At 51.6% G+C, this 230,686-nt stretch carries 213 protein-coding genes, 3 tRNA genes, 2 riboswitches and 1 other annotated feature (2 of these 219 running past the window's edge); of the genes, 79 read left to right on the forward strand and 137 right to left on the reverse strand.

Annotated features, from left to right (window positions below; all coding sequences use genetic code 11):
* Positions 1–23: riboswitch (FMN riboswitch) on the forward strand; it begins 96 nt to the left of the window's first position.
* Between the two features lie 89 nt (positions 24–112).
* The 5 genes from C7E00_RS07440 (at position 113) to C7E00_RS07460 (ending at position 4,769) form a co-directional block, all read left to right on the forward strand.
* Positions 113–730: an ECF transporter S component gene (locus C7E00_RS07440; RefSeq protein WP_105304896.1), complete on the forward strand. Its 618-nt coding sequence runs from the start codon at positions 113–115 to the stop codon at positions 728–730.
* 100 nt (positions 731–830) lie between these two features.
* Positions 831–1,790: a hypothetical protein gene (locus C7E00_RS07445; protein ID WP_105303694.1), complete on the forward strand. Its 960-nt coding sequence runs from the start codon at positions 831–833 to the stop codon at positions 1,788–1,790.
* The gene (gene cmk / locus C7E00_RS07450) at positions 1,787–2,464 is read left to right on the forward strand and encodes a (d)CMP kinase (protein ID WP_105303695.1); all 678 of its coding nucleotides are present in this window, start codon (positions 1,787–1,789) and stop codon (positions 2,462–2,464) included. The genes C7E00_RS07445 and cmk overlap by 4 nt, the downstream gene beginning before the upstream one ends.
* Positions 2,461–3,777 (forward strand): ribosome biogenesis GTPase Der, encoded by a 1,317-nt coding sequence (gene der, locus C7E00_RS07455; protein ID WP_105303696.1) that lies wholly within the window; start codon positions 2,461–2,463, stop codon positions 3,775–3,777. The genes cmk and der overlap by 4 nt, the downstream gene beginning before the upstream one ends.
* Positions 3,774–4,769 carry an NAD(P)H-dependent glycerol-3-phosphate dehydrogenase gene (locus C7E00_RS07460; protein WP_105303697.1) on the forward strand — a complete coding sequence of 332 codons (996 nt, stop codon included), beginning with the start codon at positions 3,774–3,776 and terminating at the stop codon, positions 4,767–4,769. Before der ends, C7E00_RS07460 begins: the two co-directional genes overlap by 4 nt.
* 89 nt (positions 4,770–4,858) lie before the next feature.
* Here C7E00_RS07460 and C7E00_RS07465 read toward each other — a convergent pair whose 3' ends face one another.
* Positions 4,859–5,707: a DegV family protein gene (locus C7E00_RS07465; protein ID WP_167836516.1), complete on the reverse strand. Its 849-nt coding sequence runs from the start codon at positions 5,705–5,707 to the stop codon at positions 4,859–4,861.
* Between the two features lie 78 nt (positions 5,708–5,785).
* Here C7E00_RS07465 and C7E00_RS07470 point away from each other — a divergent pair, with 78 nt between their 5' ends.
* The 4 genes from C7E00_RS07470 to C7E00_RS07485 are packed head-to-tail and all read left to right on the forward strand — an operon-like array spanning position 5,786 to position 11,665.
* The gene (locus tag C7E00_RS07470; RefSeq protein WP_105304897.1) at positions 5,786–8,890 is read left to right on the forward strand and encodes a DNA polymerase III subunit alpha; all 3,105 of its coding nucleotides are present in this window, start codon (positions 5,786–5,788) and stop codon (positions 8,888–8,890) included.
* Positions 8,868–9,536 carry a response regulator transcription factor gene (locus C7E00_RS07475; RefSeq protein ID WP_105303699.1) on the forward strand — a complete coding sequence of 223 codons (669 nt, stop codon included), beginning with the start codon at positions 8,868–8,870 and terminating at the stop codon, positions 9,534–9,536. The genes C7E00_RS07470 and C7E00_RS07475 overlap by 23 nt, the downstream gene beginning before the upstream one ends.
* Positions 9,526–11,013, forward strand: coding sequence for a sensor histidine kinase (locus C7E00_RS07480; RefSeq protein WP_105303700.1), 1,488 nt, complete (start codon positions 9,526–9,528; stop codon positions 11,011–11,013). Before C7E00_RS07475 ends, C7E00_RS07480 begins: the two co-directional genes overlap by 11 nt.
* Entirely contained in the window at positions 11,003–11,665 is a 663-nt protein-coding gene (locus C7E00_RS07485) for a tRNA1(Val) (adenine(37)-N6)-methyltransferase (protein ID WP_167836517.1), read from the forward strand. Before C7E00_RS07480 ends, C7E00_RS07485 begins: the two co-directional genes overlap by 11 nt.
* A 47-nt stretch (positions 11,666–11,712) precedes the next feature.
* Here the strand turns inward: C7E00_RS07485 and C7E00_RS07490 are convergent, their stop codons facing one another.
* A complete protein-coding gene (locus C7E00_RS07490) occupies positions 11,713–11,970 on the reverse strand; it encodes a hypothetical protein (protein ID WP_105303702.1) in 258 nt (85 codons plus the stop codon).
* 282 nt (positions 11,971–12,252) lie between these two features.
* Here C7E00_RS07490 and scfA point away from each other — a divergent pair, with 282 nt between their 5' ends.
* Both scfA and scfB read left to right on the forward strand, forming a co-directional pair.
* Positions 12,253–12,399: a six-cysteine ranthipeptide SCIFF gene (gene scfA / locus C7E00_RS07495; RefSeq protein ID WP_105303703.1), complete on the forward strand. Its 147-nt coding sequence runs from the start codon at positions 12,253–12,255 to the stop codon at positions 12,397–12,399.
* A gap of 80 nt (positions 12,400–12,479) precedes the next feature.
* Positions 12,480–13,934: a thioether cross-link-forming SCIFF peptide maturase gene (gene scfB / locus C7E00_RS07500; protein ID WP_105303704.1), complete on the forward strand. Its 1,455-nt coding sequence runs from the start codon at positions 12,480–12,482 to the stop codon at positions 13,932–13,934.
* A 33-nt stretch (positions 13,935–13,967) separates the two neighbouring features.
* On the opposite strand, the gene C7E00_RS07505 is transcribed toward scfB, so the two are convergent.
* Positions 13,968–15,389 (reverse strand): aminotransferase class I/II-fold pyridoxal phosphate-dependent enzyme, encoded by a 1,422-nt coding sequence (locus C7E00_RS07505; protein WP_167836518.1) that lies wholly within the window; start codon positions 15,387–15,389, stop codon positions 13,968–13,970.
* A gap of 227 nt (positions 15,390–15,616) precedes the next feature.
* On the opposite strand from C7E00_RS07505, the gene rplU reads away from it, so the two are divergent.
* The 6 genes from rplU (at position 15,617) to ruvB (ending at position 19,553) form a co-directional block, all read left to right on the forward strand.
* Positions 15,617–15,928 carry a 50S ribosomal protein L21 gene (gene rplU, locus C7E00_RS07510; RefSeq protein WP_105303706.1) on the forward strand — a complete coding sequence of 104 codons (312 nt, stop codon included), beginning with the start codon at positions 15,617–15,619 and terminating at the stop codon, positions 15,926–15,928.
* Position 15,929: 1 nt separating this feature from the next.
* The gene (locus tag C7E00_RS07515) at positions 15,930–16,241 is read left to right on the forward strand and encodes a ribosomal-processing cysteine protease Prp (protein ID WP_105303707.1); all 312 of its coding nucleotides are present in this window, start codon (positions 15,930–15,932) and stop codon (positions 16,239–16,241) included.
* A gap of 4 nt (positions 16,242–16,245) precedes the next feature.
* Positions 16,246–16,530: a 50S ribosomal protein L27 gene (rpmA, locus tag C7E00_RS07520; protein WP_105303708.1), complete on the forward strand. Its 285-nt coding sequence runs from the start codon at positions 16,246–16,248 to the stop codon at positions 16,528–16,530.
* A 121-nt stretch (positions 16,531–16,651) separates the two neighbouring features.
* Positions 16,652–17,923, forward strand: coding sequence for a GTPase ObgE (obgE, locus tag C7E00_RS07525; RefSeq protein ID WP_105303709.1), 1,272 nt, complete (start codon positions 16,652–16,654; stop codon positions 17,921–17,923).
* 8 nt (positions 17,924–17,931) lie between these two features.
* The gene (gene ruvA, locus C7E00_RS07530; RefSeq protein WP_105303710.1) at positions 17,932–18,519 is read left to right on the forward strand and encodes a Holliday junction branch migration protein RuvA; all 588 of its coding nucleotides are present in this window, start codon (positions 17,932–17,934) and stop codon (positions 18,517–18,519) included.
* Positions 18,520–18,530: 11 nt separating this feature from the next.
* Positions 18,531–19,553 carry a Holliday junction branch migration DNA helicase RuvB gene (gene ruvB, locus C7E00_RS07535; RefSeq protein ID WP_105303711.1) on the forward strand — a complete coding sequence of 341 codons (1,023 nt, stop codon included), beginning with the start codon at positions 18,531–18,533 and terminating at the stop codon, positions 19,551–19,553.
* Here ruvB and C7E00_RS07540 read toward each other — a convergent pair.
* Positions 19,550–20,113, reverse strand: coding sequence for an SOS response-associated peptidase family protein (locus tag C7E00_RS07540; protein WP_105303712.1), 564 nt, complete (start codon positions 20,111–20,113; stop codon positions 19,550–19,552). The genes ruvB and C7E00_RS07540 overlap by 4 nt on opposite strands.
* Before the next feature lie 85 nt (positions 20,114–20,198).
* Here C7E00_RS07540 and C7E00_RS07545 point away from each other — a divergent pair, with 85 nt between their 5' ends.
* Positions 20,199–20,918, forward strand: a complete 720-nt coding sequence (locus tag C7E00_RS07545) for a hypothetical protein (RefSeq protein ID WP_105303713.1) — start codon at positions 20,199–20,201, stop codon at positions 20,916–20,918.
* A gap of 378 nt (positions 20,919–21,296) precedes the next feature.
* On the opposite strand, the gene C7E00_RS07550 is transcribed toward C7E00_RS07545, so the two are convergent.
* Positions 21,297–22,472, reverse strand: a complete 1,176-nt coding sequence (locus C7E00_RS07550; protein WP_105303714.1) for an IS110 family RNA-guided transposase — start codon at positions 22,470–22,472, stop codon at positions 21,297–21,299.
* A gap of 316 nt (positions 22,473–22,788) precedes the next feature.
* On the opposite strand from C7E00_RS07550, the gene C7E00_RS07555 reads away from it, so the two are divergent.
* The 16 genes from C7E00_RS07555 to C7E00_RS07630 all read left to right on the forward strand — a co-directional run bounded on the left by C7E00_RS07555 (position 22,789) and on the right by C7E00_RS07630 (position 41,672).
* A complete protein-coding gene (locus tag C7E00_RS07555) occupies positions 22,789–25,401 on the forward strand; it encodes a valine--tRNA ligase (protein ID WP_105303715.1) in 2,613 nt (870 codons plus the stop codon).
* A gap of 58 nt (positions 25,402–25,459) precedes the next feature.
* Entirely contained in the window at positions 25,460–26,407 is a 948-nt protein-coding gene (locus C7E00_RS07560; RefSeq protein ID WP_105303716.1) for an alpha/beta hydrolase, read from the forward strand.
* Between the two features lie 212 nt (positions 26,408–26,619).
* Positions 26,620–29,454 carry a pyruvate, phosphate dikinase gene (gene ppdK / locus C7E00_RS07565; RefSeq protein ID WP_105303717.1) on the forward strand — a complete coding sequence of 945 codons (2,835 nt, stop codon included), beginning with the start codon at positions 26,620–26,622 and terminating at the stop codon, positions 29,452–29,454.
* 168 nt (positions 29,455–29,622) lie between these two features.
* Positions 29,623–31,125, forward strand: coding sequence for a glycerol kinase GlpK (glpK, locus tag C7E00_RS07570; protein ID WP_105304898.1), 1,503 nt, complete (start codon positions 29,623–29,625; stop codon positions 31,123–31,125).
* 270 nt (positions 31,126–31,395) lie between these two features.
* Entirely contained in the window at positions 31,396–33,168 is a 1,773-nt protein-coding gene (gene thrS / locus C7E00_RS07575) for a threonine--tRNA ligase (RefSeq protein ID WP_105303718.1), read from the forward strand.
* A gap of 5 nt (positions 33,169–33,173) precedes the next feature.
* Entirely contained in the window at positions 33,174–33,425 is a 252-nt protein-coding gene (locus C7E00_RS07580) for a TM1266 family iron-only hydrogenase system putative regulator (RefSeq protein ID WP_105303719.1), read from the forward strand.
* Positions 33,426–33,663: 238 nt separating this feature from the next.
* Positions 33,664–34,152, forward strand: a complete 489-nt coding sequence (locus tag C7E00_RS07585; protein WP_105303720.1) for an NADH-quinone oxidoreductase subunit NuoE family protein — start codon at positions 33,664–33,666, stop codon at positions 34,150–34,152.
* A gap of 12 nt (positions 34,153–34,164) precedes the next feature.
* The gene (locus tag C7E00_RS07590; RefSeq protein WP_105303721.1) at positions 34,165–34,521 is read left to right on the forward strand and encodes a hypothetical protein; all 357 of its coding nucleotides are present in this window, start codon (positions 34,165–34,167) and stop codon (positions 34,519–34,521) included.
* Positions 34,518–34,946 (forward strand): ATP-binding protein, encoded by a 429-nt coding sequence (locus C7E00_RS07595; protein ID WP_105303722.1) that lies wholly within the window; start codon positions 34,518–34,520, stop codon positions 34,944–34,946. The genes C7E00_RS07590 and C7E00_RS07595 overlap by 4 nt, the downstream gene beginning before the upstream one ends.
* Complete coding sequence (locus C7E00_RS07600) at positions 34,943–36,151, forward strand: [Fe-Fe] hydrogenase large subunit C-terminal domain-containing protein (RefSeq protein ID WP_105303723.1); 1,209 nt, start codon at positions 34,943–34,945, stop codon at positions 36,149–36,151. Before C7E00_RS07595 ends, C7E00_RS07600 begins: the two co-directional genes overlap by 4 nt.
* Positions 36,129–36,458 carry an AraC family transcriptional regulator gene (locus C7E00_RS07605; RefSeq protein ID WP_105303724.1) on the forward strand — a complete coding sequence of 110 codons (330 nt, stop codon included), beginning with the start codon at positions 36,129–36,131 and terminating at the stop codon, positions 36,456–36,458. Before C7E00_RS07600 ends, C7E00_RS07605 begins: the two co-directional genes overlap by 23 nt.
* Complete coding sequence (locus tag C7E00_RS07610) at positions 36,458–37,159, forward strand: PHP domain-containing protein (RefSeq protein ID WP_105303725.1); 702 nt, start codon at positions 36,458–36,460, stop codon at positions 37,157–37,159. Before C7E00_RS07605 ends, C7E00_RS07610 begins: the two co-directional genes overlap by 1 nt.
* On the forward strand, positions 37,156–37,710 hold the full coding sequence (locus C7E00_RS07615) for an ATP-binding protein (protein WP_167836519.1): 555 nt from the start codon (positions 37,156–37,158) through the stop codon (positions 37,708–37,710). The genes C7E00_RS07610 and C7E00_RS07615 overlap by 4 nt, the downstream gene beginning before the upstream one ends.
* Positions 37,707–38,084, forward strand: coding sequence for a (2Fe-2S) ferredoxin domain-containing protein (locus C7E00_RS07620; RefSeq protein ID WP_105303727.1), 378 nt, complete (start codon positions 37,707–37,709; stop codon positions 38,082–38,084). The genes C7E00_RS07615 and C7E00_RS07620 overlap by 4 nt, the downstream gene beginning before the upstream one ends.
* Positions 38,085–38,090: 6 nt before the next feature.
* Complete coding sequence (gene nuoF, locus C7E00_RS07625) at positions 38,091–39,887, forward strand: NADH-quinone oxidoreductase subunit NuoF (protein ID WP_105303728.1); 1,797 nt, start codon at positions 38,091–38,093, stop codon at positions 39,885–39,887.
* A gap of 18 nt (positions 39,888–39,905) precedes the next feature.
* Positions 39,906–41,672 carry an NADH-dependent [FeFe] hydrogenase, group A6 gene (locus C7E00_RS07630; protein WP_105303729.1) on the forward strand — a complete coding sequence of 589 codons (1,767 nt, stop codon included), beginning with the start codon at positions 39,906–39,908 and terminating at the stop codon, positions 41,670–41,672.
* 29 nt (positions 41,673–41,701) lie between these two features.
* Here C7E00_RS07630 and C7E00_RS07635 read toward each other — a convergent pair whose 3' ends face one another.
* Positions 41,702–42,031, reverse strand: a complete 330-nt coding sequence (locus C7E00_RS07635; RefSeq protein WP_105303730.1) for a hypothetical protein — start codon at positions 42,029–42,031, stop codon at positions 41,702–41,704.
* A gap of 103 nt (positions 42,032–42,134) precedes the next feature.
* Complete coding sequence (locus tag C7E00_RS07640) at positions 42,135–43,847, reverse strand: proline--tRNA ligase (RefSeq protein ID WP_105303731.1); 1,713 nt, start codon at positions 43,845–43,847, stop codon at positions 42,135–42,137.
* 95 nt (positions 43,848–43,942) lie between these two features.
* Here C7E00_RS07640 and C7E00_RS07645 point away from each other — a divergent pair, with 95 nt between their 5' ends.
* The 7 genes from C7E00_RS07645 to C7E00_RS07675 all read left to right on the forward strand — a co-directional run bounded on the left by C7E00_RS07645 (position 43,943) and on the right by C7E00_RS07675 (position 52,248).
* Complete coding sequence (locus tag C7E00_RS07645; RefSeq protein WP_105303732.1) at positions 43,943–45,451, forward strand: IMP dehydrogenase; 1,509 nt, start codon at positions 43,943–43,945, stop codon at positions 45,449–45,451.
* Between the two features lie 66 nt (positions 45,452–45,517).
* A complete protein-coding gene (locus tag C7E00_RS07650; RefSeq protein WP_105303733.1) occupies positions 45,518–46,273 on the forward strand; it encodes a CPBP family intramembrane glutamic endopeptidase in 756 nt (251 codons plus the stop codon).
* Between the two features lie 233 nt (positions 46,274–46,506).
* On the forward strand, positions 46,507–48,270 hold the full coding sequence (locus tag C7E00_RS07655; protein WP_105303734.1) for a peptide ABC transporter substrate-binding protein: 1,764 nt from the start codon (positions 46,507–46,509) through the stop codon (positions 48,268–48,270).
* Between the two features lie 63 nt (positions 48,271–48,333).
* Positions 48,334–49,293: an ABC transporter permease gene (locus C7E00_RS07660; RefSeq protein ID WP_105303735.1), complete on the forward strand. Its 960-nt coding sequence runs from the start codon at positions 48,334–48,336 to the stop codon at positions 49,291–49,293.
* Positions 49,293–50,240: an ABC transporter permease gene (locus C7E00_RS07665; protein ID WP_204378587.1), complete on the forward strand. Its 948-nt coding sequence runs from the start codon at positions 49,293–49,295 to the stop codon at positions 50,238–50,240. The genes C7E00_RS07660 and C7E00_RS07665 overlap by 1 nt, the downstream gene beginning before the upstream one ends.
* Positions 50,241–50,243: 3 nt before the next feature.
* Positions 50,244–51,272, forward strand: a complete 1,029-nt coding sequence (locus C7E00_RS07670) for an ABC transporter ATP-binding protein (protein ID WP_105303736.1) — start codon at positions 50,244–50,246, stop codon at positions 51,270–51,272.
* The gene (locus C7E00_RS07675; RefSeq protein ID WP_105303737.1) at positions 51,265–52,248 is read left to right on the forward strand and encodes an ABC transporter ATP-binding protein; all 984 of its coding nucleotides are present in this window, start codon (positions 51,265–51,267) and stop codon (positions 52,246–52,248) included. The genes C7E00_RS07670 and C7E00_RS07675 overlap by 8 nt, the downstream gene beginning before the upstream one ends.
* Here the strand turns inward: C7E00_RS07675 and C7E00_RS07680 are convergent.
* A complete protein-coding gene (locus C7E00_RS07680; RefSeq protein ID WP_204378588.1) occupies positions 52,245–52,808 on the reverse strand; it encodes a DUF5662 family protein in 564 nt (187 codons plus the stop codon). The two genes, C7E00_RS07675 and C7E00_RS07680, sit on opposite strands and share 4 nt — an antisense overlap.
* 113 nt (positions 52,809–52,921) lie before the next feature.
* Between C7E00_RS07680 and nusB the strand changes: the two genes are divergently transcribed.
* From nusB to C7E00_RS07720, 8 genes are read left to right on the forward strand one after another with little or no spacing between them, the layout of a single operon-like run.
* Positions 52,922–53,299: a transcription antitermination factor NusB gene (gene nusB, locus C7E00_RS07685; RefSeq protein WP_105303738.1), complete on the forward strand. Its 378-nt coding sequence runs from the start codon at positions 52,922–52,924 to the stop codon at positions 53,297–53,299.
* The gene (gene xseA, locus C7E00_RS07690; protein WP_105303739.1) at positions 53,296–54,660 is read left to right on the forward strand and encodes an exodeoxyribonuclease VII large subunit; all 1,365 of its coding nucleotides are present in this window, start codon (positions 53,296–53,298) and stop codon (positions 54,658–54,660) included. The genes nusB and xseA overlap by 4 nt, the downstream gene beginning before the upstream one ends.
* On the forward strand, positions 54,635–54,844 hold the full coding sequence (xseB, locus tag C7E00_RS07695) for an exodeoxyribonuclease VII small subunit (protein ID WP_105303740.1): 210 nt from the start codon (positions 54,635–54,637) through the stop codon (positions 54,842–54,844). Before xseA ends, xseB begins: the two co-directional genes overlap by 26 nt.
* Positions 54,841–55,680 (forward strand): polyprenyl synthetase family protein, encoded by an 840-nt coding sequence (locus C7E00_RS07700; protein WP_105303741.1) that lies wholly within the window; start codon positions 54,841–54,843, stop codon positions 55,678–55,680. Before xseB ends, C7E00_RS07700 begins: the two co-directional genes overlap by 4 nt.
* A gap of 13 nt (positions 55,681–55,693) precedes the next feature.
* Positions 55,694–57,553: a 1-deoxy-D-xylulose-5-phosphate synthase gene (gene dxs / locus C7E00_RS07705; RefSeq protein ID WP_105303742.1), complete on the forward strand. Its 1,860-nt coding sequence runs from the start codon at positions 55,694–55,696 to the stop codon at positions 57,551–57,553.
* The gene (recN, locus tag C7E00_RS07710) at positions 57,550–59,196 is read left to right on the forward strand and encodes a DNA repair protein RecN (RefSeq protein ID WP_105303743.1); all 1,647 of its coding nucleotides are present in this window, start codon (positions 57,550–57,552) and stop codon (positions 59,194–59,196) included. The genes dxs and recN overlap by 4 nt, the downstream gene beginning before the upstream one ends.
* 3 nt (positions 59,197–59,199) lie before the next feature.
* Positions 59,200–60,369 carry a DNA polymerase IV gene (locus tag C7E00_RS07715; RefSeq protein ID WP_105303744.1) on the forward strand — a complete coding sequence of 390 codons (1,170 nt, stop codon included), beginning with the start codon at positions 59,200–59,202 and terminating at the stop codon, positions 60,367–60,369.
* Positions 60,359–61,303 carry a tyrosine-type recombinase/integrase gene (locus C7E00_RS07720; protein WP_105303745.1) on the forward strand — a complete coding sequence of 315 codons (945 nt, stop codon included), beginning with the start codon at positions 60,359–60,361 and terminating at the stop codon, positions 61,301–61,303. The genes C7E00_RS07715 and C7E00_RS07720 overlap by 11 nt, the downstream gene beginning before the upstream one ends.
* A gap of 22 nt (positions 61,304–61,325) precedes the next feature.
* On the opposite strand, the gene C7E00_RS07725 is transcribed toward C7E00_RS07720, so the two are convergent.
* The gene (locus tag C7E00_RS07725; protein ID WP_105303746.1) at positions 61,326–61,727 is read right to left on the reverse strand and encodes a hypothetical protein; all 402 of its coding nucleotides are present in this window, start codon (positions 61,725–61,727) and stop codon (positions 61,326–61,328) included.
* Positions 61,728–61,869: 142 nt separating this feature from the next.
* Here C7E00_RS07725 and C7E00_RS16475 point away from each other — a divergent pair, with 142 nt between their 5' ends.
* The 3 genes from C7E00_RS16475 to C7E00_RS16485 all read left to right on the forward strand — a co-directional run bounded on the left by C7E00_RS16475 (position 61,870) and on the right by C7E00_RS16485 (position 63,014).
* Complete coding sequence (locus tag C7E00_RS16475; RefSeq protein WP_239928543.1) at positions 61,870–62,094, forward strand: hypothetical protein; 225 nt, start codon at positions 61,870–61,872, stop codon at positions 62,092–62,094.
* Between the two features lie 9 nt (positions 62,095–62,103).
* The gene (locus tag C7E00_RS16480) at positions 62,104–62,730 is read left to right on the forward strand and encodes a peptidase dimerization domain-containing protein (RefSeq protein ID WP_239928544.1); all 627 of its coding nucleotides are present in this window, start codon (positions 62,104–62,106) and stop codon (positions 62,728–62,730) included.
* A gap of 104 nt (positions 62,731–62,834) precedes the next feature.
* Entirely contained in the window at positions 62,835–63,014 is a 180-nt protein-coding gene (locus tag C7E00_RS16485; RefSeq protein ID WP_239928545.1) for a hypothetical protein, read from the forward strand.
* Between the two features lie 856 nt (positions 63,015–63,870).
* Here the strand turns inward: C7E00_RS16485 and C7E00_RS07735 are convergent.
* From C7E00_RS07735 to alaS, 23 genes are all read right to left on the reverse strand, one after another.
* A complete protein-coding gene (locus C7E00_RS07735; RefSeq protein WP_135358189.1) occupies positions 63,871–64,248 on the reverse strand; it encodes a TFIIB-type zinc finger domain-containing protein in 378 nt (125 codons plus the stop codon).
* Positions 64,249–64,794: 546 nt separating this feature from the next.
* Positions 64,795–64,992 carry a hypothetical protein gene (locus C7E00_RS07740; protein ID WP_135358190.1) on the reverse strand — a complete coding sequence of 66 codons (198 nt, stop codon included), beginning with the start codon at positions 64,990–64,992 and terminating at the stop codon, positions 64,795–64,797.
* Positions 64,993–65,133: 141 nt separating this feature from the next.
* Positions 65,134–65,505, reverse strand: a complete 372-nt coding sequence (locus C7E00_RS07745; protein ID WP_105303749.1) for a helix-turn-helix domain-containing protein — start codon at positions 65,503–65,505, stop codon at positions 65,134–65,136.
* A gap of 118 nt (positions 65,506–65,623) precedes the next feature.
* Complete coding sequence (locus C7E00_RS07750) at positions 65,624–65,905, reverse strand: HU family DNA-binding protein (protein ID WP_105303750.1); 282 nt, start codon at positions 65,903–65,905, stop codon at positions 65,624–65,626.
* 82 nt (positions 65,906–65,987) lie between these two features.
* Positions 65,988–66,935 carry a DHH family phosphoesterase gene (locus C7E00_RS07755; protein WP_105303751.1) on the reverse strand — a complete coding sequence of 316 codons (948 nt, stop codon included), beginning with the start codon at positions 66,933–66,935 and terminating at the stop codon, positions 65,988–65,990.
* A 1-nt stretch (position 66,936) separates the two neighbouring features.
* A complete protein-coding gene (locus C7E00_RS07760) occupies positions 66,937–68,133 on the reverse strand; it encodes an acetate kinase (protein WP_105303752.1) in 1,197 nt (398 codons plus the stop codon).
* Entirely contained in the window at positions 68,126–68,461 is a 336-nt protein-coding gene (gene ylxM / locus C7E00_RS07765) for a YlxM family DNA-binding protein (RefSeq protein WP_105303753.1), read from the reverse strand. Before ylxM ends, C7E00_RS07760 begins: the two co-directional genes overlap by 8 nt.
* Complete coding sequence (gene ftsY, locus C7E00_RS07770; RefSeq protein ID WP_105303754.1) at positions 68,454–69,428, reverse strand: signal recognition particle-docking protein FtsY; 975 nt, start codon at positions 69,426–69,428, stop codon at positions 68,454–68,456. Before ftsY ends, ylxM begins: the two co-directional genes overlap by 8 nt.
* Positions 69,425–72,376, reverse strand: a complete 2,952-nt coding sequence (locus C7E00_RS07775) for an AAA family ATPase (protein WP_105303755.1) — start codon at positions 72,374–72,376, stop codon at positions 69,425–69,427. Before C7E00_RS07775 ends, ftsY begins: the two co-directional genes overlap by 4 nt.
* 83 nt (positions 72,377–72,459) lie before the next feature.
* Positions 72,460–72,852 (reverse strand): large conductance mechanosensitive channel protein MscL, encoded by a 393-nt coding sequence (gene mscL, locus C7E00_RS07780; protein WP_239928546.1) that lies wholly within the window; start codon positions 72,850–72,852, stop codon positions 72,460–72,462.
* Entirely contained in the window at positions 72,839–75,022 is a 2,184-nt protein-coding gene (locus tag C7E00_RS07785) for a peptidase U32 family protein (RefSeq protein ID WP_167836520.1), read from the reverse strand. Before C7E00_RS07785 ends, mscL begins: the two co-directional genes overlap by 14 nt.
* Positions 75,003–75,497 (reverse strand): DNA-deoxyinosine glycosylase, encoded by a 495-nt coding sequence (locus tag C7E00_RS07790; RefSeq protein ID WP_105303758.1) that lies wholly within the window; start codon positions 75,495–75,497, stop codon positions 75,003–75,005. Before C7E00_RS07790 ends, C7E00_RS07785 begins: the two co-directional genes overlap by 20 nt.
* Complete coding sequence (holA, locus tag C7E00_RS07795; RefSeq protein WP_105303759.1) at positions 75,487–76,479, reverse strand: DNA polymerase III subunit delta; 993 nt, start codon at positions 76,477–76,479, stop codon at positions 75,487–75,489. The genes C7E00_RS07790 and holA overlap by 11 nt, the downstream gene beginning before the upstream one ends.
* Before the next feature lie 10 nt (positions 76,480–76,489).
* Positions 76,490–78,403, reverse strand: coding sequence for a ComEC/Rec2 family competence protein (locus C7E00_RS07800; RefSeq protein WP_105303760.1), 1,914 nt, complete (start codon positions 78,401–78,403; stop codon positions 76,490–76,492).
* Complete coding sequence (locus C7E00_RS07805; RefSeq protein WP_105303761.1) at positions 78,400–78,876, reverse strand: ComEA family DNA-binding protein; 477 nt, start codon at positions 78,874–78,876, stop codon at positions 78,400–78,402. Before C7E00_RS07805 ends, C7E00_RS07800 begins: the two co-directional genes overlap by 4 nt.
* Before the next feature lie 49 nt (positions 78,877–78,925).
* Complete coding sequence (greA, locus tag C7E00_RS07810; RefSeq protein ID WP_105303762.1) at positions 78,926–79,399, reverse strand: transcription elongation factor GreA; 474 nt, start codon at positions 79,397–79,399, stop codon at positions 78,926–78,928.
* 30 nt (positions 79,400–79,429) lie between these two features.
* Positions 79,430–80,059, reverse strand: a complete 630-nt coding sequence (gene udk, locus C7E00_RS07815) for a uridine kinase (RefSeq protein ID WP_105303763.1) — start codon at positions 80,057–80,059, stop codon at positions 79,430–79,432.
* Positions 80,056–80,529 carry an NUDIX hydrolase gene (locus tag C7E00_RS07820; RefSeq protein ID WP_105303764.1) on the reverse strand — a complete coding sequence of 158 codons (474 nt, stop codon included), beginning with the start codon at positions 80,527–80,529 and terminating at the stop codon, positions 80,056–80,058. The genes udk and C7E00_RS07820 overlap by 4 nt, the downstream gene beginning before the upstream one ends.
* Positions 80,526–81,635: an endolytic transglycosylase MltG gene (gene mltG, locus C7E00_RS07825; protein ID WP_105303765.1), complete on the reverse strand. Its 1,110-nt coding sequence runs from the start codon at positions 81,633–81,635 to the stop codon at positions 80,526–80,528. Before mltG ends, C7E00_RS07820 begins: the two co-directional genes overlap by 4 nt.
* Complete coding sequence (locus C7E00_RS07830; RefSeq protein WP_105303766.1) at positions 81,622–81,885, reverse strand: DUF1292 domain-containing protein; 264 nt, start codon at positions 81,883–81,885, stop codon at positions 81,622–81,624. Before C7E00_RS07830 ends, mltG begins: the two co-directional genes overlap by 14 nt.
* 52 nt (positions 81,886–81,937) lie before the next feature.
* Positions 81,938–82,351 (reverse strand): Holliday junction resolvase RuvX, encoded by a 414-nt coding sequence (gene ruvX / locus C7E00_RS07835; RefSeq protein WP_105303767.1) that lies wholly within the window; start codon positions 82,349–82,351, stop codon positions 81,938–81,940.
* Positions 82,348–82,623, reverse strand: coding sequence for an IreB family regulatory phosphoprotein (locus tag C7E00_RS07840; protein WP_105304901.1), 276 nt, complete (start codon positions 82,621–82,623; stop codon positions 82,348–82,350). Before C7E00_RS07840 ends, ruvX begins: the two co-directional genes overlap by 4 nt.
* Before the next feature lie 136 nt (positions 82,624–82,759).
* The gene (gene alaS, locus C7E00_RS07845) at positions 82,760–85,405 is read right to left on the reverse strand and encodes an alanine--tRNA ligase (protein ID WP_105304902.1); all 2,646 of its coding nucleotides are present in this window, start codon (positions 85,403–85,405) and stop codon (positions 82,760–82,762) included.
* Positions 85,406–85,444: 39 nt separating this feature from the next.
* Positions 85,445–85,650 (reverse strand) — a binding site (T-box leader).
* A 146-nt stretch (positions 85,651–85,796) separates the two neighbouring features.
* Here alaS and C7E00_RS07850 point away from each other — a divergent pair.
* Genes C7E00_RS07850 through C7E00_RS07860 form a run of 3 tightly spaced genes read left to right on the forward strand, consistent with a single transcriptional unit; the run spans position 85,797 to position 88,608 of the window.
* The gene (locus tag C7E00_RS07850) at positions 85,797–86,837 is read left to right on the forward strand and encodes an ABC transporter substrate-binding protein (protein ID WP_105303768.1); all 1,041 of its coding nucleotides are present in this window, start codon (positions 85,797–85,799) and stop codon (positions 86,835–86,837) included.
* Positions 86,838–86,843: 6 nt separating this feature from the next.
* The gene (locus tag C7E00_RS07855; RefSeq protein ID WP_105303769.1) at positions 86,844–87,800 is read left to right on the forward strand and encodes an ABC transporter permease; all 957 of its coding nucleotides are present in this window, start codon (positions 86,844–86,846) and stop codon (positions 87,798–87,800) included.
* A gap of 10 nt (positions 87,801–87,810) precedes the next feature.
* A complete protein-coding gene (locus C7E00_RS07860; RefSeq protein WP_105304903.1) occupies positions 87,811–88,608 on the forward strand; it encodes an ABC transporter ATP-binding protein in 798 nt (265 codons plus the stop codon).
* Between the two features lie 36 nt (positions 88,609–88,644).
* Here C7E00_RS07860 and recD2 read toward each other — a convergent pair whose 3' ends face one another.
* The 13 genes from recD2 to C7E00_RS07925 all read right to left on the reverse strand — a co-directional run bounded on the left by recD2 (position 88,645) and on the right by C7E00_RS07925 (position 99,627).
* Entirely contained in the window at positions 88,645–90,840 is a 2,196-nt protein-coding gene (gene recD2 / locus C7E00_RS07865; RefSeq protein WP_105303770.1) for an SF1B family DNA helicase RecD2, read from the reverse strand.
* Positions 90,833–91,969, reverse strand: a complete 1,137-nt coding sequence (mnmA, locus tag C7E00_RS07870) for a tRNA 2-thiouridine(34) synthase MnmA (protein WP_105303771.1) — start codon at positions 91,967–91,969, stop codon at positions 90,833–90,835. Before mnmA ends, recD2 begins: the two co-directional genes overlap by 8 nt.
* A gap of 30 nt (positions 91,970–91,999) precedes the next feature.
* Positions 92,000–92,470, reverse strand: coding sequence for a Spx/MgsR family RNA polymerase-binding regulatory protein (locus C7E00_RS07875; RefSeq protein WP_105303772.1), 471 nt, complete (start codon positions 92,468–92,470; stop codon positions 92,000–92,002).
* A gap of 72 nt (positions 92,471–92,542) precedes the next feature.
* Positions 92,543–93,913: a magnesium transporter gene (mgtE, locus tag C7E00_RS07880; protein WP_105303773.1), complete on the reverse strand. Its 1,371-nt coding sequence runs from the start codon at positions 93,911–93,913 to the stop codon at positions 92,543–92,545.
* A gap of 156 nt (positions 93,914–94,069) precedes the next feature.
* Entirely contained in the window at positions 94,070–94,954 is an 885-nt protein-coding gene (locus tag C7E00_RS07885; protein WP_105303774.1) for a YitT family protein, read from the reverse strand.
* Positions 94,955–94,965: 11 nt separating this feature from the next.
* Entirely contained in the window at positions 94,966–95,409 is a 444-nt protein-coding gene (locus C7E00_RS07890; RefSeq protein WP_105303775.1) for a competence protein ComK, read from the reverse strand.
* Between the two features lie 12 nt (positions 95,410–95,421).
* On the reverse strand, positions 95,422–95,622 hold the full coding sequence (locus C7E00_RS07895; protein WP_105303776.1) for a hypothetical protein: 201 nt from the start codon (positions 95,620–95,622) through the stop codon (positions 95,422–95,424).
* A 9-nt stretch (positions 95,623–95,631) separates the two neighbouring features.
* Positions 95,632–96,147 (reverse strand): tRNA (cytidine(34)-2'-O)-methyltransferase, encoded by a 516-nt coding sequence (locus tag C7E00_RS07900; protein ID WP_105303777.1) that lies wholly within the window; start codon positions 96,145–96,147, stop codon positions 95,632–95,634.
* Positions 96,125–96,829, reverse strand: coding sequence for a TIGR01906 family membrane protein (locus C7E00_RS07905; protein ID WP_105303778.1), 705 nt, complete (start codon positions 96,827–96,829; stop codon positions 96,125–96,127). The genes C7E00_RS07900 and C7E00_RS07905 overlap by 23 nt, the downstream gene beginning before the upstream one ends.
* The gene (locus tag C7E00_RS07910) at positions 96,816–97,409 is read right to left on the reverse strand and encodes an XTP/dITP diphosphatase (protein ID WP_105303779.1); all 594 of its coding nucleotides are present in this window, start codon (positions 97,407–97,409) and stop codon (positions 96,816–96,818) included. The genes C7E00_RS07905 and C7E00_RS07910 overlap by 14 nt, the downstream gene beginning before the upstream one ends.
* A complete protein-coding gene (locus C7E00_RS07915; protein WP_105303780.1) occupies positions 97,402–98,400 on the reverse strand; it encodes an HD domain-containing protein in 999 nt (332 codons plus the stop codon). The genes C7E00_RS07910 and C7E00_RS07915 overlap by 8 nt, the downstream gene beginning before the upstream one ends.
* Positions 98,397–99,104: a DUF554 domain-containing protein gene (locus C7E00_RS07920; protein ID WP_105303781.1), complete on the reverse strand. Its 708-nt coding sequence runs from the start codon at positions 99,102–99,104 to the stop codon at positions 98,397–98,399. The genes C7E00_RS07915 and C7E00_RS07920 overlap by 4 nt, the downstream gene beginning before the upstream one ends.
* The gene (locus C7E00_RS07925; protein WP_105303782.1) at positions 99,088–99,627 is read right to left on the reverse strand and encodes a cysteine hydrolase family protein; all 540 of its coding nucleotides are present in this window, start codon (positions 99,625–99,627) and stop codon (positions 99,088–99,090) included. Before C7E00_RS07925 ends, C7E00_RS07920 begins: the two co-directional genes overlap by 17 nt.
* A 100-nt stretch (positions 99,628–99,727) precedes the next feature.
* On the opposite strand from C7E00_RS07925, the gene C7E00_RS07930 reads away from it, so the two are divergent.
* The 3 genes from C7E00_RS07930 to C7E00_RS07940 all read left to right on the forward strand — a co-directional run bounded on the left by C7E00_RS07930 (position 99,728) and on the right by C7E00_RS07940 (position 102,610).
* Positions 99,728–99,803, forward strand: a tRNA-Gln gene (locus C7E00_RS07930).
* A gap of 114 nt (positions 99,804–99,917) precedes the next feature.
* The gene (gltX, locus tag C7E00_RS07935; protein ID WP_105304904.1) at positions 99,918–101,381 is read left to right on the forward strand and encodes a glutamate--tRNA ligase; all 1,464 of its coding nucleotides are present in this window, start codon (positions 99,918–99,920) and stop codon (positions 101,379–101,381) included.
* On the forward strand, positions 101,378–102,610 hold the full coding sequence (locus C7E00_RS07940) for a lipid II:glycine glycyltransferase FemX (RefSeq protein ID WP_105303783.1): 1,233 nt from the start codon (positions 101,378–101,380) through the stop codon (positions 102,608–102,610). Before gltX ends, C7E00_RS07940 begins: the two co-directional genes overlap by 4 nt.
* Positions 102,611–102,644: 34 nt before the next feature.
* On the opposite strand, the gene C7E00_RS07945 is transcribed toward C7E00_RS07940, so the two are convergent.
* From C7E00_RS07945 to truB, 10 genes are all read right to left on the reverse strand, one after another.
* Positions 102,645–103,874 carry a peptidoglycan bridge formation glycyltransferase FemA/FemB family protein gene (locus C7E00_RS07945; RefSeq protein ID WP_167836521.1) on the reverse strand — a complete coding sequence of 410 codons (1,230 nt, stop codon included), beginning with the start codon at positions 103,872–103,874 and terminating at the stop codon, positions 102,645–102,647.
* A 49-nt stretch (positions 103,875–103,923) separates the two neighbouring features.
* A tRNA-Glu gene (locus C7E00_RS07950) sits at positions 103,924–104,000 on the reverse strand.
* Between the two features lie 36 nt (positions 104,001–104,036).
* Positions 104,037–104,396: a 50S ribosomal protein L20 gene (gene rplT, locus C7E00_RS07955; protein WP_105303785.1), complete on the reverse strand. Its 360-nt coding sequence runs from the start codon at positions 104,394–104,396 to the stop codon at positions 104,037–104,039.
* Positions 104,397–104,414: 18 nt separating this feature from the next.
* Positions 104,415–104,636 carry a 50S ribosomal protein L35 gene (rpmI, locus tag C7E00_RS07960; protein WP_105303786.1) on the reverse strand — a complete coding sequence of 74 codons (222 nt, stop codon included), beginning with the start codon at positions 104,634–104,636 and terminating at the stop codon, positions 104,415–104,417.
* 17 nt (positions 104,637–104,653) lie between these two features.
* A complete protein-coding gene (gene infC, locus C7E00_RS07965) occupies positions 104,654–105,190 on the reverse strand; it encodes a translation initiation factor IF-3 (protein WP_105303787.1) in 537 nt (178 codons plus the stop codon).
* A gap of 177 nt (positions 105,191–105,367) precedes the next feature.
* Entirely contained in the window at positions 105,368–105,691 is a 324-nt protein-coding gene (locus C7E00_RS07970; protein ID WP_105303788.1) for an Asp23/Gls24 family envelope stress response protein, read from the reverse strand.
* Between the two features lie 43 nt (positions 105,692–105,734).
* Positions 105,735–107,105, reverse strand: a complete 1,371-nt coding sequence (locus C7E00_RS07975) for a hypothetical protein (protein ID WP_167836522.1) — start codon at positions 107,103–107,105, stop codon at positions 105,735–105,737.
* Complete coding sequence (locus tag C7E00_RS07980; RefSeq protein WP_105303790.1) at positions 107,102–108,409, reverse strand: NOL1/NOP2/sun family putative RNA methylase; 1,308 nt, start codon at positions 108,407–108,409, stop codon at positions 107,102–107,104. The genes C7E00_RS07975 and C7E00_RS07980 overlap by 4 nt, the downstream gene beginning before the upstream one ends.
* On the reverse strand, positions 108,406–109,332 hold the full coding sequence (ribF, locus tag C7E00_RS07985) for a riboflavin biosynthesis protein RibF (RefSeq protein ID WP_105303791.1): 927 nt from the start codon (positions 109,330–109,332) through the stop codon (positions 108,406–108,408). Before ribF ends, C7E00_RS07980 begins: the two co-directional genes overlap by 4 nt.
* 2 nt (positions 109,333–109,334) lie before the next feature.
* Positions 109,335–110,180, reverse strand: coding sequence for a tRNA pseudouridine(55) synthase TruB (truB, locus tag C7E00_RS07990; RefSeq protein WP_167836523.1), 846 nt, complete (start codon positions 110,178–110,180; stop codon positions 109,335–109,337).
* A gap of 124 nt (positions 110,181–110,304) precedes the next feature.
* Positions 110,305–110,474, forward strand: a riboswitch (Lysine riboswitch).
* Positions 110,475–110,540: 66 nt separating this feature from the next.
* On the opposite strand from truB, the gene C7E00_RS07995 reads away from it, so the two are divergent.
* From C7E00_RS07995 to C7E00_RS08010, 4 genes are read left to right on the forward strand one after another with little or no spacing between them, the layout of a single operon-like run.
* Positions 110,541–111,407 (forward strand): transporter substrate-binding domain-containing protein, encoded by an 867-nt coding sequence (locus C7E00_RS07995; protein WP_204378590.1) that lies wholly within the window; start codon positions 110,541–110,543, stop codon positions 111,405–111,407.
* A 3-nt stretch (positions 111,408–111,410) separates the two neighbouring features.
* Positions 111,411–112,202 (forward strand): amino acid ABC transporter permease, encoded by a 792-nt coding sequence (locus tag C7E00_RS08000; protein ID WP_235897183.1) that lies wholly within the window; start codon positions 111,411–111,413, stop codon positions 112,200–112,202.
* Positions 112,192–112,938, forward strand: a complete 747-nt coding sequence (locus C7E00_RS08005) for an amino acid ABC transporter ATP-binding protein (protein ID WP_105303793.1) — start codon at positions 112,192–112,194, stop codon at positions 112,936–112,938. The genes C7E00_RS08000 and C7E00_RS08005 overlap by 11 nt, the downstream gene beginning before the upstream one ends.
* Before the next feature lie 55 nt (positions 112,939–112,993).
* Entirely contained in the window at positions 112,994–113,824 is an 831-nt protein-coding gene (locus C7E00_RS08010; RefSeq protein WP_105303794.1) for a radical SAM/SPASM domain-containing protein, read from the forward strand.
* Here C7E00_RS08010 and C7E00_RS08015 read toward each other — a convergent pair whose 3' ends face one another.
* The 18 genes from C7E00_RS08015 to C7E00_RS08100 all read right to left on the reverse strand — a co-directional run bounded on the left by C7E00_RS08015 (position 113,825) and on the right by C7E00_RS08100 (position 137,462).
* Positions 113,825–114,082 (reverse strand): hypothetical protein, encoded by a 258-nt coding sequence (locus tag C7E00_RS08015; protein ID WP_105303795.1) that lies wholly within the window; start codon positions 114,080–114,082, stop codon positions 113,825–113,827.
* 15 nt (positions 114,083–114,097) lie between these two features.
* Positions 114,098–118,027: an FtsK/SpoIIIE domain-containing protein gene (locus C7E00_RS08020; protein WP_105303796.1), complete on the reverse strand. Its 3,930-nt coding sequence runs from the start codon at positions 118,025–118,027 to the stop codon at positions 114,098–114,100.
* The gene (locus C7E00_RS08025; protein ID WP_105303797.1) at positions 118,024–120,165 is read right to left on the reverse strand and encodes an Ig-like domain-containing protein; all 2,142 of its coding nucleotides are present in this window, start codon (positions 120,163–120,165) and stop codon (positions 118,024–118,026) included. Before C7E00_RS08025 ends, C7E00_RS08020 begins: the two co-directional genes overlap by 4 nt.
* On the reverse strand, positions 120,143–120,442 hold the full coding sequence (locus C7E00_RS08030; RefSeq protein WP_105303798.1) for a pore-forming ESAT-6 family protein: 300 nt from the start codon (positions 120,440–120,442) through the stop codon (positions 120,143–120,145). The genes C7E00_RS08025 and C7E00_RS08030 overlap by 23 nt, the downstream gene beginning before the upstream one ends.
* A gap of 17 nt (positions 120,443–120,459) precedes the next feature.
* Complete coding sequence (locus C7E00_RS08035) at positions 120,460–120,759, reverse strand: WXG100 family type VII secretion target (protein ID WP_105304907.1); 300 nt, start codon at positions 120,757–120,759, stop codon at positions 120,460–120,462.
* A gap of 477 nt (positions 120,760–121,236) precedes the next feature.
* Positions 121,237–122,535, reverse strand: a complete 1,299-nt coding sequence (locus C7E00_RS08040) for a leucine-rich repeat protein (RefSeq protein WP_105303799.1) — start codon at positions 122,533–122,535, stop codon at positions 121,237–121,239.
* Positions 122,535–124,079: an ATP-binding protein gene (locus tag C7E00_RS08045; RefSeq protein ID WP_105303800.1), complete on the reverse strand. Its 1,545-nt coding sequence runs from the start codon at positions 124,077–124,079 to the stop codon at positions 122,535–122,537. Before C7E00_RS08045 ends, C7E00_RS08040 begins: the two co-directional genes overlap by 1 nt.
* Complete coding sequence (locus C7E00_RS08050; protein WP_105303801.1) at positions 124,076–125,422, reverse strand: vWA domain-containing protein; 1,347 nt, start codon at positions 125,420–125,422, stop codon at positions 124,076–124,078. The genes C7E00_RS08045 and C7E00_RS08050 overlap by 4 nt, the downstream gene beginning before the upstream one ends.
* Before the next feature lie 87 nt (positions 125,423–125,509).
* Entirely contained in the window at positions 125,510–127,087 is a 1,578-nt protein-coding gene (locus C7E00_RS08055; protein ID WP_105303802.1) for a glycoside hydrolase family 36 protein, read from the reverse strand.
* On the reverse strand, positions 127,077–128,483 hold the full coding sequence (locus C7E00_RS08060; RefSeq protein WP_105303803.1) for a glycoside-pentoside-hexuronide (GPH):cation symporter: 1,407 nt from the start codon (positions 128,481–128,483) through the stop codon (positions 127,077–127,079). Before C7E00_RS08060 ends, C7E00_RS08055 begins: the two co-directional genes overlap by 11 nt.
* A 17-nt stretch (positions 128,484–128,500) precedes the next feature.
* On the reverse strand, positions 128,501–130,849 hold the full coding sequence (locus C7E00_RS08065; RefSeq protein ID WP_105303804.1) for a glycoside hydrolase family 2 protein: 2,349 nt from the start codon (positions 130,847–130,849) through the stop codon (positions 128,501–128,503).
* The gene (locus C7E00_RS08070) at positions 130,846–131,406 is read right to left on the reverse strand and encodes a TetR/AcrR family transcriptional regulator (RefSeq protein ID WP_167836524.1); all 561 of its coding nucleotides are present in this window, start codon (positions 131,404–131,406) and stop codon (positions 130,846–130,848) included. Before C7E00_RS08070 ends, C7E00_RS08065 begins: the two co-directional genes overlap by 4 nt.
* Before the next feature lie 143 nt (positions 131,407–131,549).
* The gene (gene rbfA, locus C7E00_RS08075) at positions 131,550–131,909 is read right to left on the reverse strand and encodes a 30S ribosome-binding factor RbfA (protein WP_105303806.1); all 360 of its coding nucleotides are present in this window, start codon (positions 131,907–131,909) and stop codon (positions 131,550–131,552) included.
* Positions 131,910–131,911: 2 nt separating this feature from the next.
* Positions 131,912–133,801, reverse strand: coding sequence for a translation initiation factor IF-2 (infB, locus tag C7E00_RS08080; RefSeq protein ID WP_105303807.1), 1,890 nt, complete (start codon positions 133,799–133,801; stop codon positions 131,912–131,914).
* A gap of 66 nt (positions 133,802–133,867) precedes the next feature.
* Entirely contained in the window at positions 133,868–134,125 is a 258-nt protein-coding gene (gene rnpM, locus C7E00_RS08085; RefSeq protein WP_105303808.1) for an RNase P modulator RnpM, read from the reverse strand.
* Positions 134,125–135,933: a transcription termination factor NusA gene (gene nusA / locus C7E00_RS08090; RefSeq protein ID WP_239928547.1), complete on the reverse strand. Its 1,809-nt coding sequence runs from the start codon at positions 135,931–135,933 to the stop codon at positions 134,125–134,127. The genes rnpM and nusA overlap by 1 nt, the downstream gene beginning before the upstream one ends.
* A 23-nt stretch (positions 135,934–135,956) precedes the next feature.
* Complete coding sequence (gene rimP / locus C7E00_RS08095) at positions 135,957–136,421, reverse strand: ribosome maturation factor RimP (protein WP_105303809.1); 465 nt, start codon at positions 136,419–136,421, stop codon at positions 135,957–135,959.
* A 96-nt stretch (positions 136,422–136,517) separates the two neighbouring features.
* Positions 136,518–137,462, reverse strand: coding sequence for an NAD(P)H-dependent amine dehydrogenase family protein (locus C7E00_RS08100; RefSeq protein ID WP_204378591.1), 945 nt, complete (start codon positions 137,460–137,462; stop codon positions 136,518–136,520).
* Between the two features lie 23 nt (positions 137,463–137,485).
* On the opposite strand from C7E00_RS08100, the gene tnpB reads away from it, so the two are divergent.
* On the forward strand, positions 137,486–138,646 hold the full coding sequence (gene tnpB, locus C7E00_RS08105) for an IS200/IS605 family element RNA-guided endonuclease TnpB (RefSeq protein WP_105303810.1): 1,161 nt from the start codon (positions 137,486–137,488) through the stop codon (positions 138,644–138,646).
* Between the two features lie 179 nt (positions 138,647–138,825).
* Here the strand turns inward: tnpB and C7E00_RS08110 are convergent, their stop codons facing one another.
* The 11 genes from C7E00_RS08110 to C7E00_RS08160 form a co-directional block, all read right to left on the reverse strand.
* Positions 138,826–139,695: a MerR family transcriptional regulator gene (locus C7E00_RS08110; protein ID WP_204378592.1), complete on the reverse strand. Its 870-nt coding sequence runs from the start codon at positions 139,693–139,695 to the stop codon at positions 138,826–138,828.
* Between the two features lie 84 nt (positions 139,696–139,779).
* The gene (locus tag C7E00_RS08115; RefSeq protein ID WP_105303811.1) at positions 139,780–144,129 is read right to left on the reverse strand and encodes a PolC-type DNA polymerase III; all 4,350 of its coding nucleotides are present in this window, start codon (positions 144,127–144,129) and stop codon (positions 139,780–139,782) included.
* 70 nt (positions 144,130–144,199) lie between these two features.
* Positions 144,200–145,702 (reverse strand): helicase HerA-like domain-containing protein, encoded by a 1,503-nt coding sequence (locus C7E00_RS08120; RefSeq protein WP_105303812.1) that lies wholly within the window; start codon positions 145,700–145,702, stop codon positions 144,200–144,202.
* Positions 145,703–145,717: 15 nt separating this feature from the next.
* On the reverse strand, positions 145,718–146,992 hold the full coding sequence (locus tag C7E00_RS08125) for a galactokinase (protein ID WP_105303813.1): 1,275 nt from the start codon (positions 146,990–146,992) through the stop codon (positions 145,718–145,720).
* A gap of 7 nt (positions 146,993–146,999) precedes the next feature.
* Entirely contained in the window at positions 147,000–147,680 is a 681-nt protein-coding gene (gene rnc / locus C7E00_RS08130; RefSeq protein ID WP_105303814.1) for a ribonuclease III, read from the reverse strand.
* Positions 147,681–147,692: 12 nt separating this feature from the next.
* Positions 147,693–149,708, reverse strand: coding sequence for an ATP-dependent DNA helicase RecG (gene recG, locus C7E00_RS08135; protein WP_105303815.1), 2,016 nt, complete (start codon positions 149,706–149,708; stop codon positions 147,693–147,695).
* Positions 149,709–149,772: 64 nt separating this feature from the next.
* Positions 149,773–151,401, reverse strand: a complete 1,629-nt coding sequence (locus C7E00_RS08140) for a DAK2 domain-containing protein (protein WP_105303816.1) — start codon at positions 151,399–151,401, stop codon at positions 149,773–149,775.
* A 19-nt stretch (positions 151,402–151,420) separates the two neighbouring features.
* The gene (locus C7E00_RS08145) at positions 151,421–151,780 is read right to left on the reverse strand and encodes an Asp23/Gls24 family envelope stress response protein (protein WP_105303817.1); all 360 of its coding nucleotides are present in this window, start codon (positions 151,778–151,780) and stop codon (positions 151,421–151,423) included.
* A 61-nt stretch (positions 151,781–151,841) separates the two neighbouring features.
* Positions 151,842–152,966 carry a cell division protein FtsQ/DivIB gene (locus C7E00_RS08150; RefSeq protein WP_135358191.1) on the reverse strand — a complete coding sequence of 375 codons (1,125 nt, stop codon included), beginning with the start codon at positions 152,964–152,966 and terminating at the stop codon, positions 151,842–151,844.
* Complete coding sequence (gene murB, locus C7E00_RS08155) at positions 152,960–153,853, reverse strand: UDP-N-acetylmuramate dehydrogenase (protein WP_105303819.1); 894 nt, start codon at positions 153,851–153,853, stop codon at positions 152,960–152,962. Before murB ends, C7E00_RS08150 begins: the two co-directional genes overlap by 7 nt.
* Positions 153,837–154,910 carry a UDP-N-acetylglucosamine--N-acetylmuramyl-(pentapeptide) pyrophosphoryl-undecaprenol N-acetylglucosamine transferase gene (locus C7E00_RS08160; protein ID WP_167836525.1) on the reverse strand — a complete coding sequence of 358 codons (1,074 nt, stop codon included), beginning with the start codon at positions 154,908–154,910 and terminating at the stop codon, positions 153,837–153,839. The genes murB and C7E00_RS08160 overlap by 17 nt, the downstream gene beginning before the upstream one ends.
* An 87-nt stretch (positions 154,911–154,997) precedes the next feature.
* Here C7E00_RS08160 and C7E00_RS08165 point away from each other — a divergent pair, with 87 nt between their 5' ends.
* The 3 genes from C7E00_RS08165 (at position 154,998) to C7E00_RS16195 (ending at position 157,408) form a co-directional block, all read left to right on the forward strand.
* Positions 154,998–156,248, forward strand: coding sequence for a glycoside hydrolase family 43 protein (locus C7E00_RS08165; protein WP_105303821.1), 1,251 nt, complete (start codon positions 154,998–155,000; stop codon positions 156,246–156,248).
* Positions 156,245–157,177 carry a GNAT family N-acetyltransferase gene (locus tag C7E00_RS08170; RefSeq protein ID WP_167836526.1) on the forward strand — a complete coding sequence of 311 codons (933 nt, stop codon included), beginning with the start codon at positions 156,245–156,247 and terminating at the stop codon, positions 157,175–157,177. Before C7E00_RS08165 ends, C7E00_RS08170 begins: the two co-directional genes overlap by 4 nt.
* 78 nt (positions 157,178–157,255) lie before the next feature.
* Positions 157,256–157,408, forward strand: a complete 153-nt coding sequence (locus tag C7E00_RS16195) for a hypothetical protein (RefSeq protein WP_154505909.1) — start codon at positions 157,256–157,258, stop codon at positions 157,406–157,408.
* A gap of 78 nt (positions 157,409–157,486) precedes the next feature.
* On the opposite strand, the gene yihA is transcribed toward C7E00_RS16195, so the two are convergent.
* The 6 genes from yihA to C7E00_RS08200 form a co-directional block, all read right to left on the reverse strand.
* Complete coding sequence (gene yihA / locus C7E00_RS08175; protein WP_105303823.1) at positions 157,487–158,065, reverse strand: ribosome biogenesis GTP-binding protein YihA/YsxC; 579 nt, start codon at positions 158,063–158,065, stop codon at positions 157,487–157,489.
* 1 nt (position 158,066) lies between these two features.
* Positions 158,067–160,382 carry an endopeptidase La gene (lon, locus tag C7E00_RS08180; RefSeq protein ID WP_105303824.1) on the reverse strand — a complete coding sequence of 772 codons (2,316 nt, stop codon included), beginning with the start codon at positions 160,380–160,382 and terminating at the stop codon, positions 158,067–158,069.
* Positions 160,383–160,479: 97 nt separating this feature from the next.
* A complete protein-coding gene (gene tig, locus C7E00_RS08185) occupies positions 160,480–161,823 on the reverse strand; it encodes a trigger factor (protein ID WP_105303825.1) in 1,344 nt (447 codons plus the stop codon).
* Between the two features lie 132 nt (positions 161,824–161,955).
* A complete protein-coding gene (locus C7E00_RS08190; RefSeq protein ID WP_105303826.1) occupies positions 161,956–162,660 on the reverse strand; it encodes a DUF3196 domain-containing protein in 705 nt (234 codons plus the stop codon).
* Between the two features lie 45 nt (positions 162,661–162,705).
* Positions 162,706–162,782: transfer RNA gene (locus C7E00_RS08195), tRNA-Arg, on the reverse strand.
* A 31-nt stretch (positions 162,783–162,813) separates the two neighbouring features.
* The gene (locus tag C7E00_RS08200) at positions 162,814–163,296 is read right to left on the reverse strand and encodes a YfcE family phosphodiesterase (RefSeq protein WP_105303827.1); all 483 of its coding nucleotides are present in this window, start codon (positions 163,294–163,296) and stop codon (positions 162,814–162,816) included.
* 75 nt (positions 163,297–163,371) lie between these two features.
* On the opposite strand from C7E00_RS08200, the gene C7E00_RS08205 reads away from it, so the two are divergent.
* Positions 163,372–163,755, forward strand: a complete 384-nt coding sequence (locus tag C7E00_RS08205; RefSeq protein ID WP_105303828.1) for a DUF948 domain-containing protein — start codon at positions 163,372–163,374, stop codon at positions 163,753–163,755.
* A gap of 189 nt (positions 163,756–163,944) precedes the next feature.
* On the opposite strand, the gene C7E00_RS08210 is transcribed toward C7E00_RS08205, so the two are convergent.
* The 4 genes from C7E00_RS08210 to C7E00_RS08225 are packed head-to-tail and all read right to left on the reverse strand — an operon-like array spanning position 163,945 to position 169,795.
* On the reverse strand, positions 163,945–165,000 hold the full coding sequence (locus C7E00_RS08210) for a M15 family metallopeptidase (RefSeq protein ID WP_167836527.1): 1,056 nt from the start codon (positions 164,998–165,000) through the stop codon (positions 163,945–163,947).
* Between the two features lie 4 nt (positions 165,001–165,004).
* The gene (gene uvrC / locus C7E00_RS08215; protein ID WP_105303830.1) at positions 165,005–166,783 is read right to left on the reverse strand and encodes an excinuclease ABC subunit UvrC; all 1,779 of its coding nucleotides are present in this window, start codon (positions 166,781–166,783) and stop codon (positions 165,005–165,007) included.
* Positions 166,784–166,785: 2 nt separating this feature from the next.
* Positions 166,786–169,110, reverse strand: coding sequence for an endonuclease MutS2 (locus C7E00_RS08220; protein WP_167836528.1), 2,325 nt, complete (start codon positions 169,108–169,110; stop codon positions 166,786–166,788).
* Entirely contained in the window at positions 169,085–169,795 is a 711-nt protein-coding gene (locus tag C7E00_RS08225) for a CvpA family protein (protein WP_167836529.1), read from the reverse strand. The genes C7E00_RS08220 and C7E00_RS08225 overlap by 26 nt, the downstream gene beginning before the upstream one ends.
* 71 nt (positions 169,796–169,866) lie before the next feature.
* On the opposite strand from C7E00_RS08225, the gene rnhC reads away from it, so the two are divergent.
* Positions 169,867–170,739: a ribonuclease HIII gene (gene rnhC, locus C7E00_RS08230; protein ID WP_105303833.1), complete on the forward strand. Its 873-nt coding sequence runs from the start codon at positions 169,867–169,869 to the stop codon at positions 170,737–170,739.
* A gap of 298 nt (positions 170,740–171,037) precedes the next feature.
* Entirely contained in the window at positions 171,038–172,246 is a 1,209-nt protein-coding gene (locus C7E00_RS08235; RefSeq protein WP_105303834.1) for an IS110 family RNA-guided transposase, read from the forward strand.
* Positions 172,247–172,370: 124 nt separating this feature from the next.
* Here C7E00_RS08235 and C7E00_RS08240 read toward each other — a convergent pair whose 3' ends face one another.
* Positions 172,371–172,961, reverse strand: coding sequence for an NAD(P)H-dependent oxidoreductase (locus tag C7E00_RS08240; protein ID WP_167836530.1), 591 nt, complete (start codon positions 172,959–172,961; stop codon positions 172,371–172,373).
* A complete protein-coding gene (locus tag C7E00_RS08245) occupies positions 172,958–173,701 on the reverse strand; it encodes a nucleoside phosphorylase (protein WP_105303836.1) in 744 nt (247 codons plus the stop codon). The genes C7E00_RS08240 and C7E00_RS08245 overlap by 4 nt, the downstream gene beginning before the upstream one ends.
* A gap of 108 nt (positions 173,702–173,809) precedes the next feature.
* On the opposite strand from C7E00_RS08245, the gene C7E00_RS08250 reads away from it, so the two are divergent.
* On the forward strand, positions 173,810–174,703 hold the full coding sequence (locus C7E00_RS08250) for a ribokinase (RefSeq protein WP_105303837.1): 894 nt from the start codon (positions 173,810–173,812) through the stop codon (positions 174,701–174,703).
* Between the two features lie 138 nt (positions 174,704–174,841).
* Here the strand turns inward: C7E00_RS08250 and C7E00_RS08255 are convergent, their stop codons facing one another.
* The 6 genes from C7E00_RS08255 to C7E00_RS08280 form a co-directional block, all read right to left on the reverse strand.
* Positions 174,842–175,771 carry a nucleoside hydrolase gene (locus C7E00_RS08255; protein ID WP_105303838.1) on the reverse strand — a complete coding sequence of 310 codons (930 nt, stop codon included), beginning with the start codon at positions 175,769–175,771 and terminating at the stop codon, positions 174,842–174,844.
* Positions 175,768–176,715: a nucleoside hydrolase gene (locus C7E00_RS08260; RefSeq protein ID WP_105303839.1), complete on the reverse strand. Its 948-nt coding sequence runs from the start codon at positions 176,713–176,715 to the stop codon at positions 175,768–175,770. The genes C7E00_RS08255 and C7E00_RS08260 overlap by 4 nt, the downstream gene beginning before the upstream one ends.
* A 57-nt stretch (positions 176,716–176,772) precedes the next feature.
* Entirely contained in the window at positions 176,773–177,732 is a 960-nt protein-coding gene (locus C7E00_RS08265; protein ID WP_105303840.1) for an ABC transporter permease, read from the reverse strand.
* 1 nt (position 177,733) lies between these two features.
* Positions 177,734–178,903: an ABC transporter permease gene (locus C7E00_RS08270; protein ID WP_154503559.1), complete on the reverse strand. Its 1,170-nt coding sequence runs from the start codon at positions 178,901–178,903 to the stop codon at positions 177,734–177,736.
* Positions 178,896–180,449: an ABC transporter ATP-binding protein gene (locus tag C7E00_RS08275; RefSeq protein WP_105303841.1), complete on the reverse strand. Its 1,554-nt coding sequence runs from the start codon at positions 180,447–180,449 to the stop codon at positions 178,896–178,898. The genes C7E00_RS08270 and C7E00_RS08275 overlap by 8 nt, the downstream gene beginning before the upstream one ends.
* An 88-nt stretch (positions 180,450–180,537) precedes the next feature.
* Complete coding sequence (locus tag C7E00_RS08280; RefSeq protein ID WP_105303842.1) at positions 180,538–181,716, reverse strand: BMP family ABC transporter substrate-binding protein; 1,179 nt, start codon at positions 181,714–181,716, stop codon at positions 180,538–180,540.
* Between the two features lie 314 nt (positions 181,717–182,030).
* On the opposite strand from C7E00_RS08280, the gene C7E00_RS08285 reads away from it, so the two are divergent.
* Positions 182,031–183,206, forward strand: a complete 1,176-nt coding sequence (locus tag C7E00_RS08285; RefSeq protein WP_105303714.1) for an IS110 family RNA-guided transposase — start codon at positions 182,031–182,033, stop codon at positions 183,204–183,206.
* 416 nt (positions 183,207–183,622) lie between these two features.
* Complete coding sequence (gene add / locus C7E00_RS08290) at positions 183,623–184,651, forward strand: adenosine deaminase (RefSeq protein WP_105304911.1); 1,029 nt, start codon at positions 183,623–183,625, stop codon at positions 184,649–184,651.
* Positions 184,652–184,671: 20 nt separating this feature from the next.
* Here add and C7E00_RS08295 read toward each other — a convergent pair whose 3' ends face one another.
* The 5 genes from C7E00_RS08295 to C7E00_RS08315 are packed head-to-tail and all read right to left on the reverse strand — an operon-like array spanning position 184,672 to position 187,612.
* Complete coding sequence (locus tag C7E00_RS08295; protein WP_105303843.1) at positions 184,672–185,166, reverse strand: deoxycytidylate deaminase; 495 nt, start codon at positions 185,164–185,166, stop codon at positions 184,672–184,674.
* Positions 185,163–185,975: a rhomboid family intramembrane serine protease gene (locus C7E00_RS08300; protein WP_105303844.1), complete on the reverse strand. Its 813-nt coding sequence runs from the start codon at positions 185,973–185,975 to the stop codon at positions 185,163–185,165. The genes C7E00_RS08295 and C7E00_RS08300 overlap by 4 nt, the downstream gene beginning before the upstream one ends.
* Positions 185,972–186,886 carry an RluA family pseudouridine synthase gene (locus tag C7E00_RS08305; protein ID WP_105303845.1) on the reverse strand — a complete coding sequence of 305 codons (915 nt, stop codon included), beginning with the start codon at positions 186,884–186,886 and terminating at the stop codon, positions 185,972–185,974. The genes C7E00_RS08300 and C7E00_RS08305 overlap by 4 nt, the downstream gene beginning before the upstream one ends.
* Entirely contained in the window at positions 186,883–187,344 is a 462-nt protein-coding gene (lspA, locus tag C7E00_RS08310; protein ID WP_105303846.1) for a signal peptidase II, read from the reverse strand. Before lspA ends, C7E00_RS08305 begins: the two co-directional genes overlap by 4 nt.
* Before the next feature lie 10 nt (positions 187,345–187,354).
* Positions 187,355–187,612: a TIGR03905 family TSCPD domain-containing protein gene (locus tag C7E00_RS08315; protein WP_105303847.1), complete on the reverse strand. Its 258-nt coding sequence runs from the start codon at positions 187,610–187,612 to the stop codon at positions 187,355–187,357.
* A gap of 63 nt (positions 187,613–187,675) precedes the next feature.
* Between C7E00_RS08315 and C7E00_RS08320 the strand changes: the two genes are divergently transcribed.
* Positions 187,676–188,818 carry a DEAD/DEAH box helicase gene (locus C7E00_RS08320; RefSeq protein ID WP_105303848.1) on the forward strand — a complete coding sequence of 381 codons (1,143 nt, stop codon included), beginning with the start codon at positions 187,676–187,678 and terminating at the stop codon, positions 188,816–188,818.
* Between the two features lie 84 nt (positions 188,819–188,902).
* Here C7E00_RS08320 and C7E00_RS08325 read toward each other — a convergent pair whose 3' ends face one another.
* The 3 genes from C7E00_RS08325 to C7E00_RS08335 are packed head-to-tail and all read right to left on the reverse strand — an operon-like array spanning position 188,903 to position 191,927.
* A complete protein-coding gene (locus C7E00_RS08325) occupies positions 188,903–190,369 on the reverse strand; it encodes a sensor histidine kinase (protein WP_105303849.1) in 1,467 nt (488 codons plus the stop codon).
* Complete coding sequence (locus C7E00_RS08330) at positions 190,332–191,030, reverse strand: response regulator transcription factor (protein WP_105303850.1); 699 nt, start codon at positions 191,028–191,030, stop codon at positions 190,332–190,334. Before C7E00_RS08330 ends, C7E00_RS08325 begins: the two co-directional genes overlap by 38 nt.
* Positions 191,031–191,087: 57 nt before the next feature.
* Positions 191,088–191,927: a P-loop NTPase gene (locus tag C7E00_RS08335; protein ID WP_105303851.1), complete on the reverse strand. Its 840-nt coding sequence runs from the start codon at positions 191,925–191,927 to the stop codon at positions 191,088–191,090.
* Between the two features lie 107 nt (positions 191,928–192,034).
* Between C7E00_RS08335 and C7E00_RS08340 the strand changes: the two genes are divergently transcribed.
* Positions 192,035–193,324 (forward strand): adenylosuccinate synthase, encoded by a 1,290-nt coding sequence (locus C7E00_RS08340; protein ID WP_105303852.1) that lies wholly within the window; start codon positions 192,035–192,037, stop codon positions 193,322–193,324.
* A gap of 158 nt (positions 193,325–193,482) precedes the next feature.
* Here the strand turns inward: C7E00_RS08340 and C7E00_RS08345 are convergent, their stop codons facing one another.
* From C7E00_RS08345 to C7E00_RS08355, 3 genes are read right to left on the reverse strand one after another with little or no spacing between them, the layout of a single operon-like run.
* Entirely contained in the window at positions 193,483–195,960 is a 2,478-nt protein-coding gene (locus C7E00_RS08345; RefSeq protein ID WP_167836531.1) for a translation factor GTPase family protein, read from the reverse strand.
* 54 nt (positions 195,961–196,014) lie between these two features.
* On the reverse strand, positions 196,015–197,133 hold the full coding sequence (locus tag C7E00_RS08350; protein ID WP_105303854.1) for a 5-methyltetrahydropteroyltriglutamate--homocysteine S-methyltransferase: 1,119 nt from the start codon (positions 197,131–197,133) through the stop codon (positions 196,015–196,017).
* A 1-nt stretch (position 197,134) separates the two neighbouring features.
* The gene (locus C7E00_RS08355) at positions 197,135–197,620 is read right to left on the reverse strand and encodes a GNAT family N-acetyltransferase (RefSeq protein ID WP_105303855.1); all 486 of its coding nucleotides are present in this window, start codon (positions 197,618–197,620) and stop codon (positions 197,135–197,137) included.
* A gap of 63 nt (positions 197,621–197,683) precedes the next feature.
* On the opposite strand from C7E00_RS08355, the gene C7E00_RS08360 reads away from it, so the two are divergent.
* Both C7E00_RS08360 and C7E00_RS08365 read left to right on the forward strand, forming a co-directional pair.
* Positions 197,684–198,490 carry a copper homeostasis protein CutC gene (locus tag C7E00_RS08360; protein WP_105303856.1) on the forward strand — a complete coding sequence of 269 codons (807 nt, stop codon included), beginning with the start codon at positions 197,684–197,686 and terminating at the stop codon, positions 198,488–198,490.
* A 21-nt stretch (positions 198,491–198,511) separates the two neighbouring features.
* The gene (locus tag C7E00_RS08365) at positions 198,512–199,327 is read left to right on the forward strand and encodes a MerR family transcriptional regulator (protein WP_105303857.1); all 816 of its coding nucleotides are present in this window, start codon (positions 198,512–198,514) and stop codon (positions 199,325–199,327) included.
* 33 nt (positions 199,328–199,360) lie between these two features.
* Here C7E00_RS08365 and C7E00_RS08370 read toward each other — a convergent pair whose 3' ends face one another.
* The 3 genes from C7E00_RS08370 to C7E00_RS08380 form a co-directional block, all read right to left on the reverse strand.
* A complete protein-coding gene (locus C7E00_RS08370; protein WP_105303858.1) occupies positions 199,361–201,919 on the reverse strand; it encodes an FAD-dependent oxidoreductase in 2,559 nt (852 codons plus the stop codon).
* 165 nt (positions 201,920–202,084) lie between these two features.
* On the reverse strand, positions 202,085–203,380 hold the full coding sequence (gene purB, locus C7E00_RS08375; RefSeq protein WP_105303859.1) for an adenylosuccinate lyase: 1,296 nt from the start codon (positions 203,378–203,380) through the stop codon (positions 202,085–202,087).
* Between the two features lie 150 nt (positions 203,381–203,530).
* A complete protein-coding gene (locus tag C7E00_RS08380; protein ID WP_105303860.1) occupies positions 203,531–204,172 on the reverse strand; it encodes a hypothetical protein in 642 nt (213 codons plus the stop codon).
* 282 nt (positions 204,173–204,454) lie between these two features.
* Between C7E00_RS08380 and C7E00_RS08385 the strand changes: the two genes are divergently transcribed.
* Entirely contained in the window at positions 204,455–205,138 is a 684-nt protein-coding gene (locus tag C7E00_RS08385; RefSeq protein WP_105303861.1) for a Crp/Fnr family transcriptional regulator, read from the forward strand.
* A 402-nt stretch (positions 205,139–205,540) separates the two neighbouring features.
* Here the strand turns inward: C7E00_RS08385 and C7E00_RS08395 are convergent, their stop codons facing one another.
* The 12 genes from C7E00_RS08395 to C7E00_RS08450 form a co-directional block, all read right to left on the reverse strand.
* Positions 205,541–206,005, reverse strand: a complete 465-nt coding sequence (locus C7E00_RS08395; RefSeq protein WP_105303863.1) for a DUF4358 domain-containing protein — start codon at positions 206,003–206,005, stop codon at positions 205,541–205,543.
* Entirely contained in the window at positions 205,983–206,756 is a 774-nt protein-coding gene (locus tag C7E00_RS08400; protein WP_105303864.1) for a DUF459 domain-containing protein, read from the reverse strand. Before C7E00_RS08400 ends, C7E00_RS08395 begins: the two co-directional genes overlap by 23 nt.
* Entirely contained in the window at positions 206,753–207,460 is a 708-nt protein-coding gene (gene scpB, locus C7E00_RS08405; RefSeq protein WP_105303865.1) for an SMC-Scp complex subunit ScpB, read from the reverse strand. Before scpB ends, C7E00_RS08400 begins: the two co-directional genes overlap by 4 nt.
* Positions 207,457–208,197: a segregation and condensation protein A gene (locus C7E00_RS08410; RefSeq protein WP_105303866.1), complete on the reverse strand. Its 741-nt coding sequence runs from the start codon at positions 208,195–208,197 to the stop codon at positions 207,457–207,459. Before C7E00_RS08410 ends, scpB begins: the two co-directional genes overlap by 4 nt.
* 127 nt (positions 208,198–208,324) lie before the next feature.
* Positions 208,325–210,721, reverse strand: a complete 2,397-nt coding sequence (gene leuS / locus C7E00_RS08415) for a leucine--tRNA ligase (RefSeq protein ID WP_105303867.1) — start codon at positions 210,719–210,721, stop codon at positions 208,325–208,327.
* A 281-nt stretch (positions 210,722–211,002) separates the two neighbouring features.
* Positions 211,003–211,968, reverse strand: coding sequence for an alpha/beta hydrolase (locus tag C7E00_RS08420; protein ID WP_154503493.1), 966 nt, complete (start codon positions 211,966–211,968; stop codon positions 211,003–211,005).
* A 20-nt stretch (positions 211,969–211,988) separates the two neighbouring features.
* Positions 211,989–213,023 carry a DUF2804 domain-containing protein gene (locus C7E00_RS08425; RefSeq protein ID WP_105303869.1) on the reverse strand — a complete coding sequence of 345 codons (1,035 nt, stop codon included), beginning with the start codon at positions 213,021–213,023 and terminating at the stop codon, positions 211,989–211,991.
* A 21-nt stretch (positions 213,024–213,044) separates the two neighbouring features.
* Complete coding sequence (locus tag C7E00_RS08430; RefSeq protein ID WP_105303870.1) at positions 213,045–213,686, reverse strand: pentapeptide repeat-containing protein; 642 nt, start codon at positions 213,684–213,686, stop codon at positions 213,045–213,047.
* Positions 213,683–214,744 (reverse strand): RluA family pseudouridine synthase, encoded by a 1,062-nt coding sequence (locus tag C7E00_RS08435; RefSeq protein WP_167836532.1) that lies wholly within the window; start codon positions 214,742–214,744, stop codon positions 213,683–213,685. Before C7E00_RS08435 ends, C7E00_RS08430 begins: the two co-directional genes overlap by 4 nt.
* Positions 214,745–214,775: 31 nt before the next feature.
* Complete coding sequence (locus C7E00_RS08440) at positions 214,776–215,351, reverse strand: YbhB/YbcL family Raf kinase inhibitor-like protein (protein WP_105303872.1); 576 nt, start codon at positions 215,349–215,351, stop codon at positions 214,776–214,778.
* Positions 215,348–216,280 (reverse strand): PfkB family carbohydrate kinase, encoded by a 933-nt coding sequence (locus tag C7E00_RS08445; protein ID WP_105303873.1) that lies wholly within the window; start codon positions 216,278–216,280, stop codon positions 215,348–215,350. The genes C7E00_RS08440 and C7E00_RS08445 overlap by 4 nt, the downstream gene beginning before the upstream one ends.
* Before the next feature lie 47 nt (positions 216,281–216,327).
* On the reverse strand, positions 216,328–216,861 hold the full coding sequence (locus tag C7E00_RS08450) for a CYTH domain-containing protein (protein WP_204378593.1): 534 nt from the start codon (positions 216,859–216,861) through the stop codon (positions 216,328–216,330).
* 83 nt (positions 216,862–216,944) lie between these two features.
* On the opposite strand from C7E00_RS08450, the gene pdxR reads away from it, so the two are divergent.
* Entirely contained in the window at positions 216,945–218,027 is a 1,083-nt protein-coding gene (gene pdxR / locus C7E00_RS08455; RefSeq protein WP_105303874.1) for a MocR-like pyridoxine biosynthesis transcription factor PdxR, read from the forward strand.
* Here the strand turns inward: pdxR and C7E00_RS08460 are convergent, their stop codons facing one another.
* The 8 genes from C7E00_RS08460 to C7E00_RS08495 form a co-directional block, all read right to left on the reverse strand.
* A complete protein-coding gene (locus tag C7E00_RS08460) occupies positions 218,028–219,398 on the reverse strand; it encodes an MATE family efflux transporter (RefSeq protein WP_204378594.1) in 1,371 nt (456 codons plus the stop codon).
* Between the two features lie 72 nt (positions 219,399–219,470).
* Positions 219,471–220,139, reverse strand: coding sequence for an AlkZ-related protein (locus C7E00_RS08465; protein WP_105303876.1), 669 nt, complete (start codon positions 220,137–220,139; stop codon positions 219,471–219,473).
* Positions 220,127–220,798, reverse strand: coding sequence for an MmcQ/YjbR family DNA-binding protein (locus tag C7E00_RS08470; RefSeq protein ID WP_105303877.1), 672 nt, complete (start codon positions 220,796–220,798; stop codon positions 220,127–220,129). Before C7E00_RS08470 ends, C7E00_RS08465 begins: the two co-directional genes overlap by 13 nt.
* A complete protein-coding gene (nrdG, locus tag C7E00_RS08475; protein WP_105304913.1) occupies positions 220,791–221,312 on the reverse strand; it encodes an anaerobic ribonucleoside-triphosphate reductase activating protein in 522 nt (173 codons plus the stop codon). Before nrdG ends, C7E00_RS08470 begins: the two co-directional genes overlap by 8 nt.
* 74 nt (positions 221,313–221,386) lie before the next feature.
* A complete protein-coding gene (locus tag C7E00_RS08480; protein WP_105303878.1) occupies positions 221,387–222,703 on the reverse strand; it encodes a PhoH family protein in 1,317 nt (438 codons plus the stop codon).
* A gap of 148 nt (positions 222,704–222,851) precedes the next feature.
* Positions 222,852–223,040, reverse strand: coding sequence for a hypothetical protein (locus C7E00_RS08485; protein ID WP_135358193.1), 189 nt, complete (start codon positions 223,038–223,040; stop codon positions 222,852–222,854).
* Positions 223,041–223,236: 196 nt separating this feature from the next.
* Positions 223,237–224,931, reverse strand: a complete 1,695-nt coding sequence (locus C7E00_RS08490) for an ABC transporter ATP-binding protein (RefSeq protein WP_167836533.1) — start codon at positions 224,929–224,931, stop codon at positions 223,237–223,239.
* On the reverse strand, positions 224,918–226,543 hold the full coding sequence (locus C7E00_RS08495) for an ABC transporter ATP-binding protein (RefSeq protein ID WP_105303881.1): 1,626 nt from the start codon (positions 226,541–226,543) through the stop codon (positions 224,918–224,920). The genes C7E00_RS08490 and C7E00_RS08495 overlap by 14 nt, the downstream gene beginning before the upstream one ends.
* A 562-nt stretch (positions 226,544–227,105) precedes the next feature.
* Between C7E00_RS08495 and C7E00_RS08505 the strand changes: the two genes are divergently transcribed.
* Complete coding sequence (locus C7E00_RS08505) at positions 227,106–227,660, forward strand: hypothetical protein (protein WP_105303883.1); 555 nt, start codon at positions 227,106–227,108, stop codon at positions 227,658–227,660.
* Positions 227,661–228,538: 878 nt separating this feature from the next.
* Here C7E00_RS08505 and nrdD read toward each other — a convergent pair.
* On the reverse strand, positions 228,539–230,686 hold the 3' portion of the coding sequence (gene nrdD / locus C7E00_RS08515) for an anaerobic ribonucleoside-triphosphate reductase (RefSeq protein ID WP_105303885.1). The gene runs 54 nt beyond the window's last position; the window shows 2,148 of its 2,202 coding nt (coding positions 55–2,202); its start codon lies off the right edge, out of view; its stop codon occupies positions 228,539–228,541.

The raw sequence follows: 230,686 nt of genomic DNA on the forward strand, positions 1-230,686 counted from the left end.
AGTCTGGATGGAAGAGTCGTTATCACATTCCATATTCTTTCCATATCCCGGAGGTTTATCTTTGATGGCCTCCGGTTTTATTGTCCGGGGGCAGGAGGAGGATAAAACCATCATGTCAGCTTCAGCAACCACTGCTTCAAAGAAACTTCTCACGACCCGGAACATCACGCGCATTGCCATCCTCTCCGCGATTGCGTATGTGCTGATGCTCATTGAATTCCCGCTGCCGATTGCACCGAGCTTCTATAAGCTTGACTTCTCGGAGGTTGCAGTCCTGATCGGAGGCTTTGCGATGGGACCGGCTGCTGCCGCTGCCATTGAGGCAATCAAAGTACTGCTGAACCTGCTGTTCAGCGGCACGGTCACGATGGGCATCGGCGAGCTTGCCAACTTCCTGATCGGCTGCGCACTGTGCGTTCCGGCTTCGCTGATGTATGCACATCATAAGGACCGCAAGACCGCAATGAAGGGAATGGCAGTCGGAACGGTATGCATGATCGCCGCCGGCGTTCTGCTGAACTGGCTGGTTCTCATTCCTGCATTCGTCACATTTGCAGGCTATCCGATGGATGCCATCATCGGCATGGGCAGTGCCATCAACAGCCATATCACGGATGTGCTGAGTCTCTGCATCATCTGCGTGATTCCGTTCAACCTGATCAAGGGTGTGCTGACGTCCGCAGTGACTGCATTGCTGTACAAGCACGTATCGCCGCTGCTTCATCGCTGATTATCAATCGTTTTCATGAAGGTCTGCTGCTCGCCGTGAAATGCCTGCAACAGGCCTTTTTTCGATGGTATAATGAGGACTGTCTGAACGAGGAACAATTATGGCAAAGTATTCACGCACTCAGAAATATGAAGAACTCCGCAGCCGTCTGCAGAGCGATGCTGAAACGAGTGTCAGCACCCGCGATCTCAGCAGCTATGAGAAACGGCTGAACCGGATTGATGCGAGCAATTTCAATGCGCCCGAAGAACCGGCATCGCCAGCTGCGGATCATGATCCGATTCATGCAAGAAGGAGACAGGAACCTGCTCCGGCAACGGCGGTGAAACCGGCTGAGAAAACCGAAGAGCCTTCGTTTCTGAACAGCAATGAGAATTACACGCATGCCTTCAACAATGAATATCTGAACGAGTATATCCGCGAAGCCAAGCAGTACAATGTGGACCAGGGCAATGCCTACAGCCAGAACACGGATCTCAATATTCTGAAGTCTCTGAATATGGACCGCAATGCGGCTCCTTCGAAGCCTTATCCATCCGAGCCTGCGCAGAAGCCATTTGATGCTGAGACCGTTTCCCGGGCCGCATCTGCTTCCCAGCCGGTGCAGAAGCAGGAGACTTCCGATATTCCGTTCCAGAAGAAGGATGACAGCGATTTCGAGGATTATCTCTCTGATGACAGCAATCCGCCGCTGAGCGATACCCGCACGATGACGAGAGAAGATATTGCGGCAGAAGTGCAGAACCTGATCCGCAATGCGCAGAAGAATCAGCCGGCTGCTTCTCCTGCACCGTCTGTTTCAAGGAACAATGATCGCTATGACAATACGAGAGATCATCTTGAAGCAGATCGCACAGCTCGTCAGCAGCTGCTGAATGAGACGACGCAGATGCGGGCGCAGCTGGATGATTATGAAGATAACCTGACGGAAGTCAGCGACAAGATGAAGCATACCAACCGGGTGCTGAATATCGTCCTGATCGTTCTGATTGTCGCACTGGTCGTGGTGCTCGGGGTTGTGATCTACTGGGTTCTGATGTCGAGAGGAATCATCCGATGAAGAAGATCAACATTGCAATCGACGGCCCGAGTGCTGCCGGCAAGAGTTCCATCGCAAAGATTCTGGCCTCAAAGCTCGGCTATGTGCATCTGGATACCGGAGCGATGTATCGCTGCACGGCTTACAAGGCATTGCAGAAGGGCATTGATCTCTCGGATGAACCGGCACTCGTGGCGATGCTGAGAGAGACTGAGATCGTTCTGACCCCGGCTGGAAATGTCATCCTGGATGGAACGGATGTCAGCCATGCGATCCGGGCAGATGAAGTATCGATGGCAGCTTCGAAGGTAGCGTCTTTGAGCGGCGTGCGCAAGGAACTTGTCTCGCGCCAGCAGAAGATGGCCGAAGCAAGGGGCTTCATCATGGATGGCCGCGATATCGGAACGGTCGTTCTGCCAGAAGCAGAACTCAAGATATTCATGACTGCAACTCCTCATGCCCGGGCATTGAGAAGGCTGCGTCAGAATCAGGAAGAAGCGATTTCGGAATCGGATCTTGCGACCGTGGAGAAGGAAATCGAGGAAAGGGATTATCAGGATACGCATCGGATGTCTTCGCCGCTGAAGAAGGCGGAAGATGCGGTTGTTCTGGATACTTCGGCTCTCTCGATTCAGGAAACTGCAGATGCGATCCTGAAGATGGCAGAACCTTTCCTGAAGGAGGAACACGCATGAAACATACAGGAGTCATTGCAATCGTCGGCCGGCCGAATGTAGGGAAGTCGACGATTTTTAACCGTCTGGCAGGATCGAGAATTTCGATTGTCGAAGATACGCCAGGCGTGACCAGAGACCGCATCTATGCAAAGGGCAGCTGGCTCGGCAGGGAGTTCCGGGTGATTGATACCGGCGGCATCCAGCTCGAAGATCAGCCGTATCAGGAAGAAATCCGGGCTCAGGTATCCATCGCGATTGAAGAAGCAGATGTGATTGTCATGGTCTGCTCCGGCAAGACGGGTCTTACTGATGATGACAAGTATATCGCCGGTCTGCTGCAGCGCAGCCATAAGCCAGTTGTTCTGGCCGTGAATAAAGTGGATGACAATTCCCGCATTGCCAGCATCTATGAGTTCTATGCCCTCGGGCTCGGAGATCCGATAGCGGTTTCCGGTGTCCATGGCATCGGCATCGGCGATCTGCTCGATGCATGCATGAAGGAGATTCCGGAAAAGGAAGAAGAGGATACTCTGGAGGGAATCCGGATTGCCGTGATCGGCGAACCGAATGTCGGCAAGTCTTCTCTCGTCAATGCGATCCTGAATGAAGACCGGGCCATCGTTGCGGATGAGCAGGGCACGACCAGAGATGCGGTTGATACGCCGTTCCGCTATGATGGGAAGCCATTTGTGATTGTTGATACGGCCGGCATCCGCAAGCGCGGCAAAGTTTATGAATCCATTGAGAAGTATGCGGTGCTCAGGGCGATGGAAGCGATTGAGCGCTGCGATGTGGCACTGTTTGTGCTGGATGGGGAACTAGGCATCCGCGAACAGGACAAGCATGTGGCAGGCTATGCAAGCGAAGCCGGCAAGCCGGTCATCATCGTCGTGAACAAATGGGATGCTGTCACGAAAGATGAGCATACGATGGCGACTTTCACGGAGGAAGTCCGGAAGCAATTCGTGTATCTCTCCTATGCGCCGATCGTATTTGTCTCCGCACTGACGCATCAGCGGGTGAATTCGATCCTGCCGATGGTGGAGAAAGTATATGAAAACAGCACCCGCCGCATTGCGACGAACGTGCTGAATGAAGTGATTGCGGATACGCAGGTGACCACACCGGCACCAGCCCGCAATGGCAAGCGGTTCCGCATCTACTATGCAACCCAGGTCAGCGCTCAGCCTCCGACTTTCGTGTTTTCGTGCAATGATCCGAAGCTGCTGCATTTCACGTATCAGCGGTTCCTCGAGAATCAGCTGCGGGCTGCGTTTGATTTTGAAGGAACGCCGATCCGCATCATTGCGAGAAAGAAGGTTTCCGAATGAAGTGCGCAGTGCTCGGAACCGGCAGCTGGGGAACTGCACTTGCCCAGGTGCTTGCCGATAATGGCCATGACGTCTTGCTCTGGGGAATCAACCCGAATGAAGTGCATGACATCAACGAGAACCACCATAACTCGAAATTCTTCGAATGCCGGATCAGCGAGAAGCTGAAGGCATCTCTCGATCTTTCCATGATTCACGATGCTGAACTGATCCTTCTGGCGGTGCCTTCGATCGCTATTGAGGAGACGCTGCAGAAAGCCGTGGCAGAGCTGGATCATCCGGTGCTGATCATCAATGTGGCAAAAGGTTTCCACCCGATCAGCCATAAGCGGCTGAGCGTCGTCATCGAAGAGACCGTTCCGGCCTCAGACCGGAAGGCAGTCGTATCTCTGATCGGCCCGAGCCATGCCGAAGAGGTAATCCTGAGAATGTTAACGGCAATCAATGCGGTCAGCGAGGACGAAGCCGCTGCAGAACAGGTTCAGGAGCTATTCTCCAATCACTATTTCCGGGTATACCGGAATACGGATGTCATCGGTGCCGAGATCGGAGTTGCCGTCAAGAATATCATGGCAATCGCTTCCGGCATCCTGGAAGGCATCGGCCAGGGCGATAACGCAAGAGCAGCCCTGATGACCAGAGGGCTTGCCGAGATGTCCCGGTTCGGGATTGCGCTTGGCGGAAAGAAAGATACGTATCTTGGTCTCGATGGCGTCGGCGACCTGATCGTCACCTGCACGTCCCGCCATTCCCGCAACTTCATGGCCGGCTACGCGATCGGCAGGGCCGGAGACGCAAAGTCATTTCTCGAGACGAATACGAAGACGGTCGAAGGAATCTCTGCCTGCCGCATCGTTCATGAAGAAGCTGAAAAGAGGAACATCTCAATGCCGATCACCGATCAGGTCTATCAGGTTCTGTTCGAAGGCAAGAAGCCATCCGATGCGATTGATGATCTGATGCGCAGAGATCTCAAGAGCGAAGAAGCCTGATCGGAATCAGAATGATCAGAACACCCGCAGCACCTGCAGGAAATTCCGCAGAAGCTCCGGGTGTTCGTTTTCTATAGGGATCCGGAAGTTCAGACTTTCTGGAAGTACTGCAGGCATACGCATCCTAAGCCTGCCTGGGCACTGACGACATTGCAGACCTGCGTGATCTGGATGTCTGCTGTCGGAAACGCCTCCGCAATCGCATGATAGAACAGCTCCGCATCTTCGATGGCATTGGTATGCGCAATCGTGATGGACCATGTTTCATCGATCGGCTTTTCCTTCATGTGCTCAATGACCCGCTTCATGGCTTTGCGGAAGGAGATGACTTTGTCATACGTATCGATGCGGCCGCCGGTCTCTTTGTTGAGATGCAGGATCGGCGTGATGCGCAGCAGGTTCGCCAGGCGGGCAGCACTGTTCGTGAGCCGGCCGCTTCTTGCCAGGTGTTTGAGATCCTGCGGGATCACGATCGTCTCGCAGGTGTCGATGACGCGTTCCGAGAGCAGCCGCACGTCCATATCGGAAGCACCGTGATCATAGGCATTCTTGATCGCATGAACGAGATAGTCTTCGATGACGTTGGCACTGTAGGTGTCGACGACGATGATCGGGAGATCAATGCTGCTGGCCAGAGCACTCATCGTTGAGCCGGTTCCGGACAGACCGTTGCAGATCGGAACGGCAATGACGAGGTCGGTTCCCTGTTCTTTCAGAGATGTGAAGCACTCCTCGATCAGACCTGGAGAAGGCTGGGAAGTCGAGAGTACTTTTTTCTGCTCCAGCAGTTTCACGACATCATTCTTGCCCAGAGTTTCCATGTCCTGATAGGTGAGAGTGCCGTCGGTGATCTGCAGAGGAACGCTGATAATACCATCTTTTGCAAACTCTTCGATGGACTTTCCGCTGCCGCTGTCTGTGATATATGCGATTTTCATGTGCATAACCTCTTTCTGAAATACTAACCGTCTGCGGCAGAAATGTAAATCCATTTGCAAAATGGTAGAATGAGGCTGATGACTGTACACCTGTTTACAAGAAGCTGCTGCACGCTGCTGGAAAGCACGCTGCGAGTTTCCGAAATTCCGGTACTGGCGAAGGCCGGGGGATATCAGTATGCGGCTCTGACGGACCATAATGTCCTGTTCGGATTTCCGGCTTTTTCGGCTGCCTGCGCGAAACAAGAGATCCGTCCGATCTATGGTCTTGAAGCAGATACGGACTATCATGGCATGACAGTTCCGTTTCTTCTGCTGGCGGAAGATCGGATCGGCATTCATCATCTGATGGAATGCTCCAGCCAGATCATGGAAACCGGAAAGCCCATTTCCATTGCAGATCTGAATCGCTATGCAGAACATAATATCCTGATCGCCTATGGCGAGGGCGGGGCTGCGGATTCTGAGCTCATAGCCGGAAACCGGGAAGGGACTCTGGAAATCCTGAAGCAGATGAAAGCAGAGCTGCCGGAGTTTGATGTGGCGATTTCCTATCAGGAATCTTCGCTCTGGAAGATCAAGAATGAACTGCTGCGGGAACTCTGCAGAAGTCTCTCGATCCGCACCGTTGCGATGAACAAGATTTTCTATGCCGAAGAATCCGATGCCCAGCTGTGCCGGATTCTGAAAGGAATCAAGGAGAACCGGACGATCCAGGATCGCTCGTTTCCGATGATTACCGGACGTTCCTATCTTTCCAGAGCACAGATGGAGGAACGGTATCCGCTAGAGGAACTGGAACGCACCGATGAACTTGCGTCCAGATGCCATGCCGATCTGGAACTGGAGAAGACGAGTCTTCCGCAGTTTCCGGTGCCGGAAGGTGTCACGAGCGGTCAGTATCTGACCCAGCTCTGTCTGGCAGGACTGAAGAAACGGCTGAACGGCGCAGAGAATAAGGTCTATTATGACCGGCTGCGCTATGAGCTCGATGTGATTCTGAAGATGCATTTCGAAGATTATTTTCTGATTGTCTGGGACTTTATCCGGGATGCCCGGAAAGAAGGCATCTTCGTCGGTCCGGGCAGAGGCAGTGCCTGCGGCTCTTTAGTTGCGTACAGCCTCGGCATCACGATGATTGATCCGATCCGCTGGAATCTGCTGTTTGAACGATTCCTGAATCCGGACCGGGTATCCATGCCGGATATCGACACGGATATCCAGGATAACCGGAGACAGGATGTCATTGATTATGTCCGGAAGAAATACGGGGATGACCATATTGCCAACATCGTGACGTTTGGAACCCTCGGGGCGAAGCAGGTGATCCGGGATGTCGGCAAAGTGCTTGCCATGAATCAGCGGGATATCGATCTCGTCAGCCGCCTGATTCCCAATCGTCCCGGCATCACGCTGAAGCAGGCGCTGACCGAAAATAACCGCCTGCGGGAAATCGTAAAGGCCGAAGAAAAATACCAGAACCTGTTTTGCATCGCTGCAAAGCTGGAGGGACTGCCTCGCCATACGAGCATCCATGCGGCTGGCATCATCATGTCTTCGCTGCCGCTGAATGAAGTGATTCCGACGATGAAAGTCGACAGCGATATGAAGACGAGCCAGTATGACAAGGACTATCTGGAAGCCCGCGGCCTGATCAAGATGGACTTTCTCGGAAACCGGAATCTCACGACGATTCAGCAGATCGTGAAGAAGGTCCGGGAAGAAGATCCGTCGTTCAGCCTGAATGAGATTCCGCTGGATGATGACCGGGCTTATCAGGTATTCCGCAATGCGGATACGCTCGGGGTTTTCCAGGTCGAATCGGAAGGTATGAAAGCATTGCTGAGAAAGATCCGGCCGATGCGCTTTGAAGACATCACCGCTTCGCTGGCACTGTTCCGTCCGGCTTCCAAGGACAGCATTCCGATGTATGTCGAGAACCGGAGGAATCCGGAGAATATCCATTATCCTGCTTTGGAACTCGAGCCGATTCTGAAAGAGACGTATGGCGTCATGATCTATCAGGAACAGGCGATGCTGACGGCTGAAGTCTATGCCGGCTTCTCTCTGGCAAGGGCAGACGTGCTGCGCAAGGCGATGTCCAAGAAGAAAGAATCCGAACTGGCTGCGCTGAAGCAGGAATTTATCCGCGGGGCAAAGAAGAAAGGACACACCGAGCAGGAAGCCGAATCGCTCTTTGCCTTGATTCAGAAGTTCGGCGGCTACGGCTTCAATAAATCGCATGCGGTCGCATATGCTCTGATTGCCTATCAGGAAGCCTGGCTCAAGGCAGAATATCCGCTGCATTTCTACTGCGCATTGTTTGATTCTGTGATCGGCGATTCGGACAAGACAGCCCGCTACGCGGATGAATGCAGAAGAAGAAATATTCAGGTCGAAGCACCGAATGTGATGTACAGCAATGAAACCTGCCGGGAGCTTCCGGGAAGACTGCTGTTTCCGCTTTCCATCATCAAGGGCATCGGCAGAAATACTGCCCGCCTGATCAGAGAAGAGCGGGAAAAGGGGCAGTTCGAGGACTTCTTCGACTTCATCGCAAGAATTTCTCTGCTCCGCATCGACCGCGGTTCCATGGAGACGATGATCGATGCCGGGGCACTTGACTGTTTCGGATTGAGCCGGACGACCATGCGCACTGCTCTGGATGATGCGCTGAATTATGCTGAACTCGTGCAGGTGCAGAAAAACGGACAGATGGTTCTGAACATGTCGCTAGTCTCGAAGCCTGTTCCGGTCCGCAGAAAAGATGTTCCGGAAGAGATCCGGGAACGGGAGATCAGCGCCCTGGGCTTTTCGCTTGGTCCGCATCCGATTGTCAATGTCCGGAAGCAGGCAGGAATCACACTGCCTTCGATCATCTCCGTCCGCGGCACGCCAGGCGAGTTTGATACCTTCGTGCAGGTAGCCGGAGTCCGCCCTTACCGGACCAGGCGCGGAGACATGATGGCATTCCTGAAGGTGAGCGATGAAACCGGAGAGATGGATATGGCAGTCATGCCGCGTCTGTATTCCAAGGTGCAGAATCAGCTCGTGAAGGGTGCGTACATTCTGATTCATGGTAAAATAGCACAAGATGATTCCTGCATTGCAGAACGCATCTCCTTTCTGCAGCAGAAATCTTCCGGAGGATCTCTGAACTATGGCAAAACTACTGATCGTTGATGATGAGAAGAATATCCGGGAAGTCATCCGGGAATATGCATTGCTGAATGGATACGAAGCAGACGAAGCCGAAGACGGGATGCAGGCAATCGACATGATCCGCGAAAAGGATTATGACTGCGTGATACTGGATATCATGATGCCGAAACTTGACGGATTCAGCGCCTGCAAGCAGATCAAGAAGATCCGGAATATTCCGGTCATCATGCTGAGTGCGAGACAGGAAGAATATGACAAGCTGTTCGGGTTTGAACTGGGCGTGGATGATTATGTCGTGAAACCCTTTTCGCCTAAGGAGCTTATGGCCAGGGTCAAAGTCGTGCTTGACCGCTCCCGCAAGAATGAGACAGAAGTGCTGCGGCTCGACAATGGCGGCCTCGTGATTGATGTGGGCGGAAGAAGCGTGACGGTCGATGGGCAGAAAGCGAACCTGACGCCGAAGGAGATTGATCTTCTGCTGTATATGGTGAGCCATAAGAACATGGCCATCAGCCGCAATCAGCTGCTGGAAGAAGTATGGAACTATGATTATTTCGGGGATGACCGGACAGTGGATACGCATATCAAGATGCTGCGCCACAACCTTGGTCCCTATCGCGATCATATTGTCACAGTGAGAGGTATGGGATACAAATTTGAAGCTTGACAGACATGGAATCACATTCAATATCTGGATGTCATTCGTCTTATTCGCAGTGATCGTCATGGTGCTGCTCGGCACGCTTCAGGTTCTTCTGATCAAGCCGTACTACCGAAACAACAAGGCGGCGACCGTCCGGGAGATCAGCACGCAGATCGCAGATTACATCGTGAATCAGAACGGCAGTTCTTCGGCCGTTTCCAGAGCATTCCAGGTCACGGTGGACAACAATGTGTGCGTAGCGATCTACAACGAAGAAGGAAGGATGATCTATGACGCTGACAGCCTGGGTTCAGGCTGTGTTTTTCATGCGTCCAGCTCGAGCAGCACGTCTGCCAGCATCAATTTCCGCGATGGCAATGCCCTGAAGAATCTGGTCAATGAGAATAACGGAGAAGTCTCGCTGAATCTCACGAACAACCGGACAAGCCAGGAAATGGTCGTCTACGGAAAGAAAATCAGCTCCAATCTTCTGAACCTGTATCTGTTCGTCAATTCTCCGCTGGAGCCGGTAGACTCCATCGTGAACTTCTTCAGCCAGCAGTATCTGCTGTATACGTTCTTCGTGATCATCGTCGCTTCGATCATCTCGATCTTCATCTCCAGCCGCCTGACCAAGCCGATCGTGAACATCCGCAAATCCGCCGACCGTCTGGCCAAAGCAGACTACAGCGTCAAGTTCAACGGCGGCCGCTTCACGGAGACGAAAGATCTTGCCGAAACCCTGAATGGCGCTACCGAGAAACTCTCGAAGATCGATGAGCTCCGCAAGGACCTGATTGCCAACGTTTCGCATGATATCAAGACGCCGCTCACCAGCATCCGTGCTTATGCCGAGATGGTCCGCGATGTATCCGGCGACAACCCGGCTAAGCGCACGGAGCATCTCGATGTCATCATCGAGGAAGCAGATTATCTGAACAAGCTGGTGGTCGATATGAGTGAGCTGTCGAAGATGCAGTCCGGCAACTATGTTCTGAAGCAGTCGAATTTCGATCTGTCCCAGGTGATTCTCAATGTCGTCAAGCTCAATCAGGTCATGATTGAAGAAGGCAAGCTGAATGTCGTCACCGATATTCCCGAGAGCCTGATCGTATACGGTGATGAGATCAAGATCACGCAGGTCATCCATAACTTCCTGTCCAATGCGATCAAGCATAGTTCGGAGGGAAAGACCATCACGATCAAGGCATGGCGTCTCTCGGATGAAGAAACTGCCAGAGTCGAAGTCATCGATGAAGGCGAAGGCATCTCGAAAGAAGAGCTTCCGTATATCTGGGACCGCTACCAGAAGAGCAGCCGTTCCTTCAGCCGCTCGATGACCAGCACTGGTCTCGGACTGGCAATTGTCAAGGCAATCCTCGATACGCATCATGCCCGCTATGGCGTGGTGTCAGAAGTCGGAAAAGGCTCGATGTTCTGGTTCGAACTGCCGCAGCCGCATGAGCCAGAAGACCTGGAGGAGCCAGCCCATGAAGCCTGACTACCTGCCAGGAACTCCCTATTTGCTGATTCAGCCTGAAGGCATGTATCACATGAACAGCGATACGGAACTGCTCGGCCGCTTTCTGAAGATCCGCCATAAAGACACGGTCCTCGATATCGGCACGCATACCGGCGCATTGCTGATGTATGCCGGCATGCATGAGCCATCAGCTCTTTATGGCATCGATCTTTTTCCGGAAGTCCTCGAAGCTGCTTCAGAGAATCTGAAGCATGCCGGCATGCATGCAGAGCTGAGCGCCGTGCGAGTTCAGGACTATCAGCATGATCCGTTTGATGTCGTGATTTCCAATCCGCCATATTTCCGGACCGCAGATCCGGATCTGAAGAATGAGGATCCGATCCGCTTTGCCGCCAGACACGAATCTTTTCTTCCGCTGGAAGATCTGTTTCTCCATGCATCAAGGCTGACCAGAGACCATGGCACATTCTTTCTCGTCCATCGCTCCGAGCGCCTGCCCGAACTGTTCCGGCTTGCGGAAGGAAATCATTTCCATCCTTCCAGGATGCGGATTGCCTATGATCATGCCGGCGGCAGGGCAAGAACGGTTCTGCTGGAATTCCGCAAGGGAACTGCTCCGCAGCTCTCCATTGAATCACCCGCCTGGCTGGATGACAGAACAAGCTTCTGAAAATAAAAAAATGCAGCTTTCGCTGCATCGTGTCATTCTCAGAAAACTCAGAGCGGGATGACATCCTTCGGATCAACATCTGGCATCACGCCGCCTGTGACCTTGTCGAATTCTTCCTTCGTGATATCCTTCTGATCCCAGCGCCCGAGGGTTTCATTCTCGACGTCGACCCATTTGCCGTCAATGAACTCCTGAACACGTACACCGTTGTCAATCAGCTGAATGTGCTTCTTGTCTGCGTCCCAGGCAAAATAGAACGGCTGTTCATCTTCTGCGAGGTTGATGCCATACTTGGATTTCATCATAGTTCTGCTCTCCTTCTTCTGTTCTTTCAGGCACTTCCCGGTACCTTTTACAATTCCTTACTTTACTCTCTGAAGTAACGGAGGGAAATATACAGATTCCGTGAAATGACAAGCATATCTGCGTGTTTTCAGGAATTACCCGGATCCTTGGTGTTTCTTGACAACTGCATGACCCGCTAATAAGATATTGATAAGATTTCAGAACGCCTACGCTCTGCGCGGAAGGGATTCTGATCTTCTGCGGTTGATTCAGCAGTATGATTCAGAGAAGGAGGAGATCATATGAAGCACATTGTGACATTAGATACCCGCGACATGAAGAACAGCGCTGAAAAGGGCGGATGCGGCGAATGCCAGACTTCCTGCCAGAGTGCCTGCAAGACAAGCTGCGGCATTGCTAACCAGAGCTGTGAAAACAAGCAGGCTTAATCAGGATATTCTGAAACAGAACCAGCAGGCGACCGGAACACTGAACAGCGTTCCGGTTCTTTGCTGATAGGGAGGGAAACATGATCCACCAGTATAAAATGAATGGCTACAACATCGTCCTGGATACCTACAGTGCAAGCGTCCATGTGACCGATGATGCAACCTATGATGCTATCGCCATGCTTGATCAGGGAAAGAACCAGGCAGACGCAGCGAAGATCATTCAGGAGAAATATCATCTCAGCGATGCAGATGCCGATGAAATCTTTTCCGATATTGACAGCCTGATCAAGGCGGGCAAGCTCTTCACGGAAGACTCGTTCAGCAGTCTCGCGCCGGCTCTCAAGAATCGCAGCGACGTGATCAAAGCCATGTGCCTGCTCGTTGCCCATACGTGCAATCTGAACTGTTCCTACTGCTTTGCTTCCCAGGGAAAATTCCATGGCAAATCCGGACTGATGGACTTCGAGACCGGAAAACGTGCACTCGACTTTCTCGTTGAACATTCCGGTACAAGAAGAAATCTGGAAGTGGACTTCTTCGGCGGCGAACCTCTCGTCAACTTCGATGTCTGCAGACAGCTGGTAGCTTATGCCCGCAGCATCGAGAAGGAAAAGAACAAGAACTTCCGCTTCACGCTGACAACCAACGGCGTCAATCTGAACGATGAAGTCATCGAATGGGCTAACAAGGAATGCTATAACGTCGTGCTTTCGCTTGATGGACGCAAGGAAGTCAATGACCGCTTCCGCGTCGATGCAAGCGGAAAGGGAAGCTATGACCGGATTGTCCCGAACTTCCAGAAATTCGTGAAAGCCCGCGGAGATCAGAATTACTATATGCGCGGCACGTTCACGCACTACAATACGGACTTCACGAAAGATATCTTCCATATGGCAGATGATCTCGGCTTCGATGAGCTTTCGATGGAACCGGTTGTCACCGATCCGTCAAGCCCCTCAGCTTTGACCGAAGAAGATCTCCCGGTCCTGTTTGATCAGTATGAGATCCTTGCCAAGGATATGATCCGCAGGGAGAAGGAAGGACACCCGATCGTGTTCTATCACTACATGATCAACCTCGAGCACGGACCATGCATCTACAAGCGCATCTCCGGATGCGGTTCCGGAACGGAATATGTCGCCGTCACTGCCTGGGGCGATCTTTATCCATGCCATCAGTTCGTCGGCGATGAAGCATACCGCCTCGGCGATATCTATCATGGCATCACGAATCAGGCTCTGCGCGAGGAATTCCGCCAGTGCAATGTCTATGCCCGTCCCGACTGTGCGAACTGCTGGGCGAAGCTGTACTGCTCCGGCGGCTGCGCTGCCAATGCCTATCATGCGACCGGCGACATTCATGGTACCTATGATTACGGATGCAGAATTTTCCGCAAGCGGATTGAGTGCGCGATCATGATCAAGGTTGCAGAAGCTATGGATCCGCAGATCAGATCAGCAAAGAAGAAAGCAGAAACCTCCTCATGCAGCGAAGACTGCGAAGAGAACTGCGAACCTTCCGCAAGATGCTGAAAGCATCATCCGATTTCAGAAGAAAACATGCCTTCATCGGCATGTTTTTATGAACCCCGGTTCCGATTCGCTGGACCTGATTTCATATCTTTCTTCGGCTTTTTCTTCAAGCATGCTTAGCTGATCTTCAGAAATGATTTCACCCGGCACGATCAGCGGAATTCCGGGCGGATAGAGAAAGAGATACTCCCCAGCTGTTCTGCCCTTGGATTCCTGCAGAGGAATGGTGTCATGTTCTGCTTCAATCGCATCATGAATGCTCATGCGTGCTTCCGGAAGGGTGATCGGCAGGGGATCGAACCGTCTCAGGTCTTCCATCTTTCGATCGGCTTCGTTCAGAGCCTCTGCAAGAATTCTGAGATCTTCCGGGTCATCAGTAGCGCTGGTCATGGCCAGCACATGATGACCTTCTGCCATTTCCAGGGTGAAGTGATAAGCATCATGGAGATATGTCAGAAATTCTGCGCCGCTAACCGGCGTCTGGATCAGAATCTTGCCGGGATCATAGGCAAAGATGCCAGGCTGATCTTGGATAGCAGGATGCTGGAGAATCCGGATGTGCTTCAGGGAAGACGTCAGGTCTTCAAAGAGATGAATATTCTGGAGCCAGGTTTTCGCATATTCCTTCTTCTCAGCAGCCCACATCGCAGTGCATCCGTCGAGACTCATCATCAGCGGATAAGAAGGAGAAGAAGTCTCGAAGATGCCGAGCTGCTTCTCGATCTCTTCTGCTTTTACGAGGGCTCCGTTCAGGTGCATCCAGGCGCTCTGCGTCGCACTGAAGAGCGTCTTATGCGGACTCTGCACGACGACATCTGCACCCGCCTTCACTGCTCCCTGCGGAAATCCCTTCAGGAACAGATGAGCTCCATGGGCTTCATCGACAAACAGGGGAATGCGATGGCTGTGCGCAATCTCTGCAATGGCATGGATATCGCTGAGCACGCCTTCATAAGTCGGACTGGTCAGAATGACCGCCTCCGATTCCGGATAAGTCTCCAGGGCCTTCTTCACGTCAGAAGGAGAAACCGAGCCATAGATCTCATACTCCGGAAGATAGGCAGGCATGATCCAGTGAACCTTCAGATTTCTTAACTGCATGGCATGATAGACCGATCGATGGCAGTTGCGGGCAGCGATCACTTCGCCGCCTTCTTTGGTCATCGCAAAGATCCCGGCCAGGTTGCCGCACGTGCTGCCGTTGACGAGATACCAGGTATGCTCTGAATCATACAGATCAGCAGTCCGGGACATGGCGTCTTTCAGAATTCCGGAAGCGTGGTGCAGATCATCCGTACCCGGAACTTCCGTGAAGTCCAGCGAAAAATCAATCGCATGCGTGGAAGAAACCTGCCGCTTATGGCCTGGCATATGGAAAGGGATCTGACCGCTTTCAGAATATTTCTGCAGCTGGAATTCCAGATATCCGCTGGGATAGTTCGTGATCTTCTTCATACAGGGAGTATTATAAAGGATAAACAGAGGCAGAAGATGGAATCCTGCAGAAGGGCGCATTCTATCCTGCTTTCATTGACTTTTTCATTGACCAGGAGAACTGAACCTGCTAATATACTGCTGTTATCAGTCCTCTTGCCGGAGGTCTGTAACCGCTCAGAACAGGGTCAAGCACGGAAACGTCCCCTCCATGGCGCGTCTTAAGATAATGACAGGAGGTGTATTGAATGTACGCAATTATCGAAACAGGCGGTAAGCAGGTAAAGGTAGAAAAGGATCAGGTCATCTATGTTGAGAAGCTCGATGCAGAGCCGGGATCCGAAGTTGTCTTCGACAAGGTCTGCCTCATCAGCGATGCAGCAACCAAGATCGGCACTCCGTATGTAGAGGGTGCAAAGGTTACGGCAAAGGTAGAAAAGCAGGGCAAGGAAAAGAAGATCCGCATCTTCAAGTACAAGGCCAAGAAGGGTTCTACCCGCGCTCGTCAGGGTCACCGTCAGCCGTATACCAAGCTGACCATCGAAGCAATCGAGGGCTGAGATGATCCGCATCCGCGCTTCTCTGCATGGATCTGAAATTCTATCTCTCTCAGTGACCGGACATTCCGGATCGGCTGAGAAAGGAGAAGATCTGGTGTGTGCAGCAGTCAGCGCAGTCTCTTTCGGGCTTCTGAATGCACTGGATCTCTTAGGCTCCGATGCAGATCTGAAGCTGGAAGACAATCTGATTGATATCCGCACGGTGACACCGGATCAGACGACAGAAACGATTCTGAAGACCGGTCTCATCCAGCTGCAGACAATCGAAGAAACAAATCAGAAGTACGTCAGAATTGAAAAAACGGAGGTGTAATTCCATGAAGTTCACACTTGATATTCAGTTCTTTGCATCGAAGAAAGGTGTTTCTTCCACAAAGAACGGCCGTGATTCTGCAGGCCGCAGACTCGGTGCAAAGGTTGCAGATGGACAGTACTGCTCTGCAGGTTCCATCATCTACCGCCAGAGAGGCACGAAGATCTACCCGGGCAAGAACGTAGGCAGAGGCGGCGACGATACGCTGTTCGCTACGGCTTCCGGTGTCGTAAAGTACGAGCGTCTCGGCAAAGACAAGAAGCAGGTCTCGGTTTATCCGCAGGCATGAGCTTGGCGTCTGAAGCAATCATGGAAGAGAGCAGCGATGCTCTCTTTTTTGCGGGGAAAGAGGAACCGCAGGGAATTTGAAAGAAAACCTGTATAATACGGGATAGAGGAGGCCTGACAGAATGATTGACCTGATCAGAATCCGCGTGAAGGCAGGCGACGGCGGCAAGGGCTGCGTTGCCTGGAGACATGAGAAATTCTATGCCAACGGCGGCCCGTTCGGCGGCGACGGCGGCAAAGGCGGAAACGTCTATATTGAAGTAGATACCAATGAGACTACCCTGACAAAACTGCGTTATACGAAATCGGTGAAAGCAGGAAATGGTGCCCCTGGTCTCATCAAGAAGATGCATGGTGCAGATGGCGATGATGTGATCATCAAAGTACCGCTTGGCACGATGGTGCGCAATGCGAAGAATGGCGATCTGATGGCCGATCTCGTGAAGCCTCATCAGATCGTGCTCATTGCCAAAGGCGGAAAAGGCGGTCTTGGCAATGCACATTTCGCAACGGCCAGAAATGATGCACCGGAATATGCCCAGCCTGGCGAAACCGGCCAGAGCTTCGAGCTTCAGCTGGAACTGAGACTTCTGGCAGATGCGGGCCTGATCGGATTTCCTTCGGTCGGAAAGTCCACGTTCTTATCTGTTGTGACAGCAGCCCGTCCGCAGATTGCCGCATACCCTTTCACAACGCTGGAGCCGAATATCGGAGTCGTGAATCTGAAAGACGGCAGATCTTTCGTCCTGGCAGATATGCCGGGTCTGATTGAAGGTGCTGCCGAAGGGAAGGGACTCGGCGACGAGTTCCTGAGGCATATCCGCCGCTGCCGGGTGCTGATTCATGTGCTTGACATGAGCGGCGAGGAGCGTGATCCGCTGGAGGATTACGTGATCATTAACCAGGAACTTGCGTCCTATGATGGGGAGCTTGCAAAGAGGCCGCAGATCATCGTTGCCAACAAGATGGATGCTGAAGGGGCTTCTGAGAACCTGAAGAAGTTCAAGGCAGCTCATCCGGATCTGAAGATCTATGAGACGAGCACGATGAAGCATGAAGGTCTGGATGCGGTGCTCTATGCAGCGATGGATGCGATCTCTGAAGCAAGAAAAGAGGAAGCGGAGAACACGCCGAAAGAAGAAGTCGTCGTATATCGCTATACGCCGAAACGTCCGGACTTCGAGATCATCAATCTCGGCAACCGGAAGTGGAAAGTGCAGAGCGACAAAGTCGACCGGCTGGCTGAGACGGTGGATTTCAACAAAGAAGAAGATACCTATGCCTTTGCTGCGACGCTGCAGAAGATGGGCATTGATAAAGCGCTCAGAGATGCTGGTGCCGAGAATGGCGACCAGGTCATCGTCGGCAGCTATATCATGGACTTCAGAGATTAGGAGAACGCATGATCGCATTCATTGACGGAATCATCGACAGCTACAATGCCGACAGCATCGTATTGAATCATGACGGCATGGGCTGGCAGATCTTTTATCCTCATATCGATCAGATTCATCTGAATGAGGAGGTGAAAGTCTATACCTATCTGCATTACACCGAACAGGAACTGAGCCTGTTCGGCTTTTCCAGCCGCGAGGAGAAAGAACTGTTCCTGCGCCTGATCAAGGTCAAGGGACTCGGACCCCGCACGGCTATGAACATGCTGGCAAAGAAGGACTATGCTTCGATCATCAAGGCGATTGAAACCGGCAATGTCGCAGAGCTGAAGAAGCTGCCCGGCATCGGCGCCAAGACGGCCAGCCAGATCGTGCTCGATCTCAAGGGCAAGCTTGTGCCTGCGGAAACGAAGAAATCTCCGGATAGGGGAGCAGCGATGCCGCTGCCGATTCAGGAAGCCTGCGAAGGACTTGCGAACTTCGGCTTCCGTCCGAATGAGATCAGCGCCGCCGCGGATTATATGTCCAAGGAACCGGGAAAGACGACGGAGGAATATCTCCGCATCGGCCTGCAGTTCCTGCGGAAGAATCGCTGAGGAGGTCACGCATGTCTGAAGAAACCGAACGCCTGATGTCTGCGGAAGCAGAAGCAGGCGAGGAAGAAGAAAGCATCCGCCCGAAAACCCTGGACGAATATATCGGCCAGGATGATCTGAAGAAGAATCTCAAGGTATTCATCCAGGCGGCCCTGCAGCGCAATGAGTCGCTGGACCATGTGCTGCTGTATGGTCCGCCGGGACTTGGCAAGACGACGCTTGCGTATATTCTCGCTAATGAGATGCATACCCATGTTGTCACGGCCAGCGGCCCGAGCATTGTCAAAGGCGGGGATCTTGCCTCGATCCTGTCGGTGCTGGAACCTGGCGATGTGCTGTTCATCGATGAGATTCATCGTCTGCCCAAGCCCGTCGAGGAAATCCTGTATCCGGCCATGGAAGACTTCTGCATCGATGTCATGGTCGGCGGAGGCGAAGGTGCCTCGAGAAGCGTGCGGCTGGATCTGCCGCCGTTCACGCTCGTCGGGGCCACGACAAGAGCCGGCGATCTGAGCGCACCGCTCCGGGACCGCTTCGGCATCGTGTCAAAGCTTGACTATTACACGAACGAGCAGCTCGGCCAGATCATCCGCCGCTCAGCGAGAGTCTTCAATGTCGACATTGAAGACGCCGCCGTTTCGGAAATTGCCCGCCGTTCCAGAGGAACGCCCCGCATTGCCAATCGTCTGCTGAGACGGATCCGCGACTTTGCGCAGGTGCTGAACAATGGCGTCATCTCCGAACAGATCGCCCAGGAGTCTCTTGATCGGCTCCATATCGACACGCTCGGTCTCGATGAAGTGGATATCCGCTATCTCCGCGGCATCATCGAACGTTTCCATGGCGGTCCGGTCGGACTGGAAGCACTGGCCAATTCCATCAGCGAAGAGACCACGACGCTTGAAGATGTCTATGAACCGTATCTGATTCAGATCGGCTTCATCAACCGCACGTCAAGAGGCCGTCAGGCAACCGAAAAAGCCTATCAGCACCTCGGCATCAGAATGTCAGGCCAGCAGGAAACCTTATTCTAGACCGGCACAGCCATACGGTCCTTCAGGGATGCATTCAGCATCCCTTTATAGTCTCTGCTTTTCAGCCAGTTCTTCGCATCTTCTTTTGAGAACATCAGCGGCATGCGGTCATGAATCTCTTTCTGGTATCCGGCAGCCGCTTCGGTCAGGATCACGAACCGCCAGCCGTCTGCTTCTATGCGGCAGAAGGCGCCGAGATATGCCATGCCTTCTCTGCTGGTGATGTAATACTTCTGCCGGGGGTTCTTCGTCCATTCATAGTATCCGGAAGCCGGAATGATGCACCGGGAAGAACCGGCAAAGAACATGGAAGAATCTGCGGTTTCCGATCTGCCGTTGATGATGAGCTTTCCTTTTCCCGGATAGCCCCAGGTCATCGTGCATACCCGGAATTTCATCTGTGATGGATCATATATTTCCGAGAGCACCATCTGGCCGGGGAACACTTCGGAAAGCGAAAGCTTCCGGAACTTTGGCTCCGGCATCTGCTGCTTCACGGTGTCGATCATCCTGCGCACTTCTTCATTGCGCTGATCATAGAACTGATATCTTCCGCACATATGTTCAGTTTACAGCAGACCTGAAACAGAAGTGCATCCGGAACCCGGGATTGAAGGGAAAAATACGTTAGGATAAAATGAGCACATGCAGAAAAAGAATCCCCGCAGCCAGCTTGGCCGCATGAAGCGCAGATATTTTGCGGCTGTGCTGTTCTTATATCTCGGATTATTTGCGATCGGGTATCTCCTGGTCGATATCGTGTTCATGATTCTGGAAGTCTCCCCTTATGCATATCTGGCTGCAGTGATCGTGCTGCTGCTGGCAGATGAGAAACTTACCTCTCACATCATCAATCAGGACATGAAAGAACGCTGGTTCCGCGAAGACTTTCTCGTGCCGGACAATGGTGCAGAAGACATAGAGCCAAGAAAGCCAGGCACTCCCCGGGAAGAACCTGAAACTCGCATGCTGAGAGAGATGGAGAAGAAGAACGGCATTGATGATACTGCCCTGATGCCGGCAGTTTCTGAGCAGGAGAAAACTGCAGCTGAAGAAAAGAAGAAACGGCAGAAACCGAAGAAGCGGAAGAAGACACCGGAGAAAAAACCAGCCGAACAGAAACCTGCTGAGGTTCAGGAGTCCATTGATCTTTCTCAAGTGATCTTGATCACGCCGGAAGAATTCGCAGCAGAGGAAGAGGCAAAGCAGAAAGCCGCCGAGCAGAAGGCACTGGCAGAACGGCTGGCCGTGCTGAAAGCAGAAAACGAAGCGCTGGAACAAGAAGAAACGATACCTTCTGAAAAACAAATTGAAAAGCGCAGGAGGCACAGGTATAATACAGGCAGCAAAGAGCGGAACAAGTAGGTTCTTCCGCCGCATGGAAAGCGAGCTTCCGGGGGATGAGAAGGAAGTGCATGCAGGAAGAGGCGAAGTCATCCGGGAGCTGTTTCTCTGAAATGCGTCAGTAAGAGAAACCGGGATATGCACGTTACGCAGTTCGAGAAGCAAGCAAGGTGGTACCACGCAGACGTCAGCGTCCTTCAGTTGAGGGACGCTTTATTTATGTTCGGAGGATTTAACTATAAGGAAGTCAAGTAGAAATTGACAGAAAGTGAGATTTAAGACGAAATCCAGCAGAATCTCACAAGTGATCTTTGAAATCGTGAATAAAGTACAGTTAAAACAACTACATTTGTAGCTTTGACTATGATGTGGATTATGTTTATCAGAATGAATCAATGGTTAGTGTACTAAGGCAGAATCGTAGACTGTATCGGTGGAGAGAAGCTTGTATATCACTCTCAGGAGCTTGCGGACGCAGTGTCCTTGAGCACAACGGTAAGTCTTTCCCTGATCTCGTTTCTTAGTATAATAATCATTGAAGACCTGGCAGTATTTACAGACTGTGAAGACAGCTTGATACAGGGCCTTGCGCAGATACCTGGATCCATGTTTGGAAATAGGCATGTGTGCAGCGTCATATTTGCCTGACTGGTGCACAAGAGGCTCCATACCGGCATAGGATATCAACTTCGCTGCTTCAGGAAAGTCGTTGATATCGCCGATCTCCGCAAGAATAGTCATTCCTGTTATGTAAGAGATGCCGGGAATGGAAGTTATAGGAGAGTTTAGCTGGTGACTGAATTCTTCTATTTTCTTATCCAGAGTGTCAATCTGTTCAGCTCTAGTATTGATCAGAGCAATCATAGACTGAACTTCAAGCGCAACGGCTGTGTTGTCATCACCCACTGAATTACGTGCAGCTTCTTTGATCTCTTCGGCAGTCACCTTAGAGCGTCTGCCGCGTCCGTTTACCTCAAGGGCTTTACGAAGGTTTCTGATATCTTCAGAAGCGATAGAAGCAGCACTTGGATATTCGGACAGGAACTGCATATAGGACTGAGAATATCTTGTCCAGGAGAGAGTATTTACTTCTGGGAAGACAATATCGAGAGCACGTTGAAGGCGGTTCATATCCTGATTCTGCTGCTCCTTCAGCTGGTGATAAAGACGAGTCAGCTCACGCAGCTTATCTGTTTGCATGGTCACAGCGGAGACAGAACGCCAGAACTTCTTCTCGCTGAGCATTTCAGCTATAAGCAGAGCATCCTTACGGTCATTCTTGGCCGACATACCAAGCTCTTTGCGACGCAGAGCAGTGGATCTTGGATTGATATATTTGACGGTGAACTTCTTCTCCAGAAGAAATTTCGTCAGATTGATCATATAGTGCCCGGTATCTTCCATGCCTACAGCATGTTTACGATGAAGAAACTGCTTTGTTTTGGAATAAAACAGATCAAGCCCTTTCTGATCATTCGTGAAAAAGAAAGACTTGATAAGAACTTCGCCGGTTTTGTCATCCATCACTGCAGCACAGTGCTTGAACTTACCGACATCAATGCCAATGCAAATCATAGTAATAACTCCTTTTAAAGATTGAATGTGACGAATACCTGTGCCACCGCCTCAAAAAGTATCAGAGAGTATGGTTCAAAATGTGAACTCACTTCAAGAAAAGAGAAGGGCTCATCTAACTAATCACAGTTACCTATACAACGAAGCGGCCAGATAATCCTCCACGTAGTCAAAGCTACAACAATGAAAAGTACAGGTACGCATTCACGATCTCAATTCTACACGGTTACCGGACCGATACTAAACCCGGTAGAGAAAGGAGACGCATACAAGTTATGCTTGGCTGGATGAGCCTAATTTGTATATACCATTTAGTATGAAAGAGAATCTCGCACCGAAGTACGACCACAAGGCAGTGGAGGAAGGAAGGTATGATCACTGGGTGAAGGAAGGATACTTCACCGCCGGTGACAAGTCGAAAGACCCGTTCACGATCGTGATCCCGCCTCCCAATGTGACCGGCATCCTGCATATCGGCCATGCCTGGGACAACACGCTCCAGGACATCATTGCCCGCTACAAGCGCATGCAGGGCTATGACATGCTGTATCTGCCGGGCATGGATCATGCCGGCATCGCAACCCAGGCAAAAGTAGATGAACGCCTGAAGTCCGAAGGCGTTTCCCGCTACGACATCGGCCGGGAGAAGTTCCTGGAAAGAGCTTGGGAATGGAAAGAAGAATATGCGTCCACCATCCGCAAGCAGTGGGCCAAGCTCGGCAACAGCCTGGACTACAGCCGTGAGCGTTTCACGATGGATGAAGGTTTCAACAAAGCAGTCCGCCATGTGTTCGTGACCCTGTACAACGAAGGTCTGATCTACCGCGGCTGGCGGATCATCAACTGGGATCCGGAAGCCCGCACTGCCCTCAGCAACATCGAGGTCTACTATCAGGATGATCCCGGCAAGATGTACTACATGCGCTACAAGGTCGTTGAGACCGGCGAGGAATTCCATGTTGCGACCACCCGTCCGGAGACGATGTTCGGCGATGTGTGCGTCGTCGTGAACCCGAACGACAAGCGCTACCAGCACCTGATCGGAAAGCATACGATCAACCCGGCAAACGGACAGGAACTGCCGATCATCGGCGATGATTATATCGACATGGACTTCGGCACCGCCATCATGAAGTGCACGCCTGCCCATGATCCGAATGACTTCGCAATTGCGGAACGCCACAATCTTCCGAAGCCTATCTGCATGAATCCGGACGGCACGATGAATGAACTCTGCGGCGAATTCAAGGGCATGGACCGCTATGCGGCAAGAACTGCCGTCATCGAGAAGATCAGAAGCGAAGGAAACCTGATCAAGATCGAAGACATCATGCATAATGTCGGCCATTCCGAGCGCACGCATTGCGTTGTCGAGCCGTATCTGTCTCAGCAGTGGTTCGTGAAGATGAAGCCGCTCGCCGATGACGTGCTGAAGAATCAGCAGGATCCGGACCAGAAGATCAGCTTCTATCCGGAACGCTTCGAGAAGGTCTTTACGCAATGGCTCGAGAACATCGAAGATTGGTGCATCTCCCGTCAGCTCTGGTGGGGCCACCGCATCCCTGCATGGTATAACAAGCAGACTGGCGAAACGTATGTCGGCGAAGAAGATCCGAAGGATCCGGAGAACTGGACCCAGGATGAAGATGTGCTCGATACCTGGTTCTCGAGTGCACTCTGGCCATTCGCTACCCTGGGATGGCCGGAAGATACGCCGGACTATGAACGCTATTATCCGACCAGCACGATGGTCACCGGCTATGACATCATCTTCTTCTGGGTTGCCCGCATGGCCTTCCAGGCCCGCCACTTCACGAAGCAGCGTCCGTTCAAGGACGTTCTGATCCATGGTCTGATCCGCGACAGCCAGGGCAGAAAGATGTCAAAGTCGCTCGGCAACGGAATTGATCCGATGAAAGTCATCGATCAGTACGGGGTCGATTCGCTGCGCTTCTTCCTGACCACCAACAGCACGCCTGGCCAGGATATGCGCTATATCCCGGAGAAAGTCGAAGCTGCCTGGAACTTCATCAACAAGATCTGGAACGCTTCCCGCTTCGTGCTGATGAATCTGCCGGAAGGCATGACGATGGAAGACATCGATCTCAGCAATCTCAGTGCTTCTGATGCATGGATCCTGAACAAGCTGAATCTGGTGCTGTTGCATGTCACCGAGAACATGGAGAAGTATGAATTCGCCCTGGTCGGAAATGAGCTGTACAGCTTTGTCTGGGACGACTTCTGCAGCTGGTACATCGAGATGTCCAAAGCATCGCTGTCCAGCGAGGATGAGCATGTCCGCAAGGCAGCTCAGAGCACGCTGCTCGTGACGCTGAATGCGATTGTCCGTCTGCTGCATCCATTTATGCCATTTGTGACCGAAGAGATCTATCTGAAGATGCCGCATGAGAAAGAAAGCATCTGCCTGGAATCCTGGCCGAAGCCGATCCGCGATCTTCCGGAGAGCAATCTTGCATCGATGGACCGCATCATCTCGATTATCGCGAAGATACGTGAGATCAAGGCTGCCAGCGATCTCAAGCCGTCGGCACATCTCGATGTCATGATCCGCGATCTCGATGGCAATGTGATTCCGGTCGATGCCAACCAGGCAGCGATGATGGAACGCATGGCAAAGACGACCTGGGTGGAATCCCTGAGCGGCGATCTGTCCGTGCAGACGGTTCCGAATGGTTCCTTCTATATTCCGAGTTCCGAACTCCTGGATCCGGAAAAGGAGAAGGCAAAGCTCAATGCCGAAGTGAAGCGCCTGGAAGGGGAGCTGAAGCGTTCTGCCGGAATCCTGTCGAATGCAGGATTCCTTGCCAAAGCTCCGAAAGAGAAAGTGGAACTCGAGCAGAAGAAGCAGGCCGACTACGAAAAGCAGCTTGCGCTTGTCAAGGAACGTCTCGCTGCGCTGAATTCCTGAAAGCTGTGTTATACTGACGAAAGAAATCCAGTTTCTATCATCGGAGGTTTGCAAGAACATGAGCAGAAATGAGAAGAAGAACGATCATCCGGTCCTGAAGACCATCGGCGCAGCTGCGGCGGTCGGGACGGCAGCCTATGCCGGAACCGCCTACTACATCTTCCGGGAAGCATTCGACCTGGGCCATTCCCGCTACAAGCTGCCTGGCAATTCCATCAGTCCGGACCAGACGGAGCAGGGAGAGAACACGAAGTTCCTGGAGTCCGCAAAACGCAGTGATGACACAATTCAGAGCTATGACGGCGTGACGCTCCATGCGATGCGTCTGACCACGCATCCGGAAAGTCACAAGTGGATGATCTTCGCACACGGCTATCATTCCTGTGCTAAGGATATGCTTTCCTATGCAGAGAAAGCATCCGGGAAGGGATACAACCTGATGATGCCGGACAGCAGAGGCTGCGGTCTTTCTGGAGGAACCTATACAGGGCTCGGCTGGCCGGAGCATTATGATCTGATCAGCTGGATCGGCTATCTCACCAGCTTCGATCCGGAAGCACAGATCGTGCTGTTCGGAGTTTCCATGGGGGCTTCTTCCGTCATGAACGCGGCTGGCGATTATCTGCCGGACAACGTGAAGTGTGCGATTGAAGACAGCGGCTATTCCGATCTCAAGGAAGAACTCATTTATGCGACTGATCAGGGCATGAAGATCCCATCCAGACCGTTCATGCCGTGCGTTGATTTCTATGTGAAGCAGTTCCTGCATTTCTCGTTCTATGATATCGACACGAAGCGTCAGCTCAGAGCGGCACATGTGCCGATGCTGTTCCTGCATGGCGAGATGGATCAGGCGGTTCCGCCGCAGATGGTTCATGAATGCTACAGCGCCTGCGGATCGGAGAAAGAGATTCATACGTTCCCGTGCGGACATGCCGAAGCATTCCGTCAGCCGGAGTACTGGGAAACTGTCTGGAATTTCGTCGATCGTTTCATTCCTGAATAATCGTGAGGGCAGAAATGCCCTCTTTCTTATGCCGGCAGAGCGGCAATTCATGCATGCATGGTTACCAGAACACGGAATCAGATGCCTGAAGGGAATCTGAAATCACTGTGAACGCATACAGAAATCGCTCTCATTGCCTTGTTTATTAAATTCACATGTTTTATAATCACAACTGTGAAATCAATAGTTTTCATACTTTAAAGGGAGGCTTTATGGCTGTTAAGAAGTACGTCTACAAGTTTTCAGAAGGCAACGGAAAGATGCGTGAGCTCCTCGGCGGCAAAGGTGCGAACCTTGCTGAGATGAGCAACATCGGTCTGCCGGTTCCGTCCGGATTCACGATCACGACGGAAGCCTGCATTCAGTATTATCACGACAACGAGACCATCGCTCCGGAGATCCAGAAGCAGATCGACAAGTATACTGCATGGCTCCAGAAGACGACTGGCAAGAAGCTGGGCGACAAGAAGAACCCGCTGCTTGTTTCGGTCCGTTCCGGTGCGCGTGCATCCATGCCTGGCATGATGGATACGATTCTGAACCTGGGCATGAATGATGAAGTCGTTCAGGTCGTTGAAGAGAAGACTCAGAACAAGCGTTTCGCTTATGACTCCTACCGCCGTTTCATCCAGATGTTCGGCGATGTCGTCATGGGCCTCAGCAAGGCTAAGTTCGAAGAGCTGATTGATGCCATGAAGGAAAAGAAGGGCGTCAAGCAGGATGTCGAGCTCGATGCGGATGATATGGTTGAACTCACCAAGGAGTTCAAGGAATTCTACAAGAAGAACCTGGGAGAAGATTTCCCGCAGGATCCGATCGTTCAGCTGAACCGTGCCATCATGGCAGTGTTCCGTTCCTGGAACAATGAGCGTGCAATCTACTACCGCCGCATGAACGATATCCCGGATGACTGGGGAACTGCAGTTTCCGTCATGGAAATGGTATTCGGGAACATGGGCAATGACTGCGGCACTGGTGTCGCATTCTCCCGCAATCCTGCAACTGGCGAGAACAAGCTGTTCGGTGAGTTCCTGATGAACGCACAGGGCGAAGACGTCGTTGCTGGTGTCCGCACTCCGGAGCCGATCGATCATCTGAAGAAAACGATGCCGGCTGCTTACAAGGAATTCGCAAGAATCTCCAAGCTGCTCGAGCATCATTATCATGATCTGCAGGATATGGAGTTCACGATTGAACATGGCAAGCTGTTCATGCTGCAGTGCCGCAACGGCAAGCGTACTGCCAATGCTGCTCTGAAGATCGCAGTTGACATGGTCAACGAGAAGCTCATCACGAAGGATGAAGCTCTGCTCATGGTAGAGCCGAAGCAGCTCGATGACCTGCTGCATCCGACGTTTGATAAAGCAGATCTCAAGAATAAGGCAAAGGATGTCATTGCCAAGGGCCTCGCTGCTGCTCCGGGCGCTGGCTGCGGCGCAATCGTGTTTACCGCCAAGGAAGCAGAAGAGCAGGCAGCTGCCGGCAAGAAGGTTGTCCTCGTCCGTCTTGAAACTTCTCCGGAAGATATCGCCGGGATGCACGTCTCCCAGGCAATCGTCACTGTCCGCGGCGGCATGACCAGCCACGCTGCAGTCGTTGCCCGCGGCATGGGTGCATGCTGCGTATCCGGATGCGGTGACATCAAGGTTGATGAAGAGAACAAGCAGTTCACGGTCAATGGGGAAGTCTTCAAGGAAGGCGACATCATCTCCGTCGATGGCAATACGGGTCTCGTATACCGCGGTGAAGTCAAGAGTGTTCCGGCTACGATTTCCGGAAACTTCGCAAAGTTCATGAAGTGGGCGGATGAGCGCCGCACAATGATGATCCGCACGAATGCTGATACTCCGGAAGATGCTGCAAGAGCAGTTGAGTTCGGTGCAGAAGGTGTTGGCCTTGTCCGTACAGAGCACATGTTCTTCAACTCCAAGGAGCGTATCGAAGCAATCCGCATGCTCTGTGTATCCACGACTCCGGAACAGCGCAAGAAGGCACTGGATCTCCTCGAGCCGTATCAGACGGAAGACTTCGAAGGAATCTTCGAAGCGATGAAGGGCCGCAGCGTCACTGTACGTCTGCTTGATCCGCCTCTGCATGAATTCCTGCCGCAGACTCCGGAAGCAATCAAGGAAGTCGCTGACAAGATGGGCATCACAGTCGAAGACGTTCAGGCAGCTGACGTTGCTCTCAAGGAATTCAACCCGATGATGGGCCACCGCGGATGCCGTCTGGATGTCACTTATCCGGAAATCGGCGTCATGCAGACAAGAGCAATCATCAACGCTGCCATTGCCATCAACAAGAAGCATCGCACATGGCACCTGGAGCCGGAAATCATGGTTCCGCTGGTCGGCGAGAAGAAAGAACTTGATTATGTAGCTGACATCATCCGCAAGACTGCTGATGAGACGATCGCTGCTGCCAAGGTCAAGATGAACTATCACATCGGCACGATGATCGAAGTTCCGCGCGGCGCTATCAATGCCGGCGAACTTGCTGAGACCGCTGAGTTCTTCTCCTTCGGAACAAACGATCTGACCCAGATGACCTTCGGCTTCTCCAGAGATGATGCTGGCAAGTTCCTCAAGGATTACTATGACAAGCACATCTATGAAAGCGATCCGTTCGCTCACATCGATGTGAATGGGGTCGGCAAGCTGGTCCGCTGGGCTGCTGAACATGGCCGTGCTACTCGCCCGGATATCCATCTGGGTGTCTGCGGTGAACATGGCGGTGATCCGGTTTCCATCCAGTTCTTCCAGACACTGAACCTGGACTATGTATCCTGCTCTCCGTACCGTGTCCCGCTGGCTCGTCTGGCTGCTGCACAGGCTGCGATCCGCGTCGACGCTGCCAAGAAGGCTGAGAAGGCTGCAGCAAAGCCTGCTAAGAAGGCTGTGAGGAAGACCGCAGCGAAGAAGGCCACGGCGAAGAAGACTGCTGGCAAGAAGCCGGCCGCAAAGAAGACTGCAGCGAAGAAGACCGCTGCTAAGAAGACGGCAGCGAAGAAGACCGCTGGCAGAAAGTCCGGCCGCAAGGCAAAGTAATCACTCTGATTCTATGAAGGCTGAGAAGCTTCTGATGTTTCGGACATCATGAGGCTTCCGGCCTTTTTTCTTGTTTGGGGCGAGCTTGATTTTGCAGGTCTGATTTCGTATATTGGAGATAGTAAGCAGCCATGCATCTGTTCTGCATGCATGGCAAAGGAGCAATTCATGGAACAATACATTATGGCCATTGACCAGGGAACTACCAGTTCTCGGGCGGTACTCTTCGATCATGAAAGCAGGATCATTTCCAGTGCCCAGAAGGAATTCACGCAGTACTTCCGGCATCCCGGATGGGTCGAGCATGATGCTAATGAAATCTGGCTGTCAGTCCTTTCAGTTATGGCAAGCTGCCTGCAGAAATCCGGCATTCAGCCCTCTCAGGTCGCCGGTATCGGTATTACGAATCAGCGTGAAACGACTGTCATCTGGAATAAGGAAACTGGTCTTCCCATCTGCAATGCCATCGTCTGGCAGTCGCGCCAGACGGCAGACATCTGCGATTCCCTGAAGAAACAGGGATATGAAGAACTGTTCCGTTCGAAGACCGGACTTCGCATCGATCCGTATTTCTCCGCGACGAAGATCCGCTGGATGCTTGATCAGGTGCCAGGGGCACAGAAACTTGCCGAACAGGGGAAACTGTATGCCGGAACCATTGATTCCTGGCTGATCTACTGCCTGTCTGGCATGAAAGCACATGTCACGGATTATTCCAATGCCAGCCGCACCTTGCTTTATAACATCTTCGAGAAGAGGTGGGATGAAGAACTGTGTCAGATTCTGAATATCCCGATGGAGATGCTGCCGGAGGTCAAGGACAGCAGCGGCCTATTCGCAGTGACGGCACCGTATCATTTCTTCGGTCAGGAAGTTCCGATTGCCGGGGTCGCAGGCGATCAGCAGGCTGCCCTGTTCGGCCAGAACTGCTTTGAAGAAGGAAGCGTCAAGAATACCTACGGAACCGGATGCTTCTTATTGATGAATACCGGATCCGTTCCGCACCGCAGCGAACATGGGCTCGTCACGACGATTGCCTGGGGCTATCAGGGAGAGATTACGTATGCCCTCGAAGGATCGGTATTTGTTGCCGGTTCTGCGATTCAGTGGTTAAGAGATCAGATGGAGTTCTTCGAGAAATCTTCTCAGTCGGAAGAACTTGCTCAGGCTGCTTCGAAGAATTCCGGCGTGATCCTTGTGCCGGCATTTGTCGGACTCGGTGCTCCGTACTGGGATGACCGCTGCCGTGGTGCATTGTTCGGCATCACGAGAGGAACGACAAAGGCCGATATCACGAAAGCAACTCTGGAATCTCTCGCTTATCAGACCAGAGACGTGCTGGATTCCATGGAACATGACTGCGGCCGGAAGATCCCGTATCTGAAGGTCGACGGCGGCGCCAGTGCGAACAACTACCTGATGCAGTTCCAGAGCGATCTCTTGCAGTGCGAAGTGCAGCGGCCTGGCAATATTGAGACGACTGCCATGGGAGCTGCTCATCTGGCGGGACTTGGCGTCGGGTTCTGGAAGAGTCCGGAAGAGCTGACGGCAGAATCGAAGAAGAACCGCATGGTTTATTCGCCGCAGATGACCGCAAAAGAGTCGGAGCATCTGTATGCTCGCTGGCAGAAAGCGGTTCAGGCTGCCAGGATGTTTCCGGCAGAAGATTGACAGATTCTGAGACTCGCTGTATAACAAAGTCACAAATGCGATGAACAGGACAACAGTTCTGAGCGCTCGGATCAGAAAGGTTTCCGGCTGATGAGAGGAAACTGAGGAGCACAGAATTTACCCCCTGGGAGCAGGTCCTCAATCGGATCCCGCTATCCTGCGTTAAAGGGTTAATGAGGAGTCCGGAGACAGTCCGGGAAACAAGGTGGTACCGCGCTCGTTCAGCGTCCTTCGTATGAGGGACGCTTTTCTTTTATAAAGGAGATTACGATGATCAATTTCAAGGAAGATGAGAAACTGCATGTTCTCAATCACAGCTGTGCCCATCTGATGGCACAGGCCGTGAAGCATCTGTATCCGCAGGCGAAGTTCTGGGTCGGACCGGTAGTCGAAGAAGGATTCTATTATGATATGGACCTCGGCGATGACGTGATCCGCGATGAAGATCTGCCGAGAATCGAGAAAGAGATGAAGAAGCTTGCCAAGGATGGCAAGAAGATTGTACGTCATGAAATCACGAAGGCGGAAGCTCTCGAGATGTTCAAGGATGATCCGTACAAGCTCGATCTGATCAATCGCATGGATGAGAACGAGCAGGTCATCTCCTGCTATACGCAGGGAGATTACACCGATCTCTGCCGCGGCCCGCATGTCGACAATACGAAGATGTGCCGCTATTTCAAGCTTCTGAAGCATTCCGGTGCATACTGGAAGGGCGATGAGCATAACAAGGTTCTGCAGAGAATCTACGGCGTCTGCTTCCCGACTCAGGAAGAACTGGATGCGTATCTGGCAGAACTCGAAGATGCGAAAGCAAGAGATCACCGCAAGCTTGGCAAGGAACTGCAGATGTTCATGTTCTCGGATGTGGTCGGTGCGGGACTGCCGATGTATCTGCCGAATGGCTTCACGGTCCGCAGAATTCTGTCCGATTACATCATGGACAAGGAACTCGATCAGGGCTATATCCATGTCATGACGCCGTCTGTTGCCAACGTCAAGCTGTATAAGATCTCCGGCCACTGGGATCATTACAAGGATGATATGTTCCCGGCCATGCAGGATCGCAGAGACCCGGATAATGCATATGTGCTTCGTCCGATGAACTGCCCGGAGCATATGATGATCTACAAGAACACTCTGCATTCCTACCGCGATCTGCCAGTCAGAATCGCTGAGATTGCAAATGACTTCCGTTTCGAGGCATCCGGGGCCCTGACGGGCATCGAGAGGGCTCGTGCCTTCACACAGAATGATTCTCATATCTTCTGCCGCCCGGACCAGATCGGTTCTGAGATCAAGGCAGTGACAAAGCTGATTCTTGATGTCTACAAAGACTTCGGCTTCAAGGAATACAGCTTCCGTCTGTCCCTCAGAGATACGGACAATGCTGCCAAGTACTTCGGCAATGATGAGCTCTGGGAGCGCAGCGAGACGGAACTGCGCGAAGTGCTGAAGGAGATGGGCGTCAAGTACTATGAAGCCAAGGGCGAAGCAGCCTTCTACGGACCGAAGATCGATGTTCAGGTCCGCAGTGCCATCGGCCATGATGTGACGCTTTCCACGATCCAGCTCGACTATCAGCTTCCGGAGCGGTTCGAACTCGAATATGTCGACAGCGATGGCACGAAGAAGCGTCCGGTCGTCATTCACCGTGCAATTCTCGGTTCCCTCGATCGTTTCATTGCCTTCCTGCTTGAAGAGACGAAGGGTGTTCTTCCGCTCTGGCTGGCCCCGAAGCAGGTCGTGATTCTTCCGGTTTCCGGAGAGTCTGAGAGCCAGCTGAAGTATGCCGAAGAGATTGAACGTCAGCTCAAGGCAAGAGGCATGCGTGTTTCCGTCGATTCCCGCAACGAGAAGCTTGGCTACCGTGTCCGCGAAGCACAGACGAGCAAGATTCCGGTTGAGATCGTGGTCGGCGAAGGCGAAGTCAATGACCATGCAGTAACCGTACGCCGCTATGGTTCCAAGGATGCGGTGAAGATGAGCTTCGATGAATTCTGCAGCAAAGCTGCCGAAGAGATTGCTTCGAAAGGACTGTGATCCGCATGGCAGAAGCTAATCGCATCGCTGTGATCGCGATCGTCGTCGAGGACCGCGACTGCGTTCCCCGGCTGAATGAAATCCTGCATGAATACGGCGACTGCATCATCGGCCGCATGGGGATTCCGTATCCGAAGAAGAATCTTTCGCTGATCAGCGTAGCAGTGGATGCGCCGAATGACCGCGTTTCCGCACTGACCGGAAAGCTGGGAGCGATCGAAGGTCTGACCGTCCGCACCGCATATTCCAAATCCTGATTCAATTGACTGAAGGTGTCTCTTTCCAGGAGCACCTTTTTTCTATGCATGCATGAGTGCAAAGACTCAGAACGTCCCCTGCTAAGATTGTGAAATAATCTGAATGTCTGCAAAATCTCCTCTCAGGTGTATGGTATTCAAAATCAGATTTAAGTATAATAATCACAGGTGCTTCAGAATCTGAAAAATGCACACTGAATCATCATCAGATTCCGAAAAGAAGGGAGTGTCCAGAATAATGGAACGTTTGAATCAGGAGAGCCTGAAAGCAATCGATCAGATCGTCGAGCGTCATCGCGGCGAGCCGGGACCGGCCATCGTCATGCTGCATGAAGTGCAGGATTCCCTAGGGTATATCCCGTTTGAGGCGATGGAGAAAATCGCTGCGGCCACGAATCAGAGTGTTGCCGACATCTACGGGGTTGTATGTTTCTATGCACAGTTCACCACTCAGCCGAAAGGCAAGCATGTCATCAATGTATGCCTCGGTACTGCATGCTATGTCAAGGGAAGCCAGGCACTGATTGATGAAGCGATGAAGCTGACGGGAGCTGCGATCAACAAGACTTCGGAAGACGGGATGTTCTCACTTGATGCGACCAGGTGCTTAGGTGCGTGCGGCCTTGCTCCGGTATGCGTGATTGACGGAAAGACCATCGGGCAGTGCACGATTGCTCGGCTGGACGAAGAAGTCGGCAGGATCCGTTCTGCGGAATCTGCTGCCTGAGGAAACAGATATATGCGGGCAGACGAGATCACTGGTGCGGTCCATGCAGTTACCCTCCATACGGCTGATGCCGGCTGGAAGGAGAAGGAGTATTCTGCTGCTTTTGCGACCGATCTGATGAGTGATGCCCTAGCGATGATTCAGAAGTCTCCGGAGAGCACCGTGCTGATCACGGGCCTCTGCAATGCGCAGGTGCTGCGCACGGCCGAGATGCTGGATGTGAACCTCGTGATCATTGTACGCGGAAAGCATCTTTCCGATCTCGACCTGTCCATTGCTGATGAGATGAATATCAGTCTTTTTTCCACCGATCTCACGATGTATGAGACGTGCGGCATCCTCTATGAGAAAGGACTGCACGGCATATGACGGCAGTTCTTCACCAGGAATATCAGGTGGTTCAGGATGACTATGCAAACGCCGGGGAGGCCAGCAGCCATATCAAGCAGACGCTGAGCCAGATCGGCTATCCTCCCAGAGTGCTGAGAAGGATTGCCGTGGCCAGCTATGAAGCAGAGATCAACATGATCATCCATGCCTATGGCGGAAAGATCACCATGGATGTCATGGATGATGGGACCGTTTCTCTCTGCTTTGCTGATCCAGGTCCGGGAATTCCGGATCTCGAAAAAGCCATGACGCCTGGCTGGTCAACTGCCAGCGAGAAAGCGAGAGAGCTCGGCTTCGGCGCCGGCATGGGACTGCCGAATATCAAGCGGGTTTCCGATCGGTTTGATATTCAGACATCGCCTGCCGGAACCATTCTGAAGCTCCGCTTCCATCAGACCTCATGAAAGCAAAAACCGTTGTCACTTACACCTTGTCCCGGTGCGTGAAATGTCTGAAATGCGTGAAGTCGTGTCCGACCAGTGCGCTGTCGATGGAGCAGGGAAGGATCCTCGTGAACCCCGACCGCTGCATCAACTGCGGAAGGTGTATCCGCAGCTGCCATAATAAAGGCCTGCTTGCCCAGGGAAGCACGCTGGAAGATATCCGTTCCTACGATTATACGGTATGCATGGTGCCATCGGCCCTGAGCAATTCCTGCCGTTCAAGAGAAGAAGCCGAAGATCTGTTCCACGCCATCCGGATGCTCGGATTCGACGAAGTCGTCGACATCTCGCCGGTCGAAGGACAGATCATGCATGAAACGAAGATGCTGTCTGAAGAGTTCGGCAATCAGAATGTCATCGCTTCATTCTGTCCGGTCGTCAACCGTCTGATCGAAACCGTCTATCCGATGCTGCTGGACAATCTGGCACCGCTGATCTATCCGAGCGAAGCGGCTGCGAAAATGATCCGGAAGATGCATCAGAATCATGGCCGGGTCGGAATCTTCAGCTGCTGCGAATGCGAAGCAAAGCTTGCCCTGGCAAAATACCCATACGGCAACTTCGAATATGAAACCGATCATGCGCTGGCAATTGTCGATATCTTTCCGAAAATCCGCCAGAACATGAAGAAAGGCAGAGACGAAGTCCTGTTTTCCAGAGAGGGACTGCAGTCCTGCAACCCTGCAGCCATGGCCCAGAAACCGGAATATCTGATTGCCGATGGCTTCGAGAAAATCAATTCCGTGCTGTCCCTCGAGGAATTCGGACAGCTGAATACGTATCGTCTGCTTTACCTGTTTCCATGCTTCAATGGCTGTATCGGCGGCCATCTGCTCTGGGGCAACAGCTTTCTGACCCGGAACAACATCTATGAGCTGACGTCCGATGGAGAGAAGCCGATCTCAGAGATTCCGCTCGATGATCTGTACAGCGACAGCGTATGCCGCACGAGCGAAGATCAGAGAACGTTCTCCGAGAAGTTGGCATTCTTCCAGAAAGTCAACGAACAGCTCGAGAGACTGCCTGGCTATGACTGCAGTGCATGCGGCATGCAGACATGCCGGATCATGGCCGAGGAAATCGCCAAAGGAAACAAGACACTCGATGACTGCAGAATCCGTGCAGCGATGAAGGAGGGTGCACATGACCATCAGGGAACTCCTTGACAGAACCGGCTGGAAGAATGACAATCCGGACCTTGATCTGTCACGGAACATCACCGGCGGATATGCCGGCGATCTGCTCAGCTGGGTGATGGGAAGAGGCCAGCCCGGCCAGGCCTGGATCACCGTCCAGGTACATCGCAACATCATTGCCGTGGCTGCGCTCAGGGAATTCTCCTGCATCATCATTGCCGATGGTGCTTCCGTTCCGGAAGATCTCATCACCAAGGCAGAAGAAGAGAACATTGTGATTCTGGAAAGCGGCATGCCGGTTTATGAGACTGCCGTCACGCTCTCGAAGCTGCTCTGATGTACTACGACCTGCATATCCACAGCTGCCTGTCTCCATGTGCAGAAGAGGAGATGACTCCGAACAACATCTGCAACATGGCGCTGCTGAAAGGACTGGATCTGATCGCGGTCAGCGATCATAATTCCTGCCGCCAGCAGCCTGGTATGAAAGATGCCGCACAGCAGACCGGGATCCGTCTTCTATATGGAGCAGAATTGCAGAGCATGGAAGAAGTGCATATCCTGGCGCTTTTCAGGAACCTGGAAGACAGTCAGAAGCTGCAGGCCTGGATTGATACCGTGATGCCATCGGTACCGAATGATCCGGACTACTTCGGAAGCGAGGAAATCCGGAACGGTATGGATGAGCTGATCGGCATCGAGGAACGGTTGCTGCTAGTTTCCCTGAATGCCGCACTGGAGGAATGCATCGATGCGATTCATGCATGTTCCGGAATTGCGGTGCCTGCGCATGTGATGGGCAGAGAAAACAGCATCATGAACCAGCTCGGATTCATTCCGGAAGATCTGGATTATGATGCGCTGGAAATCAGAAACGAGAAGGAGAAAGAAGAAGTCCTGTCCCTGCATCCATGGATGAAGGAGGAAGATACGATCTGGCTGATCGACAGCGATGCTCATCGGCTGGTCGATATCTCGGAACGGGAACATCAGATGTCAGAAGAAACGCTGGAAAGTCTCTGGAGGAAACGGCTATGATGCAGGATCTGGCAATGCAGATTCTTGAGATTCTCATGAACAGCATCCAGGCTGGTGCCAGGCGTATTCTCGTGAAGATTCGTGAAAGCCGGAAAGATAACGTGATTGAGATCATGGTTCAGGATGATGGAAAGGGAATGAGTCCGGAACTAGCCGCAAGGGTATCGGATCCATTCACGACCACCCGGAAGACCAGAAAAGTCGGCATGGGAGTTGCATTTCTGAAAGGGATGACGGAGCAGTGCAATGGAACATTTGACATTCAGAGCGAAGTCGGAAAAGGAACGATCATCACTGCTTCTGTGCAGAGAGACTGCATTGATACTCCGGAGATGGGAGATCTCGGAGAGATGATGATGGACTGCATCTCAGCAGATGATTCCATCGATTACGTATTGCGCTTCAGTACCGATGAAAAGGAGTTTGTCTTTGAATCCGGAGAGGTCAGGAAACAGCTGGCAGGTGTGCCCCTGCAGACGCCTGAAGTGCTTCTCTGGATGAAAGAATACATCAGCGAAGGAATAAAGCAGACCAAGGAGGAGAACGAATGAAGAGTCTGGAAGATCTCAAGAAAATGAGAGAAGCTGCTTTAAAGAAGGTCGAGATGCGAGACAGTGAGAAGAGCTATCGCGTGGTGGTGGGCATGGCTACCTGCGGAATCGCTGCCGGCGCAAGACCGGTGCTCAAGCGTCTGGTTGAAGAGACTGCAGAGCACGGCTACGACTGCGTGGTCACGCAGACCGGATGTATCGGCATGTGCGTCTATGAGCCGATCGTCGAAGTGTATGGCAAGGATGGCGAGCATACCACCTATGTCCATATGACACCTGAGAAGGCAGCGAAGGTTCTCGCAGAACACATCGGCAAGGGGCACATCGTAGAAGAATATACGGTTGATGCCGCAAAGAAGGCACAGGAGGCTTGATCGTATATGATCCGTACGAATGTACTCTGCTGCGCAGGTACCGGCTGCACAGCAAGCCAGTCCGGAAAAATCTATGATAATTTCATTGAACAGATTCAGAAATTCGGACTGCAGGATGAAGTGAAGGTCGTCAAGACCGGCTGCTTCGGCTTATGCCAGAAGGGGCCTATTGTCGCCATTTACCCGGACAAGGTATTCTATTCCCATGTGAAGCCGGAGGATGTCGAGCGCATCGTCTCCGAGCATCTCTACAAAGGAAGAGTCGTCAAGGATCTCGAACTCAGCGATGAAGACCGTGAGACGCATGAGAAGATTCTTGAAATCGACAAGATCAACTTCTACAAGAAGCAGGAACGCATTGCCCTGCGCAACTGCGGCAAGATCAATCCGGAAGATATCACCGAATACATTGCCATGGACGGCTATGAGGCACTGGGCAAGGCAGTGACCACGATGACGCCTCAGGAAGTCATCGATGTCATGAAGAAGTCCGGCCTGCGCGGAAGAGGCGGAGCAGGCTTCCCGACGGGCGTGAAGTGGCAGTTCGAGAAGGATGCTCCAGGTACGGAGAAATATGTCATCTGCAACGCGGATGAAGGAGACCCTGGCGCATTCATGGATCGTTCCATTCTTGAAGGAGATCCGAATGCGGTCATCGAAGGCATGGCTATCATGGCTTATGCTGTCGGAGCACAGAAGGGCTATATCTATGTCCGTGCAGAATATCCGATTGCCGTCCATCGTCTGAAGATTGCCATCAAACAGGCAGAAGATCTGAACCTGCTCGGCAAGAATATCTTCGGATCCGGCTTCAATTTTGATATCGAGATCCGTCTTGGTGCAGGCGCATTCGTCTGCGGCGAAGAGACCGCACTGATTGCCAGCATTGAAGGCCAGAGAGGAATGCCGCGTCCGAAACCGCCATTCCCGGCTGTTTCCGGTGTCTGGGGCAAGCCGACCAGCATCAACAATGTCGAGACGCTTGCTAACGTTCCGCAGATCATCAACAAGGGTGCTGACTGGTACGCTTCCATCGGTACGGAAAAGTCCAAAGGAACCAAGGTCTTCGCACTCGGCGGCAAGATCAGGAATACCGGACTTGTCGAGGTACCGATGGGAACCACGCTCCGTGAGATTATCTATGAGATCGGCGGAGGCTGCCCGAACAACAAGGAATTCAAAGCCGTTCAGACCGGCGGTCCTTCCGGAGGATGCCTGACGGAAAAAGAGCTGGATACTCCGATTGATTATGAATCTCTGATCCAGGCTGGTTCCATGATGGGATCCGGCGGCATGATCGTCCTCGATGAAGACAACTGCATGGTCGATGTTGCCAGATTCTACATGGAATTCATCGTCGATGAATCCTGCGGAAAGTGCACGCCGTGCCGGGTCGGCACGAAGCGCCTGCTGGAGATGCTGACGAAGATCACTAAGGGCGAAGGCACCATGGAGATGCTGGACGAAATGGAGAAGCTCTGCTACGAGATCAAGGACACTGCGCTCTGCGGTCTTGGTCAGACAGCACCGAACCCGATTCTTTCCACGCTGAAGCATTTCCGCGGTGAATATGAAGCTCATATTAAGGAGAAGCGCTGCCCGGCTGGTGTCTGCAAGGCTCTGCTTACGTACAAGATCAACCCGGACAACTGCCGCAAGTGCTCCATGTGTGCAAGGAACTGCCCGGTCGGCGCAATTACCGGCGTCGCTGGCAAAGAAGCATTCCGGATCGATCCGTCCAAGTGCATCAAGTGCGGTACCTGCATGACCGTCTGCCGGTTCGGTGCAGTGGAACGGTCCTAGGAAAGGAGAACCCTGACAATGACTGAAGTACATCTGAAGATCAATAACCGCAACGTCACAGCAGAAGCAGGTCAGACGGTTCTGGAAGCCGCACGCAATGCCGGCATCAAGATTCCTACGCTCTGCTATCTGAGAAATATCAACAAGTCCGGAAACTGCCGTGTCTGCCTGGTTGAAGTCAAGAAAGCACGTTCGCTCTTAAGTGCATGCACGACCCCGGTCAGCGAAGGCATGGAAGTCTGGACCAATAGCGAACGGGCTCTTGCGGGCCGGCGAAATACGGTTGAGCTGATCATGTCCAACCACAGCAAGAACTGCCTGTCCTGCAAGCGCAACCAGAATTGCGAACTGCAGACTCTGGCAGAGGAACTCGGCATCCGTACAGACAAATTCGAAGGAGCGCACACCAAGCCTTCTTATGATGATTTCTCTTACGGAATCGTCCGCGATACAACCAAGTGCGTGCTTTGCGAGCGGTGCATCGAGACCTGCCGCAAGGTTCAGGGACTCGGCATCCTCGGCCTGGAAAACCGCGGCTTCAATACGATTGTCGCCCCGGTCTACGGCAAGAGCATGAAGGATGTAGACTGCATGCAGTGCGGCCAGTGCGTCATCAACTGCCCGACTGGCGCATTGACGGAAAAAGAGAATATCACCGATGTCGTGAATGCTCTGAATGATCCGGAGAAGATCGTCATCGTGCAGACTGCACCGGCAGTAAGAGCATCGCTGGGTGAAGAGTTCGGGCTTCCGATCGGAACCAGAGTCACCGGCAAGATGACGGCTGCGCTCAGAAGATGCGGATTCGACCGTGTCTATGATACGAACTTCGCTGCCGACCTCACGATCATGGAAGAAGGCAATGAGCTGCTGGAACGCCTGAGTCATGGCGGCGTGCTGCCGATGTTCACTTCCTGCTCGCCAGGCTGGATCCGCTATATCGAATACGAATATCCGGAACTGCTGCCGCATCTTTCGACGGCAAAGTCTCCGCATATGATGATGGGCGCGATGATCAAGAGCTACTGGGCAAAGAAGCATAACGTGAATCCGAAGGATATCTATGTCGTGTCCATCATGCCATGCACGGCAAAGAAATCCGAGATTCATCGTCCGGAATGCATGACGCAGGAATATCCGGATGTCGATGCAGTCCTGACTACCAGAGAATGCGGAAGACTGATCAAGCTTTTCGGCATTGACTTCAATGAACTCCCGGATGAGGAATTCGACCAGGATCTCATGGGCGAGTATTCAGGTGCCGGCGTTATCTTCGGTGCAACCGGAGGTGTCATGGAAGCAGCTCTCCGTACCGTCAAGCAGAAACTGGACGGACATAAGCTTGAGAAAGTGGACTTCATGGAATGCCGCGGCATGGCCGGAGTCAAGGAAGCACAGGTAGAACTCGGCGGAACGAAGCTCTGGATCGCCATCACTTCCAGCATGACTGCCGCAAAGCCGCTTCTGGAAGAAGTGAAGAACGGCACTTCCAAGTATACCTTTATCGAAGTCATGGGCTGCCCGGGCGGATGCCTGAATGGCGGCGGCCAGTCCATCGTTCCTGCTTCTGTCAAAAATGGCAAGCTCGGCTATGGCTACAAGGAACTCCGCATGAAGGCTCTCTATGATGAAGACGCTTCCTGCGAGGTCCGGGTCAGCTCTGATAACCCGCAGATCCAGAAAGCTTATGAAGACTTCCTCGGTGCGCCAGGCAGCGAGCTGGCTGAGGAACTGCTCCATACGACCTATACGCCGAAACAGCGTTTCCACATCTTCAGCGACTGACTATTACTCGTTCTCCTGTCCGCCCTGTATTATTGCAGGGCGGACTTTTCTGATGAAAAACCAGAACAAATTCCTGAGCTGCAGGATCGATCATGCCGAGATCCGACATCTTGATTTCCAGTGCAGCCATTAGAGCAAGTGCCGCAACCGACAGTCTCTTTTACCGGGACATCGATGGTCTCAGGATGATCATATTCCGCATGAGCGATGAAGCCTTCGCATACGTACTCGTCTCCATCCAGGACTTTTCCGGTAAACATATTCATGATCCTTGCATTGGTGAATACGGTATCACATGGAATCTCTCCGGGCGCTGCTTTCAGCAGGGCTTCGGGATGTTCTGCCAGCAGTTTCAGCATGTTTCTTCTTCCTGACTATCATCCATTCTGACTTCATGATAAGAAACAGAAATCGGAAAGGGCATAAAGAAAGCAGAGGAGATTTTCCTCTGCCTGAATCGAATCAATGCTGGACTTTCACGCGGCTTGCTTCGAGAAGTTCCTTGACTTTCTTCGCCGCAGCGTCGACCGGAAGCTCTTCTGCTTCTCCATTTCTCGGCTTGAATTCCACGATTCCGTCTTTCGCACCGCGGCCGACCGTGATCCGGAACGGAATGCCGATCAGATCCATGTCCTTGAATTTGACGCCAGGGCGGGCATCGCGATCATCGAGGATCGTATCGACGCCGAGATCCTGCAGCTCCTGATAAAGCTGATCTGCTACCTGGTTCTGAACTTCATCCTTTGTGGAGATGATGACGATCGCTGCCGCATACGGAGCGATGTCTGCTGGCCAGGCAATGCCATTGTCATCATGATTCTGCTCCACCAGCGCAGCCATGCAGCGGCCCGGGCCGATGCCGTAGCTTCCCATCCAGACATACTGAAGCTTATTCTCTGCATCGAGATACTGAAGATCCATCGCCTTGGAATACTTCGTGCCGAGCTTGAAGGTGTTGCCGCATTCAATCCCATGCGCGAAATGAATCCTGCCTCCGCACTTTGGGCAGATATCGCCTTCCATGATATTTCTCACATCAGCAACCTTATCTGCCTTGAAGTCTTTCTGGTTCACATTCGTGTAGTGGTAGCCGGTCTTATTTGCGCCGACGACGAAATTCTGCATATAGGTGACTTCCGGATCCGCAACGAGCTCGCAGCGGATGCCGATCGGACCGGCAAAGCCGATATCCGCACCGGTAGCTTCCTTTACCATTTCCGGATCAGCCAGCTCGACGCTGTCTGCCTGATAGAGCTTGCGGAGCTTGACTTCATTCACATCGCGGTCGCCGCGCACCATGACTGCGACCGGCTTTCCGTCGACATTGTAGATCAGTGTCTTCACGAACTTCTTTACGTCCTTATGCAGGAAGCTGACGACTTCTTCGATGGTTCGGCTGTTGGGCGTCTCGATGAGCTCTTTCTCGAGTTCGGCTTCCTGCTCTGCCGGTTTTTCCGGAACGCACGGAGCGACTTCGATGTTGCTGGAGAAATCGCAGCTGTCGCAGAGCACGAGAATATCCTCACCCAGCGGGGTAACTGCCTGGAATTCCTCGGAGAGCAGTCCGCCCATGACGCCGGTATCTGCCCGGACGATCTTATAGTTCAGATGCAGGCGGTCCATGATGTTCTTGTAAGCCTGGAACTGCTTTGCATACGCTTCATCGAGTCCGGCCTCATCTTTGTCGAAGGTATAGGCATCCTTCATCGCAAACTCTCTGACCCGGACCAGACCATAGCGAGGCCGCGGCTCATCGCGGAACTTCGTCTCGATCTGATACAGCGAGAAAGGCATATCCTTGTAGGAACGGATCTGCATCTTCGCAGCTGCCGCAAACAGTTCTTCATGCGTCGGGCCTAAGCAGTATGGCATGCCTTTGCGGTCTTTCAGCGTGAACATATCCTTGCCGAAGCCTGCCCGTCTACCGGAAGCTACATAGACTTCCTCCGGAATCAATGCCGGCATCAGGAGCTCCTGGCAGCCGGTGCGGTCCATCTCATCGCGGATGATTGCCTCGATCTTGCTGATGACGCGGAAGCCCAGCGGCATCTGCATATATACTCCTGCAGAGCTCTTGCGGATATATCCTGCTCTTACAAGAAGGTTCCCGCTGATGGAATCTTCGTCTTTTACATCCTCTCTCAGGGTGTAGAAGAAACTGTTCTTCAATCTCATAAAATGTCCTCTTTATCGGGTCTGATTATATCATTTACAGAATGAAGTTGTGAGTTATAATGTTCCAAATAAACTAGGGAGGAAAAAGAATCTGCATGGCTACTTATTATCAGGAAGCATCTCATACATTCAGTGAATATCTTCTGGTACCAGGTCTGACCGAAGAACAGAATATTCCTCAGAATGTATCTCTGAAAACCCCGTTGGTGAAATTCAGAAAGGGGGAGGAACCTTCCATCTCGCTGAATATCCCGATGGTATCAGCGGTCATGCAGTCCGTTTCCGGCGACCGTCTTGCCATTGCCTTAGCCAAGGAAGGCGGCATCTCCTTCATCTTCGGCTCTCAGCCGATTGCTGATCAGGCGGCCATGGTTGCCCGGGTCAAGAATTATAAAGCAGGCTATGTGCCATCTGATTCCAATGTCACGCCGGATACCACGATTGCGGAAATGCTGGAACTGCTCGACAAGACCGGACACAGCACGATGGCAGTCACGGAAGATGGCACTGCAAACGGCAAGCTCTTAGGCATGATCACGAGCCGCGACTACCGGATCGGACATGTCAGTCTCGATGCGAAGGTAAAAGAATTCATGACCCCGCGCGAGAAGCTGATTGTCGGCCGTTCTACTGACAACCTGAGCACCTGCAACGATCTGATCTGGGAGCACAAGCTCAACACGCTCCCGCTGGTCGATGAAAACGATCATCTTGCCTATCTCGTTTTCCGCAAGGACTATGAGAGCCATAAGGCTCATCCGAATGAACTGCTGGATCATGAGAAGCGCTTCATGGTCGGCGCCGGCATCAATACCCGCGACTATGAGGAACGTGTTCCGGCTCTGCTCAATGCGGGCGTTGATATTCTGGTCATCGATTCTTCCGACGGCTATACCTGCTGGCAGGCAAAGACCATTCACTGGATCCGCGAGCATTATGGCGATTCCGTCAAGATCGGGGCTGGCAATGTCGTTGATCCGGATGGATTCAACTATCTCGCTGATGCAGGCGCAGACTTCATCAAGATCGGCATCGGCGGCGGCAGTATCTGCATCACCCGCGAGACCAAAGGCATCGGCAGAGGCCAGGCAACCGCAGTTCAGGAAGTTGCCAAGGCAAGAGATGCGTACTTCGAGAAGACCGGCACTTATATTCCGATCTGCTCCGACGGCGGCATCGTATACGACTACCACATCATCCTTGCACTTGCTATGGGTGCAGACTTCGTCATGCTGGGACGCTATTTCTCCCGCTTTGAAGAAGCACCTGGCGAGAAGCTGATGATCAATGGTTCCTATGTCAAGGAATACTGGGGCGAAGGTTCCAACCGGGCCCGCAACTGGGGCAGATATGATCTCGGCCAGGGCAGGAAGCTCTCCTTTGAGGAAGGCGTCGATTCCTATGTTCCGTATGCCGGCTTCCTGCATGATAATGTGCTGATGACGACCTCCAAGATCAAATCCACGATGTGCAACTGCGGAGCCCTTGATATTCCGGAGCTGCAGCGCAAGGCAAGACTCACGCTCGTCTCTGCAACCTCGATTGTCGAAGGCGGAGCTCACGACGTCATGGTCAAGCACAAGGATACTTCATTCAACAAGTAATCAGAACGACGCACAGGCAGAACGGCTGCCTGTGTTCTTTTTTCTGATCTGGAAAGGAAGGAAACAGTGACAGAAAAGAAGCATTCTCATAAGAAGATCTGGAAACCCATTCTGATCTTTTCCTCAGCCTTTTTCGGATACGGGATGCTCAGCATGTTTCTCGATCAGAGATTCGGGACCGATGCCTATGCCATCGGCAGATTCCTGTATGCAATCCTGTGTCTGATCCTGTATCTTTTCTCCATGCCGAAGCCGCTTCTGAAGCAGGGATCCTGGAAAGCCGTGCCCATCTGGACAGCGGTATTCCTGGCGGTTTTCTATTTCTGCTATCTGATCGTGATTATGGATGTGCCAGGCAATCTTGCAGCATTGTTTCAGGAAGACATGCATGCTGTATTCAGAGTGGTTCTATTAGCAGGGGCTGCCGGGACATTTGAAGAAACCATGGTCCGGGGATACGCAGCCGATGCGATTCATTGCTGGACTTCGAAGTGCAGATATCCGATCCTGCTTACCGGGATTCTGACCTCGCTGCTGTTCGGACTGCTGCATCTGAGCAATCTCCATGGTGATAATGCTGCGCAGGTCTGGATCCAGGTTTTCTATGCATGCATGATCGGCCTTGCCCTCTATTCCCTGCGTGCGATCTCCGGTTCTCTCACGCTGCCGATCATTGCGCATATCCTGATCGATCTGCAGCCGGAGCTTGGCGAAGTGGCAGTTTCTTCCGGTCCGTTTCTGCTGTATCTGGAAGTATTTCTGCCGCTGGGCGTGCTTTCGCTATGCTACCTGTTTCTATTGGAAGATGCGCTTCCGGAATGATTTTCCGGAGTCAGGACAAGAAATTGTTTCAGTTGACATCTCGAAGAGGCGGAAGTATGATCCTTGCAAGCAAAGGGAGGAAGAACCATGAAGTGCTGTTGCAGGAGTGATCTGGAATACTGACAGAATCTGCTCTTGTTTTTGAAATGATTGAACAGCACTCTGTCAGGAAGTGGAATGAAGCTTCCTTTTTTGTATATGAAATGAAGTAAATCCTGGAGGAGAAGGAGATTATGAAAAAGGTTTTCGGTGCCGTGCTCGCCACTGCCATTGCCCTCGCATTAACCGCCTGCGGAGGAAATTCTTCCACGGCGGAAACTGCATCCTCTGCTGCTGGTGCTTCTGCATCAGCAGCAGATGGCAGTGAAGAACTCGCTGATGAACAGGTTCTGAATCTGGTTTATACCGATCTCAGCCTGCTCGATGTCAATGATGCCCGCAACTCCAATGAGATGCAGGTACTGACCGAAGTACAGGAAGGACTGTTCCGGACATTCACGGATGAGAATGGCGTGGACCAGACCGAGAATGCCGGCTGCACAAGCTATGAGATCAGCGATGACAATCTGACTTATACGTTCCATCTGCGTGAGAACGCCAAATGGAGCGATGGCCAGCCGGTCACTGCTCAGAACTATGTGGATTCCTGGATCCGTCTTCTGACGGCTGAAAATGCATTTCCGTATTACTTCCTGGCATCCGGAATCGCCGGAGCAGAGGAATACTATGAAGGAACTGGCTCTGCTGAAGATGTTCAGGTATCTGCACCGGATGATTACACCCTGGTTGCAGTCCTGGCTGCTCCGGATCCTTCCTTCATCAAGAAAGTCGGCATGGTGCCCATGTATCCGATCCGCAAGGATCTGATCGATGCAGCCGAAGCAGCTGGCAAGGACTGGACGAATGATTATACGCTGCATGTCTTCAACGGACCGTTCGTGATTTCGGACCGTGTGCTGGAGAACTCCATGACCCTGACGAAGAATGACCAGTACTGGGACAAGGACAATGTCAAGCTCACTCAGGTCAATCTGCGTGTGGTTGATGAAACTGCTACCCAGGCACAGCTGATGGAATCACAGCAGGTCGATGTGCTGAAGCTGACCGATCTGGAATATGTTGATCAGTGGCAGTCTCTGGTCGATGACGGTTCGTTCCAGCACATCGTCAGCGATACTCCGTCTTCTTCGTATATTTCTTTTGACATGCATGAAGAAGGAAACGGCGGTCCTTCCGGACTGATGCTCAATGCCAAGGTCCGCAAGGCCATCATGCTTGCCTTCGACCGTGAGGAATTCAATGAGATGTTCCAGAATGGTCTGTCGACTCCGGCTTATGGCCTCGTTCCGAATGGCATCACGGTCAATGGTCAGGAATACCGTTCGATTGCCGGTGATCTTCTCTTGAGCGATGAAGATCAGAAGCTTGCCAGTGATCCGGATGCTCTGAAGGCACTGTTCCAGGAAGGCATGGAAGAAGCCGGCGTTTCCGGAACTCCGGAAGATGTCACATTGACCACGATTGTATACGACTCCACGACGCTCACCGCAAATGAGAATGAGTGGTTTAAGCAGCAGCTCGCTGATAAGCTTGGTGTGACGCTGGATGTGGAAACGTATCCGGATGTGTCTACCTGGAAGGCTGCGCGTGACAGCTATCAGTATGATTTCTATGTCATGGGCTGGTATGCCGACTATGATGATCCGGCAAACTTCCTGGATCTCTTCACTTCCACAAGCCCTTATGGAAAGTTCATGGGCGGTTTCAGCAACGCAGATTATGATGCGCTGATGGAACAGGCAGATTCCAGCCTGGATGAAAGCAAACGCGCTGATCTGTTCACGCAGGCAGAGAAGATTCTGATGGATCAGGCTGGTGTATGCCCGCTGTATTTCGAGAATGCGCAGATCTATGCACAGAGCTATGTGAAGGGACTCAGTTTCCCGCTGTTCGGTGCAGATGTTGAGTTTTCGAGAGCTTATATCGTCAAGCATTGATTCTGTTTGCGGAAGACAGGAACTGGTGGTTTCTGTCTTCCTTCGTTTTACTTAGGAGATTTCATGAAATTTGCCAAATATATACTCAAGCGATTTCTGACCTCGATTCTGACCTTGTTTCTGATTGCGACAGCAACCTTCTTCCTGCTTGCCCTGACGCCTGGCGATGCATTAAGTGCCCGGGTGGACAAGCTGCCGGAGCAGGTAGCAGAACGCATGTATGAGAAATATGGACTGGACAAGCCGGTCATGGAACGCTATGTCATCACGATGAAAGGACTTGCCCATGGCGACTTCGGAGAATCCATCATCTACCAGGGAGAAACTGTCCAGTCCATCATTGCCGAGAAAGGACCGGTCAGTGCAAGACTCGGCTTGCAACAGATGATTCTGGGAGTTACCGTCGGAATTCTGCTTGGCATTCTTGCAGCAGCGAAGAAGGGAACTTTCTGGGACTACTTCGTGGTTGTGCTGAGCATTCTGCTGATCTCGGTGCCGAGCCTGGTGTTTGCACTATTGCTGCAGGCGGTCTTTGCCGCGAAACTGAAATGGTTTCCGGTCATCGGCTGGCCGAGCACGCATGTCTGGACTTCCGGATGGAAGTATACGGTCCTGCCGACTCTGGCCGGCTGCTTCGGCTATATCGCCAGCTATTCCAGACTCCTCAAGACTTCGATGCTCGATGTCATGAATCAGGAATACGTGCTCACGGCAGAATCTAAAGGACTCAGCCGCAGGGAAGTCATCATGCACCACGTGCTCAGAAACTCGATGATTCCGATCATCACCCGTCTGCCGATGAGTGTTGCCATGTGCATCACCGGGAGCTTCTTCATCGAGAGTGTTTTCTCGATCCCGGGACTCGGTCTCTATTATGTCAATGCAGTTGCAGCCCAGGATGTGCCGATCGTGATGGGGGAGACGGTCATCATCGCCGCACTTTATATCTTTGTCGTGTTCATTACCGATATTCTCTATACGGTTGTTGATCCGAGAATCCGTCTGGAAGGAGGAAAGCACTGATGATTGCAGCAGATGGAACGATGCCTGTCCTCTCTCCGGAAGAAACCGTCCGGACCGCTCAGGCGCAGAAGAACCGGGAACAGATCGCCAGACCCGTAGAGACCTTCTGGCAGGGTGCCAGACGCCGTCTGTTTCATAACCCGGTAGCAGTCTTTGCGATGATTCTGCTTCTGGTCATGCTGGTGCTTGTCATCTTCGGGCCGGGCATGAGCGGTGCAGAATACCTCAGCATCAATGCCAAAGCAAAGAACCTTGCGCCGGACAGCACCTACTGGTTCGGAACTGACGGACTGGGCCGGGATCTCTGGAGCAGAGTCTGGATTGGTGCTCGTCTTTCCATCCTGGTCGCATTGGTATGTTCTGCGATTCAGCTTCTGGTCGGAAGTGCGTACGGCGGCATCATGGCGTACTTCGGCGGCAAAGTCGATGCGGTGATGATGCGCATCATCGAAGTCATCGATTCGTTTCCGTATCTGCTGATCACGCTGCTGATCATGATGGTTATCGGCAAGAATACCGGCGGCCTTCTGGTTGCGATGTGCATCACTTCCTGGTGCTCTACCGCCAGAACAGTCAGAGGCCAGATCATGCAGTTAAGAGAATCGGAATACGTGCAGGCAGCTCAGCTATTAGGAGCTTCTGCGAACAGGGTGATCCGTCAGCATCTGCTTCCGAATACGATCGGCATTCTGATCCTGGATCTCTGCTCCAGCATTCCGAGCTATATTTTCACGGAAGCATCTCTCTCGTTCCTCGGCATGGGATTATCGGGCGATGTGATTTCGCTAGGCGTGCTGATTTCCGATGGCAAGACGAAGATGCAGTTCTATCCATGGCAGCTGATCTTCCCGTGCCTGGCGCTGTGCATCATCGTGCTGGCCTTCAATCTGCTTGGCGATGGATTGCGCGATGCGCTGGATCCGCGTACCGAAGAAAGGCAGGGATAAGCCATGAGTGAGAACTCTGTACTCCTTCAGGTTCAGAACCTGAAAGTCAGCTTCCGCACCCCGGCCGGAATCGTGCAGGCAGTCCGCGGCGTCAGCTTTAATCTGAACCAGGGCGAGACGCTTGCGATCGTCGGCGAATCCGGATGCGGGAAATCCGTCACCGCCAGAACCGTAATGGGGCTGACTCACCGCCCTGGCATCATCGATCCGGAAAGCCATATTCTCTTTGAAGGACAGGATATTCTCAAGCTCTCAGAGAAGCGCATGCAGGCATACCATGGCGGCGACGCCGCTATCGTATTCCAGGATGCGATGGCTTCACTGAATCCGACGATGACCATCGGCGATCAGATTATCGAAACACTGCGTCATCATAACCGGATATCAAAGAAAGCAGCAGAGAAGGAAGCAGTCGATCTGCTGCGAAAAGTCGGCATCTCGCAGCCGGAACAGCGGGTGAAACAGTATCCGCACCAGCTGTCCGGAGGCATGCGTCAGCGGGTCATGATCGCAATTGCATTTGCCAACAAGCCGAAGCTGCTGGTTGCCGATGAACCGACGACAGCACTCGATGTGACGATTCAGTCTCAGATCATTGATCTGATCCGTGATCTGCAGAAAGAAAATGGCACGAGCGTGATTCTGATCACGCATGATCTCGGCGTCGTAGCAAGCATCGCTGACCGCATTGCGGTCATGTATGCAGGCAAGATCGTCGAGCATGGTTCTGCCCATGAAATCTTTCATCATCCGCGCCATCCGTATACGAATGCGCTGCTGAGTGCAGTGCCTCGTCTCGATCAGGATCGCGGCGGCGAGCTGACAGCCATTGCCGGCACTCCGCCTGATCTGCTTAATCCGCCGGCTGGGTGCGGTTTCTGCACCCGCTGCCAGTACTGCATGCAGGCATGTCTGAACAGGCAGCCTCCGGTCTACCGGTTTGAGCATGACCACGAAGCATCCTGCTGGCTGTATGCCCTGGAGAAAACGCCGGACGATGCACCGTTCGTGAAGGAGGAATTCCATGTCTGAAGAAGTCGTGCTGGAAGTGAAGAATCTGAAGAAATACTTTCCGGCGGGAAAGGGACATGAACTTCATGCGGTGGATGACGTGTCGTTTCAGATTCACGCCGGGGAAACCCTCGGACTGGTTGGCGAAAGCGGCTGCGGGAAGACGACCTGTGCCAGAACGCTGATCGGCATGTATCAGCCGACCGCCGGGCAGGTGCTTTACCATGGAAAAGATACCGCTAAGCTGGAAGGGAAAGAACTGATGCAGTTCCGCAAGGAAGCACAGATGGTGTTCCAGGATCCGTATGCTTCGCTGGATCCCCGCATGACCGTCAGCGATATCATTGCAGAAGGTCTGGATATCCATCATATGGTCTCTTCGAAAGCAGAGCGCACGAAGCGAATCTATGAACTGCTGGAAATGGTGGACCTGAATGCCGAACATGCTAACCGCTTCATCCATGAATTCTCCGGCGGCCAGCGGCAGCGCATCGGCATCGCCAGAGCCCTTGCGGTGAATCCGAAACTGCTGATTCTCGATGAACCGATCTCCGCTCTGGATGTGAGCATCCAGGCTCAGGTCGTGAACATGCTGCAGAGACTGCAGAAGGAACTGCATCTCAGCTATCTGTTCGTGGCGCATGATCTTTCGATGGTTCGTCATATTTCTGATCGGGTAGCAGTCATGTACCTCGGGAGGATCGTGGAACTTGCCAGTTCGGAAGAACTGTATTCTGATCCCCGGCATCCGTATACGCAGGCGCTGATGTCGGCAGTTCCGGTACCGGATCCGGAAGCCGAAGCAGAACGCAGAAAGAAGCGGATCCGTCTCGAAGGGGAAGTGCCGAGCCCGATCGATCCGCCGGAGCACTGCCGGTTTGCCGGAAGATGTCCGTTTGCGACGGATCGCTGCCGGAAGGAAGAACCGCAGCTGAAAGAACACGAACCGGGACACTGGACGGCATGTTTCCTGGAAGAAGCAAAAGAACATCGCTAGACTTCGCGGTGTTCTTTTAATGACTGGCGGATTTTCCGGAACGTATCTTCCTCGCCATTCTCGGCTACCATGCGCAGGATCTTTTCCATTTCCTTCGCCGTTTCCGGATGCATGTACTGATCGCCATGATGCTGAAGGAAATAGTTCAGCGCATCCGAGCTCTTATAGGCGTCTTTGTGATACGTGCGGCTTGCAGCGATCCGGTCGCAGATGCTTTCGATCAGATAGCGGTATGGCATCTTCACCGGCTGCCATACGCCGGTGATCGTGTCATACCAGTATTCCCAGTGGTGCGGGTTTCTGCCTTTATGGTGCAGCCATCCCATCGAGTATCCTTTTTCCTTCTTCTCGACCGGATACGGGCTTCTCCATCCCTGGTAATAGTGCACGGAAGGAATGAACTCCGTCGGGCTGTATTTCGAGAGATCATGGGTGAGTCCCTGCCAGTACAGGCCGCACGCAAAGCAGTACTTCCGCACCAGGGCACGATGGTGATGCACAGTTTTCAGATGGCCTGTGAATCTCTGCCAGAAAGACATGTTCTTCTTCGCTTCGTTCATACAACGGATATTTTAATTCTCTCTCTGAATCACTTGCAATTGATCTCTCGCAAATGGTTCAGAACCTCACAGTAAAAGCGGTCATTATGATAGAATAAACCCCGGAGGATTCCATGAACCGTCACGAAAATAGAGAAAAAGCAATGATCACGGTCTATCAGAATCTTATCGTTCCCAGAGACCCGGATGAACTGATCCAGGATAACTTTCCCGAGGGAGCACTTTCTGAAGATCCTTATATTTCTGATGTGATCCATACTGCCATTGCCAATACCGACCGCTATCACGGCTATATCGATCGGGTGCTGGAAGGATGGACGTTTGATCGCCTCGGATATCTGGAGCAGGCAATCCTGCTCTGCGGATGTGCCGAATTTGATCTCAAGCAGATCGAAGCTGCCGTGATCATCGATGAATATGTCCGGCTTGCCAAGAAATACTGCGATCCGGATTCATTCAAGCTGATCAACGGAGTGCTTGACCGCATATGAGCCAGAGGACGGTAACTGTCACCGCCCTGGTCCGCTACCTGAAAAGCAAGCTTGAAAACGATGCTCTGATCCAGGGAATCCTGGTTGAAGGCGAGATCTCGAACTTCAGTGCCTATCGCAGCGGACACTGGTACTTTTCGATCAAGGATGCCGGTGCGCAGATGCGCTGCGTCATGTTTGCAGGTGCGAACCGGCGCATGACCTGGATGCCGAAAGACGGGGACAAGGTCATCGTGCAGGCAGATGTCTCAGTCTATGAGGGCAGAGGCGAGATGCAGCTGCTGGTCACCGGCATGAAGCCAGCCGGGATCGGCGATCTGTTTCTGCAGTATGAAGCCCTCAAGGCAAAGCTTGCTGAAGAAGGATTATTTGATGAGTCTCACAAGAAGCCGATTCCGCCTTATCCGATGCGCATTGCATTAGTTACCGGAAAGAATACGGCAGCCCGTGCAGATGTGCTGAACACGCTTGGCAGAAGATGGCCGATTGCCTCGATTGCTGAGTTCCCGGTGCTTGTGCAGGGAACGGAAAGTGCTGCTCAGATCATCGATGCACTGAAGAAGGCAGACACGATGGGGTTTGATGTGATTCTGCTCGTCAGAGGCGGAGGCTCCATTGAGGATCTCTGGTCGTTCAATGATGAACGGCTTGCCAGAACGATCTATCAGCTGAATACCCCGATCATCACCGGCGTCGGTCATGAAGTGGATTTCACGATCGCAGACTTCGTCTCCGATCTGAGGGCTCCTACTCCGACTGGTGCCGCAGAACGCTGCAGTCCGGACATCCGCGAAGTGGAAGCGTCTCTTTCCTCGCTTCGCTCCAGGCTGATCGTGGATATGAATCATCGCATGAACAAGGAGCAGAAAGCTCTTGATTCACTGTCGGAGTCTCCGGTCTTCCGGAATCCGATGCGTTTATATACCGAGCCTCAGCTGCGGCTGAATACGCTGTCGCTCGAATTCCGCAGACTTCTGAATACGGTATCCTACCGCCTGAATCAGTCACTGGAAGACAGCCGCCATGCTCTGGTTCTGGCAGCCGGACAGAGGATTTCCGATGCTCAGCTGAAGCTTCAGGAGACGTCTCAGAATCTGAATCATGCTGCTAAAGCAGATGCAGTCGTGCAGAGAGAACGTCTGAACCGCGATGCATCTCTGTTAGATGCATACAGTCCGCTGAAAGTGCTGAGCCGCGGCTATAGCATCACAATGAAAGATCAGAAAGCAGTCCGGTCTGCAGAAGAATTAGCACCTGGTGATGAAGTCAGCGTGCTGCTTGGAACAGGCAGTTTCCGGGGAACCGTCGAAGCTGTATCAGAAAAGGAGATCGATCATGGCAAAGAAGGAAATGACATTTGAGCAGTCTATGGCAAGGCTGGAAGAAATTGTCAGCCAGCTGGAAAACAATGAGAAACCCCTGGAAGAAACCATCGCCCTGTTTGAGGAAGGACTGAATCTCGTGAAAAGCTGCCAGACTCAGCTTTCTTCGTTTGAGAAGAAGGTCGAAGAACTCAGCGGAAAGACCTCAGGGGAAGCACAATGAACTTCGAAGAACTGCTGGAACAGGCGATTCAGCGCGTGACTCCTAGCCGCACCAGAGATGCGATGGAATATTCTCTGATGAGCGGAGGCAAGCGTCTTCGCCCGATGTTTCTTTATGATACGCTGGCCGGCTACGGGCTGAATCCGGAGCGCGGCAATGAATTTGCAATCGCGCTGGAACTGATTCAGACGTATTCGCTGATTCATGATGATCTTCCGGCGATGGACAATGATGACCTGCGCAGAGGCAAGCCGAGCTGCCATAAGCAATTTGATGAGGCAACGGCAATTCTAGCTGGCGATGGTTTATTGACTTATGCATTTGAGGTTGCTGCAGAAAGCAAGGAGCCGGCAGACCGCGTCGTGCGTTCGATCGGCATCCTGAGCCGGATGGCAGGGCCTTCCGGAATGGTTTACGGACAGTGCCTCGATACGACCGAAGAGGATCAGGTTCACGGGTGGGAAGATCTCAGAAAGGTTCATCGCTATAAGACGGGGTGCCTGTTTTCGGCGCCATTCATGATCGCCGCAGTGATATCCGGCCGGGATGATGCTACAATAGAGGCATGGCATAAGGTCGGTGATACCATCGGCCTTGCATTCCAGGTGCAGGATGACATCATGGATGCTACGGAAACAGCAGAAGAGCTCGGCAAGAGCAATTCTGATGCCCGCAATGAGAAAGTGACATCAGTCTCTCTTCTGGGGATGGAGCAGGCTGAGAATCTGATGAATCAGCTTTATGCAAGCGGTATGGAGCAGATCCGTCAGATGTCAGAATTTGAGTCCGATGCGCTGATCAGACGGCTAGAGGGGATGCAGAAGCGCAGAAAGTAGGAGTGCTTTTTCTATGGATCTTACGAAGATTCAGAATCCTGAATTCCTGAAAGACATGAGTGTCAGCGAACTGAATGAACTTGCTGCACAGATCAGGACATTTCTTATCGAGAATATTTCAAAAACAGGAGGGCATCTGGCCAGCAATCTCGGAGTCGTCGAGCTGACCATTGCGCTCCATTATGTGTTTCATTCTCCGGTAGACAAGATCTTCTTCGATGTCGGCCATCAGTGCTATACGCATAAGATTCTGACCGGGAGAGCAGCAGAATTCCCGACTCTGCGTCAGTATGGCGGCATCTCCGGCTTTGAGAAACGCCGGGAAAGCGAGCATGATGTCTGGGAAGCAGGACATTCGAGCACGAGTCTCAGTGCTGCTTTAGGCATGGCTGTGGCCAGAGATCTTCATCATGATCATTACAGCATCGTTCCGGTCATCGGCGATGGTGCGCTGGGGTCTGGGCTGGCGATGGAAGCACTCAATGAGATCGGTTCAGAGCACCGGGATATGGTGATTGTCTTCAATGACAACAATATGTCCATCTCCCGCAATGTAGGTGCTATGACGAGAGGCTTTGCAAGGCTCCGGGCAGGCAGAAGCTACAACGAATTCAAGAATAATATGAAGGTCGGCCTGAATCAGAGCGAGTTCGGCAAAGTCATGTATCATGGCATGAAGAACTTCAAGGATTCCGTCAAGAACTCTCTGGTGGATCAGGGCATCTTCGGAGAATTCAATCTGGAATACATGGGTCCGGTCGACGGACACAATATCCGGGATCTGATTCGGGTGCTGACTGTTGCCAGAGAACATGGCGGACCGGTGGTCGTCCATGTGATCACCCAGAAGGGCAGGGGCTATGCACCATGCGAGAAAGACCGCAAAGGCGTATGGCATGGCGTCGGTCCGTTCGATATCAATACCGGCAAGCAGCTTCATGAAACGCCGGCCGGCTTCAAATCCTGGTCTGCACTGATTGCGGATACTGTGACAGAGCTAGCTGACAAAGACGATTCGATCGTTGCGCTGACACCGGCCATGATCAATGGCAGCGCCCTGAATGAATTCTTCGCCAAATATCCGGAGCGTTCGTTTGACTGCGGCATTGCCGAAGAACATACCGCAACATTTGCGGCTGGTCTGGCGACCTCAGGAATGCATCCGTTCATGGCAGTCTACAGTTCTTTCCTTCAGCGCGCTTATGATGAGATCAATCATGATATCTGCCGGCAGGATCTGCCGGTAGTGATCGGCATTGATCGGGCCGGACTGGTCGGTGAAGATGGCGAGACCCACCATGGAGTCTTTGATATCGGTTTCCTGAAACCGATTCCGAACTTGATCCTCGCGCAGCCTAAAGACGCTGCCGAAGCCAGGTCTCTGCTGAAGACGGCGTTTGCGTCTTCGCATCCGTTTGCGATTCGCTATCCGCGCGGGGAGATCAGCTGCCGTCAGCTGCCGCCGGCAGAACTGATCCGGGTCGGCAGCTGGAGCGTCTTCCATGATGCTCCGGAAAACAAGGCTGCTGTATTTGCATATGGCCCTGATGTGGATCGGATTCTCAGCAAGATCCAGGTCAACAATCTTCCGGTCACTGTGGTGAACTGCAGATTCTTCAAGCCGATTGATACTGCATGTATTGACCAGTTCGCTAAGCGTGGAATTCCGGTGATCGTGTTTGAAACTGATATGAAGGAGTCGGGGCTGGCGGCTTCGATTCTCGAGTATCTGTGCGACAGCCATCAGACGATGAATCTCACCAGGATGGGAATCGGAGATGAGTATGTGCAGCAAGGGGCTGTGAATCTTCTGCGCAGAGATGAAGGAATCGACCTGAATTCGCTCTATGAGAAACTGATGGAGTTGTTATGATCAGACACCTGTATATTCGGAATTTTGTCCTGATTGATGAACTGAATCTGGATTTCGATGATGGCTTCAGCGCATTCATCGGAGAAACCGGAGCCGGCAAATCAATCCTGATTGATGCGATCAGTCTTCTGAAAGCAGACCGTGCAAGTGCTTCTCTGGTTTCGAAGGGAGCAGAGAAAGCAATTGTCGAAGGAACGTTTGATCTCAGCCGGGATTCGCATGCATGTGAAGTTCTCGCAGATGCCGGTTTTGAGGTGGAACAGGATGAAGTGACCTTCACGAGAGAGATCACTTCGGGCGGCAAGAGCACAGTCCGGATTGATCATCGCATTGCGACGCTTTCGCTTCTGAAGGAAGTTCTTCAGAATGAAATTGATATTCACGGTCAGCGCGACAGTCAGTATCTGCTGAATGTGAGTTCTCATATCCATCTCCTGGATCATTATCTGAATGATTCATCGCTGCTGAAGCAAGTCGCGGATTCTTTTTCTGTCTACGACAGGCTCGTAAAGGAACGTGATGCGGCGCTGACAGAAACCTACAATGAGAATGATCTGGAGTATTTCAATTTTGAGATCTCCGAGATCGAGGAAGCGAAGCTTTCGGAAGGAGAGGAAGAAGAACTGCTTGCTAAGGAGAAGCAGTACAAGGCGGTCAAAGCTTCGTTTGATAAGCTGAATGGCATCCTGGATCTGTTTGATAATTCAGTCAGCGAGCCGCTGTATGAACTGAATCGCTCTGTGCAGGGACTGGAGGACAGCGATGTGCTTACTGTCGCCAAGACGGAGATCAGCGACAGCTATTACAATCTGAATGATGCCATCGATACGCTCCGGAAGAGTCTCGAAGACATGGATCTCTCCGAAGACGATGTCAACGAGATGGAAGAACGCCTGTTCACGATCCAGAAGATGAAGCGGAAATACGGACGCACGATTCCCGATATTCTCGAAAAGAAGAAAGAACTGGAAGAACAGGTGGAGCGGATTTCCCATCGGAAAGAATATCTGGAGAAGATGGAAACGAAGATCCATGATGCGTATGCAGTCTATGAGAAGGCAGCAATACAGCTGTCAAAGCTCCGGAAGAAAGGGGCTCCTTCTCTTGATTCTTTAGTTGCGGCAAATCTGAAGGATCTTGTGCTGCCGAATGCCCGCTTCCATACGGAGATTGTCCAGGCAAAGCCATCTGCATCCGGAATGGATCGGGTGGAATTTCTGATTTCCATGAATCAGGGTGAAGACCTCAAGCCTCTTTCCAGGACTGCCAGCGGCGGGGAACTGAGCCGGCTGATGCTTGGCCTGAAGCAGATCTTCTCGAAGCTGCAGGGCATTCAGACAGTGATCTTTGATGAGATCGATACCGGAGTCAGCGGTCCGGTTGCAAACGCGATCGGAAAGAAGATGAGGGCGATCTCAGAGGACTGCCAGGTATTCAGTGTGACGCATCTTGCTCCGGTTGCGGCTTGTGCGAAGCATGCATATCTGGTGTCCAAGGAAGAATCTTCTGGTCGGACGCATACGCATGTGACCCCGCTGAAGCAGAAAGAATTCATCGAGCAGCTGGCATTGATTTCCAGCGGCAAAGTCACGGAGGCTTCCAGAGCTGCTGCCAGAGAACTCTACCGGTCCAGTCAGGAGTAATGAATGTCGAGGGTATACTTTCATATTGATCTGAATGCCTTCTATGCCAATGCGGAGTGTCTGCTGGATCCGACGCTGAGAGGAAAGCCTCTGGCCGTTTCCGGACAGACGCGCCGCAGCGTGGTTTCCACAGCCAGCTATGAAGCAAGAGCCTATGGGGTGCACAGTGCAATGCCGATTGCAGAGGCGAAGAACCTCTGCCGCGATCTGGTCGTCGTGGCACCTCATTTTAATTACTATGAAGAGCTGAGCAATGAGTTCATCGCAATTGTCAGAAGCTATACGTCCATCGTGGAACAGGCAAGCATTGATGAATGCTATGCCGATATGACCGATGCCATTTTCCGCTTTCCGCGTCCTCTGGATCTGGCGTTTCAGCTGCAGCATCGGGTGAGAGATGAACTCGGACTGCCATGTTCGATCGGCATCGGTCCGAATCTTTTTCTTGCCAAGATGGCTTCAGATATGAAGAAGCCGATGGGAATCACCGTACTGCGTATCCGCGAAGTTCCGCAGAAGCTCTGGCCTCTGAAGATTGCTGATATGCGCGGGGTCGGAAAGAAGACACTGCCTTTCCTGGAAGAACTCGGCATCCGCACGATCGGAGACCTTGCACAATGGAAGGATCCGGAACAGCTGCGGGGGATTTTCGGAAAGAATACCGAACAGATGATTGCAAGGGCTAATGGGCATGATGATCGGCAGATCGAACTGGAAACGGATCCGAAGTCCATGGGCGTCAGTGAAACGTTCCTCGAAGATGTCACTGACTATGATGAGCTGCGCGGAATGATGCGCACACTGTCCCGAAGGCTTTCGAAACGACTTGCCGAAGTGAGGAAGACAGGTTCGCTGGTATCGATCCGGATCCGCTATTCGGATTTCTCCAATGCGGATCGCTCCATGCATGTTGATCATCCGATCTGGAAAGCGGATGATCTGTTTGAGCAGGGAATCCGTCTGTTCAATGAAAACTGGGAACAGGATCCGGTCCGTCTGCTCGGACTTACCTTAAGCGAATTCCATTCAGAACAGGAAGACAGAAATCTCTTCAATCTGGAAGAATCGGAGAAAGAAGCGACTGCTAGCATCCTCAGCGATCTGAATGAAGAACTTGGCGGCCTGCGGCTGAAGCGGGCAAGTGCGCTTCTGAAGGAGCACCATGAAGACTGAACGGGCTCTGGAACGCTATCGGGTAGAACTCACGATGAATGAAGGCAAGAGTCCGCGTACAGTCAGTTCTTACCTTCAGGACCTGGAGCTTTATCTGAATTTTCTGAACGAGCAGGGAGTCAGCGACACTGAAGACATCACACCGGCACTGGTAGAATCCTTCATCACCCAGCAGGCTCAGCATAAAGCGCCTTCTTCGATTGCCCGGATGGCATCGAGCATCCGTTCATTTCATCATTATCTTTCGTTTCTCTATGAAACACCGGATCCTTCCGTCAGCCTGGAAGTTCATCGCGGTCCGGGAAAGCTTCCGGTTTACGGAACCGTAGAAGAAATCAGAACTCTGCTTGGCAGCTTTGATGATTCGGATCCTCGTCAGTGCCTGTATCATGCAATTCTGGAAATCATCTATTCCTGCGGATTGCGGGTTTCTGAAGCCGTCGGACTTACCTTGAACCGGGTAGATCTGGAAACCGGGTTTGTGAGGGTAGAAGGAAAAGGAAATAAAGAACGGATCGTTCCGATCCCCCATGGCAGCATTCCGATTCTGAAGCATTACCGGGATACAGTAAGACCGCTGTATGAAAAGAAGAAATCCAATCTGTTCTTCGTGAACCGGCTGGGAAACAAAGTCACGACTCAGTCAGTTGAAGAAATCATGCGCAGGAAGAAAACAGAACTGGGTTTTAAGAAAAAACTCACTCCCCACAAACTGCGTCACAGCTACGCGACGCATATGCTGGAAGGGGGAGCAGATCTGCGCTCCATTCAGGAGATGCTCGGACATAGTTCCATCTCCACGACTCAGATCTATACGCATACCGGCAATGAAACCCTCCGCAAGAGCTATGATGAACATCATCCCGGCGAGCTGAATGAAGATCTCGGGGACATTGTAGTTAAACCATGGAAAAAGCAGAAGAAACAGAAATGAGATGCAGATCGCATCTCACTTTTCATAACAGCCATTCCATCAGCAGGCTGACCAGATCCAGTTTCAGTACATGCTTGTAATCGGTCAGCAGCGGAACTGCAATGCAGCAGATCATGTAGACCGTCAATGCAGCAAAGAGTCCGCAGGAAGCAATTCCGAAGATCCGGTACTTCAGCTTTCCCTGATGGCGATGCATTCCCTGAAGACCGCTGATGAACCCGATGATGCTCAGAAACGGAACCGTCACTGCAAAGATGATCAGGCAGTAGCGGAACATCCGGTAGAAGAAATCGGAACGATTTGCAGCTGCAGCGGGATTGCTGCGGAGATAAAGATAGGCAAGAAGCGTGATCAGCGCAATCATCAGACAGTATGCACCATAGATTACTGAACGTCTTGTTTTCCACGCTGTCTTCTTATCCATCACGTTTCCTCCAACTGAGAGATATTATAACCCGACTTGCCTGGTTCTGGAATCGAAACCGACCGGATTGTCCATGCGCATCGTTGCTGAACTGGAAATGACTGATCCATGCTGAAACAGTAGACCGAAAAGGAGAACTAGCATGATTGATCCTCGCACTACGATCCATGAATTCATGGTTTCACATCAGAAGAAATATCAGAAAATCTCCATGGAGATTCATGAACACCCGGAGGGTTCTGATTTTGAGTTTCTTGCGTCAAAGCTGCTGAGTGAACAACTGAAAGAAAAAGGATTTGAGATTGACCTGCCGGCAGCCAGGCATCGGACTGGTTTTGCGGCAAGAAAGCGTTTTCCCGAGGAATGACCGGTCATTGTGTTCCTGGCGGAATATGATGCACTGGTAGGGCTCGGACATGGCTGCGGGCATAATCTCTTCGGGGCGGCTTCTGCCCTGGCTGGAGCAGCCTTGCTGCAGGTGATCGGAGAAACCGGAGGAGAAGTACGAGTATACGGAACGCCAGGAGAAGAAGGGGGTCAGAATAGATCAGCAAAGGGGAGTTTTGTCAGAGAAGGATATCTGAAAAACGTTGACGCTGCCCTGTGCATTCATCCTGGAACAAGTGCTGAGAATATGCTTTCCTCCAGGACTCTCGGCTGTGCGCCGATGGACATTGAATTTCATGGGCTTGCTGCTCATGCGGCAGGATGCCCGGAAAACGGAAAAAATGCGCTGGATGCACAGATCCTTGTCTATAACGGTCTTTGCGTATTGCGTCAGCAGCTGACTCCGGATGTGAGAATCCATAGCATCATCACCGATGGCGGAACTGCACCCAATGTGATTCCGGATTTTACGAAGTCGAAATATGATACCCGGGCAGCAGCGATGGATACGCTTCATGATCAGTATGATAAAATGGTGTTGACCCCTGGCCTTGATCGGCTCTATGAAAAGAATCTGAATCTGCTTGGTCTTCATAGCAAGCCACAGTCCTTCTAAGTCATGGCCGCAGCAGCGATGTCGGCAATATCTCTCAGGTGGTTCCTACGATTAAGCCATCCTTGAGCATCACGGATCATAAGATTGCAGGGCAATCTCCAGACATGGTCAAAGCATCAGCCTCTAAGAAAGGAATGGCAATGATTCCGCTCAGCGCAGAAGTTCTGGCTGATACCGCACTGGACCTGATCCAGAATCCTGAGCTTTTCAGGCGTATGAAAGAAGAACACAGATATAATGTGGCGCATCAGAAAGAAGGAAAACTGTTCGGTATCAACAGATAACCCATCCGGCTTTCCGGTTCAGAATTCTCTCTGATCAGAACCTGCAGGTAAGAAGCAGGGAGGGGGGATAAAGGGGTATCAGTCCCCTTGCATGAAGCACGGATTCTCTTTTCATGACTCATTCTGCTCTGCTGACCAGAAATATCTCCTGCGCCCCTGTCTCAGTAATTGAGAATTCAGATTTTCTGAAGCTGAATCGATCGGATCTATTCCAGATCAGATTATGAATTGATCCGGAATATCAATCTGGTATATGGGCGCTCAAGATGAAGATAGATTTGGAAAATACTCAATTCGAAACCAATCTAAAAATATTGCATAATATACATTATGCGAAGTTCTATAATTTACAGACTTCGCTATCATAACTGGAATGTTCCTATATCATTTACTAGCCAGCTGAAGATTTCAGGATCCCGGCAGCGGATCATTTTCGGCAAGAAATACAAGATGACAAGCGCCCTTCTGCATCAGCTGCGAAATCAGCCGATTCTTTAAGTACTTTGCGGATGCAGACTTTTCCGAGTTTCTGGAATTGCAGGATCAGCAGATGTTTTTTGGTACTGCTGAGTGTGCATAGAACTATGATTCTTCATCGGCAGCCCAGATCGTCAGCTTTCTGTATGAACCATGCCTGATTCACAGTTCTCTGCATACATTGGTGTCATTGATATTGCATTGCTTCCGGGCTTTCCTGTTGGTTCGTTCTTGGCAGGAATGATTTGTGAGATATTTTGACCGGTTCAGCTGCAGACGCCTGAACCAGTCAGTGTTCGATGATTGCTGGAATGGTCTTCAGGTAAATGACTTTTTCAGTTCCTGTCCCCTAGCATCAATTTGGGGAATGTGAAAAGAATCACGAAGCAGAATTCTCATTCTCCGCTTTTTCCTGCGGATCTATTTCAGCAAGCCTTTTCAGCCCGAGTTTTCTGAGAATGCCGATATTCTTTGCGTGAATCAAGCCGATGATGATTGCTAATGCGGCTTCTATGATGAAGGATGTGATCTCCTGGTTCAGCGCAAATGGCAGCGCCCCTGCCAGATCTCTTGAAATGATATCCAGCAGCTTGAGAACCACAAACAGATATACTATGTTTCGGAACCAGTTCTGTTTCTGAATGTATGTTTTATGACAAGCCGGACAGATGTATTTTCCATCTGGCAGACCTTTCTTAACAGTCTGGTTCAGCTCAGCTCCGCAATTCGGACATGGGTTGTTTCTGAAGCGGTTCATGATGGTTCTGCCTCCCCTCTGCTCTGACTGCAGTCCTGCCATCAGAAAAAGTAATCATTTTCTTTACAGCCACATGTCAGGCGATTGCCTTCTGCTGGAATTTCATCAGCCTCTTTGAGAATTCTGATTTTATATACTCCTGAGCGAATCCGGCAGGTCTATAATCCCTATTCTTCTGAGCTTTTCTTATAGTTATTATTCATGCGATCCAGGTGTCTGCCCTTGGAACGGAAATAGATGGCAGCCAGTACTATGGCAGCCAGAATGATGATGATCTCCATTACATAATCCTCCATGCAGATAGATTTCATTGTGATGCGATTCTCTGCTTATCCCGGAGCAGGAAGAAAAGATCGTTCGGAATTGTCTTCATCCGATCAATCTATCCTGACTCGTTCCTGTCTGAAGCAAAAAATGGAGTCAGTTAAATATTGCGCCTGCTTCATGCAGGAAGACAGTTCTGTCACCATTCTTATATCTTGCAACGTTCATCTTTCTTCTCCCTATTGCCTTCCCGGAATCAGATTTTCTGTGTGTAGTCCAAAGTCAGAAGATCCAGGAAAGAATCATCAGTACTGCAATTACTGCCAGGACAATTGCAAGCACTTTCTTGTCTCTCTGGCCCTGTCTGAAGTCCGCAGGATCTGTTTCCTGTTTCTGATTTACTCCGGAGTCATATTCTTTCTGGAATGCTTCATTCTTCGTGATTGCGTTTTTCTGGTCAATCTTAGGATCCGGATACATAGGGTTCTGCTTTCCTTTTCTGATCATTTCTGTGCTTTGAATCAAGAGCTGATCAATATATTACGATGCCTGGAGGAATCCAATACCACAAGGTCATTTTCATAATAGCATAGATTCCGAAAATCACAGTACTTCACATTTTCAGAAGATGGTATCGTTATGAATCTCTTCTGCTTCTTTCAGCCGGTTGTACATGGTCCTGCGGCTGATGCCAAGATAGGCAGCAGTTTCATCCGCCCCTTTCTCATGAATCATCTGACGTACTTCGGCAACGCTGATCTCCCGGAATTCTCCATTGATCATAACTGCTTTCTGCTTTCTTCCGGCATTGCGGCTCATTGCTTTCTGATAAGCAGCGGGATCAATCGTGAGCTTCAGATAAGCAGGATGTTCACGATCATCCGGGTAGATTGCTTCCATCCTTACGCCGACTTTCTCCAGCATCTCTTCCGCGTTGTGATATTCTTCCGTTCCTGCATCATAAATCGTGATGGAAAATGAAGTCTGTTTCATAAGATTATTATAATGCAGAAATTAAATTCTGCACGACAATTAATGCAATAATTAAATTCTGCACTTCGCATCAAAAAAAATAAGACACTCATCAAAGTGCCTTATTACTCGAACCCAATTAGCGAACCAGATCCTTGAGCCCCTTAGATGCCTTGAATCCAGGAATCTTGGAAGCCGGAATTTCAATTGCTTCTTTGGTCTGCGGGTTGATGCCGGTACGTGCAGCTCTGGTCTTGACTTCGAACTTTCCGAATCCGGAAATATCAACTCTTCCGCCGTCTTTCAGTGCTTCAGCCATCGTGTCGAATACGAGATCGACAATCTCAGCTGCTTCTTTCTTTGTCAGATTGTGCTTTTCAGCGACGGTTTCAGTGATGGTCTTTTTGTTGACTGTTTCCATTGAATTAACCTCCATATTGCGTAATTTATACTAACACGTTAAATAGCGATTTCAATACTTGACAATTGTCGTTAAGACGGATTCAGAACGCTTGTTCAGCTTTTTGAAAAAGGCTTTCCAGAAGGGTTTTCAGCATTTTTTCATCCAGATTCTTCACCCCGCTGGCATTGGGATGACCGCCGCCTCCGTACTGCTCAGCAAGATCATTGATGCGCACGGTCTTCGATCTCAGTGAACCGTCATACCGCGTGATGCCGTTTTCGGTTTTTTCCGTGAAGATCGCCCAGACCTGAAACGGTCTCACATTGCCGAATACCGTGACAAACGATCTGGTTCTGGAAGCAGAGACATTCCATTCCTGCATGGTTTTTTCCGGAACGATGCAGTAGACAAAATGATCTCCCATCATCTGCATGTTCTCCGCCAGCATATTCCGGTAGCGGAATTCCCAGAGTTCTTCATCAAAGAGCTCCCGGTTCAGGGAAGGAATATCAAGACCGAATCCAGTCAGGAACGCAGCCATTTCCATCGTATGCTGAGACGTGTTTGAAGTCGTGAAACGCAGCGTATCGGTCAGCAGTCCTTTGTAGAGAAATGAAGCAGTCTGCTTCGAAACGTTCTGATCGCTGCACTGATGGAAGAATTCCGAAAGAATCTCGCAGGTTGCAGCCATCTGAGGATACACATACTGCTCATTTCCGAACGGATCGCGTTCGGGATGATGATCGATCTTGATGATCTTCTTTCCAGTGCTATAGCGCTGATCATCGACGCGTTCCTGATTTGCCGTATCAAGGACAATCACGAGGCTGTTCCGGATCGTGTCATCGGAGACAGATTCCAGAGCCGGCCAGATGCCATTGCCGCAGGATTGCGTTCCGCAGGCATGTACCTGTTTGCTTGGCCAGTTGTCCGCAATCCAGTTCTTCAGACCGTACTGGGACCCGAATGCATCGCAGTCGGGATTCTCATGCCGGAAGATCGTGATGATTTCTGCTTCCTCAATGTCTTTCAGCAGTGTTCCGAACATTTCAGAGACCTAAGAGACGGACTGTATCACGGGCGATGACGAGCTCTTCGTTCGTCGGGATCACCCATACCGCAACCTTGGAATCCGGCTTGGAAATCAGAGCTTCCGTGCCATGAACCTGAGCATTCTTCTCATAGTCGATGGAGAGGCCCATGCCTTCTTCCAGATGCTTCAGGATTCTCTCTCTGGTATGGCTGTCATTCTCGCCAAGACCTGCCGTGAATACCATGGCATCCGTATGACCGAGTTCCATATAATAGCCGCCGACCACATTGATGACACGGTTGGTATAGAGCTCTGTGGTCAGAATAGCCCGCTCATTGCCCTGTTCGACTGCTGCCTGAATATCACGCGCATCGCTGGAGATGCCGGAAACACCCAGCATGCCGGAACGCTTGTTCAGAATCGTATCCATCTGATCCGGAGTCAGGTTCAGCTTCTTCATCATGTAGAACACGACCGTCGGATCGATATCGCCGGAACGGGTTCCCATCATGATTCCTCCAAGCGGGGTCAGGCCCATGGAAGTATTGATGCACTTGCCATCGCGGATTGCCGTGATCGAAGCACCATTGCCCAGATGGCAGGTGATGAGATTCATGTGGTTGATATCCATTCCCATCAGTTCTGCACATCTTCTGCTGACATAGTAGTGCGAAGTGCCATGTGCACCATAGCGGCGGATCTTGTACTGGGTATACCAGTCATACGGAACCGGGAACAGGAACGCTTCCGGACCCATGGTGGTATGGAATGCAGTATCGAAGACGAATACGTGGCCGATATGAGGCAGAGCTTCCTTGAATGCCTTGTAGCAGACCAGATGAGCTGGGTTATGAAGCGGAGCGAGTTCAGAGAGCTCATCTACCTTCTCGACCACATCATCATTGACGACAACAGAGCCATCAAAGTATGCACCACCCTGGACAATCCGGTGGCCGGCACCCTTGATTTCCTCGAGTGAGTCGACGATGTGATATTCCACCAGAGACTTCAGCAGCAGATCTACTGCGGTCTTATGATCCGGAAGCGGCAGGGTCTTCTTGACCTTTTCTCCGTTTACCTTGATCGTGAACGCACCCAGATCCTGGCCGATGCGCTCTGCCTGGCCGGATGTGAGCACCGTCTCGGACGGCATGTCAAACAGCTGGAATTTCAATGAAGATGAGCCTGAATTTACTGCAATAACTTTAGTCATAATTTCCTCCTTCAGCTTCAGTTTCCCGGCACAGATTCAGAAGATGGATAATCTCTTCCCGATTCTGTGCATGTTCGATTTCATCATACAGTTTTTTTCTCTTCTGCCAGAGAGCCGCCTGCTTCAGAACCTCCTCATAGTGAGTCAGTTCCTTCTCGCAGCGGCGGATGCTGTCATGCACTGCTGCCCTGGATACCTGCTGCAGTTCTGCAATCTCCGTCAGCGACAGATCCTCCCGGTAATAGAACCGGCAGATCTCCTGCTGCTTCGGAGTCAAAAGACCCCCGTAGAAATCCAGCAGCGTATTCATCTGAATCTTATCAAGCATCCTGCAGGCCTTCGGAAATGCTGTAGAGATACGAATCCAGATCGAACGGACGCAGATCCTCCGGCTTCTCGCCGAGCCCGATATACAGCACCGGCAGCTTCAGCTTATGCTTGATCGAGATGATGATGCCGCCTTTGGCGGTGCCATCCATCTTCGTCAGAATCAGCCCGGTCAGGTTTGTCGCCTCATTGAAGACCTCGGCCTGATGCAGACCATTCTGTCCGGTTGTTGCATCGAGCACCAGCCATGTATCATGCGGAGCACCTTCGATCTCTCTGCCCGCAACCCGGTTCATCTTGGAAAGCTCAGCCATGAGACCGGCTTTGTTCTGCAGACGTCCGGCCGTATCGCAGAGCAGGATATCGATGCCATGTTCCTTCGCATATCTGGTACCGTCGACAATTGCTGCACTCGGATCGCCGTTTTCTCTGCCTTTGACGACTGGAACATTCAGCCTCTCGCCCCATTCAGCAAGCTGGTCGATTGCTCCTGCCCGGAATGTATCTGCCGCAACGAAAGCAGTCTTCTTTCCCTGTTTCTGATACATGCTTGCAAGCTTGGCAGCCGTTGTCGTCTTGCCAGACCCATTGACCCCTTCCAGGAAGATCACCGTCGGACCACTCTCGTTATAGACTGGCGGCTGATCCGGCGTCTCTTCATAGATATCGCGCATCGTCTTGACAACGAATTCCATCGCCCAGCGGAAGGTCAGCTTCGTGTAGTTCTTTGCATAGTCCCTAAGCTGCTCGCAGATATAGTCTGCCAGTTCAATGCCGACATCGCTCTCCAGCAGCACGATGGTGAGCTGCTCGAGGAAGTCATCATTGATTCCCTTGTAGTGGTATTTCAGCTGATTCAGCGAACCGCTGAATGAATCGCTGGACTTCTTGAATCCGCTGAGATATACCGCTTTTTCTTCTTTTTCCTTGCTGGAAAAGATTCCTTTCAGTGAATCGAAGAAACTCATTTCGTTTCCTCCTTGTTCTGATCTGCGAAATCAACTGCATCTTTCAGTTCTACCTTCAGCATCTGCGAAACACCCTGATGCTGCATCGTGACCCCATACAGCAAATCACAGTTCTCCATGGTTCCCGGCCGATGCGTGACGACGATGAACTGCGTCTGATCGGTATAGTTATGAAGATACTGCGCAAACCGCTCGACATTGCTCTGGTCGAGGGCTGCTTCGACTTCATCGAGGATGACCAGCGGCACCGGCTTCACTTTCAGGATGGCAAACAGCACGCACAATGCAATCAGTGCCTTTTCACCGCCTGAGAACAGCATGTTGTTCTGCACGGCCTTTCCCGGAGGCTGAGCATCAATATCAATGCCGGTATTCAGAATATCCGAAGGATCTTCCAGAACCAGCTTCGCTTTGCCGCCGCCGTACAGACCGCGGAAGATCTCATTGAATGCTGTGTTGACTGCATCGAAGGTTTCCTGGAACTGCTTCGTCATCACCGTATCCATCTCATCGATGGCAGCGAGAATCTTATCACGGCTCTGCGTCAGTTCTTCAATCTGCTTCTTCAGGAATTCATAGCGGTCATTGACTTCCTGGAACTGCTCTGGCGCTTCCATGTTGACATTGCCGAGATGCTCGATATCCGAACGCAGCTGCAGCACTTCTTCCCTTGCATTCTCAACTTTCGTATCGCTGACCTTCGTCTTGGCAAATTCATACGTCAGCTGATACTCGCTGGCCAGCCGCTGAAGGCTGTTCTCGATCTTCGTCTCGATCCGTCCCTGATCAACCTTGATCGCATTGGCAGAAGCGGTAAACCGCTCCTGGTCCTTTCTCATCTGCTTCAGCTGCTGATCCCGGCGCTCGATTTCGGCATTGAGCGTCTGCCGCTGCTCGCGCTTCGTGCGGATCTCAGAAGTGATCTCATCTCTGCGGCTGTAAGCCTGGTTGAGCCTGGTGACCGTATCATCCTGCTGCTCTTCTCCAGGCTGCTGATCGGCAGCAGCCTGCGGTTCCAGCAGAGCCAGATCATTCTTCAGCTTCTCGTACTTCGCCTGCTTTGCATCAACCACCGGTTCAAGCGAAGCGGCCTTGACACGATTTGCCTGCAGGCGTTCCGTGACAGCCTTCTGATCGCTTTCTGACTTCTCAGCAGCTTTTCTGGCAAGCTCGGCTCTGGCAGTCTGACTGTCAATTTTCTGCCTGATATCAGCTGCTTCGCGCTGAATCGTGATCGGAGTCGTATTGTGCTTCAGACGGCCGCCGGTCATGGAACCGCCCCGGTGAATGATTTCGCCGTCGGTGGTCACGATATTGTACTGACGCCGCGTGAGGGCAGACAGCTCATTTCCGGTCTCCATGGAATCGACGACCAGAACATTGTTCAGAAGTGCATTCACGATCGGCTGGAACTTCGGATCGCAGGTCACAAACTGGCTTGCCGTTCCGAGATACCCTTTCGTGCTGCTGCAGATGACCTTGGCTTCTTCAGACAGATAGCGCGGGTTCAGCACATTCAGCGGCAGGAAGGTTGCCCGGCCGGAGCTGTTGCGCTTCAGAAAACGGATCGCATCTCTGGCTGCCTGCTCATCTGCAGTCACGATGTTGTACATCGCGCCGCCGAGCGCTTCGCTGATTGCATTCTCATAGCCGGCATTCGCATGAATCTCCTGACCGACTACCCCGAGGATGCCATGCAGAGCATTGCGGTTGTCCATGACTGCTTTCGTTCCGGCCTGCCGCATCGAAGAAAACGGATCCTTCAGCATGTTCTCGAGATAAGCCTGCTGGCTCTGCAGAGATCTCAGCATGCCCATGGCTTGTTCATATTCGGACTTGCGGTCAAACGTATTCTGAACAAGCTGTCTCAGCTTCTCGCTGTCCAGCTGCATTTCCCGGCTGATCGCATCGAGACGCTGCTTGCGGTCTTCATATTCCTGCTTAGCCGAAGCTAAAAGGTCTCTCGTCTCTTTTGCTTTCTCCTCGCGGCTGCCGGTTTCGATGATATACTTGCGCCGCTCATCCATCTCCGTCTTGCGGGCTTCGAGCGATGTGATCGCATCTACGACCTTCATCAGCTCCTCCTGCAGCGCACTGATCTCGCGGTCCAGACGGGAAGTCTCTTTTTTCTGCTCGGCAATCTGCGTCTCGGAAACCTGGATCTGCGTCTGGCTGATTGCAGACCTCGATTCAATATCAAAGAGCGTATTCTTCGCATCTTCGACCTGGGCATTCAGTTCATCAATATCCTGAACGAGTACCGTGATCTCGATCTCCTCGAGACGCTTCTTCTTCTCCCGATAGATTTCTGCTTTGCGTGCTTGTCTGCGCAGCGGACTGACTTGTTTCTCGAGTTCAGCCAGGATATCCTGGCAGCGGTCCAGATTCTCTTTCGTGCGCTCCAGTCTGGACAGAGACTCCAGCTTGCGCTTCTTGTATTTGGCAACCCCGGCAGCTTCTTCAAAGATGCCGCGGCGTTCAGCAGGCTTTTCTTCGGCAAAGCGGATGACATTACCCTGCGAGATGATGCTCAGGCTGTCTTTGCCAAGACCTGTATCCATGAAAAGATCCACGACATCGCGCAGTCTCACCTTATTGCGGTTGATGAGATACTCCGCATCGCCGGAATCTCTGTATAAACGCCGGGTTACTTCAAGTTCCTGCTGATCGGAATTCAGAATGTGGTTCTCGTTTCCGAAGACCAGCGTGACTTCCGCCATATTCAGCATTTTCCGATCGGCTGAGCCTGAGAAGATGACATCATTCATTTTCTCGCCGCGCATCGAGCGGGCACTCTGTTCGCCGAGCACCCACCGGACCGCATCGGTGATATTCGACTTGCCGCATCCGTTCGGGCCGACGATGCCGGTAATCGGATGCTCAAAGGTAATCACCGTCCGGTCAGCGAACGACTTGAATCCCTGCATTTCAATCCGTTTTAAAAACATTCAATCTCCTTAAAAGTCCGTATCAAATTATAGCAAAAAGGCTTTTCGGATCAAAGAACAATGCGGCATTGCGCCGCATCTGTTCACTGTTTATTCTGCTGTTCCTTCAGCAGGGTGATGATTTCTTCCAGAGCCTTGGTCTCATCGCTCTTGACTGGCGATGGAGCAGGAGCTGCTTCCTTCTCTTTTTCCAGAGAACTGTTCAGCTTGTTGATCGACTTCACGATGATGAAGAGAACGAGTGCGAGCAGGAAGAAGTTGATCACTGCCGAAATGAAGGCACCGATGCCGAGATCCACACTGCCCATGTGAATGACCACCTGGCTGAAATCCACCTGGAACAGAAGACCGATGATCGGATTGATGATGTTTTCCGTCAGGGATGTCACGATGCTCTGGAAAGCAGCGCCGATGATCACGCCGACTGCCATATCCATGACATTCCCCTTCAAGGCGAAATCCTTAAACTCTTTCATGAATTTCTTCATACGCTTCTCTGATAATCTCCTTTTTCTTTTCTTCCGGCTCTTCCCGGAGGATCACATAGCTGCCGCTGCAGTACGGATTATCTGAGCAGTACGGCTCAGGTTCCAGTACTTCGACGGTATCGCCATTCCGGAACAGAGGGTAGATTCTCCCCTCCATGTCTTTCATATACTCCGGCATCGCGTTCATGAATCCCTGCTTGATATACATCAGAGTCCTTCTCCCGTATACCAGCCGGTAGGTCACCGGAACAAATCCGAAGCGGGCTTCTGCAGCCTTGAGAATCCGCTCAATCTCGGCGCTCGTGCATTCTGACGAGAAGATGGCAGAATCAACCCCGGGAACATTCAGAAGAAACGCAAGACTATAGGAGTTGCAGCAATTCAGATTCATGCCTGCGATCACATGGCTGAGATCCTGATTCAGAGCTCCCGGTTCCCGGATCACACCGGAAATCAGCTTCAGTTTATCATGTTCCGTTTCCGAGACAACCGGAAGTTCATTTTTCGCATTCAGCGCAAGGCAGTTTTCAGGCAGCTCCATCCCTTCTGCTCCTTCCACGAGCAGATCATACGTATGGGCATGCGGATCTTCCAGATGGAAGGCATAAGGCTGATGGCCAGCTCTGTTCTGCAGATGGAAACGCTGTTCCTGCAGCCTGCTCAGAACCTTTCTTCTGGTCTCATTCAGCACCGAAACCGGCAGGAAGATCTTTCCGTTCATGGTTCCTGACACCGACAGCATATAGGGAAACTCTCCTGCCTTGGCAAGATTGCTCTTCAGTTTTTCTTCTGCCAGCGGCGCTTTCTCAGCAGCTTCAATGATCTGCTCAGAGCAGGCAGAAACAGTATTTCCGCGCCCATCTGAAGCAGTCAGCTTCAGCGGCTTTCCGATCTCTGCTTCATATGACAGCGAAACCGGGCAGAGCTTCTGCTGATCATGAATCTTTTCCGCAATCAGATCCAGCAAGCGCGAATCACTGGTCTTCTGCAGTGGCTGATTGCGTCTTGGATGAGGAAGCGACTTGCACTCCAGCCAGACCACATCCCCGGCAGCTGCCTCATTTACGAGCAGATCCTTCTTCCAGATCCTCACTGCGGTGAGGCCCGTATCATGCGGTTCATTCAGAATGCGGAGACCATCATGCTGGTAGAGCGGAGCACTGAGCTTCACCTGCACGCGGTTATTCTCATACTTCAGCACTCTGCCGATTTCCACACCGCGATGATTCGGACGGTAGTGGCTCATGCGGTCATCCATGTCCGCATGGAACAGATGTCCTTCCGAGAAACCGCGGTTGAACATCAGCATCAGCTGTCTCAGCCGTTCCTCAGAAACCTTGTATACTCTGCCTTCATAATAGGCATCAATCGCTTCCCGGAACGTCCTGGTCACCAGCCATACATACTCCGGCCGCTTCATTCTTCCTTCGATCTTCAGCGAGCATACCCCTGCTTCAATGAGTTCCGGAATCTTATCGATAACATTGAGATCCTTCGGAGAAAGCAGATATTCTCCCTCCGGATCTTTCTTTGCAATGCCATCTCTGACCGGCGCATAGCGGAGCCGGCAGAGCTGGGCGCACATGCCGCGGTTGCCGGAACGATGCTTGATGGCGGAAGACATCAGGCACTGGCCGCTGTAGGAGATGCAGATGGCACCATATGCAAATACTTCGATGTCGATTCCGGTCTTCACGCATTCCTTCACGACTTCAATCGGCGTCTCTCTGGCAACGACTGCCCGGGCAGCGCCCATCTTCTTCATGAACTCGCATCCGGCAGGATTATGAATATGCATCTGCGTGCTGCAGTGCAGCTCGAAGTCCGGATATTCGATCCGCAGCCGATGGAACAAGCCGAAGTCCTGCACGAGCAGCGCATCTGCTCCCTGCTCATACAGGAAGCCCGCTTCTTTCATGGCATTGTCGATTTCCGTTTCATACAGCAGCGTGTTCATCGTGACATAGACGCGCACATCGCGATCATGACAGTACCTGATCGCTTCGATCATCTGATCATGATCGAAATTGCCCGCAAACGCCCGGGCGGAGAACAGCGTGCTGCCGAGATATACCGCATCGCACCCGGCTGCCACCGCAGCCTTCAGCGCATCCATATTGCCAGCCGGAGCCAGCAGTTCAATTTTTCTGTTCTGCATAGATTCTGATCTTTCTGTATTCTGAAACAAGGTCTTCCAGGGACATCCTGGCATTGGCACTGCTCGTGCTCGGCAGTCCGATCACTTCAATTCCGCAGTCGATATAGCGCTCATACAGGCGATATGCAAGCTTTCCGGTCGTGAAGATCTTCTTCACCGGAAGGTCTTTTACGAGATCTGCAATCGGATTAGGAACGGCGTCATGAATCGAAGCATCGCTGCTGCCGGAAATCGTGCAGGATGCAATCACATCCCAGAGCGCTAGATGATGCCTGTGGCAGAACTCTGCCCGATCAGTGATCTCTTCTTCAAATACTTCTGACAGCACCGGCCAGAAGCGGTTCGTGCGATTGGCGTAATAGAAGCCCTGCTCTCTGGAGACTGCCGAAGGAAACGAACCGAGAATCAGCACCCGGGACTCTGAATCACAGAGGGGCGGAAACGGATGCGTGACTTTTTCCTGCTTATGCACCATGATTCAGATTCCTCAACAGGAACAGATCAAACTCCATAGACGGATCTGTTTCCCCACGCTTTCCGCTCTGATCGAGATCAGCCAGTTCCGACAGCAGCCGCAGGAAATAGGCACTGCTTCTGCCCCTTGCAAGGCCGAGATCTTTATCTGGATAATAGCTCCCGGTAACCTTGCGGATCTCTTCATAGGAAAGCCCGCATTCATAGCATCTGACCACGGAATAGATCTTCCGGATCCTGGACGCAAACACCGGCAGGATTCTTCTCACATCCTGATAGCCGGAGGCCTTCATCGTATCAAGCGCCCGGAAGGTTCCTGCCGCATCCTGGGACAGGAAACAATCTCCGAGCTTCCAGATATTCGTATCCGGATTCAGGCTGACCAGATGTTCGATATCTTTCCGGTTCAGCTGTTTTTTCCCGTAGAGATCCATCTTATCGAGCGTCTTCAGAAATTCCGTATAGCTGTCGCTGATCCGCTCTTTCAGCTCAGCCAGCGCATCGTCTGTCAGCTGATATCCTTTCTTCCGGAGTTCCTCGCTGATCCGCTGATTCAGCTCCCGCGGAGAAAGCTTCAGGAACCGGAAGATCTGCACTGATTCATTCTCATGTGCTTCCAGCACTTTCAGTTCTTTCGTTCTGCGATCCGGCGAAAAGCCCCGGCAGATCAGATAGAGATCTGTATCGGGGTTCGGTGCGGTGCAGTACGCTTCCAGCAGATCGGAATTGTCTTTCCCTGTTTTCTTCTTTCCGGCAGCTCTTGTTCCGCTCTTCAGAAAATACGGATCGCTCAGGATCACTGCTCTGCGTTCTCCGAATAACGAGATCGTGCTGCACTGATTCAGCGCGCCTTCCAGCGAAAAAGTTCTGGCAGAAGCGTCGAGGTCGATGATATTCTCCCCTTCTGTCTTTCCTTTTTTCAGAAGCTGGCGTTTCTTCTGATCCAGCTGATATGTTTCGGTTCCTTCAAGAAGATAGATCATGTCACGAAGATTATAGCAGGATTCCGAACAAGCCGCCGCTCGTCAGAACCACATTGAACCTTCCGAGACACAGGATCCGGATCTCTCCGGCAGTCCGCGTATTCAGAAACGGAATCCGCCTGGCCAGAAGCTTCTGGATGGTATCCGGATGAGGATGATGATAGATGGAATACGAACCGGCAGAGATGATTGCAAGCAAAGGCTTTGCCTGATTAAGGAATGCTTCCGAACTTCCGGTTTTCGAGCCATGATGAGAAAGCTTCAGTACATCGCAATCCAGGGCATCATAGTGTTTCAGAATCTCCTGTTCCGCAATCTGATCAGCATCGCCCATGAAGAGATAATTCAGTCCATTCAGCTTCAGATACAGCACCTGGCTGCTGCGGTTCTCATCTGTCTCCTGCAGTTCATTGAGATCGAGAAACTCGAGGTTCCTGCATGCGGTGAGACCATGATGGCCGGTTATGACATTTCTGGGATGATAGGTATCCGTGATCAGTTCCTGATTGCCATTATGATCTTCATCCGGATGCGAGATGAATAACGTATCCAGACGGCGTATGCCTCTTCCTTCCAGCGAAGCAGAGACTGCTTTCCAGGCAGAAGGCTTTCCGGTATCGATCAGCACATTGCATCGATTCAGACTTTCCCGGATCAGGATCGAATCCCCCTGTCCGACATTGAGAAAGGAAACTTCCGCAAAGGGATGGAACAGACCGGTGATCTGAAAGCAGAGAAACAGGATCGAGAGAAGCATGCGCGGATGCGGAAGATGTTTCAGCACAGCCGCTGCCAGCAGATACAGCAGAAGCCCTGCTCCGAGCATCGAGCCGGGAAGATCGGCGATCTTCAGAAAACTCAGCACATGATCGAATGGATCAAGGATCCATAAGAGGTTCCATCCGGTCAGCAGCTCGATCCATGCAAGAATGCGGAAGACACCAAGCAGCGGAAACAGCTTCTTAAGCAGAATCATCTGCAGCGGATTCACGTTATGGAAGAGACACGACTGCATCATCATTCCTGCCAGAAAGCTGCTCTGCTTCGGATGCTCGGAAAGACAGGACGCATACGCAAAGACTGCCGGAATCAGAAACGAAGCGGAATGCACCGCAGATGGATTCAGAAGGATGCTCAGGGTCAGACCGATTCCGAGACGCTCCCGGTACGGGATTCTGAAAAGCTTCAGAAGTCTCAGGATCAGCCGCTGAGTCAGAAGATACGGGAAATGCCAGAAGACTGCAGAAGCGAACGCAGCTGCTGTCAGCAGCTGATCCTTTTCTTCCGGAAACAGGAAAAAACCGAGCAGCATAGAAAGCAGCGACAGCATTGCCGCGGAAGAAATGCCGGTATCTTCGAGAAAGCTTTCAAACGTTTTCTGATCGCTGCGGATGCCGAATAAGATGCGCAGCAGCGTGGCCTGCTTTCCGGAATCCTCGATGGCCAGCACTTTCTTCTGAACCAGACCCCGGAGGCTTCTGCTTTCCTGAATCACGGCTGGTGAATCCGAGATCAGCGAATAATAGATCCCCTGCCTTCTGCAGGCAGCCGGAAAGTCATAGGAATAGAATCCTCCGGTTCCTTCCAGAAGCTGCGGAGTGCCGGTAAAGGAAATTTTCGAATCAAGGATCAGGTCTGCATCAGTATTCACGATCAGCTTCGAATTTCCGTTCTGGACGATGGCGTAGTGCGTCTTCACCGCCCGGACAGTTCCGGTATGCCAGGCAGGCATCTTTCTGTCATAGCGCGGAATCAGAACCAGGATCAGAACAGGGAGCACATAGATCCAGGAATGATCCTGAGTACGTTTCCGCCAGATCAGCAGGCATAGCACCAGGATGAACCAGGGACAGCTGTCTTTCAGAAAGGCAGCTGCTGCTGTCAGGACGGAAAGCGTCAGCGCCGACTTGTAAAGCTGCTTCATAGCTTCAGATAGGGCTTCATCTTCTCATACTTGGAAGGCCCTATGCCCTTGACGCTCTGCAGGTCTTCCAGTGAGGAAAACAAGCCGTTTTCGTTCCGGTACTTCACGATCTGCTCCGCGGTTTTCGGTCCGATGCCGGGAACCGTGCAGAGCGTATCGGCATCTGCTGTGTTGATCGAGATGAGCGGCTGTTCTGCTTCGGATTTCTTTGCAGGGATATCAAGCACATCATGGTCGCTCAGAATGGTGTTCGGATTCAGCGCACCGAGATCAGCATCTTCCTTCAGACCGGCTTCGTTGAGAGCATCCTGCACGGTCGAATACGGAGCCAGCTTCAGCTCGCCTGGTTCGTTCACTTCTCCCCGGACGGTAACCGTGATTTCCTGCTTCTTCAGACTGCTGATGCGGATCGGATCAAGATGGCCCGGAATCAGTGCTGCCAGAAGCACAAAAAAGACAAGCAGCTGTTTCATTGAGAAACCCTCCGCCTGTCTTATAGTTCTGCAAGCTCGCTATTCCCTGTCAGCTGATCGAAACGATCATGACGGTATACGGCTTCTTGACGTTGACTTCTGCCGACTGACCAGCCTTCTTGTCCATGATTGCCTTTGCAAGAGGAGTCTCATTGGAAAGCTTGCCATTCAGCGGATCTGCTTCGGTAGAACCGACGATCGTATAAGTCGCTTCTTCCTTCGTATCCTGGAACTGAAGTTTGACGGTAGAACCGATTCTGACCTGACGGGAACCGCCCTTCGTGTTGATGATCTCATAATTCTTCAGCATGCCTTCGAGATCAGTGATTCTGGCTTCAACCTGAGCCTGCTTATCTCGTGCCGCATCATAGTCAGCGTTTTCGGAAAGGTCACCGAGAGAGCGCGCTTCCTTCAGTTCTGCCTTGACTTCTTCACGTACGACATGGACTAGGTTTTCATATTCATCCTGAAGTTTCTTCAGGCCCTCTTCCGTGACATAAATCTTATTTTCGTTCTCTGCCATTCTGACCTCCTGGAATTTTCTGCGCTGACATTATAACTCGGTGTGATGAATGATGCTACTGATTTTTGTGTTCAGAAGATCGATCGCTACGGTGTTTTCGCCGCCTTCCGGAATGATCAGATCCGCATACCGCTTGCTTGGTTCGATGAACGAATCATGCATGACCCGAACGGTATTCACATACTGATTCACGACGGAGTCAAGCGTTCTTCCGCGTTCCTTGACATCGCGGATCAGCCTGCGGATGAAGCGGATATCGGCAGCCGTATCCACGAAGATCTTGATGTTCTCGATTTCGCGCAGCTTCGGATCTTCCAGCACGAACAGACCTTCCAGCACGATGACATCTGCCGGATAGCATGTTTCCGTGACATCAGCCCGTGTATGATGCACGAAGTCATAGGTCGGCTTCTCTACCGGTCTGCCTGCGATCAGATCATTCATCTGCTGAAGCAGAAGATCGTTGTCGAACGCAAACGGATGGTCGTAGTTCGTCTTGACCCGCTCTTCCATCGGCTTATCGCTCTGGTCTTTATAATAGTCATCCTGGCGGATGATCAGAACGGATTTCTGATCCGAGAACTGATCCTTGATCTTGAGTGCGATGCTCGTTTTTCCGGAAGCGCTGCCTCCGGCGATTCCGATGATGATCGGCTTCATTCCTGTTCTGCCTCTCTTTCCTTCCAGCCTAGAAGTGTTCCATATCTATCATAATGCAGTTCCAGGGAGAAGATGCCGGAATTCTGTTCCATCAGCTTCTTCAGAAAGATCCGATCTCCTTCCCAGAGTGAGAGCGATGATAATTCTTCTTCCGGGATCCATGCAAGCATTCCTTCGTCGCAATCCTTCAGAGTTCCGGAAAACTCTTCTCCGGTATAGAGCCAGATCTTCTCTGGCTCTGTTCCTTCATAGAAGAACCAGACCGTTCCCCGGTATCTGAGATCTTCTGCCAGAAGCCCGGTCTCTTCCTTGATTTCCCGCAGCGCGCACTGCCGCATGGTCTCGCCTGGTTCCAGCTTTCCGCCTACGCCGATCCACTTGCCGGCATTGACATCATGCGGCTTGCGGTTGCGATACAGCATCAGCCAGCGGTGATTCTCCATCAGATAGCAGCAGCTCGAGCACTTCATGCTTTCCCGTATAATGCCACATTGGCATTATGTTCTTCCAGCGTCTTGGCATAGTAGACCGTTCCCGTATCCACATCTGCCATGAAATAGTAGTAGCCGACATAATCCGTGTTCGGATTCAGAACTGCCTGGATCGCATCCTCACCCGGATTCACGATCGGTCCCGGCGGCAGGCCGGTATGGAGATACGTATTGTACGGACTGTCGACATCCGGATTGTACTCGCACTGTTTCCAGTCTTCGCCGCTGTCCGCATCCAGCGCATAGCAGACGGTCACGGAACTCTGCAGAGCCATGCCATCCTGCAGGCGGTTGTAGAACACCTGGGCAATCTTGGCCATATCTTCCGGATTGCCGGACTCATACTGCACAATCGAAGCGAGCGTGTAGATCTGATGGATTGTGAGACCATAAGAATTGGACGCAATCCCATCGGCATATTTGTTATAGACCGCCAGGGTCTGATCGAGGATCTTCTCGGTGATCACCTTCGGATCGGTTTCCGTCCGGTAGAACGTATACGTATCCGGGCAGAGATAGCCTTCGAGATTATGACGGATATCAGCATTGAAGATGTCTTCGGTCAGAAACGGATACTTGTCCATCAGCGAATGCAGATAATCCGAATCATTCCACAATGCCAGCAGATCATCTGCCGATACCTGCGTCTTCTCGGCAATCTTCTGGGCGACATTCTTCGTCCAGTCGCCTTCGATGATTGTGACGCTGTCTTCATCCGCAATGGCGGCAGTCGCATCATTGAGGGTCGTGAAGATCTCATCGACACTCATGGAAGGATTCAGCGTATAATCCCCTGCTTTGACATCGGAGAGATTGTTCGTCTTAGCAAAGAAAGCTGCAAACAGCGCATTGCGCACCAGTTTCTCGCTTTGCAGATTCTCAGAGACCGTCTTCAGAGATTCTCCGGAATTCACGGTGAACACGACATCTTCCCCGGTGCTGCTGACCGGTTTCAGGGAAGAACGGTAGCTTGCATAGACCCCGCCGAGCACCAGTATGAAAAGAATCAGGATCAGGACAATCAGTCTGCCGACTCTGAGTCTTCTCTTCTTTCTGCGCTTTCCTGACGATTTATGCTTCGCCATCTTCCTCTTCTTCTTTCTGGAAGGCTCCGAGCACTTCCTCGCACATCTCGATCTCCTCCGGATCGGTGACTTCTTCCATCGTGCCATCAGCCTCATAGCTGTAGGCATAGACGGTTCCGCTTTCATCATCCGGATCGGTGAACAGAACAAAGTGACGGGTCTCGCTCTTGTCAAATGTCAGAACGATCTCCATCTCATGTTCAATCCCGTCTTCATCTGTCAGAAACAGACGCTTATCATCTTCCAGCATGCCTTACCTCCTGGTATCTTCATCACGTAAAAGGCGGCGGTGCATCGCCTGCTTACTGATTCGCATCAAGATAATACTGCAGAATCCGCACTGCCGCCATCTGGTCAATCACTTTTTTCCGCTTTTTCCGGGATACATCTGCCTCCAGCAGGATCGCTTCGGAATCCTTGGTCGTATTACGCTCATCCTGAAGCTTCACCGGAATGCCGGATTCTTTCTCGAGCTGCTTTCCGAAAATCTCGCAGATCTGGGCCCGTTCGCCAGCATCGCCATTCTCCAGCAGCGGATACCCTAAGACGATGATATCCGGCTTTTCCCGCTCAATCACCGAGAGGATCCTGTCGAGGGCCTGATCGTAGTCATCCGGATGAAACCGGATCGTCTCAACCGTTTCAGCAATGAAGCCCGTTTCGCTTCGCGAGACCCCGCAGGTAACACTGCCGAGATCCAGTCCGAGATACTTCATTCCTTGTTCTTTCCGTTTTCTTCCAGATAGAAACGGACCAGCTCTTCAATGATTTCATGCCGCTCCACCGACTGGATGATGCTGCGGGCATTCTTATGGCTGGAAATATAAGCAGGATCATTAGAAATCAGATAGCCAGCCAGCTGGTTGATCGCATTGTATCCCCTCTCCTCGAGTGCCTCCTGCACCAGAAGCAGCACCTGACGGATATTTTCACGCCGGATCTGATCTGCATCAAAACTGACTGTCGGAGAAATATCATTCTTTGTCATGGGAATCACCTCGCTCTTCCTCATTTTAGAGCAAAAGACACGAAAAGTATATCCGAAAACAACGCTTCCGGAGAGGGTACCAACGCAGAAAGGGAAGCGAATTGCTTCGCTTCCCTTTCTGATCTTCTGTTTTCTCTCAGGCGTTCTGAATTCTCTTGCGTACTTCTTCAATCGCAGCATCGAGCTTCGAAACATCTCTGCCGCCAGCCTGAGCCATGTCCGGACGTCCGCCGCCATTGCCGCCGGTCAGCTGAGCAGCCGCCTTCACGAGATCGCCGGCCTTGAGGCCCTTGGCAATTGCAGCCTTGCTGCAGGCACAGACAAATGTCACTTTGCCAGCACCTTCATTGGCCAGGAACACGATGCCATTCTGCATCTTGTTGCGCAGCGCCTCGGCATAGTCCTTCATTCCGCCGGTTTCCATATCCTTCTGCTTCAGGATCAGAACTTCCAGACCGGAGATGGATTCCTTCTTCGAAAGCTGTGCATCGGCATCCGCCAGCATTGCTTTCTGCTTCTCAGCAGCCACTTCCTTCTTCAGCTCGGCATTCTCATCAAGCAGCTTCTGAATGCGCTCCTGCAGGCCTTCCCAGTTCTTCATCTTCAGGATCGCTGCTGTATCATCGAGGTAATCCTGTTCTCTGCGGAAGTCTTCATATGCCTTCATCTTCGTCTCGCACGTAATACGGCGGATGCCGGAACCGACGGACTCTTCGCTGATGATCCGGAACACGCCGAGATCGCCGGTATTCGATACATGCGTGCCGCCGCAGAATTCCTTGGAGAAATCACCCATGGAAACAACTCTTACGAAGTCTCCGTACTTCTCATCAAACAGTGCCGTAGCACCGGTCTTGCGGGCTTCCTCGATCGGCAGCACTTCTGTGGTAACCGGAATATCTTCCTGGATCTTCTCGTTGACGATCTCTTCGACCTTCTTCAGCTGCTCAGCCGTCGGCTTCTCGAAATGCGTGAAGTCGAAACGGGCATAATCCGGGCAGTTGTAGGAACCAGCCTGAGCAATATGGCTGCCGAGCACCTCTCTCAATGCTGCCTGCAGCAGATGCAGGCAGCTGTGGTTCGCACGAGTCTTCTGACGTGCTTCATAGTCATAGGCACCTTCTACCTCATCGCCGAGGTGCAGCGTTCCTTCGACATTCTCGATGTGATGCAGCGGCTGCTTGTGCGGTGCTTTCTTCACATCGGTGACATCGGCGTGGAACAGATCATTCCAGATCTTTCCGGTATCTGCGCACTGGCCGCCGGATTCTGCATAGAAGCAGGTACTGGAGAGAATGACATCACCCTCTCCTTCGAGTTCATCTACCTTCACGCCATTGCGGAACAGGCCGATGACCTTGCCCTTGCAGGTACGATCCGTGTAGCCGGTAAACTCAGATTCTTCAATGAAGTCCATCAGATCCTCGGACTGACCATGCATGGACTGCAGCTCGCCGCGCGCATCTCTTGCCCGCTGCTTCTGGGCTGCCATCTCTTTGTCGAAGCCCGCTTCGTCTACCGTATAGCCGGCATCTTCTGCAATTTCAGCCGTCAGCTCTTTCGGATAGCCGTACGTATCATAGAGACGGAATACGACTTCACCCGGCAGGTTCTTCGTGTCTGCATGTTCCTTCAGAGCTTCCTGCAGCAGCGTCTCGCCATTGGCAAGCGTGCGGTGGAAGGACTCTTCTTCGTTCTTCACGAGCTTCTCAATCAGCGGAACCTTCTCTTCGACATAGCCGTAGTAGTCCTTCATGGCATCAGCAGCTACCTGCACGAGCTTGTACATGAACGAGCCTTCAATGCCGAGCTTGATGCCATAGCGCACGGCTCTGCGCAGCACTCTGCGGAGCACATAGCCTCTGCCTTCATTTGAGAACATCGCACCATCCGCAATCGCGAATGTCACTGTACGGATATGGTCAGCGATGACCCGGTAAGCCATCTTGTATTCCGGATCGGAATACGGATGCTTTGCGAATTTTTCGGTTGCTTCGATGATCGGCATGAAGAGGTCGGTATCGAAGTTGGTTTCCTTGTCCTGCACAAGGCATACCAGACGTTCCAGGCCCATGCCGGTATCGATGTTCTTCTGCGGCAGTTCCTTGTACTCGGTACGCGGAACTTCGCCAGGACGGCAGTCATACTGCGAGAAGACGATGTTCCATACTTCGATGTAACGGTCATTGTCGATGTCTTCGAAGAACAGCTTCTCTCCGATATGATCCGGATCATACTTCTCGCCGCGGTCGTAATAGATCTCGGTATCCGGTCCGCCAGGTCCTCTGCCGATTTCCCAGAAGTTATCCATGGACTTATGGATATGCTTCGGATTCATGCCGGTTTTCACCCAGATGTCATACGCTTCCTGATCATCCGGATAGACCGTGACATACAGACGCTCCGGATCGAATCCGATCCAGTCTTTCGAGGTCAAAAATTCCCATGCCCACGGAATCGCTTCTTTCTTGAAGAAGTCTCCGATCGAGAAATCGCCGAGCATCTCGAACATCGTCAGATGTCTGGAAGTACGGCCGACATTCTCAATGTCATTCGTGCGAATGCATTTCTGGGCATTGACGATGCGGTTGCACTTCGGTTTCTCAGTTCCGTCAAAATACTTCTTCAGGGTAGAAACCCCTGCATTGATCCAGAGCAGCGTCGGATCATTGTGCGGGATCAGGCTGGCACTCGGCTCAACCTGGAATCCCTTCTGGGCAAAGAAATCCAGGAACATCTGACGCACCTGATTTCCCGTCGGTACTTTTCTTGTTTCGCTCATATCTTCCTCCTGATGAAATAAAAAACCTGCAGAAATCTCTGCAGGAACGCTCTTCACGCGGTACCATCCTGATTCATGTTCCAGGAAGGAACATGCACTTGATTCTGATCATAACGCCGATCCCGCGGCATGGATTGGATGCCTCTCCGAAGCAGCTTCGTATCCGCCTCCCTGAAAGCTTCCACCGACCGCTTTCTCTCTTCTTAGGACCTGCGCATATTACTTGTCTTCTTCACTGAGTTCCTGCATATCCTATCACGAAACGATTTTCAAAGAAAGCAGAAATCATGCCGGAAACCAGGCAGTTCCCAGGACTTTTCGATTGACGAAATGCATAGGATGCAATATATTTCATATATTGTAAGAAATTACAGTAAGGGGAATGAAAACTATGAAGAAATTTACAGCAGCATTACTGAGCTCCATACTCTGTACGAGCCTTGCTGGATGCGGTTCTTCCGCCTCCTCCGCCACTGCCGCAGCTGCTTCTGCTGCAGCTTCTGAAGCACCTGCAGCTTCTGCTTCGGCAGCAGCTGCAGACACGACTGGAAAAACGTATACGATCGGTATCGTTCAGCTTGTTCAGCATGAGGCTCTCGATGCGGCTACCCAGGGCTTCCAGGATGAAGTCAAAGCGGAACTCGGCGAAGATGCAGTCACGTTCGATGTGCAGAACGCAGCCGGCGATTCGGCAACCTGCACGACCATTGCCAACCAGTTCGTCACCGAAGGCGTCGATCTGATCATGGCCAATGCGACCCCTGCCCTGCAGGCAGCAGCTGCCGCAACCAATACGATTCCGATTCTCGGAACTTCCGTAACCGAATACGGAACAGCACTCGGCATTTCCGATTTCAGCGGAACCGTCGGCGGCAATATTTCCGGTACTTCTGATCTGGCACCTCTGGATCAGCAGGCCGCAATGTTTGATGAACTGCTTCCGGATGCGACGAAGATCGGCATCCTCTACTGCTCGGCTGAAGCAAACTCCGTCTATCAGGCAAACGTTGTCCAGAAGGCTCTGGAAGCTGCTGGCAAGACGGTAACGATCTACACTTTCACGGACTCCAACGATGTCGCATCCGTGACCAGATCTGCCTGCTCGGAGAATGATGCCCTCTATATTCCGACTGACAATACCGCTGCTTCCTGCGCAGAATCCATCAACAACGTCGCTTCGGAATCCAAGACCCCGATCATCGCTGGGGAAGAAGGAATCATGAGCGGCTGCGGAATTGCTTCCCTGACGATTGACTACTATGAACTCGGCGTTACGACCGGAAAGATGGCAGTCAGGATCCTGACGGGAGAATCCGATATCAGCACGATGCCGATTGAATACTATCAGAACCCGGTCAAGAAATATGCAGCAGATCGCTGCGAAGCATACGGAATCACGGTTCCGGATGATTACACTGCTTACGAGGGCTGATTCGGAATGGCTCCTCTTGTAACTGTTTATCCTGCTCTGGATCCCGCCAAGCTCCTGGCATCGATGCCGGCAGGCATTGCCCAAGGTCTGATCTGGGGCATTATGGCACTCGGCGTCTACATCACGTTCCGGATGCTGGATTTTGCGGATATGACGGTTGACGGCACGTTCACGACCGGCGGTGCCGTCACGGTCATGCTGATACTGGCGGGATGGAACCCATGGGCAGCGATGCTCGTGGCATTTGCGGCCGGAATTGCGGCTGGTCTGGTTACCGGACTGCTGCATACGGCTCTTGGCATTCCGGGAATTCTCTCCGGAATCCTGACCCAATTTGCCTTGTATTCCATCAACCTTGCGATCATGGGCATGTCTGCCAACAAAGCGCTGAGCGTGGATCAGTATGATCTGGCCGTGACCTCGAGAGATGTTCCTTCGGCAATCCTGATCGGCGTCATTCTGAGTGTGATCCTGGTTGCTCTGCTCTACTGGTACTTCGGCACGGAACATGGTTCTGCCATGCGTGCAACCGGCTGCAACCCCGAGATGGCAAAAGCCCAGGGCATTTCCATCAATGCGATGAAAGTCATCGGCCTTGCCCTCTCGAATGGTCTTGTTGCGTTCTCTGGCGGACTGATGGCTCAGTTCCAGGGATTCTCTGATATTAACATGGGCCGGGGCGCAATCGTCATCGGTCTTGCGGCAGTCATCATCGGCGAAGTCATTGCGGCAGCAGTGAATCCGAAAAAGTTCAACTTCGGGTTCAGGCTTCTGCTGATTGTGCTGGGCGGGGTTATCTACTACCTGGTTGTCGTCTTAGTCCTCTGGATGAAGCTTCCTTCCAACTTCCTGCGTCTGTTCACGGCCGTGATCGTCGCGATCTTCCTGGCTGTTCCGAACCTGCAGGCAAGAAGCAGGAGTTCATTTGCCAAGGCTGGCAAGCAGGCCAAGGAGGTGCGCTGATATGACCAAGATGCTGGAACTGAAGCATGTCTCCAAGACCTTCAACCCGAAGACCATCACGGAGAAACATGCTCTGGATGATATCAGCCTCACGATGGAAGAAGGCGACTTCGTCACCGTCATCGGTTCAAATGGAGCCGGAAAGAGCACGATGCTCAATGCGATTGCCGGCGTCTGGCCTGTGGATGCAGGAAAGATCGAGATTGCCTCTCAGGATGTGACCGGACTGCCTGATTACAAGCGGGCTGGTCTGATCGGCAGAGTTTTCCAGGATCCGATGACCGGAACTGCTGCGACCATGCAGATCGATGAGAATCTTGCCCTTGCAGCGAGACGAGGCCATCGGCGCACGCTGAAATGGGGCGTGACGGCAGAAGAACGCCAGCAGTACCAGAAGATGCTCGAGGAACTCGGACTCGGTCTGGAAGATCGTCTGAGTGCAAAAGTAGGATTGCTGTCAGGCGGCCAGAGACAGGCTCTTACCCTTCTCATGGCAAGCCTTCAGAAGCCGAAGCTGCTGCTGCTCGATGAGCATACCGCAGCCCTTGATCCTAAGACTGCCCGCAAGGTCCTGGATCTTACGGATACGATTGTTACCAGAGATCATCTGACTGCACTGATGGTCACGCATAACATGAAAGATGCAATTCAGCGCGGCAACCGGCTGATCATGATGCATGAAGGCAGAATCATCTTCGATGTCCGCGATGAAGCAAAAGCTTCTCTTTCGGTAGAAGATCTGCTGCGGAAATTCAGTGAAGTCAGCGGCGAAGAATACGCCGATGATCAGGCTCTCTTAACCAAGTAAATAGGCATATGAAAGGACAGCTGAGTGCTGTCCTTTTCAGATGCTTTGATGCTGTGCCTGGATCAGCTTTTCCTTGAGGCCCGTATTGCGCACATGCCGCTCCAGCGTGCTGATACCCTGAAGGAAGGCCCCCTTCTCACCTAAGAGAACCAGCGACTGTCTGGCCCGGGTCACTCCGGTATAGATCAGCTTTCTCTGCAGCATGTAGTAGTACTGATACGTCATCGGCATGATCACAATCGGGTACTCGCTGCCCTGCGCCTTGTGGATCGAGATGCAGTATGCAAGCGTGATATTCCGGAATCCTTCCGGATTGTATTCGACATAATTGTCATCTTCAAAGCGGACGACCAGAGCAGGTTCATGGTTCTCGGTCTCTGTCCTGTCATAGATCTCGACCAGCTCGCCGATATCGCCATTCGAGATCCCGTCATCGGGCTGATTCTTCAGCTGCAGAATCTTGTCATGAAGACGGAAGGTCAGATATCCGACTTTCAGTTCAGGCTTGGAAGCTTCGGGCGGATTGAAGCACTGCTGCAGCGCATTATTCAGCACGTCGATGCCTGCCGGTCCGCCGTAGATCGGGCTGAGCACCTGGATGTCATTCATGTCATAGCCCTTATCCAGGGCACTTTTCACGACGGCTAATACCCGGTCTCTGATCTCATACCTGGAGCATTCCAGGAACTTCACATCGTGATTGAGATCAGAGAAATCAGCCGTTCCGTCATGAATCTCATGCGCCAGACGGATCACATCGCTGCCTTCCTTCTGCCGGTAGATATGGCTCAGGCGGATCAGCGGAAAGCAGCCGCTTTCAATCAGATCGCGCAGCACGCTGCCTGGTGAAACAGAAGGCAGCTGATCTTCATCGCCGATGACGCAGATCTTGCGGATATGGCGGGATGCCTTCAGAAGGTTATAGAACAGCCAGTTATCGACCATGGAGAACTCATCGATGATCAATAGGTCTGCGGAGAGCGGTTCTTCTTCATTCACGCCGAACGTATTGGTTTCAAGGTCCCATTTCAGCAGCGAATGAATCGTGACTGCTTCCGTTTCCGTCGTTTCGGCAAGATGCTTTGCGGCCCTTCCGGTCGGAGCCGTGCAGACGACGGTGCTGCCCGGATAGATCACCCGGAACAGCGTCACAAGAGCCCGGACTACGGTCGTTTTGCCGGTTCCCGGTCCTCCGGTCAGGATCAGAAATGGATTCTGAAAGAACGTATGCACTGCTTCCCGCTGCGAATTGTCATAGGTGATCTGAAACCGGTTCTCCAGATCGCCGAGATATCCGTTCACGGATTCTTCCAAAGCAGGCTCCAGTTCTTCTTCCGGAAATGACGCCAGGAAGGAACTGATGAATGATTCAGACTGATACTGCGAGATCGGGTAGACCCGATTCTCTTCCAGGACGAGCTGATTGCGGAATACCGCCCGGGACAGGAGATCTTCAAACTCATAGGAAAGGCCATTCATGGCTTTATCGAAATTAGCCTGCAGAGTCTCTTTGAGCACATAGGAATCTCCCGACGAAACACAGAGATCCATGCACAAGGAAATGAGATAGGCATAGAGCCGGCGCTCATCATCCCGGGCAATGCCGAGAGAATCTGCAATCTTATCTGCAGTCTTGAATCCGAAACCATCGCATTCCTCAATCACACGGTACGGATTCTCACGGATCTTCTCGAGGGCATCTTTGCCATAGGCCCGATTCAGCCGGATCAGGTTTCGCTGGCCGAGGCCATGGATATTGAGAAAACGCACCAGATCCTGCATGCCGTCAGATTCCTTCTGCAAGCCTTCCGTAATGACCTGGATTTTTTCATCAGAAAGACCGGGAACCTGATGCAGTATCTCAGGATTCTCCCGGATTTCCTTCAGGCAGTCTTCACCGAGGGCATTCACGATTGCCTTGGCAGTCTTCTTGCCGATGCCAGGAAACTGGATCCCGGAAAGATAGCGGATGATCCCCTCTTCTTCATCCGGAAGCGGACGTTCCATTGACTGGATGGCGAACTGCATGCCGTATTTCGGATGTTCGACATAAGTCCCGTAAAGCCGGGTCAGGATATCTGTTTCAACGGAAGGAAGAATTCCGGTGCAGGTGATGACTTTCTCAGTTTCATCCTGAAGCCGGAACTTCATCACGGTATACATCGTGGCATCATTCCGGTAGACGACATAGACGATCTTTCCGGTCAGCTCGATCAGCTTTCCATCATCCATTCGCACGCTCCCGGATCTTCTGCATCAGGTCTTCGCCATTGCGGAATACCTGATCGATGACACCTCCGCCGATGACGCGGTCGCCATCATAGAACACTGCTTCCTGCCCAGGTGTCATGGAGCGGATGAGCTGCGGGTAAGTTACTTTCAAAGTCGTATCATCGACCCGTTCAATGCGGCAGTCCTGATCCGGCTGCCGGTAGCGGAACTTGCCATGGCAGTCTGCAGGCTCAGTGAAATCCATGAGCCAGTTCATGTCCTTCACGATGCAGGAATCGCTGTAAAGCCACTCCGGATGCGCTTCATCGGTCACATAAAGCTCATTGGCATAAATATCCTTGCCGACCACGTAATACGGGCCGGTGCCGCCGATATCGAGTCCTTTTCTCTGGCCGATCGTGTAGTAGAGGACGCCTTTATGTACTCCGACGGTTCTTCCGTCAGCGATATCGATGATTTTTCCCGGTTTCATCGGCAGATAGTTGCTCAGAAATTCCCGGAACTTCCGTTCGCCGATGAAGCAGATGCCGGTGCTGTCTTTTTTCTTCGCGATGCTGAGATCAAGGTCTGCGGCAATCTTCCGCACTTCCGGCTTGTCGATGGAACCGAGCGGGAACAGCACATGATCGAGAACATCCCGGTGAATCTGGCAGAGGAAGTAGGACTGGTCCTTGTTGCGGTCATCAGCCTTTTCAAGCACATGGGCCCCATGATAGAAACCGAGCTTTGCATAATGGCCGGTTGCGACGACCTCAAAACCATGTTCCTTCCCGAACTTCATGAAGCTGTCGAATTTGATATACCGGTTGCAGAGAATGTCCGGATTCGGAGTTCTGCCTTTGCGGTATTCCGACAGGAATGTTTCGAATACATCATTCCAGTATTCCTGGATGAAATCCACCCGCAGCAGCGGCAGACCGAGTTTCTCTGCCACGGATGACGCATCGGCATAATCTGCTTCCTGCGTGCATACCGGATCATTCAGCGTCGGGTTTCCCTGGATATCATCATTTGTCAGAGAATCCCAGTTGCGCATGAAAGCACAGGTAACCTCATATCCCTGCTGCTTCAGAAGATAAGCGGCGACCGCAGAGTCGACGCCGCCTGACAATCCAACCATCACTTTCATAACGCAATCAGTATAAAACAAAACTGAGGCTTATGCCTCAGCCTTTGCTCTGGATGACGGTGCCTTCTGCAGGGCAGCTTCCCGGACATGTCCGCATCCATCGTAATGGATGCAGTCCTTGGAACATGGAGTATCTGCAATTCTTCTCAGTTCTTCCGGGATAAAAACGCCGATCTCTTCGGAATCATATCCGACCTGGAAGCTCTTCTCATTCAGGATGATCGGGCGCTTCAGAACACTCGGATTCTTCTTGATGAAAGCGATCAGCTCATCGGTTGTCATCGAGTCGATGTCGATATGATTCTCCTGGATGACCTTGGACCGCTTGGAGACGATATCATCGCTGCCGTTCTCACTGCGCATCAGCAGATGCTTGATCTCATTGTCATTCAGAAGGGTCTTGAAGATGTTTTTCTCAATGAACGGAAGATTCCGGTCTTTGAGCCATTGTTTCACTTTTCTGCAGCTGGAGCATCCCGGTGAAGTATATACCACTATCATTCCATTGCCTCCTTTTATGCGTCAGTATAGCATTTCTTTCTTCTGTTTGGATGTGCAAACTGACAGTTCTGTCTAAACAGGAATATGAAGCACCGCCGTCGAGATCGAGAAGTAGACAAGCAGCGAAATCGCATCGATGATCGTCGTCAGCATCGGCGATGCAACCACGGCCGGATCCAGACCGAGCTTGGAGACCACCAGTACGAGCGTTGCTGCGATGCACTTGGAGAAGAACACCGCGCAGATGATCGTCATGCACACCGCAAACGCCACCGCCGTGCTCACCCCGTCTAAGAGCATGCATTTGGCAAAGTTCGCTGCTGCAAGCGTGATTCCGCACAGCAAGGCAACCCGCATCTCCTTGAAGACGACTTTCCAGTAATCGCTGAAATGCACTTCATCGAGCGACAATGCCCGGACCACTTCCACCGAAGCCTGCGAACCGGCATTTCCGCCGGTATCCATCAGCATCGGAATATAAGACGACAGCACGATATGCGCACTCAGTGCCGTTTCGAAGCTCGTGATGATCCTCCCGGTGAAGGTCGCGGAAATCATCAGCAGCATCAGCCATGGCACCCGCTTCTTCCATGTCTCGAAGACACCGGTCTTCAGATACGGCTTCTCGGTATCGCTCGGGACGATGCCGGCCATCTTCTCGAGGTCTTCGGTCGTCTCTTCTTCGATGATGTCCATGACATCATCGACCGTGATGATGCCGACCATCCGGTTCTCCCGGTCAACGACCGGCATGGAAGTCAAGTCATATTTCTTGAACTGCTGGGCTACTTTCTCCTGGTCGGTGTTCGTATTGACCGAGATGACATCCTCTTCCATGATGTCTTCAATCGGCTGTTCCGGTTTCGCAAGAACCAGCGACCGCAGGGATACTGTCCCTAACAGCAGACGTTTGTCATTGAGCACATAGCAGGTGTTGACCGTCTCGGAATCCATTCCGATCGAGCGGATCCGGTCCAGGGCCTGCGCAACATCCATTGTCAGCTTCAGGTCCACGAACTCGACTGTCATCACCGATCCGGCAGAATCATCCGGATACTGAAGCAGATGATTGATATCATTTCTGGTTTCCGGCTTGGCATTGGCCAGCAGCTTCTTCACGACACTGGCGGGCATCTCTTCCAGGAGATCTGCCGCATCATCGGCATACAGATTATCGATGATCGTGCCTGCTTCCTTTTCGGAAAGCGAGGTGATAATGTACTGCTGACTGTCCGGCTCCAGCAGAGAAAAGACATCTGCAGCAAGCTCTTTCGGGAACAGGCGGAACATCTTCAGCATGTCTTCGTCTTCCATCTGTTCCAGCATCGCTGCCAGATCTGCTTCATTCATATCCTGCGCCCGGCCGCGCAGAGCTGCATACTGCTTGTTTCTCAGAAGTGAACGGAACAGTTCCAGTTCCTTTTTCTCTTCCAGTTCATCCATGGCATATTTCCTCCAGACTGTGGTTTCATGAACGTTCGCAACGGAATCGGACTAGGATCTGTACTCATGAAAACCACCTCCCTTCGAATGCCTTCTTAAATTCTAATTTTCCCGGTATCGGCAAGTCAACAGAGAAAAAAGGGTTCTCCCCTTTTCCTACTCCAGCGGCTTCTGGTAGTAATTGCCGATGATCTTCTCGACCGAATACATCGTGATGAACGCATGCGGATCCGTCGCATGAATCATCTCGATGACCTGCTTGACCTGATACGTATTCAGTGTGATCAAGAGCAGCCAGTGCGGCTTATCCGTGAACCCGCCCTCGCATGGAATCTTCGTGATGCCATGACGGCAGGTATGGAATACTGCTGAGCATACTTCATCCGGCATATTCGTCACGACTTTAAGCTCTGTCGAACGGTAGCGCTGATGCATCGTATTGACCATCTGCGTCGAGACAAACTGGAAGATGATCGAATAAAGCGCCCGGTTCCAGCCGAAGAGATATCCTGCGATGCCGAGCACTGCGGCATTGGCAACCATGATGTAATTCCAGGTCGGCCGGTTGAGCTTCTGCGATAAGAAGATCGCGATAAAGTCAGTTCCTCCGGAACTGGCGTTGTTGCGCAATGCGATGCCGATCGCAAAGCCGTTGATGACGCCGCCGAACACCGAGATGAGCATCGGTTCGCTCGTGATCTCCATGACCGGGAAGATGCCAGTGAACAGAGAAGTCAGCGAGAACCAGATCAGCGATAATAATACGAACTTATGACCGATGCGGTTCCAGATGAATACCGTCGTGATGATATTCAGCAGAAAATAGATCGGAGAGAACGCGATATGAAACCGGGTATAGTTGATCAGCACCTGCGAGATCAGCCGCGCGATGCCGGCATAGCCGCTCGGGAACAGGTTTCCGGACTTCACGAACGTATTCATGCCGAACGAATAGATGGCTGAAGTAAGCACGACCATCGCGATATAGAGCAGGTCTTTCTTTCCGAAACTTTCCTTCAATGACTGCTTGGAATCACTCATATCGTATAATTTCAGGCAGCTTTCTCTGCTGCCAGAACCCCTTTCAGAAATTGTCTGCAGCGTTTCATCTGCAGTCTCAGAACCTTCGGACTGACTTCCGCAGTGACTGCGGTTCCATCCGTGAACAGGATGTTCATATGCCAGTCATCCAGGGCCTTCACTTTCAGAATCTCGTTATACGAGATCCAGAGACAGTCCGGATTCCGTTCCGGCGAAAGGACAGGCATCAGCAGGATCAGAGGCTTCTCGCTGACAAGAACCGGAATCTTCTGCACCGCTCCGGTAAAGTACCGGAACGATTCTCTGCGTCCCTCAATGGAAGACCCGTGGACCAGACACCACTCTGCAATCAGCGATCGGGAAGGTCCCTCTCTGAATTCTTCGCCGCCGCCATGATACAGAACTCTGGTCTTCTGAGCTCCGCTATCATACTGCACCATCAGAATCTGTTTCAAGCAGAAGCTCCTTCAGTCCTCATAATAAGGACCCTCCTCTTCCTCATCGCTGTCATCATCCGCGTCATCATAGTACTGGTAATATCGTGCTTCCAGGCGCCGGATCCGCGCTTCCCGGTGCTTGACGGATACTGCATAAAGCTCATAGAACCCGAAAATCACGAGAGCCGCAAGAACTGCCACCGAAAGAAAGTCGCTCACATTCTCAATCATATGAGCCCATTATAGCACGCAGGAACGCTGCAGAAAGTCACTCCCCTTCTGCACTTCTTCTCTGGAAAGTCCGGGATAGCCAAGCTGTCTTTCCACTTCATACATGCAGATGGCAGCAGTGTTGGATACATTCAGACATCTGGCATCCGGTTCCATGGGAATGCGCATGCAGCGGTCAAGATGATTTCTCAGGATTTCTTTGTCAATGCCGGTGCTCTCTTTTCCGAACACCAGATACAGATCCTTCTCTGCAGAATAGGAGAACGAATCCGGAGTCTTCGTGCCATACCGAGTCGTGAAGTAATATTCTCCCGGATGGCTCTCATAGAACGTCTGCCAGTCCCGCCAGACGTGATACTCCATCTTCGCGATATAATCCATGCCGGCCCGCTTCAGATGCGCTTCATCCAGGTAGAAGCCAAGCGGCTCGATCAGATGCAGCACCCAGCCGAACGCTGCACACGTACGCATGATATTGCCGGTATTCTGCGGAATCTCCGGCTCATACAGCACTGCATTTCTCATTTCTGCTTCTCCTTTTCACCCGATAGATCAGAACCCACGATGCCCCGAGAATCAATAAGAACCAGAAGATGACGCGGAACACGAGATCGCTGAAGAAATTCTCCGGATACAGGTTGATCATGATGCTGACATTCGGGTCCAGCAGCCAGTAGTCATTATCAAAGAAAAACTGATGGAATGAAGTCCAGAACGAAGTGAAATCAGCAGCACCGTACAAGCCGATCGCTCCGACCAGCATCAGCACGAACACTGCCCCATTCTGAAATCCTGATCTCAGCAATCCCAGGATGCTCATCCGTTTCCGGTTCAGAAAATAAACAAGAACCAGAATTCCTGATCCGGCCGCCACAAGCCCGTTCCGCAGGGCGATTGCCTGCTGATACAGCGCCCGCACATCCTTCATATGAATGGTTTCACGTTCATCATAGACTTCCCGTACCGTGCCATTCACTTCTGTCTTATAGACGATATCATCGCGTTTTCCGCGCAGATAATCGAGCAGCACATCTGAAGCCGCCAGATTATCCTCGCTGCTCATGCCAGTCGCAGCACTGGTATCGTTGTCCTGGAATTCCTTCACGTAGAACGAATGATCAAAGCTGCAGACATCGATCACCGTGAACAGCAGTCCCAGGACCAGACAGAAACAGGCAAGCGAAGCGAAGAATCTAATGAGCCTCATGGAGCCAGTTCTCCAGCTTCCGCAAAGCCTTTCCCCGATGTGAAATCGAATTCTTCTCTTCCTTGGTCATCTCTGCCATCGTCTTCTTCAGTGGCGGATAATAGAAGATCGGATCATATCCGAATCCGTTTTCTCCCTTCGGTGCTTCGGCAATCTCGCCATCCACCGTATCCGCAAACACGACCGGTTCCTGACCGGGTCTGGTCAGGGCGATCGCACATACATACCGGCATCTGCGATCAGAAGCACCTTTCAGGTTCTCAAGCACAACCTGATTCTTATACGTATAAGGTGTATCATGGCCAAGCCATCTGGCACTGTGCACCCCCGGTTCATCGTTCATCGCACGGATCTGGATCCCGGAATCATCCGCAATCGCTTCGATTCCGAACTGATCGGTCACTGCCTGTGCCTTGATGACCGCATTCTCTTCAAACGTAGTACCGGTTTCTTCCGGTTCCTGATAACCCTGAAGGTCCTTCAGACACTTCACGGTATATCCTTCCGGTTCCAGCATCTGCCGGAATTCCCGGATCTTTCCCTCATTTCCGGATGCGACGACAATTACTTTCTTACTCATACTCTGATTTCTCCCTCATATAGATCTCAAATGATTCCTGGCGGTATTCTTCTAGAGCTTTCCGGAACGATTCCTCTTTCATAGAAAGCCTGACTCCATGGATCAGCGGATTGATCATCCGCTTCTTGCAGGATACCTGCAGCCAGCCTGCTGCTTCTGTTCCATGATCCGAGAATTCCAGTTCATGGAGAGCCGTGAATGCATCCCATTCCTTTTTCAGACTGCTCTGCTTCAGCTTCCCGATGACTTCCGGTTCGGTGGTCATGAAGTCTGCCCGGGTCAGAACTCCTTCTGCAAGCGCCTGCTTCAGAAGCCTGGCCAGACGCTCCATGCCATAGCGATCTTCCGGAGCACTGTATACTTCAGAACACTTCAGGGCAAGCAGTCCGAACTTCAGGCATAGTTCCTCAGTCTCAAATCCGTATTCCGGATTTCCATGTTCATCTTTCTGAATGGATAGATCGTTCCAGAACTGATTCACGAGACTCTCTTCGGCAAATCCGTAGTTGATCAGGTTTCCCATGGTATATTCCAGCCGGTCCGCACACAGTTTGGGCGAAGCATTATCAGCCAGCGGGTACTGATGATAATCTTCAGCTGCAGAGAGCGGAATCTGTTCAGACTCCAGAATGTGGCAGAGCGCCTGGCTGTTATGGATCACGGTACCGGTCAGTGCTTCAGTGGATTCCTGGGTTTCATAATCCCCGTTCAGAAAATCAATCACATGCGAGAATACCGGGGTGGCGATGTCATGGAATAAGCCCGCATACGATATGGCTGGATTTCCGGTCGTCTTCCAGAGAATCCAGGCAGTTCCGATCGAATGCTCCAGACGAGAATAAGGACTGATAGAGACAAAGTTCGGATAGGATGTATAGTTCATGCCGCAGTTCATATCAACCGCCCCGATCCGCTGCATGGCATCCGTACGGACCGCATTCTGCATTCCTTCCGGCAGTTCCGCCAGCATGCGTTCATACCGCTCGTTCATGCAAGAATGCTCCAGAACATGGCGATGACCAGGGCCGGAAGCAGATTTGCGACCCGGATCTTATGTCCGAACAGCAGATTCACGCCGACGCAGAAAATCAGCACGGATCCTACGGTCGAAAGCGCCCCGATCATCGTCTCATTGATGGAAGCTGCCGCCGCATGTGCAGCCAGCGTCATGACGCCCTCGAAGATGCCGACCGGAAGAGCGGAAAATACACAGCCTTTCCCCATCGCCGCAGTCATGATCAGGATGATCATGAAGTCGAGCACCGCCTTGGCAGCAAGGATCGAATAATCGCCCTGCACGCCATCTTCAATTGAACCTACGACTGCCATCGCCCCGATGCATACCGTGAGACTGGCCGTGACAAATGCATTGACGAAAGCCTGATCGTCCGCATTTCCTGATTTCTGCTTCAGCCATTCTCCGAATGACTGCATGCGGTCTTCCAGGTTGATCCACTCGCCGAGAATCGAGCCGATGGCCATTGAGCCGATCAGCATCATCGTTCCTTGAGTGGTGATGGATCCATTCTCAATCTTCAGAAGCCCTTCCATAGCCCCCGAGATTCCGAGAAACATCGTGCTGACGCCGACCGCACCGATCAGCGTCTCCTGCATGCGCTTAAGAAAACGGGACCCGGAAAACAGCCCGATCAGTCCGCCGAGGATGATTGCCCCAACATTAATCAGGGTTCCCATTCAGAACCTCGATCTGACAGGAACGCATTGTATCGATGGCTGCCTGATGGCTTGCCGGGGTCACGCCGGCACAGCAGGACGCATCGACGGAAATCGGAACCTCCGGCATATTCGCTTTCAGAAGCAGTGCGTTGCTGACAACGCAGATATCCGTGCAGAGTCCGATGAGCTCAATGGAAACCGGTTCTTTCTGGTTCAGCATCTTCAGCTGTTCTGCCAGCGTCAGAGACCCGAACGTCGGCTTATCGATGATGACTGCATGCTTCTCCTTCAGTGCTGCTGCAACTTCCGGGACAATCTCCCACCCCGGTGTGTTCCTGACGCAGTGAACCACCGGAAGATGTGTTCCTTCCTGGGTTTCCAGATAGTTTTCTTCATGGGTATCTCTGGTCGCATAAACCGGTCCGTCCCAATTCTGAATCTTCTTCACGACATTCTGGACAATGCCTTCTGCTTCCTTTGTGCCAAGCGATCCGTTCACGAAATCCACCTGCATATCAATGACTGCAAGAACCTGTTTCACGTGCCTAATTCCTCCTGTCATGCCTATCATTCTACTGCGAATCTGCAGCAAATTTGTACTTGCATTCCTGCCTTTACCCGGTATAATAATTCTTGCGCATTGGGATATAGCCAAGCGGTAAGGCAACTGGCTCTGAACCAGTCATTTCGGGAGTTCGAATCTCTCTATCCCAGCCATATCTTCAGAAAACGGACCTGACCGCAGGTTCGCTTTTTTATATTCTCCCTATTTCATTGAATCCATAGGCCTTTCAGAGTAAAATTACCATGTTTGAAAAGGAGTTCAATAAGATGGCTATTCGTACAAGATTCGCCCCCAGTCCGACCGGGTACATGCATATCGGCAACCTGCGTACGGCTCTGTGGGCATATCTCATCGCAAAGAAAGACCCTCAGGGTGTTTTTATTCTGCGGATTGAGGATACCGACCAGGGACGTCTGGTCGAAGGTGCTACTGACATCATCTACAAGACCCTTGCGGCCTGCAATCTGAAACATGATGAAGGACCGGACGTCGGCGGACCGGTCGGACCGTATGTGCAGTCCGAACGCGTTAAGAGCGGTCTTTACATGAAGTATGCAAAAGAGCTGATCCGCCTGGGTGGTGCGCATTACTGCTTCTGCGATGAATCGATGATCCAGGCGCAGAAGGAAATCCAGGAAGCCCGCGGCGAGTCGTTCAAATATGATGATCCGTGCAAGAACCTGACGGTAGAAGAAGCAGAAGCACGCATTGCGGCTGGTGAGAAGTTCGTCATCCGCCAGAGCATTCCGGTAACCGGAACGACTTCATTCGATGATGAAGTGTTCGGACATATCACCGTGGAGAACAGCACGCTGGATGAATCCATCCTGATCAAGAGCGACGGCTTCCCTACTTATAACTTTGCCAATGTCGTCGATGACCATCTGATGGGCATCACGGATGTTGTCCGCGGCATGGAATATCTTTCTTCCACGCCGAAGTACAATCTGATCTATGAAGCATTCGGCTGGGATATTCCTCGTTACATCCACTGCCCGCCAGTCATGAAGGATGAGCACCAGAAGCTCTCCAAGCGCAATGGCGATGCAAGCTTCCAGGATCTGGTTGCCAAGGGATATCTGCCGGAAGCGATTCTGAATTACATTGCGATGCTCGGCTGGTCTCCGGAGAACAACCAGGAAATCTTCACGCTGGATGAACTTGTTCAGGCATTCAATGTGAAGCATATCGGCCAGTCCGGTGCAATCTTCGATCCGGTGAAGCTCACCAGCATCAACGGCATCTGGCTGCGCAACATGGATCTCGACAGCTATTACAATCTGATTCACCCGTATATCGATGAAGCAGTCAAGGGAGACTTTGACAAGAAGAAGATTGCCAAGGTAGTCCAGCAGCGTGCCAATACGCTCAATGAGATTCCGGGTATGCTCGACTTCTTTGATACCTTCCCTGCTTATTCCGATGATCTGTATGTCAACAAGAAGATGAAGACGGATCAGACCGTTGCGCTGGAGTCCCTGAAGGCAAGCAGAGAAGTGCTGGAAGCCATTCCGGAAGCAGAATGGACTGAAGACAACCTGCATGCAAAGCTCATGGAACTGCCGGCTAAGCTGGGCCGCAAGAACGGCCAGGTGCTGTTCCCCCTAAGGCTTGCGATTACTGGCAAGCAGTTCACCCCGGGCGGCGCAATTGAAATCGCAGATATTCTCGGCAAGGAACGTACGCTGGCACGTCTCGATCAGTCGATTGCACAGCTGGAGCAGAAATGAAGTCAGAACTGATCCGGGATCGCAGCATTCTGGATGAATTCGTGAAGTCTTCTCCTTCCGTGCATTACATGAAGACTTCGATGTGGGGAGAATTCCGCAGACAGACCGCAAAGGAAACGTATGAGATGCTCGGCTTCTATGAGGAGGACGGCACACTCAGAGCGACTGCAATGGTTCTGCTTGGTTCCTTCATGGGACATTCGTATGCCTATGTTCCATGGGGCCCTGCGATGGACTACACGGATGAATCACTCCGTAAAGAAATATTTACCCTGCTGAAGCAGTACGCAGAGCAGAAGCAGGTGACATTCCTCAGAACGGATCCGAATGTCGTCCGCTGCCATCATCAGATTGACGGACCTGTCATAGATGACGGCTTCTCGAATGAAGCAGTTACAGAAGAACTGAAGCAGCTCGGCTATCGTCATAAAGGATATGGCTATGCCTACAATGGCAGCTGGACCAACCGCTTCACGCTGATCGCCGATCTTTCCGGATCGATGGATGAGATTGTATCTCATTATGCAAAAGCCAGAAGAACCAGTCTGAACCGCCATAAGGTCATCGGGGTTTCAACAAGAATCGGAAGTGAAGCAGATCTTCCTGCCCTGATGGAATTCGAAGCCATGCTTGCAGAGCAGGATGGCTTCAAGCCTCATCCGAAGAAGTTCTTTCAGGCCCTGCTCGAATCCTTCGGCAAACATGCAGTCCTCTATGTGACGGACATCAATCTCCGCCAGATGGTACAGGGAATCGAGACTGAGCTGGAGTCCGGCAAGTATGATAAAGATCCAGAAGCGAAGGCTTCCAAGGAAAAGCAGCTTGCCCATGCTGGCGATCTTCTGTCAGAATACGGTGCATCCGTGCCGATCGCCTGCGGTTTATTCATCCGGTACGGGAAAATGTCCTGGGATCTGTATACGTACAACCACAAGGAATTCAGTTTCGTCCAGCCGGTCGACAATCTCCATCGGTTTGCGATGGAAGATATGAAGTCCCATGGTGTCACCAGATATGACATGTGCGGCTTCTCCGGTGTCACGACGAAAGATGATCCGGAATACGGCCTGTATGCATACAAGAAGAGCTTCGGCCCGGAGTTCATCGAGCAGATCGGTGAATTCGATTATCCGGTGAAAGCAAAAGGCTATGAATCCTTCCTGAAGCAGAAGGATTTCGAAGTAAGAGCCCGCCATAAGTGGTGGAAGATCGCTTACCGCAGAAAATAAAAGGATTTGATTCCTGAACTGGAGTCAAATCCTTTTATTTTTCACTGCCTCGGATTCTTGCGGCGGTTTTCAGAAGCTTCGGATACACTTCATCAAACAGATGATACATCGGCGCATTCAGAACGAAATTAAACTCTCCGATATATTCCTCGATCTGAATCGGCCAGGCACTCTTGAACTGCGTCAGGCCGTCATCCAGCGTTCCTTCAATGCCGCCGAAACTGCAGTAAGGAATATGGTGCTCACAGCAGTAATCAAGGAACTTCGCATAGAGATAGTAATTGGCCCGCACCCGCATATACTTCGTGTTGTTGCCCATGTAGAAGAATTCCATGCGTTTCTCATTGAAGCAGACCAGCTTGCCGCAGAGCACGACTTCGTCTTTCCCTTCTTCTTTCCAGTCGGTTTCATTCCGGGTCAGTTCCTGCTCTGCATTATGCAGTTCCTGCGTGAGCCTTGCAGTTTCCTTCTTGCCGGAAGCGTTTTTCAGCGCTTCCGTGCACTGAGAGATCTCCTGCTTCAGGCGCTCTTCCTGGTGCGCGAAGTTCAGCGTAGCGACGGCGACAATCGCATGATCGCCGAACGCATTCACCATGTTGCGGAAATATTCCTCGTTGCGCAGTGCAACCTTCTGTCTGGTCTCGGTGTAATGCATGGCTTCCGCAAACAGGTGCAGATACTCATGCCCGAAGTGCACTTCCACCCCTCGCTTTTCCGCAGTCCGGATGCTCTGGCGCGTATTCTTTACCAGACGGCTTCGCCAGTCTGCATCAACGTTCATCGCTGCATTGAAGCGTGGCTGCGTAGCTTCAGAGATCATCTTCGTGAAGCCCTTATGCTTTGCCCCGAGCGACTTCAGATAATCGATGACGTCGTTATTCTCATAAGCATGCGGCAGATCTTTCTCCGTGAATGGATAGCAGCAGCTGAGAAGATCCGGATCAAAGCGCAGTGCAATCGCATGATGAGACTTTGCAAAAGAACAGAGCTGCTTCAGATAGAAGGAAACAAGATCCCTTCTGGAATAATTCATGACGGGTCCGCGGGGAATATAGGCAAGCGTATGCCATGGCGTCAGTCGGCGGAACAGAATCAGTGCCGAAGCAATCATCGTTCCGTCTTCACTCACGCTCGTGAAATAGCTTTCCCAGTTGTTCTTGACTTTCGCCCATGGAGAAGTCTGATAGAGGGTATTCTGGTCAGACGCAATCACAAATGCATCGACAGCTGAAGGATCCGCATCGGTATGAAACTCAAAAGCCATAGAACTCCTTTCCATAAAAAAGCACCGGGTTCACCGGTGCGATATCTGATGGTGACGAGTACGGGATTCGGACCCGTGAATGTCGCCTTGAGAGGGCGATGTGTTAAGCCGCTTCACCAACTCGCCATGCATAGGAACCAGACGGTTCCTATTATACACGATTTACGCAGCTTTGAGTGCGTTTTTTGCAGTCTCTGCGAGATCAGTGAATCCTTTCTCATCGTGGATTGCGATTTCGCTGAGCATCTTGCGGTTGATGTTAACACCTGCAAGCTTGAGACCATGCATCATCTGGGAATAGCTCAGATCATTCAGTCTTGCGGCTGCGTTGATTCTGGCGATCCAGAGCTTGCGCATCTCACGCTTGGTCTGCTTTCTGCCTGCAAACGCATACTTCTGCGAATGCATGACCTGCTCATTGGCTGTCCGGTACAGAAGATGCTTGCTTCCGAAATAGCCCTTCGCAAGCTTCAGTACCTTTTTACGACGGTTTCTCGTCGGTGTAGATCCTTTGACTCTCATCTTGCTATGCCTCCCTGATTAACCCTGCAGCAGCTGGCTGTTGCGCTTTGCATCCGTCTTGTCCAGTCCGGTGTAAGCTGCCAGGTGCTTCTTCTGCTTGTGCGACTTATTTGCTGCGAAATGGGATACATAGTTGTGACGGACCTCGACTTTGCCGCTGCCAGTAACCTTGGTGCGCTTTGCATAAGTCTTCTTGGTCTTCATCTTGATCTTCTTCGGTTTTCTAGCCTTTGCCTTCATAGCTGTTTCCTCCTGAACTACTTTCTCTTTGGCGACAGCACGATTGACATCGTATTGCCTTCCATGGCTGGTGCTTTATCCACCTGTGCCAGATCGGAGATCTGCTCGATAAACTTGTTCATGACAGATTCGCCCACTTCTTTGCGGGTGATCATACGTCCTCTGAAACGCATATCCACCTTGACCTTCTGGCCATCCTCGATCCAGGCTCTTGCCTGCTTGAGTTTGGTATCGAAGTCATGCTGGTCGATCACCGGCGACAGACGAAGCGGCTTGATTTCCGTCACATGCTGCTTCTTCTTCGCTTCCCGGGCTTTCTTCTGTTCGTTAAAGTGATATTTTCCGAAATCAAGAATCTTGCAGACCGGAGGCTTGGCGTTCGGTGCAACACAGTAAAGATCAAGTCCCATGTCATAAGCCTTCTGGATAGCTTCCCGTCTCAGCATCGTCCCGAGCTGTTCTCCTTCCGGACCGATTACCAGAACTTCATGAAAATGGATATTCTCATTGACCAGCTCTTCAGGAACATTACGTTTCGGTTTAATATACTTCAAGCATTACCTCCTGTAAAGAAAGCAGGTACAGAAGCCGCACCTGCCATAATAAACCATACGATTCATCGGCATCGACCCAGATCCCTTAGGACCTCGGGTGAGAAGCGGCGCTTCTGCTTTCCGTTTTCTGTTACCTGTATACAATAACAGCCTGGCTGCAGGCTGTCAATCATTTTTTCAGATTTCAAATCCGATGACATTCACCGATACTTCGGACGGCTTGAAGCCGGTCATGAAGACGATGTTCTCATAGATCCGGTTCTGAACCAGACCGCATGTCGCATTGACATTCGCCCCGTACTTGACCCGGATGTCTGCGCTGATATGAAGCTTGTTCTTCTCTACCCAGACGTTCACCGGCTTGTTGAACTTGGTGTCTTTCAGGGAAATATTATCGATGTCACGGACCGAAATCTCAGAAATGGATTGGAATACCGATTTGTTGATCACGATTCTTCCGTATTCCGAGCTGTCTTTCAGTACCACATAATCCTGTGCCATAGCTTTCACCTCTCTGCCAGTAAATTATAGCAAGATTGAAACTTCATTGAAACAGCATTGCAATCTGATGTTTGAGGCCGAGCTGTTCATCCGAGACTGCCTGTTCGAGCATTTCGTAGCTGGAATACTCTGCTTCTGCTTTTTCAATCGTCCTGCGGAAGATCGATGCAATCTTCAGAAGCGAGTCTTCGTGGATGATTTCGATCGTTCCCTGTTCCACCATCCCTTCGGCAAGGCTGGTCCGGCAGAGCCTCCTTGCCTGTTCTGCTTCTTCCGGATCCCAATCTGCAAATCTGCTTTCGTACCAGCCGGGCTGGATGAGCAGCCGGGACAGGACCTCGGCAAAATCATTCAGACATTCCAGATTCGGTGCATCCTGGATTGCGAACAGGACTGTGAAGAAGGCATGCCATTCAAAGTCGGTGTTGATCACGGAGAGAAAATAGAATCCGATCCGATTGCAGAACGGGTCCGGATGCGTGAATTTCCCTTCCATCTCAAGACTGCTCCGGAAGTCCATCGGCGAATTCTTCAGCATGTTCAGATGCTCCAGAAATTCCACCATCTTCACTTCGTTGTTATTTCCATTCAGGAAGTAGCGGATATAGATGTACTGGGCAAGAATTGCCGCATCCTTGCGGAAATCGAAGGTGAAGCCGACTGATTCCCTCATTTTCAAATGGACCAGCTCATTGATCGAATTTGCAGTCATGCGCTTGAATCCGGTGGCATCCATGCCGATCACTGTCCGTTCCGATTCCGCATGAATCTGCGTGTATACGAGATCCAGCTGGTGGTCGACAACATCGAGATTGTCTTTGATGGAACCGAGAACATTCTTGATGAACCGGTCTTCGGAAAGCATTTCCTGATTCTTGTAGACCAGCTCATGCTCGATCTCGCTCCAGAAGCGGTGAACCAGAGACTTGATCTGCAGTTCGAATGCGACTTTCCGGTTTCCTTCTGCCAGACAGTAGCCGTCAATCCGGTAGATCGCATAGCCATTGCGCTGCAGCTGCGGCTGGGGCATATGCAGGTTGAGAAACACCGGTTCATTTCCGCGGAAGCGGGAATACGTTTCCTGGCTGTCACAGAACTCATAGAACAGCGTCTGGTACAGGTCGGTTTCATTGCGGATGAACTGGCAGTCAATCGTGATTCCGACCAGATCGTGGATATTTGCCAGGGCTTCTTCCGGGGTGCTGAAGTTCAGATAATATTTATTCCGGAGCAGCTTTTCGCGCAGGGATTCTGCGGATTTCACGCGGGTGCGGATGCCGATAACAGCAGGATTGCCAGAAGTCAGTTCTTCTGCCGCCTTTCTCAGCATCTTTTCCGCAGAGAAAAGCAGAGGTTTCTCTGCCTCATACAGCTCCATGGTCTGATCAATGAATTGAAATAGCTCAAGTCTCATTTCAGGCGAAGTTCCTTCGGGTATCTGTTTTTCAGAATTGCCCCATCTGCTTTTCCGAAGCCTAATGCATGTCCATGCCAGCATACTGCGGTATATCCCTTCCCGGTACATGGAATCGTCATCCCGGAAAGATACGGACGGACTTCGGAATCCTGCAGTTCCATTTTAACAGGAAACGGATGATCCGAAGAAAGGAATAATGCATGGTCCGGTTCAAAGCGGTCTTTCTTCACTTCCCCAAGCAGCACCTGATGGCGGAGCAGTCTGCAGGTTCCTGGCGAAACAAACGGGAATGTCCCGCCATACACCTTATTATGATGGACATACGTGTACGGATAGGAAATCTGCTTCAGAAAATCCTCTGCTGCCCTTGGCATCGGTTCGCTCTTCAGGAGGGCTGAACAGTATGAAGCCTGTGCGTCTGTTTCCTTGCGGAAGGAAGCGATGAAGTGGCCTTCGCCGCCATCCATCGGAAAGATTCTCCGGCACATGGAAGTTCCGGAACCAAGCTCAAACCCGGGTCTTCCGAATGATGCCTGAATGGGTTCCAGCTTCATGAATGGATATTCTGAAAGCAGCCAGGAGACATTCTCCTCATTTTCTTCCAGGGAGAAGGTGCAGGTGCTGTAGACCAGTCTTCCGCCTGGCTTCAGGCAGTTCAGTGCACTGCTGAGAATGGTGCGCTGGCGCTTTGCACAGCTGAGCACGCTCTCCGGGCTCCATTCTTTTTCGGCATCGGGATTCTTGCGGAACATGCCTTCGCCGGAACATGGCGCATCACAGAGCACCGCATCGAAGTATTCCGGGAAGGATTCAGCGACCTGAGCCGGATCGGCATTGAGCACCATCACGTTCTCAGCACCCCACCGCTCGACATTCTCGACCAGGATCTTTGACCGGCCAGGGTTGATCTCATTGGCAGCCAGCAGGCCTTGATTATGCATCAGACCGGCAATCTCCGTAGTCTTGGAACCAGGGGCAGCACAGAGATCAAGAACCTTCATGCCAGGCTTTGGATCGAGCACGCTCACGGCACTTGCGGCACTTGGTTCCTGCAGATACAGAAGACCTGCCGCATGGACCGCGGTTGCTCCGGCTCCGCTCTGTTCCGGAAGATAATAGGCATATTGCGCAAATGGAGTCGGATATTCCGGATATCCGGTCAGACGGAAAAATTCCTCTGCGGATGTCTTCAGAGGATTGATGCGGTATCCCCTTCGCGGAGATTCCTTCATTGCCTGTTCAAATGCCGGATATTCCTCTCTCAGAAGATCCTTCATCCGGGCTTCGAATTCCGGTTTCATGCGTGTTCCAGCTTCCGCACAGAACGCACATCCTGTTCCAGCTGCATGATCAGATTGTCTTTGCTCTGAAAATGGATCTCAGGACGCAGATAATGCGAGAAACGCAATGTAAGCATCCTTCCGTAGAGATTTCCGGAATAGTCCAGAATATGTGCTTCGAGAGACAGACGTTCCGTATAGTTCATCGTCGGATTATGACCGAGATTGATCATCGCCGGATGACGGATGCCGTCAATCAGCACCGAACCCGAATAGACCCCTGGTTTAGGAGTGAGGTATTCCGGAGAAATCTGGATATTGGCGGTTGGAAATCCGAGCGAAGTCCCTTTGTGGCGGCCCGGAATGACTTTGCCTTCCATTTCAAACGGATGCCCGAGGAGACGTTCTGCTTCTTCGATTTCTCCATGTTCCAGCAGCTTCGAGATTCTCGTGCTGCTGATTTTATCGCTGCCATCTGCGACTTCTTCCACGACTTCCACCCGGAAACTGCCATACTGTTTCAAGGTCTCAGAGTCTCCTTTTCCCAGGTATCCGTAATGGAAATCATAGCCGCAGACGAGACCGGAGAGATTCAGCTGACCAAGTACCCGTTCTGCAAATTCTTCCGGAGAAAGATCAGCCATGGCTTTCGTGAACTCCAGGATGCAGATATTCTCGATGCCGTAGGAAACCGCCAGATTGATTCTCTGGCGCATCGTCGTGATGTGTTCAGCATCGGCGGGACTCATGCCCTTGATCGTCACCCATGGATCAGGTTCAAACGTGATCAGGGCAGATTCGCAATGCAGTTCCTGAGCCAGCTCTTCCGTCCGATGGATCAGTGCCTGATGGCCCCGGTGCATGCCATCAAAATAGCCGATGCATGCCGCAAGCGGTATTTTTGGTTTTCTTGGATGTTCCAGATCGATCCGAATCATGCGCATATTCAGAAAAGCCCTCTCTCGCAGTGATAGAGTCCATCGTCACGTTTCTGATATGCCGCAAGGATCTTCTTACTGCCGTCTATGATGATAACCTCGTTTTCCTCTCGGTCAAGCTTCAGCGGCCGGCCGTGCAGAACAGATTCCGGATCCTGTATGGATACCAGGGGAAGCGAGGGTTTCAGAACCTGATAAGGTTCTGCATAAACCGGATCTGTTTCCAGCTGTTCAAACGTATTGGCATCAGACAGAGAAAGTCCTTCGATGCCGGTTCTCTGCAGGGCACTCATCGCCGCATATTCGCCGATCAGGTTTCCGAGATCCTCGATCAGGGTCCGAATGTAGGTACCCGAAGAGACGATGGCATCCATCGTCCAGGTTTCTTCATCCTTTTTTCCGATGGAAAGCGAATTGACGGTCACAAGCCGGCCAGGACGTTCGACTTCCTTCCCTTTTCTGGCATACTCATACAGCTTATGGCCGCCCACATGGACCGCACTGTACATCGGCGGAATCTGGATGATCTTCCCTGTCAGCGACCTGGCTGCTTCGTTCAGCTCGTCGATAGAATGATCGGCAGGGGCTTTTCTATCAAGCGGTTCACCGAACACATCCCCGGTCGAATATTTCGTTCCGAGGCGGAATTCTGCCACGTAATGCTTATGATCGCATGCACAATACGGGGCAAGCTTCGTGTATTTTCCGAGCAGGATGATCATAAGACCGGAAGCCTGAGGATCCAGGGTTCCGGTATGTCCTGCTTTCTTTTCATGAAAGATGTTCCGGCAGCGGCGGACCGCGTCAAAACTCGTGATGCCAGCCGGTTTCTGAATCAGAAGTATGCTATCCATAACCTTGTGCATTATACCTGTTTTGCGGCCTTCTTGTAAAATCACGGATTTCATAATTATGAATCTTTTTTCAGAAAACAGGTTGACATTCTTACTGATTCCGCTATATTAATTCCGTAAAACAAAACAGCATAGAGGTAGCGGCGCAGAAGAGTACCATGCAGAGCCGGCGGGCATTGAAGCATGGGAAAGGCAATCGTCGCCGAACGCAGTCTTCCGGCAGGAACCTGTGCGTGGGAGTGCAGAAAAGATCTGCACTACTCCTTCAGTTACTGAAGTGGCGCTATCGGATATGGATTGAACTCATCAAGGCCGTATGTGATAGCATACGGTTTTGTTTTGATGAGGAGGAATGAACTTATGAATCAGATTATCCGTATTTCCGCGATCACTCTCTCCGGTGCACTCCTGCTTGCCGGATGCGGCTCTTCGAGCACTGCATCGGCGCCCGCTGCTGCAACCGCAGCTTCTTCTGCATCGGCAGATTCCGGAAAGCAGACGCTCAGGGTCGGCATGGAATGCAACTATGCACCGTTCAACTGGAGCTCGACAACCAAGAGCGATACTGCTCAGCCGATTTCCGATGTGGACTACTGCGATGGGTATGATGTTGTCATGGCAGAGACCCTTGCCGACAAGATGGGCTATGAGGTGCAGATCGTCAAGCTCGACTGGGACAACCTGATCCTGTCGCTGCAGAACAATCAGATTGATGCGATCATCGCCGGCATGACGGATACGCCGGACCGGGAAAAGGAGATTGACTTCACTACTCCTTATTATGTATCGGAAGAAGTTGTTATCGTCCGCGCAGACAGCGATCTTGCCAGCATCACGGATATCCAGCAGCTTTCCGGCTACAAGGTCCAGGGCCAGATGAACACGATCTATGATGAAGTCATCGATCAGATCCAGGGTGTTGATCATCAGCCGGCAGCTGAAACCTTCCCCGCTTCGATCCAGGCTCTGCAGGCTGGCGGTGTCGATGCTGTGGTTTCCGAACTTCCGGTTGCCAACGGTGTCGTCGCAGCTAATCCGGATCTTGCGATCGTACGGTTTGAAGAAGGCCATGGCTTTGAAGCAGATTCTTCTGTTTCCATCGGTGTTTCCAAGGACAACACGGATCTGAAGGACAAGCTGCAGAGTGCCCTTGATACGATCAGCGAAGACGAACGCCAGCAGATGATGCAGGATGCGGTGGATCGTCAGCCGGCTACCGAAGAGTAATCAATGAATAACACGTTCTTTACCAATATCAGTGACATTCTGAACCGGTACGGATCCAGCCTCATGCTGGGTGTCCGCACCACCCTGATTGTCTCGCTGACCGGCACTGCATTCGGTTTCCTGATCGGCCTTCTGGTCGGCGGGTTCCGGGCCGTGAAACTCGACTATACTGCTTCCAAGCCAGCACGTTTCTTCAAGAAGCTTTTCGATATCATCGCGAATATCTATATCGGCATCTTCCGCGGAACGCCGATGATGGTGCAGGCAGTATTCATCTACTATGCCTTGCTTAATGTGATTCACTGGGACAACATGACCGCGGCCATCTTCGTCATCAGCGTCAATACCGGTGCTTATATGTCTGAGATCATCCGTTCCGGAATCCAGGCAGTAGATCCCGGTCAGACTGAAGCCGCACGATCCCTCGGGATGTCGAACAGCCAGACGATGATGAGCGTGGTGCTGCCGCAGGCAATCCGCAATGCCTTCCCGGCAATCGGCAATGAGCTGATCGTCAATATCAAGGATTCTTCCGTCCTGATGATCATCTCGATCACGGAACTCATGTTCCAGTCGAAATCCATTGCCGGCAGCACGTTCCATTTCACCGAAACCTATTTCATCGAAGCGATGATCTATCTGATTCTGACGACCATTGCCACTCTGATTCTCAACTATATTGAAGGCCGCCTGAACAAGCGCAAGGTCAGCCTTCCGCAGAGCGATACCGATCCGAACAACATGAAGTTCGCAGGATCCCCGAAAAGCTCGGAAAGGAGTTCGGATGATTTCTGAATCTTCATCCATGGTAGAAATCCGGAATGTCCATAAAAGCTTCGGCTCCCTTCAGGTCCTCAAAGGGGTTGACTTTGATGTCCGAGAAGGCGAGGTCGTGACCCTGATCGGCCGCTCTGGTTCCGGCAAGTCTACCCTGCTTCGCTGCATCAACCTGCTCGAGAAGCCAGATTCCGGAGAGATCCGGGTATTCGGAGAAGATATTCTGCATACGAAAAATGTCAATGCCTACCGGGCAAAGGTCGGCATGTGCTTCCAGCAGTTCAATCTGTTCCGCAACATGAATGTGCTGCAGAACTGCGTGGTACCTCAGGTGAAAGTCCTTCACCGCTCCAATGAAGAAGCCCAGGCAAAAGCCATGGAACTCCTGAAGCGGGTCGGCATGGAATCCTTTTCAGAGGCAGACGTCTCCCAGATCTCCGGCGGCCAGAAGCAGCGCGTTGCGATCGCCAGAGCTCTCTGCATGGATCCCAAGCTGATGCTGTTTGATGAACCGACTTCAGCCCTCGATCCCGAGATGGTCAATGAAGTGCTTTCCGTCATGAAAGAACTAGCAGGAACTGGTCTTACGATGATCATCGTGACGCATGAGATGAACTTCGCCAGAGGCGTCTCTGACAAAATCGTCTTCATGGATCAGGGAAAGATCGAAGAACAGGGAAGTCCGGAACAGATCTTCACCAATCCATCATCCGAACGCACCAGAGAATTCCTCTCGGCATTCATCCATTTCTGATCACTCAATCGCGGAGTCCATTGGATTCCGCTTTTTTCTGCGTTAAACTGTTTTCATGATCCGGCGGGTATACCTTGAAATCACGAATCTCTGCAACCTTCACTGTCCCTTCTGCACGCCTGTGGCAAGAAGTGGAAGGATGATGTCAAGAGAACAGGTTGCGAAGCTGCTGCCGCAGATCCGTTCCGTGACTCCGTATCTCTACCTGCATGTGCGCGGCGAACCGCTCACCCATCCTGAGTTTGAACAGATCCTGTCGCTCTGCGATGAAGCGGAGATGAAAGTGCAGCTCGTCACCAACGGCACTCTGCTCAGCAGCTATCCTGACCTCTTTTCTCACCCTTCCCTGCGCAAGCTCTCAGTTTCCCTGCAGTCCGTTCAGGCCCAGGATCTTTCCCTGCTTTCCTCTTACCTGGATACCATTGATCACTTCATGAAGCAGGTTCAGGAAAGTGACCATCCGATCATGGAACTGCGTTTCTGGCGGAGCGATCAGAATGATCTTCCGGCTGCCGTTGCCTGCATGCAGTTTCTGAAAGAACGCTATCCGTTTGAATCCACGGATCGGAATCACAATCTGAAACTCGGCAGGAATCTCTATCTGACTTATGACAACATGTTCACCTGGCCGGATGGCTCTGCAGTTCCTTCCGAAACCGGCACCTGCCATGGTGCGGTTCATCAGATTGCCATCCTCTCTGATGGAACCCTTATCCCCTGCTGCATGGACGCTGCCGGCGTCATCAATCTCGGGAACGTCTTTGAGACGCCGCTCTCTGAACTGCTTCAATCTGAGAGATATCTGAATATGAAAAACGGATTCTGCAATCATCAGATCACAGAACCCTTCTGCAGAACCTGCAGCTTCCGGAAACGCTTCGGATGATCACAGCATCAGAAACGTCATTCCATCCTCAGCTTTCAGACTCCCTAATGGAACATCCATGTCGCATCGGCACAGATGTTCTTTTTCATAAATGCATGTTTCCTCATCGATCCGGTACGAGGAACCGATCTCACCGGAAAGCAGCGGCCTCAGAAGCTTCATGCATTCCCGGAAAGAAGCCGAACATGGCAGCACGCATTCGTACATCTTCTGCGAAACCGGAAACTCCAGAAATACCCGGACCTGTTCCTTCATCATCAATTCTCCTCCTGCTCAGCGCGATTCCGCAATCTGCATGATGCGGCAGCGTCCTCTGGAAATGAACATCGCCTGATTCTTCTTCAGCGGCTTGCGGTAATGCGAAGTAAATACATACTGTTCCCGGAATCCTTCTCCGGCATAAATAACCGGAGCAGAAGATGCATCATGACGTAAATTCAGCTCCTGATACCTCGAAAACGGCATTGCCAGCATCGCGCCTCTTCCTGCTTTCAGGATCTGTTTCACTTCTGCTTCTGAAGGATCCAGGATGAGGTTCCCAAACAGATCTTTCCATGCGTTTCTCAGATGATCCTGTTCTTCCGGATAAGTCGACAGGATCAGAGCTATTCCGCTTTCAGGAATGGCAATCCATTCATACGTCTCAATATCCATTCCAAGCAGAAGATCCTTCCCATGATACATTGAAGTGGAGATGACCTCCGGCACCTGCGGCAGCACATAGGCCTTCTCTGAGCCATACCTCCTGGAAGAACGTTCTGCAGCTGATGCAAGATCAGCTTCCGTGATCTTCGGATAATGGACTTCCAGCAGATGATCTGTCCGGATCATCGCCGTATACGGATGCGCAACGATCTTATGGACTGCCGTTTCAAAGATGCCGGTCAGATCCTGCAGGTTGCTGTTGCGCAGGCTGATGCGGCACGGAATCAGCGTCAGATCCCGGTAGGAGATCGCAGAAGAACCGGAAACGAACACAATGAAATGAATCTTCAGCTTCTCTGCCTTCTCCAGAAGACTATGCAGATTCGGCTGATTGCTTTCACCGTTTTCCCGGAACGCACTGTAGTCATCGATCAGCACATAGCATTCATTCTGATCGGATGTCTTTCTCTGACTCAGGTGACGGAACAGGTTGCGCACCAGTTCCTGATCAGAGCTTTCAAAGACATTGCATACCTGAGGAGCTTTTTTCAGCATCTCAAAACTCCCGCTCAGATCATCCATCAGAAACAGTTCATCGCCCTGCTTCAGAATCTTCAGAAGCCCATACAGAATCACGTGGAGAAACGCCAGGCGGTCGCTTCGGTCAATCGCAAAGACGGCCATCGTATATGTTTCCTGTTTCAGCATCAGGAGCGGCTGCCGGTAATGATAGAAGTCATCTGCCCGTCCGAGCACTGCACCTTCACTCTGATCCAGTTCCTCAAGAGCCGGAGCTTCTGCCGGAGGCAGCCAGAGCTTATGTGCCTCAAATCCGGCGCCGAGTTCCAGCACTTCCCGGATCACGGCAGCCGACTGGGTTTCTTCGCTGCCGCATTCTTCCCGATTTTCCAGAATGACATGCTTCATCGCATCCAGAACCTGAACTCTTGGCGAAGACTGTTCCTTCGGTGCATTGGCATAGCCGCTGGCCGCATGGACACTCAGACCATCGCAGAACAGATACAGTTCTCCCGGCTTGCGGATCCAGGCAGCCTCAGGAGAATGGATCATCTCGATGCTGTCCTGGCGGTCCTGTACTTTCAGGCAAACCTTGAACCGGCAGTTCGACCAGATCTGATCATCGACGACGCCGGACGGCTTCTGCGTGGCAAGAATCATATGAATGCCAAGCGATCTTCCTACCCGGGCAATCGAGATCAGTTCTTTCATGAACTGCGGTTCTTCCTTCTTCAGCTCCGCAAATTCATCCACCAGGATCAGAATCGCGGAGAGATACGGAAGGCCATAGCTTTCCTTCCAGATCTTCTGGTAGCTCTTCAGATTCATCACCGGTCTTCCGGAAATCTGACAGAGCTTCTGAAACAGGACTTCTCTCCGGTGGCATTCATTGCGGAATGACACCAGGGCACGCTCCATCTCAGACAGATCCAGGTTGGAAAGCACCCCGGCAATATGAGGCACTTCATAATGATCATTCGAGAAGATCTGTGCAGCCCCGCCGCCCTTGAAATCAATCAGCACGATCTGAAGCTCTCTCGGGCTGTAGGCACAGATCAGGCTGAGGACCAGAGTGATCAGAAACTCACTCTTTCCGGAACCGGTCATGCCGGCAACCAGTCCGTGCGGACCATTCCCAGTTTCATGAAGGTCGAGGACCACCGGTTCTCCGCAGGAATCAATGCCGATCAGGGAGCGGATATGATCCCGGACGAGATTGGTTTCCCAGGCTTCGCGGATCTTCAGTGATTTCACATCAGTCACATGATAGAGATCGAAGAAAGACGGACCTGCCTGCATGGTGCTGCTGCGTTTCTGAAGCGTGCATCTGGAAAGCGCAGAAAAGAATGCTTCCCAGTTTCTTCTGCCGATCAGATCGCAGCGGAATTCTCTCGCTTCCGAATCCGTCTGCAGAATTCCTTCTGTCTGATTCAGATGAATCTGCAGCTCCGTTCCTGCCGGAATGCTATGATCCTCGCTGAGACGGATCACCATCGGATTCACGGCGTCCAGCAGCGTGATCAGATTCGGCTTCAGGGCCACGACGATGACCGGCGGGTCCCCTTCCTGATGCAGAGCCATGCACGCTTCCCGGACTTCATTCTGCGTGCCTGCAATCAGCCGGATTCCTGCCACTTCGCATTCCGTCTGCGGAATCATGCGCAGCCAGGGATGCGTCTTCTCGTAGCTTTCATCGGCAAGGAACATCATCTTCAGATGATCCGGGCCGAAGTCTTCCGCAATTGATGCAAGCATGTTCCAGAGGAATTCTTCATTCTCTTCTCCCGCATCGATGACGATGCGGGAATACCGGGAAAGCGGAATCACGGCAGGCATCTCAGGCATCGAGCAGATCTGCTCATTCAGATCATGCAGCAGTGCTGCCAGGGGATCATCCCGTTTCAGGCGGAATGATCGTTTCAGATTCAGCGAATAAGATACCGTTCCGATGCCTGCTCTTACCATGAGCCAGTCTTTCTGGCCGGGCGTCTTCTGGAATACGGAAGCCGGATTCAGAGGCAGTGCGAGAAGATGATCCGGATCCGGAAAGCATTCCATGCATTCCATCCGGAACTTCTTCTGTTCTTCCTGGATATCCGAGTGAAGCCCGATCAGATAGCGTTCGTACTGCCTGAGACGTTCTCTGCTGTGCATCTTCTCACGGTGTTTCTCATAGAACCGCTGCATCGGATTCCAGACGAGCGTGCTGACGACCATAACACCCGGAAGCAGCACCATCGGAAGCATCTCCTCGATTCCTCTTCCTGCAAGATACCCGTTGTACATGGCAAGCGAGCCGCTGAAGAGACTCGCACTCGACATCGTCAGCGCTGGTCCCATCATGAAAATCAGAGGATTCTTCTGATGTTCTTCCAGCCGCATCGGTTCTTCGAGTTCCAGCGACAGTTCCCGCTGCAGCTTCGGAGCTCTCCAGGTCCGCACGATGCGGATCATGCATGCCTCCGGAAGCTTTTCTGCCGGACTCTTCTCGAACCGCGGCAGCGATACGGTCAGATTTCCGCAGGAATTGATCAGAAGAAATTCCGGATGAAATACGATCTGCAGATTCAGTACCCGGAAGCAGCTGCACCAGCAGAAGGATTGTTCTTTGTCGATCAGCGATCCGTTCAGCACGGCAGAAATTCCTTCTTCCGCCTGGATAAGCATCTGTTTCCGATCAATTCTGAACTGTGAGGAAGCCAGATTCTGGTCTGCGATCCGAATCGTATCTTCCGGGCTGTTGCCGATTGAAAGAACCTCGCCTTGCCAGGAGTAGCGATGAAATACTTCATATCCTTCCTCGGCCCCGCTGAAGCACAGAGATGCCTCTCTTTTCGTCCGGCTTTCCGTGAGAAAGATCCGCGTTTCATGGCGGATCTCTTCAGTTCGATTGGCGCGGATGCCGCGGGGAAGCCGCAGATAGATGCGTCCGGAGTCATTCAGGATCATCGCATCCTGCCCGAATACCTGAAACAGAACAGATCCCTTGGGAATCCGGATCGCTTCAGCATGTTCGGGATCCGCAATCCAGGCGATCATGACTTGGACGCCTCAGGAATGCGGACTGTGACGTTGCAGCTGATGGAGTAAGCCTGATCAGACGTATGGATCCGGATGATCGTGCTGCCTTCCCGGTTTCCGGATACCTTGCCTGCGCTGACGCCGGCAATTTCCGGATTCTCTGATTCAAAGACGAGATCACTCACCGTATAGCCTTTCGGAATCGCCGTGAGCGGAATCACTTCCATCTCTCCGGGACTGACGATCAGACTGTATTTCGCGATCCGGATTTGGTCGCTTTCGACAAGATTAGTCTTCTTCTTTGCTTCACGGTCTTTCCGGGTGCATTTCGCGACCCACTGTCCATTTTCCATATGCCGATGACCGCTGGGCAGCAGTTCTCCCTGTCCTTTTTCCAGCAGGCTTGTTTTCCTTGAAAATCCCATCTTTCCTAACAGAGTCTTTGAGGAATTGAGATTCAGAGAGACAATCGGATGCGCACTGAGATCCGCACAGACGAGAACATCCGGGAACTTCGCCGATACATCGTCCAGGAGATCATATGGAAGCTCGCCGCCATCGACTTTCTGATGGCCGCCATCCGAATCATAGAGATGAATCGTGGCACCTGCTTTCAGCTCAGCGCCTCCTTCGACATCAAAGTCCGCAACCCGGATTGCGCTGCTGCCGATGCCCATGCCGACGGATGCGCAGATTCCGGTATTTCCTTCAAACAGCGTCTTCTCGGAGTGACCGGTATCATTGATGACCCGCATGACGCCGTTCTTCACTTCCATGCCGACGGCATGATTCTGCGTGAAGGTCACTTCCGCTTTTCCGCTCGCATAGATCTTCACATTCAGACGGATATCGATGTCCGTCAGCGGAACTCCTGGAATCGGAATCCGGATTGATGCGATCGGAACCGTGATTTCTTTTTCAGGTTTGCTGTAGAGGGAATTGACTGCGGTAAGAAAAGCATTGGCGGGAAGTGAATTCGTAATCTTTTTCTCAGCTGCTGCACTCTTCTCACGCTTGACACTCAGCTGTTCGACCGTCGTGAAGTCCACTTTGAAATAAGCATCCTGGATCTTCAGCTTGCTGATATCGACGTCGTAAGAAGGCTTTACGGAGTTCAGCACAGCACTGCCATGGATCTTCATACCATCTGCGGTCTTCTTATCCACGGTGCAGGAGATGGAGTCCCTGGTCGTCCTGAAATTGATCTTGTAGCCATGGAATTCATGCGGAATATTCAGAAGAGGCGCATGAATCTCCCGGACTCCTCCGGCTGGCACATTCACTTCCGGGGGAGCTGACTGAACTACGGTCCCGTCGATCAGATCAATGATCTCAGCCTGCGTGAAGTCGACATCAAACGAAGAATGTGCGTTCATGTCGCTGATCAGTTCCGTAAACTCGGTTTCATGTCCTTTCACTTCGAGGGTTTCGCCATCTTCTGATACTTCTGCAGAGTCAATGGTAAGACCATGCTGCTCACCATTTTCATCTTCCCATAGTGCAATGGAATTCTCTTTCAGTCCCGAAGAAGCCGGGAATACTGCTGTCTGGTTTTCTTCATCAAAGAGAATCGGTTCTGCTTCCACCTGCTCAAATGCTTCATTGAACGTGATTGTGTTCTCTTCTGCTGAATCCTCAAACGTGCGGTGATTGATGTAATCCACCATCTGATCCAGCAGAATCAGTGCTTCCTCTTTGTCCATGACTTCTTTCGGCCGGAACCGATTCTTTTCATCGACGCTCATGAAGCCGGTGGTCACTGCTGCTTCGATCTGCTTCGGAAATGCGGAAGCACTGCGATCCTTGATTTTCAGATTGCTTTCGGATTTCATCTCTCTTCCGCTGAGATTGATCAAGGTGCTGGCCGCCCATTCCCTGGTCAAGAGAGCAGCCGGATCAAAACCGGAAGAAGGTTCCAGAACCTGCCATTCCACAGCAGCCTGAACCGAGTCATAATACGGAGAATCAATCGGGACATTCATGAAATACGGAGCAGTTTCGCGGTATTCGCTGATGCCTGCTCTTTCATCCAGTTCTCTGATCCATTCTCCGAGGCTGATGCCATTTACAGCCTTCCGGCTGCACCCCTGCAGGAGTACTGCAGGGATGCAGATCAGAAGGAGAAACGCATGCCTAAGCCTGCATGCCGGACGCATTGCTGGTAATCGTCGTTTCCAGGGAATCGTAGGACTCTACGGTGCGATCCAGGAATCTTGCATAGCTGTCAATCGTTTCTTTCTGGGTATCGAACCTGCCTGCAAACTGATTGAAGCGCGATCTGATTTCCTGTCCGCCATCCGAGATCCAGGATGCAGCGGTATCATTCATCTCTTTTTTCATCTGATTCAGATCTTCAAACATCTGCTGGTTGCAGGAACGGATCTGTCCTGCGCATTCGCTGACCTGTGCCAGCGTGATCTTCAGTTCTGCCATCTTTCATTTCCTCCTGTTCACTGAGCGAGATTCGCTGCCTGCGAGGCGAGATCTTCCTGCATCTGCCGATAGGATTTCGCACTGTTTCTGAGAAATTCCGCATATTGGGAACAGAGCACCGACATCTCTCTGAAGTCCGTCTGAAACTTCGAAATCTGCGTGCTGAAGGCAGTGTTGTCCTTTCCCTGCCATCCTGCCTTCATCGTATCGACGGCGTCGAATAGCTGGGCATAGGCCCTGGAATAATCCTGATTGTGTTCTTCAATTCTCGCTGCACTTGCTTCAAGCTGTTCTGGTTCTACTGCAATGGAACGCATTTCGACATCCTCCTTGTCTGCTTTCTTCATTGCAGAAAGAACCGGGATCCCCCGAAAATAATCAGAAATGGAATGAACGATGCGGGAAAACTCATGCTTTTATGCTGGATGGAAATAGAATTCTTAGCAAATTTGAGAAAATGACCATGGTTTTGATACCATGGCAAAGGGTGTTTTTCGGGCAGATAAAACAATGCTCTGGGACTATTCCTTTCTCAATAAAGGCCATTATCAAGAGCAGCCCAGGGACAGACAACAAGAGCTGAAGATAGACATCATATCAGAGGCGTAACACCTGGCCCCATGATTCTGAGTGTTCAGAGAAAATAAAATTCAGCTCGGTTCATTTTCAATCACGGCGTAAAACGCCTTAGGATCTTTTGACTGTTAGCACTTCTTCCGAAGATTTCATACGCAATGAAATGATGCTGCGCTGCAGCCAGCGCAGTTTTTGAAAAAAGCATCCATGGTGGATGCTCATAATGAGAAATCATCAGAATCAGAAGGCAGGTGAGAAGCACTCCATGCAAGCAGTGCTGCAGAAGGACCAGGAATCCCTGAGATCATATGCTGCAGGCAGTCATCGAGATTCTCTCTCGTGATCAGTCCGCATTCAGCAAGACGCAGAATTGAATCAGAATCATCTGCTTCATCTGCCAGTGCACATGCTTCTTCAAGTTTTTCAGACAGCAGCTGGAAGAATGATGCACGGAACGTCTCCGACAGCCCCTCTGGCCATCGGAGTCTTGCACTCAGCAGACGAACGCGCTCAGCACTGAGGAAGGAAACCTTCATGGCGCGGTCGTAACGGTTCCAGTCAAACAGAGTTCCGTTTCTTCCGAAACATGCGAGCAGTTCCTGTCTCAGCATCTCATGATGCTTCGGAAAGAGGATATGGAACCCAGGAAAGACTGCTTCTTCCAGCTCACAATCCAGAAATGCATTCTCAGCGATGCGGATCCTGGCATCCGGAAATATTACCTGATGAACGGGAGACCGGAAGAATGACAGTCTCTCGATTGCCTCAAAGGAATCATCGAGAGTGATTTCCTTCTCTTCGCCAGTATATGCAAGCAGGTTTTTTCCTGCTTCATTCTTCTGGTACAGCATGGAATTCTGCACCGCAAAAAACGAATTGCCAGCTGCGATAGAGAAATCTCTGATGCCACGGCGTTTCGCAAATCCATCGCCGGTAGCAAATAGTGAGCCAGGTGCGATCTCTTTCAGCGTGGCAGGAAGACTGAGGCTCTGAAGATCATTCCGGCGATCCAGAGCCCTTCTTTCGATCTTTACCGTTCCTTCCTGAATCGCATAAGAGATTCTTTCATCTCCTGGCTGAATGCCTGCAAAGACGATTCCTTCTGCAGTTTTGTGATAGATTCCGAACCCATCCGTCCAGTAGCTTCCGCCTGGTTTAAACTGAAGGCGGAAATCCAGAGAAGAAACTTCATCAATCATTGAGACAGAAGCAGGAATCCTGACTTCCTTCAGACTGCACATTCCGGCGAATTCACGGCCAAGAGAGATTAATCCTTCATTCAGAATCAGATCTTCAAGGTCGGCACATCCTTCCAGGGCATCTGCTTCAATGATCCGGATGGAATCAGGCAGCCAGAGTCTGGTCAGGTGGCTGCCTTTCTCGAAGAACATCATCGTGCCGAGCACCCGGACCTTCTTCCCGTCAATGGTTTCCGGAATCTCCAGTTCCGTTTCCGGTCCGCTCCATGCAGTCAGTCGGATTCCGTCTTCACAGGGCTCAAAAGAGAACGTTCCCATCAGAGGGACAGAACCCCTTCTTTTTCAATCGTGCGCTGATAGTCATGAACTCTGCGCAGAAGGTCCGCATTGCGGTCCTTCACGAGAAGACGCTCGCTGGCCTCGGTATATTCCGGAACCGGATGCTGGGCAAGGAATCTTGCACAGTTCGTATTGACGGTGAACTGCGTGACTGCCAGCAGCATCTCTTCTTCGGAAGAGAACTGTTCTTTCAGGAACTGGAAGAGATTTGCCAGCTGATCCCGGATGCTTTCTGCATTCTGCTTCATCGTATGCACTTCACGCTGATAGTTGGCTTCTGCATAGCGGAAACCCTCTGCTGCATCTTTCGGGCGCTCAAGTTCCACGCCTTTTCTGGTCTGTCTCAGCAGTGCACATTCGTAAGCGACAATCCGCTTCTCACGGTCTGTCAGTCCTCTGGCGTCCTGGACTTTCTTCGCTTCTTCTTCCAGGGACGTGCGGATTTCTTCCAGACGTCCGGAAAGATCCAGCTCCGGATGAGCCATGCATTCCTGCTTCAGCTTGCGCAGCGGGTTCAGCAGAGCTCTCTGCCCGTCTTCCTGCTCCATATTCCTGAGTATTGCCGGCATGACTGCTTCCATCAGAAGACTCGTCACGCTGATGCATTCATCAAACGACGCTTCCGAGATCCGCTTCGAGATTTCTGCGTCTTTCTTTCCTGCCAGGATCGAAGCAATCTGATAATCATCCCGGTATTTGCGGTAGAGGTCATAGTAGGAAGCGAAGTTCTCTGCTACTTCCGGATCAGACAGATATTCATGAATCATCTCTTCGTCTGCACGGTATCCCTTTTCCTCAAACAGCTGAAGTGCTTCTGACAGATCTTCCCAGCCTCTTGCTGTCACATACGTTCTTCCTTCCGGAGTCGTCTGAATGCGGTAGAAATCATCCGGATGGATTTCCAGGAAGGACAGAATGGCCTGATGGAGCTGCTTCTGTTCTGCATACCTCTTCCATACTTCCAAGTCCGGTTCGACATGCAGCACCTTCAGGCGGTCCAGGGTTGCAATATCAAATTCATACACGGCCCGGTTGTATTCGGGCGGATTGCCGGCAGTTACCACGACCCATCCTTCCGGAAGCTGATGATTTCCGAAGGTCTTGTACTGCAGAAACTGAAGCATGCTTGGTCCGAGCGTTTCTGAGACACAGTTGATTTCATCCAGGAACAGAATGCCTTCCTTCTTGCCGCTCTTCTCCATGTTCTCATATACCGTGGCCAGGATCTCGCTGAGCGTATAGACCGAGACTTCAAACGGCTTTCCTTGATACATGCGATGGTCGATGAACGGCAGACCTAAAGCACTCTGGCGGGTATGATGCGTCATCGAATAGGAAACCAGCGAGATGCCGAGTTCTTTGGCGATCTGCGCCATGATCGCGGTCTTGCCGATACCCGGCGCACCGATCATGAAAACCGGTCTCTGCCGTTCCAGGGGAATGCGGTAGTTCCCGAATTCGTCTTTCATCAGATAAATACTTACACTGCGTTTGATTTCTTCTTTTGCGTCCTGAATATTCATGCCTCAAACTCCGTTTCCGGCAGCACCAGCCGGATTGCCCATGGCGGGACCGATGGTGCCGCAAAACCATTGCCTACAAATATGAATGCCGTCTGATACGGCGGGACTTCTTCGGGGAAGATGCCCTTGCCATCTGTGAAATATAGAAGACCTCTGAGATTCCGGAAGGCATGCGCATCCATCAGCTGCCTTACTCTTGCAAATACCGGCCGGAAATCTGTTCCGCCGAAGCCCTGCAGCTCAATATTCTTCAGATACTCCTGGAACTCCGACTGATTATGCAGCGTCACTTCTTTCTGAATCTTTGCATCGCACTGAATCACATGCACATTCACCTGCTCGAAGAAATTCTTCGAAGAAGACAGAATCTCCCAGGTCTTCTTCAGAAATGCCTTGACTAGTGCTCCCTGCACGGATCCGCTCGTGTCAATCGCGATCACGAAGTCGCGGATTCTCGTATCTTCCCGGTATTCCAGGGGTTCGATCAGCGGCATGTTGCCGTACAGGCTCATGCCATACGTATAGTAGATATAATCAAATTCATCCGGACTCAGCGAGACCTGTTCTCCGGAAACCGCAAACTTTCTAAGAAAGGTGCTGTAGTCATAAGAACCGCGGCGATTCAGCTTCAGCTTCGAGGAAACGGTGCCAGGCTGATAGCCCTGCGTCTTCTCAAATGACTGGATCTGATTTTCCGTTGCCCGCTCAAGTTTCTTCCAGCGATCGCTGACCTGAGCTTTTGCGGGATACGCTTTATCCCGTCCGGCATATTTTCTGCCTTCGACATCTCTCGTCAGCCAGAATTCATGCACGTCTCTCCGGAACAGGGGTTCATGTCTCATGAGTTTCCATTTTTCATCGGGATGATGAATGAGCCAGGAATAAATCTTCTCTGCCGTGACGCCCTTGCAGGCATCATTGACTGCCGTCAGCTGCGCAAAGCGTTCAGCATCTTCCGGTACTTCGATCTCTTTCCAGCCAAGATTGAGCACCGCAGCCTCCACGGCCGCATCAGCCGCAAAATCCCAGGCATCCCGGTCCAGCGTCACATACTGAAAACCATGGAAGAAGAGACAGTGCAGAACCATATGAAGATAAGCCCGTACCACCAGCATCGGATTCCGGTCCGCATCTCTCAGCACGGCCTGCGGCATCACGTAGAGGTAAGTCCCATCGCAGCCATAGCCGAGCGTGATCTCATCTGTTTCATGATCCGGAGCATAGAACCTCACCGGCATCGCAAACAATGCCCGGTTGAGATAAGGCATCCTGGCCACGATCTGATCTCTTGCCCCCTGCATCACTTCTGCTGCCAGAGCTTCTGCTTGTTTATCCGTTTCCATAACGAGGAAATTATACCTGGTTCAGGTTCAGATTCCTAATGAACTGCAAGAAGGAACGACAAAACAAAAGAAGTGCCTACGCACTTCTCAGGAATGAAACACATGCCGTACTCCATCAAGGACATATGTGATCGTGATGCCGCTATCCAGGGATACTGATTCTACCTTCGCTTCCGTCATATGGCGGTACTCCCGGTACTTCTGCTTCATGGCTTCTGTATAGGAACCAGGATCATCACTTGTCAGGAATACCGTCCCGGTCAGAGCATCCAGGGTCGCCAGGAGATTCTTCTCTGCTTCGGTGAGGCGGCAGTTTTCCGTTCGCAGGAAGAATACATCCGGATCGCTCCCGAAGGCTCTGCCATTGAGCTGTCTTCTGGCTAGATTGGTTTCAATTGCGTGTTTCGTGGAATTGCGTTCCCGGTGGAACCCGCGCATATACAGCACATCATCCCAGTCCAGGCTCACATCGCAGCTCGTCCGGCAGTATTCGGTGAGCCCGAATGCAGGCATCACCGGAACGCCGCAGCCGAGAATCGGATGGCTGCCGCAGAGTTCTCTCAGGAACTGCATGACCCGGATCATCCTGGCAGCCCGTGACTCTTTCCGAGTCCCGAATGGTGCTGCTGCATACAGGAAATCGAGCTTCACGAGATCGAATCCCCATTCGTCAAATACCTGATGGAATACCTCTTTCAGATAGTTCTGAACTTCCGGATGATCAAGGTCAAGCCCATAAAACGAAGACCAGTTGCAGCCGGACTTCCACGGCTTTCCTTCATGCTTCAGGATCCAGTCGGGATGTTCCTGGAACAGGTCGGACTTCTCTTCTGCCGCAAATGGTGCCAGCCATATACCTGCTTTGAATCCGGCCGTATGGATGGCGTCTGCCTGGGCTTTCATTCCGCCGGGGAACTTCCTGGGATCCGGATTCAGCCAGTCTCCGACATAGGGTTCCCAGCCATCATCAATCTGAAACAGGTCACCCGGTTCAAAGATCGTCCGGCATCCTTTCAGATCATTCTGAATTGCCGGTTCCGTGATGTTCTGATACCGGTTGTACCAGCTGGAATAGCCATAGAGTTTCCTAGCAGGAAGCGGCTTGATTCCAGCAGCTTCCATCCAGCCGTCAAATACTTCTGATTCTTTTCCTTCCGCAAGATAAAGGTCCAGAAGCGGGTAAGCTTCATCTGCTTCGACTCCTGCACAGTCTCTCTCAATGCGGAGAGTTCCGTTCTGTTTCTCATAGAAGAACTGCGTATACCCGCCTTCCTCACTGGTCGAGGCAATCAGCAGGTACTGATCCCCATTGCGGAAATAGCACCAGGATTCCCCTTGATGGAAGCCATTCCGGTATGGGTAATCGGTAAAGTGATAATCCCCGTACCGATCAAAGGCATACTTTTTAAGAAGAAACGAAGGAATCCGGTTGACGCCTCTGGTTTTCCCATCAGGCTTCTGCTCTCTGCACCAGGTCCAGGTCTGATAGCCATTCATGAAGATTCTGGTATCAGGAGTGACAGGAATCTTCAATAGAGCAGTCACGGATTCAAGAGTTCCATTAAGACCGCTGCATCTGAGATGGATTTCATGATTGAGTTGCCTGCAGGTACCTTCCTGATGAAAGGAGTCCGTCTTCACGCTCCACTTGACTTCATGCCTCATGAGAATGGCGTTCCTTCAGTTCTTCAATCATCTCTTCGCTCTTCTGATCCGTGAGCTTGAACTTTTTCCGGAACAGTATCATCGCAAAGAACAGTCCGAGGAATGGCAGCACAGTCATAAGAAGACGGAGGCCAAGCAAGGTGGAAGCACTCTGAACAGCAACGGCCCCGGTAGTCTGGCTGTTGCCAATCAGACCGATCAGATCGATGCCGACACCGCTGATCAGCACAGCAATGGCAGAGCTGGCCTTGACGACAAACGTCTGCATGCTGAAAATCACAGACTCCTGACGGCTGCCCGTCGTGAGTTCTCCATAGTCTACGGAAGAAGACAGAAATACGGTCGTCAGAACTGTCAGCATGCCGTTGGCAAGGAAGACAAGCACACCCGGAATGCAGAGCACGCCAAGCGATCCGCCAAGTCCTGCCAGGCAGGCAATGAGGATCAGCACATAACCGGTCATCGAAAGTCTCAGGCAGAGACGGAAGATCTGTTCATTGGCAAGCTTCTTTCTGAGCAGCGGATACAGCACCATCATGCCGAGAATCTGGGAAGCACCTCCGACTGTATTGAAGAGCGTGTAGCTGTCCACCCAGGAAGCTCCGCCGAAATCATACTTGAAGAAATAGATCAGCAGATTGGAGGTGATATACAGCGCGCAGTCAATAAGCACAATCACGCCGACCACAACCATGGCCTGATCATTGCGGAACAGAGCCTGGAACATCTCTTTCACTGTTGCAGTGTGCGATGCAGACTTTGCGGGCTGCTTGCTGAGTTTGCGCTCCTGGATGCTGTGGACGCAGAGAATCTCAAACAGTGCAAACAGGACGGCGACGATCAGGGCCAGACGGCTGAATCCGCTGCGTTCGCTGCCATTGCCGAGCATCGTAACCATCTTCATTGCAAACACAGTGATCAGCGCATTGCCGATGCCGGCGCAGGTTCTGCCAACGACGGAAAGCTTCTCACGGTCTTCTGCTTCCCTGGTCACTGCCGGAATCATGGACCAGAACGGGATGTCCATCATCGTGTAGGTCACGCCCCAGAGCACATAGATGATTGCAAAATACGTGCGCAGACCGCCGCCGGATAATGCTGACGGAACACTGAACAATGCATAAAGCACGAACGCATTCAGAATCGATCCGGAAAGGATCCAGGTGCTGAACTTTCCGAACTTCGGATTGCTCTTCTCGACGATAATGCCCATGAACGGGTCATTCAGCGCATCGAAGACTCTGGCGGCCATCAGAACGACGCCAACGAATGTTGCAGATATTCCGAGAATATCCTGATAGTAATACATGACATAGCTTGCACTCAGTGCATAGACCATGTCCTTGCCGACGGCACCCAGCCCATAGCCCGCGGTCTGACGCTTTGAGAATTCCATAGAATGCTCTCCCCTCTTCAGTCAATGATGAATGAAACAGAAACAGATTCTGTCTGATCTGTCTGAATATGAAGTACTGCGTTTCCTGTCTTTCCGACGGTCCGGATATAGGTTCCGCCCATGCCGCCTTCCAGCACAGCGATTTTCGGACCGGCGATCTCGATCGGTCCTTCCGCGCGGAAGCAGACCGGAATCTGGGCATAGCTGGCCAGGTTGTCATTGCTGTCCAGCAGGCGGATGCGGATGGCACTCATGTCATACGTGCTTCCTTCATGCATGCAGGGATTGCTGTTCTTCACTTCAAGATGCAGCTTCGTATCCGGCGTCTTCACGACGGACTTCACGACTTTCCCGCCTTTTACGGCATCGAATCTCCAGACTGTTGCCTTGCCGCCCCAGTTGCCGACATAAGTCCCGAACAGGCGGTAGCCGTCTTCCATCGTCAGGTGGTAATGCTTCATCGCATACAGCAGCTTCAGCTTGATGGAAAGCGGAAGATTGCTCATGCCCTTCTCTTTTGCAGCAAGCAGGCAGTCATGGATCAGCTTCGCTTCGGCCTCCGGGAAATGCTCGTTCTCACGGATCAGTTCACCGATCAGATCATCGATCTTCACCGGTCCGTGTTTCAGACCGCTCCATCCTTCGGAATGAAAGCTCTTCACGAACTGATCGTTCTTGTACAGGCGGACTTCATCGGCATTCGTGAAGGCGTAGATCTCTCCTATCTGCCCGGCATTGTAATCGCCGATATCCATCGGCGTGCATACTTCCAGAATTGGCTCCGATTCGCCCTGGCTGGCATAAAGAGATGCTGCTGGTTTCGGGTTGCGGAAACTGTCCATCACGCCATGGTAGCAGATGCGATCGCCAGAACCAAAGTCCTGATGGGTCGGATAATCAAACATGCACCACTGGAAACATCCAGCATGTTTTCCGTCTGCCATCGCATCATTCAGCACCCTGGCATGGCGGAGCGCATGTTCCTGCCGGCGCTGCCAGGTGTCATAAGGCTTGGTCGGAAACATATGCCCGTTTGCTTCACTGATCAGCATCGGCTTGTTCCCATCCGGAGTCACTTTGTCCTTCGGCCTTGCCCCGCCGTTTGTTCCGTGATGAGAGAAGTCATTGAATGCATACACATCTTCCAGCAGATGGCTCTTCTCGAGATATCTCACACCGCTGGTCGGACGATCCGGATCCAGCTCATGCGCAGCCGCGTTTGTCTTCTGATAGAGTTCATCATCATCGAGACTTTCGTTGATTCTCACACCCCAGAGAAAGATCGACGGATGATTCCGGTACTGCATCACCATTTCTCTGACATTCTGAACACACTGCTCTCTCCATCCCGGGTCATAAGAGATATGCTGCCAGCCGGGAATCTCAGTGAACACTGCCAGCCCAATCTCGTCACAGGCATCGAGAAAATACTGGCTCTGCGGGTAATGGGATGTTCTGACTGCATTGACCTGCAGCTCTGCTTTCAGAATTCTTGCATCTTCTCTCTGAAGGCTTTGGGATGCCGCATAGCCAACATACGGGTAGCACTGATGACGATTCAGACCGCGCAGGAATACCTGCTTTCCATTGAGCAGGATATGATCCTGATCGATCGAAACCGTCCGGATTCCAAGATGCCGGGAAACGGTATCAAGAATTTCTTTTCCTTTCTTCAAAGACACCTCGGCCTGATACAGATATGGATCCTCCATCGACCAGAGATGCGGATTGATGATCCTGCATGCATGGGAATGCTCAGAGGCAGGCCATGTCTCTGAAAGAACTTCGTTTCCCTCTTCATCTTTCACGCAGAGCTGAAGTTCCATTCCGTCTGCATCGCCATCCAGCTGTGTCTTTGCAATGATCTGATCCGTACGAGGAGTGCGGAGATAGACATCGTTCAGATAAGTCTGGTTCCGTACATCCAGCCACACATCCCGATAGATGCCGCCATAGGCCAGATAGTCCATCACGAATCCGAACGGAGGAATGGATGGATTCTCGGTCGTATCCAGTTTCACCGCAATCCGGTTCTCTTCATTCAGAGATACAAGGTCTGTGATCTCTGTCCGGAAGGCGGTATAGCCGCAGCGATGCTCAGCACATTTCTTGCCGTTTACGAATACTTCGGCGATATGCGCACATCCGTCAAACTGCAGGAAGAGTCTCTTTCCTTCTGCGTCTTCAGGAATCTTCAGCAGTCTCCGGTATCCGCAGATCATCTGATACGAAGCAGGATCTGCTTCATGCAGCGGCACTTCTTTCACGGTATGCGGAAGCCGTACCGGTTCTCCGGTTCCGCTTCCTTCTGCAAATGCATCCGTCCATACCGGCGTGAATTCCCAGTCATTGTCCAGTAAGATCATCTTGCTTCCGCTCCTTTCATCAGAAGATCTGCGAGATAATCCAGAGCGTCATGATAAGTGATGCCGTATTCCTTGAGTCCGTCTGTGGAGAGGAAGGACTCGATGCTGGCCGTCACGACCATGCGGAATACCGGCATCGAAAGATCGCTGCGCAATGCTCCGGTAGAGATTCCTTCTTCCATCAGCTGAAGGGTCGGTTCCCAGTTCGTTTCCAGATTCTTCCGGATGCTCTTAGCAACAGAGGGATATTTCTCTCCGATTCCTTCCAGCTTCCGGAAATCCAGCATCTGGTATTCTTCCGGCATGGCCACAATGACTTTTCTGAGCTTTTCCGCAAGCGGGATATCCTGCTCCATGATCGCCTGCTTCTGGGCATGGATCTTTGCAAAGCCGGTGTCGCAGAGGTCCAGCAGCAATGATTCTTTGGATGGGTAGAGATGATAGATGGTTTTCTTTGCGATGTGCATGCTTTCAGCCACATCCTGCATGGTGAATTTCAATCCCTTTTCAGCATAAAGGTGTGTTGCCTGATCAAGGATTACTTCCCTCAGTGACATAGAATACTCCTTCCCGGAAACCGGATTTCTCTTTCTGGTTTCCATTATAGTTTGATGTAACCGCTTTCGCAAGAGCAGACATCAAAAATCAATAACCGCGGCATAAGAAAAGCGGCCTTCCTCAGAAAGCCGCTCACAGAAACTTATTCCGTTCTGTTTTCCTGTTCGTGAATTCTGGCGATCAGCTCATCGATATGCCGGCCGTTCTCTTCGGTCCGGTCAATCTCGAACCTGAGCTCCGGACATCTGCGGATGTCCAGGCGCTGAGCGAGTTCGGAGCGGATATAGCCCTTTGCTTTCTCAAGCGCTGCCATCGCATCGCGGTGGGACTTGTTGCCATAGAACGTCACGTAGATCGTAGCATAACTGTGATCATTCGAGACGCGCACATCCGTGACCGTCACATTCGAGACATCCGGGTCTTTGACCTGAAACGCGATGATCTCAGTCACATCGCGGCGGATGATTCCTTCCAGCCGTTTCTGCTTGACGGTTTTTGCCATACTCAGGCCTCAGCAGGAACTTCCTGTTCCTGGTATGCTTCGATGACGTCGCCGACCTTGATGTCGTTATAGTTCTCAATCGTGATGCCGCATTCATAACCGGCAAGCACTTCTTTCGCATCATCCTTGAACCGTTTCAGAGAACCGAGCTTTCCGGTATAGATGACGATGCCTTCGCGGATCAGACGGACACCGCAGTCTCTGGTCAGCTTGCCATCCGTGACCATGCAGCCGCCGATCGTTCCGACCTTGGATACCTTGTAAGTCTGACGGACTTCTGCCTGGCCGATGACGACTTCGGTATAGACCGGCGCCAGCATGCCTTTCATGGCATTCTCCATCTCTTCAGTGACTTTGTAAATGATGTTATGCAGACGGATCTCAACACCGGCATCTTCTGCCTTCTTGCGGATCGTAGCATCCGGACGCACATTGAAACCTATGATCATTGCCTTCGAAGCATCTGCGAGCATGATATCGGATTCAGTGATCGCACCGGCTGTCGCATGGATGACATTGACTTTGACACCCTTGACATCCAGCTTCTCAAGAGAGGATTTGACAGCTTCGGCAGAACCCTGGACATCGGCTTTGATGATGACCGGGATTTCCTTAATTTCACCTGCTTCGATTTCCTTGGACAAGTCTTCGAGGCTCATCGCAGCAGTCTTGCGGCGCTGCATTTCAACCTTCTTGCGGTTGCGGCGGTCAGCGACTGCACGTGCTTCTTTCTCTTCGCCATAGGCACGGAACAAATCGCCTGCCTCCGGAACATCATTGAGACCGATGATCTCAACCGGGGAACTCGGTCCGGCGCTTCTGAGCTCGTTGCCATCTTCATCCGTCATCTTGCGGACCTTGCCGAAGCAAGTGCCGACCACGATCGGATCACCATGATGCAGCGTTCCATTCTGGACCAGCAGCGTTGCGACGGGGCCTCTGCCCTTATCAAGCTTTGCTTCAATGACAGTGCCGGAAGCTAAGCGCTTCGGGTTCGCCTTGAGTTCTTTCATGTCCGCAACGGTCAGAATTGTCTCCAGAAGATCGGAAATGCCTTCTCCCTTCTTTGCAGAAGTCGGAACGAAAATCGTATCGCCGCCCCATTCTTCCGGCATGATGCCGAGATCAGCCATCTCGCTCTTGACGCGGTCCGGATTGGCTCCCGGCTTATCCATCTTGTTGACAGCGACGATCATCGGCACATCTGCTGCTTTTGCGTGGTCGATTGCTTCCTTGGTCTGCGGCATGACACCGTCATCGGCAGCGACGACGATGACAGCGATATCCGTGACCTTGGCACCTCTTGCACGCATGGCCGTGAATGCTTCATGGCCTGGCGTATCGAGGAACGTGATCTTGCGTCCCTTGATGGAAACCTGATAAGCGCCGATGGCCTGGGTGATGCCGCCGGCTTCGCCAGCAGCGACCTTAGTCTTGCGGATCGCATCGAGCAGCGTGGTCTTGCCATGGTCAACATGACCCATGATCGTGACGATCGGCGGACGTTCTTTCAGAAGCTTCGGATCATCCGGTTCTTCGTCTTCCAAGCTGTCTTCATCCTTCGGCTTGACTTTGGTTGGTTCGATATCATATTCCAGGCAGACCGTCTCGACCATGTCGTCATCCAGCGAGCTGTTGATCGTCACCATCTTGCCCTGCATGAACAGGATCTTGATCAGATCGCCGGCATTCCGGCCGCACTTCTTGGCCAGTTCGCCGACAGTGATGCCGTCACTGTAAGTGATGGCATGGATATCCGGCTGCTGACGGCGCGGGGAAAATCCCTGCGGATGGCTGTTATTGTTTCTTCCGCGGCTGCTGTTATTATTGCGCTTGCGGCTTGTGTTATTGTTCCGGTTTGCGCCTGGTTTGAAATTGTTTTTCTTCTGCATTGCATTTCCTCCTTTTCCTTCTGCAGACAAGCTTTGCGGGCATCGCCTCTCTTTCTGAATTCCCGGCTAACGGATCGCTGCTCGGATCGTATCCCAGAATTCATCCGGGATCTTCACTTCCAGCGCACGTGCCAGGGAACCATTCTTCTTTGCTTTCTCCACGGCCTCCAGGTCCTTCTTCAGGTAGGCTCCGCGGCCATTCGCCTTGCCGGTCGCATCAACGGCAAGCGTTCCCTCCGGTGTACGCACGATGCGCAGCAGCTCCTTCTTCGGAAGCTGCTCGCCCGTAGCGATGCACCGTCTCATCGGTATCTTCTTCGGCATTACTTGCCTTCCTCGTCCTTATAGTAATCTTCGTATTCATCGTAATCGATGTCATACTGGCTGTCTTCTTCCGCCTGCTGCTGAGCCTCGATTTCAGCAAGCTCTTCTTCGGTGTAGACCGGCTTTGCAGGCTCTGCCGCATTCTGCTTGCCAAGCTGCTCGAGCAGGACATCGTTGCGGACCTTGATGCCGTCATCATCCTTGTTCTTACGCTTTCTGCGGGCAGGCGTCTGCTGCTTCGGCTTGGAAGTGCTGGCCAGCTTCTCAAAGACGGAGACATAGTCATTCTTGCTTGCCATCTCTTCAAGATCAGCCTTATGCTTCTTCGCCTTCGGCTCTTCGGCCTTGAACGGCTCTGCTTCCTTCAGTGGTTCTTCTGCTTTTTCCTCTTCGGCAGGTGCTGCTTCCTCTGCAGGTCTTTCTGGTGCCGGAGCTTCTTCCTTCACTTCTTCTGCCGGTTCTGCAGCTTCCTCAGGCTTGGTCTCTTCCTGCGGAGCAGCGGTTTCATTCGCAATGTCATTGCGAATCTTCTCGCTCATGACTTCCTGCATCTCTTCCGGAATTGCGTCTTCTTCACGAGCCGCAGCTTCTGCAGCCTCCTTGCTTGCCTTGGCAAGTTCTTCTACCTTGGCAAGCCGCTTTGCCTCCGCCTCGCGGGCTTCACGCTCCATGCGTTCCACTTCGCGCTTCTCATGTTCCTTAGCCAGTTCAGCCTTGCGCTGTTCTGCTTCCTTCATGAGCTTCTCATAGTCGACGCCCATTTCCGTGAGCTCTGCCTTGGTCTTGATATCGATCTTGCGGCCGGTGAGTTTCACGGCAAGTCTTGCGTTCTTGCCCTTCTTGCCGATCGCTAGAGACAGCTGATCTTCTGCGACCACCACGAGCAGAGAACGCTCATCTTCACCCGGGAGAACTGCTTCGACTTCTGCCGGAGCCAGCGCATTCTTGACTAATACCGTTACATCCTCGCTCCATGGGAAGATATCGATCTTCTCGCCATGAAGCTCTTCGATGATTTCCTGAACCCGGGCGCCTCTCTGACCGATGCAGGCACCGATCGGATCTACTTCCGGATTGTAGCTGACGACTGCCATCTTCGTGCGTTCGCCTGGTTCTCTGGCAATGGCCTTGATCTCGACGATCCCCTGAGCAACTTCCGGTACTTCCTTCTCGAACAAACGCTTCACGAGCATCGGATCAGCCCGGCTGACCAGAACCTGGGAGCCTTTGGTATCCTTGTTGACTTCGGTGATGACAACCCGGATCTTCTGCCCTTCAATCAGATGTTCCTGCGGAATCTGCGCTGACTTCGGCATCAGCGCCGTCGTCTTGCCGAGATTGATCAGCGCGAACTTGTCCTTGACGGACTCGACGATTCCGATGACCATGTCATACAGCTGGTCGATATACGCATCATAGACCGCTACCTTCTCAGCTTCGCGGATTTTCTGGCGCATGACATTTCTGGCCAGGGATGCGGCAGCTCTCGACATGCCGTTGATCTCCACCTTGCGGCGGATCACATCGCCGAGATACGTATCTGCCTTGATTTCACGTGCATCCGGCAGCGAGATCTCAAGCTCATCATCCTCGACATCTTCGACCACATTATAAAGCTGATAGATATCGATCGTCTGATTCTTCTCATTGATCTCAGCTTCCACGTTGATGTCGGAAAGCTCTGCATCTTTCTTGTAGGCTTTTGCCATCGCTTCCTTCAGTGCATCGAGGACAACGTCTTCCGGAATCTTGCGCTCATCCTCAATGGCGTTGAGCGCCTTGATCATATCTTTGTACTTCAGTTCCATGATGATTCTTCTTTTTCTCTCCTTCAGAATTTGATTGCCAGGCGGATCTTTTCAATATCGGCTGCAGGAATCTCCGCTTTCCTGACCGCTGCTTTCTCACGGTATTCCAGAATGATGACACCATCGGAATAACTCTTCACCGTTCCGGTCAGTTCCATGAGCTTCTTAAACGGATGTTTCAGGCGCATGAACACATAAGGCTCATGCATCGTCTCCAGCTCCTTCAGATCGCGGATCTCGCGCTCTGCACCAGGACTGCACACTTCCAGGGTGTAGGCGGACTTGATGATATCCTTCGCATCCAGGAAATCCGAAAGCTTTGTACTGACTTCCGCGCACGTATCAAGGTCCATCGACCCGTCTTCGTGCATAATTGAAACTTCCAGCGTATGCTCGCTTCCGCCGGTCCACTTCAGGTCATACAGCCTCACGCCGCATTCCTTCAGGATCGGTTCCAGCAGTTCTTTCAACTGACCGGTATTTTCCATCGCTCCTCCCAATCAATAATTAAGGAGTGCTTCCGCACTCCCTGTTACATGATTAATATAGCAGATTTCCCCGTTTCTGCAAGCGGTTCTCCATCCTCAGAGATACAATTCCATCGGATACGTGAGATAGCGGAGTTCTTCCAGCTGATCCGCCGTGACATATCCGGCCGGTGCTTTCAGAATTGTCGGAATCCGGTTCACAATCGTCGCACACGTATGCTCCACGGTTTCCGGCTTCACCTCATGGTATTCGACATCCGGCTCGCCTTCGATCTTCCAGTCGCAGAAATCGCCGTCCTTTGGTCCGTATACCTTGCCGATCGTCTCTTCCTCGACTTCGATGCCCTGCAGCGTCGCAGCCGTGACCACTGCCGACATGCCGATGCATCGTCCGGCCGGAATCACCTGATTCAGCGTGCTGCTGAACAGATCATGATCCAAGATGCACGGAACATGTTTCTGGGTGATAGAAGAAATCGTGAGGCCGAGTTTGCTGCAGATCGCTTCAACGGAGTTCCATGCATAGGAAGGTTCGAATACTTCCGGATGCGCAATCTGCTGCTCGAACTCCTGGGGAGTCAGATCGCAGCCATGTGCCTGAGCAAGTGCCATCCCGTATTCATCGACGTTGTAGCTGTAGGCACCCTTGATCTTCTTGATGGAATGGCAGCCAGCACAAGCCTGAGCAAGCATGTTGATCCAGAAGATATCCTGCATGCCGGAACCAGTCATCGTGCAGTGATGCTCCTTAGCCATCGCATCCAGGCGGTTGACGATTCCTGCTTCCGTCGTCCACGGATAGATTGCTTCCTCGCACGTCGTGATCACTTTGATGCCTCTGCTCAGGCACTTCTCGACATGCGGATCGATGTCCTTGATGAAGCTGAACAGCGTGACGATCGCGATATCTGCATCACATTTATCCAGAACTTTGTCGGCATTATCAGAAATCTTTACAAGTAACCGGCGAGAAAGCCCAAGTGCTTCAGCCTTGGGATGAAAGCCGAGCCATACACAGCTGATGTACTCTTTCTGCTTCATATCATATAATTGGAAGCACAGAGATGAAAGGATTCAAGTTCAGATTAGAACCGAATGAAACACAGAAGAAGCAGATTCAGGAAACACTTGATTCTGCTCGTTTTGTGTACAATCGGTTTCTCGATCTGAACGAGTATGCGTATCAGACAGAAGGTATCCATCTTTCGTATGCGATGATGTGCTCGCTATTGACGGATCTGAAGCAGGACCCTGAATATCCGTGGCTGAAGCAGGCTGACAGTATGGCACTGCAGACTGCGCTGAAAGATCTGGATGAAGCATTTCAGAATTTCTTTACCGGACGTGCAAAGTATCCAAAGTTCAAGACAAAGAAGCGCGCTAATAAGTTTTCATATCGTACACGCAATCAGAATGGCGGCATTCAGATTATTGATAAGCACCATGTAAAACTTCCGAAGCTTGGCATTGTCCGGGCCCGTATTTCGAGATTTCCGCATGGAGCGATCAGGAACGCAGTGATCTCACTGACAGCAGCCGGCAGATACGAAGTCTCCTTCTGCGTGGATGAGATCGCAGCCTCTAAGAAATCCGCTGGCGGAGAGATTGCAATTGATGTAGGGCTTGCCGAGTTCTATACCGACTCGAAAGGCCGCATTGCTGAGAACCCGCACATTCTTGCAAAGCTCAGCCGAAAACTTGCTAAAGAACAGCGCCGGCTTTCCCGTATGTATGAAGCAGCCAAGAAGGCAGGCCGTCGTCTGAGTGAGTGCCGGAATTATCAGAAACAGCGGGTCAAAGTCGCTAAGATTCACGAACGCATTGCCAATGCCAGAACCGACTTTCTTCAGAAGCAGAGCACGGCGTTAGCTGATGAAAACCAAATCATCTATGCCGAGCATCTGAATATCCGCGGAATGGTCAGAAACCACAAGCTGGCAAAGGCAATCAGCGATGTGAGCTGGAGTGCGTTCTTTCAGATGCTGGAATACAAAGTAAAAGAACGTAACGGCTTTCTGATCAAAGTTGATACGTTCTATCCAAGTTCACAGATCTGCCATGAGTGTGGATACAAGAACCCGGGTGTAAAAGATCTGAAAGTGCGGAAGTGGATCTGTCCGCAGTGCGGAGCAGTGCATGATCGTGATCAGAATGCCGCACGGAATATCCTTGCAGAAGGGATCAGAATCCTCAACGAACCGAAGACTGCAATTTCTGTAGTCTGAAACGCCTATACGTACCGTGGGGCACACGGGAAGTAACGCTTGCAGAAGAGAGTGTAAGACGGCACCATGCCGCAGTTCTCGTTGAAGCAAGAATCCCACAGGCTTTAGCCGTGGGAGTGTCAAGGTTTCAGCCTAAAGCCTCCTCCAGGAAGAGAGTCAACCCCTTATTAAGAATCAATTCACGAGTGGTTTTTCACGAAGTGCAGAGGCACCTGCAGGCGCATGAACATCCCTCTCCGGTTCTCATCAAACACATTGAATTCTGTCATGATCTCGCAGAAATAATCGCCGGCAATCTGGCAGCTGTTTTCCCTGTACAAGGAGAGCAGCCTGCAGGCATAGTCCTGTTCTTCGGAAAAGTCCTCCGCATAGATGCATGCATACATCCCGCTGTCTGCGACCCTGATATCATTTCTCACACTGCACTGATCCCGGTCGACGAACACGAAGACCAGATCCGGGCAGAACTTCCGTTCCAGAAACAGATCCTTCTGAACGGAAGTAGCGATGCTGTAAGTATGAATCTGAGAGAACCCCTGCTCCACCAGCTCATTCCTCAGATCTGCTGCATTCTGCTCGAAACACGTCAAGCCTTCCGTATAGAAATTGCCGGAACATGGAATGCCCCAGAAATATCTCTGCTCGATATATTCGAGAGAAACCATGCCGGTGACCGGGGATTTGCGGAACCGCTCCATGCTGCGGATTGCCCGCTGAATGGATTTCTGCTGTTCCTTAAGGGCCCGGCGCTGTTCATAGAGCTGTTCATTGCGCTCTGCCAGCAGTTCTTCCACGCGGTCCATATCCTTCTTCTCGAAGATCTCATGAATTTCCTGCAGGGTCATGCCGAGCTCTTTCATGCTGGCAATCATATCGAGGCGGGCATTCTGATTCCAGTCATAATAGCGGCAGCCCGTATCCTGATCCACATAGCGCGGCTTCAGCAGTCCTTTCTCATCATAAAGACGAAGGGCTGCTGCCGTCATGTGATTGATCTCTGCCATCCTGCCGATCGGAATCAGAGAAGATTTATCCAGTTCATCCATCATGTGAAAGCTTTCACGTATGATTAGTGTTTATCACAGAAAAAGCTTCAGAAACAGATTTCTCAATCCATCTCTGAAGCTTGAATCTCAGAACAGGCTCATCTGGTTCTTTTCCTGCAGATCGCCAAGGCATCCATATGCCTTCAGCTTCTTCAGCAGCGTATCGCTGAGCTGCGTGCGCTTGAGCACATCTTCCTCGGAAAGGAACTCGCCTTTTTCTCTGGCCTCGACGATGCTTCTGGCAACGTTTGCCCCCAGACCGTCAATGACAGTGAACGGCGGGATGATCGTATGCACATCGTCGCCATCGGTGCAGAATTCCGTTGCTTTCGACTTGTACAGGTCGACCATGGACATCTTATAGCCGCGGGCATACATCTCTTCGCAGACTTCCAGCACATCAAACAGCGCTTTTTCCTTGTTCGTGACCGGATTGGTCGAGTAGCGGTTCTGCATGCGGCTCTGAATGTCCTGCATGCGGTCTCTGACCGCTTCGAGGCCCTTGCACATCGTCTCGATCTCATATGCATCCGAACGCAGCGTGAAGAACTGGATATAGAAGTTCCATGGCTCATGAACCTTGTACCAGGCAATGCGGATTGCCATCATGACATAAGCCACGGCATGGGCCTTCGGGAACATGTACTTGATCTTCTTGCAGGAGCCGATATACCAGTCCGGAACATTGTGCTCTTTCATCGCTGCTTCCTGCTCCGGCGTAAGGCCTTTGCCTTTGCGGACGCCTTCCATGGTCTTGAAGGCCATGAGCGGTTCCAGACCTTTGTTCAGGAGATAGGTCATGATATCGTCACGGCATCCGATGACTTCGGAAAGCGTGCAGGTTCCCTCCTGAATCAGACTCTCGGCATTGCCTGCCCAGACATCGGTTCCATGGGAAAGACCAGAGATGATGACCAGATCGCTGAAGCATTTCGGCCTGGTTTCTTCGAGAACTTTCCGGGTCGTGCGGGTACCGAACTCCGGCAGGCCTAAGGCGCCGGTTTCTTTCTTGTATACTCGCGGATCTGCTTTCAGGGCATCATCGCAGTAGAACAGCGATAACACTTCCGGATCATTCATCGGAATGGTGGTCGGCTTGGTCTTCGAGATATTCTGAAGCAGACGCATCGCTGTCGGATCGACATGACCGAGGATATCGAATTTCAGAACATTGTCATGGATATCATGGAAGTCGTAATGGGTTGTCTTCCATTCGCTGTTGGGATCATTGGCCGGATACTGGACCGGCGTGAAGTCTTCTGCATCATAGCCTTCCGGAATGATGATGATGCCGCCCGGATGCTGACCGGTCGTGCGCTTGACGTTCTGGCACCCTTTGGCCAGATAGTCTTTCATCGGCCGGCGCATGTCGGTGATTTCCATCTTCTCGCAATAGCCGCTGACATAGCCGTAAGCAGTCTTCTCAGCGACGGTGCCGATCGTGCCGGCACGGAATGCGTGCTTGTCATTGAAGACTTCCTTGATGAATGCATGGGCATGTGCCTGGTATTCATTCGAGAAGTTCAGATCGATATCAGGGGTCTTGTCCGCATTGAATCCGAGGAAGGTCTGGAACGGAATATTGTGGCCATTGCCGCGCATGATCGCGCCGCAGTGCGGACACCGCTTATCCGGCAGATCGAATCCGGACGCAATGCCCGGATCATCCAGAAATTCGGAATAATGGCACTTCGGGCAGAGATAATGCGGCGGCAGCGCATTGACTTCCGTGATGCGGGACATGGTTGCGGTAAACGAAGAACCGACGGAGCCACGGGATCCGACGATATAGCCATCCGCATTGGATTTCTTGACAAGCAGATGGGCTATGTAGTAATGCACGCCGAAGCCGTTGCGGATGATGTTCTCCAGTTCGGTATCCAGACGGTCTCTGACGATGTCGGGCACTTTCCCTTCGAACTCATATTCTTCTTTCATCGTTCCGTAGCAGATCTCGCGCAGCTTGTCATCCGAACCGGGGATGGTCGGCGGATAAGTTCCCGAAGGAACCGGCCGCACCTCTTCGAGGGAATCGAAGATCTTATGCGGGTTCTCGATGACGATGCGATGCACGAGATCAGGATCTTCCAGCCAGCTGAAGGCATCGAGCATCTCATTCGTGAGACGGATATGCTGATCGGGATTCGGGGTTCTGACACGCAGCGCCTCATCGCGGATATAAAGCGGATGAGTCGCACCGCCTACACCCTGGGACATGATGTACACATCCCGGAAGATCTTCTGATCCGGGGTACAGTAATGCGCATCGCTGTCTGCGACAACCGGAATATGGAGCTTGTCCGCCATGGCAATGATGCGCTTCTGCACCTCTTTCACCCGGTTCATCGAAGGAACATTGCCCAGCGCGACAAACGTCGTGTAGTTCGCCAGCGGCTGCAGCTCGACATAGTCGTAGAAACGCATCGCATTTTCCAGGCGCTGATCATCGCCGTTGCATGCCAGTTCCCATACTTCATTGTTCTGACAGGATGTGCCGATCAGAATATTCGTGCGGTCTTTCTGCACCGAAGAGCGCATAATTCTCGGTTCGGCTGCGCCGCCCTCCTTGCCGAGCACCGCTAACGTATCCGTGCAGCTTTCGGTGACCATCTGATAGAGACGCTTAAGACCCTCATGATTCCTGCAGAGAACGATGATATGTGACCGGCGGGCCTTCTTGTAGAAGCCCCGGTCCGGAAGCTTGTCCTGCAGATCATTGACTGTTACCGCGCCGAGCTTTTTCGCATCTTTCAGCAGACACAGGAACACGGAAGAAAGCACTTCGGCATCATAATCCGCACGATGCGCCACTTCTTCGTCATAGGAAATGCGGTAGTAGTTCGAAATATTGCCTAACCGGTAGAAGTGGCGGTCTTTCAGCACCACTCTGGCGAGATCCAGCGTATCGATGACGCAGTTATGCAGCGGCGGCCGGCCGATTCTTCTCAGCTCTTCATTCAGGAAGTGGTAGTCGAAAGTCGCATTGTGCGCAACCAGGATATCATCCCCGATCCAGTCCAGGATCTCATCGCACGCTTCCGCAAAGGACTTCGCATCCTTCACCATTTCATTGGTGATGTTCGTCTTATGCGAGATGTTGGCCGGAATCGGAAACGGCGGCTTCAGGAACATCTGCTTGCGATCGACGACACTGCCATGTTTCAGCCTGACTGCACCGAATTCGATAATCGAATCGTAATAGCAGGAAAGACCAGTGGTCTCAAGGTCAAAGGAGATATAGGTCGCGTCTTCCAGATCCGCATTGATGCGGTTGCGGACAATCTTCGGCTTGTCATCGGCCATATTCATCTCGCAGCCGAGGCCTACCTTGAACTTCCGGTCGCTGCCTTTCTTCAGGCTCTGGGCGGTATTGAATGCCTTGACCATGGACTGCACGTCGGCATGATCGGTGATGCAGATGCCCTCATGGCCGAGATCCCATGCATACTTCACGATGGTCTGCGGCTCGCAGACCGCATCCATTTCCGACATATTCGTATGCATATGCAGCTCGACCCGCTTCTCTTCCGCCGGATCCGTGATCTTCTCTTCTTCAAGAATATCCGTGGCTGATGCCTGCACGACCAGATCCCGGGCATAGTTGTCAAAGACGACAGATCCGTAGATTCTGACCCGCATGCCTTCCTTCACAAGCCCGAGGTCTTCTTTCGTGAAGTTTCTGCCCTCAAACCGCTTGACAAGAATCGCATCGGTCCCGTCATAGACGGAGAGCGTCTGAATCGTCTTCTGAGCTGCCTTCGTGACGACTTCTTCGACTGCAAATACCTTGCCTTCAAACTGAATGCTGTCTACCGGATCATGCACGTCCTTCAGATGCACGAGGGGCCAGTCTTCCTTCTTCTGACGGAAGAACTTGCGATGAGAATCTGCCTGTGGACGCGCATGTTCCATAGGAGCTGGTGCAGAAGGAGCCGGAGCTTCCATGAAGACAGTCTCCACCTGTGGAGCTTCCGGTTCTTCGACGGAAGCAGTGATTCCTGATACTTCAATGCCGACTTTCTTCAGATATTCCTGCAGCGGAGCTAGCAGCTCCTCTGCCCGGTCTCTGGAAACGGATTCGGCGAACCGGTAGTCTATCGAACGGGCATCTGCGTCATACTGAAAGACAGCGTCTTTCAGCAGCGCACTTTCTTTTTCTTCTTCGTAGTAAAGCGTCAGATATTTATACAATTCATCCCTGCTGCAGCTGCCATCTCCTGCCGAGATGGACACATAGCAGGGACATTTCAGATACTGTTCCAGCAGTTCCAGCAGCTCCCGGTAATCCTCGCACGGCAGCGGGCCAGGACTGGAAAGCTCCAGCTCCACATGAACCGGATGCCGGTAAAAGCGCACTGCAGTCACTTCGGCTGCAGCATAGGCTTCTCGATTCCCTGCCCCGATCAGGTCCAGGATGGATTTCAGAGTCATGGTCATTCCTAATCTACCTCTTGAGCGTCTCTCATTCTACCACAAGAAAACCGGAAGACTCCGGTTTCCGGTGATGCTATTTCAGAAGGCCTTTGAGGAATTTCTTCGCACTGCGGATGCCGATGTTCATCGCCTCATTCTCAAGGCGGTTTCTGGCTTTCCTGGCCAGACGATCGCCCCATTCCTTCTGTTCTTTTTCTTTTTTCAGGGCTTCACGCTCTTCCTGGCGCTGTCTTTGTTCTTCGAGCTTAGCCTGTTTCTTATTCTCTTCTTCTTCCTGCTTTTTCTGTTCTTCCTCTGCTTTCAAGCCATCCATGGCCTCATAAGCAGAAGCGGGATCGAAGGATTTCTCATACTTCCCGTAGATGCTGTCGCGTTCGATGCAGTTTCGGATTGCGTCCTGAGCAGCCATTGCCATGGAAGAGCGCGGCGGCAGGATCTTCGTCTTCTGTACGATTGTCGGTGCGCCTTCTTCATCGAGCACCGAAACCAGGGCAGTACCAGTCTTCATCGAAGTGATCTCGGAAGCCGCATCCAGATCCGGATTCGGCCGGAACGATTCTGCCGCGATCTTTGCCTGCTTGAATTCAGCAGGCGTATATGCCCTCAGGCTATGCTGAATGCGATGAGAAAGCTGAGACATGACCGTATCCGGAATATCTGCCGGACTCTGGCTGATGAAGAAGACGCCGACCCCTTTGGAACGGATCAGCTTCACCGTCTGTTCAATCCGGGTCATCAGTGCCTTCGGCGCATGATCGAACAGCAGATGTGCTTCATCAAAGAAGAAGACCAGCTTCGGTTTCTCGAGATCCCCGACTTCCGGCAGATTCTCATACAGCTTAGACAGCATCCAGAAGAGCACCATCGAATACAGCAGCGGATGCTGGAACAGCTTCTGGCATTCGAGGATGTTCATGACACCCTTTCCGCCTTCCGTCATCATCCAGTCCTCAAGATTCAGCTCAGGCATTCCGAAGAAGGATTCTGCTCCTTCCTGCTCCAGCTGCAGCAGTTTTCTCTGAATCGCGCCTGCTGACTGCTTCGAGACATTTCCGTATTTCACGGTATAGTCTTTCGCATGCTCGCCGACATAAGCGGTCATAGCCTGAAGATCCTTGAGATCGATGAGATCGAGATTCATCTCTTCTGCAGCTTTGAAGACGATGCTGAGCACGCCTTCCTGCGCATCGGAAAGATCCAGGATGCGGCTGAGCAGCAGCGGTCCCATATTCTGAACAGCAGCTCTTACCGGATGTCCCTGTTCGCCATACACATCAAAGAAATGCACCGGATAGCTGCAGCAGTAATTCTCTGCAGAAACCTGCATATCCGTGAGTCTGCCGCTGATCCCTTCTGCATTTCCCGGCACGATCATGCCGGTCAGATCGCCTTTCACATCGGCGATGAATGTCGGCACGCCGAGATCTGACAATGATTCTGCGATGACTTTCAATGTGACAGTCTTGCCAGTGCCGCTGGCGCCTGCAATCATGCCATGCCGGTTCATCTGTCCCGGCAGGAGATAAACACTCTCTTCGCCAGCTTTTCCCAGCAGGATCCGATCCCCCTCTAGCATATTCCTGCTCCTTTTCTAGATCAGCCGATAGCCGCCGGCATTGCGGATTCTGAGACAGTAGCATGCTCCTGCTCCGAAGGCTTCTTCCATGGCATTCACATAGGTTTCAACCAGACCTTCCGGAACAAATGCCTGGATGGTACCGGCAAAGCCACCGCCATGCACACGCCATGCGCCTCTTCCTTCCAGGAGATTCTGGCTCAGGGCCAGGCCGATGGAAAGAGACTGATGATGAGGATCCGACGAAGCATACACATTCTGCAGATATTCAAACGAACTGTTGCCCGAATCGATGACCAGCTTCAGGAACTCCTGCATCGAATTGTACTCCAGCGCTTTCACTTCTTCCTGAACCCGGTCAGTTTCCTTCAGGAAATGATAAGCTCGAAGCCATGCCCGGTCTCCGCACTGCTTCCGCACTTGAGGAGTCTTCTCAAGGAACTCCTGCAGGGTCACCCTGCTCAGCACTTCTTGACCGAAAACGCCGGCTGCCGCTTTCATCTCAGATGGAATTCTGGAATATTCATCGCTCAGATCCGCGTGGCTTGCCCGGCAGTCCGTCAGGATGATGCGGAAGCCGCTGTGATCAAAATCAAACGGAACCCGCTCCACTGCCGGAGCGTCTTTATGATGGAAATCAATCGTGATGAAGCCGCCTACAGAACAAGCCATCTGGTCCATCAGACCAGAAGCTTTCCCGAAATACACATTCTCTGCGAACTGGCCCGCTTTTGCCTGTTCTTCCGGAGAGACTTTCCCATCGTTGTAAAGCTCATTCAGGATCTCGGCAATCAGAATCTCAAACGCTGCGGAACTGCTCATGCCGGAACCAGGCAGCACATCCGATTCCGCATAGCACGAGAATCCGCCGATGCCATAGCCCAGCTCATGATATCTTGCCGCGATGCCGCGGATCAGAGATTCAGTCGTATTGACTTCTTCGGCCTTTCTGGACAGATCTTCGAGATCGACCGGCTTCACTTCAAAAGCATCGGAATGATAGGTGATGACCGGCTTTTCTTCCGGGATCACGACCGCTGCCGCATCGAGATCAATGGATGCGGCCAGGACCCGGCCGAGCTGATGATCGGTATGATTGCCGCCGACTTCGGTTCTGCCCGGGGCACTGAACAGATCTGCTTCGCGGTCGCCATAAAGTTCCATCGCTCTTGAAATAAGCTTCAGGTAGCGCTTTTTCTGCGCCTTGACGTGTTCTGCTCCATACAGGAGCTCGAGCTGGTTCTGCAGCAGATCGGAGCTGACTGCTGCCTGCAGTTCACTGAGTTTCATGATCTTTCTACCTCACTAATTTTTCAAACGCATTCTGCGCGGCATTCTGTTCTGCCTGTTTCTTCGAGCTTCCGGTTCCCGTCCCAAGCACCAGTCCGTCAATCACCGCATTCATCGTGAACGTCGGCGCATTGCTCGGACCTTCCTCACTGACTAATTCATAGTGCACGGTCCTCCGGTTGTCTGCCTGCACATATTCCTGAAGCTTCGTCTTGTAGTCCCGGAATACCTTGACGTCTTTCGGATGTCTGATTTCCGGCAGGAATACTTCATTCAGGATATTATCCACCGCATCCATTCCCTGATCGAGATACAGTGCCCCGAGCAGGGCTTCGAACATATCGGCGATGATCGCATCTTTCTCGCGGCCCCCGCTTTTCTCTTCGCCGGATCCAAGCAGCAGGAAATCATTCAGATGCAGTTCGCGGGCATACATGGCAAGTGCTTTCTCACAGACCAGCTGTGCCCTGAGCCTGGTCATCTCGCCTTCGCTTAACGGAGGCTCCAGCGGGAAGATATGAGCCGTGCTCCATAACTGCAGCACCGCATCTCCCATGAACTCCAGGCGTTCATTATCATGATACTTGCGATGTTCGTTGACATAGCTTGTATGCATGAATGCCTGGCGGATCAGATCTTTATTTTCCACTTCGATGCCGCGTTTCCGCAGCCACTCGATACAGTCCATTTCTTTCCTCCTCTAGTCCGCAAACGAAGCATTCTTCTCATTCCGTTTCCGCACGGATTCCAGAAGCAGCACATAATCAGGATTATCCGGATCCATCACAATCTCTGCAGCATCCTTCTTTGCCTGATTCATGATCTTCGTATCTTCCACGAGGTTGCCGAGAATGAAATCCGGTACCCCGCTCTGCCTCGTTCCAAGTATATCACCTGGCCCTCTCAGCCGTAAATCTTCCTGCGCAATCTCAAAGCCGTTATCTGATTTCACCAGGGCATTGAGCCGTTCCAGGGCCTTCTCATCCTTCGACCCGGTCAATAGCCAGCAATATCCCTGGCTGCTTCCGCGCTGCACGCGTCCGCGCAGCTGATGGAGCTGAGACATGCCGAAGCGATCCGCATCGTAGATGATCATGCCCGTCGCATTGACGACATTCATGCCGACTTCGACGACCGTCGTGGAAACTAATACCTGGATCTCATTCTCTGAGAACTGGCGCATGATCTCCTGCTTCTCTTCCGAGTTCATCCGTCCATGCAGGAGACCTACCCGATAGTCCGGTGCAAACAATCTGGAAAGACTTTCCGCAATGTCAGAAACTGCTCTGGCATTGAAATCTTCATTGCGATCCACTGCCGCACAGATCACATAAAGCTGCCTGCCTTCTGCCAGCAGCTTCTTCACATCGCCCAGCACGGAACGGAAGCTGTTCTCCTCAATCAGCTTCGTGATGACCGGCTTTCTGCCTGGAGGCATCGTCTCGATCGTACTGACTGCCATATCCCCATACAGCACGGACGCCAAGGTCCGTGGAATCGGCGTTGCACTCATCAGCAGGAAATCCACCCTGGTTCCTTTCTCTCTCAGGGCCCGGCGCTGTTCAACCCCGAAGCGCTGCTGCTCATCCGCAACGACAAGTCCGAGCTTCTGAAAGGCAACCTTCTCCTGCAGAAGACTATGCGTGCCGATCAGGATATCGATGGAACCATCTGCTGTATCCTCCAGAACCTGTTCCTTCTCAGCCGGTTTCAGTCCGCTGTACAGCACGCCGACCTTCACCCCGTAAGGAGAAAGCAGCTCATTCAGGGTAGAAGCATGCTGGCGGGCAAGGATTTCCGTCGGAGCAAGCAGCGCTCCCTGAAATCCTGCCGTCACCGTTCCGTACAGCGCAAGGCCGGCAACCAGCGTCTTGCCGCATCCGACATCGCCCTGAACAAGCCGGTACATCAGATGATTGCTTTCCAGATCAGCCAGGATCTCCTGCAGCGCTTTCTCCTGATCCGAAGTCATCGGAAACGGAAGACCGGAGATGACTTTCTTCAGCTTTTCATGATTCACATGCTTAGGCTGCTTATAGGCATCGGAGCCGTTCTCATTCTTCATGAGCTCCACTGCCGTGAAGAAATGCAGAAACTCAGAATATTTGAGCGTCCGGTAGGCTGCCTGCACTTCCGACATGGACTTTGGTTCATGAACCATGCGCAGCGCCAGATCTCTTCTGAGCAGCCGGTATGCCCGCTGATACTGCAGCGGCACATCGTCTTCAATCGGCCCCGATGCTAAGGCATGCTTCACGCATTCACGGATCGTACGCTGGGGAATGCCTGTCCGCGTCGAATAAACCGGAGTGATCGCTTCCTGCTGATCAGCCGGCTTATTATTGTAGGTCATCGCGACGACGGAAGATCTGCCCTGATAGATTCCGGAAACGGTGATCGGCTGATTCTCATACAGAGAAGAAGCCCAGGGACGATTGTAGATCGTCACCTGCAGCACATCGCCTTCCTCGGTCCTGACACTGAATTTCGTGACAGTCTTATTGCGCCCGAACCGCCAGCTGCGGGCAGCTCCGCTCACGAAGCCCGAGAAGGCCACATGGTCCTTTTCATGCCACTCGGAAACGGGGCGCATATTCAGTTCTTCATACCGGAACGGGTAATAGGAAAGAAGGGCATCGCGATCCGCAATGCCCAGACTTTCCAGTGCGCTGATCCGCTTCGGAGTCAGCCTGAGTCTCTGATCATTCAGTTCCATTCCGATTGCTCACTGCTTAATAAGGAGCAGGCTTCCCTGCTCCTGAATACGATCGATTCTGCTGTTACTCAACGCCTACGATGAAGCAGTAGACAGGCTGATCACCCTGCTCGACATCAACATCGACTTCAAAGTGATCTTCAATATACTTCTGTACCTTCTGAACTTCTTCTTCACTGGCGTCCTTGCCGGCAATCAGCGTGACGATCTCGCTGTCCTCATCGCACATCTCAGAGATGAGACGGCATGCCGCATCGACTTTATCGCTGCTGGTCAGACGGATATCCTTGTCGAGGATTCCCATGTAATCCCCGGCTTTGATCTCTCTGCCATCTACCGTCGTATCCTTGATTGCATACGTGACCTGACCGGTCTTCACATGTCCGACCGCATCCATCATCGCGCTCTGGTTTTCCTCCGGATCCGCTTCCGGATTGAAGCTGATGCAGGCACTTAGACCCTGCGGGATCGACTTGGTCGGAAGCACGCGGACATCTCTGCCTTCGCTGACTTCAGCAGCCTGGCTGGCTGCCATGATGATGTTGCTGTTGTTCGGCAGGATGAAGATATGACGCGCATGCACTTTCTCGATTGCCTTGATGAAGTCTTCCGTGGAAGGATTCATCGTCTGGCCTCCGCTGACGATAAAGTCGCAACGATAGCCCCTGAAGAGCTTCTCCAGTCCTTCGCCGGCACACACGGTGATGATGCCGTATTCCTTCTCCTCAGCATCTTTCTCAGCGGCAGGTTCTTCTTTCGAGGCATTCTCGAGAATGGATTCTCTCGGCTTGCCAAGCGCCAGATTATCAATCTGCACTGCCTGGAATTCGCCAAACCGCTGGCCGAGATTCAGCACTTCGCCCGGCTGGGCCGTATTGACTCTTACCTTGACGAGATCTGCGTCGTTGACGACGGTGATATTCTCGCTGAGCTTGCTCAGAGAATTGCGGAAGCGGTTCTCCTTGAATAGATGAACCCCCTGATCGCTGAGCTTCAGAATGAATTCCGTCACATAGCCGCTTGCTCCGATTTCTTCGGAACCATTCTTCTTTCTGGCCGACTCATCTTCAATCGGAGCACCATCGAGGTATGCCTTGAATCCGTCGAAGATCGCTAAGAGACCGCTTCCTCCGGAGTCCACGACTCTGGCTTCTTTCAGAATCGGCAGCAGTTCCGGCGTCCGATCCAGAGAAGCACGCGCCTCTTTGCAGAGAATCTCCATATACTCTTCAATCGTCGCTTCCGGATGATCCTTCACGTAGAGGTCTGCCATATCAGAAGACTCTCTGACAACGGTCAGAATCGTTCCTTCCACCGGTCTCATGACTGCTTTGTAAGCAAGCATCGCGCCATTGAGCATCGCTGCAGCAAAAGCCTTCGTATCAAGTTCGTGGCTCTCGCCGACACTCTGATAGAAGCCCCGGAAAATCTGCGAAAGGATGACACCGGAATTGCCTCTGGCGCCCATGAGAAGACCTCTCTGCAGCGTCTTGGCTACTACCGGCAGATCCTCGCTGCCGCTCTTGTTCACTTCATTGATGCCATTGGTGAACGTGAGACTCATATTCGTTCCGGTATCGCCATCCGGTACCGGGAACACATTGAGTGCATCTACTTCTTTTCTGCGGTTATTCAGGTTGCTGCAGCCGCTCATCAGCATGCCTCTGAATACCTTGCCGTCAATCTTATTCATCTCGCCTGTCAAGCCTCCGTCACTCGATTACCTGAACGCCCTGAACAAAGACGTTGACAGCCGCAATCTCTTCGGAAAGAGATTTCTCCAGCACATACTTGACTTTCTTCTGAGCTTCCTGCACTACTTCGGAGATCTTGACTCCGAAGCTCACGATAATATATAGGTCAATCTCAAGGCCGCTGTCAGTACGTCTGACGACAACACCCTTCGTGTAGTTTTCTTTTCCGAGCAGTTCAGCCCAGCCATCTCTGACAAGCTTGCGGGATGCCATGCCTACTACTCCATAGCATTCGGTAATGACTCCGCCAGCCAGGGAGGCAACTGCTTCTTCTGACACATTGATATTCCCGTAATTCGTCTTTCTTTCGACTGTCATGGTCTTTCAAGCTCCTTAGCGCCATTAATTATATTAAACTTACTCATCTTTCTCAACTGCCTCACCCGTTCGTATCGCCGGAAGAATCCGCAGAATCCGACGAAGTACCGGAACTGTCCGTGCTTTCCTCAGAGGATGTGCTGTTCTCATCCGGGATCACCAGCGTGCCGGAATCATAATAGCCGGCCAGATAATGATCCAGGAAATCAGGATCTTCGACATCATTGCCATTTTCATCGATTGGAATCACGATCTTATTTCCGGACGCATCGAGATAATAGCCATCTGAGCTCTGGTAGTAATGCTTGACCGCCTTGTCGCCCCATTTGTCGTAGATGTAGTTGCCATCGGAATCCGTCCAGTATTCCCGTTCCGTCACAGTTTCATTCCATGGGCATGCCCGTTCGACCGCAACCTGATTGCCATCGCTGTCTGCTTCATAGGCATACAGGCAGCGGCTCTGATCTTTCATATTCTGATAGATCTCTTCATAGCTGTTCAGTGTCGAAAGGCTGTAATAATCCGCAAAGAAATACCCGCCGGTGCGCATCAGCACTTCAATGGCTTCATCTGTATAGCCAAGATCATACTGATTCACCTCAGCCATGCTTTCGATCGTGCTGCGGTCCAGCTTCTGGAATGCCTGGGTCAGCAGATGATTCTGCTGTTCTTCCGTGAACCCGCTGATATACGGGACTCTGGAAAGAATCGACATGTATTCGCTCTTCAGCTCGCACGTGCTCCCATCCGAAAACACCAGCATCGGCTTATCTTCATTGTACCGGTATCCGATCGGCTCTTTCTCCGTGATCGTGATCGAGACGAGATTGTTCGTCTCCAGCTTCACGGAAGCTGTTTCAATGACCGGATCACTCAGCAGTCTGCTTTCAACCTGCTTAGGAATAACGAAGTAGTAAATCGATTTCTCCGTGACTCCCGAAAGCGTGCTGACGTAGTCCCTGCTCAGAAAATCTGCCCCTCTCACCGCAATGACCTCAACTCTGGAAACCGGGTTCAGAAAATAGAGCAGCCCGAGCAGAAACAATGCCAGTACCAGAGCGGCCCGGAACAGAATCGGCTTTGCTTTCGCGAATTCCTCATTATCCCGGTTCACCGCCCGCTCCTGAAACAGCGAATCGACCGAAGTCTCATCCGGCTGCATGGTGCTCTTCTTTGGGTCTACCAATTGAATTTCTCCACTTCCATATGCAGGCTGATGCCGTACTTCTCCTTGACGAGCTTCTGGATCTCTTCCGTGAGAGCCAGGAAGTCTTCGGCTCTGGCATGGCCGTCATTGACGATGAAATTCACATGCTTCTCGGAAACCTGGGCATCCCCGATCCGATGTCCGCGGTAGCCGATGCCTTCAATCAGCTTCCAGGCCGGAACGTCAGCCGGATTGCGGAACACGGAACCTGCACTCGGACGATCCAGCGGCTGCGAAGCCATTCTTCTCTCCCGGCGGGAATCCATAAGGGCCCTGATTTCATCCGGATCCCGTTTCTCCAAATTCAGACGGATCGCAATGACGATCCAGTCCGGATGCGACTGGAAGACGCTCGTCCGGTATCCGAACCCGCATTCGCCTTTCGGAACCCATTCGAACTTCCCGTCCCGGTAGACGAACACGCTGTCGATCACATCGCTCATCGAACTGCGGTATGCCCCTGCATTCATGAAAGTGACGCCGCCGACGGAACCAGGAATGCCGCTGGCGAATTCCAGTCCGCTCAGTCCTGCTTTCATCGCCGCATAGGCAACCGCGATGATCGAGCAGCCTGCCTGGGCGACAACCGACGTATCGACGATATAGAAGTCATTGAATTTTTCCAGACGGATGATGACGCCGTCATAGTCTTTATCCGAACACAGCAGATTCGAACCTTTGCCGATCAGCTTGAACGGCAGATGGTTCTTCCGGATGATCCGGATCAGGCTGTCCAGGCTCACGGAATCATCGGGATAAGCGACATACTTTGCCTTTCCGCCGATTCTGAGCGTGGTCATGGAAGAAAGCGGAACACCGGTTTCCACCGCAGCTACCTTCTTCAGCTGTTCAAGCATTGTTTCCATGGTCCGCAAGCTCCTTTACCCATTCATACATCTTTTCCGCCGCATCCGGCGTGCCCATCGCTTTCGCATTGGCTGCTAAGTTCTGACGTTCTTCCTGATTCTTCATAAGCCGGTTCACCGTACTGGCAAGCACATCGGCATTCAGGTCTTTTTCCTCGATCATGACAGCCGCATGGTGTCTGACCAGTTCCTCAGCATTATGAACCTGATGGTTATTGGGCACATAAGGACTCGGAATCAGAATCGCTGCCGTCCCGATGGCCGAGATCTCAGCTAACGTCGTTGCTCCGGCCCGGGTGATCGCGAGATCTGCTTCTTTCAGCATCGCCCTGCCGTCAATATACGGAAGAATATGAATCCGTTTTCCCTGGGAGCGGAAGGTATAGTCATTCGACTTTCCGGCCGCAATGAGCACCTGGAAGGAATCATCGAACTTCGCACAGGCCTGATCGAGAACCTCGGAGACTGAACTGCTGCCAAGGCTTCCCATCATGCACACCACCATCGGAATTCCTGGTTCCAGGCCATACTCCTTCAGCAGTTCTGGTTTCCCCGGAGCTGCTGCGGCTGCGGAAGCTTCGGGGTTTCCGTAGAGCCTGGTCTTTCCTTCCGGGAATTCCTTCAGGCTGGAAGGATAGACTGCTTCAATCGCATCTGCGATTCTGCTGAGATACAGATTGGCTTTGCCAGCTGAGGAATTCTGTTCGCTGATCATCGTCGGGATGCCGAGCTTATGCGCGGCCCGGATCAGGGGAACAGAAATATAATTACCGAACCCGATGCATACTTCCGGCTGGAATTCCTTCAGCATCTTCCGGCAGGAACGTTCTGCTTTCTGCAGCGAAATCAGCGACTTCACCTTGGCCAGAATACCGCCGTTCATGCCGCTCATCGTCATCCCGGCAAAGGCGTATCCGGCTGCCGGAATGACCTGTGCTTCCATGCGGTTGTCTGAACCGAAGAAGCGGATCTCGCATTCCGGGCAGTTCTTTCTGATCGTATCGGCAAGCGCCAGCGCCGGGTAGATATGTCCGCCCGTTCCGCCGGTTGCTATCATCACTCGTATCATAGGCAAGATTTTATCACATCTGCAGGCATTCGATACGGGAAACAGAACGGTGTAGAATACAGGAGTATGAAACACATGAAGATGATTGCTTTCATCCTTGCTGCTTCATGTCTCTGCACGGGCTGCTCCCCTTTGCCTTCTCATGGCAGCGTGCCCTCGGAGCAGACTGCAGAGATCAGTACCTTTGCCTCTTCGGAAGAAGCTTCGCTTGAAGAGCAGCTGGACTATTTTCTCAATGACGGGATGTCCTTGCCGGCTCAGGATGAATCCGGCAATGTGATCGAATGGTCAGTTGCGTCCGGCCATGCTGAGATCACGGAGAATACGCTGAAGAAAACAGAGGATGCGGAAGAATATGAATCCATTGTGCTGAAGGCTGAGATTCCGGCTCTGGATGAATCCTATGAGCTTGAAAGGCTGCTGCTGGATGCGTATTCGGCTTATGTGATCTCCTATTTCACTTCGGAAGGATCGGATCCCGAAACGCTGAAACTTGCCTATACGTTTGACTGCAAGTACTGGTTCAAGATCAATAACGACAATCCGATCTTGAAACCTTCGAAGGGAACGAAGCGTCTGAGAGACCCTTCCCTGGTGAGGAAAAAGGACGGTTCGTTCGCCTTGCTTGCGACCCAGGGCTATGATACGGATTCCATCTATGTCTATGACACTGAAAACCTCGGCCAATATACGAATGAACGTCTTCTGAAACTCAATGCTTCGTACGAAGAGCAGATGATGAGTGAGAAACAGGCCTGGGCCCCGGAAGGATTCTATGATTGGATGCGGGATGCATACGTGCTGATCTGGTCCAGCAAGGAAGATGGCGGCATGTACTTCAGCACGTCTTCCGATCTGACTGCAGTATCCTATCCTTCCGTACTGATGAGTCCGGGCTATCCGGTCATCGACGGCACCATGGTCAGAGATGGATCGGAATGGGTCATGATCTACAAAGATGAAAGCGAACCGATGGAAGATCATTCTCAGCTATTCCGGGCAGTGAGCAGCGATGGCTGGGAGAATCTCGGGACATTTGAAGGGCCGATCTATGACCGCCATCAGGTGGAAGGACCGATGATCATGAAGGCCCTGAATGGCGAAGGCTGGTATGTGGTATGTGATGATTACACGAGAGGTGCCTACAAAGTGCTCTTCACGGAAGATATTGCGCACGGGACATTTGAAGAGGTTGATGATGCGGATCTGATGATTCCGCTGGAAGCCCCTGCCCACGGATCGGCGATTGCGATCACATGGAACGAACTGCAGCGGCTTCTCGAAGTATATCCGGATGCACTGAACAATCAGGAGGATGGACAATGAAACTGGATCTTGATGACCTGCTGAATGCAGCAGAACAGAAGCAGGAAACTGACAGGATGGTGTTCTGGTATCCGGAAAACCGGATCCTGCTGCTGGATGAACATGATCAGCCCGCGGATGATCTCGGCGAAGAACTGAACCCGGACGATTATGAAGTACTTCCGGACTGGGAAGATCTCAATCGCTACCAGCTCATGGAAGACTTTGCTGACCGGCAGCCTGATGGCGAAGTAAAGAACTGGCTGCAGAATGCGATCAAGGGACATGGCGCATTCCGCCGGTTCCGTTCCGTCATCGAGCGCTTCGGCCTGCAGGATGAGTGGTACGACTTTGAAGAAGAAGCGGAATACCTGCATGCGGCAGAATGGTGCCGGGCTCATCATCTCGATTATGAAGAGGTCCCTGGCATTCCTGATCTAAGCATGACGATCCATGCGGAAAAGAAGAAGGAACCGCAGAAGCCGGAAATCCGCATCACGCGCCTTTCAAGCCGCAATGCGATGCAGATCATCTATCTGCTGCATGAACTGCGGGCGGAAGAAGCAAAGCATCGCAATCTGACTTCTCCGGATCTGGAAGACAATCAGAATGAACTGGAAGACACCGCGGATACCGCTTTGATCTATGCGGCCAGCGATCATGGTGCGTATATCGGCTTCCTGATGGTGCAGTCTGCCTCAGAGGTCGTCCAGGCTTTCTTTGTGAAGAAGGATAAGCACGGTCAAGGTATCGGCGAGCAGCTGCTTTCTGCGTATCAGAAGGACTTTCCGGAGTCTGATCTGAAATTTGAAGTGTTCCCCTGCGATACGGAACTGATCGCCTTCCTGATCGCTCATGGATACGGCACCATTTCCACGATTGAACTGCATCATGACCGCGAGGAGCAGAGCAATTCCTGGAGCGATGGAACTCATACGTTCCATTTCTGAGCTTTCTGCTTGCGGGCGGATCCTTTTTCCGATATACTCTATCCAACTCCAGTAAGGAGAGATAGAAAGGATCATTGCATGAATACAAATGATATGGCTGCCATTCATCTGGTAGACTATCAGACGGATTCTGCTGTGGTTCATGAATACATGTCATCCGCTGACTTCCAGGCACTTGCCGAGATGGAAGCTTCCGGCCGGATTATCATTCTGAATCACCGCAGCCTCTGATGGATCACGCGCTGAGCAATTGCCCGGCGCGTTTTTTTTACAGAAAAAGACTTCCCCTTTGCGGAGAAGTCTTCCGTTTCAGATCATATGGCTGATGGTATTCCAGACTTCCTCAATTCCTGTTTTCGAGGTGGAAGATACGGCAATCTCCTGCTCTGGCAGAAGACCCGTCGCATTGCGGATATTCTTCAGAGCATTGATCTGCTGATTGCGGCTCAGCTTATCTGCCTTGACACAGGCAGCGAGAACCGGAAGATCAGACTGCCTTGCAAAACTCAGCATCTCCAGGTCATCGCTGTTCGGTATTCTGCGGATGTCGAGCACCAGGATCATGCCCTTCAGGTTCTTCCGGTGATCGAAATACGGATCGAGCAAGGCCGCAAAGTTCTTCACGGACATCGTTCCGCCTTTGGCATAGCCGTAGCCAGGCGAATCAGTGAAGACAACCTGGTGATCCACTTCATAGAAGTTCAGAAGCACGGTCTTGCCAGGCGTCTTGCCGACATAGGCAGCATTTCTCCGGTTGATCAGCGCATTGATCAAGCTGCTCTTGCCGGCGTTGGAACGCCCTGCGAAGATGATCTCCGGCAGGCTGGAGTCCGGCCACTGTTCCTCGTTGGCTGCGGTGGCAAGAAGCTGGACTTCATGGTACTGCATGCTAGCGGACCATGGCTTCCTTCAGAACCTGAGACATATTCTCAACCGGAACATAGGTCATCTTCTCGCGGACGGCTGCCGGGACTTCATCGAGGTCCCTCACATTGCCCTTCGGGAAAATGATCTTCGAGATGCCAGCCCGGTTTGCCGCAAGGCTCTTCTCACGAAGACCGCCGATCGGCAGCACATTGCCGCGCAGCGTCACTTCGCCCGTCATCGCTAGATCGCTGTACACCGGCGTATTGGTCAGCGCGGATACCAGAGCAGTGGTCAGGGTCACTCCGGCAGAAGGACCATCCTTCGGCACAGCTCCTTCCGGTACATGGATATGAATGTCATGCTTGGAAAAGAATGACGGATCGATCTTCAGTTCCTTTGCATGGGCTTTGACATAGTCCAGGGCAATTTCCGCAGACTCCTTCATGACATCGCCGAGCTTGCCGGTCAGCACGAGGGCGCCCTTGCCGTCGAAGAAGTTCACTTCGATCTGCAGCACATCGCCGCCGAATGACGTATAGGCAAGACCGGTCACAACGCCGACCCGGTTCTGCTTCTCTTTGACCCCGTAATCGAAGATATCCTTGCCGAGCCATTCATGAATCAGCTTCTCGGTGATGGTTACGGACTTCTTTCCATCCTTGAGAATCGCGAGAACCGTCTTTCTGCAGAGACTTGCAATCACCCGTTCCAGCTGACGCACGCCTGCTTCTCTCGTGTAATGGCGGATCAGGTACAGAATCTCCTTCTCCTTCAGATGGAACTGCGCAGGCTTCAGACCATTGGCCTTGATCTGCTTCGGAATCAGATGCTCTACGGCAATATGAACCTTGTCAACTTCCGTATAGGAAGGCAGTTCGATGATTTCAAGACGATCCTGCAGCGGTGCCGGGATATTGTCGAGATAGTTTGCGGTCGCGATGAACATGACCTTAGAAAGATCATAAGGCTCTTCCAGGTAATGATCGCTGAAGAACTGGTTCTGTTCCGGATCCAGCACTTCGAGCAGCGCATCGCTCGGATCACCCTTGTAATCCGCTCCCATCTTGTCGATTTCATCGATCAGGAAGACCGGATTGATCACCTGAGCACGCTTCATGCCCTGGATCACGCGGCCCGGCAGAGCTCCGAGATACGTTCTGCGATGACCTCTGATTTCTGCTTCATCTCTCACTCCGCCAAGACTCATCTTCACGAACTTGCGGTCAAGCGCTCTTGAAATCGATTTTGCAAGACTCGTCTTGCCGACTCCCGGAGGACCGACCAGGCAGAGGATCGGCGCATTCAGATTGCCGGTCATCTCCTTGACGGCCAGATATTCCATGATGCGGTCCTTGACCTTATCAAGTCCGTAATGATCTTCATCGAGAACCTTGCGGACCTCTTTCAGATCGCTGCTGTCTTCGGTTTCCTGCCACCACGGAACCTTCAGCAGCCAGTCGAGATACGTTCTCTCAACGCTTGCTTCTCCGCTTCCCGGCGGCAGCATCTCATAGCGCTGCAGCTCTTCTCTTGCCTTCTGCTTGACATGATCCGGATACGGATTCTTCTCGATCATCTCGCGCAGCTGCGTCGTATCATCGGTGACATTCGACACATCGCCGAGCTCTTCCTTGATGGCCTTGAGCTTTTCGCGCAGGAAGTACTCCTTCTGGCTCTCATCAATGCGCTCCTTGACTTTGTCATTGATGTTTGCCTCGATCTGCGAGAACCGCTGCTGCTTTTCCAGCTCAGCGATGATCATGACCATGCGCTCATTGACATCGACCGTCTCAAGCAGCTTCTGTTTCGCTGCCGTATCCAGCGGGAAATACTGGGCAAACTGATCTGTCAGCGTGATGGCTGAAACGCCTTTGGAAAGCTGCGATACGATATCCGAAGGGAAGGCGCTCGAGAGGTTGCTCACTTTCTCGAATTCCGAGATGATGCGCTTGACGAGCGCCATCTCCTCCATGTGATTTCCTTCGACTTCTTCCAGCGGCTGGATCGTTGCCATCATCATGTCATTGCTGTCTTCCAGGTTCAGCAGCTCAGCCCGCTTCATGCCAGTGAACGTCACCCGCATGAATCCTTCCTTGCGGCGGACAATCTTGATCTTGCTGAGTGTACCGACACGATAGAGATTCTGTTCTGAAGGATTATCAACCATAATGTCGTTCTGGCAGACAATCCAAACCATGGAATCATAGGAAGCACTTGCTTCATTGACCGCGTTGATGCTTTTCTGGCGGCCGACCTCGATCATCACATCCTGGCCCGGGAACACGACAACACCGCGCGTGCACACTACCGGAACCCTGATACTGACCTCTTTGCTCATAGTGTGTTCCTCCTTTTAAGAGAGGGAATGAACCCCCTGCTGATAAAATAAGACGCATCGAAAGCGTCTTATTGGTTCGTATTGCTGATAGCCGGAATTACTCAGCTGCAGAAGCGTCTTTTCCTTCCTCTGCTGCAGGAGCTTCCGTTTCCGGTTCTCTGACTTCCGGAGCACCGTTAGCATTCTTCTTCACGAAGCGGAATGCCTTGTCTTCTCTGAGCTGATCCTGAACCGCTGCTCTGCTGATCGCAGCCTTCACACGATCAACAGACAGACCGTACTGTGCAGCAATATCGCTGAATTCCTTCTCAATTTCCGCATCCGTCGGCTCGAGCTTTTCAGCCTTGGCAACAGCATCCAGAGCAAGTCTGGTCTTGACTGTCTTGCGGCTTTCCTCCTCGTAGTCCTTCTTCAGCTGATCGAGCGTCTTTCCCATCATGGACAGATAGCTTTCCAGCTTCATGCCATACTGCTGAACCTGAGCAGCAATCTGGTTGATGCGGCCGTTGACCTCATCTTCAACCATGACATCCGGAATCTCAACTTGCGTCTTTGCAAGCAGCTGATCAAGAAGATCGTTATCTCCCTTGTCCTCAGCAGACTGCTTCTTCTGGTTTTCGAGACGCTCGCGGACCATCTTCTTCAGATCTTCAGCAGTCTCAACGCCCTTCGCATTGACATCCTTCGCAAAGTCATCATCCACTTCCGGCAGAACCTTGTGCTTGACTTCATTGACCTTGACCTTGAAGACGACATCCTGGCCAGCCAGATCCTTAGAATGGTAGTCTTCCGGGAACTTCAGATTCAGTTCCTTCTCATCGCCGGCCTTCACGCCGACCAGCTGATCCTCGAAGCCCGGGATGAAGCTGCCGGAGCCGAGCTCCAGATTGTAGTTCTCAGCCTTGCCGCCATCAAACGGAACGCCATCCTTGAAGCCTTCATAGTTGATATCAACTGTATCGCCGTTCTCTGCTTCACCATCCTTGGTTTCCATATCTGCGAAGTTCTCGCGCATGCGGTCGATTTCCTTGTTGAATTCCTCTTCGCTGACAGAAGTATCATCCATGTGGTAATCCAGACCCTTATAATCGGATACCGTAGCTTCCGGCTTCACAGCAAATTCAAATACGACGACAACCTTCTCCGGATCGATGGAACGCAGATCCAGCGTCGGCTGGGAAATCGGCTCCAGCTTCTGCTCATCCAGGGCAGCCTTCAGCCATGCATTGGCATTGTCATTGACTGCTTCCAGCTCGCGGTCGCGCTCCGGAATCGCATGCTCCAGAAGCTTCTTCGGAACCTGGCCCTTGCGGAAGCCATTCATGGTTACATTTTTTCCGAGTTTGCTGAATGCTTTCTCGACATCCTTCTTCCATTCGTCACCCTCGATGGTAACGACCAGTTCACCTGTTGATTTTTCTTTTAATGTCCACTCTGACATGTTGCTCAAGAACTCCTTTTCTTTCAAACGTTCTCAGTATATCAAAAACAGAATTGATCCGCCACGGATAAGATCACGATTTCTGTGCGATTGTTCAGCCTTTTTCAGCGCAATCCCCAGCTCTGTGTCCTCTCAGGCATACGTCTTCTTCCTGATCTGATAGGAATCGTATACCTTCTCAAGTTCCGCTTTGTCAGCGGTATCACCTAAGAGATCCGCAGCCTGGCAGGCAGCCTCATACGCAGCTCCCCCTGCTTCTTCTTTCTCATAGCTGAGCGGCAGATTCATATAAGCATCATGAACCAGCACGCTTTTCGCTGTTTCAAGAAGCGAAGGATTGCGGCTCACCCATTGCTTCAGAAGAGCCAGTGCTTCCAGAAATCCAGGACTGCGCGTAACCGGCGTCACCGCATCAGGCCAGAAGGTATATTCGACGCCATCTTTCGTATAGACGAATTCGTCGCCGATTTCCTGTTCTGCCAGCGCTTCGATCAGGAGGGCGGCAGCTTCCGGATATGGTTCATGGCTCAGATACTCCCGGATCTCTTCGGTGCAGGTCCGCAGATTGCGATCATGAAGGCGGGATGCTGCGGCAAGCTGGGCCTCCGGTTTCCCCTTCAGCATGCTTAGCAGCACTTCCAGCGGCTCTTCTTCGGGTCCCTGGCTGTCTTCACAGGCATAGCGGAGATCTTTCTGCAGCGCCTGGAACTGTGCTTCCGCATCTTCGGGAATATAAGGCATGGACAGCTCCCGTTTCAGCAGGAACTTCGCATCTTCATATCGATGTTCTTCGATGGCATTTCTGATTTCCGTGATGATCTCTTCGTAATAACCCATTGATCTCCTTAAACAGCAAATACCGCCATGCGGCGGTATCTGTTATGGTGTCCACGGTGAGATTCGAACTCGCGACCGTCCGCTTAGAAGGCGGGTGCTCTATCCAGCTGAGCTACGTGGACAGCACTTAGGATTGTAACAGAGAGTCCTTAATTATTCAAGCCCCGGATTATACTCCATGTGCGAAACCGATACGTCCGGTCCATTCAGCCTCACCAGCATATAAGAAGGATTGCTGCCATCCCGATTGCGGCGGATGCTGCCGGGATTCAGCAGCCAGATATTCTTTTCATGTACGCAGGAATAGATATGCGTATGACCGTAGAAGACGATATCGCACTGCTCTTTTCCGGCCTGATAGATGAGACCTTCCATCCCTCCGCGGTAAAGCTCCCGATGCCCGTGCGTCAGAAGCACCCGATGTTCTCCGATCTTCAGGACCCGATGTTCCGGATAAGCCGGATCATAGTCGTTGTTTCCTCGCACGCAGGCATATCCGTTCAGCCACCGCATCGGTCCTTCGCTGTCTCCGAGGTGCAGGAAATAATCCGCATTCTGATACGTTTCCTGCAGCCACTGCACCGGTCTTCTGGCGCCATGGTTATCTGATACTGCCACAATGAGAAGTTCACGCATGTCATTATCTTATCAGAAACCCGCATGGAAAATAGACTGTTTTCGCTTTATAATGACTTGCAGAGAGGGAACCCTATGCAAGTCAGTCTGTATCCGTACAATTACTGGTGTCTGATCGCCGCCTTCGTCCTGCTGCTCGTCTTTCTGGTCATGACCTTTCTGAAAGCACGTCCGCTGATCAGGCAGCTGAATACGATGAAGCCTCAGCTCACTGAGATCCAGAACGGAATCACCGCTTCGAAGATCAAAGCAGACACAATCGGAACCAAAGCGAAGAAAGATGTGAATCAGGGTTCCGGAGTTCTGAGCAGCCTGCTGATCCTCAATGCGATCCGCAAGGATTACAGGAATGCGGACGGCTCCGGCATGAAGCAGTTCCTGAAGTCAGCAGAACATGTATACAGCCAGAAAGCCAGCGAAGACCGGATCATCCGGAAAGTGAAGAACAGCCTCAGATGAAAACGAAAAGGAGATCAGCTCTCCTTTTCATTTACTTCTTCCAATAATTGTCATTCATCTTGTCCAGATGCTTTCCGGCAGAACGGAAATAGATATAAGCAAGGACACAGACGAGCGCAATGACCATGAGTTCTCCGAGCATCGCATTTCTCCTTCCGGAACAGTTCTTTCTGAGTTCAGTATAGCGGATCAGGATGCTTTCTGCTTGGCATACTGCGCAAAAGTGATTCCCTGTTCGTGCAGAGAAACCGCAAGCTCTGTTCCGATATAGCGGTAATGAGAATACGATTCATACTTGCCCGTCAGCAGCTCATCCTGCTTCGCATAGCTCCTGACAAATCCGTATTCCCAGGCATGAGCTTCGAGCCATTGCGACTGAGCAGTCTTCTCAAAGGAGTCTTCGGGAATTCCGCTGACCGCAAAGTCCACGGCAAGCCCGAGCTGATGCTCGGAGTGACCGGGATATGATACATACAGAGAAGCATCTTTCCCGTAAGTTTCCTGCGCTTTCTCAAATAGTTCTTCCTGATCTTCGAAGGAGACATATCCCCTGGAAATCAGAAGACCGCCGCTTTCAAGGCCATTATTCATAGCCAGCGACATTGCATCCATCAGACCGGAGAGCGCATTTCTGGTCTCATCCAGAACACTCACGGCATTGCCATTCACGCACCATTCTGCGGGAAGCACTGCCAGTCCGGACGGAATGCGCGTGCTGACCGTCAGGCTGTCATCCAGCCAGAGGTCTGTTCCGCTTGCATCAGACACCAGGGTGCTGCCGGAATGATACGGATCCCCTTCTGTCAGATATTCATGCAGATCAGAATAGCTGTAATTGCCATCGGCCAGATAGGCGATCAGCGTATCAGTATCCATGACCTGGCGGGTTTCCTCGACCATCGTCACGATATGCGCCGGCGATTCCATCCATTCCGATTCGCTCAGTTTCTTGTATTCCGCCGCATGATAGATACTGAAGCCAGGACACTGGATATAAGCGATGAACATATTGGGAGGAATCGAATACTCGATAATATAATCAATCTCTTCCTGATTCAGATAGTGCTTGATCAGCTGCCGGCTCTTCTCATCCTTGTACGGATAGCGGGCCAGCGAATCATAGTTGTAATTCAGCACGCCCAGGCATACCGCCGTGAACAGCACGACGAATGCCACGAAGAATGCGGTCCAGCGCTTCCGCTGCGGTTCAGGAAGAATGGCTGCATCTTTCCACATACTCTGCATTATATCATTCCTCCGCATGCAGGGCTTCATATACTTTTTCCGCCACATTCTCCGGAACGACTTCGGCGATCTCGGCACACTCTGCATTCTTCAGGTTCGTGAAACTTCCGAAATGCTTCAGCAGCTGCCGCTTGCGCTTCGGTCCGACTCCTTCCACTTCATCGAGGATGGATCTCGTCTGCGCCTTTGCCCTGAGCTTCCGGTGATACGTGATTGCCGAGCGATGCACTTCATCCTGCATCCTCGTCAGAAGGAAGAACAGGCTGCTGTCCTTGTCGATGGCAAAGGTTTTCCCGTCGGTATCCATCAAAGCATCGGTATTATGATGGTCATCCTTGACCAGTCCCATCAGCTTGATCTTCCCGCTGAGATCGAGTTCATCCAGAATCGTCTTCGCGGCTTCGATCTGCGTCCAGCCGCCATCGACAAGAATGCCGTCCGGCAGTCTTCCGTTCTCCTTGATGAGACGGAAATATCTGCGGTACAGCACTTCTTTCATCGAATCCACATCGCTGTTGCCGGTATGAAGCCGGTAGAGGCGGTAATCCTTTCGATCCGGGACTCCATCTTCATAGACCACGCAGCTGGCCACCGTAAAGGTTCCGGCCGTATGGGAGTTATCAAAGAGCTCCACCCGGTTCATCGGATGGCCGGCCAGCTCGGAAAGCTGATTCACAGCACTTTCGATTTCAGATTCCTGCTTTTCCGCAGTCTGGAACTTCAGTTCGAGCTGTTTCTTAGCATTCTCAACGCAGAGCTCGATCAGCTTGCGGCGGTATCCTTTCTGCGGCTGCGTCACCTGCACGCCCAGAATCTCGCCAACTTCGTTCACCGTCGATTCTTCCGCTTCCTGAGGCAGCACGAGTTCCTTCGCTGCCGGATGATCCTGGTAGTACTGAATCACAAACGAGAAGAATTCTTCTTCCGCATCGCCATAGAGGGGTCTCAGCTTCCATTCCTTGCTGAGAATCGTGCCATTGCGCACGAGGAATCCGGTAATTGCCAGATAGCCTTTATCGCTGTACCAGGCAAAGACATCCATGGACCCGCGGTTGTCGAGTTCGATGATCTGTTTGTCTGCAGTCACGGAATCAATGCTTTCCAGCATCTCCTTGTACTGCTGGGCACTCTCGAATTCCAGCTTTTCGCTGGCTTCTTCCATCTTCTGTTTCAGTTCCTTGCGTACTTCCTTCGTATCGCCATTCAGAAAGCGCGTGACTTCCTCGTTCATCTTCGCGTAGATCTCAGGATCCACTTCATATTCGCACGGACCGAGGCACTGTCCCATATGGTAGTACAGGCATACCTTGGCTGGCATCTGCGTGCAGCGCCGGAATGGGTAAAGACTCTGCAGCAGCTTCTGCGTATTGCGTGCATGGCCAGCATCGGGGAACGGACCGAAGTAATGTGCCTTGCGGTCTTTCTTCATGTCTCTTGCGATGAGCAGGCGGGGATATTTCTCATTCGTCAGCTTGATATACGGATAGGTGCTGTCATCCATGAACTGGATGTTGTATTTCGGCCGGTATTTCTTGATCAGGTTGATCTCGAGCACGAGGGCTTCTTTCTCGCTTCTGGTCACGATGAAATCGAAGTCCTCGATGTTCGAGACCATCTTCGTGGTCTTGAAATCATGGGCTCCGGTGAAATACTGGTTGACCCGGTTATGAAGATTCTTCGCCTTGCCGACATAGATGATTTCTCCATTCCGGTTCTTCATCTGATAGCTTCCGGGCTGATCCGGAAGATTCGCCAGTTTTGCCTTGATATACTCCCGATCCATATTCAGTCCTTCATCGTGACGACCGTGGCTCCGGTTCCGCCTTCCTGCGGCATGCCGAGCCGGTATTCCTTCACGTCCGGATTCTTTGCCAGGGAATCATGCACCGCTTTGCGGAGTGCGCCGCTGCCATCGCCATGCACAATCCGGAACTGTTTCAGTCCATGAATCTTTGCCTGGTCCAGATAGGAATTCATCGCCTCCATGGCTTCATCTACATGCATGCCGATCAGGTTGCACTGAATCGGCATCGAGGAAAAGAGATCGCCGCCGCTGACAGTCATCACCGGCTTCTCCTTCACATCGGCGATGATCTTCAGACTCGGACGGATCTGCGATTCCTTCACCTGCATCTCGCGCCCGTTGAGGCTGATCACGATCTGTTTCTTGCGCACCGAAAGAACTTTTGCGGGCTGACCGCCGGCCCTCAGCTCCACGACATCCCCCGGCCGATAGCCTCCCTGCTTTACAGCCGGCTTCTCAGCCGGTTCTTCTTCTGTCTCTGCCCGATTCAGCTTCTGGCGCTCAGCCAGCACTTCATGATAGCGGGCATTCTGCTGCATGCGCCGCATGTTCCGCAGCACCTCATCTGCCTTCTTCCGGGCTTCTTCGACATATGCATCTGCTTCCGCTTCAGCCTTGGCATGCCATTCATCCCGCTCTTTCTCGAAATTCACTTTCTCGGTATGGAGCGTGCGCTGGTATGCCTTGATCTCCTCGAGCTTCGCATCGAGGGCAGCATTCTTCAGTTCTGTCTCATTGAGCTGTTTTTCAAGTTTCTCTATGAGCTGGTCTTCTTCGCTTCTTGCCTGGTCTTTCAGAAATCTGGCATACCGGATCACGTCATCCGGAAGACCATAGCGCTTTGCGACCTCGAGGGCGTTGGACTGTCCAGTCACGCCTTCCAGATACCGGTAAGTCGGCTCCAGTTTCTCCATATCAAACTGCACGCTTGCTAACAGAATATCGCTGTGCCGCTTGCCGTATGCCTTAAGCCGGCTGTAATGCGTCGTTGCGACGGTCATCGTCCGCCGGCTGCGCAGTTCATTGAGAATGGAAATTGCCAGCGCTTCGCCTTCCTTCGGATCCGTGCCGCTGCCGATTTCATCCAGCAGCACCAGCGACTCGCTGGTCGCATTGCGCAGGATGTCTGCCTGCTTCTCGACATGTGCGCTGAAGGAGCTCAGAGATGAAACGACCGACTGATCATCGCCGATATCCGCATAGACATGATCGAAGAACGGAACCTTCGCATCTTCCGCCGGCACCGGTATGCCGCAGTACGTCATCAGCACGAAGAGACCGATGATTTTCATGGAAACCGTCTTGCCGCCGGTGTTCGGACCGGTGATCAGCAGCATCCGCTGGGGATCTTTCAGACGATACGTATTCGGCACGACTTTCTTCGGATCAATCAGCGGGTGTCTTGCTTTCTTCAGATTGATTTCTTTCTCTTCGCTGAGTGCTGCCGCAATCGCATCCCGTTCTTTTCCCCATTCTGCTCTTGCAAACAGAGAATCGAGCAAGGTGCAGGTTTCCAGGTTGGCAAGCTCTTCACTGGCGATGTCCTGCACGACCTTCGAGCATCTGCGCAGCACTTCCGCAATCTCTTCCTGCTCCCGGGCAGCGAGTTCCTGTTTCCGGTTGTTCACGCTGACCAGAGCCGCCGGCTCCACATAGCTTGCCTGACCGCTCGCACTGTCGCCATACAGAAGACCGCCGAAACTGTTCTTCTCACTCGCCTTGATCAGCAGCACCGCTCTGCCATTGCGGTACGTCACGATCGAATCGACAACCGAAGAGCTGTGAGCAGAAAGAAATCTCTGCACGGCAGAACTAATCTCTCCGTCGACATTCCTCAGCTGTCTTCTCACTTCCCGTAAACCAGGACTTGCCGTATCGAGAATTTCTCCGTATTCATTCACGCAGGAAGAAAGCATCTTCTCCGCTGCCCGATGTTCCGTCATGGTCGAGACGAGATCATGAATCGCCTCATGAGGCGTCTCAAGTCCCTGCTCATAGCTCTTAATCGCATGGATGCCCTGGATGAACGAGATCTCCTGAGCCAGATCCATTCCCGTGAGCAATCTTCCCTTTACGGCATTCTTCAGCATCCCGGACAGATCCCTGATGCCATGGAACGGCATCGGCCCATCATGGATCACCGCCGCCAGCGCTTCCCGGATCCTTGCATTCTCATTGCGGATGACCAGCGGATCATAAGAAGGCTCCAGAGCCCTCACTGCATCCTGGCCAAGTGAAAAAGAACAGAGTCCTGCGATCTGTTCAATGATGATATTCAGTTCAAGACTGTTCTCCAGCTGATTCATTGCGATCTCCATCTGATGGAAGAGAAATCTGAATTCCTTCTTCCAGCTTTTCATACCCATGCGATTCCAGCCACTTCGCAACTGCCTGCTTATCGCTGTCATCCATGGAATTCATATCCGTAAACAATTTGTTCAGAGCTTTCATGCTGTTGGTCTGAACCCCGAGCTCGCTCATCGTTTCCGATACCGGTTCGCTGATTTTACCGATCAGCGTCGAATCTGCACAAGCTGTGCCATTAGCAAATACCGGCGTATTCAGAAAGACCGAGAATACGAGAATCCAGATCGTCGCGATTCCTGCTCCAAGCAGTCCGCCCAGCAGTCCGCTCGCTTCCCGCAGCACCGGAACTTTCTGAAGTCCAGAGGCGAGGCTGCAGAGCAGATGAAAGATGATCCTCACGATCAGAAACAGCGCCAGGAACCACACTGCTTCATTCATGAAGTCGATAAACGAATCTGCAAACAGCGAATCCGCAAACGGGTTCCAGTCCTTCGGCCATAGGCGGATATACTGGGCTGCTACGGAATCATAACGCCAGGCGATGAAGAAAGAAAGCACGGTACCCGCAAACGACAGAATCTGATACAGAAAGCCCTTCTTCGCTCCCTTGGCAATCAGCACCGCATAGAAGATCACAACTGCAATATCTATTCCTGCAAACCATCCTTCCGGAATCGTGATCATAGTTCTCCGCCTTTCGCCTAACAGTTTACGCCGATCTGATTCGGGTTGGCAAATCATGGTAGAATGGAGCCATGTCTGAAGTAATTACCTTAGTGCTCTCCCCCGAAGAACGCAGGACCCTGTATGAAGCCTGGAAGGATACCGCATCGGAACGGGTTCCTCCTTATGGAGAATATCAGCTCCGGCCTGAAAACTGCGTCATTACTGCCTATACTTCCGGAAAAGTCGTATTCCAGGGAAAAGATGCTGAAGTTTATGCATCCCCGTTCCGGAAAGAACTCCGTTCTCATCCCCATGCAAAGAAGCCGGAATTTCCTCAGGCAGGAAGCGATGAAGTCGGTACCGGTGACTATTTCGGCCCGGTCTGCGTCTGTGCCTGCATCGTGCAGGAAAGCGACCTCGGCATGCTGAAGGAACTGGGCGTCCGGGACTCCAAAGCACTGACCGATGCAGAGATCCGCAAGATCGCTCCGAAGCTCATGCAGACGCTGCGGTACAGCCTTTTGATTGTGAACCCTGAGAAGTACAACCAGGTCCATGCCTCCAGCAACATGAATGCGATCAAGGCAAAGCTTCATAACCAGGCCTATGTGAATCTGTCGCAGAAGAGCAGACTTCCGGACTTCCGGATCATCGATCAGTTTGCCCCGGAGCCTCAGTACTACCATTATCTGACGCATGAGAAAACCGTGATCAGAGGCATCACCTTTGAGACCAGAGCAGAGAACAAGTATCCTGCTGTCGGTTCCGCTTCGGTCATTGCCAGATATGCATTCCTCGTCTCCATGGATGAGATGGAAAAGAAATACAGAATGAAGTTCCAGAAAGGTGCAGGCACGAAAGTCGATGACTGCGCACTGGAATTCGTGAATCGCTTTGGTATGGATCAGCTGTCCGAAGTCGCAAAGCTGCATTTCCGGAATACAGAAAAACTGCACCGATGATGCAGTTTTTCTTTCGGTCTTTTAGTACGGTATAAGCGTAGTCGGCAAAACCATCACCCAGATGGTCAGCCAGCTGCACTTATTTTAGGATAAGGGAGTAGTAATCCGGTCTGGCGTGAGTCTTTTTGGAGAAACAGCGTCCGTTTAGAAAACTGCCAGCCGTTCCCTTATCCTAATACATTCGTTTACGCGAGTTGAGTCTGAAATAACACTCTGGTATCTTACTAAAATGCTTGAAGAATAAGTGTGAGCGGTCGCCGATTACTGCATATTACTGCGCAGAAAGGAGACCGTTTTTATGATTGGCGTGGGAATCGATGTTTCAAAGCTGAAAAGTACGATCTGTATAACGAATGAATACGGAGAAGTGCTGAAGGCTCCGTATGAGATCTCACATACGGAAATGGATCTGAAGGAATTAACAAAGCAAATCAAAGGTTACGGTGGAAAGAATGATGTTCGGGTCGTCATGGAAGCCACCGGGTCCTACAGCAGACCAGTCCTGTATTACCTGCTGGATGAAGGCATCTTCGTGTCCGAGATCAATCCGCTTGCGATGAAGAAATACCGGGCTGACATCAACTTCAGAGGAGTTAAGAATGACAGTATAGATGCGATGGCAATCGCACAGTACACAATCGAGGAATGGAATAAGTTGAAGGAGTATCAGCGGGCTGACAAAGAGTATGCGGCCATGAAGGCATTATCAAGGCAATGTCTCAGTTATATGAAGCCGCATGTGGCGCTGGTCCAGAATCTGGACCACCTGATCGATCAGGTAATGCCGGGAATCAAAAAAGAATTCGATGGATATGATCCGGTAACCGGTAAAGACCGGCTGGCAGACTTCCTGGAGGAGTTCCGTCACTATGATTACATCACATCGCTCGGGCCAAAGAAATTTGATGAACGTTTCAGTAAATGGGCGAAGAAAAAAGGATACCGTCCGCGTCAGAATAAGTCCGACAAGATTTATTCACTGGCAAAGGAAGGCATCCCTACACTGGCATATGATCCGACGAGCCGGCTGCTTGTAGAACAAGCTGTAGCGGCACTGAAAGGTCTGAATCAAGTGCTCTATCAAATACTAACACAGATCAGAGAACTTGCGGAGAAGCGGCCGGAATATGAAGCAGTTCGTGCAATGAGCGGCGTCGGAGATGTTCTGGCACCACTGCTTGTGGCGGAGGTAGGCGATCCAAGAAGATACCATTCCGGAGATGCCCTGATCGCCTGTATCGGAATCGATGTCCCGCCTTATGACAGCGGCCAGTTCAAAGCATCCGACCGGAAGATCACCCGAAAAGGATCCAAGCAGCTGAGAAAGCTTGGATATCTCTTGGTAAAGAATCTCAGAAAGATCAAACCCGCAAAAGATACAGCTGTCTATGATTACTATTTGAAGAAGAAATCAGAAGGCAAGAAAGACAAGCAGGCTATCGTTGCGGCAATGAATAAGTTCTTCCGAATCTACTACGCAAGGTCCATGGAAGCTTACAGAAGCTGATTCATAATCATGACAACCAGCCCGAAAGAAAACCCGTCCTGTACAGAACGGATTTTCATAGTGTGCATTCTTTTCATTAGTGCATTTACTGTTGACAACCCTTAGCGAGTTTCCTAAGAACTCTCTACCTGATCTCAGATGCTTTCTTCTTTGCTTCTGCAGATGCTTTTTCCAGACGGGCAGCAGTATCAATTCCCTGCACATCCATGCCATCTGCCGCGATGCAGCTGAAATGATCAATGCCGAGCATGCCGCATAATCCTTTCAGATACGGGGTTGCAAGCTCCCATTCGCTCCCGGTTTCCACTAACCCTCCGCGCGTTGTCAGGAAGATCATCTCGCTGGCATTGCATTCTCCCTTCAGACCGGTTTCGCTCGAAGAGAAAGTGATTCCTTCGACGGTGATGTTCTCGATATAGTCCTTCAGAAGCGCAGGAATGCTCAGATCATAAAACGGTGCAGCAATGACGATCACATCCGCCGAACGGAACTGCCATGCATATCGGAACCGTTCTGCCGTCCGATTTCCTTCGGCAAGCAGACGGTCACGCTCTTGAAGGCTTTCCCCATAGAGCGGTTTCAGATTCTGTTCTGATAATCTCAGCAGTTCCGTATATACGCACTCCGGATCAAGACCAGAACAGAACGCATCCATCAGAGATGCTGTTCTGCTGCCAGTACGCGTGGTGCTGTCAAGGATCAGGACTCGTTTCATAACAGCCCTTTCTCCCAGCATGCATGCAATGCTTCAAGGGCGGTGATGATCTCACGCTTTTCCCCTTCGGCGGTCAGAGACGCTCCATCAGCATAGCTGCCGATCGAATCCTCGGTGCTGGTTCCGTAAAGCACGACATTATTCAGAATCGAAGCTGTTCTGACCCCGCGGATTCTTCCGACCGTGAATAATGCTGCACTCTCAAAGTCAGACCCGAGCACGCCAAGCTTTGACCAGGCAGCTTCTTCGGCATCATTCGTATCCGTGTAGAACGTCTCATGACTGTGAATGACTCCGCAATGAACCGGATACCCATTCTTCTTTGCAACAGACAGGATTTCAAACAGGAGATCCGTATCCGGAACTGCCGGATAGATGTCTTTGACATAAGCCTTGCTGGCGCCGTCATCCCTGATCGCGCCGCAGCCGACAACCAGATCGCCGAGACCGATCCCCTTCTGCAATGCGCCGCAGGAACCGATTCTGACCATTCCGGTCACGCCGATATGATGCAGTTCTTCTACGGCAATGCTTTCGGAGCTGCCGCCCATGCCGGTAGACATTGCAATGACTTTCATGCCATGATACATGCCTGCAACTGAACGATATTCCCGGTTATACGCAAGTGCTTCTGCATTCTCAAGATACGGAAGAATCCGGTCAATTCTGGCCGGATCGCCTGGCAGGATCGCTGCCTTTGCGCCAACTGATGAATCTAGCTGAATATGTGCTTCTTTCATGATAGGTACTCTCCATTTCTCCTCTTCCATTATTATCATCATAACCCCTTTTGGAAAGTTGACCATGGTCTGAAATCATCATAAAATGAAGCCAAGAGGAAACAGCAGATGAAAATTCTTAATTTTGGTTCTCTGAATCTGGATTATACCTACCAGGTTGATCATTTTGTCAGACCAGGCGAAACAGAATCTTCTGTTTCAAGAACCCTGAATGTGGGCGGCAAAGGTCTGAATCAGTCCATCGCAATCGCAAAAGCAGGCTCCAAAGTCTATCATGCCGGCGCTGTCGGAAAAGAGGACGGGGCCCTTCTTCTGAACACTCTTAAGGCCAATCACGTCAATACCGACCATATCCGCGTGCTGGATGATGTTGCCAGCGGCAATGCCTTCATCCAGGTGGACCCTCACGGAGAAAACTGCATTGTTCTTTATGGCGGTGCCAATCGTTCCATGACGAAGGACTTCATCGATGAAGTGCTCTCTGATTTCTCCCGCGGAGACTGGATTGTACTGCAGAATGAAATCAATGAACTGGCTTATCTGATTCATAAAGCGCATGAACTCGGAATGACGATCGTTCTGAATCCTTCCCCGATGAATGAAGTGATCCGCACGCTTCCGCTCCAGGAAGTCAGCTACCTCATCGTCAACAAGGAAGAAGCGGAAGAACTGTCTGAGCATGCCGATCACCCGCTGATGGAGCTTGCGTCCAGATATCCGGATACGAAGATTGTCATGACATTGGGTTCCGCAGGAGTTGATTACTGGAATGGCAAGGAAGTGCTGCATCACGGCTGCTACAATGTCAAAGCTGTTGATACGACCGGTGCCGGCGATACGTTTACGGGCTACTTCATCTCCTGCCTGATGCAGGGATATTCTGAAGCGGATGTTCTGAGACTGGCAAGCACGGCAAGTGCCATCGCGGTTACCAGAAATGGGGCAAGTGCTTCAATTCCGGAAATCTATGAAGTGCTATCCAGCCATCTCATCCTGAAATAAAGTTTTTCACATAACCGGCGGTCTTCCTGAGACTGCCGGTTTTATGATGCTTTCCCTTCTGCAGCAGAACAGTATGAAAAAGACCGGGCGATCAGCAGCGATCACCCGGTTGAGGAAATACATTTTGTCAGAAAGAACTCAGTAAGCCTCCAGAGCAGTCCGGATCGTATCTGCGACAGCCTTGCGGTTGGCATCCGTTACGACGATCGTCTGCTGCAGCGGATAGGAAGAATCCGTATAGAGATCTGTCACCGTCTTGCCTCTGGTATACGTTCCTCTGGTTTCGATCACGACACCAGCTTTCGTCCCGGTAAAGTATTCCGGATGAGCGGCATAGATGACCGGACATGCATCATGGATCAGCAGCGTGTCGTTATGATGCTCGCTGTATAGCTTTCTTGCAAGTTCCGTACAGGACCGAAACAGGCGGCAGGCAGCGTTAGGATAATGGTCGAGTTCCTCAACCTCCTCTTTGGAAAGGCCCGCTCTCGAGGTGACATCAAGACCGCCCATCACAACCTCGACACCGCTCTGGAATACGGCTTGCGCCGCTTCCGGATCTGCCCAGATATTGAATTCTGCAGCAGGCGTGGAATTGCCGCCCACAGCAGCTCCGCCCATGATCAGTATCCGCTTCAGATACTGTTTCAGATCCGGATATTTGAAGAACGCAATCGCAGCGTTGGTTTCCGGTCCAGTCAGGATCAGGTTCAGTTCACCCTGGTATTCCTTAGCGGTCCGATAGAGCGCATCCCATGCTTTTTCTGTTTCAGAAGGAGCTTTGGATTCAGGCAGTACCGCAGAAGCGAGGCCTGTTTCGCCATGCACGTATGCGGCGGTGGTGAGCTTCTGGCGCAATGGATTCTCGGCGCCAGGGTATACTTTCACGTCTTCTCTATGGATCAGAGAAAGCACATTGCGAGTGTTGCGGAAGGTATGCTTCAGTTCGACATTGCCTGCGACGGCAGACATGCCGACCACCTGAAGCTCCGGCAGCTGGAACGCTGTCATGATGGCAATTGCATCATCTTCGCCAGTGTCCATATCCATCCATACCGGAATACTCATATGCGTACCTCCCTTCCGTCATAAGCATGCAGATAGGAAATCAGAAGATCGACATAAGCAGACTGATCTATGGTCAGCGCGCAGGTGACATTCGGATTCTGAATCTGCCAGTCTTCCATGCTGGCAACGGTTGCTCCGCGCGTATACTGGCCAGTCAGTTCGATGTCGACATGCAGATCTTTCATCGTGAAGATCTGCGGCTCAATCAGTGTCAGCACCGCACATGGATCATGCACCGGGGCACCAGCATAGCCGATATCCATCGGATGCTGGATGAAGAATTCAACCCAGTCTGCAGTGATCTGGCTGACCTGGTTGCCCACAGCCCGGATACGGGCAATGTCTTCGGGCTTGATGATTGCCTTTTCGGTTACATCCAGTCCGCTCATGGTCAGCGGAATTCTGGAACGGAAGACGATATCGGCAGCTTCCGGATCGCAGAGGATATTGTATTCCGCGCCGGGAATCCAGTTGCCATAGGCAATGCCGCCGCCCATGAAGCTGATGCGGCCGATCTTGTCTTTTACTTCCGGATGGCTGACAAGCAGCTCTGCGACATTCGTCTGCGGTCCGGTCGCAATGATGGTGACCGGGTCTTCGCTTTCCGAAATGACCTTGGCCATCAGATCCGGTGCAGAGAGCGGAGAGATTTCCTGATCCGGTTCCGGCATTGCCGGTCCGTCCAGGCCGCTTTCCCCATGCCAGTTTCCAGCCGGCATCACATCCGCGATCATCGGCCGGATCGCCCCTTTTGCAAAGGGCGCATCGATGCCCAATAGTGCCATGATTCTTCTGGCATTATAGGTAGTTTTTTCAATCGTCTGGTTGCCGTTGACGGAGCAGACAGCTCTGATGTCAAGCTTCGGGCTGGCTTTGGCAAATACCCAGGCAATCGCATCATCGTGTCCCGGATCTCCATCCAGGATCACAGGAATTCGTTTCATATTCTTACCTCTTGAAAAAAGGAAGGAGAACTCTGCGTCCCCTTCCTGGAATTCTGACTACTTAGAAGCTTCTTTCAGAGCTTGCGCAGAATGGCGGCGTTTCTCACTATTCCGCTGTGAAATCGCAAAGATGACAAGTGAGATGATAGTGACGATGTAAGGAATCGGAGCGACCAGATTCGAATCGACACCCATAGCCGAAACCTTGATGCCGAGAGCCTGAGCAAAACCGAAGATCAGAGCCGCAAACATGCAGCCGACCGGCTCGCCGCCGCCCATAGCCTGCGCTGCCAGAGCGATGAAGCCGCGTCCTGCAACCATATCCTGAGACCAGCCCATTGCATAGTACATGGACATATATGCTCCGCCAAGACCAGCCAGAATGCCGGTGATGCCGATGGTGATGTAGCGGATCTTCAGAACCGAGACACCAACCGAGGAAGCCGCATCCGGGTTTTCACCGACGGAACGGATATTGAGACCAAGCGACGTGCGATACAGCAGCACCCAGGTCAGCCATACCAGCACGAAGCTGATGTAGGTCATGACACTGTGGCCCGAGATGACCTGGCCGATGACCGGAATATCCTTGATCAGCGGAATGTTCCATACCGGAATCTGCAGATTCTTCGTGATCAGGCCGGTGGTAGAAGCAAGTGCCTTGCCTTCGGTCGCATTCGTGATGACCTTGACGAGGAACAGCGTGCCTCCGGAACCGATCATGTTGATGGCGGTACCGGTAAGGATGATATCCGTTTTCAGCTTGAAGGCGAAGAAACCCATGAGCAGTGCTTCGAGCAGTCCGACCGCAACTGCAACCAGAACGCCGATGAACCAGCTGCCGGTCCAGTATGCAGTCAGAGATCCGAAGAGTGCGGACATCATCATGATACCTTCAAGACCGATGTTGGAAATGCCGCCCTTCTCACCGATGACCGCTGCCATCGTAGCCAGCAGAATCGGAGTAGCGATACGGAAGATCGAGAAGAAGAAATCTGTAGTGAAGATGAATGACATATTACTTCGTGCCTCCTTCCGCAATCTTTTCCTGCTGAGCCTCTTTCATTTCTTCCTGAGCAGTCCGGACAACGAGCTTCTGACGATACTTCGCAAGGAACTGTTCCGCTGCGAAGAAGACGAAGATCACTGCCTGGATGATCGAGATGAGCTGAGAAGGAACATTGTTGTACGTAGCCATCAGCGTGCAGCCTCTGGTCAGATAGCTCATGAAGAACGCTGCCAGCGGAACATATGCAGGGTTATTGCCAGCCAGGATAGCAACCGTGATACCGGTCCATCCATATCCTGGCAATGCACTCCAGTTGTAATACTGGTTCCGTCCGAGCATCTCCAGAGAGCCGCCCATGCCGGCAAGCAGTCCGCCGACGACCTGGGAAAGGATGATGATCAGACCGACATTCATGCCGGAATACATGACGAACGGCTGGTTGATGCCGGTCATCCGGATGCCGTAGCCCCATTTCGTGCGGTACATGAAGTACCAGGTGATGACTACGAAGATGATCGCAACGATGAACGCAATAGAGAAACCCGAACCATTGTCGACGATCTGAGCAAGACTGGCGTTATCCTGGAAGGAATACGTCTGCGTGCTTCCCTTGGAAGTGTCTGCAAACTTCGTGTTCATCAGGTAGTTGATCAGATACTGGATGATATAGTTCAGCATCAGGGAGTTGACCATTTCGGAAACTCCAAGTTTCGCTTTCAGAACTGCCGGAATCAGCATCAGCACTCCGACCGCTGCTGCCGAAACGATGATGGCAACAATCGGCAGAAGGATTCCCGGCAGCTTCCAGTAAACCGCAATCAGGCCGCCGATGAAAGCACCGAGCATGATGCCTCCTTCTGCACCGAGGTTGAACTGGTTTGCCGAGAACATGACGCAAGTCGCAAGACCCGTGAAGATGATCGGCACCATGCCGGCAAGAATATCGGTGAAGCTCTTCGAATTGAAGCTGCCGTTATTCTTGACGAACGGGGTCACGAGCATCGTCCGGATGGCATCGATGCTGGAGACAAACTTTTCGCCTGCATTCGCACCTTCCGAGCTCAGAAAGATGAGCAGGAAAGTGATGATCAATGCAATTCCAAGCGCTGCTGCACCGCGCAGCAGGCTGAACTTCATATTATTTTTCTGACTGATGGATAATCCGCTTTTCTTACTCATGGCAGACCCTCCTGATTTCTTCCGGCTTCTGCTGCTCAACGCCAAGCATATACTTGCCCATCATCTCATCGCTCAGATCGGAAGTATCTTCGAAATATGCTGCAATATGACCGCCGCACATGATGATCAGACTGTCGCTGAGCTCCATGACTTCGTTGAGGTCAGCGCTGATCAGCAGTACTGCAATGCCGCTTCTGGAAAGTTCGACCAGCTTCTTGCGGATGAATTCCGTGGCACCGACATCGATACCTCTGGTCGGCTGATCGGCGATGATCAGATAAGGATCATTGCTGAATTCCCTGGCGACAACGACCTTCTGGATATTGCCTCCGGACAGATTGCCGACCTGCTGGTTGCGGTTCTTGCAGAGCACCGTATAATCCTTGATCAAGGTATCTGCTTCCTGATGAATCGCCGGCATATTGAACAGAATGCCATTATTGAATCTCGATTCGCTGATGCGGTCGCTCATCAGATTCTCTTCAATCGTCGCTTTGCCGGCAATGCCGTACAGCATACGGTCTTCCGGAACGAGCGCGATATGGTTCTTCCGGAGTTCTCTCTGGCTCATGCCGATCGTATTCTGTCCATTGACTTCAATCGTGCCGGCATTCGGCGTATTGAAGCCGAACAGCATATCGACCAGTTCCTTCTGGCCATTGCCTTCAACACCGGCAATGCCGAGGATCTCACCCTTGCGGACATCGAACGATACATGATCAAGCATCTTCTTGCCCCAGTCATTGACGTATTCGATATCTCTGACCTTCAATACGGTATCCGTCGGCTTTGCCTTGTCTTTCTCAACTTTCAGAACAACATCTCTGCCGACCATGAGCCTTGAGATCTTCTCTTCATCCTCATCCGCTGTATTGTAGACCCCCATGGATCTGCCGCCGCGCAAGATCGTCATGCGGTCGGTGATCTCCATGATTTCATTCAGCTTATGGGAGATGAAGATCAGCGTGAATCCCTGATTCTTCAGATTCTTGAGCTCACGGAACAGTTCCGTAGTTTCCTGTGTGGTAAGAACTGCAGTCGGCTCATCGAGAATCAGAATCTTCGCACCGCGGACTAGAGCCTTCAGAATCTCTACCTTCTGCTTCATGCCGACCGGAATATCACGGACTTTCGCATTCGGCTCTACTTCGAGATTGAATTTCTTCGAGTATTCCTCAGTGATCTCAACGGCTTTCTTATAATCGATGAGTCCGTTCTTCGTCGGCACCATGCCGAGCACCATGTTCTCGGCAACGGTCAGACTCGGCACCAGCATGAAGTGCTGATGGACCATGCCGATTCCATGCTGAAGTGCGACGTTCGGAGAAGTCAGGCTGACTTTTTCCCCATTCACCCAGATTTCTCCGGAAGTCGGTTGCTCCAGTCCGAACAGCATCTTCATCAGTGTGCTCTTGCCAGCTCCGTTTTCACCCATGAGCGCATGAATCTCGCCGCGCTTCACGCTGAAATCGACGTCCTGGTTTGCTACAATGCCATTCGGGTAGACTTTGGTAATCTTCTTCATCTGGATTACATAATCATCCATAGCATTACCCTTTCTTTCTCTTTTCTAAAACAAGCATGGGGCTGAGAAACTGCCAGCCCCATACCGCTTTCAGATTGTTTTAAGATTCTCAGTTAGCACTCGGCTGTGCGGAATCACGCAGAGCCTGAGCAGCAGTGTTGCCATCATCGGTCAGAGCGGAATCAACCTTGATCGAACCATCGGAGATTCCATCGATCGCAGCCTGGACAGCATTCTTGATATCATCAGACAGATACTTGTCATAGTTCTTATCCGTGACGATACCGACGCCGCCTTCAGCGATACCAAGGGAAACTCTTTCACCATAGTGCTCATTTCCAGCATCCAGCTCATCGAAGAACCAGATCAGGGAATTGCCGACGTTCTTGAGGCCGGAAGTCAGAGTGATCGCAGCCAGATCGCTGGACAGCGTCTGCTCCTGGTCGGAGTCAACACCGATGAACCAAGCATTGCCGGATTCGAGGACTGCTTCAGCAGCACCGTTGCCTGCGTTGCCTGCAACACCCCAGATGATGTCGCACTTGGAATCGTTGATCATGCTGTAAGCATATTCCTTAGCCTTAGCAGTATCGACATAGTCGGAAGTGTAACGGGTATCAACCTTGATCTCCGGATCAACTGCCTGAGCACCTTCGATATAGCCGTACAGGAAGTCGTTGATAACCGGGGAATCATAGCCGCCGACGAAGCCGATGACCTTATCCGCATTGATCTTATCCATCGAAGTATCTTCCGTTACCATACCAGCCATCGTGCCGATCAGGTAGCCGAGGTCGTTCTGCTTGTAGACGATGTTGCAGACGTTGGAATCCTGTCCTGCATACGTATCATCATCGAAGATGACGTACTTCTGATCCGGATACTTTTCTGCAACTTCTTTCAGATAGTCAGGCATCTGATAAGTTCCGCAGACGATGACATCATAATCACCCTCATCAGAAACATCGTACAATGTCTGCAGCCACTTCGGCTTGTCTTCATCCGTTCCGCCCATCTCAATGGTCGTCAGAGTGATGCGTCCGTCAGCCTTCAGCTGTTCAAGACCAGACTCAGCAGAATCGAAGAACGACTTGTCGCCCAGGTTTCCGTTGACGAGATACGCGACATTGTAGACCTTTCCTGATTCCGAAGAAGATCCGCCTCCAGCAGCAGCTGAAGCAGATCCTTCCGCGGCTGCGGTAGCTGCAGCGGATGATGAAGATCCTCCGCAGGCTGCCAGCGAAACAGCCATTCCCAGTGCAAGCAAAGCTTTAATTGTTCTGTTCATGTTTTGGTATATACAAATTAGGCTCATCCAGCCAAGCATAACTTGTATGCGTCTCCTTTCTCTACCGGGTTTAGTATCGGTCCGGTAACCGTGTAGAATTGAGATCGTGAATGCGTACCTGTACTTTTCATTGTTGTAGCTTTGACTACGTGGAGGATTATCTGGCCGCTTCGTTGTATAGGTAACTGTGATTAGTTAGATGAGCCCTTCTCTTTTCTTGAAGTGAGTTCACATTTTGAACCATACTCTCTGATACTTTTTGAGGCGGTGGCACAGGTATTCGTCACATTCAATCTTTAAAAGGAGTTATTACTATGATTTGCATTGGCATTGATGTCGGTAAGTTCAAGCACTGTGCTGCAGTGATGGATGACAAAACCGGCGAAGTTCTTATCAAGTCTTTCTTTTTCACGAATGATCAGAAAGGGCTTGATCTGTTTTATTCCAAAACAAAGCAGTTTCTTCATCGTAAACATGCTGTAGGCATGGAAGATACCGGGCACTATATGATCAATCTGACGAAATTTCTTCTGGAGAAGAAGTTCACCGTCAAATATATCAATCCAAGATCCACTGCTCTGCGTCGCAAAGAGCTTGGTATGTCGGCCAAGAATGACCGTAAGGATGCTCTGCTTATAGCTGAAATGCTCAGCGAGAAGAAGTTCTGGCGTTCTGTCTCCGCTGTGACCATGCAAACAGATAAGCTGCGTGAGCTGACTCGTCTTTATCACCAGCTGAAGGAGCAGCAGAATCAGGATATGAACCGCCTTCAACGTGCTCTCGATATTGTCTTCCCAGAAGTAAATACTCTCTCCTGGACAAGATATTCTCAGTCCTATATGCAGTTCCTGTCCGAATATCCAAGTGCTGCTTCTATCGCTTCTGAAGATATCAGAAACCTTCGTAAAGCCCTTGAGGTAAACGGACGCGGCAGACGCTCTAAGGTGACTGCCGAAGAGATCAAAGAAGCTGCACGTAATTCAGTGGGTGATGACAACACAGCCGTTGCGCTTGAAGTTCAGTCTATGATTGCTCTGATCAATACTAGAGCTGAACAGATTGACACTCTGGATAAGAAAATAGAAGAATTCAGTCACCAGCTAAACTCTCCTATAACTTCCATTCCCGGCATCTCTTACATAACAGGAATGACTATTCTTGCGGAGATCGGCGATATCAACGACTTTCCTGAAGCAGCGAAGTTGATATCCTATGCCGGTATGGAGCCTCTTGTGCACCAGTCAGGCAAATATGACGCTGCACACATGCCTATTTCCAAACATGGATCCAGGTATCTGCGCAAGGCCCTGTATCAAGCTGTCTTCACAGTCTGTAAATACTGCCAGGTCTTCAATGATTATTATACTAAGAAACGAGATCAGGGAAAGACTTACCGTTGTGCTCAAGGACACTGCGTCCGCAAGCTCCTGAGAGTGATATACAAGCTTCTCTCCACCGATACAGTCTACGATTCTGCCTTAGTACACTAACCATTGATTCATTCTGATAAACATAATCCACATCATAGTCAAAGCTACAAATGTAGTTGTTTTAACTGTACTTTATTCACGATTTCAAAGATCACTTGTGAGATTCTGCTGGATTTCGTCTTAAATCTCACTTTCTGTCAATTTCTACTTGACTTCCTTATAGTTAAATCCTCCTACTATTTGCTTTACACAATTCAGTGGATAGGCAATTCCAGGGCCAGCGCATACTGAATACAGAATTATGTACTCTATGATACATTGGCCGGATGGAATCGCTTTCACTATTTTCACGTTACCCTCTTTCACAGGGAATGTCAACAAGCTGATTTAAGTACCTTTCATATTCATTGTCTCTTGACATGCAGAAGAAAGCCTGTTTTTACTGAATTAAGAAAGAAATGAGAAAGGAATCAGAGATGAAGACTGAATTTGATTTTCCGAAAGTAGAACTTCACTGCCACCTGGACGGTTCCTTCCGGCCTGAAACCCTGTTCGAGCTGGCTGAGCAGAATCACGTTGAACTTCCCTGGAGCGATCCGGTTTCCTACATGAAATGGGTCCGTATCCATGCAAATTCCGGTTCTGTCAATGAGTATCTCAAGATGTTCGATGACCCGATCCGGGTCATGCAGAAACCGGAAGCACTTGAACGGCTTACCTTTGAACTGATCGAAGATCTGAGAGAAGATCATGTTTGCTACGCCGAAATCCGCTTCGCTCCCCAGCTGCATACTGCAGAGGGAATGACGCAGCGCGATGCGATCGAGGCAGTCCTCTGCGGAAGGAAGAAAGCTCTGGATAAGTATTCAGATATCAGCATCGGAATTCTTGCCTGCATGATGTGCGTCGGTCCGGAGACCGCAAACTGGGACAAGAATATGGAGACTGTGAAGATCGCTCCGGATTATCTCGGAAAAGGCCTGGTCGGCATCGATCTGGCTGGCGCGGAGGGATTTGTTCCCCTGAAGAATTTTGCCCCGCTGTTTGAAGAAGCTTCCAGACTCGGCGTTCCGTTCACCTGCCATGCGGGTGACAGCCAGGGACCGGATACGGTCAGGGATGCGATGGACTTCGGAGCAGTGCGCATCGGCCATGGACACCATGTCTACAATTCCCCTGCCCTGGCCCGCAAGGCGATTGAAAAAGGCATCACGATTGAAGTATGCCCGACCTCGAATATCCAGTGCCTGACCCAGCCTTCCTATGAACAGCACCCTGCTAAGAACTTGCTGATGATGGGGCTTCCGGTCACGATCAATACTGACAACCGGACGCTTGCCGGGGTGACGCTCGAGAGCGAATATCAGCATTGCCTGAAGGAAATGGGCTTCACAGAAAAAGATCTCGTGCTGATGAATCTCAACGCCATCAATGCTGCGTTCTGCAGCGAAGCAGAAAAAGAGCCTGTCCGCAAAGCACTGGAACAGGCATTGACACAATACTGAAAAACAGCCTCACGGCTGTTTTACTTTTCTGTATTCGGCACTTTCTTGACTTCGATATGAATCGTGTTCTCGATCCGCTGCAGTTCGACTCCGGCTGCCTCCAGCATTCTCCGGGAAGCCTTCGTGGAATCCGTATCGGCATACTTATCAGATTCATAGACAATCCTGCGGATGCCGGACTGAATGATTGCCTTGGCACATTCATTGCACGGAAAGAGACTCACATACAATGTGCATCCGGTGACCGGACGGGGCGCATTCAGAATCGCATTGAGCTCAGCATGCACGACATACGCATACTTGCTGTTGAGAAAAGTGCCTTCCCGGTTCCATGGAAAGACATCATCGCTGCAGCCTTTCGGAAAGCCATTGTAGCCGACGGAAACAACCTTGTGGTTGCCATCGACGATGGCAGCTCCGACCGCCGTATTCGGATCCTTGGAGCGCAGCGCACTCAGATGGGCCAGGCCCATGAAATATTCATCCCAGGTCAGTGTACCTTCCCGTTTATTCATCTGTTATCCTCCGTCAGAGTCTCTTCCAGATAAGAGATTTCATAAAGATCATCAATCCTTCTGGCCATACCTTCTGCATAATTCTGCAGGCCATGGTCTTTTTCATAGGTCAGAATCCTGGCATCAGTTCCCAGATACCTCTCATCTTCCGGAATGGAAAGATGAGAAGGAATCAGAATCATCAGCACGGCAGAAAATGCAATCGTGCATAAGAGCGCACTGCTGCGCACGCTCTTCCATTGCGGATCGCGCGTGAACAGAATGCCGAGCAGCGCACCCATGAAGAGGCCGCCCAGATGAACCTGATAACCAATGCCCGGCATGAAGTTCATGATCAGGTTGATAGCCAGAACTTCCAGACAGGAATTACGCACCTGCGGAATCCGGAATCCGCCTGCTTTATACACGAGAATGAAGTAAGCTGCCATCAGTCCGTACAGCCCGCCGGATAAGCCGACTGCAACGGTATTTCCGCCGGTCACGAACAGAAACGCATAGCCGGCAATGCTGGAAAGACACAGCAGCAGGAAATAACGCAGCGGACGGTAGGTTCTTTCCAGCACGCTGCCAAGCAGATACAGCGAACACATGTTCATCAGCAGATGCCAGAAATTCACATGTTCAAATCCCGCCGTGAACAGACGCCACCACTCTCCTGCAGATACGAATGTCTTGTAATAGGCTCCGAAGAGAATCGCAGTTTCCGTGGAATTGCCTTCAAACGGAATGACATGGATCAGCACGGTGATTGCGGTGCATACGAACAGAATCGTCTTCGTGACCGGCGGAATCAGTTTCCATTGCTTCATTGCATGCTCTCCCTGCGCAGCATGTCCAGAAGTGTCTGAAAATACTCCGGGAGCGGTGCTTCAAACACCATTTCTTTCCCGGTCCGCGGATGGATCAGGGTCAGCCGGTATGCATGCAGAACCTGGCCCTGAGTATCCATGTACCGGCATGGGGTGCCGTATTTCGTGTCGCCCAGAACCGGATGGCCGATATAGCGCATATGCACACGAATCTGATGCGTCCGTCCGGTTTCCAGAGCACATTCAAGATACGTCGTATCTTTGAACCGTTCCAGCACATGGAAATGCGTGATTGCCGGGCGGGAATGATGTTCTGTCACGGTCATCTTCTGACGGTCTTTCGGATCTCTGCCGATCGGTGCATCGATCATGCCTTCATCATGATCCAGCACGCCGGTCACGATGGCCCGGTATTCCCGGTGGCACGTCTTCGTCTCCAGCTGCTTTGCGATCGCTTCATGCGCGAAATCATTCTTGCATGCGACCAGGCATCCGGTCGTATCCTTATCAATCCGATGCACAATGCCAGGCCTCAGGACTCCATTGATGCCGGAAAGATCCTTGCAATGATACAGCAGAGCATTGACCAGCGTTCCGTGTTCTGCCCCAGGTGCAGGATGGACGACCATGCCCTTCGGCTTGTTGATCACAATGATATCTGCATCTTCATACAGAATATCGAGGGAAATATTCTCTGCTTCTGCCGCCAGCGGTTCATCATCCGGGATCGTGGCAGAAATCTCTTCTCTTGGTTCCGGCTTATAGGAGCTCTTCACCGGCTTGCCATTGACCAGCACGAGGCCTTCATCGCAGAGCTTCTGGGCTCTGGTCCGCGAGACTTCGGTCTGTTCGCTGAGCAGACGGTCGATCCGGATACCCCCGGTTTCCGCAGTCAGATTCACGGTCTTCATGCGTGCTTCTCCTCGCCTTCGCCCTTCAGCATGCCGATGATCAGAAGAATGACGCCGATCGTCAGCGCGCAGTCTGCGACGTTGAACACCGGAAAGTCATAACCGAACGGATAGAAATGCAGAAAGTCTCTGACATAGTTCAGCATCAGACGGTCGATCAGGTTGCCAGCTGCTCCGGCAATCATCATCGCCAGGGCAGTTTTTGAGAGCTTCAGGTGTTCTTTCTTTGCTTTCTGCATGAAGACCCACATCACGCAGATCGCGGCAGCCGCAATCAGGCAGAGAAATACCTGATGCCCCGACAGCATGCTCCAGGCTGCTCCGGTATTCTGCACATAGGTCAGATAGAAAAAATCGGGGATCACTTCAACCCCTGCTTTTACAGCGGCACTGTTCTGGATGACTGCTTTGGTGATCTGATCCAGAACCAGGATCACCGCTATGATTCCATATTCCATATTCTGTTCCTTACTGCCTGCTCGCCTTGTATGCCTTGAGGCCCTGGGCCATCTGATCCGGGCAGGATGTATTCTTGAAGCCGCACCGGATGCCATCAAGGCGTGCAATGACTTCATCAATCGGCATGCCCTTGACCAGAGCAGCAATTCCTTTCAGGTTTCCGTTGCAGCCATTTACAACGGTGAGTCCTTCTACTTTATCTCCATCCAGCTCGAATCTCATTTCGGTGGAGCAGGTTCCTTTCGGGTGATAAATATATGTTTCCATCGCGCATTACCTCCGATATTCGAGTAGTATGATAACACGGACCGGAAAGGATAAGACACCCCAATGACTTCAGAAACCTTGATACAGAACCAGCTCCTTCAGAAACGGCTGCAGAAACTCGGCGTCAGAGAATACTCTGCAATTCAGAAAGCAGTAATTCCTCATGCCGAAACCGGGGAGGATATCTTAGCGATTGCTCCGGCCGGCAGCGGAAAGACATATGCCTACCTGATTCCGATCCTGGAATGCATTCCGCATCAGACTGGAACAAAGCATAAGCCGTCAGCACTGATCCTTTCCCCGACCAGGGAACTTTGCACGCAGATTGCAGAAACGTCCCGTTCCCTGCTGGAAGGACAGGAAGGCATCCGGACTGCCTTGCTGACAGGAGGCGTCGACATGAACCTGCAGGTCCGGAAGTTTTCAAAAGGAGCAGATATCGTCGTCGCCACTCCTTCCCGCCTGCTGGATCACCTGCGCCGGCATACATTCCGTCCGGATCAGTGTCAGATCCTGGTTCTCGATGAGTGTGATGAGATGCTTTCCATGGGCTTCCGCAAACAGGTGCAGGAAGTCATCGCTCAGGTGATTCCTCAGCAGATCATGCTGTTCAGTGCCACGGCCTCAGATGATGTCAGAAAGCTTGCTGAGTCCATGCTGAAGCATCCTTTCTCCATCACCATTGACGAAGATCCTTCTTTCCAGGCAGAACCGGATCTGTATCACCTGATCGTCCCGCCGCAAAGACAGACCGAGGCCATCGCATCCCTGCTTAAAAACCAGTCCAGGGCACTGATCTTCTGCAATACGAGAAATGGATGCGATCGTCTGCGCATGGAACTGGATCATCGCGGCATCTATTGCGGCAGCATCCACAGCGAGATGGATCCTGCCTTCCGCAGAAAGCTTCTGAAGGAATTCAGGGCGGGAACCCTTCCGGTGCTGATCGCAACCGATGTTGCGGCAAGGGGCATTAATCTATCGGATCTCGATCTTGTCATCTCACTTGGATGGCCGGACCAGGAAGAATTTCTCGTTCACCGCATCAGCCGGACAGCCAGGAGCGGAAAGCCAGGAAAGGCAATTCTCCTTCTATCGCCGAAAGAAAAAGACAGGATCTCCAGGATTCCTGCCCTGACCGGAAGGACCAGCAGAACGCTTCCGATCAGATCCGAAAAACAAACAGCAAAGCATCCGAGACATTGAGTTCATGTGCAGAAAAAAGCCGATTCGATGGAACCTGAAAAAAACAGACCAGCTTTGATAAGCAAGTCTGTTTCTGCATGCATGCTAAGCAGCTTTCTGTTTCGTTTCTTCTGCGATCGGCAGTTCAAACCAGAACGTGCTGCCTTCGTTTTCTTTACTGATGACCCCGTATCTGGCCTGATGCAGTTCCAGTACCTGGTGGGCAATCGATAATCCGATGCCGGAGGAATTCACTCTGCGGACATGTTCCTTATCGACTTTATAATACCGGTCCCAGATATCTTTCTGCTTGTCGGCCGGAATGCCTTCGCCATGGTCCTGGACTTCCAGATGAGCCATGTTCTCCTTCCGGAATACCCTGACTTCAATCTTCCGGCTGTTTCCGGAATAATTTATGGCATTGATCACGAAGTTGTTGAATACCTGCTCGATTCTTGCCGCATCGGCATTGACAATCAGACCAGGCGTGCATTCACTGGTGATCTCAAAGCCATCCGATACTCGATAGACATCGTATTTGCGGAGTTCCCGTTCAGCCAGAGCGGACAGATCGAATAAGCTGCAGTTCAGCTTGATCTTGTTTTCTTCCAGCTTCGAGAGATCGAGCAGATCATTGACGAGATATGTCAGCCGATGAGATTCATCGATGATGACCTGGATGTTCTCATCCGTCTTCTCACCAGGCAGATCCCTCATCATCTCCCCGTATCCGCTGATCATCGTCAGCGGAGTCCTGAGGTCATGCGATACATTTGCGATCAGATCCCGTTTAGCTTTATCGGCCTTCTGAATATCCACTGCCGCCTGAGACAGCGTCGTATTCAGTTCTTCTGCTTCCCGGTATTCGGCGGCACTGGCAGGAGCGTCATAAGTTCCCTGCGGCAGCGTCCTGGCCGCATCATTGATTCTGAGAAGCGGGGTTGCGATATGCTTGTTCATCAGGTAGACCAGCAGGATCATCGCCGCTGCGACAATCAGAGAGATATACAGGATCTGCATCCTCAGCGTCTGCATCGTCGCATTGACCGGACTCAGACCGGTATAGACCATAACCGTCGCCTGAGCGCCATCAGCATCTTCAATAATCCGGGTGAGCGTGATGTTCTTCATCAGATCATCATGACTGTTGAAGATTCCGCCAGGTCCTGATACTCCTCCCGCCAGTCCGAAGCCGGTAACGGTCGTCGACAGGTAGGAATTGTCATTTGCCTTGGCCAGATTGTACTGCTCGATCAGCTCGCTCGTATCCATCCGGTACAGCGCACAGCCCATATTGCCGGTCATGACATCCGAATTTCCGCTCAGGATGCGCACGCACGTATCATTCTGCGCACTGACTTCATAGATCTTCTCATTGAGGTCCGAAGCATCTCCGGACTGCAATGCCGAAACGATCTCATCGCCAGCTCTGCGGACTGTCGCGATCTTGTAGCGCTCATACATCGGTTCCAGCAGCAGAAGCTGAAACACCGCCAGGAGCCCGATGAGTCCGATCGCAAAGAACAGAAGATATCTAGCTATTTTCCACTTCAGACTGATTTTCTTTTTCAAAGCGGTATCCGACTCCTCTCAGCGTGACAAGGTATCTGCTGTATTCGCCGAGGTTCTTCCGCAGCAGCTTGATGTGCGTATCCAGCGTCCGGTCATCGCCATAGAAGTCATAGCCCCATACCGTCTGCAGGATCTGTTCCCGGGTCAGGGCGATGCCGGCATTCTTCACAAGATATACCAGCAGCTCATACTCTTTCGGAGAGAGATTCAGACGCTCTCCCTTGATCGTGACCACCCGGGCATTGTAGTCAATCGCAAGATCTTTCAGATGGAATGTCTCCTGGCTTCCTGAAGCCGGATGAACCCGCTTCAGGATGGCATGAATCCGCATCATCAGTTCCTTGCTGGAGAAAGGCTTGACGACATAATCATCGACGCCGAGATCAAATCCGTGAACCTTGTCGTATTCTTCGCCGAGGGCAGACAGCATGATGAATGGCAGATCCGGCTGCGTCTTCTTGATTTCCTTGCAGGCGCTGAAGCCATCGAGATTGGGCATCATGATATCCATGACTACCAGATCATAATGATTCATGCTGCACTTCTCGACAGCCTGCAGACCATCTTCCGCTTCATCGGTTTCAAAGCCTTCATATTCGGCATATTTCCGGATCATCTGGCGGATCTTCTCTTCGTCATCAACGATCAGTATTCTCGTCATAATCGTTTCTCCTTGCTGAGTATTCTGACAGGATTCTGTGAACTCTGTCTGAAATTTCTATCGTTTTTCGATGAGGTCGGCAGCCCGGCTGATCTCAGGAACCTTCAGGTCTTCGATCTCCCCGCGGTCGGAATACAATGCATTGTCTTCCCGCAGCGGAATCTGAGCCAGCACTTCCAGACCGTACTTATCCGCAACTTCCTGGATATGAGACGGACCGAACACCTGGATCTTTCTGCCGCAGTCCGGGCATTCGACATAGCTCATATTCTCGATGAGACCGAGAATGTTCACATGCATCATATTTGCCATGTTGATGGCTTTCTCGACTACCATCGAAACAAGGTCCTGCGGACTGGAAACGACAATGATGCCATCCAGCGGCAGGCTCTGGAACACGGTCAGCGGCACATCGCCGGTTCCGGGGGGCATATCGACAAACATATAATCTACATCTTCCCAGTAGACTTCCTGGTAGAACTGACGGATCACGCCCGCCACGATCGGTCCTCTCCAGATGACCGGCTGATCATCCTGTTCCAGCATCATATTGGTCGTGACCACCTGGATGCCGGATTTCGTCTTCGCCGGATAAGCAAGCTCGCCATCACCGTACATCTTCTCCGTGATGCCGAATACCTTGCCCATCGAAGGTCCGGTGATATCCGCATCCATGACCGCCGTATGATAGCCTCTTCTCTGCATCTCACTGGCCAGGATGGAAGTCACGAAGGACTTGCCTACCCCGCCTTTTCCGGATACGACGCCGATAATCTTGCGGATCTTCGATTTCGCATTCGGTTCGATCCGGAATGATTCCGGCTTTTCTCGTTCAGCGCAATTGGAACTGCAGCCTTCGCAATGATGGCTGCAGGTTTCCGGGTTCTGTTCACTCATAGTAAATGATTCTCCTTCACACACGGACTATTTTAGCAAAACACCGCAATATCAGCACGGAAAACGACTATCCGTGATAAAATGTTCCACGTTACGGAGGAATATTCATGGCAGGATACGTAGTAGTCGGATGCCAGTGGGGAGACGAAGGAAAAGGCAAAGTCGTCGATCTGCTCGGCACCCATATGGACATGGTAGTCAGATTCCAGGGTGGAAATAATGCCGGTCACACGGTCGTAGTTGGAGACCAGAAGGTCATCCTGAGACTGCTGCCCTCAGGCATTCTTTCTCCTGAAGCACAATGCGTCATCGGTGCAGGCGTCGTCGTGGATCCGTTCGTGCTCTTAAAGGAACTCGCTTCTCTCTCTGAAAAAGGATTCCGGATGCCGGAAGGACATCTGATGATCAGCGACCGCGCTCATCTGCTCATGCCCTATCACCGCTATCTGGATGAACTCGAAGAAGCAGATGCCGGAGCCATGAAGATCGGCACCACAAAGAACGGAATCGGTCCCTGCTATGCCGACAAATACAACCGGACCGGAATCCGGATGTGCGATTTCCGCGACCGCGAAGTATTCAACGAGAAGCTGAAATACATTCTTGAAAAGAAGAACCGCGAGATCGTCAAGCTCTACGGCGGCACTCCATTTGACTATGACGAGCTGGTGGCTCAGTTTGACGAACTCCGCACGCAGATTGCTCCGATGATCTGCGATGCCGTAGATCTGGTCAATCGCGCACTTGATGAAGGAAAGAACGTCCTGTTTGAAGGTGCCCAGGCAAACATGCTCGATATCAACTACGGAACTTATCCGTATGTCACCTCTTCCTCCCCGACTGCGGCAGGTGTCTGCGAAGGTGCCGGCGTCAGCCCGAGAAAGCTGGACCGGATCATCGGAATCTCGAAAGCCTATGCAACCAGAGTCGGCGAAGGTCCTTATGTCACGGAAGAATTCGGACCGATCGCAGAGGAATTGCGGGCAAAAGGCGGAGAATACGGAGCCGTCACGGGCAGACCGAGAAGACTCGGCTGGATGGACCTGCCGGTTCTGAAACAGGCAGCCAGGATCAATGGACTGACTGATCTCGCACTGACCAAGATCGATATTCTGACCGGTCTGGACAGAATTCCGGTATGTGTTGCCTATGACCTCGATGGCAGGCAGATCGATACCGTTCCTGCAAGCCTGAAGGACTACGGCCGCGCAAAACCGGTCTATCGGTATTTCGATGGCTGGAAAGAAGATCTCTCCGCGATCCGCAAGTATGAAGACCTGCCGGAAAACGCAAGAAAATACATCGAATTCATTCAGGAATACACCGGTGTCCCCATCTGCATGGTGAGTGTCAGCCCTGAACGCGATGCGGATATCATCCTGCGCAAGCTGATCTGAATCCCATTTCAATAAAAGGATGCATCCCCGGAATATGGTTCTCCATACCCGGAAGGATGCATCTTTTCTTGTGATTCACGAAATGCAATGGATCCGAAGCTATGTCTTGCTTTCTTCATCTCTCGCCAGGGAGCTAAGGTTCTCTATCAGGAACAGATTCACTTCTCCAGGAACATCTGCTTCACTGACATCACTTCTGCTTCAAGCTGCCGGGCACTCATACGCATTGCCCCCATCGCAAAGATGCTGTTCTGAATCAGGCCGTCAGACGAGGCAACGAGATAGTCATATTCTTCTGCGTGTTCATAGACTTCCCGCTCAATCCAGGCATCGGCGGTTTCATCCGCTCTGGTATAGACGATCGTCATCGTCCCTTTTTCGTAAGAAGAGCCGATGCTGTCCTTCTGCCGGTATCCGTCAAACACGAGAATCATCTTCATGCCGGCATATCCCTGCCAGCTGTAAAGCTCATCAATCAGCTTCTCGCGGGCAATCATCAGATTCTCATGAGCAAGCTCCTTCAGGCTGTCCCATCCGAACAGCATATTGTAGCCATCGATGAGGATGCACTTTTCCTTTGAGACTGACGGCTTCGGTTTCCTGACCTTCTCCTCGACCCGCTGCGGCCGGTTCTTTTCCGGCTTCCGGTTGCGGCCGGACTCATTCTGCATGATCAGATTCAGTTCCTCATCGCTGATCCGCATCGTCTCATGATGCATGCCTTCTGATTCGGACTTCTGTTTCAGCTGCAGGTGCATCTTAGCATCCGCTTCTCTCCAGGGCACATAAACCCCTGAACCATGCACGCAGAAGATCGAACCGGCAGGATGGTCCGGATCATGTTCTGCATCATAGCCTGAGTCCTGAATGATGACCGTCTGATCCGGACTTTCCTCATAGCCTGAGGATTCATAGGAGAACCTTCCTGATCCATGGGTATAGGAGCGGACCTCTTCTTCATAATTCCGAAGAAGTCTAAGAGGACCTTTCCCGGAAACCTGACTGATTCCAGCCTTCAGCGATTCGGTCTTCGCATCGGCATGGCGCTGTTCGAGATCGAAGAGAGCTCTGGAAAGAGCAGCATCCGGGATTCTGAGGACAAAGGAAACATAGGGTTCCAGCACCAGATTATCTGCCTTCATCAGGGCCTGCCGTACTGCCCTGAGGGCAGCTTCCCGGAAATCTCCGCCTTCCGTATGCTTCACGCTGCCTTTTGCGGCAGAAAGAGAAATCTTCACATCCGTTAACGAGGAACAGGTCAGCACCCCTCTCAGATCTGAGGAAGCAAGTGCAGAAAGAATGGCATTCTGAAACACAGATGAAACTTCATCCGTGCTGATCAGACTTTCCAGGATGATTCCGCTGCCCCGTTTCAATGGAGAAAGGTGCAGATGTACTTCTGCATAATGGCGAAGCGGTTCAAAATGTCCTGCTCCATCCGTCTCAGAGCGGATCGTTTCAAGATAACGGATCTTTCCTTCTCCGAAAGAAACCGGAATCCCGCTTCGCTCTGCGATCAGATGCGCCAGCACCTCCTGCTGAAGCCTGCCGCTGACCGGTACCCGGATCGTATCTCCTTCCATCGCAAACTGCAGTTCCGGATAATCCTTCTGCAGGGATCGGCATACGGAAAACAGCTGATTCAGATCCGTTCCGGAAGGAACTTCCAGCGCATAGGAAATCGAGGACTTCATCGTTTCCTTCCTCTGATCCGGTTCAAATCCATAGCCGGTTCCTGCTTTCGCAGATTCCGGCCCCATGACGGTCACGATCATGCCGGCAGAAGCCTCCTTCACCTGCACGGCTTCCTGCCCATTCATAATCCGGATCTGATCTGCTTTCTCTTCCTTGCTCAGGCGGTCTCTGACATTCAGATTCCCGCCGGTAATCTTCATATGAACAAGCCGGTGCCCGTCTTTATCTCTGGAAATCCGGTAGACTCTGGCTCCGAACGAGTCCGGATAGACCGGTGCACGAAGATAGAGATCAATCTGATCGAGAAGATCGGCGATGCCTTCCTGCTTCAGCGCACTGCCGAACACGACCGGAGAAACAGAACCTCCAGATACCGCATTGCGGATCATCTCATCCGTGATTTCTTCGCCTGCACTGTATGTTTCCAGCATCTCATCGCTGCAGGCAGCCAGCTGCTCTGAAGCATCTTCAGAAGCAAGATCGACTGCCCCAGGCAGATCTTTCTGCAGATCCGAAAGCAGCTTCTGTTTTTCAGGATGCGGAAGATCCATCTTGTTGAAGAAGACCAGAACCGGAATATGAGATTCCTTCAGGGCATGGAGAATGGTCTCCGTATGGGGCTGAATGCCTTCCGGTGCAGAGATCACGACAACCGCGGCGTCAAGAACTGAAAGTGCCCGTTCCATCTCAGCAGAGAAATCGACATGGCCAGGCGTATCGATGACATAGCAGTCGGTATTCTTCCAGACAAAATGTGCTTCCTTATCATATATCGTGATGCCATGATTCCGTTCCAGCACATCGTAATCCAGAAACGAGTCCTGATGATCGACTCTGCCTTTTCTCCGGATGGTTTTGGATTCATAGAGCATCGCTTCAATGCATGTAGTCTTGCCCGCATCGACATGGGCAAGAATTCCGATCGTAATTCTTCCTGACATAGCCTCTATTGTAAAAGAAAACCTCTGCAGATGCATGCCGCAGAGGTCCATGATTCAATCATTCCATACGCGTGTGGCAATCCGCTTCACAAGTTCAAGCTTCGCCCACTGCTGATCGGCAGTAAGCTTATTGCCGATTTCGCAGGAGGCGAATCCGCACTGCGGACTGAGACAGAGACGATCCAGCGGAAGATACCGCTCTGCCTGATGGATTCTGCGGATCACTGCATTCTCATCTTCCAGCTGGGGAGACTTTGTCGTGACAAGACCAAGCACGACCTTCTTTCCCTCTGACACTTCGGCAAGCGGTTCAAAACCTCCGGAACGGGAATCGTCGTATTCCAGATAGAATGCATCGACATTCTCTCTGGCAAACAGATACGCCGCAACGCTGTCATAAGCACCGGAATTCGCATAAGTAGAATGGAAATTGCCCCGGCAGACATGCGTATTGATCTTCAGATTTTCTGGCTTTGAGGCGATGACACGGTTATTGATCTCGAGATAGGTTTCCTTGATTTCGTCCAGTCCGCTGCCGCTTACCCCATAGTACCGGTCCGCATGCGGATCTGCCAGCATGCCCCAGGTACAGTCATCGAACTGCAGATTCCGGCAGCCGGCATCATACAGCTGATGGATCACGGCCGTATAGCATGAAACAAGATCCTCGATCAGCTCTGCATCACAACCGTAATACTTCTTCGTATTCTCTTTTGCAAACGGCATGATCAGCTGCGCCAGAAACTGGGCAGGCGCAGGGATGGTCTGCTTGGCAATCGTATTCTCATCTTCATACTGCTTCACGAAGCGATAATGATTCACGAATGGATGCTCTCCTTTAAGACCGAGCTTTCCGATGAGATACGTATCATCGATCATGGCCTGTTCGCCATGGAACGGCAGTCCGTACTTTGCCGGACTGTGACCGATGCCTTCAAAGCCCCACATGAAATCCAGATGCCATGCAGAACGACGGAATTCGCCATCGGTGATCACATGATAGCCAAGTTCCTTCAGCTTGCTCACCAGTTCGCTGATGCATGCATTCTCGGTTTCCGTCAGCTGTTCTCTGGAGATGGTTCCCTTCGCAAATGCTTCTCTTGCCTGCTTCAGCCTGTAAGGTCTCAGGAAGCTTCCGACATAGTCATAATGAAACGGGGTAGTCAGTGTCATTTCAGTTCTCCTTCTGTTCCAGAATCTGTTCCATCACGGTTTCCATCGGCTTCATGCCCATGGCTTCATAGAATTTCTGCGCATTGATATTCTTTGCCCAAACATTCAGAGTGAGATTGTAGAAGCCCTGCGCAATCGCCCAGCTCCTGACATACTCGTAGAGCTGCTCGCCGACATGCATGCCCCGGCATTTCTCATCCACGCAGAGATCATCGATGAACAGGGTTGTGACATCCTTCATATTATTCGAATGGACCCGATGCTTCCGGATCGTCATGGCGTATCCGAGCACCTGGTCCTCATCATTGACTGCACAGAATACAGGGGTATCCGGGTTCTGAAACATTATCTTCAGCTCGTCCGGAGTGTATTTCACCGTATCAGGAATAAAAAGATCAGGCCTTTCTTCGGCATGAATATTCAGAACCTGCACCAGCAGCTTTCCGATCCCCGGAATATCCTTTTCTTCAGCCATGCGTATCTTCATGAAAAAACCTCCGTTTCGATGAATTATACTGGAGAAGAACATCGCTGAAAAGAGAGGAACCCTATGTTTGCACGCTGGAAAGTGGAAATCTGCTGCGGAAGTCTCCTGGACGTCATGACCGCTTCCAGATTTCCGATTGATCGGATTGAACTGAACTCTGCCCTGGAACTCGGCGGGCTGACCCCGACGATCGCAGAGCTCCGACATGCCCGCAGCTGCACGGATCTGCCGATTGTATGCATGGACCGGCCGAGATCTGCCGGCTTCTGCTATGATTCTGCAGAACTCGAAGTCATGGCAGAGGATGCAGTGATTCTATTGGAGAATGGCGCGGACGGAATCGTGTTCGGCGCTCTGAATCCGGATCATACCGTCCATGAGGAGTTTGTCAGAACCATGACCCGGAGAATTCATGAAGCCGGAAAGACTGCGGTCTTCCATCGGGCCTTTGATGAAACGAGAGATCCCGATGAAGCCTGCCGCACGCTGATTGCCTGCGGGGTGGACCGGATCCTGACAAGCGGTCAGAAGGAAACGGTTCAGGAAGGTGCAGATCTGGTCCGCCATCTCATTGAAACCTATGGAGCTCATATCGAGATTCTGCCTGGCTGCGGTATCCATGCGGACAATATCCGGGAAGTGCTTTCGAAAACCGGTTCGGATCAGTTCCATATGACCGCCAAGAGCATGCGCATGGATACGTCTCCGTATGCCGCAGTCGATGCGAGGAATCTCAATGCAGTCTATCAGGCACTTGGCAGGATCCCTGAATCTCAGCACCTCGTCCTGACGGGCGAAGATCAGGCAATGCTTGAGAATGACCGCTTTGAAGAGGAAGAAGAGCACTATGATGACGAAGAACGCCGCTGATCGTTCAGGAAGGATTCCTGCATGAAGGTCCACGACTTTGCCCTTCTGACTGGCATCAATGCAGAAACCATCCGTTCCTACCGGCTGAAAGGTCTGATTCATCCGGCCCGGGAGAAGAATGGATATTATGACTATACGATCGCAGACTTCGTCGAGCTTGCCTATGTCCGGAAGATGCGGGAATTCCAGGTTCCGCTTCAGAATATTCAGCAGATCTATGAGGGATCCGGGAATGCGGAGCTGATCGGAATCCTGGAAGAAGAAATCTCTGAGCTGAACAAGCAGATCGCGCAGCTGAAGAAACAGGTACGGTTCCTGGAACTGGAATGCCAGCATGTCTCGGAGTCAGACTACCCTTCCAGCCAGGTTCAGGTCATGGAATCCACGGATGAGAAGATCGATTACTATGATCTGAAAGATATCCCGAAAGAACTGCTGGACTCTGCAGGCAGGTACTATCTGACCCAGACTCCCGTCATCCGCATTCCGAAAGAGGTTCTGAACGGCCCGATCGAAGATCGCCGGATCCAGATCCAGACCGGACTTGGCACGTATCTCTTCATGCTGGAAGAGCGTGGAATCCCGGTCAATGAACATGCGGTGATCATCCCGCATGGGAAATGTCTTTCGATGATGGTCCTCATCAGCAACCTGGAAGAGATGGATCTTCTGCAGATTGCTCCGATGATGCAGTATGCAGAAGACCGCCATCTGAAATTTCTGTCAGACACGACGGGATATCTTGCCAGAGTAGAACGAAGAGACGGAAAGATGCTGTACCATTTCCGGATCCGGGCATGCATTGAAATTCACGAGCGCACAAGAAAAGCAGGCTAGAAAACCTGCTCTTCTTTTTAATCTGCTGTGAGATTACTGGTTGTCTTCGTCAATTGCGTTTGCCGCAGTTCTTCCGGAAACAAGCACTTCAACAATCGCATTGCCGCCAAGACGGTTGCCGGCATGAATGCCGCCGGTCACTTCGCCTGCTGCGTAGAGACCAGGAATGACAGACCCATCTGCGTTCAGAACATGGCGCTTTGTATCAACGACCAGGCCGCCCATCGTATGGTGGGTAGACGGTGCCATGACGCGGATTCTCAGAAGCTCGCCTTCCAGCTTGTATTCGCCGCTGTCATCAACGGTTCCGATCGTAGCGTTCCAGGCGCTCTTCTTGATCCCGTCGGAAGGAACTTCATCATTCAGATATGCTTCATCATACTGACGGATCGTATCATAGATTTCTTCCGGAGAAGCTGTCATGCCATACTGATCCAGGACTTCCTGAATGTCTTCCGCACTGGAGACATAGTAGACCCGGTTCTCAACATCGTCATGAGAGATCTCGACAACCTGTCCCTTTTCATACTTGTCATACGGATACGGAATGCCGATTGCCGTATTGGCATTCGTGATTTCGAGGAACACGCCCTTGGTCCCATTGTATTCGACTCCGTTTGCAAATTCACCCAGTGAAAGGACATCACGTTCTGCCGATTCATCAACGAACCGCTTGCCGGTGGTCGGATTGATGTAAACCGCATACTGGCCGCCGCCGAATGCCAGGTTGCCATTGTCAACCCAGGAGATCGGCATCATCTGCGGGAAACCCATACCGGTGAGAGCAGCTCCTGCCTCTTCGCCCATCTTGATGCCATCGCCCTGCAGAGAGGAACGGTTGGTCGTCTTGATGCCGGTGGTCAGATAATCTGGATCCCAGTATTCATTATCATCGACAACCATCTGGATATTCGCAGCATAGCCTCCGGTTGCCATCACGACGCCTTTCTTTGCATGGAGCGTGACCGGAGTTCCGTCATACTGCGTGCCGGTCACACCGGTCACTTTGCCGTCTTCGAGGATCAGATTTTCTGCCTTGGTTCTGGTCATGATCGCATTGCCATCGGCATTCATGACGGTTGTGCTTAACGGCAGGAAGTAGGTGCCCCAGTTGCCGGTCGCCTCTGCGACGCCGTCTTTATCAATATCGCAGCCCATGTTCTGGTTCTCACGATACCAGAGCGCTCCGATCAGCGTCAGCTGCTTGTCATCTGCAAACAGGGATCCCTGGTCTTCGAGCCATTCCTTCAGGCCCTGGCCGTCATTGATGAACTGAGATACCAGATCATAATTGCCATAGATCCATTCAGATCCGTCGGCAGATCTTCTTAATCCTCCGTAATACGTCTGGAAGATATGGAGATTGACCGTGGAGAACAGGGTCAGATCGGACTCCGATGCGCCGGAAGACAGCTTTGGTTCTGCATAGTCGAGATATGCCTGAATCTCTTTCTTCAGAGCCTGCAGCGTTCCGAGGTATTCCTGATGGACTCCCGCCTGAGACAGGGTATCGATTTCGCCTGCCACGTAGTCATGGGTATCAAAGTAAGAAGGATCAAACGGTTTCTCAGACCAGTTCAGAATCGTCTTCAGAACACTCAGCTGCCCCTGGGTAGCCTTGAGCTTCGTATACGTCTTTCCGTTGTAATCCCAGGTTCCTTCGGTCGCTTCCGGATCAGCAGGATCCCAGACGAGATACGGCATCACCGACTGGAACTGTCCGCCGGAGACGAGGGTGTTTCCGCCGATTTCCGCATTCTCTTCGACCACGACGACCGAATCCCCATTCTGAACTGCCTGCGCTGCCGCAGCCAGGCCGGCGCCGCCGCCGCCGATGACGACGACATCATAGGTTTCCTCAATCGGATCGCCAGCCGTATGTTTCACGGTCTTCTTCTGGAATGCAGAGAGATCGGATACGCCAGCCTGTTCTGCCGCATCATCCAGAGCTGCCTTGATGGCTCTGGAGGTGAAGGTCGCACCGGAAACGGAATCGATTCCGGATCCGCCTGCTTCCTTGGCATCCGCAAACATAATGTCATACGCCACATCGCCGACATGAGCAGTTTCGCTGGATGTCTTGACCTGAATGTCATCAATGCCGCTGTCAGAGAACGTGACATCAAGCTCCACCGGGCCATTGTAACCTTCCGAGCTGCCCGTATAAGTTCCTGCCTTGAAGCTCAGAGCAGCATCCGCATCCGCGGCTGCTGTCCCTTCTTCGGTCGCATCAATCGCAGCCTGAACTGCTCCCCTTACGCCGTTGGAAGTCATCGTCGCACCAGATACGCCATCGATGTCGGCACTGCCTGCATCCAGAACCTGCTGCTTCAGTTTTTCCAGCGCAGCTCCGCCGACGGTCGGTGTCTCACTGTCGCCTGTGAGCACGACATCCGTGATCTTGCCATTGTCAAATGTGACATCTGCAGCCACTACCCCGCCGAAGCCCTGTGCTTCGCCATGGTAGGTTCCGGTCTTGCCGGAAGCTGCTGAAGATGATGTTCCCTGTCCGCATCCGCCGAGGCTTCCGAGGACAGCTGCGACTGCGAAAAGTCCGCAGACCGCAGAAGTTGTAACCTTGTTTCCCTTCATTTTTTCCTCCCACCGATTTGTACACGATTTCACAAATCAGGACATTCGTATGTTAAACCCTGTATTGAATACAGAGTCAACGGGAAATCAGAAAAATTCGTGAAATCATGAATAGAATAAAAAAAGCGTTCCCGTTCTTCAGGAACGCCAGGCTGCTGAGTCTGATCAGAGAATCCCGACCCGTCTGTAGATCGTATCCACGTTCTTCGTGTGATACATCGGGTCAAAGCAGTCATCCATTTCTTCTTTGGAAAGAGAAGCCTGCACTTCCGGCACAGCTTCGATCAGATCGCGGAAATTCTTTCCTTCTTCCCATGCTTTAGCCGCCAGCGGCTGCACGAGGTCATATGCCTTTTCTCTCGGCCAGCCCTTCTCAATCAGCTTCAGCATGAATCTCTGAGAGAAGATGATGCCATGCGTCAGCCAGATATCCTGCTTCATCTTTTCCGGGAACACCGTCAGATTCTTCAGGATTCCGCCGAAGCGCACCAGCATGTAATCCAGCAGTTCCGTCGCATCCGGAGCGATGATCCGCTCTGCAGAAGAATGCGAGATATCGCGTTCGTGCCAGAGTGCAATGTCTTCATAGCTCGTTAGCATATAGCCCCTCAGAACTCGCGAACATCCGCAGATATTCTCAGAGCCGATCGGATTATGCTTATGCGGCATCGCGCTGCTGCCCTTCTGGCCTTTGCTGAAATGTTCCTCGACTTCATGAATCTCGGTGCGCTGAAGACCGCGGATCTCCGTAGCCATCTGCTCCAGCGTGGAGCCGATCAGGGCCAGGGTGGCAAAATAATGCGCATGACGGTCGCGCTGCAGAACCTGGGTGGAAATATTCGCAGAATGGATGCCAAGCTGCTCACAGACATAATCCTGCACAAACGGAGGAATATTGGCAAACGTTCCGACCGCACCGCTGATCTTGCCTGCTTCGACATCTGCGGCAGCCGCATCAAACCGTTCGAGGTTCCGCTTCATCTCTTCATACCAGAGCGCAAACTTCAGTCCGAAGGTCGTGATCTCCGCATGGACGCCATGGGTTCTTCCCATCATGACGGTATCCTTGTACTTCAGGGCATTGGCTTTCAGGATTTCCATGAAATCGAGAATATCCTGGCGCAGAATGGCGTCTGCTTTCTGAAAGCGGATGCCATTTGCCGTATCGACGACATCAGTGCTCGTCACGCCATAATGCACCCACTTCTTTTCCTCACCGAGACTCTCGGAAACACAGCGCGTGAACGCGACGACATCATGTTTTGTCTCTGCTTCAATCTCATGGATCCGGCTTACCTCGAACTTTGCGTTTCTGCGGATCGCTTCCACATCCTCAGGCGGAATCTCTCCAAGCTTGCTCCAGGCTTCATCAATCAGGATCTCGACCTCCAGCCATGCCTGATACATTGCCTGTTCGCTCCAGACATCACGCATCACTTTCCTAGAATACCGTTCAATCATTCTTCCGCTCTCCTTTGACAGCACAATTCTACTTACAGCATCCAGCACTTGGCAAGCAGGATTTCATCCAGGCTGAACCCGGAGGATCAATAAAACCCCGGAGAAATTCTCCGGAGCAGATTCCGTTTCCTATCACATCAGAGAGAGGTCTTACCTATTCTGAGATGCTCTGTAGTCATCCAGCAGTTTCTGAGCTTCTGAAAGATCCTGTTCCAGAGTTTCTTTCATCTCCTTGATCTCCTCCGGATCCGCCTGGTAATAGACAAACTCCTGCACCTCGGGATCAAAAAGCGCAATCACGCCATCCTCGCGGGCATGCAGAAAGACGTCCTGCCTGCGATTCAGGAGACTGAATGCAATCTGTACGGTTCCATCTGTTCTGGGCCGCTCTTCCAGCTGCGTGAGCTCAGACGCATCCAGAAAGCCTGTAATTTCTTCCATCATCCGGTTTCTGAGCTTCTGAAAGGAAATCTGCAGAGATTTCGGATATCCCGTGGCAGGCGATCCGTCAATTACCCTGTTGGAATTCAGAGAAATGTTTACGAAACAATAGCCAAGCTCAGAAGACTGGCAGGAGGCAGAAGAATAATCGTAATCTGCAGCCACCTCGATGTTCCATTTCTGATCTTCTGAAAAAGCAGAAAACCGCTGATCTTCAGGTTCTGCAGCAGCAGGCAGTACAAGCACCTGCAGACATAGCATCCCTCCAGCTGCGATGCAGGGAATCAATTTCTTCCCTCTGCTGAATGTGTTATGAATCATAGTTTCCTTCCCTTCCTGATCATTAATCATATTCTCTCTGCTCCGAGCACTTAGCGGTGTGTCAGCACTCTGAAATACTCAGAGACGATCTCTGTTCCGGCGGCTTGCTGGATTCATCAGGCACACCTTTTATCAATCCTCCGGAAATTCAGTTTCCGATTGACCGGATGTTCGTTTTTTTATAGCCGAATTCTTTCGCTCTGTCAACTGCAAAAGAATGACTGGTCCATATCCATGCCAGCAGATCCTGTCTTGCAATTCATGAAAGGAAATTCCCCTCGAGCGGTATAATGGACCAGGACTCACTCATTTATGCGCAAATACCTTGAAACGATCAAGAAAGCCCGGATCTTCCGCGGAATTCCGGACAATGAATTTGAAACCATGCTGGAAACCCTTGATATCCAGCTGAAGCATTATTCCGAAGCACAGATCATCGTCCGCGAAGGACAGCGGATTCATCGCGCTGCCGTCCTTCTGGAAGGAAAAGCAGTTCTCTATCAGGATGACTTCTGGGGCAGATACCAGGAACTCACCGTGATCGAACCAGGCGATCTGTTTGCGGAAAACTATGCCTGTGCCCGCAATCTGCCTGCTGACTGCAGTGCTTCGGCGAAAGAGCCATCGGTGGTGCTCTGGTTCAGCATCCAGGACCTCATTTCAGACCAGAACGGCAGCCCGTTCCGGGAGCTGATCCTGAAGAATATGCTCAGCGAGCTAGCCAGACGGAATATGAACCTTTATGCGACGATCCGCCATGTCAGGCCTCAGAAGACCAGAGAAAAGCTTCTTTCCTATTTATCAGAAGAAGCATTGCGGGCTCATTGCGCGGAATTCGATATTCCCTATGACCGCAGACAGCTGGCCGAGTATCTTGGCGTCGAGCGCTCGGCGATGTCTTCCACCCTGTCCTCCCTTGCAAAAGAAGGCTGGCTGAAGACAGAAAAGAATCATTTCATCCTGCTGAAAAGACCAATGGATCATCTGCCGGAATGACCATTGAAACAGAGGAGGATCTGAAGTCGGAAGGCTTTCTCCCTATAAAAAAGCACAGGCTGAAAATTCAGAAGTGCATCGGAGTCTGCAAACCAGTATCGGGGAGGAGGAAAGGCCTTCCCGTTTCATTTTCCATTCGGATGCGCTTAAGATCTTTAGAGGATAGAAAAGAGATCAGAGACAGGCTTCGATGATCCCGGCGCTGAATTCTGAGGAATCCCTGCTGGCCTGGCACATAATACAGTTTCTCAGGATGCGCATTCATAAAGGCGATGGCTTCCTGATTCATGAAGGATAAATGATAAAAGAGACTCAAGTAAAAAAAGACCCTTCAGTCCTAATAGACAGACTGTAAGGTCTTTTACGGATCATGCGATTGCTCGCACCATTCAGAAGCCCTTCTTATTTGCCGAGAATGCTGTCGGCTTCTTTCTTTGCGCCTTCCAGATCGCTGCAGGCAATCAGGATCACCGTGCTGCCATTGTCTTCCACGACAGCATTGTCGAGCTTGAATACCTCATCCGGAAAATAGTTCTGCATCTGCGTTTTCGCAGAATCGAGATACGTCTGAATCGCTTTGCGGCAGGAATCCGCATCCGTAGTTTCAAATACGCCGACCACATCGGCAGACTTGTCATTGGCAATATAGACTGCAGACTGCGTCACAACGCCTTCATCGAAGAAGAACAGACCGGAGACAATCCGATCCTGGACCTGGTCCATATGATCTGAAAGATTCAGATCTTCGACGATTTTCGCTGCATCAGAAGCAGGATCTGCGGCAGCAGCAGCTTCCGCAGAAGATCCGGATGAGCATCCTGCCAGCAGGAACAGTGCAATCATGCTAGTCACAAACTTCTTTAACATAGGTTTCCCTCCTTACGATATGTGTCGCAATATAATCCTCAAAGGCATGAGCCCCTTCCGGCGTGAAGTGCAGACCATCCGCAACATACTCATCCTTGATCGTTCCATTCTCGTCATCCAGCCCGTTATCGGTATCGAGATAGTAGAGATAGTTCTGCTCTGCCATGCTGACAAGCCGGGAATTGATCCACTGCAGATGCTCGCTCAGTTCAGGTTCTTCCAGTCCCGAAATCGAATCAGGGTGGTACGTCAGAATAATATAGATGGATGCGTCCGGGTTATGGTTCAGGATCTCCGTTACCACCGACTGGTACTGCTCAATCCAGCCGTCAAAATACGACTCCGTATTGCGGATCTCATTGATGCCGAACATCAGGTAGATATTCTGACGATCGGTTTCCTGAAGAATCTGTTCCAGGGTGACGCCATCCTCATGGTTATCCGCTTCTGTCGTTCCGATCAGAAACAGGTTCAGAGAGGTCACATATTCCACCTGGGCATTCTTATGAGTGCCATAGAGATACAGAGAACCCATGCGGGAATCCCCTGCAAAGAGCGCAGAATCGTAGTAGCTGTCTTCTATCGCCTCAGAAGCAGGCACCGGATCTGCATATGGATAATAATCAACCAGACGGCAGGCATACTTTGCTGGTTCCGAAGAACCAGAAGGTGCTGCAGACGCTGCTGCAGTTTTGCCGCCGCAGCCGCTGATCAGCAATGCCAGCGCAATCAGACTCGTGATCTTCTTCATTGCCGGAACAGATCTTCACTTTCTTCTTCCTGCCCGAACTTCGGCAGTTCCGGCAGTTCCTTGAGACTCATGAGCTTGAACGAGTTCATGAACTCTTCCGTCACTTCATAAAGGATCGGCCGGCCTGGCGCATCGCTGCGTCCATTCTCCCGGATCAGATCTCTTGCCAGCAGCTTTCTGAGCATCATATCTGCACCGACACCGCGGATCTCTTCGATTTCCACCCGGGTGATCGGTCCCTTATACGCAATGATCGCCAGCGTCTCCAGGGCTGCTTGCGACAAGGTGGCAGCCTTGCCCATCTGAAACAGCTTTCTGGCATAATCATGCACGAATGATTTTGACAGAAACCGGTAGATCCCGCCGAACTCCGTCACTTCAATGCCATAGGCATCCCCGGAATACCGTTCTTTCAATCCCGCAAACAGCTCTTCGCACCGCTCGCTGCTGACGCCAAGCGTTTCTGCTGCCTGCTCAAGGCTGATTCCATCATCGCCAACCAGAAACAGAAGGCCTTCAAGGATCGCTTCGCCGCGTCCTTCTTCCTGATTCAAGGAAGCATCTGCTTTGTCAGAACTCTGCCCGAAGGCGGATTCTTCTGCAGGAGTTTCTTCCGGTTCAGAAGAGTTCTCTTCTGCTGAAACCAGGATCCGGGCCTCTGATTGCCTACCTTCTGTTTCTTCGATCTTCTTTTCTTCACTCATGCTAACCCTGCTCCTCTGGAAAACCAGATTTCATCCTGATCATTGACTGTGAAAACAAGTGTATGAAGACGGGCAAGATCAAGTACCGCAAGAAAAGTTGCGATGAACATCGGCAGATCATGCACATCTTCCAGAAGCTGTTCAAAGCGGAAATTCTGCGGCAGATGATCCAGCCTCGCCCGGATTTCCAGTTCCCGGTCTTCCATGGAGATTTCTTTCCTGGTGAATTTCGTTTCAATCGGCCGGCTCAGCTGCATCCGCCTCATCACCCGCATCATCGCCCGCATCAGCTCATATGGATTTCCTTCATAATGCGCAGGTTCCTGAGACTGATCAGACCATTGCTCGCTTTCTTCCGAGAGCGGCTTGCCAAGCAGTTCCTGGCGGTCTTCATACATCTGCTCCAGGGTATTCGTCACTTCCTTGAACTGCTGATATTCCAGGAGTCTTCTGACCAGACGGTCCTTCGGATCTTCTTCATACGTATCCGGATCATCTTCGGTCTGCTGCGGCAGCAGCTTCCTGGACTTGTATTCAATCAGTTCGGCAAGCTCCACGAGATACTCGCTGGCAACCTCCAGATGCAGGTCATTCATCGCATTCAGATAGGAAATATATTCATCGGTCAGGACATTCACGTCCAGATCGAAGATATCGAGTTCTTTTTCCTTGATCAGATGCAGCATCAGGTCGAGCGGACCTTCAAACTGATCGATCGTCACCTTGAATTCTTCCATGTTCTGATTCCCTGTGAATTATAGCAAAAAGGCAGGAAGAGCTCCATACTGCAGGGGCCTCTCTCACCTTAAGAATCCTAGAGAAAAGACAAAGAAATGAGGCCGGAATCACTCCAGCCTCACGCCTTTATCCGACGACGATATTGACAATCTTGTTCGGAATCGCGATCACTTTGCGGATCGTCTTCCCTTCCAGGTACTTCTGAACTTCCGGAAGCTTCTCAGCCTGGCTGATCAATTCTTCCTTCGGTGCATCCTGGGCCGTTTCAAACTTTGCCCGGACTTTGCCGTTGATCTGAACGACAATGACCGCCTTCTGCATGACGAGCTTGGATTCATCATAGGCCGGCCATGGCTCATAGGCAATGGAACCTTCCTTGCCAGTCAGATCGGAATACAGCTCCTCGCCAAGGTGCGGAGCGAAGCAGCTAAGCATCTTCACGAAGTTCTCGGCCATCGTCCGGTTCAGCTTCCCGTTCTTGTACACTTCATTGACGAAGATCATCATCTGCGAGATCGCGGTATTGAAGTTCAGCGTCTCGATATCGCTGGTGACTTTCTTCACCGTGAAGTTGTACACATAATCCAGCTCCGGCGTCGCCTCATCCGTGATCATTCCTTCCGTCGTGATCATGCGGTAGACACGCTCCAGCCACTTTCTGGCCCCGTCCATGCCCTTGTCGCTCCACGGGAGGGATGCTTCCAGAGGACCCATGAACATTTCATACACGCGCAGCGCATCTGCACCATGGCTTGCGACAAGTTCATCCGGGTTCACGACATTGCCGAGAGATTTCGACATCTTGACCCCATTGGAACCGAGGATCATGCCCTGATGGAACAGTTTCTGGAACGGTTCAGTATTGGACACGACACCGCAGTCATGCAGCACCTTGTACCAGAACCGCGAATACAGAAGATGCAGTACCGCATGTTCAGCACCGCCGATATACAGATCTACCGGCAGCCAGTGATCCATGAGCTTGCGGTCTGCAATCGCCTTGTCATTATGCGGATCCAGATAGCGGATGTAGTACCAGCAGGATCCAGCCCACTGCGGCATGGTATTGGTTTCGCGCTTGCCCTTCATGCCGTCAATCGTGACATTCAGCCAGTCCGTGCAGTTGGCCAGCGGCGACTCGCCGTCTGCAGAAGGCTGATAATTGTCCGTTGCCGGCAGTTCCAGCGGCAGATTGTCTTCCGGGACTGCTCTCAGGGTTCCGTCTTCCATATGGATGATCGGAATCGGCTCGCCCCAGTAGCGCTGACGCGAGAACAGCCAGTCTCTGAGCTTGTACTGAATCTTGCGCTGACCGACCTTGTTTTCCTCAAGCCAGTCAATCATCTTCGCAATTGCTTCTTCCTTGCCCAGACCATTCAGCCATTCGGAGTTGATATGCACCCCATCGCCAGTGTAGGCCTCTGCTTCGATATTGCCGCCCTCCAGAACCGGAATGATCGGCAGATGGAACTTCTTTGCAAACTCATAGTCACGCGTATCATGCGCAGGCACTGCCATGATTGCGCCGGTACCATATGTAGACAGAACATAATCCGAAATCCAGATCGGAATCTCTCTGCCGTTGACCGGGTTGATCGCATAGGCCCCTGTGAAGACACCGGTCTTCTCCTTGTTCAGATCCGTCCGGTCCAGATCGCTCTTCTTCGCTGCTTCCAGCTGATATGCCTTGACGGCTTCTTTCTGCTCTGGCGTCGTGATGAGATCAACAAAAGGATGCTCCGGCGACATGACGCAGTACGTCGCCCCGAACAGCGTATCGCACCGGGTTGTGAACACTGTGAATTCCTTATCAGTATTCTTGATCCTGAAGATGACTTCAGCACCGACGGACTTGCCGATCCAGTTGCGCTGCATATCCTTCGTGGACTGCGGCCAGTCGACCGTATCCAGATCATTCAGCAGCTGCTCTGCATAGGCCGTGATTCTGAGTACCCACTGGCGCATCATCTTGCGGTATACCGGGTATCCGCCGATCGCCGACTTGCCTTCGATGACTTCCTCATTTGCCAGCACGGCACCGAGTTCCGGGCACCAGTTCACCGGCATCTCTGCCGTATAAGCCAGTCCTCTTTCGTACATCTTCAGGAAGATCCACTGCGTCCAGCGGTAGTAGTCCGGATCGCACGTGCAGATTTCCCGGTCCCAGTCATACGAGAATCCCAGCGACTTGATCTGATCGCGGAAGTGATCGATGTTCCGGTAGGTGAATTCACCCGGATGATGTCCGGTCTTCAGGGCATACTGCTCGGCGGGCAGGCCGAAGGCATCGAATCCCATCGGGTGCATGACGTTGTATCCCTGCATCCGCTTCATGCGGGCAACGATGTCGGTTGCAGTATAGCCTTCCGGATGTCCTACATGCAGGCCCTGTCCGGACGGATACGGGAACATATCCAGGACGTAATACTTCGGTTTCGAGAAGTCATAGGCTTCGGTCTTGAAGGTTTTGTGATCTTCCCAGTACTTCTGCCACTTCTTCTCAATCTTCTGATGATCGTACATGAGTTTCCTCCATCTCTCTTTCACGCTCCGGGAAAACAAAAGACGCCCCGGAGATTCTAAGGACGTCTTTCAACGCGGTACCACCTTAGTTCACAGCCATGCTGTGCGCTTTTCAGTGCCATTATCGCAAGCCCTGTCTGCGGCCGCTCCCGAGCCGAGTTCAGCATCGTTCCGGTTCAGGTTTCACCAGCCCCTGACTCTCTTCTTCCGGAAACAGACCGCCTACTGCTGCCCGTTCTTCGCAACACAAGCATTCTAACAAGTTTGAAAGTCAAAAACAATCACCGTTTCTGATTGCTCGTCCCGAACAGAATCGGCAGGCCATTATACAGATAGCAGCCCAGAGCACCATAGGAATGCGAAGCCCCCTGCTGCAGACGCCAGAACAGATTCTCTTCCGTGAACGTGTCTGTCTTCCTCATCTCTGTGACCTGTTCTTCCATCGGCGTCAGGAAATAGTCATCAGAACCGCTTTCCGCAACGATCACGAAATCCGAAGAAGTATATCCCTGATCGCTGACCGCCTGGGCAAGCAGTTCTGCCACTGCTGCATAATCCGTTTCCGCTCCGTCGGTCTTCGTCTTCCAGCAGTCCCCGCTGAGGGAAAGAAAGCCATGAAAGAGATCCAGATTCTCGAGGAACTCATACCAGGTCGTAACACCGCCCATCGAGAAGCCGCCGAAATAGTGATCATTCCGATCAGAAGAAATCCGGTAGTTCTCCAGGAGATACGGAAGCAGATCATTCCTGGTCTCCTGGGCAAATGGCTCCAGTTCCGTCTCGGACTTCTCCCAGGAAGCGGATTTATTCCTGGTGTCAAAGGTAGGCGTCACAACGATGCAGGCAGGAATCATTCCATCAGATATCATATGATCCATCACATTCACGACCGCCCCGTCTTCCGCGGTGAAGATCGTCGAACCATTGCCCTGCCAGCCATGCATCAGAATGATCAGCGGATAGGAATCGCTGCTGTCCGAATAGCCGGACGGGAGATACACTTCTGCTTCCTTGCTCAGGGTGCTGCCATCGCCATCCGTATAATTCAAGGCAGAATACGTGATGGATTCCACCGTTCCGCCATTCTCCATCGCTTCCAGATACGTTTCGGGCAATGCTTCCGCATCCATGTCTGCGATCACTTTCGGCTCCGGAACCGAAGTCGCAGAAGGAGTCGGGCTGAAAGAAGGAACCGCTGCTGCTTCGGAAGCAGAGTGACAGCCGGAAAGAAGAAGCACAGCGATCATGATCAGAACTCTCCGATTGCCTACCACCGGTTTTTCACCTTCTCTGCAAAGCCGAGGAACTCTTTCAGAACGACCTTTCTTCCATCATCCAGAATGCACGTCCCGGAGAACTTTCCGAACACCTGATGCTGAAGGGAATACAGAAGCTTCACATCAGTTTCCGCATGGCGGTCCAGAATCGGCTCGAACACGAGATTCACGCGGCCATTGTTTTCCGTGAAATGCCATGCTGAAAGGAAGTCATCGCTTCCATCTGCATTTTTCGGAATCCGGAACGTCACGCGGTCCAGCTTATGGCCGATGCCATCATAGAAGAGAATATTCTCGCTGGCAGCCGAGGTATCGCCGAAGCCATATCCGAAATTGAAACCGAATGAATGCCCGTCGACGTAACCGCTGGCATTGGACCAGTACCAGGTTCCTTCTCTAAGCCATACGCCTCTGCCCCAGTCCAGGCATCCCGTTGCCGCAGCAGGATCGAAATGATGGACACGCCCGCCGAGTGCGATGTATCCCTCCGCTCTCAGACAGCAGATTTTCTGATTGTAATAGAATGCCTTGCGATCTTCCGCATAAGGCGTCAGAATCACCAGCGAGTCCTTCGGCTCATCCCTCAGCCAGAGATCGGCATCCAGCGGCAGACCATCCGAAAAATCAAGCACATGCGCAATGAGATGCCGTTTCCCGTTTTCATGCGTGAATGCAAGATCCATCTTCTGATTCCGCCAGAACACATCGCCGGTTCCGGAATCAGCAGGAAGATGCGTTCTGCCCATCGGCATGGCATTCATCTCGGATTTCGTCACTTCTTCCGGGATGCTGAAGTCCAGCAGGCTCACGCTGCCGAGGCCCATATAGGAATTATCGTCAATCGTCAGGGCCAGGCCGAATTCATGATCCGTGATGAGATAGTAATCCCATTCCTTGATGCGCAGCGGACTGGCCTTGATGCGCTTGCGATCATAGGTCTTGACCAGGCTTCTTGCCCAGCCCCGCTCAATCAGCTCGCCATGAGAATCAAGCAGCTGACCATGTTCTGTGAGTTCGTGTTCCATGTGCACTCCCTCCTCTTTCTTTTATCCTAGCATATTCCTGGAATCATGCTTCACATGGATTCCGAGCAGTTCGGCAAGGACCACGGCCTGTTCTTCATTGACGATGATTCCTTTGAGATCTACCATGCTGACCAGCATCCCGCTGATCGAACAGGTGCTGAAATCCATTCCGGCAAGCCGGCATCCTCCGAATTCAGCCTGCTCGAACAGATCTTCTGACAGTTCCATGTCCGCAAACGTGCAGGAAGTGAATGAACACTCCGAACATTCTGAAGAAAGAATGGCTCCGCGCTTCCACCGGGAAGCACCGAAGCTGGCATATCTCATGCTGCAATGCTGGAACCGGATATCCTCAAAGAACGAATCTTCCAGATCCGTTCCGATCAGCCGGCAGTCTTCAAACGCACATCTGCGGAACGCAGATTCCTGCATCCGGCAGTTGGAAAAATCGCAGTGCACGAACAGACAGTCCGTATATCCGCAGGATTCCATGGACTCCGGCAGCGTGACATGATCAAACCGGCACCCTGAGAAACTATGATCGATGATCTCGCCGGTGATGGTTTCCTTTTCATACCATTCCTGATCATGCCTCAGGATCTCCCCATTGAAGGAAGTCTTCTCAGGAATCACAGAAAAAGAAGGTTCTGAACGCTTCTTCATTTTTTGACCGGCTGTTCTGGTTTCAGGGCAGGCTTCTTCTGATCAAAGAGACGATAGAACTCGTCCGGAACCGGAGCTTTCATCTTAATGGTCTCGTGGGTTTCCGGATGGACGAAATCCAGCTCGCTGGCATGAAGACCGAGTCTTGCGAACGGAGTCTTGCCATCTCCGTATTTGTCATCCCCGACAATCGGATGACCGATCGAAGCCATCTGCACACGGATCTGATTCTTTCTTCCGGTTTCAATCGTGACCTTCAGAAGCGAGTATTCCTCATTCTCCTTCACGACTTCATAATTCGTGATGGCCTTCTTGCCCTTCTTCTTGTTCTTCGTGATATAGACGATATTGTTTTCATTCTCTGCCAGATAGTGAACAAGACGTCCTTTCTTCTCTTCCAGAGTTCCGTTCACAACGGCATAGTATTCTCTGAGCGTGATGTCTTCATTCCAGTGCATCCGGAGCATGCTGTGGACCTTGATGTCTTTGGCAAACACGAGAACCCCGGAGGTTTCCTTGTCAATGCGGTGCAGGATATAAGGACGATTCGATGCTCCCTTCATCCGCAGATAGTCGCAGGCATACGAATACGCGCAAAGACGCTCTTTATCTGATTCTACCGACAGCAGTCCGTTGGGCTTATTGATCGCCAGAAACTGATCATCTTCATAGATGATCATCGGAATCAGCGGACTCTCAATCGTCTTCTTCTTGCCAAGCCGGACGGTATTCTCCATGCGCACCGGATTCTTCGCAATCTTCACTTCATCATCCTTGGCCAGCGGATAATCAAACTGCGTCACTGGCTTGCCGTTGACCAGAACCTTGCGGTCATGGAGGAGCTTCTTGACACTGTTGCGCGACAGCGGGATCTTGCTCAGCAGAAAATCCAGCAGAACAGTACTGTGCGGAATGACCCACGAATACGTATACCGTACTGCAGGGTATTTTGCTGCCTGTTTCTTTTCTGTTTTCTGTCTGGTTTTCTTCGCGGCCTTTGCGGCTGTTTTCTTCGGTGCTTTCGCCCGCACCGGATGGCTTCCTGATTTCTTCTTCATTGCAACCATGATATCATGCCTGTCTACCGGTTCAGTTTCCGGCGGTATACGTTCCGCTGATCGTTTCGGAAACAATCACATTCCCGCGTAATCCGCCCGCGGTATCCATGCCTGCAAGCAGGTCTTCCGGACTGTTCCCTGCCGCATCGAACGTGCCAGGCAGCGCATCCGGAGCCGCCTTCAGGGCATAGACCGTCACTTCATACGTATGGGTTCCGGAGGGCGGATACGGTCCTTGATAGCTGCCTGGATTCTCGCCTTGTGACAGGTGTGTGCGCTTGATTCCTGACGCAATCCAATGCAGCCAGTTATTTCCATCCGGGTCGATCATTACAACGGCATATTCCTCCGCCCCTTCCACGGCATCGAAGGAAAGTTCCGGAGACAGGTTCTGTCCGCTCCCATTTGAAGCGATCACGGAGTTCCAGACGCCATCAGAAAGATCATCAGAAGAAAGATTCAAGAAAAGAACAGCCGGTTCTGAAGAAGCAGGCACTGTCGAAGAACTTTCCGGCATTACAGCAGCACTCTGCTTTGCTTCAGTTTCTGCAGCAGCACTGCCGCAGCCTGCCGCAAACACTGCCAGTATCACTATCAGCTTTTTCATCCGATCATCTCCTTTGCTGCTTCTTTCACGAGTACATCCGGAATCGAAGCACCATGCTGGCCTACAGCAAGCGCACTGATGCGGCTGGCAAAAGAAAGCGCATGATCCACATCCAGGCCAAGCATCCTTCCGGCGATGAATGCTCCGATATGCGAATCCCCTGCTCCGTTTCCATCAATATGCACTGCCGGAAAGGCAGGCGCTTCATGGTAGGAACCATCCGGTTCCATGCATGCACTGCCATAGCGGCCATCCGTGATGATGACCAGATTCCCGGTAATTTCTTCCAGGAGCCGGCAGCAGCGTTTCAGCGTATTCTCACTCGGAATGATCAATCCCTCTCTGGCCAGGAAAGAATATGCTTCCCGATGATTCAGATGCAGGATCGGGTGAATGGCAAGCAGGCGGTTCTGACGTTCCCGATCGATATTCAGGATTCTCGCTCCCGGGGCATAGTAGAGCAGCAGCTCCGGATGTTCTTCCATATACGAAACAATGGCTTCGCCAGTATCTTCCTCGATTTCCAGGCCGCAGCAGTAGGCACACTGATATTCCGAAGCATCCATGGCATCAAGCCAGGCTTTCTGAAAATGATACTCCGCTCCATGGATGGCAAGGAACGTCCTGTTTCCTTCCTGGTCCACGATGCAATAGCAGCATCCGTTTTCTTCTTCCGGCCGCACCCATGGCTCAATGCCCTCTTTCCTAAGACCTTCCGCGACCATCTGGCCGTAGAAACCGGTCCCGACTGGCGAGCATTGCGTCATCGGCACATGCAGCTGACGGAGTATTTTTCCGACATTGTAGGAACAGCCTCCCATGGACAGTTTCTGTCCGTAGGGATTCACATCTTCTTCCACCTTCGGAAGATGATCGACCCGGATCGTGACATCAATCACGCTGGAACCTATTACCATTGCTTTTTTCATGGGAATATCATAGACCGCGCGGGCAGGAAAAAACAGAAATAATTGACTTACTGTCTGGTCTTTTCCCAGTATGCGCCCATTGACTGCCCGGGCTGGCCGGTGACTTCATGATTCAGGAACGCAGAAAGACCATCTGCGGCAGGATCATAGGTGAGTGCGCTGGCAGTATCCGGAAATTCAATCTCCGCATACCAGAATTCCGTCGGCTGCCCTTCATCGACATGGTTCACTTCCAGATGTCTGCCGCTCTTCAGCAGATACGTTCTTCTGGTTTTCGGAATCAGCGTTTTGCCGATGAGGTCTTCAATCTCGTGATACTTCTCTTCCGGGATACTGATCTCGATTTCTTTCCGGGACAGGGTTCCGCTGCTTTTCAGGCAGAGGATCCACGCATCCTTGCATGGAACTTCCGGAAGAATCGAATAGACGGTGCTTTCCCTGCGGATGCGGACCGTGGGATGCACGGAAACATAGCCCTGGTCCATCTTCTGTTCCAGCAGCAGTGAGAGTTCTCCATCCGGCCAGCCGTTCACCAGCCACTTGCGTTCCGTTTCAATGGGTGCCTTGATTTCTTCGTTCATATCAGTTTTCTCCGTTCCTATTGTACTTCTGAAAATGGATCTGCTGACAGCGTGATAGAATCAGACCGGAAAGAGAAACGCAGATGAATATTGCCATTGACCAGAACTCTGAGGTTCCTGCCTACCTGCAGCTGTACCGCCAGCTGAGGGAAGAGATCGTGAAAGGAATGTACTCCTACCGCTCCCGTTTTCCGAGCAAGCGGACGTGCGCGGAAGAGACCGGCCTCAGCGTGATCACGATCGAGCATGCCTATGCGCTCCTGTGTGAAGAAGGATATCTCGAAAGCAGAGAGCGTTCCGGGTTCTTCGTCTCTTATACAGAAGAAGAAGTCAGGCCTGTCCAGGAAGCACTGCCGGATCTGAAGCCGATGACAGGTCTTTCCGAAGACGAGGAAGCGTTTCCGCGTTCCGTCTTTGCCAAGACGGTCAGGAATGTGCTTTCGATGCGGGAGAATGAGATTCTCGAGAAATGCCCGGGTAAGGGACTCTCTGAACTGCGCAGCGTGCTTGCTTCGTATCTGGCCAGATCCAGAGGCATCACGGTGAATCCCGAGCAGATCGTGATCGGCAGCGGCAGCGAATATCTGTATTCCCTGATCGTGCAGCTTTTAGGCAGGGAGCGTGTCTTCGGCATCGAGGATCCTTCGTATGAACGCATCCGGGAAATGTATGAGTCCCAGGGTGTTCAGGTAGAACTATTGAAGATGGGAAGAAACGGCATCCGCACGGATGAGCTTGCCCGCACGAAGGCAACGGTTCTGCATCTGACGCCGTTCCACAGCTTTCCGACTGGCATCTCTGCGGATGCATCAAAGAAGCAGGAATACCTGCAGTGGGCAGAGAAGCATCATGGCATCCTGATAGAAGATGACTATGACAGTGAGTTCACGGTTTCTTCCAAAGCCGAGGATACGCTGTTTGCGATGGAGCCGCATCATTGGGTGTTCTATCTGAACACGTTCAGCCGCACGATCTCGCCTTCGTTACGGATCTCGTATATGCTGATGCCGGAAACCTTCCTGGACACCTATGAAAAACGGGCAGGCTTCAATGCCTGCACCGTATCCACGCTGGTTCAGTTAGTGACTGCAGAGCTGATCGAACACGGCGATTTCGAACGCCATATCAACCGCGTGCGCAGAAGAAGACGCCGTCAGCCGAAATGATCAGACCTTCTTCTCCATCAGCTTCTGCCGCTGTTTCAGAGAACGTCTGAGCCAGCCGCCCTGCAGATAATAGATCACGAACAGAACAGAAGTTGCTGCCCAGGATATCGGATAGCAGCGCAGCGTATCGAAAATTGTCTGCGACGGATAGAACAGAATCCAGACAATCCGGAATGCCCCGATACCAAGGGCCGTCATGATCATCGGCATCAGCGAGTCCCCGCATGCCCGGATACTGGAAGAGAGAATCTCCACGCCGATGAACGTGATCCACCACGGCGCCAGATAGCTCAGCATGCTCTGACCGATCGCAATGACATTCTCATCCGGCGTGAACAGCCGGAACAGCCACTGTCCCGCTAACAGGCATACGCCGGTAATCAGGAAGGTTCCGATCGCATCGATGGCAAAGCTCTCGCGGATTCCCTTCTTCACACGATCGGTCTTTCCGGCTCCGAAGTTCTGTCCGGCACAGGTCAGAACGGCTGTGCCGATCGCTCCGGAATAGTTCCAGAACATCGCATCGATCTTCCCGAAAGCGGTATAAGCAGCTACCGTATCGGTACCGTATCCGTTCACACTTGCCTGAATGAACAGATTGGCAACACTGTAGAGACACGACTGGATGCCGGTCGGAAGACCGATGACGACAATCTGCTTCAGCGTTTCCGGATCATTGGACAGCGTGCGCAGCGTGAACCGGCTTCCCTCTTCTCCTTCGGCCAGAACTTTCAGAGTCAGCACGCAGCTGACTACCTGAGCAATGACCGTTGCCAATGCGGCTCCCGTAATGCCCCATGGAATCACCGCAACAAACAGAATATCCAGCACGATATTCGTGACGCAGGCCGCAATCAGAAAATACAGCGGTCTTCTGGAATCGCCCATCGCTCTGAGAATCCCGGCGCCGGTATTGTAGATCAGCGTCGGCAGAAGTCCGGCAAAGTAGATCCGCATGTAAATCAGCGAATAAGGGAAAATATCATCCGGCACATTCAGCAGGCGCAGGATCCCGGGAGCTCCCCAGATTCCGACTGCTGTCAGGATGATGCCCAGCACCACCGCCAGATACATGCCGGAATTGACGCCTTTTTTGACTCCTTCCCAGTCTCTTCTGCCATAGTACTGCGCTACGACGACGGTAGCGCCGGAGGAGAGCCCGGTCACGAATCCGACCAGCAGATTAATGACCGTGCCGGTAGAACCGCCGACGGCGGCCAGTGCTTCTTTGCCGACGAAGTTTCCGACGACAATCGCATCGACCGTATTGTATAGCTGCTGAAAGATCGTTCCGGCAAAGACCGGAAGAAAGAAGAGGAGCAGTTCCTTCCAGATGACCCCTTCCAGAAAATCTGTCTGATGACGCTTCATGAAACGATCCCCCTTCTGCTTGAGAGACATGTTAGCACACCTGTACCCTCTGCAGAAAGAGGAACATGCATGCTAGCCGATCAGGCGATTCAGCTGATCCTCAGATGCGGCAGGAACTGTCTTCAGAAGATGGCGGATGATCCGTTCTCTGGACTCTTCCGGCGTACGGGAATAGGCCCTGGTCACCCGTTTCTGTCCGAACTGCTGCTCCGGGGTCGTGTATTCAGCAATGCCCCAGCCATACGGCTCGCCATGCTTATCGAACGGATAGACAAACGTGCGGATATTCAGATACGTTTCCATCTGCAGCCTGGTCATGATCGTATCGAATCCCTTCTTCTCCTGATCATAGCCAGTCATTTCTTTCAATGCTTTCGTATCAATCGCATGATGTGCCATCACGGCATTCATGATGACCTGATCCGGATGCGGTGCTCTGCCCATATCGATGAGCGTATCGAAATCACAGCCATCCCGGCGGACATTGGCAAAGTCCGGAAACCATCTCATCGCGACAAAGCCGGCCTTCTTCCGGAAAAACTTCCCGTAGACTGCTTTTCCATTCAGAGATACTTTTCCTTTCCATTCCCATGGTCCATCCAGCGTATCCGAAAACCAGCGCTCTGAGGGCGTATGTTCTTCAATCGAGAAGCCCGGAATCTCATTGGCGAAGAATGGCAGAAAGCCATACTTCAGCACCAGTTCCTCCAGTTCTTCCGCATTATGAATCATATCTTCCATTCCTTTCTGATCAGACCCCTGCTTTCCTCCGCCATTTCATATAAGAGCGTATCAGAGACCGTTCCATCCAGCATTACGCTGATCCAGAGCCGATGATTCATATGCCATGCTGGGTAGATCCCTGGTTCTGTTCTCTTCGTGTCCTGCCGGAGATTCACGATCTCGGCAATTCCATCTCTGCCTGGCTCGAGCTTTTCATACGGAACACTCATGATCAGTGCATACCATTTTCCGCCAGTCCGGAAGACCGCCATCGTCTGATCATCCTTGAACGGATAATCCGGTTCTTCGGAATACTTCTGCTGCAGATATGCAGCAAGCCTGACTGCCTGATCCGATCGGAAACGAACATCGTCAAAGCATTCTTCCCTCACCTGCTTCAGCAGCGCTTCATACGCTTCCCTGACTTCTGACACAAAGGATCCGGTTTCCTGAGCAACCCGAAGAGGAAGAAATGGTTCATTGAATGCATTCTCAATGACTTCTCCGGGAAGAACGCCATCCGGGTTCACACGGAGTTCAGCCCGGAAGGCTCCATTCAGAAACGGGATGGTGTTCTGATACCCATCCCCGTTCTTCTGAAATCCGTTCTGCTCTGCTTTTTCCGGATTGAATCTGCTTCTGGCAAAGAGCTGTTCCTCGATCTTCTGATCAGTCAAGGTACAGGACTGCCTTTCCTTCTGCCAGCGTCTTCTTCATATCAAGAACCCGCTGATTCGAGGAACCGCGGAACTTCAGTGAGATATCCTTCTTGCTGAGGACAAACGGTCCGTCCACCAGGACATCGAGAAGACTCAGCATCTCATCCGTCACTTCGGTATGTTTCCGCTCTCCCGGCAGCAGGTCTTTTTCATAGACAAAGCCCGTATAGCTCCAGATATCCTTTTCCGGATATTCTGCTCTGACCTTTCTCAGCAGCGTGACCAGCACTCGCTGATTTTCCGGCTCAAATGGTTCTCCGCCAAGCAGGGTCAGGCCCTGGATATACGGATGATTCAGGGCATCCAGAATTTTCTTTTCCGTGTCTTCGGTATACAGCTTTCCATAGCGGAAGTCCCAGGTTTCTTTCTGGAAACAGCCTTCGCAATGGTTGGTGCAGCCGCTGCAGAACAGAGTCACTCTCACACCCAGTCCGTCAGCGATGTCATATTTCTTGATATTCCCGTAATACATATCCTTCTCCGCTTTCTGCAAGAACTATACCACGGAGAACGATCTTTCTGTCTGATCCTGCAATCAGAACTTTTCTATCTCTTCAGGCGGACAGACGCTTCCCGCGACAGCGCAGAGCGCACGGTATGCTTGGGCTGGAACGTGATCACTGCGGCCATCGGGGAACCTTTCATGCGCTCTGCCGCAAAGACCAGTCCGTTGTTATGGGCATCCAGCGTCGGCGCATCGATCTGGTCCGGATCTCCGGCCAGAATGATCTTCGTGCCTCTTCCCGCTCTTGTGATCACATCGCGGATCAGCGACTGGCTGGCATTCTGCGCTTCATTGCAGATCAGATAGGTATCTGCAAGCGATCTGCCGCGGATGAAATCCAGAGCGCATACTTCGATCATTCCGTCTTCCATCATGGTTTCCATCTTTGTCCGGATTTCAGAAGGATCGGTTTTCTTCGACCCTTTCAGCAGCATCTCGAGGTTGTCATAATACGATGCATAAAGAGGAGCCAGCTTCTCCTGCAGATCACCCGGAAGGAAACCGATATTACGGTAGGATTCTGCATTCGGCCGGCTGATCAGCATGCGGGAATAGAGGCCACGCCTCTCTCCTTCAAGCCCTGCAGCCAAGGAAAGGAATGTCTTTGCCGTTCCGGCAGCGCCGATCAGGATGACCAGCGGAATCTTGTCCGCCGGCTGCATCAGTGCCCACATCGCATACTGCTGCATCTCATTGAGAGGCTTGACGCTGCCGATCGACTGGTCCGGGATCAGGTTCAGATTTCCGCCCCGGTATACCGTCAATGCTGAGCTTGCAGATTCCTGGTCTTTCAGCGTGATGAATTCATTCTCGATGTAATTGCCTTTCGGAGCAATCGTATGCTTATCATAAATCTCGGCAATCACCGAGGCATCCGTCATCACGGTCTCGCTGCCAGTATAGCCGGATGATTCGATCTGGGTATTGTGATAGGATTCCGTCTGTACTCCGCAGACCGAGGCATTGATGCGCATCGAGACATCTTCCGTGACCAGGATCACCGGACTTTTCCGCTTCGACTGATTGAGTGTCAGACAGGCGGAAATGATCCGGTTATCCGGTTTTGCGATGGAATATCCGGCGGGAAGATTATCCGGATTGACACCATCTGGTTCAATGATCAGTCTTCCGCCATTAGTAAGCTTCACGCCTTTGATCAGATCGCCCTTCATCCGCAGCTCTTCCAGAATCCGGATCGTCTCCCGGGCATGATACCCGACTTCTCCGAATTCCGTCTTCTTGGCATCCAGCTCTTCCAGCGTGGTGCCAAGCAGATACACATCATTCTTTTCAAATCCGTTGATTGCGTTGGGAAAGTGCAGCAGGATAATCGTATCCAGGACAAAGCGTTTCCGCATCAGCTCTTCAGCTCCTTTGTTACCTGAAGTATAGGAAGCTGCGGAAAAGAACCGATGAAGATCCTGTAAAGTTCAGGATGATGGATCTCTGCATGCATGAATAAAGTTCTGCATCAGTCAAAGCAAGACCGGAAGAATGCAGAACGGTTCAGCAGGCTGAACTGCGTTTCCTCTTTCTGTACAGATTGACGAAGAACAGCACGACAAACACGATGCCGTTGATCGTCTTCAGCAGACTCACATCCTCCTCAAGGGTCCAGAGGACGAGGAACAGCAGGAACTGCGCAAAAAGGATGCAGTCGAGTATCGTGAATCTCTTCATCATTTCCGAGGACATGCGAACTCCTTTCTCCTGCATCGCAGGTGGATTCATAGTCTTTCTGAACTCAGTATTGCATGTTTCATGGATCTGAACAAGTAGTCAGATCAATGATTCAGCCTAAGCTGAATCAGAAAACACAGGCCGGATCAGCCTGTGCTTTCTGAAATGTTTGCAATTTACGAAAAGCTGAGTTAGCTCGCTCTTTACCACCCTAATCAGATTGCTGCTTGCTGGTTTCGCTCTTCTGCTGGTGATACATAGCCGCATAGATACCATTCTTCGCAAGCAGCTGTTCATGAGTTCCGCATTCGGCGACACGATGATCTTTCATGACAATGATCTGGTCGAAACTGCGTACGAGATCCAGACGATGGGTTGTCACAACAATTGTCTTATTCTTTTCCTTCTGAAACAGGTCTTCCAATTTCTTTTCAAAGGCGGTATCCAGAGCTGCAGATGGTTCATCCATGAACACAAAAGGACGCTCACTGTAAATACACCTCGATAGATCCAGCCGCTGTTTCTGACCGCCCGAAAAAGAGTCTTTTTCAATGAGAGCATCAAGCCCGCCCTTTGCCTGAACAAAATCAATACAATCTGTTTCAGACAGAGAATGTTTTACCTTTGCTTCATCAGGCTGATGGGATAAAGAAACATATTCTTTGATCGGAGAATAGAACAGGACCTGATCCTGCGGCATATAGGCAATCTGGTCCAGGGCCGGGGCAAGAAGCGTACCTGAGTCGGGCTGATATAAACCTAGCAGAAGCTTCAGCATCGTTGATTTGCCGCTGCCGTTTTCCCCGACAATAGCTGTATGACTGTTCCTTGCTATTTCCAGACTGCAATCCGCAAGAGCCGGATGTTCGCCATCATAACTGAATGAAACATGTTCAAGTGAAATCGAATCGGATGCTTTTCTGGTCTGGTCATATCTGGGAAGATCCACGATTTCATAGATCCGCTTCTCAGAGACAGCTGTTGCAGCTACCGTGTTCTTCCATCTGCCGAAGCCGATCATCATCTGGGAAATCTGGTCAATCATCGGCATGGCAACCATAACATCTGCAAAGGCGATCAGATGGTATCTCGCCAGTACAGCACCGGTGAAGATCAGGATCAGCAATCCAAGGCCTCCGGAAAAGAAAGCTGAGAACTCATTTCTGAAGTTATTCAGAGCATTGAATGAACGGATTGTTTTTGTCTGCTGGCTTAGTTTCTTCTGCAGAGACGAAAGCAGTACATCTGCCATTCGGAACGTATGGACTTCAAACCTTCCGTCTTCTACCTGCATGATACGATGAACAATTTCCTCATCCTGCTCCACCCGGTCTTTCTGCAATTCTGCACTGCGGTCAGCTTTCAGCTGGATAAGAAACAGATTCACAGCCGCAATCAGGAACGAGATCACCGCGAGCAGAACGTTGAAATATCCAAGTGTAATCAGGGACAGAATTCCTGAAAGAATTGGCTCTACCGTCATGGAAAACAGTTCATACCCGCACATTTTCGTACTGACAGCAGCTGCATCTCTTGTCATTCTCTGCTCAACATCATCGACGGTATACTTCTGAGCATCTTTTTCTTCAGCCTGCATATAGCTCCGCAGCATATCGCTGAGAATCTGATCAGCAGTCTTAAGTTCAATCCATTTGATGCCATGAACGGCAATGCCGGAAAGCGGCGAAGCAAGGATTGTAATAACCAGATAGAAGATAATAGTCTTTGCACTCTGCCTGACCTGATCAGGTGTTTCCAGCAGCATCACTATTTCTCTTAACAGAAAACCGTAACAGGTAAACAGTGCCCAGAAACCAGCGGTCCCAAGAAGGCTGAGGACCAGGTAGCGGAAACGATACGGACGAAGATACTGAAGAGTCCGCTTTTTCAGATCATTGCTGTTCATAATGCACCTTCCGATCATGGAATTCCTTCCGGCTGCCATCGAACGTAATATGGCCATCCGCCAGACATATGACACGGTTCGTATAGGCAACAAGCTCCGGCTGATGAAGAATAAATACAGCTGTCTTATCCTGAAGTTCCTCCCGGAGCATATGCATGATCCGATCAGCTGTCAGCGGATCGCAGGCCGATAATGATTCATCGAAGAAGTAGAGATCATAGTGATGCAGAATCGCTCTCGCAATGGCAAGACGCTGTTTCTGACCGCCGGACAGATTCGAGGCATTATTCAGCAGAGGTTCATCAAGACGATTCGTCAGCTTCTGAACAAACTGGAGAGCTTCTGATTTCTCCAAAGCCTGCTCAAGTTCCTGGTCTGAAAACTCAGTGCCGCAGCACAGATTTTCACGTATCGTCCCATCAAAGAAGAAGGGATCCTGCGGTACAAGAAGACTGTTCATCCTCTGCACTTCTCCAGAATCAGGCTTCAGAAAGCCCGCCATCAGATGCAGAAGCGTTGTTTTTCCGCTGCCATTCTTTCCGATTAAAGCAACCTTTTCTCCCTTGTGAAGGGTGAGTGTGACATTTTCTACCCCAGCTGTCGTACCCGGGTAATGAAAGGTTGCAGAATTCAAGGTCTCCTGATCATAGTAGTTCTGTTTCATTACTTCATCTTTTTCCGTCAGGAAATCAGCGACTTTTTTTACGCTGACAGAGGCCTGCTTTGCCATCAGTATATAATCCACATAGTGAACCTGGGCAGGCACAGATCCCAGGCAGAAATAATAAAAGGAAAGCAATCCGGATACGGAAACCCTGCCAGTTGAAGTCAGCCAGAGGCCCGCAAAACAAAGAACAATCACCGGCATGATCGCACAGCCGATCCCAACTACCTTTAACGGCATGGCAACCATATCGCTGGCAAGAGAAGACTTATTGAAATCTCTCTGAGATTCCCGGAAAACATCTTCTCCATACGACTCCTTCTGATAAGTTCTGAATGCAATCCTGTTCTTCACCACATTCTCGGTCTGAACAAAGAACGCATTCTGCTTCTGCCAGGTTTTCTGATAAGCCTTCTCAACGGTTCCTGCCAGAACCCTCTGCAGAGCGATTCCGCCGATCAGACTGGCAAAGTACACCAGACAGAGAATCGGGCTCAGGTTCAATCCGAAAATCAGGGCACCCAGAAAACTGATTCCGTTAGAAATCAGAGCCGGCAAAATGCTTGAACAATAGGATTGAAAGGTCTCTGTATCCTTTGTTACAAGAGAATAGAGACCGCCGCGGTTGATCAGAGCATCTGAGAATACCGGCAGCGCGCATATCTTCCGCAGAATATTTCTGCGCGTTTCCTCACCGGTATAAGTCTCAATCCTTGAGCAGACCCAGTTATAAAAGCCGCCCCCTACGAACACATCCAGAATAAAAATCACCAAGGCATCTGAGATCAGTGTGACTGCCTTCATTCCTTCAGCAGTACTGATTCCGGTTGTCACATTGCCAAGAGCAAGCGAAGTAACGTAATCCAGTACCGTTACCACAGCAGACGCGATGACAAGCAAAATAAAACTGGTCCTCAGCCTCGGATAATAATGAAATAATCGTTTCAAAACTTCTTTCCCCTCCAGCCATTCACAATTATAGCGTGCAGAAATCTCTGATCCAATAGCAGAATCTCATTGCATTTTCCCGTAATTCCCACCAGGAATGTAAAGCCCAGCTGTCGCAGAAGAACTTTCCACAATTTTGGCTCAGGCAGTGCAGCTTTGAACCTATGAGTAGAAAAAGAACAGGAAGTAAACATGTGCTGCGGAAAATGGCTGCTTGCCATGATTAGAGGGCTGGAACAAGGTATATTTATTTTCCGGATATAATTAACTGCTATGTTCAGGAATTCTATCGGGGAAAGGATCCGTTTGATGAAGCAGGATACATTCGCGAGATGAAGAAATACGCTTCCGGAAAGATGACACGGTACCATCCGAACATCTATCGTGAAGCGATAAAGACCAGATCAAGATCGAGATAAATCAATAGAGCCCGGGAAACCGGGCTTCGTCAATTCAGGAATACATGCCGGAGACACGAAGATGAGCAGTTTCCGGACATCTGAGCAGATCAGATTTGGGACATTTGAGAAGAGCAGTAACACCAGAGCTCTACCGGCGGATTATGAGCAATCAGGATTTTCCGTATCTCGATCAGGATAACAATTACTACACTCTGAAACTGCGGTATATCAGAAAGCATGCTGCCCCGGGCAAATACATCTGCATCATCACTAATCTTCTGAATCAGGAAGAATTCACCGCTGATGATCTTCAGTACATCTATTATCTTCGCTGGGGTCAGGAAGGGTCTTATCGAATCTTCAAGTACACCATCGGAGTATTGAATTTTCATGCTCGGAAATATCACAATGTGCAGCAGGAGCTCTATGCAAAGATAGTGCTGTTTAACGCATGTCAGCTGATCGCAGGATGTGTTGATATGCATGATAGCAGCAATAATTCAAGGGTCCTTACGGAGCAGGAATATTTCGATATGAACAATTCCCCGGATAAGAAGTCAGATCCCGCAGCAGAAGATTACTGTTCCGTCAAAGCGGAAGCAATCAGGCATAAGCCGAATATTTCAGCTGCGGTCACCAACATCAAAGAATACCTGTCAGGCAAAGGGACTGAGGAGCGGATAATCCAGAGAATAAAAGATACCTGGTCCCGATAAGACCAGGCAGGTCATACTGCCGCAATATAAAGTCACAATCCGCGACGACGTTACTTTACAGGGCAGCGTAGCAACGTGGAATTCATAAGAACTCACTTTTGCCGGTAACATCATAACTCCAAAATCGAATTACGGTGTACTGATGTTTTCATTGCGGAAAATTTTCGCCTCACTTATCAAAATAGCAAGATGATTCAACTAGTACAGCTGGAAACCGGAGCAGTACAGGAATAATATTTCATTCCTTTATCCGATCTTCACGGTTACTGATCTGGTAACTGTCCTAATTGAATTCGTTGATTACTCCCATCATCAACTTCTTAGGTTAATTGAATGACATTGGCTGCTCCCTCCCGTTTTTCATCTGAATACAGAAAAATAAATCCCCGATTATCGGTTTGAGATGTTTACAGGAGCATTCTCCTCTGCCAATACGGTCAGCAAGCTCATTTTAAGAGAAGTATGTTATACGAATGCCGGTACTATTCATTTGACAAGCGAAGATATTGCCTTCAAAAACAGACAGGATCCGGAATTCACTGCCATCAGGAAATGTAATGCTGTCAAGTTCTTGAAGATGTGGCCTGGGCATTATATATTGCATCTTTTTCTTCTTAATTGAATAGAAGGTTATATGTTTAAAGATGTCAGCTTTCAATTGTGAATTTTTAGAACGAATGAGCAGATGAATATCATTGATTTGCAAATCACCAGTTTGCGAAAAAGAGCACCAGTTTATCGCTGATGCTCAGAAAAAGGCTTTAATATCGTGTTTTTTGACTTCTAATAGAAATAATGATTTTCAAAAATGAACAGGACCGATTGTCATGCACACGATTGAATTGTAAATTCATATTCTGAAACGTTATTTCTGAATCTTACAGATGAAGAACACGTTCCTTGATTTCCTGCGTACGGCCCTGATTCCAGAACTGGGTACCGATATAGCCGCAGGTACGTCTTGCGACGTTCATCGTGTTCTGATCCGTGTTGCCGCAGTTCGGGCATCTCCAGATCAGCTTGTGGTTCTCGTCTTCGACAATCTGGATTTCTCCGTCATAGCCGCACTTCTGGCAGTAGTCGCTCTTCGTGTTCAGTTCAGCATACATGATCGTATTGTAGATATGCTTCATCAGCGCAAGAACTGCCGGAATGTTGTTCTGCATGTTCGGGACTTCGACATAGGAGATCGCACCGCCCGGGCTCAGCTTCTGAAACTGAGACTCGAAAGTCAGCTTATCGAACGCATTGATCTCTTCCCGGACATTAACGTGGTAGGAGTTCGTGATGTAGTTCTTGTCGGTAACGCCCGGAATGATGCCGAAGCGTTCCTGCAGGCACTTTGCAAACTTGTAGGTGGTGCTCTCCATCGGAGTTCCGTAGACAGAGAAATCGATATTTGTTTCTGCCTTCCACTTTGCACATGCATCATTCAGGTGCTGCATGACCTTGAGGCCGAATTCCTTGCCTTCTTCGGTGGTATTGGACTTTCCGGTCATATAGCGGACGCATTCGCAGAGGCCGCCATAGCCAAGTGAAATCGTCGAATATCCGCCGTAGAGAAGCTTATCAATCGTCTCACCCTTCTTCAGGCGGGCGATGGCACCATACTGCCAGAGAATCGGAGCTACATCGCTCGGCGTCCCGAGCAGACGGTTGTGACGGATCATCAGCGCCCGGTAGCAGAGATCAAGACGCTCATCGAAGATCTTCCAGAAGTCATCCATGTTGCCCTTGGAGGAACATGCAACATCAACGAGGTTAATCGTGACGACACCCTGATTGAAACGGCCGTAGTACTTATGCTGGCCCGGCTTGTAGCTGCCGGCATTGGCAACATTGCCTTCGCCCGCATCCGTGAAGCGGTCCGGAGTCAGGAAGGAACGGCAGCCCATGCATGGATACACATCGCCTTTGAGTTCCTTCATGATCTTGGCACTGATATAGTCCGGCACCATGCGCTTGGCAGTGCACTGAGCCGCGAGCTTGGTCAGATAGTAGTACTTGCTGTCTTCATGAATGTTGTCTTCATCCAGGCAGTAGATCAGCTTCGGGAAAGCCGGGGTGATGTAGACCCCCTTCTCATTCTTGACGCCCTGCATGCGCTGCTTGAGCATCTCTTCGATGATCAGCGCAAGGTCTTCTCTCGTCTGTCCGGCCGGAACTTCATCCAGGTACATGAACACGGTGACAAACGGGGCCTGTCCATTCGTGGTCATCAGCGTAATGATCTGATACTGGATCGTCTGCACGCCGGTGCGGATTTCCTTGCGGACGCGCTCTTCTGCAACCTTGTTGATCTTTTCCTGATCGACTTCGATGCCAGCTTCCCGGAACTCTTCCGCAACGGTCTTCCGATGTTTCTGACGGGAGACTTCGACAAACGGTGCCAGATGGGAAAGCGTGATCGTCTGGCCGCCATACTGGTTCGAGGCAACCTGAGCGATGATCTGGGTAGCGATATTGCATGCAGTAGCGAAGGAATGCGGCTTATCAATCGTCGTCTCGGAGATGACCGTACCGTTTTCCAGCATGTCTTCCAGGTTCACGAGGCAGCAGTTGTACATCGGCTGCGCAAAGTAGTCAGCATCATGGAAATGGATGATGCCTTTCTCATGCGCATCGATGATATCCTGCGGCAGCAGGAATCTGCGGGTGATGTCCTTGGAGACTTCACCTGCCATATAGTCGCGCTGCGTGCTGTTGACGGTCGGATTCTTATTGGAGTTCTCCTGCTTGACCGTTTCATTATTGCGACCGATCAGAGACAGAATCTGCTTGTCAGTTGTATTGGCCTTGCGGACCAGAGCCCGTTCATAGCGATACGTAATATAGTTATGGGCAACCTGATATGCCTTCTCTGCCATGATCTCCGTTTCGACCATATCCTGGATCTCTTCTACGGAGACTGCCCGGGTGACCTGCTGGCAGCGCTTTACCACGCGGGCCGTGATATCACGGATCTGCTGATCCGTCATTTCCGCATTCTGAACCGTTGCAGCATTTGCCTTGCGGACGGCATTCTC

The sequence above is a fragment of the Anaerolactibacter massiliensis genome, from assembly GCF_900290205.1.
Taxonomy (GTDB): domain Bacteria; phylum Bacillota_I; class Bacilli_A; order Erysipelotrichales; family Erysipelotrichaceae; genus Bulleidia; species Bulleidia intestinalis.

Coding starts and splice junctions, on each gene's coding strand:
- C7E00_RS16475 (WP_239928543.1), top strand. CDS start 61,870: ATGATTGATCCTCGCACTACGATCCATGAATTCATGGTTTCACATCAG.
- C7E00_RS08190 (WP_105303826.1), bottom strand. CDS start 162,660: ATGGGTTATTACGAAGAGATCATCACGGAAATCAGAAATGCCATCGAA.
- C7E00_RS07470 (WP_105304897.1), top strand. CDS start 5,786: ATGACTGTACACCTGTTTACAAGAAGCTGCTGCACGCTGCTGGAAAGC.
- C7E00_RS07630 (WP_105303729.1), top strand. CDS start 39,906: ATGACTGAAGTACATCTGAAGATCAATAACCGCAACGTCACAGCAGAA.
- C7E00_RS08450 (WP_204378593.1), bottom strand. CDS start 216,861: ATGAACGAAGAAATCAAGGCACCCATTGAAACGGAACGCAAGTGGCTG.
- pdxR (WP_105303874.1), top strand. CDS start 216,945: ATGAATATTGCCATTGACCAGAACTCTGAGGTTCCTGCCTACCTGCAG.
- C7E00_RS08420 (WP_154503493.1), bottom strand. CDS start 211,968: ATGATCGCTGTGCTTCTTCTTTCCGGCTGTCACTCTGCTTCCGAAGCA.
- C7E00_RS08350 (WP_105303854.1), bottom strand. CDS start 197,133: ATGACACTGACTACCCCGTTTCATTATGACTATGTCGGAAGCTTCCTG.
- C7E00_RS07635 (WP_105303730.1), bottom strand. CDS start 42,031: ATGCTGAAACTGCTGGCAGAACATCCCGAAGCCCTGCTGAAAGCAGCG.
- greA (WP_105303762.1), bottom strand. CDS start 79,399: ATGGCAGAGAACGAAAATAAGATTTATGTCACGGAAGAGGGCCTGAAG.
- lspA (WP_105303846.1), bottom strand. CDS start 187,344: ATGGAATATGGAATCATAGCGGTGATCCTGGTTCTGGATCAGATCACC.
- recN (WP_105303743.1), top strand. CDS start 57,550: ATGATCAGACACCTGTATATTCGGAATTTTGTCCTGATTGATGAACTG.
- C7E00_RS08125 (WP_105303813.1), bottom strand. CDS start 146,992: ATGAAACTCAGTGAACTGCAGGCAGCAGTCAGCTCCGATCTGCTGCAG.
- C7E00_RS07980 (WP_105303790.1), bottom strand. CDS start 108,409: ATGAAACCGGAATTCGAAGCCCGGATGAAGGATCTTCTGAGAGAGGAA.
- ruvX (WP_105303767.1), bottom strand. CDS start 82,351: ATGAAGTATCTCGGACTGGATCTCGGCAGTGTTACCTGCGGGGTCTCG.
- C7E00_RS07905 (WP_105303778.1), bottom strand. CDS start 96,829: ATGAGGCTCATTAGATTCTTCGCTTCGCTTGCCTGTTTCTGTCTGGTC.
- C7E00_RS08225 (WP_167836529.1), bottom strand. CDS start 169,795: ATGATCACGATTCCGGAAGGATGGTTTGCAGGAATAGATATTGCAGTT.
- C7E00_RS07460 (WP_105303697.1), top strand. CDS start 3,774: ATGAAGTGCGCAGTGCTCGGAACCGGCAGCTGGGGAACTGCACTTGCC.
- C7E00_RS07805 (WP_105303761.1), bottom strand. CDS start 78,876: ATGAAACAGCTGCTTGTCTTTTTTGTGCTTCTGGCAGCACTGATTCCG.
- C7E00_RS08440 (WP_105303872.1), bottom strand. CDS start 215,351: ATGAAAAAGCTGATAGTGATACTGGCAGTGTTTGCGGCAGGCTGCGGC.
- truB (WP_167836523.1), bottom strand. CDS start 110,180: ATGGATAGCATACTTCTGATTCAGAAACCGGCTGGCATCACGAGTTTT.
- C7E00_RS07600 (WP_105303723.1), top strand. CDS start 34,943: ATGAAAGCAAAAACCGTTGTCACTTACACCTTGTCCCGGTGCGTGAAA.
- C7E00_RS07545 (WP_105303713.1), top strand. CDS start 20,199: ATGCAGAAAAAGAATCCCCGCAGCCAGCTTGGCCGCATGAAGCGCAGA.
- C7E00_RS16195 (WP_154505909.1), top strand. CDS start 157,256: ATGAATACAAATGATATGGCTGCCATTCATCTGGTAGACTATCAGACG.
- C7E00_RS07750 (WP_105303750.1), bottom strand. CDS start 65,905: ATGGAAACAGTCAACAAAAAGACCATCACTGAAACCGTCGCTGAAAAG.
- C7E00_RS08025 (WP_105303797.1), bottom strand. CDS start 120,165: ATGCGTCCGGCATGCAGGCTTAGGCATGCGTTTCTCCTTCTGATCTGC.
- C7E00_RS08490 (WP_167836533.1), bottom strand. CDS start 224,931: ATGAACAGCAATGATCTGAAAAAGCGGACTCTTCAGTATCTTCGTCCG.
- C7E00_RS08345 (WP_167836531.1), bottom strand. CDS start 195,960: ATGTCAGGAAGAATTACGATCGGAATTCTTGCCCATGTCGATGCGGGC.
- C7E00_RS07830 (WP_105303766.1), bottom strand. CDS start 81,885: ATGCTGGAAGATGATAAGCGTCTGTTTCTGACAGATGAAGACGGGATT.
- rbfA (WP_105303806.1), bottom strand. CDS start 131,909: ATGGCAAAAACCGTCAAGCAGAAACGGCTGGAAGGAATCATCCGCCGC.
- xseB (WP_105303740.1), top strand. CDS start 54,635: ATGGCAAAGAAGGAAATGACATTTGAGCAGTCTATGGCAAGGCTGGAA.
- C7E00_RS08370 (WP_105303858.1), bottom strand. CDS start 201,919: ATGAAGGGAAACAAGGTTACAACTTCTGCGGTCTGCGGACTTTTCGCA.
- C7E00_RS08110 (WP_204378592.1), bottom strand. CDS start 139,695: ATGATGGATGAACTGGATAAATCTTCTCTGATTCCGATCGGCAGGATG.
- C7E00_RS07580 (WP_105303719.1), top strand. CDS start 33,174: ATGGCAGAAGCTAATCGCATCGCTGTGATCGCGATCGTCGTCGAGGAC.
- ruvB (WP_105303711.1), top strand. CDS start 18,531: ATGTCTGAAGAAACCGAACGCCTGATGTCTGCGGAAGCAGAAGCAGGC.
- ftsY (WP_105303754.1), bottom strand. CDS start 69,428: ATGAGTTTCTTCGATTCACTGAAAGGAATCTTTTCCAGCAAGGAAAAA.
- nrdG (WP_105304913.1), bottom strand. CDS start 221,312: ATGTATTACGGGAATATCAAGAAATATGACATCGCTGACGGACTGGGT.
- scpB (WP_105303865.1), bottom strand. CDS start 207,460: ATGAGTGAAGAAAAGAAGATCGAAGAAACAGAAGGTAGGCAATCAGAG.
- tig (WP_105303825.1), bottom strand. CDS start 161,823: ATGTCAGAGTGGACATTAAAAGAAAAATCAACAGGTGAACTGGTCGTT.
- C7E00_RS07745 (WP_105303749.1), bottom strand. CDS start 65,505: ATGAAACAGACTTCATTTTCCATCACGATTTATGATGCAGGAACGGAA.
- rnpM (WP_105303808.1), bottom strand. CDS start 134,125: ATGCCGAAGAAGATACCGATGAGACGGTGCATCGCTACGGGCGAGCAG.
- C7E00_RS08200 (WP_105303827.1), bottom strand. CDS start 163,296: ATGCGTGAACTTCTCATTGTGGCAGTATCAGATAACCATGGCGCCAGA.
- C7E00_RS07615 (WP_167836519.1), top strand. CDS start 37,156: ATGATGCAGGATCTGGCAATGCAGATTCTTGAGATTCTCATGAACAGC.
- thrS (WP_105303718.1), top strand. CDS start 31,396: ATGATCAATTTCAAGGAAGATGAGAAACTGCATGTTCTCAATCACAGC.
- C7E00_RS08040 (WP_105303799.1), bottom strand. CDS start 122,535: ATGGGAACGTTCTCTTTTGAGCCCTGTGAAGACGGAATCCGACTGACT.
- C7E00_RS07560 (WP_105303716.1), top strand. CDS start 25,460: ATGAGCAGAAATGAGAAGAAGAACGATCATCCGGTCCTGAAGACCATC.
- C7E00_RS16485 (WP_239928545.1), top strand. CDS start 62,835: ATGGTCAAAGCATCAGCCTCTAAGAAAGGAATGGCAATGATTCCGCTC.
- C7E00_RS07885 (WP_105303774.1), bottom strand. CDS start 94,954: ATGAGTGATTCCAAGCAGTCATTGAAGGAAAGTTTCGGAAAGAAAGAC.
- mscL (WP_239928546.1), bottom strand. CDS start 72,852: ATGAAAGAGTTTAAGGATTTCGCCTTGAAGGGGAATGTCATGGATATG.
- C7E00_RS08360 (WP_105303856.1), top strand. CDS start 197,684: ATGTTTGCACGCTGGAAAGTGGAAATCTGCTGCGGAAGTCTCCTGGAC.
- C7E00_RS08145 (WP_105303817.1), bottom strand. CDS start 151,780: ATGACAGTCGAAAGAAAGACGAATTACGGGAATATCAATGTGTCAGAA.
- C7E00_RS07755 (WP_105303751.1), bottom strand. CDS start 66,935: ATGTTCGGAACACTGCTGAAAGACATTGAGGAAGCAGAAATCATCACG.
- C7E00_RS08045 (WP_105303800.1), bottom strand. CDS start 124,079: ATGAATATTCAGGACGCAAAAGAAGAAATCAAACGCAGTGTAAGTATT.
- C7E00_RS07875 (WP_105303772.1), bottom strand. CDS start 92,470: ATGATAGTGGTATATACTTCACCGGGATGCTCCAGCTGCAGAAAAGTG.
- recG (WP_105303815.1), bottom strand. CDS start 149,708: ATGGAACTGAATGATCAGAGACTCAGGCTGACTCCGAAGCGGATCAGC.
- C7E00_RS08460 (WP_204378594.1), bottom strand. CDS start 219,398: ATGAAGCGTCATCAGACAGATTTTCTGGAAGGGGTCATCTGGAAGGAA.
- C7E00_RS07605 (WP_105303724.1), top strand. CDS start 36,129: ATGACCATCAGGGAACTCCTTGACAGAACCGGCTGGAAGAATGACAAT.
- C7E00_RS07665 (WP_204378587.1), top strand. CDS start 49,293: ATGATTGCAGCAGATGGAACGATGCCTGTCCTCTCTCCGGAAGAAACC.
- C7E00_RS07675 (WP_105303737.1), top strand. CDS start 51,265: ATGTCTGAAGAAGTCGTGCTGGAAGTGAAGAATCTGAAGAAATACTTT.
- C7E00_RS07855 (WP_105303769.1), top strand. CDS start 86,844: ATGGCTCCTCTTGTAACTGTTTATCCTGCTCTGGATCCCGCCAAGCTC.
- C7E00_RS07505 (WP_167836518.1), bottom strand. CDS start 15,389: ATGAAGAAGATCACGAACTATCCCAGCGGATATCTGGAATTCCAGCTG.
- rpmI (WP_105303786.1), bottom strand. CDS start 104,636: ATGAAGGCAAAGGCTAGAAAACCGAAGAAGATCAAGATGAAGACCAAG.
- C7E00_RS07515 (WP_105303707.1), top strand. CDS start 15,930: ATGATCCGCATCCGCGCTTCTCTGCATGGATCTGAAATTCTATCTCTC.
- C7E00_RS07555 (WP_105303715.1), top strand. CDS start 22,789: ATGAAAGAGAATCTCGCACCGAAGTACGACCACAAGGCAGTGGAGGAA.
- C7E00_RS07670 (WP_105303736.1), top strand. CDS start 50,244: ATGAGTGAGAACTCTGTACTCCTTCAGGTTCAGAACCTGAAAGTCAGC.
- C7E00_RS08220 (WP_167836528.1), bottom strand. CDS start 169,110: ATGAATCAGCTGGAGAACAGTCTTGAACTGAATATCATCATTGAACAG.
- C7E00_RS08000 (WP_235897183.1), top strand. CDS start 111,411: ATGAATAACACGTTCTTTACCAATATCAGTGACATTCTGAACCGGTAC.
- ruvA (WP_105303710.1), top strand. CDS start 17,932: ATGATCGCATTCATTGACGGAATCATCGACAGCTACAATGCCGACAGC.
- der (WP_105303696.1), top strand. CDS start 2,461: ATGAAACATACAGGAGTCATTGCAATCGTCGGCCGGCCGAATGTAGGG.
- C7E00_RS07610 (WP_105303725.1), top strand. CDS start 36,458: ATGTACTACGACCTGCATATCCACAGCTGCCTGTCTCCATGTGCAGAA.
- ppdK (WP_105303717.1), top strand. CDS start 26,620: ATGGCTGTTAAGAAGTACGTCTACAAGTTTTCAGAAGGCAACGGAAAG.
- uvrC (WP_105303830.1), bottom strand. CDS start 166,783: ATGGATCGGGAGTATATCAAGGCAAAACTGGCGAATCTTCCGGATCAG.
- C7E00_RS08365 (WP_105303857.1), top strand. CDS start 198,512: ATGAAGGTCCACGACTTTGCCCTTCTGACTGGCATCAATGCAGAAACC.
- xseA (WP_105303739.1), top strand. CDS start 53,296: ATGAGCCAGAGGACGGTAACTGTCACCGCCCTGGTCCGCTACCTGAAA.
- C7E00_RS08480 (WP_105303878.1), bottom strand. CDS start 222,703: ATGCGGAAACGCTTTGTCCTGGATACGATTATCCTGCTGCACTTTCCC.
- C7E00_RS07550 (WP_105303714.1), bottom strand. CDS start 22,472: ATGATTTGCATTGGCATTGATGTCGGTAAGTTCAAGCACTGTGCTGCA.
- C7E00_RS07485 (WP_167836517.1), top strand. CDS start 11,003: ATGAAGCCTGACTACCTGCCAGGAACTCCCTATTTGCTGATTCAGCCT.
- C7E00_RS07640 (WP_105303731.1), bottom strand. CDS start 43,847: ATGAGATTGAAGAACAGTTTCTTCTACACCCTGAGAGAGGATGTAAAA.
- C7E00_RS07740 (WP_135358190.1), bottom strand. CDS start 64,992: ATGTATCCGGATCCTAAGATTGACCAGAAAAACGCAATCACGAAGAAT.
- C7E00_RS08210 (WP_167836527.1), bottom strand. CDS start 165,000: ATGCAGAGTATGTGGAAAGATGCAGCCATTCTTCCTGAACCGCAGCGG.
- C7E00_RS07725 (WP_105303746.1), bottom strand. CDS start 61,727: ATGGATAAGAAGACAGCGTGGAAAACAAGACGTTCAGTAATCTATGGT.
- C7E00_RS07915 (WP_105303780.1), bottom strand. CDS start 98,400: ATGAACGAGCGGTATGAACGCATGCTGGCGGAACTGCCGGAAGGAATG.
- rnc (WP_105303814.1), bottom strand. CDS start 147,680: ATGGACTGTATCGAGTGGCTGCGGAAACGCGGCATCGAAGTGGAAAAT.
- C7E00_RS08050 (WP_105303801.1), bottom strand. CDS start 125,422: ATGGAAACGGATAAACAAGCAGAAGCTCTGGCAGCAGAAGTGATGCAG.
- C7E00_RS07800 (WP_105303760.1), bottom strand. CDS start 78,403: ATGAAGCAGCTTTACAAGTCGGCGCTGACGCTTTCCGTCCTGACAGCA.
- C7E00_RS08115 (WP_105303811.1), bottom strand. CDS start 144,129: ATGACCATGACTCTGAAATCCATCCTGGACCTGATCGGGGCAGGGAAT.
- nusA (WP_239928547.1), bottom strand. CDS start 135,933: ATGGAACTGAAGTACAAAGATATGATCAAGGCGCTCAACGCCATTGAG.
- C7E00_RS08380 (WP_105303860.1), bottom strand. CDS start 204,172: ATGATTAATGATCAGGAAGGGAAGGAAACTATGATTCATAACACATTC.
- C7E00_RS08120 (WP_105303812.1), bottom strand. CDS start 145,702: ATGCTAGAGGGGGATCGGATCCTGCTGGGAAAAGCTGGCGAAGAGAGT.
- C7E00_RS07490 (WP_105303702.1), bottom strand. CDS start 11,970: ATGATGAAATCCAAGTATGGCATCAACCTCGCAGAAGATGAACAGCCG.
- C7E00_RS07595 (WP_105303722.1), top strand. CDS start 34,518: ATGACGGCAGTTCTTCACCAGGAATATCAGGTGGTTCAGGATGACTAT.
- C7E00_RS07715 (WP_105303744.1), top strand. CDS start 59,200: ATGTCGAGGGTATACTTTCATATTGATCTGAATGCCTTCTATGCCAAT.
- C7E00_RS08435 (WP_167836532.1), bottom strand. CDS start 214,744: ATGAAGAAGAAATCAGGAAGCCATCCGGTGCGGGCGAAAGCACCGAAG.
- C7E00_RS07655 (WP_105303734.1), top strand. CDS start 46,507: ATGAAAAAGGTTTTCGGTGCCGTGCTCGCCACTGCCATTGCCCTCGCA.
- C7E00_RS07440 (WP_105304896.1), top strand. CDS start 113: ATGTCAGCTTCAGCAACCACTGCTTCAAAGAAACTTCTCACGACCCGG.
- C7E00_RS07975 (WP_167836522.1), bottom strand. CDS start 107,105: ATGAGACTTGAGCTATTTCAATTCATTGATCAGACCATGGAGCTGTAT.
- C7E00_RS08140 (WP_105303816.1), bottom strand. CDS start 151,401: ATGAATAAGATTGACGGCAAGGTATTCAGAGGCATGCTGATGAGCGGC.
- C7E00_RS08010 (WP_105303794.1), top strand. CDS start 112,994: ATGATCCGGCGGGTATACCTTGAAATCACGAATCTCTGCAACCTTCAC.
- C7E00_RS08070 (WP_167836524.1), bottom strand. CDS start 131,406: ATGTCACTGAGGGAAGTAATCCTTGATCAGGCAACACACCTTTATGCT.
- C7E00_RS08030 (WP_105303798.1), bottom strand. CDS start 120,442: ATGGCAGAACTGAAGATCACGCTGGCACAGGTCAGCGAATGCGCAGGA.
- C7E00_RS07475 (WP_105303699.1), top strand. CDS start 8,868: ATGGCAAAACTACTGATCGTTGATGATGAGAAGAATATCCGGGAAGTC.
- C7E00_RS08165 (WP_105303821.1), top strand. CDS start 154,998: ATGAAGATGATTGCTTTCATCCTTGCTGCTTCATGTCTCTGCACGGGC.
- purB (WP_105303859.1), bottom strand. CDS start 203,380: ATGATTGAACGGTATTCTAGGAAAGTGATGCGTGATGTCTGGAGCGAA.
- C7E00_RS08300 (WP_105303844.1), bottom strand. CDS start 185,975: ATGAAGCAATGGAAACTGATTCCGCCGGTCACGAAGACGATTCTGTTC.
- C7E00_RS07920 (WP_105303781.1), bottom strand. CDS start 99,104: ATGGGAACCCTGATTAATGTTGGGGCAATCATCCTCGGCGGACTGATC.
- ylxM (WP_105303753.1), bottom strand. CDS start 68,461: ATGCTTGATAAGATTCAGATGAATACGCTGCTGGATTTCTACGGGGGT.
- rimP (WP_105303809.1), bottom strand. CDS start 136,421: ATGGAAAATACCGGTCAGTTGAAAGAACTGCTGGAACCGATCCTGAAG.
- C7E00_RS08340 (WP_105303852.1), top strand. CDS start 192,035: ATGGCAGGATACGTAGTAGTCGGATGCCAGTGGGGAGACGAAGGAAAA.
- C7E00_RS08020 (WP_105303796.1), bottom strand. CDS start 118,027: ATGATCGCCTGGATTGCGGATCCCGAACATGCTGAAGCGATCCGGATT.
- C7E00_RS08035 (WP_105304907.1), bottom strand. CDS start 120,759: ATGCGTTCCATTGCAGTAGAACCAGAACAGCTTGAAGCAAGTGCAGCG.
- C7E00_RS07465 (WP_167836516.1), bottom strand. CDS start 5,707: ATGAAAATCGCATATATCACAGACAGCGGCAGCGGAAAGTCCATCGAA.
- C7E00_RS07645 (WP_105303732.1), top strand. CDS start 43,943: ATGGCTACTTATTATCAGGAAGCATCTCATACATTCAGTGAATATCTT.
- C7E00_RS08395 (WP_105303863.1), bottom strand. CDS start 206,005: ATGTTAAAGAAGTTTGTGACTAGCATGATTGCACTGTTCCTGCTGGCA.
- C7E00_RS07785 (WP_167836520.1), bottom strand. CDS start 75,022: ATGCAGAACAGAAAAATTGAACTGCTGGCTCCGGCTGGCAATATGGAT.
- C7E00_RS08065 (WP_105303804.1), bottom strand. CDS start 130,849: ATGATCTTACTGGACAATGACTGGGAATTCACGCCGGTATGGACGGAT.
- holA (WP_105303759.1), bottom strand. CDS start 76,479: ATGATCTATCTTCTTGAAGGAACCGAAACATATCAGCTGGATCAGAAG.
- C7E00_RS07860 (WP_105304903.1), top strand. CDS start 87,811: ATGCTGGAACTGAAGCATGTCTCCAAGACCTTCAACCCGAAGACCATC.
- C7E00_RS08330 (WP_105303850.1), bottom strand. CDS start 191,030: ATGACGAGAATACTGATCGTTGATGACGAAGAGAAGATCCGCCAGATG.
- C7E00_RS08465 (WP_105303876.1), bottom strand. CDS start 220,139: ATGGAAGATATGATTCATAATGCGGAAGAACTGGAGGAACTGGTGCTG.
- dxs (WP_105303742.1), top strand. CDS start 55,694: ATGGATCTTACGAAGATTCAGAATCCTGAATTCCTGAAAGACATGAGT.
- gltX (WP_105304904.1), top strand. CDS start 99,918: ATGGCTATTCGTACAAGATTCGCCCCCAGTCCGACCGGGTACATGCAT.
- mgtE (WP_105303773.1), bottom strand. CDS start 93,913: ATGGATGAACTGGAAGAGAAAAAGGAACTGGAACTGTTCCGTTCACTT.
- C7E00_RS07995 (WP_204378590.1), top strand. CDS start 110,541: ATGAATCAGATTATCCGTATTTCCGCGATCACTCTCTCCGGTGCACTC.
- C7E00_RS08260 (WP_105303839.1), bottom strand. CDS start 176,715: ATGAAACGAATTCCTGTGATCCTGGATGGAGATCCGGGACACGATGAT.
- C7E00_RS07940 (WP_105303783.1), top strand. CDS start 101,378: ATGAAGTCAGAACTGATCCGGGATCGCAGCATTCTGGATGAATTCGTG.
- mnmA (WP_105303771.1), bottom strand. CDS start 91,969: ATGAAAGTGATGGTTGGATTGTCAGGCGGCGTCGACTCTGCGGTCGCC.
- C7E00_RS08335 (WP_105303851.1), bottom strand. CDS start 191,927: ATGAGTGAACAGAACCCGGAAACCTGCAGCCATCATTGCGAAGGCTGC.
- C7E00_RS07775 (WP_105303755.1), bottom strand. CDS start 72,376: ATGTTTTTAAAACGGATTGAAATGCAGGGATTCAAGTCGTTCGCTGAC.
- C7E00_RS08245 (WP_105303836.1), bottom strand. CDS start 173,701: ATGAAAGAAGCACATATTCAGCTAGATTCATCAGTTGGCGCAAAGGCA.
- C7E00_RS07820 (WP_105303764.1), bottom strand. CDS start 80,529: ATGAAGTGCTCGAGCTGCTGCTATCTGATGGAGAATCACCGCTGGCTG.
- lon (WP_105303824.1), bottom strand. CDS start 160,382: ATGAGCAAAGAGGTCAGTATCAGGGTTCCGGTAGTGTGCACGCGCGGT.
- C7E00_RS08315 (WP_105303847.1), bottom strand. CDS start 187,612: ATGGAAACATATATTTATCACCCGAAAGGAACCTGCTCCACCGAAATG.
- C7E00_RS08285 (WP_105303714.1), top strand. CDS start 182,031: ATGATTTGCATTGGCATTGATGTCGGTAAGTTCAAGCACTGTGCTGCA.
- murB (WP_105303819.1), bottom strand. CDS start 153,853: ATGGAAACAATGCTTGAACAGCTGAAGAAGGTAGCTGCGGTGGAAACC.
- C7E00_RS08005 (WP_105303793.1), top strand. CDS start 112,192: ATGATTTCTGAATCTTCATCCATGGTAGAAATCCGGAATGTCCATAAA.
- C7E00_RS08410 (WP_105303866.1), bottom strand. CDS start 208,197: ATGGAAGAATTCAAGGTGACGATCGATCAGTTTGAAGGTCCGCTCGAC.
- obgE (WP_105303709.1), top strand. CDS start 16,652: ATGATTGACCTGATCAGAATCCGCGTGAAGGCAGGCGACGGCGGCAAG.
- C7E00_RS08400 (WP_105303864.1), bottom strand. CDS start 206,756: ATGAAGAAGATCACGAGTCTGATTGCGCTGGCATTGCTGATCAGCGGC.
- C7E00_RS07700 (WP_105303741.1), top strand. CDS start 54,841: ATGAACTTCGAAGAACTGCTGGAACAGGCGATTCAGCGCGTGACTCCT.
- recD2 (WP_105303770.1), bottom strand. CDS start 90,840: ATGGATGATGGAAAGCTGATCGAGCTGACCGGAAAGATCGTCTATGTC.
- C7E00_RS07720 (WP_105303745.1), top strand. CDS start 60,359: ATGAAGACTGAACGGGCTCTGGAACGCTATCGGGTAGAACTCACGATG.
- C7E00_RS08355 (WP_105303855.1), bottom strand. CDS start 197,620: ATGAAGATACGCATGGCTGAAGAAAAGGATATTCCGGGGATCGGAAAG.
- C7E00_RS08205 (WP_105303828.1), top strand. CDS start 163,372: ATGCAAGTCAGTCTGTATCCGTACAATTACTGGTGTCTGATCGCCGCC.
- C7E00_RS08425 (WP_105303869.1), bottom strand. CDS start 213,023: ATGGAACACGAACTCACAGAACATGGTCAGCTGCTTGATTCTCATGGC.
- C7E00_RS08235 (WP_105303834.1), top strand. CDS start 171,038: ATGATTGGCGTGGGAATCGATGTTTCAAAGCTGAAAAGTACGATCTGT.
- C7E00_RS08305 (WP_105303845.1), bottom strand. CDS start 186,886: ATGAAGACCGTGAATCTGACTGCGGAAACCGGGGGTATCCGGATCGAC.
- rplU (WP_105303706.1), top strand. CDS start 15,617: ATGTACGCAATTATCGAAACAGGCGGTAAGCAGGTAAAGGTAGAAAAG.
- C7E00_RS08055 (WP_105303802.1), bottom strand. CDS start 127,087: ATGAGGCATGAAGTCAAGTGGAGCGTGAAGACGGACTCCTTTCATCAG.
- C7E00_RS07910 (WP_105303779.1), bottom strand. CDS start 97,409: ATGAGTAAGAAAGTAATTGTCGTCGCATCCGGAAATGAGGGAAAGATC.
- tnpB (WP_105303810.1), top strand. CDS start 137,486: ATGAAAGGATTCAAGTTCAGATTAGAACCGAATGAAACACAGAAGAAG.
- C7E00_RS07900 (WP_105303777.1), bottom strand. CDS start 96,147: ATGAGAAATGCAGTGCTGTATGAGCCGGAGATTCCGCAGAATACCGGC.
- C7E00_RS08100 (WP_204378591.1), bottom strand. CDS start 137,462: ATGAAGCAGAAAGAGTACATCAGCTGTGTATGGCTCGGCTTTCATCCC.
- rplT (WP_105303785.1), bottom strand. CDS start 104,396: ATGAGAGTCAAAGGATCTACACCGACGAGAAACCGTCGTAAAAAGGTA.
- C7E00_RS08270 (WP_154503559.1), bottom strand. CDS start 178,903: ATGAGTAAGAAAAGCGGATTATCCATCAGTCAGAAAAATAATATGAAG.
- C7E00_RS07445 (WP_105303694.1), top strand. CDS start 831: ATGGCAAAGTATTCACGCACTCAGAAATATGAAGAACTCCGCAGCCGT.
- C7E00_RS08160 (WP_167836525.1), bottom strand. CDS start 154,910: ATGATAGCAACCGGCGGAACGGGCGGACATATCTACCCGGCGCTGGCG.
- scfB (WP_105303704.1), top strand. CDS start 12,480: ATGATCCACCAGTATAAAATGAATGGCTACAACATCGTCCTGGATACC.
- C7E00_RS07970 (WP_105303788.1), bottom strand. CDS start 105,691: ATGGCACAGGATTATGTGGTACTGAAAGACAGCTCGGAATACGGAAGA.
- C7E00_RS07895 (WP_105303776.1), bottom strand. CDS start 95,622: ATGATTGAGAATGTGAGCGACTTTCTTTCGGTGGCAGTTCTTGCGGCT.
- C7E00_RS08485 (WP_135358193.1), bottom strand. CDS start 223,040: ATGTCCTCGGAAATGATGAAGAGATTCACGATACTCGACTGCATCCTT.
- scfA (WP_105303703.1), top strand. CDS start 12,253: ATGAAGCACATTGTGACATTAGATACCCGCGACATGAAGAACAGCGCT.
- mltG (WP_105303765.1), bottom strand. CDS start 81,635: ATGGCGAAGCATAAATCGTCAGGAAAGCGCAGAAAGAAGAGAAGACTC.
- leuS (WP_105303867.1), bottom strand. CDS start 210,721: ATGTACGATCATCAGAAGATTGAGAAGAAGTGGCAGAAGTACTGGGAA.
- nusB (WP_105303738.1), top strand. CDS start 52,922: ATGAACCGTCACGAAAATAGAGAAAAAGCAATGATCACGGTCTATCAG.
- nuoF (WP_105303728.1), top strand. CDS start 38,091: ATGATCCGTACGAATGTACTCTGCTGCGCAGGTACCGGCTGCACAGCA.
- C7E00_RS07735 (WP_135358189.1), bottom strand. CDS start 64,248: ATGAACCGCTTCAGAAACAACCCATGTCCGAATTGCGGAGCTGAGCTG.
- infB (WP_105303807.1), bottom strand. CDS start 133,801: ATGCAGAAGAAAAACAATTTCAAACCAGGCGCAAACCGGAACAATAAC.
- C7E00_RS07945 (WP_167836521.1), bottom strand. CDS start 103,874: ATGGCTTTTGAGTTTCATACCGATGCGGATCCTTCAGCTGTCGATGCA.
- rpmA (WP_105303708.1), top strand. CDS start 16,246: ATGAAGTTCACACTTGATATTCAGTTCTTTGCATCGAAGAAAGGTGTT.
- glpK (WP_105304898.1), top strand. CDS start 29,623: ATGGAACAATACATTATGGCCATTGACCAGGGAACTACCAGTTCTCGG.
- C7E00_RS07660 (WP_105303735.1), top strand. CDS start 48,334: ATGAAATTTGCCAAATATATACTCAAGCGATTTCTGACCTCGATTCTG.
- C7E00_RS08430 (WP_105303870.1), bottom strand. CDS start 213,686: ATGAAGAAGCGTTCAGAACCTTCTTTTTCTGTGATTCCTGAGAAGACT.
- yihA (WP_105303823.1), bottom strand. CDS start 158,065: ATGCAGTACCATGAAGTCCAGCTTCTTGCCACCGCAGCCAACGAGGAA.
- C7E00_RS08170 (WP_167836526.1), top strand. CDS start 156,245: ATGAAACTGGATCTTGATGACCTGCTGAATGCAGCAGAACAGAAGCAG.
- C7E00_RS08385 (WP_105303861.1), top strand. CDS start 204,455: ATGCGCAAATACCTTGAAACGATCAAGAAAGCCCGGATCTTCCGCGGA.
- C7E00_RS08505 (WP_105303883.1), top strand. CDS start 227,106: ATGAGCAATCAGGATTTTCCGTATCTCGATCAGGATAACAATTACTAC.
- C7E00_RS08295 (WP_105303843.1), bottom strand. CDS start 185,166: ATGAATAAACGGGAAGGTACACTGACCTGGGATGAATATTTCATGGGC.
- C7E00_RS08250 (WP_105303837.1), top strand. CDS start 173,810: ATGAAAATTCTTAATTTTGGTTCTCTGAATCTGGATTATACCTACCAG.
- alaS (WP_105304902.1), bottom strand. CDS start 85,405: ATGAGCGAAACAAGAAAAGTACCGACGGGAAATCAGGTGCGTCAGATG.
- C7E00_RS08240 (WP_167836530.1), bottom strand. CDS start 172,961: ATGAAACGAGTCCTGATCCTTGACAGCACCACGCGTACTGGCAGCAGA.
- ribF (WP_105303791.1), bottom strand. CDS start 109,332: ATGCGCATGATTCGGATCGATCTGGAACATCCAAGAAAACCAAAAATA.
- rnhC (WP_105303833.1), top strand. CDS start 169,867: ATGTCTGAAGTAATTACCTTAGTGCTCTCCCCCGAAGAACGCAGGACC.
- add (WP_105304911.1), top strand. CDS start 183,623: ATGAAGACTGAATTTGATTTTCCGAAAGTAGAACTTCACTGCCACCTG.
- C7E00_RS07760 (WP_105303752.1), bottom strand. CDS start 68,133: ATGACTAAAGTTATTGCAGTAAATTCAGGCTCATCTTCATTGAAATTC.
- C7E00_RS07620 (WP_105303727.1), top strand. CDS start 37,707: ATGAAGAGTCTGGAAGATCTCAAGAAAATGAGAGAAGCTGCTTTAAAG.
- C7E00_RS07590 (WP_105303721.1), top strand. CDS start 34,165: ATGCGGGCAGACGAGATCACTGGTGCGGTCCATGCAGTTACCCTCCAT.
- C7E00_RS07790 (WP_105303758.1), bottom strand. CDS start 75,497: ATGGTGCATAAGCAGGAAAAAGTCACGCATCCGTTTCCGCCCCTCTGT.
- C7E00_RS08445 (WP_105303873.1), bottom strand. CDS start 216,280: ATGAAAAAAGCAATGGTAATAGGTTCCAGCGTGATTGATGTCACGATC.
- udk (WP_105303763.1), bottom strand. CDS start 80,059: ATGAAGCCGATCATCATCGGAATCGCCGGAGGCAGCGCTTCCGGAAAA.
- C7E00_RS07540 (WP_105303712.1), bottom strand. CDS start 20,113: ATGTGCGGAAGATATCAGTTCTATGATCAGCGCAATGAAGAAGTGCGC.
- C7E00_RS08280 (WP_105303842.1), bottom strand. CDS start 181,716: ATGAACAGAACAATTAAAGCTTTGCTTGCACTGGGAATGGCTGTTTCG.
- C7E00_RS07585 (WP_105303720.1), top strand. CDS start 33,664: ATGGAACGTTTGAATCAGGAGAGCCTGAAAGCAATCGATCAGATCGTC.
- C7E00_RS07840 (WP_105304901.1), bottom strand. CDS start 82,623: ATGACAAAGAATGATATTTCTCCGACAGTCAGTTTTGATGCAGATCAG.
- C7E00_RS08275 (WP_105303841.1), bottom strand. CDS start 180,449: ATGGATGATTATGTAATCCAGATGAAGAAGATTACCAAAGTCTACCCG.
- C7E00_RS07680 (WP_204378588.1), bottom strand. CDS start 52,808: ATGAACGAAGCGAAGAAGAACATGTCTTTCTGGCAGAGATTCACAGGC.
- C7E00_RS08060 (WP_105303803.1), bottom strand. CDS start 128,483: ATGGAATTCTCAAAGCGTCAGACCGCGGGCTATGGGCTGGGTGCCGTC.
- C7E00_RS07850 (WP_105303768.1), top strand. CDS start 85,797: ATGAAGAAATTTACAGCAGCATTACTGAGCTCCATACTCTGTACGAGC.
- C7E00_RS08320 (WP_105303848.1), top strand. CDS start 187,676: ATGACTTCAGAAACCTTGATACAGAACCAGCTCCTTCAGAAACGGCTG.
- C7E00_RS08265 (WP_105303840.1), bottom strand. CDS start 177,732: ATGTCATTCATCTTCACTACAGATTTCTTCTTCTCGATCTTCCGTATC.
- cmk (WP_105303695.1), top strand. CDS start 1,787: ATGAAGAAGATCAACATTGCAATCGACGGCCCGAGTGCTGCCGGCAAG.
- C7E00_RS08015 (WP_105303795.1), bottom strand. CDS start 114,082: ATGATGAAGGAACAGGTCCGGGTATTTCTGGAGTTTCCGGTTTCGCAG.
- C7E00_RS08255 (WP_105303838.1), bottom strand. CDS start 175,771: ATGAGTATTCCGGTATGGATGGATATGGACACTGGCGAAGATGATGCA.